The 230,686-nt window shown below is 45.3% G+C and carries 197 protein-coding genes and 1 pseudogene (2 of these 198 only partly in view); 104 read left to right on the forward strand and 94 right to left on the reverse strand.

Annotation, left to right across the window (positions count from 1 at the left end):
• Positions 1 to 2,568, reverse strand: the 5' portion of a protein-coding gene (gene mutS, locus KDM90_RS00260) for a DNA mismatch repair protein MutS (RefSeq protein WP_230409528.1). 78 nt of this gene lie to the left of the window's left edge; 2,568 of the gene's 2,646 nt are visible here — the first part of the coding sequence; it begins with the start codon at positions 2,566 to 2,568; the stop codon falls past the left edge of the window.
• Positions 2,569 to 2,859: 291 nt separating this feature from the next.
• Here mutS and KDM90_RS18220 point away from each other — a divergent pair, with 291 nt between their 5' ends.
• Complete coding sequence (locus KDM90_RS18220; RefSeq protein ID WP_212673623.1) at positions 2,860 to 4,836, forward strand: alpha/beta hydrolase family protein; 1,977 nt, start codon at positions 2,860 to 2,862, stop codon at positions 4,834 to 4,836.
• 72 nt (positions 4,837 to 4,908) lie between these two features.
• Here the strand turns inward: KDM90_RS18220 and KDM90_RS00270 are convergent, their stop codons facing one another.
• Both KDM90_RS00270 and KDM90_RS00275 read right to left on the reverse strand, forming a co-directional pair.
• A complete protein-coding gene (locus KDM90_RS00270) occupies positions 4,909 to 6,279 on the reverse strand; it encodes a DEAD/DEAH box helicase (RefSeq protein WP_212673624.1) in 1,371 nt (456 codons plus the stop codon).
• A gap of 170 nt (positions 6,280 to 6,449) precedes the next feature.
• Positions 6,450 to 7,244 carry an inositol monophosphatase family protein gene (locus KDM90_RS00275; protein WP_230409529.1) on the reverse strand — a complete coding sequence of 265 codons (795 nt, stop codon included), beginning with the start codon at positions 7,242 to 7,244 and terminating at the stop codon, positions 6,450 to 6,452.
• Positions 7,245 to 7,404: 160 nt separating this feature from the next.
• Here KDM90_RS00275 and KDM90_RS00280 point away from each other — a divergent pair, with 160 nt between their 5' ends.
• The 3 genes from KDM90_RS00280 (at position 7,405) to purL (ending at position 14,574) form a co-directional block, all read left to right on the forward strand.
• A complete protein-coding gene (locus tag KDM90_RS00280; protein ID WP_212673625.1) occupies positions 7,405 to 8,169 on the forward strand; it encodes an RNA methyltransferase in 765 nt (254 codons plus the stop codon).
• A 160-nt stretch (positions 8,170 to 8,329) separates the two neighbouring features.
• Positions 8,330 to 10,303 carry a type IV pilus assembly protein FimV gene (locus KDM90_RS00285; RefSeq protein WP_212673626.1) on the forward strand — a complete coding sequence of 658 codons (1,974 nt, stop codon included), beginning with the start codon at positions 8,330 to 8,332 and terminating at the stop codon, positions 10,301 to 10,303.
• A gap of 269 nt (positions 10,304 to 10,572) precedes the next feature.
• The gene (gene purL, locus KDM90_RS00290) at positions 10,573 to 14,574 is read left to right on the forward strand and encodes a phosphoribosylformylglycinamidine synthase (protein WP_212674435.1); all 4,002 of its coding nucleotides are present in this window, start codon (positions 10,573 to 10,575) and stop codon (positions 14,572 to 14,574) included.
• A 304-nt stretch (positions 14,575 to 14,878) separates the two neighbouring features.
• Here the strand turns inward: purL and KDM90_RS00295 are convergent, their stop codons facing one another.
• Positions 14,879 to 16,123 (reverse strand): nitronate monooxygenase, encoded by a 1,245-nt coding sequence (locus KDM90_RS00295; RefSeq protein ID WP_212673627.1) that lies wholly within the window; start codon positions 16,121 to 16,123, stop codon positions 14,879 to 14,881.
• A 400-nt stretch (positions 16,124 to 16,523) separates the two neighbouring features.
• On the opposite strand from KDM90_RS00295, the gene KDM90_RS00300 reads away from it, so the two are divergent.
• The 5 genes from KDM90_RS00300 to KDM90_RS00320 all read left to right on the forward strand — a co-directional run bounded on the left by KDM90_RS00300 (position 16,524) and on the right by KDM90_RS00320 (position 20,258).
• Entirely contained in the window at positions 16,524 to 17,003 is a 480-nt protein-coding gene (locus KDM90_RS00300) for an FKBP-type peptidyl-prolyl cis-trans isomerase (protein WP_212673628.1), read from the forward strand.
• A gap of 216 nt (positions 17,004 to 17,219) precedes the next feature.
• The gene (locus KDM90_RS00305) at positions 17,220 to 17,498 is read left to right on the forward strand and encodes a DnaJ domain-containing protein (protein ID WP_212673629.1); all 279 of its coding nucleotides are present in this window, start codon (positions 17,220 to 17,222) and stop codon (positions 17,496 to 17,498) included.
• On the forward strand, positions 17,495 to 18,088 hold the full coding sequence (locus tag KDM90_RS00310; RefSeq protein ID WP_212673630.1) for a hypothetical protein: 594 nt from the start codon (positions 17,495 to 17,497) through the stop codon (positions 18,086 to 18,088). Before KDM90_RS00305 ends, KDM90_RS00310 begins: the two co-directional genes overlap by 4 nt.
• A gap of 125 nt (positions 18,089 to 18,213) precedes the next feature.
• A complete protein-coding gene (locus KDM90_RS00315) occupies positions 18,214 to 18,981 on the forward strand; it encodes a hypothetical protein (RefSeq protein ID WP_212673631.1) in 768 nt (255 codons plus the stop codon).
• Positions 18,982 to 18,989: 8 nt separating this feature from the next.
• A complete protein-coding gene (locus KDM90_RS00320) occupies positions 18,990 to 20,258 on the forward strand; it encodes a hypothetical protein (RefSeq protein WP_212673632.1) in 1,269 nt (422 codons plus the stop codon).
• Between the two features lie 127 nt (positions 20,259 to 20,385).
• Here KDM90_RS00320 and KDM90_RS00325 read toward each other — a convergent pair whose 3' ends face one another.
• From KDM90_RS00325 to KDM90_RS00340, 4 genes are all read right to left on the reverse strand, one after another.
• A complete protein-coding gene (locus KDM90_RS00325) occupies positions 20,386 to 20,661 on the reverse strand; it encodes a hypothetical protein (protein WP_212673633.1) in 276 nt (91 codons plus the stop codon).
• Between the two features lie 227 nt (positions 20,662 to 20,888).
• Positions 20,889 to 23,030: a hypothetical protein gene (locus KDM90_RS00330; RefSeq protein ID WP_212673634.1), complete on the reverse strand. Its 2,142-nt coding sequence runs from the start codon at positions 23,028 to 23,030 to the stop codon at positions 20,889 to 20,891.
• Positions 23,031 to 23,652: 622 nt separating this feature from the next.
• The gene (locus tag KDM90_RS00335; RefSeq protein WP_212673635.1) at positions 23,653 to 24,402 is read right to left on the reverse strand and encodes an SAM-dependent methyltransferase; all 750 of its coding nucleotides are present in this window, start codon (positions 24,400 to 24,402) and stop codon (positions 23,653 to 23,655) included.
• A gap of 25 nt (positions 24,403 to 24,427) precedes the next feature.
• Positions 24,428 to 25,069, reverse strand: coding sequence for a Maf family nucleotide pyrophosphatase (locus tag KDM90_RS00340; protein ID WP_212673636.1), 642 nt, complete (start codon positions 25,067 to 25,069; stop codon positions 24,428 to 24,430).
• Between the two features lie 143 nt (positions 25,070 to 25,212).
• Between KDM90_RS00340 and KDM90_RS00345 the strand changes: the two genes are divergently transcribed.
• The 16 genes from KDM90_RS00345 to KDM90_RS00420 all read left to right on the forward strand — a co-directional run bounded on the left by KDM90_RS00345 (position 25,213) and on the right by KDM90_RS00420 (position 38,286).
• Positions 25,213 to 25,749 (forward strand): YceD family protein, encoded by a 537-nt coding sequence (locus KDM90_RS00345; RefSeq protein WP_212673637.1) that lies wholly within the window; start codon positions 25,213 to 25,215, stop codon positions 25,747 to 25,749.
• A gap of 148 nt (positions 25,750 to 25,897) precedes the next feature.
• Positions 25,898 to 26,080: a 50S ribosomal protein L32 gene (gene rpmF, locus KDM90_RS00350; RefSeq protein WP_162018712.1), complete on the forward strand. Its 183-nt coding sequence runs from the start codon at positions 25,898 to 25,900 to the stop codon at positions 26,078 to 26,080.
• A 197-nt stretch (positions 26,081 to 26,277) separates the two neighbouring features.
• Entirely contained in the window at positions 26,278 to 27,345 is a 1,068-nt protein-coding gene (gene plsX / locus KDM90_RS00355; RefSeq protein ID WP_212673638.1) for a phosphate acyltransferase PlsX, read from the forward strand.
• Between the two features lie 15 nt (positions 27,346 to 27,360).
• Positions 27,361 to 28,347: a beta-ketoacyl-ACP synthase III gene (locus KDM90_RS00360; protein ID WP_212673639.1), complete on the forward strand. Its 987-nt coding sequence runs from the start codon at positions 27,361 to 27,363 to the stop codon at positions 28,345 to 28,347.
• A gap of 70 nt (positions 28,348 to 28,417) precedes the next feature.
• Positions 28,418 to 29,362 (forward strand): ACP S-malonyltransferase, encoded by a 945-nt coding sequence (gene fabD / locus KDM90_RS00365; protein ID WP_212673640.1) that lies wholly within the window; start codon positions 28,418 to 28,420, stop codon positions 29,360 to 29,362.
• 130 nt (positions 29,363 to 29,492) lie between these two features.
• Positions 29,493 to 30,245, forward strand: coding sequence for a 3-oxoacyl-ACP reductase FabG (gene fabG / locus KDM90_RS00370; protein WP_212673641.1), 753 nt, complete (start codon positions 29,493 to 29,495; stop codon positions 30,243 to 30,245).
• Positions 30,246 to 30,376: 131 nt separating this feature from the next.
• Positions 30,377 to 30,616 carry an acyl carrier protein gene (acpP, locus tag KDM90_RS00375; protein WP_186889650.1) on the forward strand — a complete coding sequence of 80 codons (240 nt, stop codon included), beginning with the start codon at positions 30,377 to 30,379 and terminating at the stop codon, positions 30,614 to 30,616.
• Between the two features lie 37 nt (positions 30,617 to 30,653).
• On the forward strand, positions 30,654 to 31,895 hold the full coding sequence (gene fabF, locus KDM90_RS00380) for a beta-ketoacyl-ACP synthase II (RefSeq protein WP_212673642.1): 1,242 nt from the start codon (positions 30,654 to 30,656) through the stop codon (positions 31,893 to 31,895).
• A 90-nt stretch (positions 31,896 to 31,985) separates the two neighbouring features.
• Complete coding sequence (locus KDM90_RS00385) at positions 31,986 to 32,483, forward strand: protein YgfX (RefSeq protein ID WP_212673643.1); 498 nt, start codon at positions 31,986 to 31,988, stop codon at positions 32,481 to 32,483.
• Between the two features lie 77 nt (positions 32,484 to 32,560).
• Positions 32,561 to 33,163, forward strand: coding sequence for an RNA polymerase sigma factor RpoE (rpoE, locus tag KDM90_RS00390; protein WP_212673644.1), 603 nt, complete (start codon positions 32,561 to 32,563; stop codon positions 33,161 to 33,163).
• 67 nt (positions 33,164 to 33,230) lie between these two features.
• A complete protein-coding gene (locus tag KDM90_RS00395; RefSeq protein WP_212673645.1) occupies positions 33,231 to 33,899 on the forward strand; it encodes a sigma-E factor negative regulatory protein in 669 nt (222 codons plus the stop codon).
• Positions 33,900 to 33,903: 4 nt separating this feature from the next.
• Entirely contained in the window at positions 33,904 to 34,905 is a 1,002-nt protein-coding gene (locus KDM90_RS00400; protein ID WP_212673646.1) for a MucB/RseB C-terminal domain-containing protein, read from the forward strand.
• A gap of 30 nt (positions 34,906 to 34,935) precedes the next feature.
• Positions 34,936 to 36,468: a DegQ family serine endoprotease gene (locus tag KDM90_RS00405; protein ID WP_212673647.1), complete on the forward strand. Its 1,533-nt coding sequence runs from the start codon at positions 34,936 to 34,938 to the stop codon at positions 36,466 to 36,468.
• A gap of 126 nt (positions 36,469 to 36,594) precedes the next feature.
• Positions 36,595 to 36,849 (forward strand): glutaredoxin family protein, encoded by a 255-nt coding sequence (locus KDM90_RS00410; RefSeq protein WP_212673648.1) that lies wholly within the window; start codon positions 36,595 to 36,597, stop codon positions 36,847 to 36,849.
• 10 nt (positions 36,850 to 36,859) lie between these two features.
• Positions 36,860 to 37,477, forward strand: a complete 618-nt coding sequence (rnhB, locus tag KDM90_RS00415) for a ribonuclease HII (RefSeq protein WP_212673649.1) — start codon at positions 36,860 to 36,862, stop codon at positions 37,475 to 37,477.
• Positions 37,474 to 38,286, forward strand: coding sequence for a TrmH family RNA methyltransferase (locus KDM90_RS00420; RefSeq protein WP_212673650.1), 813 nt, complete (start codon positions 37,474 to 37,476; stop codon positions 38,284 to 38,286). The genes rnhB and KDM90_RS00420 overlap by 4 nt, the downstream gene beginning before the upstream one ends.
• Positions 38,287 to 38,318: 32 nt before the next feature.
• On the opposite strand, the gene ppsR is transcribed toward KDM90_RS00420, so the two are convergent.
• Positions 38,319 to 39,164, reverse strand: a complete 846-nt coding sequence (gene ppsR / locus KDM90_RS00425) for a posphoenolpyruvate synthetase regulatory kinase/phosphorylase PpsR (RefSeq protein ID WP_212673651.1) — start codon at positions 39,162 to 39,164, stop codon at positions 38,319 to 38,321.
• Positions 39,165 to 39,479: 315 nt separating this feature from the next.
• Between ppsR and ppsA the strand changes: the two genes are divergently transcribed.
• The 4 genes from ppsA to KDM90_RS00445 all read left to right on the forward strand — a co-directional run bounded on the left by ppsA (position 39,480) and on the right by KDM90_RS00445 (position 44,731).
• Complete coding sequence (gene ppsA / locus KDM90_RS00430) at positions 39,480 to 41,897, forward strand: phosphoenolpyruvate synthase (RefSeq protein WP_212673652.1); 2,418 nt, start codon at positions 39,480 to 39,482, stop codon at positions 41,895 to 41,897.
• Between the two features lie 269 nt (positions 41,898 to 42,166).
• Complete coding sequence (locus KDM90_RS00435) at positions 42,167 to 42,601, forward strand: NfeD family protein (protein ID WP_212673653.1); 435 nt, start codon at positions 42,167 to 42,169, stop codon at positions 42,599 to 42,601.
• Between the two features lie 79 nt (positions 42,602 to 42,680).
• Entirely contained in the window at positions 42,681 to 43,598 is a 918-nt protein-coding gene (locus tag KDM90_RS00440) for an SPFH domain-containing protein (RefSeq protein ID WP_212673654.1), read from the forward strand.
• A gap of 158 nt (positions 43,599 to 43,756) precedes the next feature.
• Positions 43,757 to 44,731, forward strand: coding sequence for a DNA ligase (locus tag KDM90_RS00445; protein WP_212673655.1), 975 nt, complete (start codon positions 43,757 to 43,759; stop codon positions 44,729 to 44,731).
• 168 nt (positions 44,732 to 44,899) lie between these two features.
• On the opposite strand, the gene KDM90_RS00450 is transcribed toward KDM90_RS00445, so the two are convergent.
• The 7 genes from KDM90_RS00450 to dapC form a co-directional block, all read right to left on the reverse strand.
• A complete protein-coding gene (locus tag KDM90_RS00450; RefSeq protein ID WP_212673656.1) occupies positions 44,900 to 46,900 on the reverse strand; it encodes an ATP-binding cassette domain-containing protein in 2,001 nt (666 codons plus the stop codon).
• A 103-nt stretch (positions 46,901 to 47,003) separates the two neighbouring features.
• Positions 47,004 to 47,906: a 50S ribosomal protein L3 N(5)-glutamine methyltransferase gene (prmB, locus tag KDM90_RS00455; RefSeq protein ID WP_212673657.1), complete on the reverse strand. Its 903-nt coding sequence runs from the start codon at positions 47,904 to 47,906 to the stop codon at positions 47,004 to 47,006.
• Positions 47,907 to 47,913: 7 nt separating this feature from the next.
• Complete coding sequence (gene dapE, locus KDM90_RS00460) at positions 47,914 to 49,044, reverse strand: succinyl-diaminopimelate desuccinylase (protein ID WP_212673658.1); 1,131 nt, start codon at positions 49,042 to 49,044, stop codon at positions 47,914 to 47,916.
• Between the two features lie 6 nt (positions 49,045 to 49,050).
• Positions 49,051 to 49,431, reverse strand: a complete 381-nt coding sequence (locus KDM90_RS00465) for an arsenate reductase (protein ID WP_212673659.1) — start codon at positions 49,429 to 49,431, stop codon at positions 49,051 to 49,053.
• 4 nt (positions 49,432 to 49,435) lie between these two features.
• Positions 49,436 to 50,575 (reverse strand): PilT/PilU family type 4a pilus ATPase, encoded by a 1,140-nt coding sequence (locus KDM90_RS00470; protein WP_212673660.1) that lies wholly within the window; start codon positions 50,573 to 50,575, stop codon positions 49,436 to 49,438.
• 70 nt (positions 50,576 to 50,645) lie between these two features.
• Positions 50,646 to 51,473 (reverse strand): 2,3,4,5-tetrahydropyridine-2,6-dicarboxylate N-succinyltransferase, encoded by an 828-nt coding sequence (gene dapD, locus KDM90_RS00475; protein WP_212673661.1) that lies wholly within the window; start codon positions 51,471 to 51,473, stop codon positions 50,646 to 50,648.
• A gap of 85 nt (positions 51,474 to 51,558) precedes the next feature.
• On the reverse strand, positions 51,559 to 52,788 hold the full coding sequence (gene dapC / locus KDM90_RS00480; protein WP_212673662.1) for a succinyldiaminopimelate transaminase: 1,230 nt from the start codon (positions 52,786 to 52,788) through the stop codon (positions 51,559 to 51,561).
• Positions 52,789 to 53,208: 420 nt separating this feature from the next.
• Here dapC and smc point away from each other — a divergent pair, with 420 nt between their 5' ends.
• The 5 genes from smc (at position 53,209) to def (ending at position 61,433) form a co-directional block, all read left to right on the forward strand.
• Positions 53,209 to 56,721 carry a chromosome segregation protein SMC gene (gene smc / locus KDM90_RS00485; protein WP_212673663.1) on the forward strand — a complete coding sequence of 1,171 codons (3,513 nt, stop codon included), beginning with the start codon at positions 53,209 to 53,211 and terminating at the stop codon, positions 56,719 to 56,721.
• Positions 56,722 to 56,726: 5 nt separating this feature from the next.
• A complete protein-coding gene (locus tag KDM90_RS00490; RefSeq protein WP_212673664.1) occupies positions 56,727 to 57,821 on the forward strand; it encodes a cell division protein ZipA C-terminal FtsZ-binding domain-containing protein in 1,095 nt (364 codons plus the stop codon).
• A gap of 18 nt (positions 57,822 to 57,839) precedes the next feature.
• Positions 57,840 to 59,915, forward strand: a complete 2,076-nt coding sequence (gene ligA, locus KDM90_RS00495) for an NAD-dependent DNA ligase LigA (protein ID WP_212673665.1) — start codon at positions 57,840 to 57,842, stop codon at positions 59,913 to 59,915.
• 67 nt (positions 59,916 to 59,982) lie between these two features.
• Complete coding sequence (gene galU / locus KDM90_RS00500; protein WP_212673666.1) at positions 59,983 to 60,867, forward strand: UTP--glucose-1-phosphate uridylyltransferase GalU; 885 nt, start codon at positions 59,983 to 59,985, stop codon at positions 60,865 to 60,867.
• A 32-nt stretch (positions 60,868 to 60,899) separates the two neighbouring features.
• Positions 60,900 to 61,433, forward strand: coding sequence for a peptide deformylase (gene def, locus KDM90_RS00505; RefSeq protein WP_230409530.1), 534 nt, complete (start codon positions 60,900 to 60,902; stop codon positions 61,431 to 61,433).
• A 177-nt stretch (positions 61,434 to 61,610) separates the two neighbouring features.
• On the opposite strand, the gene KDM90_RS00510 is transcribed toward def, so the two are convergent.
• The 3 genes from KDM90_RS00510 to map all read right to left on the reverse strand — a co-directional run bounded on the left by KDM90_RS00510 (position 61,611) and on the right by map (position 65,813).
• Complete coding sequence (locus tag KDM90_RS00510; protein ID WP_212673668.1) at positions 61,611 to 62,357, reverse strand: pseudouridine synthase; 747 nt, start codon at positions 62,355 to 62,357, stop codon at positions 61,611 to 61,613.
• A 64-nt stretch (positions 62,358 to 62,421) separates the two neighbouring features.
• Complete coding sequence (locus tag KDM90_RS00515; protein ID WP_230409531.1) at positions 62,422 to 64,959, reverse strand: [protein-PII] uridylyltransferase; 2,538 nt, start codon at positions 64,957 to 64,959, stop codon at positions 62,422 to 62,424.
• Positions 64,960 to 64,982: 23 nt separating this feature from the next.
• Positions 64,983 to 65,813: a type I methionyl aminopeptidase gene (gene map / locus KDM90_RS00520; RefSeq protein WP_212673670.1), complete on the reverse strand. Its 831-nt coding sequence runs from the start codon at positions 65,811 to 65,813 to the stop codon at positions 64,983 to 64,985.
• A 101-nt stretch (positions 65,814 to 65,914) separates the two neighbouring features.
• Between map and KDM90_RS18125 the strand changes: the two genes are divergently transcribed.
• From KDM90_RS18125 to KDM90_RS00600, 17 genes are all read left to right on the forward strand, one after another.
• Positions 65,915 to 66,046, forward strand: a complete 132-nt coding sequence (locus KDM90_RS18125; RefSeq protein WP_268977722.1) for a hypothetical protein — start codon at positions 65,915 to 65,917, stop codon at positions 66,044 to 66,046.
• 149 nt (positions 66,047 to 66,195) lie between these two features.
• The gene (gene rpsB / locus KDM90_RS00525; RefSeq protein ID WP_212673671.1) at positions 66,196 to 66,939 is read left to right on the forward strand and encodes a 30S ribosomal protein S2; all 744 of its coding nucleotides are present in this window, start codon (positions 66,196 to 66,198) and stop codon (positions 66,937 to 66,939) included.
• A 134-nt stretch (positions 66,940 to 67,073) separates the two neighbouring features.
• On the forward strand, positions 67,074 to 67,955 hold the full coding sequence (gene tsf, locus KDM90_RS00530) for a translation elongation factor Ts (protein WP_189344241.1): 882 nt from the start codon (positions 67,074 to 67,076) through the stop codon (positions 67,953 to 67,955).
• Between the two features lie 194 nt (positions 67,956 to 68,149).
• A complete protein-coding gene (pyrH, locus tag KDM90_RS00535) occupies positions 68,150 to 68,866 on the forward strand; it encodes a UMP kinase (protein WP_189344240.1) in 717 nt (238 codons plus the stop codon).
• A gap of 106 nt (positions 68,867 to 68,972) precedes the next feature.
• Positions 68,973 to 69,533, forward strand: coding sequence for a ribosome recycling factor (gene frr / locus KDM90_RS00540; RefSeq protein WP_212673672.1), 561 nt, complete (start codon positions 68,973 to 68,975; stop codon positions 69,531 to 69,533).
• Positions 69,534 to 69,572: 39 nt separating this feature from the next.
• On the forward strand, positions 69,573 to 70,328 hold the full coding sequence (gene uppS, locus KDM90_RS00545; protein ID WP_212673673.1) for a polyprenyl diphosphate synthase: 756 nt from the start codon (positions 69,573 to 69,575) through the stop codon (positions 70,326 to 70,328).
• A 126-nt stretch (positions 70,329 to 70,454) separates the two neighbouring features.
• Positions 70,455 to 71,282 carry a phosphatidate cytidylyltransferase gene (locus KDM90_RS00550; protein WP_212673674.1) on the forward strand — a complete coding sequence of 276 codons (828 nt, stop codon included), beginning with the start codon at positions 70,455 to 70,457 and terminating at the stop codon, positions 71,280 to 71,282.
• A 32-nt stretch (positions 71,283 to 71,314) separates the two neighbouring features.
• On the forward strand, positions 71,315 to 72,502 hold the full coding sequence (gene ispC / locus KDM90_RS00555) for a 1-deoxy-D-xylulose-5-phosphate reductoisomerase (RefSeq protein ID WP_212673675.1): 1,188 nt from the start codon (positions 71,315 to 71,317) through the stop codon (positions 72,500 to 72,502).
• Between the two features lies 1 nt (position 72,503).
• Positions 72,504 to 73,877 carry an RIP metalloprotease RseP gene (gene rseP / locus KDM90_RS00560; RefSeq protein ID WP_329605273.1) on the forward strand — a complete coding sequence of 458 codons (1,374 nt, stop codon included), beginning with the start codon at positions 72,504 to 72,506 and terminating at the stop codon, positions 73,875 to 73,877.
• 67 nt (positions 73,878 to 73,944) lie between these two features.
• Positions 73,945 to 76,299: an outer membrane protein assembly factor BamA gene (bamA, locus tag KDM90_RS00565; protein ID WP_212673676.1), complete on the forward strand. Its 2,355-nt coding sequence runs from the start codon at positions 73,945 to 73,947 to the stop codon at positions 76,297 to 76,299.
• Between the two features lie 67 nt (positions 76,300 to 76,366).
• Positions 76,367 to 76,885 (forward strand): OmpH/Skp family outer membrane protein, encoded by a 519-nt coding sequence (locus tag KDM90_RS00570; RefSeq protein WP_230409533.1) that lies wholly within the window; start codon positions 76,367 to 76,369, stop codon positions 76,883 to 76,885.
• Positions 76,886 to 76,887: 2 nt separating this feature from the next.
• Positions 76,888 to 77,982: a UDP-3-O-(3-hydroxymyristoyl)glucosamine N-acyltransferase gene (gene lpxD / locus KDM90_RS00575; RefSeq protein ID WP_212673677.1), complete on the forward strand. Its 1,095-nt coding sequence runs from the start codon at positions 76,888 to 76,890 to the stop codon at positions 77,980 to 77,982.
• Between the two features lies 1 nt (position 77,983).
• Positions 77,984 to 78,493 (forward strand): 3-hydroxyacyl-ACP dehydratase FabZ, encoded by a 510-nt coding sequence (fabZ, locus tag KDM90_RS00580; RefSeq protein WP_212673678.1) that lies wholly within the window; start codon positions 77,984 to 77,986, stop codon positions 78,491 to 78,493.
• Between the two features lie 2 nt (positions 78,494 to 78,495).
• Complete coding sequence (gene lpxA / locus KDM90_RS00585) at positions 78,496 to 79,284, forward strand: acyl-ACP--UDP-N-acetylglucosamine O-acyltransferase (protein ID WP_212673679.1); 789 nt, start codon at positions 78,496 to 78,498, stop codon at positions 79,282 to 79,284.
• Positions 79,285 to 79,312: 28 nt separating this feature from the next.
• Positions 79,313 to 80,461: a lipid-A-disaccharide synthase gene (gene lpxB, locus KDM90_RS00590; protein WP_329605274.1), complete on the forward strand. Its 1,149-nt coding sequence runs from the start codon at positions 79,313 to 79,315 to the stop codon at positions 80,459 to 80,461.
• A 136-nt stretch (positions 80,462 to 80,597) separates the two neighbouring features.
• The gene (locus KDM90_RS00595; protein ID WP_212673680.1) at positions 80,598 to 81,383 is read left to right on the forward strand and encodes a TatD family hydrolase; all 786 of its coding nucleotides are present in this window, start codon (positions 80,598 to 80,600) and stop codon (positions 81,381 to 81,383) included.
• Positions 81,384 to 81,398: 15 nt separating this feature from the next.
• Complete coding sequence (locus KDM90_RS00600) at positions 81,399 to 82,130, forward strand: ankyrin repeat domain-containing protein (protein ID WP_212673681.1); 732 nt, start codon at positions 81,399 to 81,401, stop codon at positions 82,128 to 82,130.
• Positions 82,131 to 82,226: 96 nt separating this feature from the next.
• On the opposite strand, the gene KDM90_RS00605 is transcribed toward KDM90_RS00600, so the two are convergent.
• Positions 82,227 to 83,198, reverse strand: coding sequence for an MBL fold metallo-hydrolase (locus KDM90_RS00605; RefSeq protein WP_212673682.1), 972 nt, complete (start codon positions 83,196 to 83,198; stop codon positions 82,227 to 82,229).
• A 268-nt stretch (positions 83,199 to 83,466) separates the two neighbouring features.
• Between KDM90_RS00605 and KDM90_RS00610 the strand changes: the two genes are divergently transcribed.
• The 3 genes from KDM90_RS00610 to KDM90_RS00620 are packed head-to-tail and all read left to right on the forward strand — an operon-like array spanning position 83,467 to position 87,038.
• Positions 83,467 to 84,720 carry a sensor histidine kinase gene (locus tag KDM90_RS00610; protein ID WP_212673683.1) on the forward strand — a complete coding sequence of 418 codons (1,254 nt, stop codon included), beginning with the start codon at positions 83,467 to 83,469 and terminating at the stop codon, positions 84,718 to 84,720.
• Entirely contained in the window at positions 84,713 to 85,498 is a 786-nt protein-coding gene (locus KDM90_RS00615) for a LytR/AlgR family response regulator transcription factor (protein ID WP_212673684.1), read from the forward strand. The genes KDM90_RS00610 and KDM90_RS00615 overlap by 8 nt, the downstream gene beginning before the upstream one ends.
• A gap of 7 nt (positions 85,499 to 85,505) precedes the next feature.
• Positions 85,506 to 87,038 carry a DUF4407 domain-containing protein gene (locus tag KDM90_RS00620; RefSeq protein ID WP_212673685.1) on the forward strand — a complete coding sequence of 511 codons (1,533 nt, stop codon included), beginning with the start codon at positions 85,506 to 85,508 and terminating at the stop codon, positions 87,036 to 87,038.
• Positions 87,039 to 87,179: 141 nt separating this feature from the next.
• Here the strand turns inward: KDM90_RS00620 and KDM90_RS00625 are convergent, their stop codons facing one another.
• On the reverse strand, positions 87,180 to 87,986 hold the full coding sequence (locus KDM90_RS00625; protein ID WP_212673686.1) for an alpha/beta fold hydrolase: 807 nt from the start codon (positions 87,984 to 87,986) through the stop codon (positions 87,180 to 87,182).
• Position 87,987: 1 nt separating this feature from the next.
• Complete coding sequence (locus KDM90_RS00630) at positions 87,988 to 89,298, reverse strand: O-acetylhomoserine aminocarboxypropyltransferase (RefSeq protein WP_212673687.1); 1,311 nt, start codon at positions 89,296 to 89,298, stop codon at positions 87,988 to 87,990.
• 259 nt (positions 89,299 to 89,557) lie between these two features.
• On the opposite strand from KDM90_RS00630, the gene KDM90_RS00635 reads away from it, so the two are divergent.
• On the forward strand, positions 89,558 to 90,013 hold the full coding sequence (locus tag KDM90_RS00635) for a CBS domain-containing protein (protein ID WP_189344221.1): 456 nt from the start codon (positions 89,558 to 89,560) through the stop codon (positions 90,011 to 90,013).
• A 190-nt stretch (positions 90,014 to 90,203) separates the two neighbouring features.
• Positions 90,204 to 91,196 carry an NAD(P)/FAD-dependent oxidoreductase gene (locus tag KDM90_RS00640; protein ID WP_212673688.1) on the forward strand — a complete coding sequence of 331 codons (993 nt, stop codon included), beginning with the start codon at positions 90,204 to 90,206 and terminating at the stop codon, positions 91,194 to 91,196.
• A gap of 833 nt (positions 91,197 to 92,029) precedes the next feature.
• On the opposite strand, the gene lysS is transcribed toward KDM90_RS00640, so the two are convergent.
• From lysS to KDM90_RS00665, 5 genes are all read right to left on the reverse strand, one after another.
• Entirely contained in the window at positions 92,030 to 93,562 is a 1,533-nt protein-coding gene (gene lysS / locus KDM90_RS00645; RefSeq protein WP_212673689.1) for a lysine--tRNA ligase, read from the reverse strand.
• Between the two features lie 172 nt (positions 93,563 to 93,734).
• Positions 93,735 to 94,839, reverse strand: a protein-coding gene (gene prfB, locus KDM90_RS00650) for a peptide chain release factor 2 (protein WP_212673690.1) whose coding sequence is annotated in 2 segments (ribosomal slippage) — positions 93,735 to 94,757 and positions 94,759 to 94,839 — 1,104 coding nt in all. Because the reading frame shifts where the segments join, the coding sequence is not laid out codon by codon here.
• 247 nt (positions 94,840 to 95,086) lie between these two features.
• Positions 95,087 to 95,377: a hypothetical protein gene (locus KDM90_RS00655; protein ID WP_212673691.1), complete on the reverse strand. Its 291-nt coding sequence runs from the start codon at positions 95,375 to 95,377 to the stop codon at positions 95,087 to 95,089.
• Between the two features lie 180 nt (positions 95,378 to 95,557).
• A complete protein-coding gene (locus tag KDM90_RS00660; protein WP_230409589.1) occupies positions 95,558 to 97,765 on the reverse strand; it encodes a YgiQ family radical SAM protein in 2,208 nt (735 codons plus the stop codon).
• A 298-nt stretch (positions 97,766 to 98,063) separates the two neighbouring features.
• The gene (locus KDM90_RS00665; protein WP_212673692.1) at positions 98,064 to 98,429 is read right to left on the reverse strand and encodes a hypothetical protein; all 366 of its coding nucleotides are present in this window, start codon (positions 98,427 to 98,429) and stop codon (positions 98,064 to 98,066) included.
• Positions 98,430 to 98,703: 274 nt separating this feature from the next.
• Between KDM90_RS00665 and KDM90_RS00670 the strand changes: the two genes are divergently transcribed.
• Positions 98,704 to 99,267 (forward strand): hypothetical protein, encoded by a 564-nt coding sequence (locus KDM90_RS00670; protein WP_230409534.1) that lies wholly within the window; start codon positions 98,704 to 98,706, stop codon positions 99,265 to 99,267.
• A gap of 86 nt (positions 99,268 to 99,353) precedes the next feature.
• Entirely contained in the window at positions 99,354 to 100,895 is a 1,542-nt protein-coding gene (locus KDM90_RS00675) for a S1C family serine protease (RefSeq protein ID WP_212673693.1), read from the forward strand.
• Between the two features lie 187 nt (positions 100,896 to 101,082).
• Here the strand turns inward: KDM90_RS00675 and KDM90_RS00680 are convergent, their stop codons facing one another.
• Positions 101,083 to 101,694 carry a hypothetical protein gene (locus tag KDM90_RS00680; RefSeq protein ID WP_212673694.1) on the reverse strand — a complete coding sequence of 204 codons (612 nt, stop codon included), beginning with the start codon at positions 101,692 to 101,694 and terminating at the stop codon, positions 101,083 to 101,085.
• 202 nt (positions 101,695 to 101,896) lie between these two features.
• On the opposite strand from KDM90_RS00680, the gene KDM90_RS00685 reads away from it, so the two are divergent.
• Both KDM90_RS00685 and KDM90_RS00690 read left to right on the forward strand, forming a co-directional pair.
• A complete protein-coding gene (locus KDM90_RS00685; RefSeq protein WP_212673695.1) occupies positions 101,897 to 102,406 on the forward strand; it encodes a hypothetical protein in 510 nt (169 codons plus the stop codon).
• Between the two features lie 11 nt (positions 102,407 to 102,417).
• On the forward strand, positions 102,418 to 102,657 hold the full coding sequence (locus KDM90_RS00690) for a helix-turn-helix domain-containing protein (protein ID WP_212673696.1): 240 nt from the start codon (positions 102,418 to 102,420) through the stop codon (positions 102,655 to 102,657).
• A gap of 12 nt (positions 102,658 to 102,669) precedes the next feature.
• On the opposite strand, the gene recJ is transcribed toward KDM90_RS00690, so the two are convergent.
• A complete protein-coding gene (gene recJ, locus KDM90_RS00695; protein WP_212673697.1) occupies positions 102,670 to 104,367 on the reverse strand; it encodes a single-stranded-DNA-specific exonuclease RecJ in 1,698 nt (565 codons plus the stop codon).
• 97 nt (positions 104,368 to 104,464) lie between these two features.
• Positions 104,465 to 105,463, reverse strand: coding sequence for a hypothetical protein (locus KDM90_RS00700; RefSeq protein ID WP_212673698.1), 999 nt, complete (start codon positions 105,461 to 105,463; stop codon positions 104,465 to 104,467).
• 197 nt (positions 105,464 to 105,660) lie between these two features.
• On the opposite strand from KDM90_RS00700, the gene KDM90_RS00705 reads away from it, so the two are divergent.
• The 3 genes from KDM90_RS00705 (at position 105,661) to KDM90_RS00715 (ending at position 108,116) form a co-directional block, all read left to right on the forward strand.
• Positions 105,661 to 106,935, forward strand: coding sequence for a lipoprotein-releasing ABC transporter permease subunit (locus KDM90_RS00705; protein ID WP_212673699.1), 1,275 nt, complete (start codon positions 105,661 to 105,663; stop codon positions 106,933 to 106,935).
• The gene (gene lolD, locus KDM90_RS00710; protein ID WP_212673700.1) at positions 106,928 to 107,617 is read left to right on the forward strand and encodes a lipoprotein-releasing ABC transporter ATP-binding protein LolD; all 690 of its coding nucleotides are present in this window, start codon (positions 106,928 to 106,930) and stop codon (positions 107,615 to 107,617) included. Before KDM90_RS00705 ends, lolD begins: the two co-directional genes overlap by 8 nt.
• Positions 107,618 to 107,891: 274 nt before the next feature.
• Complete coding sequence (locus KDM90_RS00715; RefSeq protein WP_212673701.1) at positions 107,892 to 108,116, forward strand: hypothetical protein; 225 nt, start codon at positions 107,892 to 107,894, stop codon at positions 108,114 to 108,116.
• A 193-nt stretch (positions 108,117 to 108,309) separates the two neighbouring features.
• Here the strand turns inward: KDM90_RS00715 and KDM90_RS00720 are convergent, their stop codons facing one another.
• Together KDM90_RS00720 and KDM90_RS00725 are read right to left on the reverse strand one after the other, a co-directional pair.
• Positions 108,310 to 109,005 (reverse strand): protein phosphatase CheZ, encoded by a 696-nt coding sequence (locus tag KDM90_RS00720; protein ID WP_212673702.1) that lies wholly within the window; start codon positions 109,003 to 109,005, stop codon positions 108,310 to 108,312.
• Positions 109,006 to 109,223: 218 nt separating this feature from the next.
• Entirely contained in the window at positions 109,224 to 109,763 is a 540-nt protein-coding gene (locus tag KDM90_RS00725) for a hypothetical protein (protein ID WP_230409535.1), read from the reverse strand.
• Between the two features lie 648 nt (positions 109,764 to 110,411).
• Between KDM90_RS00725 and KDM90_RS00730 the strand changes: the two genes are divergently transcribed.
• Positions 110,412 to 110,828: a hypothetical protein gene (locus KDM90_RS00730; RefSeq protein ID WP_212673703.1), complete on the forward strand. Its 417-nt coding sequence runs from the start codon at positions 110,412 to 110,414 to the stop codon at positions 110,826 to 110,828.
• A 349-nt stretch (positions 110,829 to 111,177) separates the two neighbouring features.
• Here KDM90_RS00730 and KDM90_RS00735 read toward each other — a convergent pair whose 3' ends face one another.
• The 5 genes from KDM90_RS00735 to KDM90_RS00755 all read right to left on the reverse strand — a co-directional run bounded on the left by KDM90_RS00735 (position 111,178) and on the right by KDM90_RS00755 (position 118,148).
• On the reverse strand, positions 111,178 to 111,783 hold the full coding sequence (locus KDM90_RS00735) for a hypothetical protein (protein ID WP_212673704.1): 606 nt from the start codon (positions 111,781 to 111,783) through the stop codon (positions 111,178 to 111,180).
• A gap of 578 nt (positions 111,784 to 112,361) precedes the next feature.
• Entirely contained in the window at positions 112,362 to 113,450 is a 1,089-nt protein-coding gene (locus tag KDM90_RS00740) for a patatin-like phospholipase family protein (protein ID WP_212673705.1), read from the reverse strand.
• Positions 113,451 to 113,473: 23 nt separating this feature from the next.
• Positions 113,474 to 115,663 carry a ThiF family adenylyltransferase gene (locus tag KDM90_RS00745; RefSeq protein WP_212673706.1) on the reverse strand — a complete coding sequence of 730 codons (2,190 nt, stop codon included), beginning with the start codon at positions 115,661 to 115,663 and terminating at the stop codon, positions 113,474 to 113,476.
• Entirely contained in the window at positions 115,656 to 116,855 is a 1,200-nt protein-coding gene (locus KDM90_RS00750; protein ID WP_212673707.1) for a hypothetical protein, read from the reverse strand. The genes KDM90_RS00745 and KDM90_RS00750 overlap by 8 nt, the downstream gene beginning before the upstream one ends.
• 267 nt (positions 116,856 to 117,122) lie before the next feature.
• Positions 117,123 to 118,148: a DNA-binding protein gene (locus KDM90_RS00755; RefSeq protein WP_212673708.1), complete on the reverse strand. Its 1,026-nt coding sequence runs from the start codon at positions 118,146 to 118,148 to the stop codon at positions 117,123 to 117,125.
• A 174-nt stretch (positions 118,149 to 118,322) separates the two neighbouring features.
• Here KDM90_RS00755 and KDM90_RS00760 point away from each other — a divergent pair, with 174 nt between their 5' ends.
• Complete coding sequence (locus tag KDM90_RS00760) at positions 118,323 to 119,273, forward strand: site-specific integrase (RefSeq protein WP_212673709.1); 951 nt, start codon at positions 118,323 to 118,325, stop codon at positions 119,271 to 119,273.
• A 60-nt stretch (positions 119,274 to 119,333) separates the two neighbouring features.
• On the opposite strand, the gene KDM90_RS00765 is transcribed toward KDM90_RS00760, so the two are convergent.
• From KDM90_RS00765 to KDM90_RS00775, 3 genes are read right to left on the reverse strand one after another with little or no spacing between them, the layout of a single operon-like run.
• Positions 119,334 to 120,581 (reverse strand): MFS transporter, encoded by a 1,248-nt coding sequence (locus KDM90_RS00765; RefSeq protein ID WP_212673710.1) that lies wholly within the window; start codon positions 120,579 to 120,581, stop codon positions 119,334 to 119,336.
• A 13-nt stretch (positions 120,582 to 120,594) separates the two neighbouring features.
• Positions 120,595 to 121,356: an MBL fold metallo-hydrolase gene (locus KDM90_RS00770; RefSeq protein WP_212673711.1), complete on the reverse strand. Its 762-nt coding sequence runs from the start codon at positions 121,354 to 121,356 to the stop codon at positions 120,595 to 120,597.
• A 20-nt stretch (positions 121,357 to 121,376) separates the two neighbouring features.
• A complete protein-coding gene (locus KDM90_RS00775) occupies positions 121,377 to 121,730 on the reverse strand; it encodes a DsrE/DsrF/TusD sulfur relay family protein (protein WP_212673712.1) in 354 nt (117 codons plus the stop codon).
• Positions 121,731 to 121,907: 177 nt separating this feature from the next.
• Here KDM90_RS00775 and KDM90_RS00780 point away from each other — a divergent pair, with 177 nt between their 5' ends.
• The gene (locus tag KDM90_RS00780; protein WP_212673713.1) at positions 121,908 to 122,567 is read left to right on the forward strand and encodes an ArsR/SmtB family transcription factor; all 660 of its coding nucleotides are present in this window, start codon (positions 121,908 to 121,910) and stop codon (positions 122,565 to 122,567) included.
• A gap of 99 nt (positions 122,568 to 122,666) precedes the next feature.
• On the opposite strand, the gene KDM90_RS00785 is transcribed toward KDM90_RS00780, so the two are convergent.
• The 5 genes from KDM90_RS00785 to KDM90_RS00805 all read right to left on the reverse strand — a co-directional run bounded on the left by KDM90_RS00785 (position 122,667) and on the right by KDM90_RS00805 (position 131,591).
• The gene (locus KDM90_RS00785) at positions 122,667 to 125,810 is read right to left on the reverse strand and encodes an efflux RND transporter permease subunit (RefSeq protein ID WP_212673714.1); all 3,144 of its coding nucleotides are present in this window, start codon (positions 125,808 to 125,810) and stop codon (positions 122,667 to 122,669) included.
• 54 nt (positions 125,811 to 125,864) lie between these two features.
• On the reverse strand, positions 125,865 to 127,421 hold the full coding sequence (locus KDM90_RS00790; protein ID WP_212673715.1) for an efflux RND transporter periplasmic adaptor subunit: 1,557 nt from the start codon (positions 127,419 to 127,421) through the stop codon (positions 125,865 to 125,867).
• A gap of 8 nt (positions 127,422 to 127,429) precedes the next feature.
• Positions 127,430 to 128,785 (reverse strand): TolC family protein, encoded by a 1,356-nt coding sequence (locus KDM90_RS00795; protein WP_212673716.1) that lies wholly within the window; start codon positions 128,783 to 128,785, stop codon positions 127,430 to 127,432.
• Positions 128,786 to 128,917: 132 nt separating this feature from the next.
• A complete protein-coding gene (locus KDM90_RS00800) occupies positions 128,918 to 129,253 on the reverse strand; it encodes a hypothetical protein (protein ID WP_212673717.1) in 336 nt (111 codons plus the stop codon).
• 73 nt (positions 129,254 to 129,326) lie between these two features.
• Complete coding sequence (locus tag KDM90_RS00805) at positions 129,327 to 131,591, reverse strand: heavy metal translocating P-type ATPase (RefSeq protein WP_212673718.1); 2,265 nt, start codon at positions 131,589 to 131,591, stop codon at positions 129,327 to 129,329.
• Between the two features lie 85 nt (positions 131,592 to 131,676).
• Here KDM90_RS00805 and cadR point away from each other — a divergent pair, with 85 nt between their 5' ends.
• Entirely contained in the window at positions 131,677 to 132,123 is a 447-nt protein-coding gene (gene cadR / locus KDM90_RS00810) for a Cd(II)/Pb(II)-responsive transcriptional regulator (protein WP_329605275.1), read from the forward strand.
• Here cadR and KDM90_RS00815 read toward each other — a convergent pair.
• The 4 genes from KDM90_RS00815 to KDM90_RS00830 form a co-directional block, all read right to left on the reverse strand.
• Positions 132,102 to 135,269, reverse strand: coding sequence for an efflux RND transporter permease subunit (locus KDM90_RS00815; RefSeq protein ID WP_212673719.1), 3,168 nt, complete (start codon positions 135,267 to 135,269; stop codon positions 132,102 to 132,104). The two genes, cadR and KDM90_RS00815, sit on opposite strands and share 22 nt — an antisense overlap.
• The gene (locus tag KDM90_RS00820) at positions 135,266 to 136,870 is read right to left on the reverse strand and encodes an efflux RND transporter periplasmic adaptor subunit (RefSeq protein ID WP_212673720.1); all 1,605 of its coding nucleotides are present in this window, start codon (positions 136,868 to 136,870) and stop codon (positions 135,266 to 135,268) included. The genes KDM90_RS00815 and KDM90_RS00820 overlap by 4 nt, the downstream gene beginning before the upstream one ends.
• Entirely contained in the window at positions 136,867 to 138,213 is a 1,347-nt protein-coding gene (locus tag KDM90_RS00825) for a TolC family protein (protein WP_212673721.1), read from the reverse strand. Before KDM90_RS00825 ends, KDM90_RS00820 begins: the two co-directional genes overlap by 4 nt.
• 80 nt (positions 138,214 to 138,293) lie before the next feature.
• Positions 138,294 to 138,686 carry a hypothetical protein gene (locus KDM90_RS00830; protein WP_212673722.1) on the reverse strand — a complete coding sequence of 131 codons (393 nt, stop codon included), beginning with the start codon at positions 138,684 to 138,686 and terminating at the stop codon, positions 138,294 to 138,296.
• A 181-nt stretch (positions 138,687 to 138,867) separates the two neighbouring features.
• Between KDM90_RS00830 and KDM90_RS00835 the strand changes: the two genes are divergently transcribed.
• The gene (locus tag KDM90_RS00835; protein ID WP_212673723.1) at positions 138,868 to 139,314 is read left to right on the forward strand and encodes an HAD domain-containing protein; all 447 of its coding nucleotides are present in this window, start codon (positions 138,868 to 138,870) and stop codon (positions 139,312 to 139,314) included.
• 64 nt (positions 139,315 to 139,378) lie between these two features.
• On the opposite strand, the gene KDM90_RS00840 is transcribed toward KDM90_RS00835, so the two are convergent.
• Positions 139,379 to 139,657, reverse strand: a complete 279-nt coding sequence (locus KDM90_RS00840; RefSeq protein ID WP_212673724.1) for a hypothetical protein — start codon at positions 139,655 to 139,657, stop codon at positions 139,379 to 139,381.
• Positions 139,658 to 139,718: 61 nt separating this feature from the next.
• Between KDM90_RS00840 and KDM90_RS00845 the strand changes: the two genes are divergently transcribed.
• From KDM90_RS00845 to KDM90_RS00865, 5 genes are read left to right on the forward strand one after another with little or no spacing between them, the layout of a single operon-like run.
• The gene (locus tag KDM90_RS00845) at positions 139,719 to 140,243 is read left to right on the forward strand and encodes a hypothetical protein (RefSeq protein ID WP_212673725.1); all 525 of its coding nucleotides are present in this window, start codon (positions 139,719 to 139,721) and stop codon (positions 140,241 to 140,243) included.
• A gap of 2 nt (positions 140,244 to 140,245) precedes the next feature.
• Entirely contained in the window at positions 140,246 to 141,658 is a 1,413-nt protein-coding gene (locus KDM90_RS00850) for a DEAD/DEAH box helicase (protein ID WP_212673726.1), read from the forward strand.
• Between the two features lie 39 nt (positions 141,659 to 141,697).
• Entirely contained in the window at positions 141,698 to 142,315 is a 618-nt protein-coding gene (locus KDM90_RS00855) for an HAD family hydrolase (RefSeq protein ID WP_212673727.1), read from the forward strand.
• The gene (locus KDM90_RS00860) at positions 142,312 to 142,497 is read left to right on the forward strand and encodes an AbrB/MazE/SpoVT family DNA-binding domain-containing protein (protein ID WP_212673728.1); all 186 of its coding nucleotides are present in this window, start codon (positions 142,312 to 142,314) and stop codon (positions 142,495 to 142,497) included. The genes KDM90_RS00855 and KDM90_RS00860 overlap by 4 nt, the downstream gene beginning before the upstream one ends.
• A complete protein-coding gene (locus KDM90_RS00865; protein WP_212673729.1) occupies positions 142,490 to 143,173 on the forward strand; it encodes a metallophosphoesterase family protein in 684 nt (227 codons plus the stop codon). Before KDM90_RS00860 ends, KDM90_RS00865 begins: the two co-directional genes overlap by 8 nt.
• Before the next feature lie 127 nt (positions 143,174 to 143,300).
• On the opposite strand, the gene KDM90_RS00870 is transcribed toward KDM90_RS00865, so the two are convergent.
• Genes KDM90_RS00870 through KDM90_RS00880 form a run of 3 tightly spaced genes read right to left on the reverse strand, consistent with a single transcriptional unit; the run spans position 143,301 to position 147,848 of the window.
• On the reverse strand, positions 143,301 to 144,815 hold the full coding sequence (locus KDM90_RS00870; protein WP_212673730.1) for a hypothetical protein: 1,515 nt from the start codon (positions 144,813 to 144,815) through the stop codon (positions 143,301 to 143,303).
• Positions 144,816 to 144,833: 18 nt separating this feature from the next.
• Positions 144,834 to 145,838 (reverse strand): ATP-binding protein, encoded by a 1,005-nt coding sequence (locus KDM90_RS00875; protein WP_212673731.1) that lies wholly within the window; start codon positions 145,836 to 145,838, stop codon positions 144,834 to 144,836.
• 6 nt (positions 145,839 to 145,844) lie between these two features.
• On the reverse strand, positions 145,845 to 147,848 hold the full coding sequence (locus KDM90_RS00880) for an integrase core domain-containing protein (protein ID WP_212673732.1): 2,004 nt from the start codon (positions 147,846 to 147,848) through the stop codon (positions 145,845 to 145,847).
• A gap of 1,118 nt (positions 147,849 to 148,966) precedes the next feature.
• Between KDM90_RS00880 and KDM90_RS00885 the strand changes: the two genes are divergently transcribed.
• The 3 genes from KDM90_RS00885 (at position 148,967) to KDM90_RS00895 (ending at position 152,913) form a co-directional block, all read left to right on the forward strand.
• Positions 148,967 to 149,941 (forward strand): threo-3-hydroxy-L-aspartate ammonia-lyase, encoded by a 975-nt coding sequence (locus KDM90_RS00885; protein ID WP_438947418.1) that lies wholly within the window; start codon positions 148,967 to 148,969, stop codon positions 149,939 to 149,941.
• Positions 149,942 to 150,150: 209 nt separating this feature from the next.
• On the forward strand, positions 150,151 to 150,609 hold the full coding sequence (locus KDM90_RS00890; RefSeq protein ID WP_212673733.1) for a (2Fe-2S)-binding protein: 459 nt from the start codon (positions 150,151 to 150,153) through the stop codon (positions 150,607 to 150,609).
• Positions 150,610 to 150,741: 132 nt separating this feature from the next.
• Positions 150,742 to 152,913 carry a xanthine dehydrogenase family protein molybdopterin-binding subunit gene (locus tag KDM90_RS00895; protein WP_230409590.1) on the forward strand — a complete coding sequence of 724 codons (2,172 nt, stop codon included), beginning with the start codon at positions 150,742 to 150,744 and terminating at the stop codon, positions 152,911 to 152,913.
• Positions 152,914 to 153,034: 121 nt separating this feature from the next.
• Here KDM90_RS00895 and KDM90_RS00900 read toward each other — a convergent pair whose 3' ends face one another.
• Positions 153,035 to 153,460, reverse strand: coding sequence for a DUF4124 domain-containing protein (locus tag KDM90_RS00900; protein ID WP_212673734.1), 426 nt, complete (start codon positions 153,458 to 153,460; stop codon positions 153,035 to 153,037).
• 330 nt (positions 153,461 to 153,790) lie between these two features.
• Between KDM90_RS00900 and KDM90_RS00905 the strand changes: the two genes are divergently transcribed.
• The gene (locus KDM90_RS00905; RefSeq protein WP_212673735.1) at positions 153,791 to 154,480 is read left to right on the forward strand and encodes a hypothetical protein; all 690 of its coding nucleotides are present in this window, start codon (positions 153,791 to 153,793) and stop codon (positions 154,478 to 154,480) included.
• A 149-nt stretch (positions 154,481 to 154,629) separates the two neighbouring features.
• On the opposite strand, the gene KDM90_RS00910 is transcribed toward KDM90_RS00905, so the two are convergent.
• From KDM90_RS00910 to mltG, 13 genes and pseudogenes are all read right to left on the reverse strand, one after another.
• A complete protein-coding gene (locus tag KDM90_RS00910) occupies positions 154,630 to 156,231 on the reverse strand; it encodes an ABC-F family ATPase (protein ID WP_212673736.1) in 1,602 nt (533 codons plus the stop codon).
• Positions 156,232 to 156,433: 202 nt separating this feature from the next.
• On the reverse strand, positions 156,434 to 158,473 hold the full coding sequence (locus KDM90_RS00915) for a 3-hydroxyacyl-CoA dehydrogenase NAD-binding domain-containing protein (RefSeq protein WP_212673737.1): 2,040 nt from the start codon (positions 158,471 to 158,473) through the stop codon (positions 156,434 to 156,436).
• A gap of 184 nt (positions 158,474 to 158,657) precedes the next feature.
• The gene (locus KDM90_RS00920; RefSeq protein WP_212673738.1) at positions 158,658 to 159,401 is read right to left on the reverse strand and encodes an ABC transporter ATP-binding protein; all 744 of its coding nucleotides are present in this window, start codon (positions 159,399 to 159,401) and stop codon (positions 158,658 to 158,660) included.
• Positions 159,398 to 160,243, reverse strand: a complete 846-nt coding sequence (locus KDM90_RS00925; RefSeq protein ID WP_212673739.1) for an ABC transporter ATP-binding protein — start codon at positions 160,241 to 160,243, stop codon at positions 159,398 to 159,400. Before KDM90_RS00925 ends, KDM90_RS00920 begins: the two co-directional genes overlap by 4 nt.
• Positions 160,237 to 161,523 (reverse strand): branched-chain amino acid ABC transporter permease, encoded by a 1,287-nt coding sequence (locus tag KDM90_RS00930; protein WP_268977723.1) that lies wholly within the window; start codon positions 161,521 to 161,523, stop codon positions 160,237 to 160,239. The genes KDM90_RS00925 and KDM90_RS00930 overlap by 7 nt, the downstream gene beginning before the upstream one ends.
• A gap of 14 nt (positions 161,524 to 161,537) precedes the next feature.
• The gene (locus KDM90_RS00935; protein ID WP_212673741.1) at positions 161,538 to 162,503 is read right to left on the reverse strand and encodes a branched-chain amino acid ABC transporter permease; all 966 of its coding nucleotides are present in this window, start codon (positions 162,501 to 162,503) and stop codon (positions 161,538 to 161,540) included.
• A 111-nt stretch (positions 162,504 to 162,614) separates the two neighbouring features.
• Complete coding sequence (locus tag KDM90_RS00940) at positions 162,615 to 163,838, reverse strand: branched-chain amino acid ABC transporter substrate-binding protein (protein ID WP_230409536.1); 1,224 nt, start codon at positions 163,836 to 163,838, stop codon at positions 162,615 to 162,617.
• A gap of 511 nt (positions 163,839 to 164,349) precedes the next feature.
• A pseudogene (locus KDM90_RS00945) lies at positions 164,350 to 165,231 on the reverse strand (23S rRNA (adenine(2030)-N(6))-methyltransferase RlmJ); the annotation flags it as partial.
• A gap of 184 nt (positions 165,232 to 165,415) precedes the next feature.
• Complete coding sequence (locus KDM90_RS00950) at positions 165,416 to 165,940, reverse strand: GNAT family N-acetyltransferase (RefSeq protein ID WP_212673743.1); 525 nt, start codon at positions 165,938 to 165,940, stop codon at positions 165,416 to 165,418.
• Between the two features lie 85 nt (positions 165,941 to 166,025).
• Positions 166,026 to 166,415, reverse strand: a complete 390-nt coding sequence (locus KDM90_RS00955; RefSeq protein ID WP_230408689.1) for a PilZ domain-containing protein — start codon at positions 166,413 to 166,415, stop codon at positions 166,026 to 166,028.
• A 43-nt stretch (positions 166,416 to 166,458) separates the two neighbouring features.
• The gene (gene holB, locus KDM90_RS00960; RefSeq protein ID WP_212673744.1) at positions 166,459 to 167,508 is read right to left on the reverse strand and encodes a DNA polymerase III subunit delta'; all 1,050 of its coding nucleotides are present in this window, start codon (positions 167,506 to 167,508) and stop codon (positions 166,459 to 166,461) included.
• Between the two features lie 10 nt (positions 167,509 to 167,518).
• Positions 167,519 to 168,178 carry a dTMP kinase gene (tmk, locus tag KDM90_RS00965; RefSeq protein ID WP_212673745.1) on the reverse strand — a complete coding sequence of 220 codons (660 nt, stop codon included), beginning with the start codon at positions 168,176 to 168,178 and terminating at the stop codon, positions 167,519 to 167,521.
• Positions 168,179 to 168,266: 88 nt separating this feature from the next.
• A complete protein-coding gene (mltG, locus tag KDM90_RS00970) occupies positions 168,267 to 169,262 on the reverse strand; it encodes an endolytic transglycosylase MltG (protein ID WP_212673746.1) in 996 nt (331 codons plus the stop codon).
• Positions 169,263 to 169,364: 102 nt separating this feature from the next.
• Here mltG and ygfZ point away from each other — a divergent pair, with 102 nt between their 5' ends.
• The 3 genes from ygfZ (at position 169,365) to KDM90_RS00985 (ending at position 171,653) form a co-directional block, all read left to right on the forward strand.
• Positions 169,365 to 170,384, forward strand: coding sequence for a CAF17-like 4Fe-4S cluster assembly/insertion protein YgfZ (gene ygfZ / locus KDM90_RS00975; protein WP_212673747.1), 1,020 nt, complete (start codon positions 169,365 to 169,367; stop codon positions 170,382 to 170,384).
• Positions 170,385 to 170,404: 20 nt separating this feature from the next.
• Positions 170,405 to 170,710, forward strand: coding sequence for a DUF4936 family protein (locus tag KDM90_RS00980; protein ID WP_212673748.1), 306 nt, complete (start codon positions 170,405 to 170,407; stop codon positions 170,708 to 170,710).
• A 148-nt stretch (positions 170,711 to 170,858) separates the two neighbouring features.
• Complete coding sequence (locus KDM90_RS00985) at positions 170,859 to 171,653, forward strand: class I SAM-dependent methyltransferase (RefSeq protein ID WP_212673749.1); 795 nt, start codon at positions 170,859 to 170,861, stop codon at positions 171,651 to 171,653.
• Positions 171,654 to 171,742: 89 nt separating this feature from the next.
• On the opposite strand, the gene KDM90_RS00990 is transcribed toward KDM90_RS00985, so the two are convergent.
• Entirely contained in the window at positions 171,743 to 173,053 is a 1,311-nt protein-coding gene (locus KDM90_RS00990; protein WP_212673750.1) for a homoserine dehydrogenase, read from the reverse strand.
• A gap of 33 nt (positions 173,054 to 173,086) precedes the next feature.
• Positions 173,087 to 174,343, reverse strand: coding sequence for a pyridoxal phosphate-dependent aminotransferase (locus KDM90_RS00995; RefSeq protein ID WP_212673751.1), 1,257 nt, complete (start codon positions 174,341 to 174,343; stop codon positions 173,087 to 173,089).
• Between the two features lie 329 nt (positions 174,344 to 174,672).
• On the opposite strand from KDM90_RS00995, the gene KDM90_RS01000 reads away from it, so the two are divergent.
• The 11 genes from KDM90_RS01000 to KDM90_RS01050 all read left to right on the forward strand — a co-directional run bounded on the left by KDM90_RS01000 (position 174,673) and on the right by KDM90_RS01050 (position 189,078).
• A complete protein-coding gene (locus KDM90_RS01000; RefSeq protein WP_212673752.1) occupies positions 174,673 to 176,676 on the forward strand; it encodes a recombinase in 2,004 nt (667 codons plus the stop codon).
• 136 nt (positions 176,677 to 176,812) lie between these two features.
• Positions 176,813 to 177,190 (forward strand): Mth938-like domain-containing protein, encoded by a 378-nt coding sequence (locus tag KDM90_RS01005; RefSeq protein WP_212673753.1) that lies wholly within the window; start codon positions 176,813 to 176,815, stop codon positions 177,188 to 177,190.
• Positions 177,187 to 178,902 (forward strand): glycosyltransferase family 39 protein, encoded by a 1,716-nt coding sequence (locus KDM90_RS01010; RefSeq protein ID WP_212673754.1) that lies wholly within the window; start codon positions 177,187 to 177,189, stop codon positions 178,900 to 178,902. Before KDM90_RS01005 ends, KDM90_RS01010 begins: the two co-directional genes overlap by 4 nt.
• 40 nt (positions 178,903 to 178,942) lie before the next feature.
• A complete protein-coding gene (locus tag KDM90_RS01015; RefSeq protein ID WP_212673755.1) occupies positions 178,943 to 180,070 on the forward strand; it encodes a DegT/DnrJ/EryC1/StrS family aminotransferase in 1,128 nt (375 codons plus the stop codon).
• 20 nt (positions 180,071 to 180,090) lie between these two features.
• Positions 180,091 to 181,047 (forward strand): glycosyltransferase, encoded by a 957-nt coding sequence (locus KDM90_RS01020; RefSeq protein ID WP_212673756.1) that lies wholly within the window; start codon positions 180,091 to 180,093, stop codon positions 181,045 to 181,047.
• A 13-nt stretch (positions 181,048 to 181,060) separates the two neighbouring features.
• Positions 181,061 to 181,996, forward strand: a complete 936-nt coding sequence (locus KDM90_RS01025; protein ID WP_212673757.1) for a formyltransferase — start codon at positions 181,061 to 181,063, stop codon at positions 181,994 to 181,996.
• A 93-nt stretch (positions 181,997 to 182,089) separates the two neighbouring features.
• A complete protein-coding gene (locus tag KDM90_RS01030; protein ID WP_212673758.1) occupies positions 182,090 to 183,130 on the forward strand; it encodes a bifunctional UDP-4-keto-pentose/UDP-xylose synthase in 1,041 nt (346 codons plus the stop codon).
• A 123-nt stretch (positions 183,131 to 183,253) separates the two neighbouring features.
• Entirely contained in the window at positions 183,254 to 184,198 is a 945-nt protein-coding gene (locus KDM90_RS01035; protein ID WP_212673759.1) for a polysaccharide deacetylase family protein, read from the forward strand.
• Between the two features lie 43 nt (positions 184,199 to 184,241).
• The gene (locus tag KDM90_RS01040) at positions 184,242 to 184,742 is read left to right on the forward strand and encodes a peroxiredoxin (RefSeq protein WP_329605276.1); all 501 of its coding nucleotides are present in this window, start codon (positions 184,242 to 184,244) and stop codon (positions 184,740 to 184,742) included.
• A gap of 104 nt (positions 184,743 to 184,846) precedes the next feature.
• Positions 184,847 to 186,574, forward strand: coding sequence for a PhoH family protein (locus tag KDM90_RS01045; protein ID WP_212673760.1), 1,728 nt, complete (start codon positions 184,847 to 184,849; stop codon positions 186,572 to 186,574).
• 242 nt (positions 186,575 to 186,816) lie between these two features.
• Entirely contained in the window at positions 186,817 to 189,078 is a 2,262-nt protein-coding gene (locus tag KDM90_RS01050; protein WP_212673761.1) for a bifunctional diguanylate cyclase/phosphodiesterase, read from the forward strand.
• Here KDM90_RS01050 and KDM90_RS01055 read toward each other — a convergent pair.
• Entirely contained in the window at positions 189,075 to 189,689 is a 615-nt protein-coding gene (locus tag KDM90_RS01055) for a TetR/AcrR family transcriptional regulator (protein ID WP_212673762.1), read from the reverse strand. The two genes, KDM90_RS01050 and KDM90_RS01055, sit on opposite strands and share 4 nt — an antisense overlap.
• Before the next feature lie 131 nt (positions 189,690 to 189,820).
• Here KDM90_RS01055 and KDM90_RS01060 point away from each other — a divergent pair, with 131 nt between their 5' ends.
• From KDM90_RS01060 to KDM90_RS01095, 8 genes are all read left to right on the forward strand, one after another.
• A complete protein-coding gene (locus KDM90_RS01060) occupies positions 189,821 to 191,116 on the forward strand; it encodes an NAD(P)/FAD-dependent oxidoreductase (protein ID WP_212673763.1) in 1,296 nt (431 codons plus the stop codon).
• A 50-nt stretch (positions 191,117 to 191,166) separates the two neighbouring features.
• Positions 191,167 to 191,967, forward strand: a complete 801-nt coding sequence (locus KDM90_RS01065; protein WP_212673764.1) for a DUF1365 domain-containing protein — start codon at positions 191,167 to 191,169, stop codon at positions 191,965 to 191,967.
• 26 nt (positions 191,968 to 191,993) lie between these two features.
• Positions 191,994 to 193,205, forward strand: a complete 1,212-nt coding sequence (locus KDM90_RS01070) for an SAM-dependent methyltransferase (RefSeq protein ID WP_212674446.1) — start codon at positions 191,994 to 191,996, stop codon at positions 193,203 to 193,205.
• The gene (locus tag KDM90_RS01075) at positions 193,205 to 193,774 is read left to right on the forward strand and encodes a chalcone isomerase family protein (protein ID WP_212673765.1); all 570 of its coding nucleotides are present in this window, start codon (positions 193,205 to 193,207) and stop codon (positions 193,772 to 193,774) included. Before KDM90_RS01070 ends, KDM90_RS01075 begins: the two co-directional genes overlap by 1 nt.
• A complete protein-coding gene (locus KDM90_RS01080; protein ID WP_329605277.1) occupies positions 193,771 to 195,060 on the forward strand; it encodes an MFS transporter in 1,290 nt (429 codons plus the stop codon). Before KDM90_RS01075 ends, KDM90_RS01080 begins: the two co-directional genes overlap by 4 nt.
• Positions 195,057 to 195,596: a DUF3833 domain-containing protein gene (locus KDM90_RS01085; protein ID WP_212673766.1), complete on the forward strand. Its 540-nt coding sequence runs from the start codon at positions 195,057 to 195,059 to the stop codon at positions 195,594 to 195,596. Before KDM90_RS01080 ends, KDM90_RS01085 begins: the two co-directional genes overlap by 4 nt.
• A complete protein-coding gene (locus tag KDM90_RS01090; RefSeq protein WP_230409537.1) occupies positions 195,593 to 196,387 on the forward strand; it encodes an SDR family NAD(P)-dependent oxidoreductase in 795 nt (264 codons plus the stop codon). The genes KDM90_RS01085 and KDM90_RS01090 overlap by 4 nt, the downstream gene beginning before the upstream one ends.
• Positions 196,388 to 196,470: 83 nt before the next feature.
• Positions 196,471 to 196,896 carry a nuclear transport factor 2 family protein gene (locus tag KDM90_RS01095; RefSeq protein ID WP_212673767.1) on the forward strand — a complete coding sequence of 142 codons (426 nt, stop codon included), beginning with the start codon at positions 196,471 to 196,473 and terminating at the stop codon, positions 196,894 to 196,896.
• A 102-nt stretch (positions 196,897 to 196,998) separates the two neighbouring features.
• Here the strand turns inward: KDM90_RS01095 and KDM90_RS01100 are convergent, their stop codons facing one another.
• The 12 genes from KDM90_RS01100 to guaB all read right to left on the reverse strand — a co-directional run bounded on the left by KDM90_RS01100 (position 196,999) and on the right by guaB (position 209,300).
• On the reverse strand, positions 196,999 to 198,885 hold the full coding sequence (locus tag KDM90_RS01100) for an MFS transporter (protein WP_212673768.1): 1,887 nt from the start codon (positions 198,883 to 198,885) through the stop codon (positions 196,999 to 197,001).
• Positions 198,886 to 199,011: 126 nt separating this feature from the next.
• A complete protein-coding gene (locus tag KDM90_RS01105; RefSeq protein ID WP_212673769.1) occupies positions 199,012 to 199,440 on the reverse strand; it encodes a GNAT family N-acetyltransferase in 429 nt (142 codons plus the stop codon).
• A gap of 44 nt (positions 199,441 to 199,484) precedes the next feature.
• A complete protein-coding gene (locus KDM90_RS01110; protein ID WP_212673770.1) occupies positions 199,485 to 200,486 on the reverse strand; it encodes an NADP-dependent oxidoreductase in 1,002 nt (333 codons plus the stop codon).
• 136 nt (positions 200,487 to 200,622) lie between these two features.
• The gene (locus tag KDM90_RS01115) at positions 200,623 to 201,102 is read right to left on the reverse strand and encodes a PaaI family thioesterase (protein ID WP_212673771.1); all 480 of its coding nucleotides are present in this window, start codon (positions 201,100 to 201,102) and stop codon (positions 200,623 to 200,625) included.
• Positions 201,103 to 201,140: 38 nt separating this feature from the next.
• The gene (locus KDM90_RS01120; protein ID WP_212673772.1) at positions 201,141 to 202,319 is read right to left on the reverse strand and encodes an acetyl-CoA C-acyltransferase; all 1,179 of its coding nucleotides are present in this window, start codon (positions 202,317 to 202,319) and stop codon (positions 201,141 to 201,143) included.
• A gap of 78 nt (positions 202,320 to 202,397) precedes the next feature.
• A complete protein-coding gene (locus KDM90_RS01125) occupies positions 202,398 to 203,321 on the reverse strand; it encodes an LD-carboxypeptidase (RefSeq protein ID WP_212673773.1) in 924 nt (307 codons plus the stop codon).
• Between the two features lie 43 nt (positions 203,322 to 203,364).
• A complete protein-coding gene (gene tadA / locus KDM90_RS01130; protein ID WP_212673774.1) occupies positions 203,365 to 203,892 on the reverse strand; it encodes a tRNA adenosine(34) deaminase TadA in 528 nt (175 codons plus the stop codon).
• A gap of 7 nt (positions 203,893 to 203,899) precedes the next feature.
• A complete protein-coding gene (gene queD, locus KDM90_RS01135; protein WP_212673775.1) occupies positions 203,900 to 204,343 on the reverse strand; it encodes a 6-carboxytetrahydropterin synthase QueD in 444 nt (147 codons plus the stop codon).
• Between the two features lie 71 nt (positions 204,344 to 204,414).
• The gene (gene queE, locus KDM90_RS01140) at positions 204,415 to 205,050 is read right to left on the reverse strand and encodes a 7-carboxy-7-deazaguanine synthase (protein WP_212673776.1); all 636 of its coding nucleotides are present in this window, start codon (positions 205,048 to 205,050) and stop codon (positions 204,415 to 204,417) included.
• A gap of 6 nt (positions 205,051 to 205,056) precedes the next feature.
• The gene (gene guaA / locus KDM90_RS01145) at positions 205,057 to 206,649 is read right to left on the reverse strand and encodes a glutamine-hydrolyzing GMP synthase (protein WP_212673777.1); all 1,593 of its coding nucleotides are present in this window, start codon (positions 206,647 to 206,649) and stop codon (positions 205,057 to 205,059) included.
• 86 nt (positions 206,650 to 206,735) lie between these two features.
• A complete protein-coding gene (locus tag KDM90_RS01150; protein WP_212673778.1) occupies positions 206,736 to 207,785 on the reverse strand; it encodes a GGDEF domain-containing protein in 1,050 nt (349 codons plus the stop codon).
• Between the two features lie 54 nt (positions 207,786 to 207,839).
• Positions 207,840 to 209,300 (reverse strand): IMP dehydrogenase, encoded by a 1,461-nt coding sequence (gene guaB, locus KDM90_RS01155; RefSeq protein WP_212673779.1) that lies wholly within the window; start codon positions 209,298 to 209,300, stop codon positions 207,840 to 207,842.
• Positions 209,301 to 209,435: 135 nt separating this feature from the next.
• Between guaB and KDM90_RS01160 the strand changes: the two genes are divergently transcribed.
• Positions 209,436 to 209,933, forward strand: a complete 498-nt coding sequence (locus KDM90_RS01160; protein ID WP_212673780.1) for a DUF4124 domain-containing protein — start codon at positions 209,436 to 209,438, stop codon at positions 209,931 to 209,933.
• 10 nt (positions 209,934 to 209,943) lie between these two features.
• Here KDM90_RS01160 and KDM90_RS01165 read toward each other — a convergent pair whose 3' ends face one another.
• Positions 209,944 to 210,252 carry an RnfH family protein gene (locus tag KDM90_RS01165; RefSeq protein WP_212673781.1) on the reverse strand — a complete coding sequence of 103 codons (309 nt, stop codon included), beginning with the start codon at positions 210,250 to 210,252 and terminating at the stop codon, positions 209,944 to 209,946.
• Positions 210,249 to 210,689 carry a type II toxin-antitoxin system RatA family toxin gene (locus KDM90_RS01170; protein WP_212673782.1) on the reverse strand — a complete coding sequence of 147 codons (441 nt, stop codon included), beginning with the start codon at positions 210,687 to 210,689 and terminating at the stop codon, positions 210,249 to 210,251. The genes KDM90_RS01165 and KDM90_RS01170 overlap by 4 nt, the downstream gene beginning before the upstream one ends.
• 120 nt (positions 210,690 to 210,809) lie before the next feature.
• On the opposite strand from KDM90_RS01170, the gene smpB reads away from it, so the two are divergent.
• The gene (smpB, locus tag KDM90_RS01175; RefSeq protein ID WP_212673783.1) at positions 210,810 to 211,259 is read left to right on the forward strand and encodes an SsrA-binding protein SmpB; all 450 of its coding nucleotides are present in this window, start codon (positions 210,810 to 210,812) and stop codon (positions 211,257 to 211,259) included.
• A gap of 82 nt (positions 211,260 to 211,341) precedes the next feature.
• Here the strand turns inward: smpB and KDM90_RS01180 are convergent, their stop codons facing one another.
• Positions 211,342 to 211,710: a hypothetical protein gene (locus KDM90_RS01180; protein ID WP_212673784.1), complete on the reverse strand. Its 369-nt coding sequence runs from the start codon at positions 211,708 to 211,710 to the stop codon at positions 211,342 to 211,344.
• Positions 211,711 to 211,985: 275 nt separating this feature from the next.
• Here KDM90_RS01180 and ompR point away from each other — a divergent pair, with 275 nt between their 5' ends.
• A complete protein-coding gene (gene ompR / locus KDM90_RS01185) occupies positions 211,986 to 212,711 on the forward strand; it encodes an osmolarity response regulator transcription factor OmpR (protein ID WP_212673785.1) in 726 nt (241 codons plus the stop codon).
• Positions 212,712 to 212,719: 8 nt separating this feature from the next.
• The gene (locus tag KDM90_RS01190; RefSeq protein ID WP_230409538.1) at positions 212,720 to 214,099 is read left to right on the forward strand and encodes an ATP-binding protein; all 1,380 of its coding nucleotides are present in this window, start codon (positions 212,720 to 212,722) and stop codon (positions 214,097 to 214,099) included.
• Positions 214,100 to 214,150: 51 nt separating this feature from the next.
• Here KDM90_RS01190 and KDM90_RS01195 read toward each other — a convergent pair whose 3' ends face one another.
• Positions 214,151 to 219,241, reverse strand: coding sequence for a hypothetical protein (locus KDM90_RS01195; RefSeq protein ID WP_212673786.1), 5,091 nt, complete (start codon positions 219,239 to 219,241; stop codon positions 214,151 to 214,153).
• Positions 219,242 to 219,532: 291 nt separating this feature from the next.
• Between KDM90_RS01195 and KDM90_RS01200 the strand changes: the two genes are divergently transcribed.
• Positions 219,533 to 220,678 (forward strand): pyridoxal phosphate-dependent aminotransferase, encoded by a 1,146-nt coding sequence (locus KDM90_RS01200; RefSeq protein ID WP_212673787.1) that lies wholly within the window; start codon positions 219,533 to 219,535, stop codon positions 220,676 to 220,678.
• Positions 220,679 to 221,098: 420 nt separating this feature from the next.
• Here the strand turns inward: KDM90_RS01200 and zapE are convergent, their stop codons facing one another.
• From zapE to KDM90_RS01240, 8 genes are all read right to left on the reverse strand, one after another.
• Positions 221,099 to 222,205: a cell division protein ZapE gene (gene zapE, locus KDM90_RS01205; RefSeq protein WP_212673788.1), complete on the reverse strand. Its 1,107-nt coding sequence runs from the start codon at positions 222,203 to 222,205 to the stop codon at positions 221,099 to 221,101.
• 137 nt (positions 222,206 to 222,342) lie between these two features.
• On the reverse strand, positions 222,343 to 223,770 hold the full coding sequence (lpdA, locus tag KDM90_RS01210) for a dihydrolipoyl dehydrogenase (RefSeq protein ID WP_212673789.1): 1,428 nt from the start codon (positions 223,768 to 223,770) through the stop codon (positions 222,343 to 222,345).
• Positions 223,771 to 223,865: 95 nt separating this feature from the next.
• Positions 223,866 to 224,213, reverse strand: a complete 348-nt coding sequence (locus KDM90_RS01215; RefSeq protein ID WP_212673790.1) for a PspC domain-containing protein — start codon at positions 224,211 to 224,213, stop codon at positions 223,866 to 223,868.
• A 25-nt stretch (positions 224,214 to 224,238) separates the two neighbouring features.
• Positions 224,239 to 225,486, reverse strand: a complete 1,248-nt coding sequence (gene odhB / locus KDM90_RS01220) for a 2-oxoglutarate dehydrogenase complex dihydrolipoyllysine-residue succinyltransferase (RefSeq protein WP_212673791.1) — start codon at positions 225,484 to 225,486, stop codon at positions 224,239 to 224,241.
• Positions 225,487 to 225,561: 75 nt separating this feature from the next.
• A complete protein-coding gene (locus KDM90_RS01225) occupies positions 225,562 to 228,417 on the reverse strand; it encodes a 2-oxoglutarate dehydrogenase E1 component (RefSeq protein ID WP_212673792.1) in 2,856 nt (951 codons plus the stop codon).
• Positions 228,418 to 228,727: 310 nt separating this feature from the next.
• Positions 228,728 to 230,032 (reverse strand): citrate synthase, encoded by a 1,305-nt coding sequence (gene gltA / locus KDM90_RS01230; RefSeq protein ID WP_212673793.1) that lies wholly within the window; start codon positions 230,030 to 230,032, stop codon positions 228,728 to 228,730.
• A 102-nt stretch (positions 230,033 to 230,134) separates the two neighbouring features.
• Positions 230,135 to 230,404 carry an FAD assembly factor SdhE gene (locus KDM90_RS01235; RefSeq protein WP_212674450.1) on the reverse strand — a complete coding sequence of 90 codons (270 nt, stop codon included), beginning with the start codon at positions 230,402 to 230,404 and terminating at the stop codon, positions 230,135 to 230,137.
• A 158-nt stretch (positions 230,405 to 230,562) separates the two neighbouring features.
• On the reverse strand, positions 230,563 to 230,686 hold the 3' portion of the coding sequence (locus tag KDM90_RS01240) for a succinate dehydrogenase iron-sulfur subunit (RefSeq protein ID WP_212673794.1). The gene runs 587 nt beyond the window's last position; 124 of the gene's 711 nt are visible here — the last part of the coding sequence; its start codon lies beyond the right edge, outside the window — the gene reads right to left on this strand; it ends in the stop codon at positions 230,563 to 230,565.

Raw genomic sequence — 230,686 nt, forward strand, 5'->3', positions numbered from 1 at the left:
GATTTCGTTTAGCACTTTGAGAACTTGTGTTTCGCTCGATGCAATGGGTGCATCAATTAGCTCTGCTGTCAATTCTTGGTTTTGAATCTCATTTGCAAACAGATCGAATTGCGGTGTACTTTGCAATGAGTGCGCCTCTAGTTCTGCGAGATGTTTGCGCGCAGCACGAATGACTGTCTGAGGAATCCCTGCTAATTGGGCGACCTGAAGGCCATAACTTTGCGATGCAGGTCCAGTTTGTACCGCGTGCAAAAATACAATGTTCTCTTTGTGTTCTATTGCAGATAGATGGACATTTTCAGCTGTCGGGTGTAGTTCGGGAAGTTGCGTTAATTCGAAGTAATGTGTCGCGAATAGCGTAAAGCTTCGCGACGTCAAAATGAGATGCCGAGCAATCGCCCAAGCAAGCGCGAGGCCGTCAAATGTCGATGTACCGCGTCCCACTTCATCCATTAATACCAAAGAATTCTCCGTCGCACCATGCAAGATGGCGGCAGACTCGGTCATCTCCACCATAAAGGTTGAGCGACCGCCAGCTAAATCATCGGCTGCGCCAATCCGTGTAAAAATTTTATCGATAGGTCCAATTTCTGCACGTGTTGCTGGGACGTAGCTTCCTACGTAAGCAAGTAATGTGATCAGTGCTGTTTGACGCATAAAAGTGGATTTGCCGCCCATGTTGGGACCAGTGATGAGCAGTAATTTGCGTTCTGCGGAAAGTTGGCAATCGTTTGCGATAAAGCGTTCGATTTGATTCTCAACGACAGGATGTCTCCCTTGCACGATGTTAAGCGTCGGCTCGCTGAGTAATTGCGGCGCGCACCAATTATTTCTCACAGCATGTTCAGCGAGACTGACTAAGGTATCAAGTTGCGCAATCGCATGGGCAATCGTTTGAAGCGTTTGAATGTGCGGCAAGAGTTCTTGAAGTAGCTTCTCATATAAAACTTTTTCGCGAACTAGGGCACGTTCTTGCGCAGATAAAGCTTTATCTTCGAAAGCTTTTAATTCAGGCGTAATGTAGCGTTCTGCATTTTTGAGTGTTTGGCGACGGCGATAATTGTCAGGGACTTTGTCCGTTTGTCCATTGGTCACTTCAATGTAAAAACCATGAACTTTATTATATTCCACACGTAAATTTGCAATTCCTGTTCGGGTGCGTTCGGAAGTCTCGAGATCAATTAAAAATTGCCCAGCATTTTCCGAAAGTGCTCGTAATTCATCGAGTTCAACATCAAAACCCTTTGCGATCACACCGCCATCGCGCACCATCGCTGCAGGTTGTGGCATCAATGCGCGCTCTAATAGGTCAAGACATTCGACTGGCGTCGCAAGATCAGTAATTGCTTGGCTCAGTAAAGAGGTTGAATTCTCTTTTAAACACATTGAAACATAACTTCGGATGGTGCTTAAGTGCTGCATGCCATCTCGTAATGCGGCCAAATCGCGTGGACGTGCGGACAATAAGGCAATTCGAGTTGTAATACGCTCGATATCCGGAATCGAATTCAATGTATTCGATAATCCGGTGGTTGCATCTCCTTGTAGAAGTGCGTCAATAGCTTGGTGACGGCTGCGTGCGATTGCTTGATCTCGGCGTGCATGATGTAGCCAATGCCGCAGCATGCGCGATCCCATAGCGGTACTGCAATGATCTAACAATGAAAATAGTGTGGGAGATTCTTGGCCACGTAAAGTTTCGGTTAATTCCAGATTTCTTCTTGTGGCGGTGTCCAATCCTATAAACTCGTTTTCGGATTCAACTGTTAGAGAGTTGACGTGCTTTAATCCACGTCCTTGGGTGGATTCAGCGTATCGTAAGAGGGCACCGGCAGCACCAAGTGCGACGCTAAAATTTTCGGCACCGAACCCAGTTAGGGAGGCGGTTGCAAGTTGATCTTGGAGTGCTTTTTGGCCTTGCTTCAAATCGAAATGCCAAGCGGGTACTTCAGAGAATTTTCCTGGTAATTCATGTCGAAAACCCTCCAATAACAAGCTGCCTGCAGAAACCAACACTTCAGCAGGAGAGATGCGTTCTAAGGCTTGTTGCAGTCTTGATTGTAGCGTTTTTTCGTCGCTACTGATTTCCATTAGTTTCAACGCGCCACTCGCCAACGATAACCACGCTAAACCGATACTCACTGTTTTTCTTTGACTGAGAAGACACAATCCTAACAATGGGCGATCTGCCTTTTCTGGCAGAAGATCTGTATCCGTTAATGTGCCAGGGGTGATGACGCGCATCACTTTACGTTCGACTGGCCCCTTGCTGGTGGCTGGATCGCCAATTTGTTCGCAAATGGCAGCAGATTCTCCCAGCTTCACCAATTTCGCAAGATAGGGTTCAATTGAGTGAAAAGGCACCCCCGCCATTTTGATTGGCGTGCCGTTTGAGGTCCCACGTTGCGTCAGCGTAATCCCTAAAATTCGTGATACTTTTTCAGCGTCTTCAAAAAATAGTTCATAGAAGTCACCCATACGATAGAAAACCAAAGTGTCCGGGTAATCAGCTTTGATACCTAAATATTGCTTCATCATGGGGGTGTGGTTACTATCAATTACGGCCATTTTTTATATTCGTTTGAGTGATTATTGGAATTTTTCGCGAGTGCGGAATCATAGCCTATTCGATTTGAACCATGGCTCATTTGTCGCATATTTTGATTGAATCGAGCGCGATAGGTATTCCGGTGGTCTGATGATGAGACAGTGACTATCCATATAGAGTTAGGGTGAAAGTTGTTGGGTTTGCATTGATTTTTTGATATATTGTCATGATTGAAAGCTCTGCCCATGCCAAGTTGAAAGGCAAATAGACTGCAACGGTGAGCGAATTTGATTCTATTGAAGGGAACGAGTGTGAAGTTACTTTTAAAAAAAATCGCAGGCATCACGATTTCTGCGTCATTCTTATTGCTTGGATCAAGTGCCTTAGCGCAAAAAAAGTTGGTTCCTGTCGAGCATTTTATTAGTGAGAATATGTTTAGCAATCCGCGTCTGTCGCCCGACGGGCAGCATATCGCAATAAAAGTAAAAATAATGAGGAATGGTCGACTGACGCCGATGTTGCATATTTACAGTTTGCCTTCTTTGCAACTCATCAGCACGATGGCTTTGCCGAAATTTGAAATTCCACTGAGTGTCTATTGGATTTCCAATACACGTCTTGTCGTAACCAAGGGGCTCGAAGTGGGTTTGCGTGAAGCACCGCAAGCCACGGGGGAAGTCATCGCAGTTGATTTGGATGGGAAGAAATTTGAATATTTATATGGTTACGATAATTTCAAATCTTCAAATAAGGGCACTCGCTATTTAGATGATCGTGGCTATGGAACCCTTGAAGGAATCAACGAAAACAAGAATGGAAATATTTATTTAGGCGTGCATTTGTGGCAGGGCAAGAGTAGCTCATTGTATGAAATTGATACATTTAAGTCGACGCGAAAATTGATCACCGACATAGCAAAACCCAATTTGAGTTTCTATTTAACTGCGAATGGCGTTCCACGATTTGCAACGGGATATGACGATGAGAATCAGCAAATCGTTTTTAGGAAAGATTCGGCTGGTCAAGCTTGGCAAGCTATGAGTAAAGAATGGATAGGCTCAAGTTTTCGTCCATTGGAGTTCACGGATAATGGTGAAGGCTTATATTTTATGCAAAGTGAAGACGGCGAACCCGCTGCGCTTTTTAAGGAAAATCTTGTTACGGGAAAACGGACGAAGTTAGCGCATGATGCCAACACCGATTTAAGTGTCCAATGGACTGAATATCCGTATCAACCATTTGCAGTCGTCAATCAGCAGGGAATTCCGCAGTTTACCTACCTTGATACAAATTCCTCTAATGCGCAGCTGCATAAAGCACTTGCCGCGCAATTTCCTGGAGCCATCGTCAATTTTATTAATTTTACTGATGATGGGAACAAATTATTATTTGGTGTCGCAAGTGATCGAGATCCTGGTTCGTTCTATTTGTTTGATCGAAAAACGGGAACCGCCGATTTGTTATTTAGTGTGATGCCTGAAATAGATCCTAGCGAAATGGCAGAACGCCGTCCTGTGCAGGTACCAACTCGAGACGGACAAGGCATTGAAGCGTACTTGACGATGCCCAAAACGGATGGCATCGCAGCAAAAGCTGCTCCGCTAATCGTTTTTCCGCATGGTGGGCCACATGGCGTACGCGATTCTTGGTATTTTGATAGCGATGCACAGTTTTTAGCGTCACGAGGTTATGCAGTTTTGCAGGTCAATTATCGTGGATCGTCAGGCCGAGGAGAGAATTTTCGCGCGCTTGGGTATCGTGAATGGGGTGGGAAAATTCAAGACGACATTATTGACTCTGTCAATCATCTGATTAAATTGGGGCAGGTAGATAGTCGACGAATTTGTTCTTTTGGCGCGAGTTTCGGTGCCTATTCAGCACTCATGTTAGCAATCCGCGAGCCAAATTTATTTCGTTGTGCAATTGGGTATGCGGGGGTTTATGACCTTACTTATATTTTTGATGAGGCACGCGCCAAAAATTTGAAGTCCACGACGAATTATTTTGCGAAGGTATTGAGTCAAGATCCTGCAGTGTTGAGAAAAAATTCACCGGCTTTGAATGCGGATAAATTGAAAGCCCCTGTGTGGATTATCCATGGTGGTAAAGACGAAGTGACTCCACCGGAACATGCATACCGAATGCGTAAAGCGTTAATTGATGCTGGTAATGAACCAGAATGGACCTTTGAACCAGATGAAGGGCATGGATTTTATGACGTTGAACGACGTAAAGATTTGTATCTCCGACTTGAGCAGTTCCTTGGAAAACATCTGCAGATGAAATAAGCGTAGGCGTCAAATTTTCGACTAATTCGAGCCTGCACAAAAGTAAGATAAGGTGTGATCCTTACCTTACTTTTAAGAGCTGCCTCGCTTGTTAAAGTTTCGCGAGACTGGCTTCGATGATGATGACTTTGCGAGCGCTTGCCTTTGCGGTGTGGCGCTAATTTGCTTTTGGCTAGACTTTTGAGTAGCGTGACCCTTGCTGTTGGCGTCATACTTCTTTTGTCGATTCCCGTTTGGAGTTTGTCTAGGAGGTGAAAAACTCCGGAGTTGAATGGGTTGCGCTTTTGCGTTGGGATCTGGAATGAATCCGTCGATGATCTCTTTCGGAATTTGACGCTTGATGAATTTTTCAATGTCAGCAAGCAATTTGAATTCATCCACGCAGACCAGTGACACCGCTTCACCTGTGGCTCCAGCTCGCCCAGTACGACCAATTCTATGGACGTAGTCCTCTGGCACATTGGGTAGGTCATAATTGACGACGTGGGGGAGTTGATCAATGTCAATCCCACGAGCAGCAATGTCGGTTGCGACCAGTACTGTGAGACTGCCATCTTTAAATTCCGCTAGCGCCTTGGTTCGTGCAGATTGACTCTTGTTTCCGTGTATTGCCATTGCATTGATGCCGTCGCGCATCAATTGCTCAACAAGCTTGTTCGCGCCGTGTTTTGTACGGGTAAAGACAAGGACTTGTGACCATTGATGCGTCTTAATTAAATGCGCAAGCATCACTTGTTTCTTGTCGCGATCGACAGGATGAATTTTTTGTGCAATGACTTCGACAGTAGAGTTGCGTCGTGCAACTTCAATCATCGCCGGGTTATTCAATAATTTGTCTGCCAATGCCTTAATGTCATCTGAAAATGTCGCAGAAAAAAGCAGATTTTGGCGATTTGCAGGCAAAATCGCTAACACTTTCTTGATATCATGAATGAAGCCCATGTCTAGCATGCGATCCGCTTCGTCGAGTACTAATATTTCAATATGCCGCAAATCGATTGTGCCTTGCTGATGATGATCCAGCAAACGTCCGGGTGTTGCGACCAAGACGTCGACGCCATTCTTGAGAAGTTTGATTTGAGGATTAATCCCCACACCACCAAAAATGACTCCTGAATTAATCGTGGTATGTTTGCTATATGTGGCAACACTTGCTTCCACTTGCGCGGCCAGTTCGCGGGTCGGCGTGAGCACTAAGACACGAATCGTCCGACGCGCGGTTTTGTTTGCATGCACAGAGGGGCCGCGTAACAATCGTTCTAATATCGGCAAGGTAAAACCAGCGGTTTTCCCAGTGCCAGTTTGAGCGCCCGCCAGTAAGTCTCCACCTTGAATCACCGCTGGAATTGCCTGCGCTTGAATTGGCGTTGGTGTAGTGTACCCATGCTCGCTTACAGCGCGTACGATCGATTCGGAAAGACCGAGGTCTGAAAATGTGGTCATGCTAATTTCTATAGGAATCCAACTTCTTACAGGTTGTAAGAAAAATTTGGGTATTGCGAATAATTGCCAAGAAGGCGGCATCAAAGCGTTGATTTAACGCTTTGATGAAAAAAATGAAGCAATGAGCAGTATGAAAGGGGGATGTTCATACCGGTCAATTGAGTAAATGATTATTTTGCGAATGCCTGCAAAGTGTTGACCATTTGGCCAAAAACCTTTGGCGTACCAGCGAGTACATCACCTTTGTGCAAGTAATCGGATTCGCCAGCAAAAGTCCCGACTATCCCACCCGCTTCAGTCACGATTAACGATCCGGCAGCAATATCCCAAGGTGCTAAGCCTTTTTCAAAAAAACCGTCGAGACGGCCCATTGCAACATAAGCTAAATCCAATGCAGCGGCGCCGGGACGACGCAGACCTTGGCATTTTTGCGTCATGATTTTGTACATTTCCATGTACTCATCAAGTTTGCTCATGTCCCGTCCGGAAAACCCGGTTCCGATTAGCGCGTCGGCGATTTTGTCGCATTTGGTTACGCGGATACGTTTGTCGTTGAGAAATGCGCCGCCACCTTTTGATGCCGTGAACATTTCATTTCGGCTTGGATCATAAACCACAGCTTGCGTAATCACGCCTTTTTGTTGTAATGCGATCGATACACAATATTGTGGAAAGCCATGGATAAAATTAGTTGTGCCATCAAGCGGATCGATGATCCAAACATTGTCGTTTTCGTCGTGCAAATTTTTGGAGGCGCCGGACTCTTCTGCAAGAATCGCGTGGTCAGGGTAAGCGGAAGTCAGCACCTCAATAATCGCAGCTTCAGCCGCGCGATCAACTTCTGTGACGAAATCGTTGTATTGCTTCTCGCTGACTTGGACGCGGTCCACGTCAAAAGAGGCACGATTGATAATAGTCGCGGCACGACGAGCGGCTTTAATTGCCGTATTGAGCATTGGGTGCATAGAGTTTCCGTTAAAATGTCGTCATTAGAGCCTCACCGTCTTAATAGACTGAGGTTGTAAGAATGACGAGCAAAGATGAATTAAAGAGCGGTGGCATTGCTTGAAACTGTCTTAATTCGATTAAAACAATAAAAATTAACGCGCAATGGCGCTATTTTAAATGAACTTAGTGATTTCTGATACATCTGTTTTTACGCGATTAAGAATTATCTTGGTCGAAACGAGTCATTCAGGCAATATTGGCGCGGTTGCTCGTGCAATGAAAACCATGGGATTTTCTGATTTGTATTTGGTTAATCCTCGCTTTGATGATGCCTTGACTCAGCCTGATGCAATCGCGTTTGCAAGTGGTGCACAAGATATTCTGTGCAATGCGAAAGTTGTATCGCATATCGACGAGGCTCTAGCTGGGTGTCAATTCGTGGCGTCTGTGAGTGCACGGCTACGGGAGTTTTCTCCACCGATTTTGACGCCTCGCGAATTTGGTGAAAAAGCAATTGACGAATTGTCAGGGGCTGTTGCATTGATTTTTGGAAGTGAGCGGTACGGCTTACCAAATGACATTGTATTGAAAAGTCATGCCTTAATTAATGTTCCGGCAAATCCTGATTATTCGTCCTTGAACTTGGCTCAGGCTGTGCAAGTGTTGACTTATGAGTGCCGGATGGGCGCCCTAAGTCGACAGCCACAAGCGCAAAAGTCTGAGGTCGGATTTCAAGGTGAGTTGGCGAGTGTGGAACAGATTGACGGGATGTACGAGCATCTTGAACAAGCACTTGTTAAAGTAGAATTCTTAAATTTGCATGCACCAAAGAAGCTAATGCCTAGATTGAAACGTTTGTTTTCGAGAGCTCAACTAGAAGTAGAGGAAGTGAATATAATTCGAGGAATTTCAAAGAAAATATTGGAATTCACAAAGTCTTAGATTTGTGCTGGAAGTGGATGAAATTTTAGTTAATTTAATTGCGAATTTGCCTATATCCTTGATATAAATAGCAAAAATGTTTCGATTGTGACGAAGATTAACCATTTTACGTGGCATTTTGCTTTAAATCCCCATGTAAAAGAAGTAACATTCGGGTTGTTTGAGTTTAACTATCGTGCTGGGAATACATTTGGGAATTTTGGTCACTAAAGGATTTGACTGGGGAAAAATTATCGAACGTCAATTTCGACAATTCGTTTTGGCTGGTCTCTTTGCAAGTATCAGCTTGATGCTTGCGGGGGGCGCTTTCGCCCTTGGCTTTGGTGAGTTTCGAGTTCGCTCTGCATTGGGGCAATCATTGCTTGTTCATGCCGATTTAATTGGCATGGAATCCGATGGCGTAAACCCAAGTTGCTTAAGAGCCAAGGTTGTCAATATTGATGGTGTTTTCATCGCGAACGCAATGATTACGATTCATCAGAATCAAAAACAAAGGGCATTAACTTTCAGTACTAGGCAAGCAATTAATGAACCGGCTATTAATCTCATTGTCGATATTCAATGTGAAACCCAACTGCATCGTGAGTTTTCAATTCTTCTGGATCCAATAGAATCGCATCCACAGTTATCAAGTATTGGTCAAGATGAATCGCCTTTTGGTAAAAAGCTAAAGGCAAGCGCTAAGCCAGACGTGGAAAGTGCGACACAATTTAGTGATCAAAAGCTCAAGCAAAACAAGCCTAGTGAATCGCAATCTCCGGCTAATCCAAAACAAAATAGGATAGACGTTGCTGCGAAGAGTACAGAGCTTAAACGATCGAGGGCGAGTGCTAAGTTGCCTAAAGATGTTTTGAAGCTTTCAGATGAAATCGTCATGCCAGCTTTGCCACAGGGTCTCAAAATGAGTGATGTGTTGAGCACGGATAGTGGTCATCAACTTGTGCAAAATATGGAGGAATTGCGTGCAGCACAAGCAAAAATGGCAGCGATATTGCGCGATGAGCCTGTTGAGCAGATTGCTAAAGCGGTCGCTCCAGTAAACGCGAACCCAGAATTACTGAGTTTAAAGCAAGAGACGGAACAATTACGTAAGCAAAATTTGGCCGATAAGGCCGCGTTGCAACAATTGCAAAATCGGGCAGGGTTTGATTATTGGATGATCGCCTTAGCGCTCATTTCAATTTTGGCGATTGGTGTGATCTTATTTTTGCTTGTTTATATTCGGAAAAATTTGCATGTTCAAAATCCATCGTGGTGGGAAGATGAGGATGCTAATCTTCCGAAGTCCGAGAACATTGACGACGTGATCAATAATTTGCAATCGAATTACGATAGTGCGAGTGCTGCAGGAATTGCCTCTTCTAGTCCAGTAAGCAAACGCAATTCTGTTGGGAGTCACAATTTAGCTGAGCAATCGAAAGATGTTGCGTCGCTTAATCCAGCGATAGCCGAAAACAGCGGTTTTCAACGAACCCCTACTTTAGAAGAAACCAATAGCAGCATCTTTAATTTCTTTGCGCCACGTGGGAATTCTGTAAAAGTAGAAGAAATTTCTGACGTAACACAGGAAGCGGAATTCTGGATTTCAATGAACGATCCGCATCGTGCAATTGAAATATTGGCGGCACAAGAAGAATTAGAGCATCCTGACTCACCAGTTCCGTGGCTATTCTTGTTAGATCTTTATCGTACCGTCCATGAAAAGGCAAAGTACGATTTACTGCGAGACCGATTCATTGTATTTTTCAATGCGAATATACCTGAGTACGACGCAGATCTGACCCAAATTCCAAGTAGACATTTGGAAGATTTTCCTCATTTAATGCAGAAAATCTGCGACTCTTGGGGGGCAAATGGAATTATCCAGTATTTGGAGAGTTTGCTAGTTGATGATCGTGAGGGAAAGCGTGCGGGCTTCGATTTGCCTGTTTATCGTGATATTTTGATGTTGCTTGGTATTGCTCATGAAATCGAACGGATTGTTGCGATGGAGGGGCCAGTCGCTGCAATAAAAAATGAAGAAAATGCACCATCGTCGAATGACACGACGCACGCTGATCCGCTCGCAGAGGCAGAATTTGGAACAATTGAGTTTGAAACCATTGACTTTACTAAGTCTGTGCAAGCCAAGTGATGGGAAGGGTAATGTTGCTCGGACTTAGAGGGTTAATCCTGAGATTGGCTCTAATTATTTAGAAGAAAATGAAGCGACTCCGTGAAGTCGCTTTTTTTTTGTGACGAATACAGTGATACGGTGATTCTTGGAAAGATCAAGCTGGAGCGAAAACAGACATCAAGGTATAATCTTGCTTTCCGTTTCAACCCGCAAAGTCGCAACGCTCTAGGCATTGATTTGATGCTGTTCCGAGAGCATTGTTGCATTGCCTCAACTACATTCATGCCATGTTGATATTGCCAGGCTCTAACGCCCTGTCTGCCTTCCGTACTAAAAATCTATTATCTCGTCTGCAAGCTGTTGATGCCAACATCGTTGGCGTGACGGCACGCTATGCGCATTTTGTTGATGCGTCGGCGCCACTAAGCGAAGTCGAGGTAAATCGTTTACAAGCGCTATTGGTATATGGCGATGCTTTTACTGGTAGCGAGGAGGGTGACAGTTTTGTTGTGATCCCACGTTTCGGTACGATTTCACCGTGGGCATCCAAAGCGACGGACATTACGCACAACTGTGGCATGCAGCAAATTAAGCGTCTTGAACGTGGCGTACAGTATTTTGTACAAGTTAAGTTAGGTTTGTTAGGTGGCGCGAAAAAATTAGCGACAGAATCTAAGCAAGCCGTCATCGCCTTGTTACATGATCGCATGACCGAGATGGTGCTGGAAGACCTAAATGCTGCGAGTGGTCTCTTCACAGAGTTAGACGCTAAGCCTCTAGAGCATGTCGACGTTTTGGCAGGTGGAAAAACCGCCTTGGTCGAAGCGAACAGCGCGCTCGGTTTAGCACTGTCGGATGATGAGGTTGATTATTTAGTCGATGCTTTTACCACGGCAAAACGCAATCCTACCGACGTCGAATTGATGATGTTTGCGCAAGCGAATAGTGAGCATTGTCGTCATAAAATTTTCAATGCAGATTGGACGATCGACGGCGAGAAAAAAGATATATCTTTGTTCGGCATGATCAAGAATACCCACCTGTTGCAGCCTAAGGGAACTATCGTTGCATACAGCGACAATTCCTCGATTATGGAAGGTGCGACGGTTACGCGCTTTTACCCAAACGGCGCGGCGAAAGGGAATGAATATCAAGCCTCGACTGAATTGACTCACACGTTGATGAAGGTGGAGACGCACAATCACCCAACAGCGATTTCGCCGTTTCCTGGCGCATCAACTGGTGCAGGCGGTGAAATTCGCGATGAGGGCGCGACTGGACGTGGCGCCAAGCCTAAAGCTGGTTTGACTGGCTTTACAGTGTCGAATTTGAATTTACCAGGCAACGTTCAAGCTTGGGAAAACGCTAGCGATGTCCTGACTAATGACACGACGACGCAGCAATACGGCAAACCTGATCGTATCGCTTCTCCTTTGCAAATTATGATCGAAGGTCCAATTGGTGGCGCCGCGTTCAGTAATGAGTTTGGTCGTCCGGTATTGGGCGGTTACTTCCGCACTTACGAACAAAATGTTGGTGGTACAGTGCATGGCTATCACAAGCCAATTATGATTGCTGGTGGTATCGGTAACATCAATGACAAACACACGAAGAAATTTGACTTGCCGGTTGGCAGTTTATTGATTCAACTCGGTGGTCCGGGTATGCGGATTGGTATGGGTGGTAGTGCGGCGTCTTCGATGGCGACCGGTACCAATACGGCTGATTTGGATTTTGATTCAGTACAACGTGGTAACCCAGAGATGGAGCGTCGTGCGCAAGAAGTGATTAACTCTTGCTGGCAATTGGGTGACGATAATCCTATTTTATCGATTCATGACGTGGGTGCGGGTGGTTTATCCAATGCATTCCCAGAAATCACGAATGATGCCAAACGGGGCGCGATCTTTGATCTGCGTAAAGTGCCACTCGAAGAGAGTGGTATGGCACCAAAAGAGATTTGGAGTAATGAATCGCAAGAACGTTATGTGCTGGCGATCGCGCCAGAAAGTCTGCCACTGTTCCAATATTTCTGTGAGCGTGAACGTTGCTTATTCGCGGTAGTTGGCACGGCAACAGAAGAGCGTCAACTCAAAGTTATCGATCCATTGAACGATAACTCACCAGTTGATATGCCGATGAATGTATTGCTCGGTAAGCCTCCTAAAATGCATCGTGAGGTTACTCATGTAAAACGAGATTTTCCGGCGATAGATTTAACAGGAATGGATTTGAAAGTGGCTGGCGAACGTGTTTTGAGTTTGCCTACTGTTGGTGATAAATCTTTCTTGGTGACGATTGGTGATCGCTCAGTTGGTGCGATGTCAGTGCGCGATCAAATGGTTGGGCCATGGCAAGTCCCCGTGGCTGATTGCGCAGTGACGGCGATGAGTTTGGAAGGATATTTGGGGGAAGCGATGTCAATGGGCGAGCGTACGCCGTTGGCAGTGATTGATGCGGCGGCCTCTGGTCGTATGGCGGTCGGCGAAGCCATTACAAATATTGCGGCGGCGCCGATTTCCACTATTGAAAATATCAAACTCTCCGCGAATTGGATGGCAGCGTGTGGTCAACCGGGTCAAGATGCGGCTTTGTTTGACACGGTGAAGGCAATTGGTATCGAACTGTGTCCTGCTTTGGGAATTAGTATTCCGGTTGGCAAAGATTCCTTATCCATGCGCACCACATGGAAAGATGAAGGCGGTGATAAATCCGTGACTTCTCCAGTGTCTCTGATTATTTCAGCTTTTGCACCCGTGTACGATATCCGCAAATGTTTGACGCCACAGATTAAATTGGATGCTGGCGATACAAGTTTGATTTTGATCGACTTAGGGCGTGGCAAGAATCGCTTGGGGGCCTCCGCATTTGCACAAGTCATGCAAAAATTGGGTGATCAAACGCCAGACGTTGATAGTGCGGATGATTTGAAAGCCTTCTTCGCAGCGATTCAGCAATTGAATCAAGACGGAAAAATTTTGGCTTACCATGATCGTTCTGATGGTGGATTGTATGGCACCTTGTGCGAAATGGCATTTGCTGGACGCAGTGGTTTAGCGATCAACCTCGATATGTTGACGATGGAAAGTGAGCACGCTGCGGATCATGGCGATGCTAAAAATTGGGCAGGGCAGGTTGCAGAACGTCGCAATGAGCTGACTTTGCGCGCCTTGTTCAATGAAGAATTGGGTGCGGTGATTCAAGTCCGTACTGAACAGCGCAGTGCTGTGATGGATGTGTTGCGTGCACATAATCTTGGTGCTTGTAGTCATGAAATAGGTAAACCAAATAATAGTGGTGTAATTTCTTTCATGCGTGATGCCAAAGAAATTTACAAAGAATCTCGCAGTGCTTTGCATCAAATCTGGAGTAAAACGAGTTGGCAAATCGCTCGCATGCGTGACAACCCAGCTTGTGCCGACGCTGAGTACGCACGTCTTGCGGATGAGTCCGATCCAGGCATGCAGCCAATTATCACTTTTGATGCACAAATTGATGTAGCTGCACCGTATATTGCAACTGGTGTTCGTCCTAAAGTCGGAATCTTGCGCGAGCAAGGTGTGAACTCGCATATTGAGACTGCGTATGTGATGCATAAGGCGGGCTTTACCGCTGTTGATGTACACATGAGTGATTTGATTGCTGGTCGTGCGAAATTAGCCGATTTCAAAGGACTGATCGCGGTGGGCGGTTTCTCTTATGGTGACGTGTTGGGTGCAGGCGAGGGCTGGGCCAAGACGATTTTGTTTAATGCCATGATGTCTGAGCAGTTCTCAGAATTTTTCCATCGTGAAGATACCTTTGGTATGGGTATCTGTAATGGTTGTCAAATGATGAGTAATTTAAAATCCATCATTCCAGGTGCGACCGCGTGGCCGAAATTCACTAAGAACAAGTCCGAGCAGTTTGAGGGCCGCTTCTCTATGGTAGAAATCTTGGAATCGAAATCGATTTTCTTCCAAGGTATGGCCGGTACGCAAACACCAATCGCCGTAGCACATGGCGAAGGTTTCGCTGATTTCTCTACGACGGGTGATATTAATGCGGTGCAGGCTGCGATGCGTTTTGTTGATCATCATGGTCAAGCGACAGAAGCCTATCCATATAATCCAAACGGTTCGCCAGGTGGATTGACTTCAGTTACCAATGATGACGGTCGTTTCACTGTGATGATGCCGCATGCAGAACGTGTATTCCGTAGCGTATTGCATTCTTGGGCACCCGAATCTTGGGGTGAAGATTCACCTTGGATGCGTATGTTTAGAAATGCGCGTGCCTGGATTGATTAAATTTTACCAATGCAATCAATCTATATTCTTTGCTGAAATTTGAGCGGAGAATAAATTGTTAATTAAAATAAAAAGAGCAGAACGAATTTAATCGTTCTGCTCTTTTTATTTTGGCATTCTCAATTCATCGAATATTTTCATCGTGTTTTGTGTGCCAAGATGGACAGTGCCTATTTTTTTCCAAGCGGGTCAGTTGGTGTTGTAGCCAGAGGCATGCTTTGTGCCGAGTTCAATTTCAAATAAAAAAAGCGCTGTACTTTCAGCGCTTTTTGTATCTGTTTCATGAACTTGGCTTAAGTAACGATCAAGTTGGTAGAGCAATCTGATTGTCAGTGCTGAATTGATAGTCGCGGAAGACATGCTCGGCCGATAGTAATTCAAAGCTACCATCTGGCAATTGACGTGTCGTATCTTTCAACCTGTAAGTGGTCTGCCCACATGTCCAGCATTTGAAATTGCGCATATGGGTACAGAGACAGGTTTTGTCCATCACCTTAAAGTCTTTTGCCTCTGGATTGGCTTCGACTTCCCTATTATACGCATCGATGTAAGAACATCCGCCATTGCCGTCTAATAGGTAACCGTATGCTTCACATCCTGGTCGAATATTTGAGCCTATAGCGGGTGTATTGCTTAACATGCGCATAGGGTAGCCAGTTGGTGAGATTGTATTGACAATAATTTGTTCTTCTTGTGCTTTGAAGTACTCTTGCTTTACATCATCTGGTAGGCCGCACTCATGCGTCACGGTAAAACGAGTTGCGACTTGCACACCACCGGCGCCCGCCTCTAAGAATGAAACCGCATCTGATCCTGTGAAAATCCCACCCGCGGCAATCACTGGAATCGCTAAATTTTCATCTTTTAGGTATTGCAAAACTTCAGCAACAATTGTGTGGAGATCATATTTTGCCCAATCAAGGCCAAATCCGAGATGTCCCCCAGCTAATGGACCTTCGACGATAACGTAGTCAGGCAAGCGGTTGAGTTTTGCGTTTTTACGGAGGAATAACTGTAATGCACGAACAGAAGAGACAATGATGCCGAGTTTAGCATCGCGAAAACGAGGGTGATCTTCGATCAAACCAAAAGAGCCGAGATGTAAACCGGCACTTAGTGTGATGCCGTCAATACCAGCATCTAATGCAGAAGCAAGTCTCACCCTTAGGGTATCGCGTGGCCCGTTCATGGTGAGTTTTTCCATGCAGTTGACGAAAATCATGCCATCGCCTTGCTTGGCCTCCATTGTTTTGCCGACATGAAGGCGGGTCGCTTCTGCGAGCAAATCTAAATCAAATTTGATATCCGTTTTGTCTGAATTATTGATGTTGTACTTATACAGTTTGGTTTTGTCTTTGATGAAGCTTGTATCGAAGCGGCGGTCGGAGACGTCATGTACAAGCGCATCGGAGATGTGACCGATGCCATTTAATCTAGCGGCGACGAGAGCAAGTTCTGCGGTGGAAATATCGACTCCCATCCCTCCAATCATGATCGGGACCAGTTCTTGTTTGCCTAGACGCAGGCGAAAATCATCTACACGTTTCATTGTTTTCCTTGAACAACTTCAGTATTTAAATAGTGTTGCGGTGCTTTTGTTGTTATGAGCCATTGGATGGCAAGTTGCACGCTGAAGTTTCGCTGCTTTTGTATAATTTAAATATCACAATGCTAGCATTAGAATTTGATCTCTAAATGGCTTGCATTCTTCGAATAAAAAGGGGAGCAGCAAAATTTCTACAGGCGCAATTCTACCCTAGGTACTCTTTTTTGGGCTTGTCATGATTGAAAAACCGCAGAATATCCAACGAATCCAAACGTTTCTTTAACCCAGATCAGTTTTGCTTCATCATTTTGACGCGATATTCAAGGTGAAGGCTCTGTTACAATGCTCGTTTTAGTGAATTGGGCGCCTATTTCACTCAATCTATTCGATTTAAATTAAAACTATGCAAATTTTAAAGGACACCGTAGTGACGCTTAACTACACGATGTATGACCAACATGGATCAATCATCGACAAGAATCACGATCCCATCGTTTATCTACACGGTGGTTATGACAATATTTTGCCAGCAGTTGAGGCTGCCTTAGAAGGGCAGAACATAGGGGGAACTATTTCTGTGACAATGGCGCCTGACGACGCTTTTGGAGAAATTGACCCGAGTTTGGTGCATGAAGAGGATGTCGGATTGTTTCCACCAGACCTCGAGGTGGGAATGATGTTTGAAACGCGTGATCCAGAAACTGGGGACGCTGCGCAATTTCGTGTTACATCAATCGATGCTGGTTTAGTCACAGTCGATGGCAATCATCCGCTGGCCGGAATGCATCTTCGCTTTGAGGCTGAAATATTAGCTATACGTCCAGCAACCGAAGAGGAACTTGCCCATGGCCATGTGCATGGTGAGCATGGCCATCAACACTAAATAAGCTTGAAATCAAACAGGATCGATACAAATTTGTATATTTATGCTCTTTAGCGGGTCGATGAATTGATTTCGACCTGTTTAAATAGATAGAGTCATTTTTATGTCTGTTTTGGGGCGATGTCTTAATGGTGTCTTGACTGAAGTTAGACGCTAATTAGGCTCCAGAATTTGTATTGATTTAATTTGATAAACAGTCATTGAGGACAATAAAAAATGAAAGATTACTACTTCATCCTCGGTGTTTCTCCCAATGCCTCGCTTGCCGATATAAAAAAAGCCTACCGAGTTAAGGCCGCTGAGTTTCATCCTGATCGCAATGATTCAGAACTGGCTCCAGCAAAATTTCACGCAGTTAAAGAGGCTTACGATATCTTGTCGGATGACGCAGCACGTCATGCTTACGATGAAAATCGTCGTCGGAATTTGTTGGAATCTCCTTTGGAAACAGCCAGTGAAATTTGGAAGAATTATTTAAAGGGAGTATTGCAGTGAAATTTTCGCGTTATTTTCAAGAATTGATGTTGGCATATAAGGCAGAGTTGGATGACTTGCGTTCCGACTTTGAAGGCAAAGACGTCATGAAACGTCGTCTAAAAGAGAAACGTGAACAATTCGCGTTTTTGCTTCCGATGTTGCAAAGTAATCCAGAGATGTTGGCTCCGGCTTTTCATGATGCATTTTTATTTATGAATCCATTGGCATTCGAAGCGCTCGCCGCGAAAGAGCGTGACAAATTACCACTGTGGTCAAGTTTGTCCAAAGCTGTGAAGGTTGAACCTTGGGCGGAAAAGATGGTAACGCAAGTTTTAGCGGAAGAGGGGGGGCAGCTATTCCTGGTGACGGCGGCTTGTTTAGAGTACTTAAGTCGTAGTGTTCATGTGCGTGATTCCGCCTTGGCAAATACGGATGAAGATGATGATTCAGATGACTCTGCACAGGATCGCGATGACTCAGAGAACGGCGATCTTGATGGACACTACGGACGCCATGGGCGGGACGATGGTGACGATGGAGATGATATTGATCTAGAAGAGGCGGGTGCCGATTGGTTGGCCGAACAAGGTTTTGATCGTAAGGATTAAAAATGCTTGTATCGACACTGTTAGACAAATAAATAGTCATCAAAATTTTGATCCAGATATTTCTTAGTCTGGAGTGACCGTTGTTGTTGGTTGACTAGTAAAAATTAGAAAAAGAGGAGTGCAAGATGAATTTGCCAGCTTTAATTGAAGCACAAAGTTTGATCATGGCAGGTGATATAGCGGGTGCAGAACATGCGTTAGCGACCTTAGCTGAAACACAGGGAGACCAAGCACTAGTAGCGGCGCTGGATGATTTTCCTGCAAAAGATCTATTGGCGATCATTCGTGAATTTGATGCGTCGAAAGAGTCATTGGTCAATTTATTGGTAACACCAGAACAATTTGCACAAGCCGTCGTGCTTGAGAAGCGCTATGCAGATCTGACGCACGAGCAGTTGCGTGGAATGATCAATTCTGTGATTTTTCGTGATGGCGCGGATGCTGCGGAATTTCTGTATGAAATTGCCGAAGTAGAAGGTGGCTATGATGCCTTAGCTGATTATTTGCAAGACAGAACTCAGATGGTTGAGCATTTTTATCGCTACGCAACCTTTGATCTGTATGAGTATGGTGATGAGGCAAAAACGCAAGCAATCGACGATGATTTGTTGAGTCTTACAAGAGATACTGAAACAAAAGCGTCTGCGGTTGATCGAGCGAGTGTCGAGGATCATGATTGGATGGAAGTCACTTATTTGTTGCGATACGAGTTGCCTGAGATTTTTCGAGAAGTACTGTTGAAATTACGTGCTCGTTATCAAGTCTATTTGCGTAATTTGCAGAATGACGAATTTGCAGAATCCCAGGTTAGCGATGAGTCGGATGAGGAAGAGTCAATGCCGAAGAAGCATAATGACGATGGTGATGACGATGATGAAGAGTCCGCACTCTAATTATGACCATGGCTGATGTTGAAAATATGCAAGCAATTTCTCTGTTTGATGGACGCCCGTTTTTTGAAATTGCTTTGGTGCATGGCGTGAAATTTGCGATTATTCCGCGGTCAAAGTTAGAGGCAATAGAATCTGAGGCGCCCAAAGGGCTTGTTCAAATCGCAGATGCATTTGGTAGTAAATACTTGCGTCCAGAGATTGAACTCGCGCGCAAGCGTATTGTTAACTTGGCGAGTTTGTATCTGCTTGAGACATCGAAAGGCGATCTTGATGTCGCTGCAAAGCTCATTCGTGATAACACATTTTTGACGCTCTCCCGTGGTGGTTCAACTCTATTGAAAGCCCTACACGCTTTGCCTGAATATCCCTTGTTGGGGAAAGAGCAAAAGTCTTCAGTAGAGGAGTTTTTGGAGATTTGGTCATTAAAGGAAAGACATCAAGATTATCGTAATTTGTTAACACATCGACGTCAAAATGCGTTGGAAATAGAGGCTGGATTTTGGTTTGGTCAAACGATGGAGATTACGCAAACTGAACTTCAAGAGGAAGATGTTGAGGCAATGGCAGTCGTGCGTACAGGGATGCTCAAGCGTTTTGTTGAAGATGCCGATTCACCTATCGAAAATCAAGTTGAGTTTGCGACAATTCTTGAGTCTTTGAGAAAGCGTTTGAGTTCTCGGCAGGGGAGTAAGGCGAAGCAAATTCTATTGGAGCAAGCAATTTCAAAAATCCGCCTCGTTGGTGAGGAAATTCCAGGAAAATTTCATCCTCTCTGTGAGCAAGTTTTGGATGAAATGCTGAAGCGTGATTTCATTCTAGTCGCTGATAAAAAGAATTCTTTGGATCGTCTCGTGTTTGAATTGAAGGATCGATACTTTATCTGTTCGCATGAGTTGGAAGACACTTCTGAATATGATGCGCTTGTTTCAAAAGCGTGGGCAAAAATCACGAAAGGAAAGACGGATATCGACTCTTTGCTAACATTGTTTCTGTGTATCGCGTCTGATATTCCACCCAAAACCAGTTTGTCAGAGAAAGTTGCAAAAAATTTGGTGAAAAGATTGCGTGACAATAAAGGTAGTTTTGAAATTCAGAAAACGATCGATTGGATCAAACAAAATGCGCCATATGAAAAGCAAGAAGGATTGCTTGATGATTGGTCGGCATTTTGTGCCGATGCGCAGGTCTATTTGCTGGATGATTGGGACAGCGATTGTGTTGGTGCTTTGAGATATTTGCGGGAAAATTGTCACATTGAAAAAGCAGGTAAGAAATAAACTCAATGTGGTCTTTTCGCTTCTGTCAAAATGAAGAATTTAACTCAGTTTTTTTTCATAATAGGATGCGCCCCATAAAATGCGCACTGAGAAGCGCTAAATGACAATTATTTGAAACTAACCATCGCTACCAAAATTTCCAGAAACTTTGTTTATTGTTGGTTTTTGCTGTTTTTCTAACGACGATTCCCATTTTTTCTTGGCATTCTTCGTGAGTTAAGCCTTTGCCGCGAAGATAAGCGTAATAGTATTCTTGCGGCATCTTAAATTTCAAATTGTATGGATCTTTAAGGTGTTCTTTGACTTGCTCTTGAAACTTACTCCACTCAGGCACTTCACCGTGGTTTTTATCCATAAGTTTCCGCACAAATGCCATTGCTTGATCAATTATTTTATTGTCCATAGTCCGTCATAAGTCATTGCTATTCGATACCATGATTATCCTTTAAAGCAATGTTGTATGTGAAGTGATTCATTGAAAATCAATATTAAATCCTTGTTTTTAATCTGAAAATGTTAAAAAAACACCGCATTTTTTGCCTGTGCGTATCAAGTTAATTGAAAAAAGTGGTTGCCCTCCTCAAGAGGACGGCAACCACTTAACTTGACTAACGCATGACTTTCTAGCTTTTACCAAGAAGCTTGCAGTGTATATTTTCCATTTGTAGCGCCAGTGCCGCCAGCATAGTAAATGACTTTTGCGTAGACGACTTTTGCGGAAGTGCCAGTGTTTGTGTTGCTTAAACTATCGGTTGCACCAGTTCCGTTTGTACTTGAAGCCAATTTAGTACCGGTACTGCTGTAAAGTTCAAGATCATAGTCGGACGTCGCATTGGGTTTCATTGTCAAGCTTAAGGTCTTTCCTGCCGGAATACTGACTTTGAAGTAATCGACATCGGTCTTTGCACTTAAATTTGCATTCACTAAAGTGTTCGCGTTTGCGATGGTATTTGCTGTTGCGATCGTGTTGTTGGTCTCTGTTTCACTTATTGTGGTTCCAGGTGTCACAACAGCACCAAGAATGTTTTGGGCTTCAAACTTCGCTTTGAACGTATTGGCATAGCTCGCGTCATTGGGGAAGAGTGCAGTTGCAGCATTCACGATTGCGGTTGCCATCGCAGGCATCTTGATGTTCGAGCCTAAGCCGAAGTGCGCTTCCAAAATAATTTTGTCGACATTGTCACGAGGTTTTCCAGCTGCTACGAGGGAGACGAGTGCTTGGAACAGTGGAGTGGACCAAAGCTCATCCGACTGGAAGGTGACGCCACCTTCAGTGATTGCTTGATGCGCGCCATAAGTCTTACTGCTATTGTATTTTGCATCAGTGCGATTAAGCATTCGTCCTGCCCAGCAGGCGCCATGCCCATCCCAGCTAAATGCCCATTCGGGGTGATAAGCTTTACCGTTAGCTGTACTGTAAGAATACGATGCTGCCCAATAGTCGCCAAAGCCTTCGCCCATGCCACCGGTATCGCCACCGCTCCACCCAGAATTGATATTGGCTTGAATCCCATGGCCGTACTCGTGCAAAATCACATCTGCATCTTCCGAGTCATTAACGCAACCGTGACCAAATGCTAAATAGTCGTTTGTTCCACCACTGTAGTGTGAATTATCGTCTCCATTGACTCCGTCAGTATCCACGTTGAGGGGGCGGTTGATAATAGATTTTGTGCCGGTGAAACCCAAAGTTTGAATGTAACGTTGGTTTTGATCGATGTGGAAATAAACATTGGTATCATCAAAAGCATTATTTCCTCGTTTTGCTGTCCAGACACCATTCGCTGTGGTACTTGGGGCGGTATTGGGGGCCTCAATATTTTTAATATTGATATAAGGACCAGATAGGGAATATACACCGCCAGAGACTGTTAGGTCGCGTAAAGTTTTTGTGCTGTAAGCAGCGTCAAACGCACTAGCAGCAGATGTGTCCGTCAAAGCGTCAGAATTGAGGGCGGTGCGTGGATCAGGATCAAAAACCAGACCAGATCCGTTAATTCCCGATGCCACAGACTGGGCGGGTACCTTCACGATTGTTTGACTCTTAGGGTTTGGTATTCCTCTTTCTGCCAAATCAAGTAGAGCTTGTTGTAAGCCAATTGTTTGTCCAACCAGTGTGGCGCGTGAATCGAGTTGGCGGTCGCTATTTTTTCCAACCCTAGGCAATGATGTTGAATAGGAACTGATTAGTTTTCCGTTGTGGGCGTTAATGTATTGAACAAAACCGCCTGTAGGCATTTGTGCTGCAATGGTGATCTTGTGAGCAAGTTGCACGCCATCCTTCGTGGGTACCCATACTAACTGACTATCTGGGTAACTTATTAATGGATGTTGAACTTTCATGTTTTGCCATGCTGAGTTTAGTGCTTGGTCAGCAGCAATTTGTTTTTGTACAAAGAGCTGATTGACCGCGTTTGTATCCATATTGCTTGAAATGTGTTTTGTCTCATTGAATATCTTAAGTAACTCTCCATTTTTTCCTATCGACACAATAATTTCCGCACGATCCACAGGAAATCCACGCAACATCTGCTGGTAGTAGTAATGTTTGCCAAGTAAAGAATCTTGAACCTTGCTAAGTACAAGGTTATTGAGATTGCTAGGTAAGCCGAATTCTTGAGCATGCTGACGTAATACGTCAGTTGCAGAGTTTGCTTTGATACCGCTGAAAAATGTCAGGTTATCAGTAGTAACTTTGTCCGCCGCAATGGTAGTTTGTGCAAACGTGAGGGCTAGAATAGAAGCAAGGACGTGACGACGTGGATGTGACATTAAAAATCTCCCTAAATTTAATGAATTAACTTATTTGCGTTATACAAGACTCTTAACGGTCTTGTTTTTCAGATAACGCTTGGTCAGTATAAGTGCAATCTTTGTCGAAAAATAGCTGTCAAAAATCACAATAAACAACAAATGTCACGTCATATTGACGATGATTTTTATCAATATGCAGGATGGAATTTCGGTATTGAAGTATTAATTTGAAATTCGGTTGAAAAATCCGAATTTGATTGAGAATAAATTTTCAGAACAATACAAAATTTTGTTGGTGCTGACGTATCGATAAGGTTTTGTATTGTTCAGGTGTTAATTGCAAAAAATTTGGTATCGATTGAATGCAAAAAATACATCGCTTGGTTGTGTATATTTGTGGTGTTTTACTGGCGAGTACTGATTGATTAAGCAATAGTTTTCGATTGAGGATGGCATTGGCCTTGAAACTGAATCGACCAGACGCTCCGCTCCTCGTCTAAGGTTCGTGAAGTTAGTAAGCGTTTTTAATGCTGTTCCTCATTCAGATAGTTAGTTAACTCAATTCAGTTTTGGTTTTTTTAAAATGCTGAATAAATCAATTTGGTAGTCGAAGCGTTGATGAGTTCCTAGTGCCAATCGCTTATCCAAGGAACAAAAAGACGGTCGGCTTTTTATGAAAATCAGGTTGGCCATTTTGCTGCAAATGTTTTTTCCATTCCGAAGCGGATTTGGTCAAAATGGACTCCGATTCCAGCGTAAGATCGGTTGCAACGCAAATTAATGTATGGGGCTGGCAGGATGTGATGAGCGCATCTAACATCGCAGCATTCCGATACGGTGTTTCGATGAGAAGTTGTGTTTGTTTTTCTTTTCGCGAGCGATCCTCGAGTTCTTTGATACGTTTTGAGCGTGCCACAGCATCAGTCGGTAAGTAGCCGTGAAACGCAAAACTTTGTCCATTCAATCCGCTACCCATTAGCGCGAGAAGCAGAGAAGATGGTCCAACTAGTGGTCGTATTCTGATTTGATGTTGGTGCGCCAATCGAACCAAGTTTGCACCTGGGTCTGCAACGGCGGGTACTCCTGCCTCGGAAATTAAGCCCACATCTTGACCTTCGAGTAAGGGGCTTAGGAGGGCCTGCAATGCGTTGCTTGGTGTGTTGACATTCAGCTCCATAATCTTTAACTCTTGTATGGAGCATCCAAGTGGGTGGAATTGGTTAAGTGTTTTGAGATAGGCTCTTGTGGTTTTGGCATTTTCCGCGATGAAATGGCGGAGCTGAGAACTCATTGCTTGAACCGAATCTGGAATGATAAGGTTCAAGGGATTACCCTGTTCAAGTTTACTTGTGCCAAGCGTATTGGGAATGAGATAAAGTGTTCCGTACATTTTAATTTTCTTATTCGTTTATGAATTAATATTGATTTCCGTTTTCGGATTGGAAGAAATCGACTCGCAAATTTCGTAACATGCTCGTGAGTGCAATCAAAGGCAGTCCTGTCAGTGCAGTAGGATCATCGCTTCGAATGGATTCGATTAAAGCAATACCAAGTCCTTCGTTTTTTGCGCTGCCCGCGCAGTCATATGGTTTCTCAATTCTTAAATAATTTTCAATCTCGCGATCACTTAGTCTTCGAAACTTTACAAGCGTTAAAATATTTTGTAACTGCACCTTATCGAACGTTGAATTGGGGCGATTATCGAGAACACATAGCGCTGTATTAAAAATAACGGAACGACCACTCATTTTTTGTAGTTGTGCCATTGCATTGGTATGATTCCCAGGTTTGCCAATTTGTTCATTGTCTAATATCGCAACTTGGTCTGACCCTATGATGATTGCGTTTTGGAATTGTTTTGCAACTGCTTCAGCTTTCTCTTTCGCTAGTCGAATCGCTGTTTGCTCGGGCTGTTCGTTTAATAATGGCTTTTCGTCAATATTGGGAGCGCTACATTCAAATGGAAGTCCAAGGCGCGCCAAAAGTTCTTTTCGGTATAGAGAACTCGATCCGAGAATGAGTTGAAGCTTTTCAGTCGTTTTCAGTGTGTCAGTCATACTGGATTATTTCGTTATTAAAAAGACATTTATCTGGCAAAAAGGCGCTTTTTTTTAATATGCCCTCGGTAAGTTGCCCCAAGGCTTTGACTATTAAGGTGTAATCCTGTTATTATCGCAGGTTTTCTGGGTCTAGAAATCCTATGCAAGCATTTGTAATTGACTCTTTTACGTTTTGTCAGCATCAAGAACAACGTGAGGGTAGTACAAACATTAGCGAGTTTCCACGTTTGTCTGCAGAATGTGCGGATAAAGACGGTGTGCTAAATTGGTCGCTGCAAGGTGGTGTAAATCACTTGGGCTTTCCGCGATTGATCTTAAGCGTCGAAGCGAGAGTGCAATTGATGTGTCAGCGTTGTTTAGCACCATTTGATTTTGTCGTAGACTCGCAATCAGAATTAATTCTCGCCAAAAGCGATGATCATGCCGATGAACTTGAAAGCATGCTCGAAGATGACGAGGTTGATGTAGTAGTAGGCAGCAAAACATTTAATGTCATGGATTTGATAGAGGATGAAGCGTTGCTGGCAATACCCCAATCGCCCAAACATGCAGTATGCCCTGATGTCGTATTCGTCTCATCGAGCCAATCGGAGTCAGCGAAAAATGTAGATGCGGTAGATGCAGCGAGCACTGGCGGTAAAGTGTCTCCATTCGCTGTACTGAAAAAGTTGCAATGAGCAGTAAATGGGCGTACCTAGTGGCATTATTCTGAAAAAACACTCAGGTCGAAGTATTGTTAGGGATTCTTGAAAGGCAAACGAAGTTTGCTTGTCGATTCAAGTGTGTTAAATTTTAGAAACATTTTTTGAAGTATTAGGAGTTATCATGGCCGTTCAGCAAAACAAAAAATCACCATCTAAACGTGGTATGCACCGTTCACACGATTTCTTGACTGCACCACAGTTGGGTATCGAGCCAACAACAGGTGAAACACATCTGCGTCATCACATCAGCCCAAATGGCTTTTATCGTGGTCGTAAAGTATTGAAAACTAAGAACGACGAGTAATCTGTTCTTGGTGATAAAGCGGCGTTGCGAGTCTCGTACTTGGCGCCGCTTTTTTTTATTCTTAAAAATGTTCAAATCCAGCTTTTGTTTTTGTTCATTGCTTCTTTCATTTTTCACCATTGAGCTTAAAACGGATGATTCTTTACGTCATTCTTGATAAGATAGGTCTCTTGGAGTGAGAAAATAGTAACAAATACATGACAATAAAAATTTCAATTGATTGCATGGGTGGTGATTTTGGCCCATCAGTCACTGTTGCGGCAGCAGTTTCATTTGCGAACCGCGAGCCTGATGTTGAATTTGTTTTGGTGGGGCAGGAAGCTGTTCTGCAGACAGAATTAAAAAAACTCGGCGCGCAAAATCATCCACAATTGTCGATTGTGCATGCAAGTGAAATGGTCGAGATGGATGATCCTATTGAGATTGCCTTGCGCAGAAAAAAAGATTCCTCCATGCGTGTCGCCCTAAATCAAGTGAAAGAAGGGCAGGCGCAAGCTTGTGTTTCTGCCGGTAATACGGGGGCCTTGATGGCGGTCTCTCGCTATGTTCTTAAGACTATGCCTGGAGTCGATCGTCCAGCGATTTGCAGTATATTGCCGAATCAAAAGAAACTCCCAACGTACATGCTTGATCTCGGTGCGAATGTCGATTGCGAGCCTTTGCATTTGCATCAATTTGCGATTATGGGTTCAGCCTTAGTTGCTGCGCTTGAGAGCAAGCCACGCCCAACCGTTGGTTTGCTCAACGTAGGCGAAGAAGACATTAAAGGTAACGATGTAGTGAAACGTACGGCCCAGTTGTTGCGCGCGGATCATGAGCGCGGCCTGTTAAATTTTTACGGTAATGTTGAAGGTAATGATATTTTCAAAGGCACTACCGACATCGTCGTATGTGATGGATTTGTTGGTAACGTAACGTTGAAAGCGGTCGAGGGTTTAGGACGTTTTGTTAAGACCACGATGACGGGGGCATTTAAGAGTAATCCACTAAATATATTGGGTGCTTTGATCGCCCGCGGTGCACTAAATCATATTTCAAAAACCATGAATCCGTCGAATTATAACGGCGGCAGTTTATTGGGGCTGCGTGGCGTTGTGATCAAAAGCCATGGGAGCGCTGATAAGTATAGTTACGAATGGGCGATACAGCGTGCATTCGATGCAGTAAAAAACGATGTGCTGGCGCGCATCACAACATCCTTGGCGGAATTAATGCCAGTGCCCGCAGAGGCAAGTACAGATAGTTCCGGTTCGACTGAACCATAATACAGATAAAGACGCATGACTTTCTATAGCAAAATTATAGGCACAGGAAGCTACCTGCCACCGAGAAAAGTAACAAATCACGAATTAGCAGCGCAGTTGGCCGAAAAAGGGATTGAAACTTCCGACGAGTGGATCGTATCGCGTAGTGGGATTTCGGCGCGCCATTATGCTGAACCTAATGTCACATCTAGTGATATGGCGGTTGAAGCAGCAAAGCACGCGCTCGACGCCGCTGGTTTGCAAGCGAATGATATTGATCTCATTATTTTGGCAACTTCTACGCCAGATTTTTTTGGCGGATTTCCAAGTACGGCTTGCGTCGTGCAGAATAAATTAGGTATCACCAATGGCGCTGCGGCAGTTGATGTTCAGGCCGTTTGCAGTGGATTTATCTATGCGATGGCGATGGCCGATAGCATGATTAAGTCAGGCTCGCATAAGAGAGCTTTGATTATTGGTGCTGAGGTTTTTTCCCGTATTCTTAATTTTGAAGATCGTACGACCTGCGTTTTATTTGGTGATGGTGCCGGTGCCATCATTATGGAGCAATCCGAAGAGCCAGGAGTATTGGCAACCAAGTTACATGCCGACGGTAGTCATGGTCATATTTTATGTGTGCCTGGGAATGTGAATGCGGGTGTGATTGCGGGTAGTGCCTTCCTGTATATGGACGGGCAGGCTGTGTTTAAATTGGCCGTGAATGTTCTGGAAAAAGTCGCCAATGAAGCCTTGGAAATTGCAGGTATGGACGCGAGTCAAATTGATTGGTTGATCCCACATCAAGCCAATATTCGCATCATGCAAAGTACTGCAAAAAAATTGAAATTGCCATTGGATAAGGTAGTCGTGACTGTGGATCAGCACGGCAATACTTCAGCCGCTTCGATACCGTTGGCTTTAGATGCTGCCGTGCGTGATGGTCGCGTTAAGAAAGGCCAGATTGTGATGCTCGAAGGTGTTGGTGGTGGCTTCACGTGGGGCGCTGCTTTAGTCAAGATGTAATGCTGACAGTATTGTTGGTCACGTTGGTTCTGCTTGAATCTCATTAAAAAATACGTAGAGTGAAAATATTATGACGCAATTTGCATTTGTATTTCCTGGTCAAGGTTCGCAAGCGATTGGCATGTTAAATGGCTTTGCTGGGAACCCCGTCGTGCAAGACACGATTGCTGAAGCTTCTGATGCTTTGCAAATGGATTTGGGGAAATTGATTTCCGAAGGTCCAAAAGAAGATTTAGATTTAACGACGAATACCCAACCTGTTATGTTGACCGCAGCCGTGGCTACTTATCGCGCGTGGATTGCTGCTGGCGGCAAGCAGCCAGCGATCGTTGCTGGTCATAGTTTGGGTGAATATTCTGCTTTGGTTGCAGCTGGTGTAATTGGGTTTAAAGATGCAGTGCCTTTGGTGCGTTTTCGCGCGCAAGCGATGCAAAGCGCGGTGCCTGTTGGTCAGGGCGGCATGGCTGCGATTTTAGGTCTAAGCGATGCAGACGTGATTGCTGCTTGCGCAGAAGCTGCTGCCGCAACTGTGGAGGTGGTAGAGGCGGTCAACTTTAATGCGCCAGCGCAGGTGGTGATTGCTGGTAGTAAAGCGGCGGTTGAACGCGCTTGTGAACTGGCTAAAGCAAAGGGTGCCAAACGTGCTTTACCATTGCCAGTTTCAGCCCCTTTCCATTCTTCTTTATTGAAACCAGCTTCGGATCAATTGCGTGAATATTTGGCGAATGTGTCATTCTCTGCGCCAGCGATTGCCTTAATTAATAATGTGGATGTCGCGATCGTTACTGACCCAGCTTTGATTAAGGATGCACTCGTACGTCAAGCCGCAAGCCCAGTGCGTTGGGTCGAGACGGTAAACGCAATCGCCGCTTCTGGCATTACACAATTGATCGAATGTGGTCCAGGTAAGGTATTGGCGGGTTTGACTAAACGAATTAATGGTGACTTGATTGGCGATGCAATCTACGATCAAGAAACACTGGAAAAAGTTTTGGCATCCTTTGGCTCGAATTAGGTTCAAGCTAAGTAAGTTCGAACTCAGTTCAAACTAAGATTTAGTAAAATTCGAACCAATCATTAAATTCATCAAATAATAAATTCTGACAGGCACATAGCGGCCATGTCTGACAAGATAGTGAGGGAATATGACGCAGCAATTAGCAAATCAAGTAGCATTGGTAACGGGTGCCTCTCGGGGTATTGGTAAGGCAATCGCGATCGCCTTGGCGCGCGCTGGTGCCAAAGTAATTGGCACTGCAACTTCAGAATCTGGTGCACAGGCAATTACCGCTTACTTGCAGGAAGTGAGTCCAGAGGTGGGTAAGGGTATCGCGTTTAATGTCAATGATGTTGAGCGTTGCGGTTCTTTGGTCGATGAAATTCAAAAGGAATTCGGCTCTTTATCTATTTTGGTAAATAATGCGGGCATTACGCAAGATCAGTTGGCGATGCGTATGAAGGAGGATGATTGGGATACTGTTATTTCTACTAATCTGAATTCAGTTGCTCGTTTATCTCGTGCAGTATTGCGCGGGATGATGAAGGCGAAACATGGCCGCATTATTAATATTACTTCTGTCGTCGGGTCATCCGGCAATCCTGGTCAAATGAATTACGCGGCAGCCAAGGCGGGTGTGGCGGGCATGAGCCGTGCTCTCGCATTAGAGATTGGTAGTCGCAATATTACGGTTAACTGCATTGCGCCTGGTTTTATTGATACGGATATGACGAAAGCATTGACGGATGATCAAAAAGCGGCAATTCTCAGCCAAATTCCTATGGGTAAATTAGGTCAGCCAGAAGATATTGCTGATGCAGCAGTCTTTTTGGCATCACCAAGTGCGGGATATATCACCGGAACCACCATTCATGTGAATGGTGGCATGTATTTGTGTTAATGTAGTTGTTGTAAAATAAGCGAATTTCGCTGAAATTGAGCGGAGTTGGCGGTGCGGCATCTAAAAATGCTCTTTTTGCGCGCAAACCTGATAAAATGCGCGCACTTTCTGTAACCACTAATGGAGACCACATGTCTGATATCGAACAACGCGTTAGAAAAATCGTCGCTGAACAATTAGGCGTCGCTGAAGCTGACATCAAAATTGAATCTTCTTTTGTTGATGATTTGGGTGCAGACTCACTCGACACAGTTGAATTGGTCATGGCTTTGGAAGATGAGTTCGAAATGGAAATTCCTGACGAACAAGCAGAAAAAATCACGACTGTTAAACAAGCAATCGACTACGCCACTGCGCACGTCAAAGCTTAATTCTGTCGGATTGCTTTATTAATTCCAGGAGAGACGCTTGAGCCTTACGAGTAAACGTCGAGTTGTAATTACTGGCCTTGGTTGTGTGTCTCCTGTCGGCAATAATATCGCCGACACATGGGCAGCCATCCTCGCCGGTAAATCTGGTATTGCAACAATCACCAAATTTGATGCGACCCCATTCACTACCCACTTCGCTGGGGAAGTGAAAGGCTTCAACATCGAAGACTATATTCCAGCCAAAGAAGCGCGCAATATGGATACCTTTATCCATTTTGGTATCGCGGCTGGTGTGCAAGCTTTTCAAGACAGTGGTATCACTGTTACTGAAGAAAATGCAGAGCGTATTGGTGTGATTGTTGGCTCTGGTATCGGTGGCTTGCCATTGATCGAGGAGACTAAAGAAGTCTTGATCGCACGTGGTCCACGTCGTATCACGCCTTTCTTTGTACCAGCTTCCATTATCAATATGATCTCAGGTAATTTGTCGATTAAGTACGGATTGAAAGGTCCTAACTTGGCGATTGTTACTGCTTGTACGACAGGTTTGCATTGCATAGGTAACGCGGCACGTATGATCGAGTACGGTGATGCGGATGTGATGATTGCTGGTGGTGCAGAATCAACGATTTCTCCTTTGGGATTGGGTGGTTTCGCTTCAGCTCGCGCACTCTCTTCACGAAATGACGATCCTTCCACAGCTTCTAGACCATGGGACAAAGATCGAGACGGTTTTGTTCTCGGTGAAGGTGCTGGTGTGATGGTGTTGGAAGAGTATGAGCATGCAAAAGCTCGTGGGGCAAAAATATATGCAGAGGTAATGGGTTTTGGTATGAGCGGTGATGCTTACCACATTACTACGCCGACTGTTGACGGCCCACGCCGTAGTATGTTGAATGCTTTAAAAAATGCTGGGTTGAACACTGAGCAGATTAGTTACTTAAATGCACATGGGACTTCGACCCCTTTGGGTGATAAAAATGAGACCGATGCAATTAAGGCGGCATTCGGTGATCACGCCTATAAAATGACCATTAACTCGACAAAGTCGATGACGGGGCATTTATTGGGAGGCGCGGGCGGCTTAGAGTCTGTTTTGTCAATTCTCGCTGTGTATCATCAAGTTTCGCCGCCGACAATTAATATTGCGAATCAGGATCCTGAATGTGATCTCGATTATTGTGCAAACAATGCTCGAGAAATGAGTATTCAATACGCGATGAAAAATTCATTTGGGTTTGGCGGGACAAATGGGACTTTGATCTTTGGCAAAATGTAAAGATTTTTAGTTCGCTTGAATACTGGAAAAACTTATAAAAACACCACATAATAAATGTGGTGTTTTTTTTTTAAGGTGTAGGTGGCATCGATGCAAAGAAGAGTCGCTTTTTGCGTTAAATATTCTCACTACTACGTAACTAGTATGGTATTTGCTTTGGTTGGCGCGGGTGGAGTGGTCGTTTTGGCATTCGACTTGATGGTGAATCAGTTGCAACGCTTATCGTTTTTGATTGTTTGTTTCTGCGTGCTTATTCAGATCTATCGTGATCTATCGGATTGCCTCTCTATTTCTTGTCCTTATATTATTGAAATTAGCGACGGTGATATTTCAATAATGCGCTCAAGTGCTCAGAATCAATGTGTTAAATTTGAAGTGGTGGAGAATTTGTCTCCGGTTGTTTTATGGCCGTTCTTGATTGCGCTTAAGGTCAGATTTGATAACGGTACGGTTTTTAACATTGTGTTGTTTCGTGATGCATTGAGTTGCAATGATTTCCGTCGTCTCTCTGCGATCTTGCGAAGTATGTTTGACATAGGAAGCCCAAAGAGAAGAATCGATAAAAAATTATCTGATGGGAACTTTTAGACTTCGGACGAGGTCAGAAACCAATAATAGATTTTTTTTCCTTAAATAAACAAGAAATTAGAAATGGGAATGATTGCGTGACAAATGAACGCGATATAGATCAACTCTTGGTTGAGCGTGTTCAGCGTGGAGATAAGAAAGCATTTGAGTTGTTGGTTTCCAAGTATCAGCGGAAGCTTTATCGACTCGTGTCTCGGCTCGTCCATGATCACGCTGAGGCAGAGGATGTGGTGCAGGAAGCGTTTATCAAAGCATATAGGGCGTTGGCTAATTTCAGGGGCGATTCCGCGTTTTACACTTGGTTGTATAGGATAGGAATTAACACCGCAAAGAATTACTTGGTGACGCAAGGGCGGCGTGCCCCAACATCGACGGATGCGGATGTGAATGAAGCGGAGAGTTTTAATGATGCCGATGGTTTGAGAGATATTAATACACCAGAATCGCTCATGGCGAGTAAGCAAATAGCCGCAACTGTGAATTCGGTGATGCTTTCATTGCCAGAAGAGTTAAGAAATGCGATTACTTTGAGAGAAATTGAAGGCTTGAGTTACGATGAAATTGCGGAAGTTATGTTGTGCCCAATAGGAACGGTACGAAGCCGAATTTTTAGAGCTAGGGAAGCAATCGCCGAGAAATTGAGACCCCTGATTGGAACTGCAATCGATCAAAGGTGGTAAGTGAATGACTAAGATTTGGTTTTCATCATCGATAAAAGATGAGAAATCGTTGAACTGGGAAGAAGCAATGAATAACACTAAGCAAAATGAAAGCATCTCGGGCGCGCTGGATGGCGAATTGAGTGATGCGCAATTAGATGAATTGTTGAGTGGATTGAAATCGGACTCGGAAGATTCCATCCGGCAAAAATGGCATGAGTATCACTACATAGGTGATGCGTTGCGATCTGATGACCTAAATTTGCCATTGAGTGAGGAGTTTTCTTCGAAGTTACATGCACGCTTGGCAGCCGAGCCAACGGTTTTTGTCCCCAAACAGGTTGAAATGAGTATTTCACGAAGTTCATCGCGGCACAGTGTATTCGTTTCGCTTGCAAGTATTGCTGCGACTCTAATACTTGGTGTCATTATGGCTCCGCAGTTAATGCCATTGCTCCAGAAAACGGATGGATATGGTCCAGCACTGGCGAAAAATGACACTGACCAGTTCACAAGCTCTGGCTTAAAATTAACTTCGAATGACGTGGTGACTGCTAGTGCATCTGCAATGGTTGGCGTGACAGGCGCGAAGGAAAATGAGTTCGCTCCTAAGTTGGAAAACCAAGTAGAAATGTTGCGCGACCCACGTTTGGATAGTTATTTGTTAGCGCATCAAAAGGTTTCTCCTAGCTTAGAAAATGCCGGGCGCTATGTGCAACGTGCGAACGTTGTAACCTCTAACGAGTCAAAAAAATAAGCTTATGCAGTATCGGAATGCTTTTCTTGTGATCATCCATGTCGTTGGATTGTTTGTTAGTTCTTTGGCTTATGCTCAATCAGCGGAAGATCGCGACTTGCTAAAGGCAATGCAGCAAATTCAATTAGCCGCAAAGAAAACAAGTTATTCGGGGACTTTTGTCTATCAGCAGGGCAATCAGATTCGTACGTCAAAGATCACGCATGGATTTGATGGCGAGACGGAGGTGGAAAAACTCGAAATTTTGGATGGTAAACCGCGCGAATATATTCGTAGAAATGGTGAGGTCTCTTGCTATTTACCAGAAAGTAAACTCATTCAAATTGAAAAAAATCTGACACAAGAAGAATTCCCAGCCTTACTTAATGAAAATGTACATTTGCTCGCTGAATCCTACTTCATAAAAAAAGCTCAGATGAGTAAAGTCGCTGGGAATGAGTGTCAAGTTTATAGCTTGCAACCCAAAGATAGCTTGCGATATGGTTTCCGTTTATGTGCTGAGAAGAATTCAAACTTGTTGTTAGGTATTCAAACCTTGAATACCCGCAATGAAGTGATTGAGCAAATCGCGTTTACACAACTTGTAGTTGGAGAAATTGATAAAGGGCGTTTGAAACCAAGTTTTCCTAATTTGACGCAATGGCGCATTGAAAACATGACAGTTCAAGCGAATGTCAAATCAGGATGGCAAGTAAAAAATTTGCCCGATGGCTTTAAAAAGACTCTTGAAACTAAGCGATTCATTCCTATCTCTCCAAGCGTATCCGGTACTGAGACCAATCATTCGAAATCACATCAAGTTGTTCAGATGATGTTTTCGGACGGAATATCGTCAATTTCAGTTTTTGTAGAGCCCAATTCAAGCGGCAGGACAGAAGGAAGCTTACAACAGGGCGCTATGACAATCATGGGTAAGCGTATGGGAGATAGTTGGTTGACGGTGGTTGGGGAAGTACCGAATGCGGCGATAAAGCAAGTCATTAGCTCAATTCAATATAAGCGATAGTTCAACTCAAAGCAGATTCATGGTGCCAATATGAAAAAATTACGATCTTTTCCTGTTGAAAAACATATATCTATTCTTCTTTCTTCGATACTGATCAGTGCATCGGTTTTTGCGGTGGTCAGCCATTTAAGTCCGAGCAACGATGCAAACGCGCAATCTTCTGCGCCAAGCCAACCAAGCTCTTCCGCTGTAAATAATTCGCCCAGTTTGGTGACTGGACTACCTGATTTTACCCAATTAGTTGAACGCACTAGTCCAGCGGTGGTGAATATTCGGACTACGCAAAAAGTGACGCAGGTACAAAGCGATCCATTTGATGGCGATGAACAAGCGCAAGAATTTTTCCGCCGTTTCTTTGGTATGCCAGCCCCCCAGCAAGCGCCAAGAAATCGTCGCCAAGCACCGAAACAACAAGAACAAGAAGTGCCGCGTGGTGTTGGCTCAGGATTCATTGTGAGTCAGGATGGCTATGTATTGACCAATACTCATGTTGTTGAAGATGCATCTGAAGTCTATGTCAAGTTGACGGATAAACGCGAATTCAAGGCGAAAGTAATCGGGAGTGATAAGCGCACCGATGTCGCAGTATTGAAGATAGAAGGCAGCAAGTTACCTAAAATTGCCATTGGCGATTCTGACAAAATTAAGGCCGGTGAATGGGTCATTGCGATTGGTTCCCCATTTAATTTGGACAATACCGTGACCTCTGGAATTATTTCATCGAAAGCACGTGATACAGGTGATTATTTACCTCTAATCCAAACGGATGTCGCGGTCAATCCAGGCAATTCAGGCGGACCATTGATCAATATGCGAGGCGAAGTGATTGGTATTAATTCCCAAATATATAGTCGCTCAGGTGGCTATATGGGTATTTCATTTGCGATCCCAATCGATGAGGCAATGCGCGTGGTTGATCAACTCAAAACAAGCGGCGTTGTTTCCCGTGGTCGCATTGGAATCGAAATTGGAGAGTTGAGCAAAGACGTGGCAGAGAGCTTGGGTTTAGGCAAAGCGCAAGGAGCCTTGGTTGCGAAAATTGAAGCCAATGGACCTGCTGATAAGGCAGGAATTCAAGAAGGAGATGTCATCATTAAATTTAATGGGACTCCAATTGAAAAACGTAATGACTTGCCACGCATTGTCGGCGCAACAAAAGCTGGAAGCAAAGCGATCGCTACGGTTTGGCGTAAAGGTGCGGCGAAAGATATCGTTGTGATCGTTGGTGAAGCGGAGCCAGATAAACCTGCTGTTAAGGCCGATAAGAAAACAAAAAAAGAGAAGAGTGAAAATTTTCTTGGCTTGAGCGTTGCCGATTTAAGTGACGCGCAAAAACGTACGATGCCGAATGGAAATGGTGTCATTATCGAGAGTGTCGACGGATTGGCAGCGAATAGTGGCCTTCGTCCTGGTGATGTTATTTTGATGATGAATAACATCGATATGAAAGACGCTAAACAGTTTGATGCAATGCTAGCAAAGTTGGACAATAAAAAACCTGTCGTCTTACTTGTGCGTCGTGGTGAAGCTTCTCAGTTCTTAGTATTAAGACCTGTTCAGTAATAGTTAAATATGAACTTCTTGGAACCGCGCAGTTTTCTGCGCGGTTTTTTTGTGTCCTGAATTCCTACTTCGTCTAGGAGGGACGCGATATAATCTCGCACAAGCCAATTCAAAAAATGATGGATTATGCATTTCAAACTATTTTCACGGAGCTACTGTCACTTATGTGACGACATGTTGGTTCAGCTACGAACGCATTTGCCTTCTCAAGAAGCAGCCATCGACGTGATTGATGTTGATGAAGATGAAAATTTGGTTGCGCAATATGATGAATTGGTGCCCGTGTTAGTAGGGAAAAAATCGGATGGAGAATGGCAAGAAATTTGCCACCATTTTCTAGATTTAAAAAAGCTGAGTGATTTCTTGAATGATGAAAATTAAGGGAATTGCTATGCATGAGAGTTTCGGTTTGTTTGATTACGATAGCGATGACAAAATAATAGTATGTGGCGTGGATGAGGCGGGGAGAGGCCCATTGGCAGGCCCAGTTACAGCTGCAGCAGTGATTCTTGATCCAGCACGCCCTATATCGGGGCTTCGTGATTCAAAAAAACTGAGCGAATCTCAACGTGAATTTTTGGCTTTGGAAATCAAAGAAAAAGCAATGTGTTGGTCGATTGCCGAATCGAGTGTAGAGGAAATCGATTCTTTAAATATTCTGCAGGCCACAATGTTAGCGATGCGTAGAGCTGTTGAGGGCCTCCGTGTGATCCCCGATCTTGCATTAATTGACGGCAATCGTTGCCCTGTGATGGCAATTCGATCTGAAGCAATTGTGAAAGGTGACGATAAAGTTGAAGCGATTTCAGCGGCTTCCATCCTGGCCAAAACTGCTCGAGATCATCAGCTATTGGAATTGCACAAGCAATTTCCGCAATATGCGTTTGATCAGCATAAAGGATACCCCACTGCGTTGCACATAGCACGATTAAAGGAATTTGGGGTGACACCTATACATAGAAAATCGTATGCACCTGTGAAGGCTATTTTGAAAGGCGAGTCGTTATGAAACATATTAGTTCTCGCGAAAATGCTTTGTACAAGGAAATAAAAAATCTCGCGGTTAATGCGAATGCCCGAAAGAAGTCGGGAAAGACTTTGCTTGATGGCGTTCACCTTTGTCAGGCATATTTACAGCATCGAGGTGTACCTGACCTATGTGTCGTCTCTGAAGTGTGTGTTGCAAATGATGAGGTGGTCGGCATAGTGAACAGGTGTGAACAGATTGCTGTTCAAATCATCGTTGTCCCAGACGCTTTGTACCGAGTGCTTAGTCAAGTGGAAAATGGTGTGGGAATACTATTCGTCATTTCGATTGCCAAATTGGCCGCACCTGTGCATCTGACTGTCAATGCTGTATTGCTAGATAATCTGCAAGATCCCGGAAACTTGGGGTCGATATTACGAAGTGCTGCAGGCGCTGGAATTCAGCAAGTCTTCTGTAGTTCGGGGAGCGCTTCCGCATGGTCACCTAAAGTATTGCGGGCAGGAATGGGCGCTCATTTTGCATTGGAAATTTATGAAGGCGTGGATCTTTATAGTTTGTTAGCACAATCTAATTTTCCTGTTTTGGCGACAAGCTCTCATACAAAAACTAGCATTTATGAGGTTAATTTAAATCGTCAGTTGGCGTGGTTGTTTGGCCACGAAGGACAAGGAGTTGATCCACGCTTAATGGAGTTGGCGACGCAAATCGTCACAATTCCGCAAAAAATCGAGATTGAATCACTCAATGTCGCTGCCAGTGCAGCAATTTGTTTCTTTGAACAAAGTCGACAACATTTGGTAGGACTCGGCCATTTGGGAACGGTTGCTTGATTGTTGCATCAAGGTATGCGTCAAAATCTATTTTATAGGCGTGAATCAGGTTTGACTTCTTGCAGAATGGTTGTCGCGATCTCTTCAATCGATTTAGCAGTCGACGACAGCCAACGAATACCTTCCCTTTTCATCATTGCCTCTGCTTCGTTGACCTCATAGCGGCAATTTTCAAGGGAGGCGTATTTGCTACCAGGGCGACGCTCGTTTCGTATTTCTGATAGCCGTTCTGGCGCAATACTCAATCCGAAGATTTTGCCTTTGAATTCTGGTAAGGCTGAAGGGAGTTTTCCTCGTTCGAAATCGTCAGGAATGAGTGGATAATTCGCCGCTTTGATCCCATATTGCATCGCCAAATATAATGTTGTTGGTGTTTTGCCCGAACGCGAGACACCGACTAAAATCACATCAGCCAATGATAAATTCTTATTTGATTGTCCATCATCATGTGCCAATGAAAAATTAATTGCTTCTATCCGATTCTTGTACTCTTCCGTATCAGCAATGTTATGGCTTCGGCCTACGGTATGTGTTGACTTAATACCTAACTCTTCTTCTAATGGTGCAACAAAAGTTTGAATCAAATCCATGTGTAAACCTTTGGATTTGAAAATGACGTTTGCTAGCTCTGGTTTGACCAGGGTCGAGAATACGATGGGGCGGTTCCCTGTTAGTGCAAACGCTTCATTGATGCGCCTTACTGCTTCTTCGGCTTTTTCAATATCATCGATGAATGGAAGTCGTATTTGCTTGAACTTAAGATCAAATTGTGTGATTACCGAATGACCAAAAGCTTCAGCAGTGATGCCAGTTCCATCAGATACAAAGAAAACGGTACGATTTGCGACGGGAAGAGTGGGGGATAGCTGGTCTGGCATAAGAATTCGAAGGTAAAGAAATAGGGAGTGTGATCGGCAAATTGTACTGTAAATAATCCAAGTTCAGATTAATGTATCGAGAACTTAACACTCTAAATATATCAATCGAAATTAGGATAAATTTTAATCGGTAAATGTAAATTTTGCAGCGCACAAGGTAAAATGCGTGGTAAGGCCGTTGGTAATATCCGCTATAAGAATAAGAAAAGTGCCGGTGTTATGTGGTAACCATGCAAGTCAGTACGTGCAATTAGCATGACTTATTCTGCAAGGAAGCAGTGCGAAAGATTTCTTATCATCAAAAAAGAGGTTGTTATGTCTAACGCAGCAAATATCGAAGCAACTTATGTTGCCTCGTTTGAAAACTTACGGATGACTGATGTTGATTCCGTCGGTGGTAAAAATGCTTCACTTGGCGAAATGATTAGCCAGCTTGCTTCGGCAGGTGTACGTGTTCCGGGTGGTTTTGCCACGACCGCACAGGCTTTTCGAGATTTCTTATCTCATAGTGTTGATGGCGGTTTGCCATTAGCGCAACGGATTGCAGATCGTCTGGCATCTTTGGATATCGAAGACGTGAAAGAACTGGCGAAAGCTGGCGCTGAAATTCGTCAATGGATTATCGACACACCATTTCAGCCGCGCCTGCAAAAAGAAATCGAAGAGTTTTACAATAAGTTGGTGGCCGACTCCACTGCTGAAATGTCATTTGCGGTACGCTCTTCTGCCACCGCTGAAGATTTGCCAGATGCTTCGTTTGCTGGTCAACAAGAGACGTTCTTGAACGTGGTTGGTATCGACAATGTCCTAGAAGCGATGAAACATGTGTTCGCCTCTTTGTACAATGATCGCGCAATTTCCTACCGTGTGCACAAAGGCTTCACGCATGCAGAAGTGGCTTTATCTGCGGGCGTACAACGTATGGTGCGCTCTGATTTAGGTGCCGCTGGTGTGATGTTCACGATTGATACGGAGTCTGGTTTTAAAGACGTCGTATTCATCACTTCAAGCTATGGTCTTGGTGAAACTGTGGTGCAAGGTGCAGTGAATCCTGACGAATTTTATGTGCACAAGCCTATGTTAGAGCAAGGCAAATTGCCGGTAATTCGTCGCAATATTGGTTCTAAATTAATCAAGATGGAATTTACGGGCGAAGCCAAAGCAGGGCGCTCAGTAAAAACGGTTGATGTGCCGATTGAATTACGTAATCGTTATTCTTTGAACGATACAGAAGTGGTTGAGCTGGCGAAGTATGCAGTCATCATTGAGAAACACTATGGTCGTCCTATGGACATCGAGTGGGGTAAAGATGGTCGCGACGGCAAACTCTACATTCTGCAAGCACGTCCAGAGACAGTGAAGTCACAGCAAAAATCGACCGATGCACAACAACGTTTTAAACTCAAAGGCACAGGTGCCGTGTTGGTTTCAGGCCGTGCGATCGGTCAAAAAATTGGTGCCGGTCGGGTTCGCGTGATCCACGATCCATCAGAGATGGAACGCGTACAACCAGGCGATGTCTTGGTGGCAGATATGACCGATCCTAACTGGGAACCTGTCATGAAACGCGCGTCGGCGATCGTGACAAATCGTGGCGGACGTACTTGTCACGCGGCGATTATTGCGCGCGAATTAGGCGTGCCAGCGGTGGTTGGTTGTGGTGATGCGACTGATTTGTTGAAAGATGGTACTTTGGTGACTGTTTCTTGCGCAGAAGGCGACGAAGGCAAGATTTACGACGGTTTAATTGAAACCGAAGTGACAGAAGAGGTACGTGGCGAATTGCCGAAGTTACCATTGAAAATCATGCTGAATGTAGGTAATCCACAACTGGCATTTGATTTCCAATCTGTACCGAACGAAGGCGTAGGCTTAGCGCGCTTAGAGTTCATCATCAACAACAACATCGGCGTGCATCCAAAAGCGATTTTGGAATATCCGAATATTGACCCTGATTTGAAAAAAGCTGTCGAATCCGTTGCACGTGGTCACGCCTCACCAAAAGCTTTTTATGTTGATAAATTAGCTGAAGGTGTCGCGACTATTGCTGCTGCTTTCTGGCCTAAGAAAGTCATCGTACGTTTATCCGATTTCAAATCCAACGAATACAAAAAGCTGATTGGTGGCACACGCTACGAACCGGATGAAGAGAATCCAATGTTAGGTTTCCGTGGCGCTGCACGTTATTTGGCCAGTGATTTTGCAGAGTCTTTCGAGATGGAATGTACGGCGATGAAACGCGTGCGTAACGACATGGGCTTAACCAATGTTGAGATCATGGTACCGTTTGTTCGAACTTTGGGGCAAGCAGAAAAAGTCGTCAAGTTACTTGGTCAGAATGGTTTAAAACGCGGTGAAAACGGCTTGCGTTTGATCATGATGTGTGAAGTTCCATCCAATGCGATTCTTGCGGATGAATTCTTAGAATTCTTTGACGGTTTCTCTATCGGTTCCAACGATTTGACACAATTAACTTTAGGTCTGGACCGTGACTCCGGTATGGAACTGCTTGCAGCCGATTTTGATGAACGTGACCCAGCGGTGAAAGCGATGTTGTCACGTGCGATTTCTGCTTGCCGTAAAGCTGGCAAGTACGTCGGCATTTGTGGTCAGGGTCCTTCAGATCATCCAGATTTTGCAGAATGGTTAATGGCTGAAGGAATTGAATCGATTTCTCTGAATCCAGATTCTGTGATTGATACTTGGAAGCAGTTAGCGTCTGTTGCAAAATAATATTGCGATAGGAATTAACGCAATACAGAACGCGAAGATTCGAAAGGTTCTTCGCGTTTTTTTATTTCTATTTCACATTCTTGTCACAATCTGCAATTACAGTAAGCGCATCAAAACAAGAAAAAACAAGAAATTAGTAAGCCTTCAAAATACCTGCAAAAAAACCCTCCCCATCATCGATGTCGAGGGTTTTTTTGTTTGTAGAATACCGATGACAATTTGCTAGTTATCGGGCAGACTGTTGTAATTCTTTATAAGGAGAATAATAAATGGAAGCATGGACTTGGTGGTTAGTGTTAGCCGGTGTGGTGGTAATTTGTGAATTGTTTACAGGCACGTTTTATTTATTGATGTTTGCGCTCGGTTTGGTGAGCGCATCGATTGCATCATTGTTGACGGGCTCAGTTCAATTGCAAATGTTGGTTGCAGCAATCGTTGGAAGTGCTGCGACGATAGCTTTACACAATAGTAGATATGGATGGAAACAACGTGGTGAAGCGACGCGTGATCCTAATGTGAATATCGATATCGGCCAGCAATTGAGAGTCGATGAATGGCAAGAGCAAGGAAATGGTGTTTCGGTCGCGCGAACAAAATATCGCGGAGCAATGTGGGATGTGGAATTACGTCATGCACAGCCGAATGCAGGTCTATTCGTGATTGAAGCCGTAGAGGGAAGCCGATTAGTCGTGCGCCCCACTTAGTTTTTGCAATGCCGAGTCGGCGCTCGTCAGTTTAATAATTTAATGATGATGGTTTAAACAAAACAAAAAGGAAAATAACATGGAAAATTCAGGCTTTGTCGTATTAGTTTTATTTGTGCTGGCATTAGTCTTTATCATGAAGACGATCAAAGTGGTGCCGCAACAAGATGCTTGGGTAGTTGAGCGTCTTGGTAAATATCATGCGACCTTAGCACCAGGTCTCAATATCGTGGTGCCTTTCGTTGATCGTGTCGCTTACAAGCATGTCTTAAAAGAGATCCCCCTCGATGTACCACCACAAGTTTGTATCACCAAAGATAACACGCAGCTACAGGTAGACGGGATCTTGTATTTTCAAATTACAGATGCGATGCGGGCTTCTTACGGTTCGTCCAATTACATCGCCGCGATTACGCAGTTAGCACAAACCACGCTACGTTCAGTGATCGGTAAGATGGAACTCGATAAGACGTTTGAAGAGCGAGATCACATCAATACAACAATTGTGAATGCGATTGATGAATCTGCGGCGAATTGGGGTGTTAAGGTATTGCGTTATGAAATTAAGGATTTGACGCCACCTAAAGAGATTCTGCATGCAATGCAAGCGCAGATCACGGCAGAGCGTGAAAAACGCGCGTTGATCGCGGCTTCCGAAGGTCGTAAGCAAGAGCAAATTAATATCGCCACGGGTGAGCGTGAAGCGTCGATTGCAAAATCAGAAGGCGAAAAACAGGCATCGATTAATCGTGCAGAAGGGCAGGCAGGGGCGATTTTAGCGATTGCGGAGGCGAGTGCTGAGGCGATACGCCAAACCGCAGCAGCCATTCGCGAGCCTGGTGGTGCTGATGCGGTAAATTTGAAAGTCGCGGAACAATATGTTGCGGCGTTTGCTAATTTGGCAAAAACCAATAACTCTATTATCGTTCCAGCAAATATGAGTGATATGAGTGGCTTGATAGCCAGTGCAATGCAAGTGGTCAAGGCACAAAAATAGGATATCAACCAGATTGTCTTGCTGCGCAGTTGAAATCACTTAAAAAGCCATCATTCGTGATGGCTTTTTTTATGCAATAGTTTTAATAAATATACTTAAATTAATAATTTTAGTATATTATTTTTTATTCTTTGGGGGATGTTTTTTGGAGGGTAAAAATGCATCGATTTCAAAAACATGGTCAAGGTAACAATTCGAGTATGCATGAAAGTCAACCATTCTCACGTCGATTTTTTCTGAATTACGGTTTGAGCGTAATGAATTTTCTTGCCACAACTGCGTTGGCGAAGTCGAGTCTATTGCCGAAAGAGTTAATCGATGAGTTGCGGGGTGCTATCCAAGGTAAACCTGAGTTGCCATTAGTGTTGCCCACCGCCTTAGACAATATAGCCCAGCTGCGGCAAGACGCTGGTTACTATCTAATGAGTGAAAAACTGGATGGTATCCGAGCTTTTTGGGATGGAAATCGACTGTTTTTCCGCAGCGGGCGTGAGATTAATGTGCCTTCATGGTTTACGCAGAAATTCCCGTCAACAGCCTTAGATGGGGAACTCTGGCTGGGCCGTGGGCAATTTGAGCGTCTATCCGCAGCGGTTCGGCACCAACAAGCGAACGATGCAGAGTGGCAAACAATTCAATATTGCTTGTTTGAGGCACCATTTGCACTGGGTGACTTCCAACATCGTGTGCAAAATCTGAACGCGTTAGTGCGGCGATTACAGATTCCTTGGCTTAGAGTTATTCAGCAAGAGCCGATCAAATCATCGTCACAAGTTGCCACCAAGTTGAAGGAAGTTGAATTACAAAAGGGCGAAGGATTAGTTCTCCATCTAGCGACAGCCGAATTTCAATCAGGCCGCAGCACTGCAGTCTATAAACTTAAACCGCAACATGATGCGGAGGCTGTCGTACTTGCAATTCAACCAGGCAGGGGGAAGTATGAGGGAATGATGGGCGCATTGTTGCTGGAGACACCCGATGGCAAGCGTTTTAAATTAGGAACAGGGTTCGACGACCACTGTCGGAAAAATCCCCCATCAGTTGGATCAATTGTGACCTATCGATATAGAGATCTCACTTCGAATGGCCTGCCCAAGTTCGCTAGCTTTGTTCGAATCTATCATCCTGAATAAGTGTCGAATGAATTTCATCGAAATTTCTGTTTAGAAAATTCGCTCAAGGCCCCGTGATGGCACTTTTTAAACAAACAAGTGGCGCATATCGGGGCGCTTTTTTTGTCTTTTCTTTAGAGAGTTTGATTTCGTTTAGAGCATTTAAATCTGTTTACTCCCATTGGCTATTTAAATTGCGGCCTCTAAAAATTCTTGCTGTTCCAGCCAGTCAGCTTCCAATTGATCAAGTTCCTTAACCACGTAAGCCTGGTCAAGTAAGAGATTTTTCAGTTTTTCTTTATTGACATCATCGTAAATCACGCTATCTTCAAGTTGCTTGCTGTATTCCATTTTTTTTGCATTCAGTTTCGCCATCTGTTCTTCGAGACGTTTGATTCGGGTCTCAATTGGTTTTCGGATCGCGGTAATGCGTTGCCTTTCTTCGGCGTCGCGACGCTTGCGCTCTTTGTCATCAATAGGCGCGCTAGGAACAGGTTGCGCTTGAGGTAACGTTGTCGCCTTCTCTTTTGATTTGCTTGGCAAGGCAGTTGGATTCGCTGCTGCTGCGGCTTGTTCCAACTTCGTTTTATACAACCAATCTTTATAGTCGTCTAAGTCACCGTCAAATGGTAAGAGCTTACCATCGGCGACAATAATAAATTGATCGGTCGTTGCACGTAATAGATGACGATCATGTGAGACCACCACCAAGGTTCCTTCAAACTGAGCAAGCGCCTCAGTTAATGCTTCACGTGTTTCCAAATCTAAATGGTTGGTCGGTTCATCGAGCAGTAATAGGTTAGGGCGCTGCCAAACGATCATCGCCAATGCTAAGCGTGCTTTTTCACCACCAGAAAATGGCGCGATTGGGCTGGTGACCATGGTTCCAGGGAAGTTGAATCCACCCAAAAAATTACGCAATTCTTGCTCGCGTACATCGGGTGCAATATGCGCTAAATGCCAAAGTGGTGATTCGTCGTGTCGCAACATTTCTACTTGATGCTGGGCGAAGTAGCCGATCGATAAACCTTTGCCAGTGGTAATCGACCCTTTGAGTGGTGCTAGCTCTCCGACGATGGTTTTGATGAGCGTTGATTTACCCGCACCGTTAATCCCAAGTAGACCAATGCGTTGGCCGATTTGCAGCGAAAATTTCACATCGCCGACGATCTTCTTTTCGGTAAAACTGTGATCAGTTTGTGATTCCAGTCGATAGCCGCAATCAACATCGTCCATCACTAACATGGGATTCGGTGCGCTCAAAGGTTCGCGGAATTCAAATGAAAATTCAGCGGCAGCACGCAAAGGGGCCAGTTCTTCCATTTTTTCCAAAGCTTTGATACGACTTTGTGCTTGCTTCGCTTTTGATGCTTTAGCCGCAAAACGATCAATAAATGATTGTAGATGTGCGCGTTTGCGATTTTGTTTTTCTATCGAACTCTGTGCCAGAATTAATTGTGCAGCACGTTGGCGTTCAAACGCAGAATAGTTACCTGAATAGCGTTTTAATTTGCGCTCATCAATATGCACGACGACGTTGACAACACCATCTAAGAAATCTCTATCATGCGAAATGATGATCAAGGTTCCTTCGTAACGCTTCAGCCAATCTTCTAGCCAGATAATGGCATCCAAATCCAAATGGTTGGTGGGTTCATCGAGTAGCAGCAAATCAGATTTGCACATCAAGGCTTGTGCTAGATTTAAGCGCATGCGCCAACCACCGGAGAAGCTCGCTACCGATTGTTCCATTTGTTCCAGTGTAAAACCTAGACCCAATAATAATTGTTCGCCACGCGAGCGCACCGTGTAGGCATCCGCATCGGCTAAAGCGCCATATACCTCACCAATGGCGATGCCGTTGTCATGCGATTCTGGTTGCGCTTCCAGCTCTGCTAATTGTGCTTCTAATTTTCTTAGTGTGACATCGCCGTCAATCGCATAATCAATCGCGCTGCGTTCGAGTGGTGGCGTCTCTTGAGCGACATGCGCCAATTGCCATTTGGCCGGAAATTCTATGCTGCCTTGGTCTGGGTGCAACTCGCCGCGTAGCATCGCAAACAGGCTGGATTTCCCCGCGCCATTGGAACCAATTAAGCCGATCTTGTCGCCAGGATTGAGTGTGACATCGACGCTGTCGAAAAGTGGCTTGGTGCCGCGGGCGAGGATGACCTGTTGAAGACGTATCATAAATAACTAACAAATAGAAAAGCGTAGCGAGCTACAAAAATAAAAATGCTCAAAACGCTTTTTCAGACGTTTTGAGCGATAAGGCGAAGCACAAGAAAAGTGCTTAACTAGCGTCTTGCAATTGTTCTGCAGTGAGCAGGAAAACCATATCATCACCTGCGCTGGTCGATAGCCAAGTTAAACCATATTCAGCGAATGCTTCTTCGGCAAAAACTCGTTCATTGCCAATCTCGACCATTAAAATACCATTTGGTTTGAGTCGTGATGCAGCGCCTGCTACGATTTTGCGCACTAAATCCATGCCATCGTCGCCACCGGCTAAGGCGATTTGTGGTTCATGTAAATATTCTTTGGGCAGTTTGCTCATTGAATGTGAGTTCACATACGGTGGATTGGTAATGATCATGTCGTATAACTTGTCGGGGACATTGGTATACAAGTCAGATTCAATCAAGGTAATGCGATCTTCCAATTCATAGGTCGCGACATTTTTAGCTGCGACTGCCAATGCATCTTTAGAAATATCCACCGTATCAACATGTGCATTTTCAAAAGCATCCGCTAACATGATAGGCAGGCAACCAGATCCAGTGCAAAGCTCTAAAATGTTGGTGACTTCTTCGGGATCTTGTACCCACGGTGTAAAGCGCTCAGGAATTAACTCTGCGATAAATGAGCGTGGCACGATGACGCGCTCATCAACATAAAAGTTATATGTGCCTAACCAGGCTTCATTCGTAATGTACGATGCGGGAATGCGATCTGTCGCACGACGTTCAATGACCGCGATCGCCGCATCTATTTCGTGCGGTAATAGACGTGCATCCAAGAACGGTTCGATTTTATCGAGCGGTAACTTTAATGTGTGCAGCAATAAATAAGCGGCCTCATCCAAAGCATTGGCACTGCCGTGACCAAAAAAAAGTTGCGCTGTATTAAAGCGCGTTACTGCATAACGTAATAAGTCGCGCAGTGTTTGGAACGGGAGAGTATTTGCGTTCGTCATAGCATTCTTAGCCTAATAAAAGATTTTCCAGCGCACGGCGATAGATGTTTTTGAGTGGATCAATGTAGCGAACTTCAATATGCTCATCAATTTTATGGATACTGCCATTCGGTGGGCCAAACTCAACGACCTGCGGGCAAATTTTGGCAATGAAGCGTCCATCTGAAGTGCCACCGGTGGTGGATAATTCTGTCGTAACGCCCGTTTCATCGTGAATCGCCTTCGCCAAGGCATCACTTAAATTGCCTTTGGGTGTTAAGAAGGGATGGCCACCAATTGTCCATTTTAAATCGTACTTCAGTTGATGCTTATCGAGTATGGCATGCACACGTTGTTGCAATCCCTCGGCCGTACTTGCGGTTGAAAAACGGAAATTAAAATCGATCACAACTTCACCAGGTATCACATTGGATGCCCCGGTGCCTCCATGTATATTCGAGACTTGCCATGAAGTGGGTAGGTAATATGCGTTGCCTTGATCCCATACTTCATTGACCAAATCATTAAGCGCAGGAGCGACTGTGTGAATCGGATTTTCTGCAAGCTGAGGGTAGGCGATATGGCCTTGAATGCCCTTCACGGTGAGCTTGCCAGACATGGTGCCACGCCGACCGTTCTTAATGGTGTCACCAAGCACTTCACTGGAAGTCGGTTCGCCAACGATACAATAGTCGAGTTGCTCGCCGCGCTCTTTTAGTTTATTGCAGACGACAACGGTGCCATCGGTAGCTGGGCCTTCTTCATCGCTCGTAATCAAGAATCCAATCGAACCTTTGTGATCAGGGTGTGCCGTTACAAATTCTTCTGTTGCGATGACAAACGCAGCGATGGATGTTTTCATGTCGGCTGCACCACGTCCAAACAATTTGCCATCGCGGTGTGTAGGTGCAAATGGCTGCGATTGCCATTGTGTGACTGGACCAGTTGGAACAACATCGGTGTGGCCAGCGAAAACAACTAGCGGTTGACTTGTGCCGCGACGTGCCCAAAGGTTCGTCACGTCATTGGACTGTATCGTTTCACATACGAAGCCCAACGGTTCTAATAAACTGATTAAGGTATTTTGGCAGCCCTTATCTTCTGGCGTGACGGAATCGAGAGCAATTAATTGTTCAGTCAATGCGAGCGTTTTACTCATGAAAACTTACTTTTCTAAAAAAATGGAAGAATAGAGTTGATCGTTGAAGCCAACACCAACATAGTCGAGCTGGTCGCCGCCGATTTGTAATACTGGACGCTTGATCAAGGACGGATTTGCTAAGATTAAATTCATCGCGCCAGCAGGTGTTTCAGCTTCATTTTTTTGTGCATCGGTCAGTGCGCGCCAGCTTGTTCCTTTACGATTGATAAGCGTTTCAAAGTTTATTTTCTTTAACCAAATATCGACCTGCGCAGCGCTCAATTCGTCTTTTTTGAAATTATGAAATACAAATGGTATGTTATTGCTATCAAGCCATACGCGAGCCTTCTTCACTGTGTCACAGTTGGGAATGCCAAATAAAGTTACTTTATTGAATCGCTGCATCTTCTTACATATTTAAATTAAATTCAGTGAATGTTGCGTCGGTATTGTGTTCAAGTTCTGGTTCCTCTTTGCCTTTCTGTGCTAAGGCATTATCGTTGTTGAGCAACCATAATAGATTGTTGGCAGAATCTGCATTTGCTAAACCTTCCTCCTGCGTAATCAAGCCATCTTTAATCAATTGCAAAAGGGCACGTTCAAAGGTTTGCGAACCCGGAGCCAGACTTTTTTCAATCGCCTCCTTGATTTCGAAAATATTACCTTGTTCAATCAGTTCGCCTACATAGCGAGTGTTTAACATAATCTCGACAGCTGGACAGCGACCGCCACTGACTGCCTTCACCAAGCGCTGCGAGATAATGGCTTTGATTGCAGACGAAAGATCTAGTAACAACGCGCTACGGTTTTCAATTGGGAAAAAACTAATAATACGGTTTAAAGCCTGATAACTATTGTTCGCATGTAGTGTGGCAACGACCAGATGACCTGATTGTGCATAGGCGATCGCTGCCATCATTGTCTCTAAGTCTCGGATCTCACCGATCAAAATACAGTCGGGTGCTTGACGTAGCGAGTTTCTGAGCGCGGTTTTTAAACTATCCGCATCAGTTCCTACTTCACGTTGATTGACGATCGATTTTTTGCTTCGGAAAAGATATTCGATGGGATCTTCGATTGTGAGTATATGGCCAGTTTTTGTCTCATTGCGATAGTCGAGCATGGATGCGATGGTGGTGGATTTCCCTGAGCCGGTGGCTCCGACAACCAAGATCAGCCCTCGTTTTTCCATGACAAGTTCAGACAACACTGGAGGTAGATTGAGTGTTGAAAGTTGAGGGATATTTCCCGGAACAAATCGAAACACAGCGGAAGTGGACCCCCTTTGTTTAAACGCAGAGAGTCGAAATCGACCGACCCCGGCCATACCGATACCGATGTTGAGCTCATTATCGCGCTTGAACTGCGCGATTTGCTCAGCCGAAATGACTTCACCAAGTAAAGTCATGATGTTGTCTTCATCCATTTTTTGTTGATTGATCGGCAAGAGATTGCCGTTAATTTTCAAATGTATTGGCGAGTTGATGGCGAAAAACATATCCGATGCATTTTTGTCTTTCATCAACTGAAATAAGCGATCCATAGCCATGATGATTCCCCTGCAAAATGAGATGAGTAACAATGCGATAATTTACTTGGCTTTTTTTTGGCCTAACTTGTTAAGCGCCGCGCAACAATTCATTGATACTTGTCTTTGAGCGAGTCTGTGCATCTACACGTTTAACAATGACAGCACAATAGAGGCTGTATTTGCCGCAAGCTGATGGTAAATTGCCCGATACAACGACCGAGCCAGCAGGAATGCGACCATAAGTGACCTCGCCTGTAGCGCGATCGTAAATCTTTGTTGATTGGCCTATGTAGACACCCATAGAAATTACAGAGTTTTCTTCGACAATCACGCCTTCGACTACTTCCGAACGGGCACCAATAAAGCAATTGTCTTCAATAATAGTTGGGTTCGCTTGCATCGGCTCTAAGACGCCCCCGATACCAACGCCTCCTGAAAGATGTACATTTTTACCGATTTGTGCACAGGAGCCGACAGTCGCCCAAGTATCGACCATAGCGCCTTCGTCAACATAAGCCCCGATATTCACATACGAAGGCATTAATACGACATTTTTGCCGATAAAACTTCCGCGACGTGCAACGGCTGGAGGTACGACACGGAAGCCACCTTTGACGAAATCTTCAGCCGAGTAGTCCGCAAATTTGGTTGGCACTTTGTCAAAAAATTGCATGTGATCACCAGACGGCATGACAATGTTGTCCTCCAGTCGGAATGAGAGCAGCACAGCTTTTTTTACCCATTGATTGACATGCCACTGACCCTCAATCTTTTGTGCGACCCGCAAACTACCTGAATCTAATAATTCTAAAACGTGTGCAACTGCTTCACGTAATTCAGTCGGGGCATTTTTAGGGGAAAAATTTGCACGATCTTCCCATGCTTGGTCAATAATGTTTTGTAATTGCTGTGTCATGACGAATTCTAAATAAATTAAAAAGAAGATTAATGAGTTTATATCCAATACGAGATTGGACTGTACGGTAAAGCTTGTGCCTAGGCTATGTTGTCAGTTGAGACTGCAATCCCTTGACGTAAGCGACGATACGTTGCGCTGCCTCCATGCATTCATCGACTTCAGCCACCAATGCCATTCGGATCCGATTTCTACCAGGGTTGATACCATGCGCTTCACGTGCCAAGAAACTGCCGGGTAAGACAGTCACATTATAGTCTCGGTAAAGACCTCGCGCGAATTCAGTGTCAGAGATGTTGAGGTGTTTATCTACCCCCGCCCAAAGATAAAAGGCAGCATCAGGTAATGTAACATCAAGGACTTCTTGTAAAACAGGGGTTACCTGTGAAAATTTCTTTAAATAGAGTGCTCGGTTTTCGGCGACATGTTGTTCATCGTTCCAAGCTGCAATCGATGCGGCTTGGATACTTGGTGACATGGCACCACCGTGATAGGTTCGATAAAGCAAAAATTGCTTAATGATATTTGCATCGCCTGCGACGAAGCCAGAGCGCATGCCTGGAACATTCGAGCGTTTGGATAAACTTGATAGCGTGATTAAGCGGGGGTATCCTTCGCGCCCCAAGGCGTTGGCTGCAGAAAGGCTTCCGAGCGGTGGCGTCTCACCAAAATATATTTCTGAGTAACATTCATCCGCAGCAATGATAAAGTCATAGCGATCCGCTAAAGCAAAGAGTTCTTTCCAATCTTCGAGAGTCAAAACAGCCCCGGTGGGATTGCCAGGTGAGCAAACATAGAGTAATTGAGTACGTTGCCAAATAGATTCTGGAACTTGGCTAAAATCCGGAGCAAAATTTTTGGCAGGATTGGCGTTTGCAAAATACGGTTGCGCACCAGCTAAGTAAGCTGCCCCCTCGTAGATTTGATAGAAAGGATTCGGGCACATCACGATCGGTGTGATATCACCTTGCTTACTCGTATCAATGACGGCTTGTGCTAAAGAGAAAAGAGCTTCCCGCGAACCATTCACCGGTAAAATTTGGGTTGAAGGGTCGAGTGCTGGAATCGTATAACGATTTGCCAACCATCGACTAATTGCGACACGAAGACTTTCGAGTCCATTTGTAGATGGATAGTTGGCTAATCCATTGAGATTGGCGATTAAAGCGTCTTTGATTAATTGTGGCGTCGCGTGCTTCGGTTCGCCGAGTCCTAGGCTAATCGGCGAGAATGCAGCATTTGGTGTCAGATCTGCAAATAGTCGCTTTAATTTTTCAAACGGATAAGCTTGTAATTTTTCTAAATTGGGATTCACGGAGAAATTCACTTAATTAATTTACAGAGTAAGCACAAAAAGACATGTTCTAGGCAAATGGCTGGGAGTAAATGCTAATGCTGCTAGAACCATTCACTGAGTTGGCCAAATCCCTTATTATAGCCTTGCTTCGTACATGCTAAGTAGACAAGTTTGGTGAATGCCGAGCAATCTTGGATTTTTCTGCCAAGTCTTTGTCAATTTCCGTTCTTGCGGCAGGCAAAATCTACAAAATCGAGTCAGCGGAATGTTATGATGTGGAGTATTACTTGTTCTTACAATAAGTTGAAATGCGGTTGGGCAATCAGAAACTTCCCGTGCAAAGAAGCTGTTTTGAAAAATGAAAGTTTTTTAAATACGCAGGAACATGTCGCCTGAATCTGTGCATTTTTAGTCTAAAAATCGATAAATAAAAATAACGTGCGCTTAACTTCAATTAAATTAGCTGGATTTAAATCCTTTGTTGAACCGACGCATTTTCAAGTGCCTGGTCAGTTAGTCGGTGTCGTTGGTCCGAATGGTTGTGGTAAATCGAATATTATCGACGCTGTTCGCTGGGTTCTAGGAGAGTCAAAAGCTTCGGAGCTGCGCGGCGAATCGATGCAGGATGTGATTTTCAATGGCTCAACGCACCGAAAACCAGCTGGCCGTTCATCAGTTGAACTCGTGTTTGATAATAGCCTCGGGAAAGCAGCTGGCCAATGGAGCCAATATGCGGAAATTGCAGTCAAGCGGACCTTGACTCGTGACGGTACCTCGACTTATTACATTAACGGGCAGCCAGTTCGACGCCGAGATATCCAAGATATCTTTTTAGGTACAGGCTTGGGTCCAAGAGCGTATGCGATCATCGGTCAAGGCATGATTTCTAGAATTATTGAGTCACGCCCTGAAGAATTGCGTGTTTTTCTGGAAGAAGCTGCGGGTGTCTCACGATATAAAGAGCGCCGCCGTGAGACGGAAAACAGGATACATGACACCCATGAAAACTTAGTCCGCGTTGAAGATATTTTGCGCGAACTTAACAATAATTTGGAAAAGCTGGAAGCCCAAGCAGCTGTCGCCAACAAATACCATACTTTACAGGCTGATCAGGAAGAAAAACAGAAGCTATTGTGGATGTTGCGCAAACGCGAAGCCGCAACAGAGCAGAAAAAGTATTTCGCCGAAATTGAAAAATGTCAGCTTGATCTAGAAGAGCATACAGCTAAATTACGTCACGTCGAGTTAGAGCTTGAACAAATGCGTCAAGCGCACTACGCAGTTGGTGACAAGATGCACCAGGCACAAGGAAATTTATATCAAACGAATGCAGAGATTGGTAGCCTCGAGGCGCAAATTAAATTTGTTATCGAATCGCGCGCACGACTGCAATCTCAATTAAATTCATTGACAGCGCAGCGTGACCAATGGCAACGCCAAGGGCAACAATTCCAAGATGATTTGTCAGGTGCGGAGATGCATGTGGAAGAGTTGGCAATGCGTACTGAGCAAGCTTTGGAAAGTGTCGCACAGCAAAATGAAAAAATTCCCGCTCTTGAGAAAGATTGGCGCGATGCACAGCTTAAGTCAACTGAGTCTCGTGCAAAAATTATGCAAATGCAGCAGCAGATTGAACTTGAGTCTGCACATCAACGCAATGCGTCCAATATTCTCAATACCTTGGCGTTAAGGCGTGAACGCTTAAACCAAGAAAAGCAGGGACTGACAATACCAGATGCGACACATCTACAAAATCTTGCAGAACAATTAGAAGAAAAGAAAGCCGCTCTCGAAGAAGTAACGATGCAGCTGGAAGACGCCGAAGAACGCTTGCCGTCATTGGAGGAAGAACGGCGGTCGGCGCAAGAGCAAGTCAATCGTGATACAGCGCATTCTGCCCAGCTCGATGCTCGACTTTCTGCATTGAAGTCTCTTCAAGAAAAACTGGAAAGTCAAGGCAAGGTTCAGCCGTGGCTAGCAAAACATGAACTTGAGAAGCTGCCCAAACTGTGGCAAAAAGTGCAGATTGAAAATGGCTGGCAAACTGCACTGGAATCGATTCTGCGTGAACGAACTTCCGCCTTGGAAATGTCCAATCTTGAATGGGCCAAAGCATTTTTTAATGATGCACCACCAGCAAAATTGGCGCTATATGCGCCACAAGTTCTCGCGCCTGTCAGTCCACCGGATGGCCTTAAACCCTTATTGAGCTTGCTTCAATTAAATGACCCAGGTGTCCGTAGCGTGATGCAAGACTGGCTGCAGAATGTATTCATTGCGCCAGATGCGCCGACTGCCTTTGTTGAACGATCAAAACTGCCCTTGGGTGCGTGTTTTATTACAAAAGAAGGACACATAATCAGTGCCAACAGTGTACGTTTTTACGCTGCTGATTCCGAACAAGATGGCGTACTAGCACGCCAACAAGAGATTGATAATATTACTAAGCAGGCTCGTGCCCAGCATTTGTTAGCGGACGAAGGGAAGAGTCGAGCAGTGCGGATTGAGGCTCAATTAACACAAGCCACGCAGCAACTCCAAGAACTACGCTTGCGTACGAATAACTTGACCCAATCGGTGCATGGTTTACAAATAGAATACATGAAACTTGCTGAGGTTCAAGAAAGATTCAATCAACGTAGTACACAGATTCAACACGATCTAGCCGAAATCACTGAACAAGAGCAAGAGCAGCAAACAATTCGTGCAGAGTCTGAGGCAAAATTTGAAGAGCTCGATATTGCTTTAGCCGAAATGCAAGAGACGCATGAAAGTGGTCAAACTGCCTTTCTCGAAAAGGAGCAGGTGTTAAATGATGCGAGATCTCGCTTAAGAGATTTAGAGCTGTCAGCGCAAGAGGCTAGTTTTGCAGAGAAAACCCATCGAGTAAAAATTGAAGAGTTGAAACGCAATATAGCGACGGCCTTAGAGCAAGCTTCACAGCTGTTCGCGAATATGCAGCAAGGTCAACTTGAATTGGAAAGCATGGATGAGCAAACTGCTCAAGCTGGTTTGCAAACTTTGCTTGAAAAGCGCAGTGATCAAGAGCGAGTTTTGGCTGATGCGCGTCATGAGCTTGATCAATTGACGCAGAAATTACGTCATGCTGAAGAGTCGAAGATGCAAGTTGAGCGTAGCTTGCAACCACAACGTGATCGTATCGTGGAACTTCAGTTGAAGGAGCAAGCCGCTCGTCTGAATCAAGAACAATACGACGAACAGTTGCGTAACTTCGAAGTCGATGAGGCTGCGCTCGAAGAGAAGTTGCATGATGACTTGAAGCCTTCATATTTGCAGGGAGAAGTCACACGATTGACCAATGCGATTGCTGCGCTTGGCGCGGTCAACCTAGCGGCGTTGGAAGAGCTAGCCCAAGCCACTGAGCGTAAGACTTTCCTCGACGCTCAATTTGCTGACTTGACTGAGGCAATTACGACTTTGCAGGACGCAATCCAAAAGATAGATATGGAAACGCGAGATCTATTACAGGATACTTTTAATCGCGTAAATCATCACTTTGCCGAATTGTTCCCGATCTTATTTGGTGGAGGTCAGGCAAAATTAATCATGACTGGCGATGAAATTCTCGATTCTGGCGTCCAAGTCATGGCGCAACCACCAGGCAAAAAGAATGCAACAATTCATTTGTTGTCCGGCGGTGAGAAAGCATTAACGGCAACGGCATTGGTGTTCTCGATGTTCCAATTGAATCCCGCACCATTCTGCTTACTGGATGAGGTAGATGCTCCTTTGGATGATTCGAATACCGAGCGTTTTTGCAATATGGTGAAGCGAATGTCAAGCAACACACAGTTTTTATTTATCTCCCATAACAAAATTGCGATGGAAATGGCGCAGCAGTTAATTGGCGTTACCATGCAAGAGCAGGGGGTTTCTCGAATAGTTGCGGTCGATATGGAATCGGCAGCAAGTTTAGTAGGTGAGGGTTAATCGTAATGACGGATTTACAGTTGAGTTTGATTGCAGCAGGTGTTGTGTTTGTATTGTTGGTTTACGTATATAGCAAATGGCAGGAATATCGTGCCCGACGAAGTGTGGATCGTGCCTTTTCTGGCGTCGACAAAGATGTTTTGATGGATACTCATGACGGTGATCATGAATTAAGTAGGTTAGAGCCGCAATTTGATCAGGATGATCTGCACGATTTGGATAGTGCTTCAGTTACTTCAGAGAACCTTAGTATAGAGAGGCAGACAGGATCGGCAAAATCGGAATTTGATGCAACGATTTATGGTCGGGAATTGTCGGTCGACGATTTAATCGATTGTGTGATTCCTTTGGAATTTGAATCTCCAATCCGGGGTGAAAAACTCTTGAGTGAGGTCGCGAATCTTAAATACGTTGGTAGAAAACCTGTGCATTTTATCGGCTTGACGCATGATGGCAAACGCGATGAGATTGCCCTTGGCGGAGTCTACACCAGCTTATTTGCAGGCGTTCAGATGGTCAGTCGGAGTGGACCATTGAATGAACTAGAATATTCTGAATTCGTCAGTAAACTGCGTGAAATTGCTGATCGCCTCAACGCACATTCGGATGTGCCGGACATGAATCGGGTCATGTCGAATGCGAGAGAGTTACACCAATTTGTTGCGGAACATGATGCACAGCTCAGCGTCAACGTCCTGGCTAACGGCGCGCCATGGGATATTACAACACTGCTCGGCGCTCTGGAAAAGCAGGGGTTCGACGTGCGGCCGGATGGGCGATTGGTAATGCCCGATGGTGATGTTGGAAATTTATTTACACTTTCCACGAATGTCAGTGCAAGTGAGACGGTGACATCTAAGTTGACTTTATTATTGGATGTTCCATGCGTCTCGCCGGATCTTGAGGGGTTCGGTGTCATGGCAAAATGTGCGCGCTCTCTGGCTTCACGCTTAGGCGGCACGGTTGTTGACGACGGCAACAACCCGATTTCCGAGCAAGCTTTGGCGGAAATCGCAGAGCAAGTTCGTGAATTTTGTCAGGCGATGGCGGTGGCAGAAATACCTGCTGGATCGCGTCGTGCTAAGCGTTTGTTTAGTTAATCTGAATGCGACCTGATAATGCAAAATGATTTGTTTGGTGAGCAAGCAAGACCAGAGCCTGCTTTGGATCTGAATGCGCCAGAAATTTTGGCGCAACGCCTACGTACTGAATTGACGGAACACGCTTATCGCTATTACACCTTGGACCTGCCAACGATCCCAGATGCAGAATACGATAGGCTGTTTCTACGCTTGCAGAATTTGGAAGAACAATATCCAGAGCTTAAAACCTTGGATAGTCCGACTCAGCGAGTTGGCGCGGCAATATTACCTGAATTCTTGCAAGTCCAACATGCGATTCCAATGTTGTCCTTAAATAATGGATTTGAAGATGACGATATCGTCGCTTTTGACCGCCGCGTTCGAGAGGGATTAGGTCGTCAGTCGGAAGAAATTGAATATGCGATTGATTTAAAGTTTGATGGATTGGCGATAAATCTACGCTACGTCAATGGCGTTTTTACCCAAGCAGCTACCCGCGGCGATGGCTATACCGGCGAAGATGTCACTGAGAATATTCGCACCATCAAGACCTTACCATTGCGTTTGCGTACGGAAAATCCTCCAGCCGTGTTGGATGTACGCGGCGAAGTCTTGATGTTTAAAAAAGATTTCGAAAAATTGAACCAGCGTCAGCGTGATCTGGGTGCGAAGGAATTTGCGAATCCACGTAATGCTGCTGCGGGTAGTTTACGTCAATTAGATTCAAGAATAACCGCACAACGTCACTTAAGATTTTTTGCCTACGGAATTGGCAATTTGGAAGGTGCTGCGTTACCGCATTCTCATCGCGAATTACTAGATTGGTACAAAGAGATGGGGCTTCCCGTTTGTGATGATAAAGCAGTGGTGCAAGGTGCATCTTGTTTGCTTGATTTTTATCGCCGTATCCAGACGAAACGTTCTCAACTTCCCTATGAAATTGATGGTGTCGTCTATAAAGTAAATCAATTTGATCTGCAAGAAAGTTTAGGATTTGTTTCGCGCGCTCCGCGCTTTGCCATTGCCCATAAGTTTCCCGCTGAAGAGGCCTTGACCACCGTGCTAGATATCGAGGTGCAAGTTGGACGCACGGGAGCAATCACGCCGGTAGCTAGGTTGGCACCCGTCTTTGTTGGCGGTGTGACGGTCACCAACGCAACATTACACAATGAAGAGGAAATTCAACGTAAGGACATACGAATCGGTGACACCGTCATTGTGAGGCGTGCCGGTGATGTGATTCCAGAGGTCGTTGCTAGCGTTTTCGAGAAACGCCCAGAGGGCGCATTGCGCTTCGTGTTGCCTAAGCAGTGTCCGATTTGTACATCAGTGATTGTGAAACTTGAAGATGAAGCGATTGCACGGTGTTCTGGTGGATGGATTAAATGTGCGGCACAGAGAAAAGGCGGATTATTTCATTTTGCTTCACGTAAGGCTTTGAATATCGAAGGATTGGGCGAGCAACTGATCGATCAGTTGGTCGATAAAAATGTGGTCACGACGGCCGCAGATTTCTACAAATTAGGCCTTACTTCCTTGGCAGAGCTTGATCGGATGGCGGAAAAATCAGCACAGAATGTTTTGGATGCGCTTGAGACATCTAAATTCACAAGTTTGCCTCGCTTCATATACGGACTAGGCATACGACACGTTGGTGAAGCGACCTCCAAAGATCTCGCCTATTTTTTTGCCGACATAGAATTGCTCATGCAGGCAACGGAAGAGCAATTGTTGCAAGTGAATGACGTCGGACCTGTCGTGGCTCGTTCGATTGTCCAATATTTTTCTGATCCTATCAATGTCGAATTGGTGCGGCAGTTGGTGGCATCTGGAATTCATTGGCCATCAATTGAAAAGGAAGATCTGAGTTCCGCTGTCTTTGCGAATAAGACTTTGGTTTTAACTGGAACATTACCGAATTTGAGTCGGGATCAAGCTGCTGCTCTGATAGAGAAAAATGGTGGGAAAGTGGCCGGATCCGTATCGAAGAAAACGAGCTTCGTGGTCGCAGGTGATGATGCTGGTAGCAAGTTATTGAAGGCACGCGAGTTAGGGATCACGATTTTGAGTGAGGCGGAATTGCTATCCATGTGTGAAAAAAATCGTGAGTAACAATAGCTGGTTTGTCTCATCGATGAAAATAAATAGAAGACTACAAAATAATATGTGAGGGATTCGAATGCAAAAAATTAAAAAAGCTGTTTTTCCGGTAGCAGGTTTTGGAAGCCGTTTCTTGCCAGCGACCAAAGCGCAACCGAAAGAAATGTTGTCAGTGGTGGATAAACCTTTGATTCAATATGCGGTCGAAGAAGCGGTGGAAGCTGGAATTACCGAGATGGTATTTATTACAGGACGAAATAAGCGTGCCATTGAGGATCATTTTGATACTGCTTATGAACTTGAAAATGAGCTCGAGGCGGCTGGCAAGCATGCACTGTTGGACATCGTCCGTAGTGTCATCCCTAGCAATATCAATTGCATTTACATTCGACAACCTGCTGCTTTAGGTTTGGGACACGCTGTTCTTTGCGCACGACCTGTAGTCGGCGATGAGCCGTTCGCTGTATTGTTAGCGGATGATTTAATGGATGTTCGCCCAGGGCAGAAAGGGGTGACGGCACAAATGACGGAACTGTATGCTCAAGAAGGTGGGAGCATCGTTGCTGTGCAAGAGGTCTTGCGCGAATTTACGAATCAGTATGGCATTGTTAGCGGGTCTGCATACAAACCGAATTTGGAGCGTATGTTAGGTATCGTTGAAAAACCAAAGCCGCAGGATGCACCATCGACGCTTGCCGTGGCAGGGCGCTATGTCTTGTCCGGAAAGATTTTTTCTTATTTGGAGAACTTAGGGAAAGGATCGGGCGGAGAAATTCAATTGACTGACGGGATTGCCGCCATGTTGAAGGATGAGGCTGTGTACGCATATCGATGCGATGCAAAACGCTATGATTGCGGTTCGAAATTAGGCTATCTCAAAGCAAGTGTCGCCTTAGGTTTGAAGCATCCAGACATGGGCGAGGAATTTGCGAAATATCTCCATGAATTGATGGAAAATAACTGAGTTAAATTGACGCGATTCAAGGAGAAGAAGTGATGATTTATCCAATTTTGAAAATGGGCGATCCGCGTTTACTCAAATCCTCCGACGCTATTCAAGAGTTCGATACGCCGGCATTACATCAATTGATTGCCGATATGTTTGAAACGATGCAGCATGCTAACGGTGCTGGACTTGCGGCGCCACAAATAGGCGTGAATTTACAATTAGTGATTTTTGGTTTTAAGCAAAATCCACGTTATCCGGATGCGCCAAACGTCCCGGAAACGGTTTTGATTAATCCCATATTGACACCTCTTTCGGATGAAATCGATGATGCGTGGGAGGGATGCCTATCTGTGCCAGGCATGCGTGGCCTAGTGCCACGTTGGAGTCAATTGCGTTATGAGGGTTTTGATCAATTCGGTCAAAAAATTATTCGAGAGGTGAATGGTTTCCATGCCCGAGTGGTACAGCACGAGACCGATCATTTGAACGGCATCTTGTATCCGATGCGAATCAAGGACTTGACTAAGTTTGGTTACACGGAAGTCTTGTTTCCCGAATTAGACCCCAATGTGGATGATTGAATGGGGTCAATCGTCGCCATGTTCTGCTGATCGACGGAAACCTCGTTTAGATTCTGCTATTCAAAACGACACACATTTCTTGTCATACGCGGTGACGTACTTAATTGCCTCTAAAGTCAAAAGCCGTACGGCACCGACCAGTCAGCCTAGGAAAATAAACAGCTGAAAGAAAATCGATTAAAACGGTTCATCATCTCGAAGATAGCGCCACTGTCCTTCAGGCAAATTCCCCAAACGCACTTTACCAATACGGACGCGCTTTAATCCGATTACTTTGAGTCCTACCATTTCACACATGCGACGAATCTGGCGTTTTTTCCCTTCTTTCAGAATGAAATTGAGCTGATCTTCATTTTGCCAGCGAACCTTGGCTGGTATTAATTTTTTTCCATCCAAACTGAGACCATGGTTCAATAAGCGCAAGTCTTTTTCTGGCAATTTGCCCGGTTTTGTATATTCAACGCGCACCAAATATTCTTTCTCGACATCTGTATTTTCGCCTATTAGTTTTTTTGCGACTCGACCATCTTGGGTAAGAACCAAGAGTCCTACTGAATCAATGTCCAATCGACCTGCTGGAACCAAACTTCGCAATTGCGTTGGGTGGAAGTCATTGTCGACTTTGCATTCACTCCAACGATTTTCTGCTTTAACCAAGGCAATGGCTGGCTCGTATCCATCTTCTGCTTGACCACTCACGTAGCCGACGGGTTTATTGATGAGAATAGTGACGCGTTTTGATTGTTCTGCTGCTGCCTGACGCTCAACAGTGACTTTTTGATCTGGATATATTTTAGTGCCGAGTTCTGAGACGACTTTGCCGTCAACGCGAACCCATCCTTTCGCAATCCACTCGTCCGCTTCTCGACGTGAGCATAGTCCTAATTCGGACATTCGTTTGGAGAGTCTAAGTAGTTCAGTCATAAATTTAAATCGTCTGTTTTTTGTATTCTAGGAAGGTGGAATTAGGTACGCTTACTGTATTAGCTCAAATTCTCAATGCATCAAGTAATTCTGATTCAAATTGAATTTGGCTCTTTGGATTGTGTAATGCTGTGCCATCGACTAAAAAAACATCCTCTACACGCTCACCGAGCGTCATCACTTTGGCTGTATGCAAATTAATCTTGTATTTGGCCAACACACCAGCAACTGCATATAGCAAGCCATTTCTATCATTCGCTGAAATCGAGAGTAAGAAAAATTGACCTTTGTCATCTGGTCGTAATTCCACGGTGGGGACTAAGGGGAAATTCCGTGAAAGTCTAGAAAGGCGCCCTTGATTGGGCGTTGTCAGCGGAGTCTTTTTCGCCAGTACGTCAGCTAATTCGTGTTCTATTAAGTTAATGATGTCACGGTAATTGCTGGCAAATGCTGGCTCAGTAACCAAAAAAGTATCGAGTGCATAGCCACTCTTCGTCGTGTGGATCTTTGCGTCGAGAATGGCAAAATTTTTACTATCGAAATAGTTGCAAATACGTGCGAATAGGTCAGCTTGGTCGGGCAAATAAACTGTCACCTGTAATCCTTCGCCAATCGGGGCGACCCGACACTTGACGATGGGAATAGGGCTACTAATCTTGTCGTGCAAGACGCGCGTTTGCCAAGCAATATCCGATGCGTCGTGTCGCAAAAAGTAAACGATGTCCAGCTCATCCCACAATTTAGTATGTGCATTGTTTTCTAATCCAACTAAACGCAAAGCTTTGAGTGCTTCTTCTTGTCGATTCTTTAGTTCTCGGTCTGTACTCGGAGTTTCACCACCCAACACACGTAGCGTAATTTTGTACAAATCCTCGAGTAACTTTCCTTTCCATGCATTCCATACTTTCGGACTGGTACCACGAATATCGCATACAGTAAGCAAATACAGTGCGGTGAGATGACGTTCGTCTTTGACTAATTTGGCAAAAGCTTGGATGACATCAGGATCGGACAAATCTTGTTTTTGTGCGACTTGAGACATCGTCAAATGGTGTTGCACTAAAAAAATGACCAATTCAGTGTTGTCTTTGGAAATGCCATGATCAAAACAGAATTTACGCGCATCTGCCATCCCTAGAACGGAGTGGTCACCATTCCTGCCTTTAGCGATGTCATGAAAAAGCGCGGCGATATACAATACCCATGGCTGATTAAAATTAGCCATTAGTTGACTGCAAAATGGGTACTCGTGCGCATGTTCCGTCATCGTAAATCGTCGTAGATTACGCACTACCATTAAGATATGCTGGTCAACCGTGTAAGCATGAAAAAGGTCATGCTGCATTTGACCAACGATACGTCTAAAATTAGGTAAATATCGACCTAGGATGCTTGTTTGGTTCATGCTCCGGAGAACATGTGTAATTCCACGCGGTGATTGTAGAATTTGAAGAAATGTACCTCGATTGAAAATATCATGCCGGAACTCGGCATCGATGAGATTTCTTGCGTGCCACAATGCCCGTAGAGTTTTTGCGGTCATGCCTTTTAAATTGGCATTTTGAGACAAAAGTAAGAATACTTCGAGCATCGTTGACGGCGTGTCTTCAAATACACTTTCACTCGCAATATCCACTAAGCCATTGACTTCATTGAAGCGAGGATTGATCGCTTGCGCTTGATGCGGCAAAGGAAATAAAACTGCCTCGATATTTTGCAGGAGGATCGTATTGAGTTGCGTGACCGCTTTGGCTGCCCAATAGTAACGTTGCATTAAATATTCACTGGCTCGACGCGCCTCAGTTGTCTCGAAACCGAAGGTGGCTGCTATGGCATTTTGTAAATCGAAAACTAAGCGATCCTCGCGGCGACCTGCTTGAATATGCAGACGAATGCGAATGTCCTTGAATGCGCGCTCATTCCGTTTTAGTTGGTGTGCTTCGGTTGCGGTGATCAAGCCGCGTGCTGCTAACTCTGCCCATGAGTCACCAAGTTTGGCCGCTTTTGCTACCCATAAAATGACCTGTAAATCACGTAATCCGCCCGGACTTTCTTTGCAGTTAGGTTCTAGGCTGTAAGGTGTGTCTTCATATTTGACATGGCGTTGCTGCAGTTCCAGTATCTTCGCTTGAAAGAACTGCTGTGGATTCATTGCTTCTTCGTAGCGTTGTTTCAGCTCACGAAAACTATTGCGACTTCCCGCAATTAATCTTGCCTCGAGCAATGCAGTTTTAACAGTGATATCTGCTGCTGATTCTGTCAAGCATTCGTCGATTGTACGAATGCTATGACCGATATCGAGCCCGATATCCCAAAAAATTTGTACAAGACCTTCTAACTTTTCACGTAAGGCTTGCTCTGGTTGCGTGTCCAATAAGATTAAGACGTCTACATCTGAAAAAGGAAACAGTTCGCCTCTGCCATATCCACCGACCGCAACGAGTGCGAGCCCTTTGGGGAAATCAAAACTTTTCCAGATCTCGCTTAAGTTCGCATCGACGCAGCGACATAGGTCTCGCAATAAAGATTCTGCTTTAGGCTTATCTTTGAATGACTTGATAATGATTTGTTGTTCGGCCTTGAGCTTTGCTTTGAAAGCCATGGCATTTGCGATGGCTGATTTCATTAAGATTTAGCGAGAATTGAACCTGCGTTTGTGATGAATGCTGGCGGTGGTGGAGAACCGGCAGATAGTGTTAATACTTCATAGCCTGTTTCAGTCACCAAAATCATATGCTCCCATTGTGCCGATAAGCTACGATCTTTTGTTTTAATGGTCCAACCATCATTCATTTCGCGAATTTCGCGTCTGCCAGCGTTAATCATGGGCTCGATCGTAAAGATCATGCCAGGCTTTAATTCATCTAAGGTCCCTGGTCGACCGTAATGCAGAATCTGTGGTTCTTCATGAAAAACTTTACCGATGCCGTGGCCACAAAATTCACGAACAACGCTGTAGCCAGCTTTCTCTGCGTGTTGTTGAATGGCATGTCCAATATCGCCCAAATGATTGCCGGGCTTAACTTGTTGAATCCCCAGCCACATGCATTCGTAGGTAATTTCGCTTAAACGTTTGGCTAAAATCGAAGGTTCACCGATAAAGAACATACGACTATTATCACCGTGGTAGCCATCTTTGATGACGGTAATGTCTAAGTTAACCACGTCACCATTTTTGAGAACTTTGTCGCCTGGGATGCCATGACAAATGACATCATTGACTGAAGTGCAAATCGCTTTGGGATAGGGTGTATAGCCAGGCGGACAGTAGTTCAAGGGGGCGGGAATGCTTCCTTGAACGTTCGTCATGTACTCGTGGCATAGGCGATCAAGTTCTCCGGTCGTCACACCAGCCTTAACAAATGGAGTGATGTAGTCGAGGACTTCGGAGCCTAGGCGGCCAGCAATGCGCATACCGGCGATATCCTCGGCAGATTTTATAGAAATAGTTGACATGCGTTCTCGGCAATCGGAAAGTAAAGTTTTAAGACAAGATGAAGGATGAATTATAGTCGACAGGCAGGAAAAACGCTGTTTCTTGCATGGAATTTTGCCAAATGGCATCCAAATTACATTCCGGGTCTGGTGAAATGGCGGCGTGCATTTTTAAGCTGCCGAGTCCAAGCTGTCAGCGTCGTGAAGACTTGCCGAATCTGCGAGACTTGATCAATTTGCTTGGTTTGGGTTAGAATAGATGGTTAGCTTGAATAAATTAAGTGCTAATTGGAAATTGTAGTAAAAATCAAGTTTGTTTTTTAAAATCGAATCTGGCCGAAAAGGGTGTTTCTCTATTTTGAGAAATCACTGGCAAGATTCAAGACCTAACCCTGGAGTTATTATGTCTGTAACAATGCGTGAAATGTTAGAAGCTGGTGTTCACTTTGGTCACCAGACCCGTTTTTGGAATCCAAAAATGGCACCGTACATCTTCGGTCATCGCAATAAAATCCATATCATGAATTTGGAAAAAACATTGGCGATGTATCAAGAAGCAATGAAATTCATTCGCCAATTGTCCGCTAACCGTGGCACGGTTTTGATGGTTGGTACTAAGCGTCAAGCGCGCGAGTTGATCGCTGCTGAAGCAAACCGTGCAGGTATGCCTTTTGTTGATCAACGTTGGTTGGGTGGTATGTTGACTAACTTTAAAACAGTGAAAACATCCATCAAGCGTTTGAAAGATATGGAAGCATCTGTGCAAGATGGTTCTGTTGAGAAGTTGTCTAAAAAAGAAGCGTTGATGTTTCAACGTGAAATGGTTAAGTTGCAAAAATCCATCGGCGGCATTAAAGATATGCCAGGCGTTCCTGATGCAATTTTCGTGGTAGACGTTGGTTACCATAAAGGCGCGATCACAGAAGCAGCTAAATTGGGTATACCAGTTATCGGTGTAGTTGATACAAACCACTCACCAGAAGGCGTAACTTACATCATTCCAGGTAATGATGATTCTTCTAAAGCGATCGCTTTGTACGCTCGTGGCGTTGCGGATGCGATTTTGGAAGGCCGTGCAAATGCAGTGAATGAAGTGCTTGAAGCTGTTAAGCCAAGCGATGAGTTTGTTGAAGTAGAACAGGCTTAATTTTTGCGCCGAAGCTTGTTAAAGCGCGGCGTTTAAAAAGCTAAAAAGGGGCCAACGCGTGTTTGCCCCTTTTTTTAAATCGAATTGATATTGAACTTGTGCATCGTTACGATGCAATGAATTAGGAGAGAAACATGGCAGCAATTACAGCAGCGATGGTCGGCGAATTACGTGCAAAGACTGATGCGCCAATGATGGAATGCAAAAAAGCATTGACAGAAGCAGAAGGTAACATGGAACGTGCGGAAGAAATCTTGCGCGTTAAATTGGGTAGCAAGGCTTCTAAAGCAGCTTCTCGTGTGACTGCAGAAGGCGTTGTTGCGTCTTATGTTGAAGGTGGCGTAGCTTCTTTGGTGGAAGTTAACTGCGAAACAGACTTCGTGACTAAGAACGATGACTTCATCGCATTTGCAAATAAATTGGCAAAATTGGTTGCGGAAAAAAATCCAGCTGACGTTGCAGCATTGTCAGCATTGCCATTGGATGACGGCACTGTAGAAACAGTACGTGCTGGTTTGATCGGTAAAATCGGTGAAAATATGTCTATCCGTCGTTTCGAACGTTTCGAAACAACAGCAAAAGTGGCGACATATTTGCACGGCACACGTATTGGCGTGGTTGTTGATTTTGACGCAGCTGATCACCAAGTTGGTAAAGACGTTGCGATGCATATTGCTGCGATGAAGCCAGTGTCTTTGTCTACTGAACAAGTTCCTGCTGAATTGATCGAGAAAGAGCGTTCTGTTGCTTCTCAAAAAGCAGCTGAATCTGGTAAACCAGCGGATATCGTTACTAAGATGGTTGATGGCGCAGTTCAAAAGTTCTTGAAAGAAGTTTCTTTGTTGAACCAACCTTTCGTGAAAAACGACAAGCAAACAGTTGAGCAAATGTTGCAATCTGTTGGTGCTTCTGTAAAAGCATTTACGATGTTTGTAGTTGGTGAAGGTATTGAGAAGAAGCAAGATGACTTCGCTGCAGAAGTGGCGGCGCAAGTTGCTGCTGCTAAACAAGCGTAAGCAAGCATTAAAAGAGAACGGGCCGAAAGGCCCGTTTTTTTAAGGGAAGTTTAATACTGTTCGTGTTGTAGAAGTGCTAGATGTGTAAGTGATTATCGCAAGTGTTTTACCTAGGTGCAATGCGTGAGTTGATGCAGAGTTGACCACCCAGAATTTTTGCAATAATGTCTTTTAAACTTAAAGGAGCCCAGACCGTGACTAAACCAGCTTATAAGCGTGTGCTTTTAAAACTTTCTGGCGAGGCCCTAATGGGTGATGATGCTTATGGTATCAATCGCTCTACCATCGAACGTATGGTGGCGGATGTCGCTGAAGTTTCCCGTATGGGTGTTGAACTAGCTATCGTGATTGGTGGTGGCAATATTTTCCGAGGTGTTGCTCCTGGCGCACAGGGAATGGATCGTGCCACTGCCGACTATATGGGCATGTTGGCGACTGTGATGAACTCACTCGCATTGGGCGATGCGATGCGTCAAGTGGGTATCACCGCCCGCGTGATGTCAGCGATCGCGATTGAGCAAGTGGTGGAGCCTTATGTACGCCCCAAAGCCTTGCAGTATCTGGAAGAAGGTAAGGTCGTGATTTTTGCTGCTGGTACTGGCAATCCTTTTTTTACGACTGATACTGCCGCAGCGCTGCGCGGCTCTGAAATTGGTGCTGAGTTGGTGCTGAAAGCAACGAAAGTGGATGGCGTATACACTGCAGATCCAAAAAAAGATCCGACAGCTACGCGTTATTCGACGATTTCATTTGATGAGGCGATTGCGCGTCATTTGCAGGTGATGGACGCTACAGCATTCGCTTTGTGTCGCGATCAAAAATTACCGATTAAAGTCTTTTCTATCGTAAAGCCGGGCGCTCTAAAAAATCTCATTATGGGTGGAGACGAAGGTACCTTAGTCCACGTATAATGCGCGGTTTTGGGTCGTGTTGAGATCCTAATTTATTACAGCAAATTTATTTATTGAGGTGAATGAGAGCGTAAGCTCTCATTCTCATTTAGTTGAGGAGTAAATCATGACAATTGCCAGTGTTAAAAGTAGCGCCGATCAGCGCATGCAAAAATCGATAGAAACCTTAAAGTCTGATTTGTCCAAGGTTCGTACTGGGCGTGCCCACACAGGTATCTTGGATCACGTGATGGTAGATTACTATGGTTCTCCTACGAATATTTCGCAAGTGGCGAACATCACTTTGATCGACGCGCGTACGATTGGTGTTCAGCCATGGGAAAAGAAAATGCTCAGCGTGATCGAAAAAGCAATTCGTGAATCGGATTTGGGATTAAATCCCGCATCGCAAGGCGATTTAATTCGTGTTCCAACGCCACCGTTGACAGAAGAGCGTCGTAAAGAAATGGTGAAGCTGGTTAAGACCGAAGGCGAGGACGCTAAAATTGCAGTGCGCAACATACGCCGCGATGCCAACGAAGCATTGAAAAAAATGCTGAAAGAAAAAGAGATTTCCGAAGATGATGAGCGCCGTGCGCAAGATGATATCCAAAAACTCACGGATAAATTCGTTGCAGAAGTTGACAAGCTGTTAGCTGAAAAGGAAAAAGAAGTTTTGACAGTTTAAGTCGTCTTACTTTTTTCCCCTTTTCTGATTTGGAGTTTCATGATTTATACCAGTTCAACGAAGTCTGTGCCTGACCACGAGCAAATGCCACAGCACGTTGCGATCATTATGGATGGCAATGGGCGATGGGCAACCAAGCGTTTTTTGCCAAGGGTCGCAGGTCACGTTAAAGGCGTGGATGCGGTTCGTGGCGTCGTTGAAGCTTGTATCAAGCGTGGCATACGCTATTTAACTCTATTTGCATTTAGCTCGGAAAACTGGCGTCGGCCTGAAGAAGAAGTTTCATTGTTGATGCGTCTATTTGTTACTGCCTTAGAAAAGGAAGTGAAGAAGATGCATGAGAACCAAATCTGCTTGAAAATCGTGGGTGATCTCTCTCGTTTTGACCAACACTTGCAAGAGGCAATTCGCCAGGCAGAGCAACTTACTGCGGGAAATCAACGATTAACCGTTACGGTCTGTGCGAATTATGGTGGGCGGTGGGATATTTTGCAGGCCGTGAATAAGTTGCAGTCCGACGGTGTTGCACCGGCCCTAGTTACAGAAGAAATGCTTGCAGCAAACTTGGCGATGGCATATGCGCCTGAGCCAGATTTATTTATCAGGACAGGCGGCGAAACTCGAATTTCGAATTTCTTGCTGTGGCAGTTGGCTTACACGGAATTGTTTTTCACGAATACATTTTGGCCTGATTTTGATGGAAAGTCGCTCGATGAAGCGATCGTTTCTTATCAATCGCGCGAACGACGATTTGGACGAACGAGTGCGCAAGTTAGCCGTGAAACTGACGCATAATTGCTAATCCTTGATCTTAATTTAATTTAGATTTGTGCCTTGTGTTTTTTGACCTTAGCTCTGTTTGGGTTCGGTGCGTATTCTCGTGTGGTACTTTGAAGGTTCGCTATTTTATAGATTGCTAATATGCTCAAAACTAGAATCATTACTGCTTTAGTCTTGTTAATCATTTTGGTGCCAATTTTATTTTCTGGTTCTAGCTTGGCGTTTACGACAGCAGCGGCTATTTTTTTGGGTGCTGCAATGTGGGAAAGTCAGCGTCTTTTTAATAAGCCTGGTGCGATTATCATCTCGTTGGTATGGTCACTCGCTTTTGCTTATTTGACCCTACAGACTACCAATTTTTCTTTGCAAACCTTATTCACTGTATGCGTGTTGTTCTGGGTGTTTGGGCTAATACCGAGTTTGAGATTTGGATTGCCAAGCATCGATAGCTTTGCAAGTGGTTTGATCAGTGGAATTTACGCTGTTGCTATCTTTGGTTGTTTCGTCGCAATGAGTTTCTTATTCGGAAAATCTGCGCAACTTTTACTGTCGGTGTTGGCAATCGTTTGGGTCGCAGATATTGGGGCTTATTTCGTCGGTAAGGCGATCGGAAAACGAAAATTGGCGCCTAGTATCTCACCAGGCAAGTCTTGGGAAGGCGCGATTGGCGGAGCGTGCCTTGTACTAGGTTTCGCTACGCTTTGTGTGTTTTTACCTATGCTGTCGAACACCTTCCCTGCGAAATTATATTCCCATCAAGGAGCAGTCGTAACGGTGTTGATTATGTTATTGATTGCAACCGCAAGCGTCATCGGGGATTTGTTTGAATCGCTTTTAAAGCGCCGCATCGGCATGAAAGATAGTAGCCACCTTCTACCTGGGCATGGCGGCGTGCTGGATCGCATTGATGCGCTGATTCCCGTTTTACCATTGGCAGCGATGTTCGTTGCGATTTGGGGTTTGTCATAATTGCTACGTCTCTTGTTTGGCGCGCTCAACCTATGCAAAAACAAAGAATTTGTATTTTAGGCTCAACCGGCTCCATTGGTGTTTCTACTCTCGATGTCATCGCTCGTCACCCCGAACGCTATGAAGTATTTGCACTGACTGCGCATTCGCAAGTGCAAAAAATAGCGCAACAATGCTTAGAATTTGGACCACGATTTGCTGTCGTTGCAAATGAAGCGCGAGCAAAAGAACTGAAAGAGATGTTTGCGGAATTAAAGATCTCCACCCAAGTTCTGTTTGGTTCACAGGCGCTTTGTGATGTGGCCAGTGCAGACGAATGTGATGTGGTGATGGCAGCGATCGTGGGGGCAGCCGGACTACCACCGTCATTAGCTGCAGCAGAGGCCGGCAAGCGTATACTTCTCGCCAATAAAGAAGCCTTGGTCATGTCTGGGCAATTGTTTATCGATGCAGTGGCGAAAAACAAGGCAACGTTGTTGCCCATCGATAGCGAACATAACGCAATTTTTCAGTGTTTGCCATCGACTTTTCAGCGTGACTTGCAAGTAAGTGGAATAGAAAAAATCATACTTACTGCTTCCGGTGGGCCATTTTTACATCGCGATATAGGAAGTTTGTCGGATGTGACGCCCGCGGAGGCGATAGCGCATCCGAATTGGGTAATGGGGCGTAAGATTTCGGTTGATTCTGCGACGATGATGAATAAGGGCTTGGAAGTTATCGAAGCCCATTGGTTGTTTGGCGCAGCCCATGACAAAATCGAAGTGCTGATACACCCACAAAGTTTGATTCATTCCATGGTTTCCTATTCCGATGGATCACTCTTAGCGCAGTTGGGGAATCCTGATATGCGAACACCGATTGCCTATGGATTGGCCTATCCCGAAAGAATAAATTCTGGCGTTGAGGCGCTAGATTTGAGTCAATTCCTACAACTTAATTTCTTTAAGCCAAATTTTGAACGTTTTCCATGCCTACGTTTGGCATACGAAGCCTTGCGAGTCGGTGGTGCCGCGCCAGCAATTTTGAATGCGGCAAATGAAATAGCGGTTGAGGCATTTCTAAGCGCCAAACTAGGATTTATGCAAATTGAGGCTGTTGTTGCAGAAACGCTAGGGCAAATTGCCTCCTCGAGTTTACCCGACCTGACCGCAGTGTTGGAAATTGATCAAGAAGCTCGTCAATTTGCGAGTCATACCGTGGCAAGAATGGGAGCATAAAATGCTGATGATATTCTTGCAAAAGGCGCTTGCATTTATTTTTGCGCTGGGAATTTTAATCACCTTTCACGAGTTTGGACATTACTTCATTGCTCGGCTTTGTGGCGTGCGAGTCTTGCGATTTTCGATCGGGATTGGAAGACCAATTTGGAGCAAGAAGTTTGCGAATAGCGAGACGGAATGGATGATCTCTGCGATTCCACTTGGCGGCTATGTTAAATTTCTTGATTCCCGCGAAATAGATACCAGCCGGATGAGCGATCCAGAGCTTGCTGGAGACTTTTTGAAACAGTCGGTATGGAAACGTATTGCCATTGTCGCTGCGGGTCCATTGTTTAATTTTCTCTTAGCGATTTTCGTGTTTTGGGCCTTATTTATGCACGGGACCTCCGATCCTGTCGCGAAAGTAAGGGTCGCGTCGAGTCACTCCACCGCGTTTGTAGCAGGCGTGCGGCATGGTGACATAATTCGGAAGATTAACGATGAATCTGTCCAGTCATGGTCTGACATGCGTTGGAAAATTCTTCAGGCTGGTTTAGATCGGCAGGAGGTTAGGCTGCTGGTTGAGAGGAAAAATCCAGACCGGCCGGTGAGTTTAAATCAAATTGAAATTAAGCTTCCGTTACAACAATTGACAAGCTCTGATTTTGAATCGGATTTCTTGTACAAATTGGGATTGGAAATTTTCCGACCAGCCGCAATCCTAAGCGCAGTTTCCCCAAATGGCCCAGCTGATAAAGCTGGTCTAAAGGCGGGTGATCAAATTCTTGCAATTGATTCTAATCCGGTTCTCGATAGCCTTGCATTTAAAGAAATCGTCAACGCTTCGCCGAATAAATCGTTGAATTTGTTGGTGTTAGGCAGCGGGCAAGAATTCGAACTAACGATTACTCCTGAAGCGGCATTAGAAAATGGGAAGCAAGTTGGGAGGGTTCAGGTTGTCCCTTTATCGACCATAGAGATGACTGAGTTACGTTATTCGATGTTTGATGCTTTGCTGCATGCAAGTGTTAGAACCTGGGATACAAGTGTTCTTACCCTTAAAATGATAGGGAAAATGTTGATCGGTGAGGTCTCTTGGAGAAATATAACAGGGCCAATAACGATCGCAGATTTTGCTGGTCAAACCGCAAAGAATGGCTGGATCAGCTATCTTCAATTCATTGCACTGATTAGCATTAGCCTTGGTGTGATGAATTTGCTGCCTATTCCTGTGTTAGATGGCGGTCATTTGTTGTATTATTCGCTGGAAGTTTTAACTGGAAGACCAATTCCGGAGAAATATGTAGAGATGGCGCAGCGAGGAGGGCTAACTGTGCTGTTGTGTTTAATGCTTGTTGCTTTTTTTAATGACATCATCAGACAGATGTCATAATACTGATTGTCTAGATTGAAATTGTAAAAAAGTAATAAAGTAGAAATATAGAGACTGATAAACCCCAATGAAATTACCATTAGAGAATTTAACTTTGCCAGCATTTCCTCGTCACCTCCTCTCCGCTGCAGCCTTAGCCTTGTGTTCTGGTCACGCCCTCGCCATTGAACCATTTACAGTGAAAGAAATTCGAGTTGAAGGATTGCAAAGAACGGAAGCTGGAACGGTTTTCAGTTACCTGCCTGTTCGTGTCGGTGAAGTGTTTAACGATGCGAAAAGTACTGCGGCGATCAAAGCATTATTTGCAACAGGATTCTTTAAAGATGTCCAAATTGAAGTTGAAGACGGCGTCTTAGTCGTCTTGTTGGATGAGCGTCCAACAATTTCCACCGTGGATTTCACCGGAACAAAAGAGTTTGAGAAGGATCAACTTGTCAAAGCCTTGAAAGATATCGGTGTCGGTGAAACTAGGATTTTTGATAAAGCGACCGTTGAGCGTGCAGAACAAGAGTTGAAGAAACAATACTTGTCACGCGGTTTGTACGGCGCCCAAATAACGACAACCATCACGCCGATTGAACGAAATCGTGTGAACGTGACTTTTGCCGTTGATGAAGGTGACGTCGCCAAAATTGCGCAAATCAACATTATTGGGAATAAGGCATTTTCTGATAGTGAACTAAAAGAAATGTTGGCTCTAAGTACACCTACTTGGTTTAGTTGGTACTCAAAAGCCGATCAGTATTCCAAACAAAAGCTGTCTGGTGACGTTGAGACGATCAGATCGTTCTATCAAAACCGCGGTTACCTCGAAATGCAGGTCACGTCGACGCAAATCTCTATTACACCTGATAAAAAGCAAGTCTATATTACGATTAATATCGACGAAGGCGATAAATATAAAATTAGCGATATTCGCATCGAAGGCGAAACATTTGGACGAGAAGCAGAGTTAGCGTCGCTGATGCTGTTGAAGAACAGTGACACGTATAACGCAGCGTTACTCACGGCCAGTACAAAGAGAATTTCGGATCGCATGGGCAATTTTGGCTACGCTTTTGCGAACGTGGTTGCCAACCCATTGATTGATAAAGAAAAGAAAGAAGTTGCGTTCACAATTTTCGTTGATCCGGGTAAGCGTGTTTATGTTCGTCGAATTAATTTGGCAGGAAATACACGTACTCGTGATGAAGTGATTCGCCGTGAATTCCGTCAGTTTGAAGGTTCTTGGTACGATGGTGAAAAAATTAAAATTTCACGCGACCGCGTGGAGTATTTAGGTTTCTTCAAAGAAGTCACGGTTGATACACCTGAGGTGCCAACCAGTATTGATCAGGTAGATGTCAATTTGACTGTGACTGAGAAGCCAACAGGTAACATTATGATTGGTGCGGGCTATTCAAGTGCTGAAAAAGTGACGATTACCGGTTCGATTCAGCAAGTCAATGCGTTTGGTAGTGGTGATACGATAGGTTTGGATATTAACACCAGCAAATATAATCGCACAGTCGCTGTAACGCACGTTGACCCTTATGTGACCGATGATGGGATTAGCCGGAGTATTGATGCTTACGTCCGTACTTCTTTGCCACCGATTGGATCGTATGGATATTATCGGATTCAATCATCGGGCGGGAATCTTCGTTACGGCATTCCTTTTTCAGAATTAGATACGGTGTTCTTTGGTATTGGTCTAGAACGCTCAAAAATTGACACCTACGTTGATAGCCCATATCGCTATAAGAAATATGTAGCGGACTATGGTGGTAGCGGTATCGTAAAGGATACAGCGAACGCGGCTTGGGGTATTGGTACTGCCACGAACGACTCGATTCCCTTATCGGTTGCTTGGCAACGCGATAGCCGAGATAACATCATGACACCGTCGATTGGTCGTTATCAACGAATTAATTTGGAATTGTCAGCGTATGGCGAATTCAAATACTATCGCGCAATTTATAAACATGAGTACTTTAAGCCGATTTATCGTTCCGTCATCTTGGCGATGAATGGTGAATTGAATTATGGACATGGCCTAGGTGGCAAGCCTTATCCATTGTTTAAGAATTTTTACGCAGGTGGTATTGGTTCTGTACGTGGATATGAACCTGGTTCATTGGGAACAAAAGACCCGAATAATGATACTCTCGGCGGCTCGACTAGGGTTGTAGGTAATGTTGAATTGCAAATTCCTTTCCCTGGTGCGGATAAGTCTTTGCGTTGGTTCACTTTCTTTGACGTCGGAAATGTGTTTGATGAAGGACAAAAAGTTCGTGCACAAGATCTAAGAACGTCGATCGGTATGGGTATCAGCTGGATTTCTCCTATGGGCCCATTAAAATTGAGTTTTGGTAAAGCATTGAATGCCAAACCAGAGGATAGACGTCAAGGGTTCCAGTTCACAATGGGCACGGGTTTCTAATTACGGTCTCGAATAGAGCATGCGTCTGGCTCCGGTTTAAAATGAAGTGTGTAATGTGGAGAATATTTTGAGTCACATATCTAATCCATCCAAGTATTTACGTAATCTTTTGTTAGGTGCAGTTTCGCTCTTTGCGTTCGCACAAGTTCAAGCTCAGGATTTTAAGATCGCTTTTTTTAATGGGCAGCGTGTATTGGATGAGTCAGCGCCAGCTAAATTGGCTTCTTCAAGAATTGAACAAGAATTCTCTAAACGTAAAAAAGATCTCGACGAGGTCAACGAGCGTTTTCGCAACGCTTATCGGAAGTATGAAAAAGATGCTCCGTCGCTATCGGAGAGTGAAAGATTACGCCGTCAACGCGAATTGACCGAAATGGATCAGGATTTCAATCGAAAACAACGCATTTTCAATGAAGATCTTGCACAACGTCGTCAAGAAGAAGCGATTGCGCTAGGCGAACGTGCGTTGAAAATCGTGCGTCAAATTGCGGAAGCAGAGAAAATCGACATCGTTGTGCAAGACGCTTCTTACGTCAATCCTCGTATCGACATTACAGATAAAGTACTGAAAGCACTATCCAAATAAAAATGACAAATAAAAGCATTCGACTAGGGGAGTTAGTCGATCGCTTCGGTGGTCAGTTAATTGGTAATCCTGATATTCAGGTCGTCGGCATTGCCCCATTAAGTGATGCGAGCGATCGTCATATCACCTTCCTTTCTAATTCCAAATTCAGATCGCAAGCTGAAAAAACGCAGGCGATCGCTTTGATTTTGTCCGAACAAGATCATCTGCAATTAGCCGATACCTATCAAGGCGCACGCATCATTACAGCGAATCCTTACGTGTATTTTGCGAAGGCTGCGCAGCACTTTTTCGATATCAATTCTATCGCCGCGACTCAAGGTATACATCCGTCAGCGTGGGTAAGCCCGCAAGCGGACGTGGCAGTCAGTGCGAGCATTGCAGCGCATGTGTCGATAGAAGCGGGTGCTGTGATTGGCGAGCATGTGGTGATCGCCGCCGGTGTGTCGATAGGTCGTGGCGTGTCGATAGGTGATCATAGTCAAATCAATGCGAATGTCAGTATCTATAACGATTGCATTATCGGTCAGCGTTGCATTATTCATTCTGGCGCGGTGATTGGTGCCGATGGTTTTGGTTTTGCTAATGAAAAAGGTAAGTGGATCAAGATCCCACAAACAGGTCGTGTCGTGATCGGTGATGATGTGGAGATTGGCGCCAATACCAGCATAGATCGTGGTGCTTTGGCTGATACCATTATCGAAAATGGCGTCAAGCTGGATAATCAAATCCAAATTGGGCATAACTGCCATATTGGTGAAAATACCGCGATGGCAGGCTGTGTTGGCGTTGCAGGTAGCGCCAAAATTGGTAAGAACTGTACCTTTGGTGGTGCAGCGATGGTCTTAGGACATCTGATGATCGTCGATAACGTGCATATTTCATCAGGCAGTATGGTGTCGCGCTCGATTTTAGAACCTGGCCAATACACGGGTTTTTATCCTTTGGCGAAGAATGCCGACTGGGAGAAAACCGCAGTGATTGTGCGCAATCTCGATAGCATGCGCGACAAACTTAAACAATTAGAGAAGACTGTCAAAGCACAGACTTCTGCAAACATGATTCAACATTCAAATACCTCTAACTCAGAAGAATAGTATGGAAAACATCGATAAAAGCTTGGACATCAACCAGATTAAACAATACCTGCCACATCGTTATCCGATGTTGTTGGTTGATCGCGTGTTGACTTGGGAAAGCGGGAAATCAATCACAGCGATTAAAAACGTCACGGCGAATGAAGAGTTTTTTAATGGACACTTCCCAAACAAGCCAGTGATGCCTGGCGTGTTAATGGTCGAAGCCATGGCGCAAACGGCGGCGATTTTGTCCTTCCTAACAATGGGCCAAAAACCAGATGAAAATACGATCGTCTATTTCGTTGGGATCGACAATGTGCGTTTCAAGCGCCCAGTAGGTCCTGGCGATCAATTGAAAATGGACGTAGAAATTTTACGCGTTGCGCGCGGCATTTGGAAATACAAAGCAGTGGCAACGGTGGATGGCCAATTGGCGGTCGAGGCAGAATTAATGTGCACATTACGCACCACCAATGACGAATTAAAAACCGCAGCCGCGACAGGGTCTAGCGCTTCTACAGGAGCATAAAAATGGCGATTCATTCCACCGCAATTGTTGATCCCAAAGCGCAACTCGACTCTAGTGTTGAAGTTGGTGCCTATTCAATTATTGGTCCTAATGTGCGTATCGATGCCGGTACGACGATTGGACCACATGTGGTGATTGAAGGTCATACGACGATAGGTAAAGACAATCAGTTTTTCCAATTCTCTTCGATTGGCGCTGCGCCGCAAGATAAAAAATATGCGGGTGAGCCAACTTTGTTAGAAATCGGTGATCGCAATGTGGTGCGTGAATTTTGCACTTTTAATCTAGGTACGGTGCAAGATGGCGGAGTCACACGCGTTGGTAGTGATAACTGGATTATGGCTTACGTGCATATCGCGCACGATTGTCACGTCGGCAATCGTACGATTTTCGCGAATAATGCAGCCTTAGCAGGCCATGTACATATTGGTGACTGGGTGATTTTGGGGGGATTCTCCAACGTCCATCAATTTTGCAAAATCGGTGCGCACGCGATGGTCGGTATGAGTACCAGTTTGACGCAAGATGTACCACCATTTGTGATTTTGAACGGCAACCCAGCTGCCGCACACGGCATCAATATCGAAGGCTTGAAGCGTCGCGGCTTTAGTCGCGAACAAATTTCTGCGATACGCCAAGCGTATAAAACCTTGTATAAATCGGGTTTGACTTTAGACGAAGCTAAAGCGGAATTGGACAAGGAAATTGCTGCGCAAACGGCAGAAATCGCTGAACACATTTCGACATTCCGTCAATTTCTCGACACCTCAACGCGCGGTATCGTGCGTTAAGTCGATTCATTAGCACCGCCCCATTATTGTGACTCGTCCTATTATTTCTATGGTCGCCGGAGAAACCTCTGGCGATATGCTGGCAGCCCGTTTGCTATCGGGCTTGCGTCCGCAATTACCCGATTCTTTGATGCACGGAATCGGTGGTAAGCACATGGCCGAATATGGATTTCAAAGCGATTATCCTATGGACAAGCTGTCGGTCCGCGGCTTGTTCGAAGTGTTAATGCACTATCGTGAAATTTCAGGGATACGCAAACAGTTAATGGCGCAGTTGTTGGATGAAAAACCCGATGTGTTCATCGGTGTTGATGCGCCTGATTTTAATTTGGATTTAGAAGTTCAGCTCAAGCGCGCAGGCATTCCGACTATGCATTACATTAGTCCATCAATTTGGGCTTGGCGTGGCGGTAGAATCAAAAAAATCGCCGAAGCGGTTTCGCATATGTTGGTGATCTTTCCGTTTGAAGAAGAGATTTATCGTAAAGCAGGCATTCCCGCGACTTACGTTGGGCATCCTTTGGCACAAGTGATACCAATGGAGCCGGATGTGGAAGCAGCGCGTGAGGAACTTGGTCTCGAAGCTGACGCACGCGTTGTGACGATTTTGCCGGGTAGTCGTATGTCGGAGATCAAATACAATACGACGGCGTTTATTGCGACAGCTAAGTTACTTTTACAACGCGATCCGCATTTGCAATTTTTGGTGCCCATGGTTGGCGGAAAACAGCGAGCATATTATTCCGAGTTGGTCTTGGCCGCGCAATTAGATGAAGTGCCGATTCTGCTAATGGAAGGCAAGTCGCATACGGCGATTGCCGCTGCCGATGTAGTTTTGGTCGCGTCGGGAACGGCTTCATTAGAAGTCGCCTTATTTAAGAAGCCAATGGTCATTGCCTATAAAATGATGGCAGCATCTTGGCATGTGTTAAAGCACATGGGCTACCAGCCTTGGATAGGTTTGCCGAACATCATTGCCGAAGATTTCTTGGTGCCAGAATTTTTGCAATCAGCAGCAACGCCGCAAAATATGGCGGATGCTTTGTGGCAGCAGCTCAATGACGTCGCTTTGCAAAAACGTTTAAAGCAGCGCTTTACCGATATGCATCAGGATTTGTTGCGTGATACAGCGGGTATTTCTGCACAAGCGGTGCTCGATCTTATTCATCATCGCTAGTTGGGTCGCGCATCTTTTTGCTAAGCTAGCGTAAGAAGGTCTCGAACCTTACAGCGAACTGCGAGCATAACTCGACAAAACGCCTTAACAATCAGTAGCTCAAAGTCGCATTCAAATTAAGCAGGAAATTTTCAACATGTATATCGATTCTCATTGTCATATTAACTTCCCAGAATTAGCAGCGCGTATGCCTGAGCTCTTACAACGCATGGAAGACAATGGCGTCACCCACGCGTTGTGTGTTTCTGTTGATCTGCCCGATTTCCCTCAAGTTTTAGCGCTCGCTGAACAATATTCGCATATCTATGCGTCGGTTGGCGTGCATCCTGATTACGAAGATACTGAAGATCCAAGTGCTGAGCGTTTAGTCGAATTGTCGCAGCATCCTAAGATCATTGCGATTGGTGAAACAGGCTTGGATTATTTTCGATTGAAAGGCGATTTGGAATGGCAGCGCGAGCGTTTTCGCCAACATATTCGCGCTTCACGCTTATGTCGCAAACCCTTGATTATTCACACGCGTGCAGCGGCGGAAGATACCATACGGATTATGCGCGAAGAGGGTGCAGGCACAGACCAGGGCGGTGTGGCGGGTGTTATGCACTGCTTTACTGAATCTTTAGAGGTGGCACAAGCGGCAGTGGACATGGGATTCTATATTTCTTTCTCGGGAATTTTGACTTTCAAGAGTGCTAAAGATTTACAAGCCGTAGCGAAAGCCTTGCCGATTGAGAGAATTTTGATAGAGACGGATTCACCTTATTTGGCACCTGCACCACATCGCGGCAAAATGAATGAACCCGGTTTTGTGAAGCATGTTGGTGAGTTCTTGGCGGATTTAAAAGAGCTACCGCTGAAGCAAGTGCAAGAACAAACTACACAAAACTTTTTTGATTTATTTCAATTTGCGCGGACCCATTGAGGAGCGTGAAATTTCATGCGTCAATTTCAACTAACTAGCCAGCTTCGTCAATGCAGTCGCCTGACTATTTGGTTTGTTTTGTTTCTTTTTTCTTCGATCATCTGCGCGCAATCATTATCTCCAGTAACGTCAACTCCGTCTTCAACTTCATCTTTTGAGATAGATAAAATCATTCGCGCAGCAAGATTTGATGACCTGCGTACAATTAAACAATTTGCCGAGCAAGATGGTGATGTGAATTTGGCAGAACGTGAGCGCGGCGAAACTTTGTTGATGATCAGTGTGCGAGAACAATCGCAAAAAGTGTTTGACTACTTATTAACGCATCCGAAAATTAAACTCGATCAACGTGCTAAGAATGGCGACACGGCCATCATGTTAGCCGCCTATCTAGAGCAAAACGAAACTGTGCAACGCTTAATTGCCGCTGGTGCGCAGGTGAATCAAGCCGGTTGGACTGCATTGCATTATGCCGCTGTAGTGGGAAGTCTCGACATCGTGGAAATGCTGATTGCTCGTTTTGCCTACATCGATGCAGAAACGCCTAATAAGACCACACCATTGATGCTTGCAGCGCGTCGCGGTGAAATGAACGTTGTGAAATATTTGATTGCTGAAGGCGCGGATATTTCGCTTAAAAATATGTTGGGCTGGACTGCCTATGATTTTGCCGTCGAATCAGAACGGCGCGATATCGCGGCCTTATTGCAAGACTTGATGCAGGAAAAAGCAAAAGAGCATAAGTAAGTTTGCTAATCGCAAAGCATACTAGTCACGCAGATCTTTTTGTGTGAGCGCAATCAAAATATCGAAGTCGAATCAAGCGAAAACCTAAGTCAATCTCTACACCGCGATTTCCAGCAAATCACTGCCAACGATAATTTCTCCGTTAAAATAAGGACGTACCGCGTTCAGCCAAACGCTATCTTCAAGATAAGGATAGCCGCCAGGCACAAAATGCGATAACACAAGCTTTTTGACCTTGGCCTCGCTTGCGACCCGTCCAACTTGTTCTGCCGTGCTATGACTCGCGAGTAAGTGTTCTTTTAGTCGCGTTGCATTGGGTTCTGTTGCGAGTAATTGATCCAAGGCGGGTGTGTGCATGATTTCATGTACCAGCACGTCGGCATTTTTTGCTAGTTTGATGAGATTTTCTGAGTAAGTCGTATCACCAGAAATCACGATAGATTTTCCCATATGCTCAAAGCGATAAGCCAATGCCGGCCTAATTGGTGGATGTACGACCTGCGCCGCAGTGACTTTGATCTGCTCATTGTGTAGAACAAGACCACCATTCTTCATAGAGTGTGGAATTTCGTGAGGAACTATCAAGGCCTTGAGTGGATGACGACCTTCATCGTGTATGCGAGTTTGGATATCAAAATCATTCATGGCTAAAAATTGCTGAGTCATGCGTTTGATTGGAGCTGGTCCGTAAGTATCAATACGATGATTCAGATCCGCCGCCCACGCTAACAGCATCAGATTGCCATAATCGGCATTGTGGTCTGAATGATGGTGAGTCAGAAAAACGTGGCGCACGGCTGATAATTTCACGCCAGCTTTGACGATTTGCTGTGCAACGCCATTGCCGCAATCAATCACATAAGCTTCGCCGTTGATCAGTATCATTTGCGCAGGCGCTGCACGATTCTTTTTCGGTGTCGGGCCGCCAGCGGTGCCTAGCAAAATCAAACGCATTCCTGTCTTGTCTTCTGTTTGTTCCAAACCATTAGCGGAACTAGCCGAAGTTGCGAGTGGCGAGAAACTGGCAAGAGCCGTTTGTTGTAGAAATAGGCGACGACTTGAATTCATGTTAATGATAGTTAGCTAAGTCTTGTTCAGGGATTGTGCAGCGTTTTATCAGTGTTTGATCAACGCTTGGTAGGGCAGTGTAACTTGGCGCTTCTTAAAGACCAAGTGATCGAAGATTTTTACACCTTCATTCTTCGGTTTTATCTCTATTTTTTGTCTTTCATCGGATAATACCCATCAGTTCCATATTCGTCTTTTATTCTTCCCTCATGGCAGGTGTCGTATCAATCGACTTTATTGAACTAATAGAATTTTTTAGGAGAATGAAATGTGGAGTAGCTTAATGTTGGTTCTGCGGACGAGCATTGCGTGGGGAATGTGCGGTTTACTGATTGTGCTATTCATATTCGAAGGTTTGTTTCGCAGTAGTCCCCCCAATTTTGTCCCTATCTTATTGATGATCGGTGCATTTATTGCGGCAATCTCTGCTGCTTCGCATATTCGACGAGTGCGTTTGATTGATCAAACCGTCACGTCCGTGACGCTGGCCAATCGCCACAGACGCCAAATTGAGTTGCCTTTGGATGCAAATACCGCTTTCGCTTTAATTGAGGCATCAATTCGCGAATTGCCAGGCGCGGAACGTGTCGAAAGCGCAGCAGATAGTTTACAAGTGCGCGCTAAGATTAAACGCGTGGCACCATTTCACGATGACTTTTGGAGTGAGTTACCTGTCATGAAATGGTTGAACAGTGGTGACAACCAGATTTATGCGACAGTGTCACCTGGTATTGACGCTTGTAGTGTGATTATGATCTGCGAACCAACACGGGCTGGTTGGACCGATTGGTTCATCTTGGATAGTGGCGTCAATTTAGAAAACACGATGGCGCTGGGAAGAGCGATTTCGCGTCGAGTCGCTGAGTTGCGTAAAACGGAAAAAGAAGCGACGCAACAAACCGTCACAGAGAAAGAATTAACCGTCGCAAAGCTCAATCTTTTGCACGCACAAGTCGAACCCCATTTTCTATATAACACCTTGGCGAGCGCACAAATTTTGACACGCTCAGATCCCGCTAGTGCCGATCAAATGTTGGGCAATTTGATTACCTATTTGCGCCATTCTTTGCCAAAAACGGAAGACACGCCTTCGACCATTGGTGTGGAATTAGAACGTACTCGCGCCTACCTAGATATCATGAAAATTCGCATGGGATCACGTCTGCAAGTGCAAATTGAAGTACCAGATTATTTGAAGCCGGTTTTGTTCCCTAGCATGATGTTGCAAACCTTGGTCGAAAACGCGATCAAGCACGGTTTGGAACCACAAACAGGCGGTGGCACGATTTGGATCTTGGCGCGCGCGCATGAAAATAATGTGGCATTGACGGTTGCAGATGATGGTCGAGGTTTTAGTGCGGAAGGCGCGGGGACGGGTATCGGTTTGCGGAATGTGCGTGAGCGTCTGCGCTTAGCTTATGGCAACACCGCTAGTTTTGGCATTGTGGCCAATTTCCCCAAAGGGGTTGCCGCAACGATTAATGTACCCACCACCTTTATCCAAGGAGAACAACATGCCTAAATGTGTCGTCGCCGAAGATGAAAGCTTGTTACGAGAAGCCTTATTGGAACAGTTGGGCAAGGCTTGGCCTAACTTAGAAATCATCGCTGCTTGTGATGATGGTGCCAGTGCACTTGAAGCGATTATTGAAGGGCAACCCGATGTCGCTTTCTTAGATATCCGTATGCCGGGTTTGACCGGAATAGAAATCGCAGAAGCCATGAAAGAGCATAGTCCGCATACGCAAATTGTCTTTGTGACGGCCTATGACCAATATGCGATTGATGCATTTAACAAAGGCGCAGTGGATTACCTGTTAAAGCCTGTCAGTTACGATAGACTTTCAGAGACCGTGCAACGCCTGCAAAGTCGCGCCGTGAAAGATCTGAATGCCGTCGCCAGTTTGCTACAACAACTCAATATCGGGAACAGCCGAGGTTTAGCGACTGCCTTTCAAGCTACGCAAAAAAATGAGCCTTTAGTTTGGTTAACTGCTAGTTCAGGGACGGAAACCAAATTGATCATGGTTGACGATGTGGCTTACTTTAAAGCCGATAATAAATACACAGTCGTGATGACTGCAGAAGGCGAATCTTTGTTGCGCAAACCTATACGCGAATTACTCGAATTACTCGACGCGACTATTTTTAAACAAATTCATCGCTCCACCATCGTCAATTTAAAAGCCATCGCCTCGATTGCGCGCGACGACACCGGCAAAGGAATCGTCAAGTTGAAGACGCGACCTGAGACGCTCACTGTCAGCCAGCCCTTCATGGTTTTATTCCGCAATATGTGAGGTCACTATGCATGCTTCAGTGAATTCTGCTTCTGTATTTGATCATGGGCAGTGGCGGCGTGCCGCCCTGAGTTTTCTCGCCTTATCAGCGGCAGTTCCGGTTGAGGTGTTAGAGGAGCGTGATCAGCAGGGCGCGTATCGTTTTATGCGAGGTCGTCATAAATATTATGGGATCGGTTCTTTAGTGATCTTCTTCGCTCTTTTTTCTGGTTATGGCATGGGTCACATGCTTGCGACCATGAGTACTATTTCTGCTTGGGGTGCGGTTACGGCAGGAATTATTTGGGCGGTATTCCAATGGTGTTTAGAAAGGCAAATGCTGATTAGTATTCGCGCTGATGCAGCGTGGTGGAAAAAACTCTTTGGTTTGAGTTGGCGCGGCTTGCTAGCCCTGTTATCGGCATCGACCATGGTGTATCCATTTTTTGTTGAAAGTAATCGTGCTGAGATTGATGTCAAAGTCGGCGAGATGGCGCGCACTCGTTTGATTGATAATGTGCAGTCAGCCCAACTGGCGGTAGGTTTGCCTGCTTTGCGTCAAGATGCAACAAGGGTAGAAGGCGCGATTAAACAAGTCGATGTAGCACTTGCCAGCGAGCCACCTGATTTGGCTGCATATCGACAACGTGCCAAACAGTGTTGGCAAACATTTGCAAAAACTGATCTTGTTATACAACGTCAATTGCGACCTTTAATGTTGCAAAAAAACGCGGCTGCAAATGTGGCTGCGCCCGATGCTTTACTCGATGCAAAAATTGATGCATTAAATCAAAAACTCAATGCCGTAAAAGCGCCGTGCCAAAATGCTGATGGTCTAGTAATGACCAAGCTATTGGAATGGAAACAGCAAAAAAACGCAGAAAAGAAAGTACTGCTCGGCGAGCAAAAGCAGGTGCAAAGCCACATCGCAGAAGCTAAGCAAAAAGAAATGTCGCTCAGCGAATCACAAGAGAAAAAAATTACACTCGCATCACAATCCGGCTTTGCTGCCGATTTTGCAGCAGTGGCAGATTTAGTGCGAAATGATGCTAATCGGCGCTTTCAATTGATCTGGTGGTTGACTTGGTTTTTTGCGATAGAAATGGTGGCGATTTTGGTGAAATTCACTTCAACTACCGATGTTGATCTGCGATTCAATAGTATGGAAGTCGCAGCGCAAGAGCAAATCAGCGCGCAGTTGCAAACTCAACAGGAACAAATTGCGACTCAGCGATTACAAGCCAGCATGCAGGCGAAAGGTGAGCAAGCAGTTTGGTTAGAAGATGATGGTCAATTTGCGCAAGCACGTTTGTGTTTGGAGCAAGAGTTGGAAACACAGTTACATCGCCAGTTAAGTGAACTCAATGTCGCACTGCGTTTGAACGTCGAGGCTCTGAAATTACATCTGTCGCAGTTGGAAGCGATTCAGCAGTTGAAAAATAATTCAATGGTGTTGAATGCGGATAGTGTTGATCCGAGGGTAGAGAATATGGTGCAAGAAACGATAGCGAAGATATTGGATAGTCTGGCTGGTGTGCAAGGATCAGCAATCAAAGTCTAGTAATGCCCGACATGTTGTTTGTCATTCCCGCGAAGGTGGCAATCTAGTAACTTGGTATTAAACCAAACTACGACACTGGGTTCCCGCCTTCGCGGGAACGACAGAAAACATAATTTAAGATCGTAGTGAGACTGTTTCAATCTAGTTCTTCATAAATCCATATAAAGCATCCAACACCGCATCAGCCTGTTCACTCATCATCGAATGTCCACAATTTTCAATGATGTGAATTTGTTTATTGCTGATCGCATTCGATAGCAAAGCACTGGCTTTGATTGGAGTCATCATGTCTTGACGCGCTAATAAAAACAGCGTCGGGCATTTTACTTTTTTCGCTGCGTCTTCACCGTTCAAATACGTATTGCAAGCAGTGAAGTCATTGAAAAAAACTTGATCGGGATTGATCGCGGAGATTCGTTGCATTAAGCGCATACTGCCATTCATGACTGAGAAACCAGGACCAGGGCAAGACGGCTTATGTGCATTACTGCTATGAGAGAAAATATTCACCATATCTATTGCCGATTGTTCGTCATGCTGCGCTGAAAACAATAAGGCATCCGACACTTTCATCGGAAAGGCAGTGCCGAGCAATGCGAGTTTTTGTATGCGCTCAGGTGCCATGCTGGCCGCCTCTAATGCGATCAATGATCCCATACTGTGACCAGCCACATAGGCTTGTTGTACGCCACTGAGCTCGATCAATTCTAATAACCAACTCGCCAGTTTTTCCACACTGCTTAATGCTGGTCCGGCACTGCGGCCATGACCCGGTAGATCAATCGCCAGCACACTGAATCCATGATGAGCCAAATAGCGCGATTGCATTGCCCAAACCGAGTGATCGTTTTGTGCACCATGTACCAAGATGATGGTTGGTAAATTCGGATTGAAGGCTTTGCCACCTGTGTACGCATACACTTCTTTATTCTGTATCGTCAGATGCATCTTATTTGCCTTTCTGTGCGATTTTTAAACCACGTGCGAGATCTTCTATCAGATCATCGACATTTTCTAATCCGACTGAAAGACGGATCGTGCCTTCGCTAATGCCGGAAGCCGCTAACTGTTCAGCGGGTACACGGAAGTGTGTGGTGGAAGCTGGGTGAATCACCAAAGATTTCGCGTCGCCCACATTCGCTAGATGCGAGAAAACTTTCAAAGATTCGACAAAGCGTTGACCCGCGGCGCGATCGCCTTTGATATTGAAACTAAAGACCGAACCACAACCTTTCGGCAGTAAGGTTTTGGCGAGTGCATAATCGGGATGGGATTCTAATTCTGGAAATGCGATGCTCTCGACCGCAGCATGCGAAGATAAGAATTCCACCACCTTGCGTGTATTGGCAACGTGTCTATCCATACGCAATCCCAGCGTTTCTATGCCTTGCAAAATGGCGAAGGCATTGTGTGGACTCATGCAAGCACCGAAGTCACGCAGTCCCTCACGGCGGGCTCTTAATGAGAATGCACCAACGGTCGATTCTTCGCTAAATACCATGCCATGAAAACCTTCATAAGGTTCACACAACTCTGCGAAGCGACCTGTTTTTTCATAGGCTGCTTGCCAGTCGAATGTGCCGCCATCAACTAAGACGCCGCCAATTGCGGTGCCGTGTCCACACAAAAATTTGGTCGCCGAGTGATAGACCAAATCCGCGCCGTGTTCAAATGGCCGTAATAGGTAAGGCGTGGTGAAGGTGGAATCGAGCATGAGTGGTAGGTGATTTTCATGTGCGATTTCCGCGATGGCGGGAATATTGAATACATCCAAACCAGGATTGCCTAGAGTCTCGCCGAAGAAAACTTTGGTGTTCGGGCGTATCGCATTCCGCCAAGCATCAAGATCGCGTGGATCGATAAAAGTCGTTTCGATTCCAAAACGTTTCATGGTGTAAGCCAATAAATTATGCGAACCACCATATAGCGCGCGTGAAGCAACGATGTGCGAGCCAGCACCAGCAATCGTCGATAATCCAAGATGTAGCGCTGCTTGCCCACTGGCGACAGCAATGCCAGCGACACCGCCTTCTAGCGCAGCCATGCGTTCTTCTAAGACCGCATTGGTCGGATTGGTGATGCGGCTATAAACATGGCCAGCGCGTTCCATATTGAATAAAGAAGCCGCATGATCAGAGTCTTTAAATTCAAATGAAGAGGTGAAATAAATAGGTGTTGCTCGTGCTCCTGTGGCTGGATCGGCTACAGCGCCGGCATGCAATGACAAGGTGTCAAAGCCTGGGTATTTTGGACCGCTCATAAACTGGTATTCTCCCTAATTGGATGCCGACATCCTACGCACTTGGCATGTTTTTGAAAAGACTTGACTTAGCTTTCAATTTCGTCAAACCACAGTTAGCCTGAGATACTGCATTAATTCAAAAATACTTGTTCTTTATCACTAGATTTTTCTGGATGCTTGCGATACATTAGATGAAAGAAAGCAAAGACAAGTAGGCTGAGTCTTGAGTGTTTGACAGCATATTGGCCGTAATGCATTACCAGATCGGAGGAATAAAATGAAAGTTTCTGAAATTCTGCAAGTGAAGGGAAATATTCTCTTTACCATTACGCCTGATACACCGATGAAAGAAGCGGTGAGCTTTATGGAAGAAAAAGATATCGGCTCTTTGATCGTCATGGAGTTTGGTGATCTGGTTGGGATGCTAACTTTCCGCGAAGTCATACGTGCGGTACATAAAAATGGTGGTGCGCTTGGCGACGGTACAGTACGCAAATATATGGATGACCATCCAATGACGGTGACCCCTGAGACCGAAGTGAATGAAGTACGTCGTATGATGCTAGAAAAACATTCACGTTATTTGCCGGTAATGGATGCAAAGACCTTGATGGGCGTGATTTCGTTTTATGACGTTGCCCGTGCCGTATTAGAAGCACAAAGTTTTGAGAACAAGATGTTGAAGGCCTATATCCGCGACTGGCCTGTTGAGGATGAAAAAGAACAGTCATAAATAGTGCGAAACCCACGATGCGAATTGTGGGTTTTTTTTTGCCTATTCATTTTACGAGAGGATGATTTGATAGAGAAAATTTTAAGAAAGATTATGTTGAGTTATAAATAGTAATAAGTAGTGTGACTGAGTTGAGTGAATTGTTGAGTGAATATCAGATTGAAAAATCCATAAAAATAAGGAGAAGCATATGCAGGTAGCCATCATCGGTGCAGGTTTAGCTGGATTAACCGCAGCCCGTCAATGTCAGGCACAGGGACATCATGTCACTGTGTATGAAAAAAGTCGTGGCGTCAGCGGACGTATGAGCACACGACAAACCGAACTCGGTGGCTTTGATCACGGTGCGCAATATTTCACCGCGAGTTCAGATCGTTTCAAAAAAGAAGTCGCTGATTGGCGTAAATTGGAATGGGTCGTGCCTTGGGAAAGTAAGTTAGTGAATCTCGATCATGGAAAAACAAGCGCTGTCGGCACAAGTACACAACGTTTTGTGCCTGTGCCTGGCATGAGTTCGCTCGGCAAGCAATTAGCACATGGATTGGATGTGCGCCTAGAGCAGCAGGTGCTTGCATTAGAAGCCCATGGTGATCAGTGGATCTTGTCAGTCAAAACCGAGGACATTCCTGTCGCTGCATCCGCTGGTCCATTTGATGCAGTGATTATGGCGATTCCACCAGAACAGGCCTCCGCTTTATTGAAAGACCATGCAAGTTTTAGTAAAACTGTCGCGGGCGTGCATTTGCAGCCATGCTGGGTATTGATGCTGGGCTTCCAACATCCTTTAAATCTCGATTACGACGGTGCATGGGTGGCGAATTCTCGCTTGGGATGGATTGCTCGCGATACGTCTAAGCCTGATCATCGCGCTGGCGAGCGTTGGGTCTGCCACGCCACTGCCGCTTGGAGTATCGAGCATTTAGAAGATGATCATGAGCGTGCGAAAGAAAAGTTATCTAAGGCTTTTCATGAAGCGACCGGGTCACCCATTCAAGCGATTCATGCAGTCACACATCGTTGGCGCTATGCACAGGCCGATTCGCCTTTAGTTGAATCGTTCTTGTGGGATGCGAAGGCGAAAATTGGTGTATGTGGTGATTGGTTTGCTGCGGGGTTGGAGGGTGGAGGGCGAGTGGAGAATGCGTTTTTGAGTGGTTTGGGATTGGCGCAGGAAATTGGGTAATTGTAGTTTTCTCTTTGACTTGAAGAGGTAGGTTACGTGAGAGCGTAACTTGCCTCTTTTGTTTTAGATTTTAGGTTTGTTGATCGTCTAATGATTAACGATTATTTAAAAACAATCTCATCGTCCAGAGGTCGGGTGTGGCCCGACAGCCAGTTACCTTTTTTGCTTCGCTAAAAAAGGTAACCCAAAAAAGGCGACCACGCTGCCACTGGCCTTCGGCTCAAACAACGAAGCTTTCTTTATCCATTTTTTGTCCCGCACAATTGGCAGTGTCAGAAGTGGGTGAAGGTCAAAAGCAAAGTCAAGAACAACAGCAATAGAAAAACAAACAGTATCAACCGTAAAGTCGGTCAATAGACTAGAAAAATCGAGGCTTCATCCCTGCGTAGGCAGGGATCCAGCGACGTTAGGTTTTTACGCCCTGGATTCCCGCCTTCGCGGGAATGACGATACGTACATCGACGGCCTCTTTTTTTTCGATTTATCGTTGATGGTCGTTGCATTTGCTTTTGACCTACCCCCGTTTGAGACGATGTAATTTGTGCTTCACAGAAAATGGATAAAGAAAGTGTTGTTGTTTGAGCCGAAGGCGAGTTTCAACACTTTCCCATTTTTTGTGATGCGCAAATTATGCTGAAGCGTAGCGTAAGCACCCCGCAGGGGTGAGTCTACGGTCGCCTTTTTTGGATTACCTTTTTTGGCGAAGCAAAAAAGGTAATTGGCTGTCGGGCCACACCCGACCTGCGAACGCAAATCAACAACAGAATTAAAAAAGGGAGGAAACCTTAAAGCTTCCTCCCTCCACAAAACCTCAGACAAAAAACAAATAACTCTTATTCCTCACGACGCAAATGAGGGAATAAAATCACGTCACGAATATTCGGTGAGTCTGTAATCAACATCATCAAACGATCAATCCCGATGCCGCAACCACCGGTCGGTGGCAAGCCGTATTCCAGAGCACGAATATAATCCGCATCGTAATACATCGCTTCTTCATCACCAGCGTCTTTTGCGGCCACTTGTGCCATGAAGCGCGCTGCTTGATCTTCTGCATCATTCAACTCCGAGAAGCCATTCGCGATTTCACGACCGGTCATGAATAACTCAAAACGTTCTGTAATACCAGCAACCGTATCAGATGCGCGTGCTAACGGAGAAACTTCCGCTGGGTAGTCGATGATGTAAGTCGGTTCCCACAATTGTGCTTCGGCTGTTTCTTCAAACAAGGCTAATTGCAATGCACCTAAGCCTGATGTCGCGAATGGTTTGACGCCAAACTTCAATAATTCTGTCTTAATAAATTCAGAATCGTTCAATTGTTCTGTTGTGTAATGTGGGGCATATTTATTAATCGCACCGACGATCGTCAAACGTTGGAACGGCTTGGACAAATCTAATTCTTTACCTTGGTAAGTCAATACCGCAGTGCCGTGCGCATCAATCGCTGCTTTGCGAATGACGGACTCGGTGAAATCCATTAACCACTTGTAATCCACGTAGGCCGCATAGAACTCCATCATGGTGAATTCTGGATTATGACGTGGAGATACACCTTCATTACGGAAGTTACGATTGACTTCAAATACGCGATCAAAACCACCAACAACCAAGCGTTTTAAGTACAGCTCTGGTGCGATACGCAAGTACATTTCCATGTCTAGCGCATTGTGATGTGTGATGAACGGTTTGGCCGCTGCGCCACCTGGAATCACGTGCAACATCGGTGTTTCGACTTCCATAAAATCATGGCTATTCATGAAACTACGGATGGAATTCATTGCCGCAGTACGCGCTTTGAATGTGCGACGTGTTTCTTCGCTCATGATCAAGTCAACATAACGCTGACGGTACTTGGTTTCTTGATTCGACAGGCCGTGGAACTTGTCTGGAAGCGGGCGCAAAGATTTAGTCAGTAAGCGCAACTTCGTGACTTTGACGGTCAACTCGTCGGTCTTGGTTTTAAACAAAACACCTTCGATGCCTAGAATGTCGCCTAAGTCATAATGACGGAAGGCTTCCATTTCTGCTTCGCCAGTTTTGTCTGTCGTCACGTACAACTGAATGCGACCATCGGCTTTCAAACCAGACGCGTCTTGCAAAGTGGCGAAGGCCGCTTTTTTGCCCGCTTCACGTTTAAGCATCATACGACCTGCAACAACGACTTCCACATTTTGTGCTTCTAAGTCTTCACGGCTCACATCACCATACTGCGCTTGCAAATCTGCCGCCTTATGCTGTGGACGGAAATCGTTAGGGAAGGCGACGCCTTTCGCACGAATCGCATCGAGCTTGGCACGACGCTCAGCGATGATCGAATTCTCGTCTTGTGGCAATTCTGCTGCTGGATTTTGGTGGTCGGACATGATTGTTCTCTAAAAATGAAATTTTGATTCTTTAATAATGCAATCGGAAATGTGTGTGTAGAAATTTAATTATAGGAGTGCAGCACAAGGCGCCAAGCACAGCATTACGTCGGTATTGCGAGCATTGGCAACGCCGTGATGCGCCCTAGAATTGGATTTATGCGCACACATTTTAAACGCCTTGCTTGAGCGACGCGGCAATGAATCCATCTAAGTCGCCATCCAATACTGCTTTGGTATTACCCATTTCGTAGTTGGTACGCAAATCTTTAATTCGCGATTGATCCAAAACATAGGAGCGAATTTGATGACCCCAACCCACATCGGTCTTGGTGTCTTCCAAGTTTTGTTTTTCACTCATGCGTTTGCGCAATTCGAGTTCAAACAACTTCGCCTTCAACATCTCCCAAGCTTCAGCGCGGTTGCGATGTTGACTACGATCATTTTGACATTGCACCACGATGCCTGATGGCGCGTGGGTTAAACGTACCGCGGAATCGGTTTTATTAATGTGCTGCCCACCGGCACCCGAGGCGCGATACGTATCGACGCGTACATCGGCTGGGTTGATATCAATTTCAAACGATTCATCGACTTCTGGATAGACGAACAAACTGGAGAATGAAGTATGACGTCCATTCGCAGAGTCAAATGGCGACTTCCGGACTAAGCGATGCACGCCTGTTTCCGTGCGCAGGAAGCCATACGCATATTCGCCTTCCACTTTGAGTGTCGCAGTCTTAATGCCAGCAACCTCGCCATCGGATTGTTCCAAAATTTCAACCTTAAAGCCTTTGCGCTCGCAATAACGCAAATACTGACGCAACAACATCGATGCCCAATCTTGAGCCTCGGTACCGCCCGCGCCAGCTTGAATGTCGATAAAGCAGTTGTTGGGGTCCATAGGATTATTAAACATCCGACGGAACTCCATACCTTCGACTAATTCTTTGAGATGGGCAGCATCGGCTTCAATAGCTTCCAGCGTATCCTCGTCACCTTCTTCACGCGCCATATTAAAGATTTCATTCGCATCTTTTAAATCGGCATCGATCTTGATTAAGGTATGGACAATGGCTTCTAAGGATTTCTTTTCCTTGCCCAGTTCTTGTGCACGTTTGGGATCTTCCCAAACTTTGGGATCTTCTAATTCACCGTTAACTTGTTCGAGTTTCTCTGACTTGATATCGAAGTCAAAGATACCTCCGAAGTTCGGCTTCACGACTGGTTAAGTCGATGAGCAAGTTGGCAATACTATTAAGACGTTCGGCTTCCATTTGGGATTCTTTAGTAAGATAAATAAACCTTATATTATACTCGACTAGGGTATGAACTTGCGTATCCGAAGGATTTTGCCTTGTAAATTTAGTAGTTTTGAATAGCTGTCAGCCCCAAACTGCTTGTTAGGTTAAATTTTATTGAATTAAGAGAGGAAGCTCGTAGTGACAAATGTCTGGTGATTCGACAATAAAGTCTGGATCGATCTAGCGAATCACCATTTTGAGATGTGGAAATGCAGTTAGCTCACCATACAGATTTGGATATGGTTGGTTTAGCTTGTCGATGGCTTTCGAACCACTCACTTAATTTGGTTTTAAAACAAGTGGGACAAATGTGATATTGGGTCTGCATGGATTGTCCACCATTAGGAAATGCTTCTTCCTCATCCAATTGTATCGTCGTCATTTTTTTCTCTGGCTCGGCACTAGACCAATTTTCATCCCAGTGAGATTCTGCACCACAGACATCGCATGTCAATTTGTCAAATACCTCCTCGGTATGTTCCAGAATTAACACGGTTTTCATATGCTTCATTGTGACTCTCCTAGTAAGTGAAACAAGCAACGCAATACAATTAAGTTGAATTTCAATTTCCGCATGGAAATTGTAGCGCGCTAAGCTCTTTGATGGCAGAGAATTTTATTGGGGTGTTGTATGTGGCTGTCAAACCTTCCTCAGGTTGCAGTGTTTGCAACTTCAGGAAGGTTTGATTGTTTAGTGACGGCCCGACTTTGTCGGCGTTTTTTTGGGTTTGGCTGGATTGTAAGATAAACCAGATTTAGTGCTTGTTGGGGAAACTTTAGCAGCCAAACGGGTGGCAGAGCTCTTACCAAAAGTATTGAGTTTGGGGGCGCTCCCACGTTTCACCGGAACGACCCCAGCATTGACAAGATTTGCCACAACGGGTGCGCGTGAAGGTATTAAATGGCGTTCACTGCTACCGATTAAATCGCCGCGTCCCATCCTTAGCAAGCCTTCTTTCACAATCTCATAATTTTCTGGCGCGTGGTAACGCAACAGTGCTTTATGAAATTTGCGTATCTTGCCTGAGCGTGCGGTTTCAACGACTTCAGAATCCGGAGTGATTTTTTTGAGCGGATTTTTACGTGTGTGGTACATCGTGGTTGCCAAGGCCATCGGCGTTGGCATGAAGGTCTGGACCTGGTCGAGTTTGAAATCATTCTTCTTCAACCACAAGGCCAAATTCACCATGTCTTCATCGGTTGTACCCGGATGAGCCGCGATGAAGTAGGGGATCAAGTATTGTTCTTTACCTGCTTCTTTCGAATACTTGTGGAACATTGCCTTAAACTCATCATACGCACCGATACCAGGCTTCATCATTTTCGACAAAGCATTCGTTTCCGTATGTTCAGGTGCAATTTTGAGCAAGCCACCGACGTGATGGGTAACCAGTTCTTTCACGTACTCGGGAGAGCGTACAGCTAGATCGTAGCGCAAGCCGGAACTGATCAAAATTTTCTTCACTCCGGGGATGGCACGTGCTTTGCGGTAGAGCGAAATGAGCTTGCTATGATCAGTATTTAAATTGCTGCAAATGCCAGGATACACGCAGGATAAACGACGGCAAGATTCTTCAATCTTCTTGTCTTTACACGCCAGTCGATACATATTCGCCGTCGGGCCGCCAAGATCCGAAATCGTTCCTGTGAAGCCCTTGGTTTTGTCACGAATTTCTTCAATCTCACGGAGGATAGAAGGTTCTGACCGGCTTTGAATAATGCGGCCTTCATGTTCGGTAATCGAACAGAAAGTACAGCCGCCGAAACAGCCGCGCATGATGTTAATTGAAAAGCGTATCATCTCCCATGCTGGGATACGCGCCTTGCCGTAACTAGGATGCGGTGCGCGTGCATAGGCGCGGTCATAAACGCCATCCATTTCATCCATCGCCAATGGCAACGGTGGTGGATTGATCCATACGTCACGATCACCGTGCGCTTGTGACAAGGCTTTAGCATTGCCTGGATTTGCCTCAAGATGAAACACACGCGATGCATGGGCATACATCACAGGATCATCTTTTACCGCTTCGAATGAAGGCAAGCGTATCACGGTGTTGTTATGCTTATTTCGCAGCATCGCTTGGCGTTCTTCGCGACTCATAATGCGAATTGCTTGCTGTTTGACGACGTCAGCTTCTGCGGTGTTAGTTGAAGTGTCTCCAGCACCTGATACCTGTCCGGTCGCGCACTTGGCGTCCTTTTCCGGCATCATTTCGTAAGGATTAGTATGCGCTTCAATTTTGCCTGGCGTATCAATTTTGATCGATTGAATTTCTGACCAATCAGGGCTCGGCAGCCAGTTTGACGGTGTCATGAAGGCTGTGCCACGCAGATCACGAATGGATTTGATTGGCTCACCAGCTGCGAGCCGGTGGGTTAAATCCACAATCGCCCGTTCTGCGTTGCCGAATAACAGCATATCTGCTTTGGAGTCAGGCAAAACTGAGCGCTTTACTTTGTCTGACCAATAGTCGTAGTGCGCGATCCGGCGCAAACTTGCCTCGATACTTCCGATGACGACATTCACTTCAGGGAATGCCTCGCGTGCTCTTTGTGCGTAGACAACGACTGCGCGATCAGGGCGCTTATTCGGATCACCATCGGGCGTGTACGCATCTTCTGAACGAATTTTGCGATCGGCTGTGTAGCGATTCACCATGGAATCCATATTTCCGGCGGTAATGCCGAAGTACAGATTAGGGCGCCCTAAGGCTCGAAAATCTTCGGCAGAGTGCCAATCAGGTTGACTAATGATGCCGACACGGAAACCTTGTTGCTCAAGCAGGCGTCCAACCAAGGCCATGCCGAAACTGGGATGGTCAATGTAGGCATCGCCAGTGATTAGGATGACGTCACAACTATCCCAGCCAAGCGCATCCATTTCAGCGCGTGACATCGGGAGAAAAGGAGCAGCATGTTTGCCGCCCACATCGGGGCGATAACGCGGTGAGGCGAAGAGATTTTTCGGTGCAGGATTCATAAGCAGGATTTTACCTGAATCCGTCTAAGTTCGCCTCGGAGGTTGATTTTGAATTATTCGTAAGCTCTTGTTTTTGCGAACGAATATAAAGTTTGGAGTTCGACAATTGAAGGAGTATCTGATGATATGTTAAGTGATTACTAAAATAAGAGGGCAATAACGATATTACCCTCTTTTTTTCGGCTGTTTATTGATGGATTAAATGGATTCACTATTAAAGTTGTACAAACTTGGCCAAAACTTGTGTTGCATTGCCATCATTGGCAACTTGAAAGCGAAGTTCGATTTCCCTGTTCTGGGAGATAAAGCTTTCTGATGAGTTTGGGAAAACTTGCGTTGGCTTCATACCAGCTATTTCAACATAGTATTTGTTTTGTCTTTGTGTCATGATCAAGGTTTGACCATTATCCATGACATAGTGTCCAACTAATTCGCGAGACTGCTCTGGGCTGAGATAGTGCGAACGGAATAGGCTAGAGCCTTTAACCGTGACTTGTGTGTCGATATCAGGAGAATACGCCAATGCGCTATTTGCGCAAAATAGGATCGAAATGGTAAGTGCTTTTAAAAGAGTATTCATGATGTGCTCCATAGGATTGAAACGGAAGAGTTGAAATAAAACGATCAAAAATATAAATGGCGTCAATCAAAAGCATAGGGAGATGACTGGATATTCGCTGCGCATCGTTTCGCTTTACCATGATTGACAAATGAAATGTAGGCGAGGTGATAGAGATAGTTAAGTAAGTTCCGATAGGCCGCAAAAAGTGCGGTATTAGATGCTTAAATACCAGATAAACAGAATCGGAAAATATTGGGATTGCGATTCTCGTAAGAATAAAAAAGGAGTGAATATGTTGCAAAATAAGATTCTAGTTGGTGCTGGTTTTTGTATGATCGTCGCACTCTCGGCTTGTAGTAGTACGGCAAAAAAAGAAGTGCAATCGGATACCCCACAAGCGAGTCAAAATTTTGATTCGAAAGTCGGTGCAGCAATTACCTCTCCGCTGAGCGATTTAAATTTAGTGAAAGCAGATATTCCTCTTGTATTAATCAATGCTAGGAAAGCTCCATATATGGTGGTTCCAGGCGCTGACTGTGCTTGGTTTGATAAGGAAATTAGTTCATTGAATGCGGTTTTAGGTCCAGATTTGGATGCCGCCAAAGTGGATGAGAATGGCAATATTGTTGAGCGTGAACTAGGCAATGCGACTGTTAATGCTTTACGCAGCTTTACCGAGGGCTTCGTGCCGTTTCGTTCTTGGGTGCGTCGATTAACCGGCGCAGATAATCATGCTAAAGAAGTCGCAGCAGCAGGGATGGCCGGAATTGTTCGTCGCTCTTTTTTGAAAGGCGTTGCTAACGCTCGTGCTTGCCATGTTTCGGCAGATTTAAACAATCCGCATGAAACCAAATAACATTATTTTTGTCGAATATTGCCTAAATAAGTTTGTAAAATTAAATTTTGTTTTTTTTCTTAGCCGCTTTGCTGAAAGATTATTGGATGTCTACCAAGTTTTTAATGGGCTTTTTGCTCGGTTCCGTATTGTTCCTCAATCCTCTCCATCAGGCCGTTGCTAGTAATAGCAAGTCGGTATCGAGCAGTAGTGCTGCGGCAAATTCTGCTAATTTGGAAAAGTCAGTGGTAAAAGTGTTCTCGACTTTGCGTGGGCCCGATCCATTTAAGCCTTGGGGGAAAGCGGCACCGCAAGAGGTCACGGGTTCAGGTGTCGTGATTGAAGGGCGTCGAATTTTGACCAACGCGCATGTGGTGGAATATGCGAGCCAGGTTCAAATTCAAACTGGACAGGATGGAGATAAGCTGCCAGCAACGGTGGTCGCGATTTCACGCTCTATGGACTTGGCTGTTTTGAAGCTGGATGACGAGAAGTTTTTTGATACGCATGCAGCGGTTGGACGTACAAATAAATTACCTGAAGTCACTGATGCTGTTTTTGCCTATGGCTATCCAACAGGTGGTAATTCTTTGTCTATTACGAAAGGAATAGTTTCTCGAATTGAATTCGTTGATTATGACGGCAGCACGGGAGGCCTGCGGATACAAATTGACGCTGCAATCAATCCTGGAAACAGTGGCGGTCCTGTGATCGCTGGCGACAAGATGATTGGCTTAGCATTTTCAGGTTTAATGCATGCTCAAAATATCGGCTACATTATTCCGAATGAAGAAATTGAATTGTTTCTGAAGGATATCGCCGATCAAAAATACGATGGAAAACCCTCATTGCTTGATGTGACGCAGACCTTAGAAAATGCCACTGTTCGTGAATTCTTGAAATTGGACAAGACAATTGAGGGATGCATTATTCATCGGCCATACATCGAGACTGCAGAAGGTGTATTGAAAGAGTGGGATGTCGTGACGCACATAGGTGATACCCCAGTTGATAATCAATGTATGGTGAAATTGAAACCGAATGTGCGTGTGATGTTCAAATACAAGGTGCAGCAAGTTGCGGCGAAGGATAAAGTTTCTCTTGGTATTGTCCGTGGTGGTAAGGCGATGAGAGTGGATGCTCCGCTTTTTAAAGGGCGCCCTCATTTAATTGGTGATTTGCAAGGTGGCTATCCATCTTATTTTGTGTTTGGCCCTATCGTCTTTTCAAGGGCAACAGTTGAGTATTTAAGTTTTCTCACGAACAATGCGCCTGCCATGAACGGCTATGCCTATAACGCGAGCCCCCTAGTGACCTTGCGCGGTGAGAAACCTAGTGCTGAACGTGAGGAACTGGTTGTCGTGAGTTCGCCATTTTTTCCGCACAAGCTTGTCACAGGCTATAGTAATCGCTTTGGTTCGGTTATTTATTCAATCAACGGGCAACCAGTCAAGAGTTTGCGACATTTGGTGACGATGCTTCGCGATATGCAAGATGAATTGATTGTGATTCATTATGATCAACGATACGGTGAAACGATGGTGTTGCCACGAAAAGCGATGTTGGCAGAGACAGAAGGAATCCTATCTGATAATGGTATTCGTTCGCAGGGGTCAGTAGATATGATGGCAATCTGGAATGCCAAATAGGGGAGGTAAAATAGGGGGAGGTAAATCGATCAATTTACTAATTTGATCTTATTTTCGATCTCATGTTGAAACAAGGCGCAGAAGATTTTTTTTGCGCCTTGTTTTTTTTGGGGCGTTTCGTTTATCGTCAAATTGAAAGCTGAGAAGAATTCAATATGATCTCACTTGTATTCACTGCGATGTGTATTTAATCAAATCGAATGTCGATTAAAAAATAGCGCGGAATGTTATATTTTTTGCCGAAATCTTCTGGTATTAAATCAGACTGATTGACATCAGGATATTGGATACTGCCGTTTTTAGCCTTGTACGGCATCATAAAACTTAAAATACTTCGATTTTGACCTACCGGAAACTCGATTTCCGTAGCTCCGCCCTGTAGGCTCTTCAATGTGAAATCTTTTTGGTCTGGGCTAAGGTCGAATTCTTTCACGGCTCCATACCCCAAGAAGCGAAAATCGAATTTCGCTTTTCCCGCAGCTGTGCGTTGGACTAAGACATTAAAAGTAAACTCTTGTTCTTTGAGTTTGAAAAATTCATCTTCTTTAGAATCAAAAATTTCATAGGTTTTAACCAATTTTCCTTTGGAAAAATCACGAATTAAAATCTTAAAATCTTTGCCCCACAGGTGTGTACCGCTGAACTTTACTTTGCTATAACTGATGCCTTGAAACCGCAATACATTCATCAAATCTTCATTTTCTACACCTTCTATTGTGCTCAATTTAATATTTGATTGAGCACTGGCAAGTGCAATTGGTAAAACTAGTCCTGCTATGAGTAATGAAATTTTACGCATGATTTTTCCAATAAAAAAATATGGATAGAAATGCAAAGTCGATTAAATCCGTCTACGGTTATAAGCAAAATCTTATCATCGGAATGGGTAATTGCATCGATTATTCTATTGTAACTGTGGAAAAGTTGTTTACTTTAAGTTTTACTTAAATTAATATCGTTTTTAACGATATTTTTCAATTTGCACTTTAATGAGGGATGAAATGGATCAAATGCGTGCATCAGTGAATTCAAACTTGGCTAAGTTGAGTATTTTGATCAAATTGTTGGTAGGGATATTGATTTTGAATTTATGTTTTGATCGCGCCACACAGCTAATTCCTATATATACGGTGGGCGGCAACTTTAGTTTGTGGAACACATTGATGATGTCCCTCAAATTGCCGCACTTTTGGACGGGGTTGTTGGTTCCCATCATCTACCTGTTTGCTCTTTGGTCTGCGTCTAACTTTCTCAAGCACTTTGAGGAACAGAAGCGATTTGGGGATGAAACATTGCATCTTTTACAGAAAATTGGTGCTGATTTGATGTATGTGGCGATGGCTGCGATTTTGATGGTTCCCACTATTGAGGCATGGATTAATCAAGGCGGACGCGGGGTTAAAACAGATTGGGATATTCAAACGGTCACCATCGGGATGATTGGACTCATTTTAAAATTCGTCGCGCAGCGTGCGCGAAATTTACAGTCACAACTTGATAGTTTTGTTTAGGGCATCAAACCATGCCAATTCGAGTAAATTTGGATGTGATGTTGGCGCGTCGTAAAATGCGAGCGAAATATCTGGCTGAACAAATAGGCTTATCTGAGACCCAGCTATCGATGTTGAGAACTGAAAAAGTTCGCGGTATTCGTTTTGATACTCTAGCGAAAATTTGTTTAATTTTGGATTGTAAGCCTGCAGATATTTTAGACTACGAATTTAATGAACTGGATAGGCAGCGTCGGAATGAAGAGCAATAGCGCCGATTGACATTATTCAAGCTGCTCTATGTGCTCGACTAGTAACTGCACTTTCGTAGACCCGTTGTACTCATTCGCATCCAATCGAAATGCAACGCGTACACGATCATTGAAATTGTCTGTGTGTCCGAACCAAATTGCGTCATAACGGACCCCATTTTTTTCTAGAAGCAATTTAAGATGACGCTCCTTTAAAATACGTTGGGAAATAAGTTTAAATTCATCGCAAAATAGTGGGGGCGGGAATCCCTGACCCCAAACTTGATTGTCTAGAACTTCGATGAAGTCGATTGAGAAATAGGCCTCTTCTAGTGCGCCATCTGTCTCGATAATGCGTTCTAATTCTTCTTGGCGTAGCCACGCTTTACCAACAGCTTCAAATGCAGCCTGGAACGCGGCGAAGTCTTCAAATCGAATGCTCAGGCCAGCAGCCATTGCATGACCGCCAAATTTTTGAATAAGGGTGGGGAATTTTTTCGACACAAGATCGAGTGCGTCCCGAAGGTGAAATCCAGGAATGGATCTGCCAGACCCTTTTATTAGGCCATTGTCGCCCGGTGCAAAAGTAATCGTTGGACGATAAAATTTATCCTTTAGACGCGAGGCAACGATTCCAATAACGCCTTGATGCCAAGACTCGTCAAAAACCGTAATGGTATGGGTGTCGTGTGCCTGAAAAGTATCGAGATGAAGGAGAGCAAGGTCTTGCATTTCTTTCTCAATGTCTTTTCGTTCCGAGTTAATGCTTTGTAATTCTTGCGCAATTTGCCAAGCACGTCCGTCGTCATCTGTCGTGAGACATTCTATTCCTAGTGACATATCAGCTAGTCGACCTGCAGCATTTAAGCGAGGACCTAGGGCGAATCCAAGATCAAATGGACTAGCAACTCGTGGCTCTCTGCCTGCGACACGAAATAGAGCAGCAATGCCTGCATGCATTCGACCTGCACGCATACGTTTGAGACCCTGTGCGACGAGAATTCGATTGTTCGAGTCAAGTTTCACAACGTCAGCAACAGTTCCAAGTGCGACTAAATCGAGTAGCGTATCGAGTTTTGGTTGACTTTGCGCATCGTAGATACCGCGTTGCCTAAGTTCGGCACGTAGTGCTAACAGGACATAAAACATGACCCCGACACCAGCCAAATTTTTACTGGGGAAATCACATAATGCTTGATTTGGATTGACGATTACGCTGGCTTTAGGCAGATTGTCAGCAGGTAGGTGATGATCGGTCACAAGAACCTCGATCCCCTGCGCATTGGCAGCAGCAACGCCATCAATACTAGCGATCCCATTGTCAACCGTGACAATAATATCGGGTGATTTTTCTCGTATCGTTAAGTCGACAATTTCTGGTGTCAAGCCATAGCCATACTCAAATCGATTTGGCACAATATAATCGACGTTGGCGCCAAGCATGCGCAGACCGCGTATTCCCACTGCACAGGCCGTAGCTCCATCACAATCATAGTCGGCGACGATGACTAATTTTTTATGAGCCAAAATTGCATCCGCTAAGAAGCATGCAGCTTTGTCATTATGCATGAGGCGATTCGGTGGAATTAAAGCGGATAGCTCTGTGAATAGTTCGTCTGCTCCCATAATTCCGCGAGCTGCAAATAGGCGCGCCAATACGGGATGTAATCCACTTTGTCGAAGTAGTTCGGATTGCCGAAAGGAATAGCTACGAGTACTAATACGTGTCATACATTATTAACAGAAAAATTGGTCTTGGAATACCGCAAAAATATTTCGCAAATGATCGAAAGATGACTAGATATAAATGTCAATAAATCCGAATAAATTAGGTATCGGAAGCGAGTTCAAGTAAGGTCTGTAAATTTGGCTTCTTCCAAAACTGCCATGTGCGAGGCTTCCTACAGGACAATTCTTGCAGTCGGTGACCATCGGTTAAAATCAATTTAAGTGATGAAATTTGTCTTGTTTGTAAGGCTTGAAGAAGTATCGAGAATAAGCCTTTTTCAAGTTCTGCATAAGCCAATAACCAACTTCCCCAATCGCTATTTAATGCTGGTTCTAACAAAGAATTATCTATGAAGTACTGACGACTACCGGCATCTTTAGAGAACAATTCATTTAAACTTAGATGACGATACGGATAGTCGAGCAATTGTTTGCTCGGACTATGTATCCAAACGGAGTTGATTGTTTTCATCCCCAGACTTTCACGCTTTTGATTGATGGGATGAATATGCCACAGCATTTGAATTTCGTTTTGCAATTTTCGCCATGCACGCGCGTGCTCGCCTTGTGCCAACCAAATTTCCATGTTATGTCCTGCTGCCGCATCAAGGCTTGCGGTGCGCAGATCATACCAAGTGTCAGCACGCAGAAACCATGTTTTGGCATCACCATAAATCAATTCGTGTCCCAATTCAGCGCAGATCTCTTGTGCAGCTAAAAATAAGTCTTTCGCCTCAATATCGCTTATTTCCAATCGACGTTGATCTGTCATAACGAGATGATCACGCGCAATATGAATGTGAACAGGGCTCAGACTGAACCAGTATCCTTCAGTTGTAAGAATGCCGAAATCTCGCATGCGTTGATGGCTAAAAGGTGGGCTGCTATCTATTTGAATTTGCCCAGAGTCATAGGCTGTTTTGTGACCCCAGTATTCATGGGGTAAATAGCGTGCGAACTCATCAAATTGCCGTCTTGGGGATTGATCTGCGTAAATAAGTAAAGTCGACAGAGAAGGCATCGTCATTTGCTTGATCAATGCTTTCGCTAGCGATGCAGGAGGAATACTGAAAGGTAAAATGATTTCTAATTGGCTCATGTCCGTGATTGTATGGCAAACTACGCGTTCTTGAAGTAGGCGCGGAGAATTTTCTTATGATAAATCTGCTCTTGTCGCTTTTGGAAAGTGTCACTGCACCTGGATACTTAATCAAGGTTACTGAACTGAAGCTCTCAAACTGTGCTGAAGAGAATCGTTGATTGGTATGTTTGATAGATTTAAATGATGTGGAATTAATGAGGATTGCGAATTTTGTGAAAAATCTTTCTTTTGAGTGGCTAGTTGGGTTTCGCTACACACGTGCCGGTCGACGTAGTAGTCGCAATAGCTTTATTTCTTTTATCTCGCTGATTTCAATGGCAGGTATCGCGTTGGGCGTTGCGGCACTAATCATCGTTCTTTCGGTCATGAATGGATTCCAAAAAGAAGTGCGCGATAGAATGTTATCCGTGTTGCCGCATATCGAAGTTTTTGACGCAAGCGGTGTTATTCCTGATTGGGTGGCAACTGCTAAGGAGGTACAAAAACATCCCGCGGTTCTCGGTGCTGCACCTTATGTGGACGCACAGAGCATGATCGTGAACGATGGTGTGATGCGAGGAACTTTGTTGCGCGGAATCTTGCCCGAAGAGGAGCCCAAAGTTTCGATTGTGGCGACGAAAGTCAAAGCGGGGAAGCTGACTGATCTAAAAGCGGGGGCATTTAATATTATCTTAGGCGTTGACCTGGCGCGCGCAATGCATGTAGGTATAGGCGACAAAGTTACATTGGCAGCGCCAGAGGGCCAATTAACGCCAGCGGGTACGATTCCTCGTCTCAAAGCGTTTACTGTGGTGGCTGTATTTGAAGCCGGTCATTATGAGTTTGATTCAGGAATGGCCTTCATACATCTGCAGGACGCGGAGAAATTTTTCCGACAAGACGCACCCACTGGTGTGCGTCTTCGTATTAGAGACATGCTGCAAGCACCGAAAGTCGCTTTTGAGCTCAGCCGTTCTCTAGGCGGCAGCCTGATTGCACGTGATTGGTCACAGCAAAACAGTAATTATTTTGCTGCAGTGAAAACAGAAAAGACCATGATGTTCATCATTTTGACTTTGATCATCGCAGTTGCTGCATTCAACTTGGTCTCGACTTTAGTGATGACCGTTACTGAAAAGCAAGCTGATATTGCAATTCTGCGCACCCTTGGTGCCTCCCCAATGTCGATAATGAAAATCTTTATGATCCAAGGTGGTCTGGTCGGTTTGTTTGGTACGGGGCTTGGCGTGCTTTCGGGGATCGTTGTGGCACTCAATATTGACGTGATCGTTCCCTTTATCGAAAGCGTGTTGGGTATTCAATTTTTAGCGAAGGAAGTGTATGTAATCAGTACACTTCCTTCGGATTTGCATTGGTCGGATGTGTGGACGATCGGCGGAATCGCGGTAGTCTTGGCATTCCTCGCGACCATTTATCCTAGTTGGCGTGCTGCACGCGTAAAACCTGCGGAGGCACTACGTTATGAGTAAATTTCAATCTGTTTTATCGTGCAATAATTTATCGAAAACTTTTGGTACGGGAGAGACTGCGGTTAAAGTTCTATCGAACGTCGATTGTTCGATTCATGCAGGGGAGCGTGTTGCGATCGTTGGCGCATCCGGATCGGGAAAGTCTACTTTATTACACTTGCTTGGTGGTTTAGACACGCCAACGAATGGCTCCGTTACATTGATGGGAAAGGATTTCGCAAGTCTTAACGAAACCGCGCGTGGGCATTTGCGTAATCAAAGCTTGGGTTTTGTCTACCAGTTCCATCATTTATTGCCGGAATTTACTGCTCTCGATAATGTTGCCATGCCTTTGCTCATTCGTCGTATGTCTCGTGTTGAGGCGCAAAATATTGCTCGAACAATGTTGGTAAAAGTCGGTTTGGAGCATCGTGTCACCCACGTTCCTGGAGAATTGTCTGGAGGAGAACGCCAGCGTGTGGCGTTGGCGCGCGCTTTGGTAACCAATCCATCATGTGTTTTAGCTGATGAACCAACTGGCAATCTCGATCGCGGTATCGCAGATCACGTCTTTGCTTTGATGTTGGAGCTATCGAAGACCTTAGGAACCGCTTTTGTCATAGTGACTCATGACGCTGAATTAGCGCAACGGTGTGATCGAATTTTGCGACTGACTCCGAACGGTTTGGCGACAGAGGGCTAAATGTTTGTGTTACGGCCGATCAAGCAATTTGATCAGAAACGAGTTTGTTCTCTGATTTGAATGACATTTGTCACGATCGGTATGATGAAAAGCGTGTTCCTACAAGTTTGTTGTTGAGATGAATCTAAACAATGCGAAAGATAAAAATACTGATTGCATGAACAGTGGTTTTGAATTACATTAACTACTACTGAATGCACATACAGTACTTTGAAAAGTTCAAGATGGGTATTCAAATTCACTCAATCACTCATCAAATTGTGGAGATTTTCAAATGACTAACTTAGAACAAAGTTTTGATACACGTTTTGCTGTGCAATTTTCGCCAAGCACATTTTCAATGCGCATTGGTCGGCGCGAGATCTTTGTCTGTAATGATTTTCGTAGTCGTCAGTACCATGTCAATCCTATCATTGACTGTTCGACAGGTGTGCAAGCAGGGCATTTAGAGATTTTACTGTTTCGCAAATGGTTGGTGATTTTGTCGAAGGCACGGTAAATAGAAGTGGGGTGAGGCAGGGTGATTTGCCTGTCTAGGACTTCCCTTTGAATACTTTGTTTTGATTGACACAATACATTCCAAGGTGCCCCAATGTGCGCTGTAAGTTTATACTGTAGCTTTTCTGCTTAGCGCATATTGGTGCATGCTTGTGTAGGCGATTCGACGGATCAGCTTAGACAGAGGGGTGTTACTAAAATCCCAAATCCGATAGAAGATCGTCGACACTTTCTTGATTTAGTTGGACTCCACCTACAGCGCCAGGACCCGCAAGTAAATCCTCTTTCTTTTTAGATGAAATGGCGCCATCGGGGGCTCCGCTAATCAATAGTCCTAGCAAGTCTTTCTCGGTGCGTTCCAGTAAGGTAACCACTTTTTTGATCAATTGCCCCGTTAAATCCTGAAAATCTTGCGCCATCATAATATCGGTTAAGGCTTTTTCAGTGGCCAAGCTACTAGTCTTCGTTTCATGAATAAAACTGGATGATCTTGTGATTATATCTATGAGTTGCTCTTTCGATAGAGATGTTAAGTCTTGTGTCGATAGCTCGGTCAGGAAGCCATCAGATTTTTTAGTAATATTTTGTTGAAGTGGGAGGGTGTTTTCTACTGTCGCTAGGACAATGTTTGCTGCTTTCTCAGTCAATGCAGCCACGTGATTTAAACGTTCACGAGCTGATGGAAATTCATTTGAGGCTTCGGCCAGAATTTCGTCAGCCCCTACCCAAGTCAAGGCATCGTGCAGGGCGCGTACTACATGACCAAGTCCTTTATACATTAATTCAGGATTATCTCCCTCGGACCCGTTCACTGCAGGAGGCGTTTGACTCATGGCGTAACCTTTTAGCATATGTTGATTGATGGATACTAAATGAGAACCAAGATTCATTCAATACAAAAATATTCCTTTGGGAAAAATACATCATAAGTGGCGTCTCCAGGTGGGTTCGGAATCTCTTCCGGGAGTGAACTGTATCCCCTTGATTTTCTTTATAAATCACGTGGGCTCTTGGTTCCAATTTGCGCGCGGTATAGGCGCAGCCGCGCCGTTCAATATTTAACTACAAGTCTTTAGATATCGAACAGACACTGTGATTAAATTGGACGCTATTTGTTAGATCTGAGGTATGTTTCAGGTAAAAGTAAATCTGCACGTTCGGCTTCAAACAACAAGGAAATGATCCACCAGCGGCTACCGTCATGCATCAATTGCACGCTATTGATACCGCGTTTTGTCGATTTATCTTTATCCATTTGGGTTTCGTATGTTGTAAAGACCTGGGCTAGTTCTCCCCAAATTTCAGTTTTACGTGACAATTCTTTTTCGCGAAATCCTGTTTCAACTAAGATTGGGCCAGAGTTCGCGATGTAATCGCTGACTGACAAAATCCGGAGGCCAAAATCTTTTGAGTCCTTTTTGGGACCAATTGCCATAATGCGTGCTTCAGGGATAAATAGAGAACGCATACGTGACCAATTGCGTGCTTCACCAATTCCACCAGAGATCACGTCATATAAAGCACCGATGATGCCGTCGATAGATTGTACGTCGGCAGCTCTTGCTGGTGCTGAAGCAACCATAACAGGCGTCGGTTTATGGATCACATCTTGATTTTCAGCCGCACGCGATGCGTTGGAAAACTGCATGCATATAATTGCTGTGCAAATGGCAGTGCATGCATACTTGTATTGGAACATAAGTTGGATTCCTAAGTGATAGATTGATTGGTGACGAATCCAGTCGCAGTTCAAGACAGTTCGATTGATTGATGACGGGTTGTCTGGTTGTACGATTGAATCAATGACGAGTTGTTTTAAGAAAGTTGGCACTGCGCTTGGTCAATTTAAACGTAAAGAAAGTTCAATTTAGGTTGGATGAATAGCGCATTCAATTATTTTGCCACGGCGAGTAAGTTACTTTTGCCATGGTTAAATTCTGAAAGTCGTCATTACATAAATTCGCATAATTTATATTATGTCAAATTAAGAATGGAGTCAGAGGCCGCATCACCTAAGATCGTCTATTTAACTAAAACTGTACATACTCTTAAACTAATTTTGTAAATCTTAAACTAATTTTGTACATGCCTCACACAGATCGTTCGCACATTATTCACTCAAACACTTGCATAAGACCCACAGAATTCACAATACGAAATATTTTCGGAATCTGTGAAAGTTGTGCGAAGGATCTCATTGCGAGCAAACCGGCACACTTCTCAAGCTTATGTCTTGGTGCGGAAAGCTAAAGTAAAATACTTAGCTAACTAAAACGGATATAAACAAAAAATTGCGATGAAAGTTTTTAACGTGCATGCCTACCGGTTTGGTGATCGCGAACGCCACTCATACTTGGTAGGTGTTTATTCGACTTCTGCAAAAGCGAAAATAGCTGCCAAGCATGAGGAAGCTATGCGCGGCGGAAATAAGTACAAATGCGAAATTATAGAAATCGAAATTGATGGAAACGCTAAACGTAAAACAATCATTGGACTCCCAATTCCAACCATAAGAACCTCGTGCACATCCCAAATCCAATATATCGCCATGGGAAAGCCATTTGGCACTCTCTTGCCAGTAGCGCTGTTCAAAGGAGTCGGAACTGAATCTGCGGTTTATCGCGCCATTTCAAAGCTTGTCAATCAGGGAGTGTTTATTCGAAAGACACGAGGTGTGTACGTCTTAAACTGTGCCACCAAGAAGCAAAGTTAGATGCTTACCCTCTCATTGTTAAATCCAGGTGTACTTTTGTTGTCACGTCGACGTTGACCAGACTTTCCTGTTGATTCACCGATCGCTAACTCATCCTAGTGATTGGACTCGATGGCGAACTGCTCAATCACCTGCTATTTATTCGGCAACTGATCTATAGTTGCACGAAGTAGCCCTTCCAAGGCCCCAACATTTGCTCTTAGACGTAAAATTTCTAGCTCATGGCCAATGCTCTCTCATTTTTGTCAGCAATTCCATCTGCTCCAATTTTCCGTTCTATTGTAAACTGACACGAGATCGGATTCAGCTGCACACAACCATACGATACTTAAATGCGTTTATACCCAGATTAATTTGTCGTCTCGGTACATAGAGCGCGCCTAGCATCCTCGCCATACGTGAAATAGAAATTCTGATCACCTGATGCGAATTTCATCGCTGTGACACAATCGTTTATTCCGATGCCCTTAAAATATTGGTGATAGAAAGCAATGTAGGCAACGGCTGAATCTGACCATTGTGTTGAGAACGAATTTCCAACCAATGCCCAAAATGGACGTCTCGTTAGATCGGCAACTGCCATGCGCTGAGCATGAATTCCATGACATGTGGACATGCACAGGAGCATTCCAGTACTGTTGCACTTCTGGTTTACATCGTTAAGAAGAAACTCAAGCTCTGCCCACGTAATAAAATCTCCGCTTGTTAATGCGACACCGTGCTCATTACCGTGCATACTGAAATGCAGCACTGGAACTGCACTCCCAAAATTATGGCTTGCGGTATCCAATCTGTCTGCCAAAGCTATTTTAAGCGTTTCCTTGTTAGTGACCAAACTATAAAAATACGGGATGCCAGAGACGCTCATTGCTTCGCATAATGCACGACCTTCAGTGCGACCATCAAGCAAGTCGAGCGCCGAGGGTGATTCGATTACGTATACAAATAAAGCCATCAATATTTTTCCTAGACGTTGTGACTCCGACCATTCGATATGGCACTTCCCATCATTTCCTCAAAGACTAGCAGTGCATTATTTAGAGCCTTTGCTTCCTGTTCGATAGAGGTACCGCGCGATTCAACATCCTTCAATCAGCGAATACAATTTTTTAATTGTCGAGTATGCTCTTCACCCAGTTTACCACCTCGAAGCACATGACTAATAATCTTTGCCGAAAAGTCGTATAAGCACATCGAAACAAGACTCATCTGCATTTGACTAGCTCGTAGATTGGCGATCATTTCTTCGTCTGACAAAGGTCAGTTGCGTTTCCGCGCTTCACTGAATTTTCAGAAACTGATCAATAGATATATGGTTAAGTTTATCCATCCCCTCCAAAATGTAAAACTAGATGCCTGCCCCCTTCTCGATAGATCCTGTATGTTCGATTTTTGAAGCGATTTTTATGAGAGATAGAACTCTCTTTTTACATTTTTGGGAAGCTTTTTTAGAGGGATGAACACTAATTACCTGCGCGGCCATACTCGTGTTCTTGTGCAACAGATTGGACGCGAAAGGGAGATAATAAAAATCTAAGGATTGCCCTGCAATCCAGCAACGGCACAACATTCACCAAACGCAACTAATTTTTCCAAGATTTCTTGTGTAGGACATTTTAGCGAGGTAGGATATGCCACGGCGAACTTGGCAGACTCCTTAGATTCACCTGATTCTAACAACTTAGGATTAGCGATGTAAATGTAATTTGCTTGCCCTTGATTTTCATTCATAAATCGGTATAGGCATCTGACCCGCAATGCCCGCGTTTGATCGGTAACGATATCTGAAAGCCTTGTTAACTGGAGAATATGCCAATTTGAAGTAAGTTCTTTTTTAACCAATGGAGCGCCTGCATCCAAAACAAGAATTCGTGTATTAAGGGAGATGCTATTTTTCTTTTTACCTGTCCCCACATCCAAATATGGCTCAATTCCCAGATTGTCGTAAACACCACCATCATAGAGATGCAATCTTAAATACTCTGGAGTATGCTCAACCATCGGTCCATCGTCTTGCCATTTTTCTTGTTTTCGCCATCTATACATTGACGAATCCAATGCCAAAGGGCCAAAACCAATTGGGAACGCAGCAGAAACGGCCATTGCATCGGCCAATCTAAAATCGGCGACATCAGCAGAGTAGCCGAAAACGTAATCGCCCATATTGTCCCGCTTAAACCTAAAACGCTTCCCGGTTTCTGCTGTAGTTCCATTGATTGCCCACTCAGGCGATTGAGGTAGATCTGATAAAGTCTCTGTTATTCCCCATTCTTGAACCAAGCAAGCGGCCAATAGATTTGCTCTAGAAAATATAAAACGCCAATTTCTAGTTTTTCCCAATTGCCGTAACGCTCCCCATTGCATACTTTTCTCACAAAGTGCTAACTTCAACTTTGGCAAAACGATGGATAGATACTCTTCGGAGGTCGGCCAACGCATGTTATTCATGTGAAAGACAAGACCTATCAATAAACTACCACCAGAAACTGTCGATATATGAGTTATTTGTTCCAACATATGACGATTTGCCAGTTCGCGTAATGCTCCCATGTGAAACATCATTGCACGTATTCCGCCACCCGATAGAGATAATGCTAGTGGTTGTTTAGTTATTTCTATCATCTTGCCCCCAGCGCACTAATACTTCAGGTTGGACTATGCTTTGCACTATGACCACGAGGATGAGAGTGCCATTCACCAACATAATTAACTTGATTGAGTGTTCGCTGAGATACAAGTTGGCAGGCTTCGCTTACACCAACAACACCACGAGTAAATCCCGTAGTTGTGGCGATACTATCTGGCGGGGCAGGAAACGCATCAACCAGCATAATGATCATCAAGCTAAAGTCGACATAGCCAAATAATACCCCCCCAGTTTCTCTTCCCCCAGCAGACAAACCTTGCTGCCTATATTGCCTCAGTTTAATAATCAGTCCTTCGTCATAAATCACTGTAAAGTCATCACTGTTTCGAGTGACTATTGTTGACAGCGCTATCTCTTTCATGACCACTGCACCGGTTTCCTGAGTATGCTGCCATATACGGCAAGCACCGCTGTCTCTTGCTGATAATAATTGTGTCTGCTCAGCCAAAATCGCGGCGTGTGCGAGTACACGAGAATGCGGCATAACAAATGATTTATCACGACAACCGGTGCCTGATCTGAATAAATCAGATGCCGGCGCAAGATGATCCGCTAAACAATCGCTCGATATGAGCGTTCGATAATATTGTGCCTCAATAGCATGTATCGGCAAATTACGTGCTTTATCCTCTATCATTAGTACCGTCCCCATTCCATTTGGAGTAAGGAAAAGTGAGGTGATACGTTTTGAATTGGAATCCATCCCCGCACGACGGGAAAATGGCAAACCAGCGGTCGCATCGACGATTAACTCTGCATTACTCAATGCATTTGCCAACTCAGGTGCGCGTGTCGTGCAAATGTCTTCATTAAATACTAGAAGATCGTCAGCAGATGGATTAATTGATTCTGCAAGTTGTTTAGCAACTGCCACTTTACGCATGCCGATATGTTCCGAGTAACCAGCATGACGTGCTAAATTATGCGGCCGCAGATAATCACTATCAACCAATACCCAGCGCCCCCATCCGGCGCGTGTCCAGAGTTGCAATAGCTCACTACCCAGCGCGCCAAGACCGACTAAAACGCCATCTGGACCATTTGTGGGATTACCCGACCACGCTTGTAACTCATTCTTTGTTGGCAATGATGTTACTTCCATCAATTCTAGTTGCAGCTGCTCTAGTAATTCGCGATTTGGTGAGCCACTGGTCTGACCGTTAATTTCTGTGGCGGCACCGTAATTGTTTGCATTATTTAGTTTGATCAATGCTCCAAGGTGAATCCCCAATTGTTGCTCAGAAATATCGACAAGTGCTGCGTAAAATTTCTCCATGCTCAATTCGACGCCTTGAATTTTCACACGAATTAATATGACAACGTAGTTATTATTAGGGAGGACGGCGCGACCACCTTGGAATTTATTTTTCAGCTCATTCTTTAATTTGTGGTAGAGGTTGTCTGCATCATCGCAAAGAAGGTTTGCTAGTTCGCTCAAGGTGGTGGGTTTAAAAGAAATTGGACGATGCGAAATAGTGTCTAGATCAACAATGTATATCGGAAGTGATGCGTTACGTTGAATGTCGTCAAGCTCCAATAAACGCATCACCCAATGGATGTCATTCTTTTGTGCGATGCGTACCACCGCCCAATATCGACTTGTATCACGCAATTCGTCGGTAGTTATCCCAGCTGGAACGAAAAGTTCATGACCTGTGAAAAATGGCAATTCAGGTGTTTGCTCTGCTGCATGTATTGTGCCTTCGGCCGATTGTTCAAGCCACCACTGTACTTGTTGAAGCATACGTTCGGCAGTCCAACTGGCAGCCACCGTTTGTGCATCCAAATTATTTAAACACAAGGATACGGCACAGTCTTTGGGTGATAAGTTAGTATGCAACAATCTAGGAAAATTATTTCTTAGAGCGAAAATACCAACTGCCTGATCATTATCAATTGGTATGACGAATGCAATGCGTTCTCGAGGAAAGATACCAAAGGGATTGTTGGTTGGAATACTTTGATTAATTACATTGCAAACCAGTACTTCGCCTTCGTGGATTGGGAAAAACGGTGTGTTTTTTCTGTACTTTGATGTACTCGCAGCCTTTTGCGGAAACTGCATCGTAGAAATCAATTCAAAACAAGTGTTACGCCGTAAAGCCCGCACTAAGCATCGCGTCCGCTTTAAGACCAATGCGTCAACCTCAACATCAAAAAAGTCCTCTAATGGGACAAACTCAATCATAAGTATCAGAGCCGGCTCTAGGTGCAGAGTTGCTGGTGATAATTGCAGCTGCACTAATTTTGTCAGTAGCAGTTGCAATTTTGGTGCGCTTCAATCCTCTTGAGCTGATTTCAAATTCAATGGGTTCTTGTTTTTTTTCGGTTGATTCTTCCATTGTCACTAGAAAAGCAGTGCCACCAATTTCATCCAAGGCATCTTCATAGGTTTTGCGCGCCTGGATGTGTGGCGGCTGCGTTTGCTCGTAAGCTTTATTGTTATCTGGGATTGAAAAGCTGGAGGAAACAATGTACGCACCTGGTCTCCCAAAATCTAGTAGTTCTTTTACTTTGGGGAGTGGCACAGTTTTCTTGTCGCCTTTTTGACCATTAATATTTAATGCAAGATAACTACAATGATGAGGGATATTAAATAAATCCCAGCATAAGCGCTCATCATTTTTCTCTTTTTGAGTTTTGGCTACAATCCATTCCAACGCTTCAGCCTCGGAATCTCCGCATTGAATCATATCTGTTGTTTTGCCATCCGCACTAAAGCGTACATGAAACATTAATGATTCTTCGTTTCGTTCCACAGTCGTACCATCTTCTTTATGATCTGCAAAAGGAGAATGAGTAAACAACTCCATGCCATCAGTATCCAATGAAAATTCTGGAACAAACTCACCCGCGTGAGTAAATAAATGATCCCTTGAATTTGCTGATAATTTCATCTTCTTTAGTTCTTCGGTCAGTTGTGTCGCTAATTCTTTTGGCTTGGAAAAAATACGCACACCTTTACCTTCTAATAGACGATGCCACGCTTCTTCTGCCCAAGGCGCATATTCAGGATGACTTTCATTTCGGCGATATTTCTCAAGCAACATCACTGCAGGAACCCACAGCGTTTCAATCCCTACTCTCCCTTCGCCTTGATATTTGCTTGCATGGTTTAAATAAAAAAAATCCGAAGCCCCAGCAAGATGGTCCGTATCGGCATGCGTCAAAGCGAATACCTCCACAGTATTTTTACCTGCGTCGTCCAATTCTTTTTTAAGGTGCGCTTTCAAATCAATATGCGGCGAATCAACGGCCTCACCGGTTTTTCGATGATTAAAATCAAATATCAGTCGCTTGCCATTTGCTAAGATAAATTGAGATGTGTCGCCGTTGCTAACGGGATAAAATTTGATACGATGGATTTGTTTGTCTGGCATAGAGTGTTTTTTGAATTGAATGATCTACTTATGATGGAGTCATACAAAAAACTTTCAAGAGTTCTAATCCAAACCTGTGACAATGATTTGTTTTCGATTCGTCATGTCAGGCCTTTAGATTGCTTAGATGTTTATTGCAAATGCGCTTTAGAAATGTTTTTCATTGAAGCTACTAGATGCAGCCCTTTTAGCTCAGTTGCAACTATAGATGGCACTGTATGAATATTCAAGTATTTTTTATCATCATGTTTTTGGCTCAATTTAAACTTACTCATTTTTGGATTTTGATATACCTAAATGACCTTGTAAATCGGCCATCATCGTTTTATGTGTTTCAACAATCGCTAACGATTTGACCAGTTCCAATTGTTTTTCATGGAGTTGTGACTTCAAACTTTCGGCTTGCGTAGAAATTTCTGTCAATTGACTTCTGAGTTCACCTATAGCGATATCTTTAGCGGTAGATTCGGATTCCAATAAAATGATTCGACTAGCAGTGACCTTAAGTGACTCAATATCACTAATATGCTTGCGTTCGACACCTTGCAAATCATAAATAGACTTTTGAGCCTGAGACAACTCGGCAACCAATCTGGCGCCATCCTGATTAAGTGCTGTAATTTCGTTTTGCTTGTGCACTAGGCTTTGCTGCAAGTGGCGAATTTCCCCTTGTAGCTGCTGTACTTGGTGCTCGTGGCGCCTGATATCTTGGTCGCGCTGTTCCTTTGCTGACTCACGATAATGTTCTAAAGCCTCCCGCGCATGGGTGTGCTTGGCTTCCAAAGATTGCCGGTGTCCCTCGTTTTCAAGTAGGCGTTCTTTTAGATCTATTACCTGCTGCTCTAGGGTATGGCGTGCAATGGTTTCACGTTGTAATGATTCTGCGGTTCTGGCGTGCGCTGCCACTTCACTTTGAGTTCTGGCCTCAGCTATGCTTAGTTTGTCGCTCAACGCTTCGTTGGCGGCGTTTAATGCCGCAATGGATGCGTTGAGCTGACGTTCCTTCTCTGTGCTTTGCAACTGCACTTCGCCAATTCGTTCATTTGCCTCTACCTCCAGCTGGATAGCTAGGCGCGCAACGAGATCATGTAAGGCCTCACTGATAGATGCTTTTCGATCGTCAACTCCGCCGTATTCAGCCTCTAGTTCTTTGAGATATTTATGGATTGTCGATTTAGAGCCGGTGTTACCCAATTCAACGCGAACGGCATCGACTGAGGGGTGTCGCCCCTGCGCAATCAATGCATCGCGTGCTTTTTTTACTTCGGATTTGTACAAACCAGTTCGCGCCATATTCATGCTCCATCAAATATCGTAATGTATTACGTACCATGTAATTACATACTAAATTTAATGAATATTCAAGCTTAAAGTATCTTGATTTTAATAACGGATAATATAGAGTTATCCTGTGTGATAGGTAAAAATTAAGGTAAATTACTGATTTCATGTGTAATCATCAAAATCATGAGCAAAATTGATCAATACATTCAAGCGGCTACCCGCGACAATACCCGTCAAAGCTATCAGGCCGCCGTACGTCATTTTGAAGTTGAATGGGGAGGCTTTTTGCCTGCGACCGCAGACAATGTCGCCAATTATCTGGCTGCTTATGCTAATACGCTCTCACTCAACACATTGCGCCAACGCGTGGCAGCCCTGGCGCAATGGCATATTTCGCAGGGTTTCCCTGATCCCACAAAATTACCCGTAGTACGTAAAGTTTTTCGCGGCATTCAAGCACTTCACCCCGCCAAAGAAAAGCAGGCGAAGCCCCTACAACTAGATCAACTTGAACAGGTGGTACGGTGGTTAGAATCGACCATTGAAAAAGCTCGCAGTGAAGGTAATCGTCGGACTGAGCTACGATATGTTCGAGACAGAGCACTTTTACTGCTTGGATTTTGGCGAGGCTTTCGAGGCGATGAACTTACACGATTGCTGGTCGAGGATGTTTCGGTGTTGCCTGGTGAAGGAATGACTTGCTATCTATCACAAACGAAAAGTGATCGGCGATATCAAGGAACCAGCTTTAAGACGCCAGCGTTATCAAAGCTCTGTCCTGTTGAAGCATTTGTCGAATGGATTCACGTATCGCAGTTGAACTCTGGGCCGGTGTTTCGCTCGATAGATCGATGGGGTCATATTGCAGAAGCTGGCCTACATGAGGATAGCCTGATTCCGATTTTTCGCTCTCTCTTAACGAATGCCGGTGTCGCATCTGCTGATTTGTACAGTGGGCATTCGTTAAGGCGAGGCTTCGCAAATTGGGCGACGGCGAACGGATGGGATCTAAAGACGCTAATGGCCTATGTAGGCTGGAAAAATGTGCAGTCGGCAATGCGTTATGTTGATGCAAGTGATCCATTCTCTCAAAAACTTATTGAATCACGCTTAGCTATTAAAAATGAAAGATGACATACATTGCTTTTCTACTGCATGTCTTTTGCCATGAATTATCCTGCCAAGACAATGCCGCTATCGCAAAGACTCCCGCATACGCACAGCTGCAATGAGGCCAGACAAAAACGTTAAAGCGGCAACAAACCAAATTGCGCTCGCTACACCAAAGGTATCTGCCATCACGCCAGACAGCAAGGCTCCAAATGCGTATCCCATATCACGCCATAAACGATACACGCCGACCGTCGATGCGCGCCATGCGGGATTCACCACATCACCGATAGCCGCCAACAAGGTTGGATACACCATGGCTGTTCCAACCCCCAATAAAGCAGCGGCACTCACAAACCACGCAAATGTGTCGAAGAGAACAATGAAAGCGATAGCGAGGGCTTGTATCCACATTCCTGCGACAATCAACCATTTGCGTCCAATGCGATCTGATAAAGCGCCAGTGAATAACTGACATATACCCCAAACGCCGGGATAGATTGCGGCCAAGGTGCCTATTTGGGTAAAGCTCATGCCAGCACTGGCGAACACCAAGGGGAATAGCCCCCATGCCATGCCATCGTTAAGGTTATTGACCATGCCTGCCTGACTGATCGCTGACAGATTGGGATTGCTCCAAGTAGTTTGCCAGAAGATTTCCTTTTGAGATGGCAATGCTTGTGTTGGCTTGTGGTTCAAGCTTGCCTCATGCGTTGCATGCCCCTTGGTTTCCTTAATCACCAGTAGTGACAACAATAAACCCGCGACAACAAACACGACACCCAGGTAAAACGGCTGTGGACGCAAGCCGTAATGCGTGGCAATCCAGCCGGTGGCCAATGCTGCAAGTCCTACCGCAAAGTAACCGGCAAATTCATTAATACCCATAGCGGTACCGCGATTTTGTGCACCGGCTAAATCAATTTTCATGATCACAGTGGTTGACCATGTTAGCCCCTGACTGATGCCTAAGAACAGATTTGCCAACAATATCCAATTCCATGAAGGTGTCCACATCAACAAGAATGGGACGGGTATCGCGATAAGCCAACCTGAAATGAGGATCACTTTACGACCGTACACATCTGAGAATCGTCCCGCAAAATAATTGGTCAATGCTTTTGAAATACCGAAGACAACGATAAACGCCAAGATCGCGGTACGCGCTGCCAAATGAAACTCTTGCTCAGCAATAGCAGGCAAAATACTGCGCTCCATGCCAACCATCGCACCGACAAAGGCATTCACCAGCACCAGTAGGCTGAACTGTCCAAGATTGGCACGCAATCCTAGTTGGGGCGGGTTAGATAATGAAGGCACTGATGCACTCATGGATTGCTCTTTCTCATTCATGCGTTGACGCTACTGTGTCTGGCGTCAAGCCTAAGTTGCTGGCGACCATGCGTTCCATATCGAGCGGTCTCGGCGGAATACTGGCGGTCACTGCCTGTACGAAATCGTGTTGATTCATTGCCAGCAATGGATTCCAGCGCTTCTCAAATCCAATAGTTGACGATGGCTTGCCAGAGATATCCGCGCCACAACTACTGCCGGCCTGATGCCCGGGAAATATCTCCAAATCGTCCTGACGATTAAGTAATTGGGCGTGCAAGCTATCCCATAAGCGTGCTGCCATTTCTTGTTCGCGACCTGCCAAATCTGGGCGCCCAACGGAGCCAACAAATAAAGTGTCTCCCGTAATCACGAACCATGGGGATTCACTGCGTCGATAGTCGGAGACCAGCAAACAAATACTGTCTTCTGTATGCCCGGGCGTATGCAGTACCTGAATGCGCGTATTGCCAGCCATGATGATTTGTTGATCACTCAAGCGCATAAATGAAAAATGTACTTTTCCGAGATTGCTTTCATGTAAGGCATACTCTGCATTGCACAGTGCTGCCAGTTGACGACCACCCGATAAATGGTCTGCGTGAATATGCGTATCAAAAACCGTCGTAATGGCGACGTTCAGACATTTTGCTTGTTCGAGATACCATGCTTCATCGCCTGCCAGTACATCCACCGCGACCGCTTTACCTTGACCACCGCACCCCAAAAAATAGGAAATCGATGCATCTTCATTGACTCTTTGTTTAAAAAACATAATCTGCTTTCAAAAAATATTCAAAACACTAATGCCTTGTCCGACCATTCCGTCCAGTCTGCCAATTCTTCTAAGCTGCCGCGATGCACGCCTTGCGTCAGATCTTCTGCGGTAATGCCACGTGCATCTAAGCAAGAACCGCAGGCGCCCACTTGGCTATCGTTCGCATGCGCGACAACATGGAGCATCGCTTCAAGATTGCCGTGATTCGCTGCAAACTTCTGGCCACGCTTAGCGGTGCCCACACTGTCACCCATGAGGTAGAGTCGTATAACATTGTCAGAACGCTTGCTTAATGCTCCCGCTAAACGTAGGCCGTTATAGGTCGCTTCACTGCCATAAGGTGCGCCATTGAGAATAAATAAGATGTTCATGCTTAGCCTCTTCAATAATTAACTAACATTCCAAAGATCATTGGAATGTAATATACTTGATCCATTCCAACATGGTCAAGATGAATTTTTATCGCTCGCCTGCATGAGCCAATCAGGAATCTTCCCTAGCATCGACTGCAACCGATAAAATGCTAAAACTTTCGTGAAGTAAAACAAATGACATCAAACCGCACTATCAAAGACTCTCTCTATGAGCAAGTCGCCCGCATCGGCAAAGCTGTCGCCAGCCCTAAACGACTGGAGTTGTTGGAGTTGCTATGCCAGGCGCCGAAGACGGTCGAAACCTTAGCCCAAGAAGCCAGTATCAGCGTCAAGCTGGTCAGTGCGCATTTAAAGGAATTGAAAGCGAGTCGTCTTGTGGACAATGTGCGTCAAGGAAAATACATGATTTATCGTATCGCCAATGACGATGTTGCGCGTTTTTGGGTCACCATCCGGCTATTAGCGGAAGACCGACTTTTTGAATTGCAAGAAGCAGTACAGCAACTCAGTGCAAATACGCATGAGTGGGTAGAGAGTGACCGCCAAGAACTGTTACGCAAGGCGAAGTCCGGTGACATTGTCGTGATTGACGTCCGACCTGGAGTTGAATACCTCGCTGGTCACTTGCCATTTGCACGTTCAATTCCGTTGGCGGAACTAAACGAACGTCTCACTGAACTTCCTAAAGATCGTCCCGTCGTCGCCTATTGTCGTGGACCGTTTTGTTTTATGTCATCGGACGCAGTAACGCTATTGCGTGCGCAAGGCATACAAGCAGCGCAATTACGCGACGGTGTGGCGGAATGGAATAGCTTGATGGTAGCTGCCGACTAAGTCTGAGTAACATCTTAATCTCAAGTCAAAAACTTTCATAGAAAAGTAACCCATGTCATTCTTGAATGACGTGATCGACATGGGTTAAACGATTCAACGCTAAGCTTCGATTTCCTTTTTAAAATAAGATGGCACTAGTTTGTATAGCAGTGGTAACACCAGTAAGGTTAGTAAAGTCGATGAAATAATCCCACCAATAACGACGGTCGCCAATGGTCGTTGAACTTCTGCCCCCGTACCTGTAGCGATCGCCATAGGAATAAATCCCAATGAAGCGACTAATGCGGTCATCAATACGGGTCGTAATCGCGTGACTGCACCTTCACTGATCGCGGCATCTACATCCATGCCTTTATCGATCAGTGAACGGATATAAGCGATCATCACTAACCCGTTTAATACCGCAACACCGGACAATGCAATAAAGCCGATACCCGCTGAAATCGATAAAGGAATATCTCGCAACCATAAGGCCACAATCCCACCTGTTAATGCAAACGGCACGCCAGTAAAGACTAATAGGCCGTCTCGCATATTGCCAAACATCGCAAAGAGCAGCATAAAGACCAGTACCAACGCGGCTGGTACAACCACTTTCAGACGATTACTCGCTGACTGTAATTGTTCAAAGGTGCCTCCCCAGGTCATCCAATAGCCAGTTGGCATACTCACTTCTTTGCGCATGTTTTCTTGGGCTTCATTCACGAAAGAGCCAATATCACGCCCTCGGACATTTGCGGTGACAACCACCCGGCGTTTTCCTTCTTCTCGACTAATTTGATTCGGACTCGCCCCCATGTTGACAGCCGCTACATCGCTGAGCCGTACATAACCCGCTTTATCTGGGCTATTACCGTCTTTGGGTAGGCGAATTGGCAGGCGTTTAATCGTATCGACATCATTGCGCAAGTGATCTGGCAAACGAACCACAATATCAAAACGACGGTCGCCCTGAAACATGGTGCCCACCGCTTGACCACCGATGGCGTGACTAATGACACCTTGAACGTCATTGACGTTAACGCCTAAACGGGCAATTTTATCGCGATCAATTTGAATGTTGAGCATCGGTAATCCCGTGGTTTGCTCTACCTTTACATCGACCGCGCCGTCAATTTTAGAGAGTACCTGAGAGATTTTTTCAGCCGATTTATTCATGGTGTCCATGTCGTCACCAAATACCTTCACCGCCACGTCGCTACGCACACCTGAAATCAATTCATTAAAGCGCATTTGAATTGGTTGGGTGAATTCATAATTGTTTCCCGGCACCTTGGTAACAGCTTCTTGTATTGCCTCGATCAACGCCTCTTTACTTCGTTTTGGCTTGGGCCATTCATTTTCAGGTTTGAGCATAATAAACGTGTCTGCCAAACTCGGCGGCATCGGATCGGTCGCAATTTCCGCGGTACCGATTTTTGAAAATACCCGTTCAACCTCAGGGAATTTTTGAATGACGCGTTCAAGATCCTGTTGCATTTGCACTGCCTGATTGAGACCCGTACCCGGAATACGCATCGCATGCATGGTAATGTCACCTTCGTTTAAACTAGGAACAAATTCACTTCCCATGCGAGTCAACAACAAACCACTCAAAATGATGGTGGTGCCTGCAATACTTAACACCAAGGCTTTACTATGTAGTGTCCAGTCCAATAGAGATTGGTAGCGTTTTTGAATACGGCTAATCGCGCCATTTTCTTTTTCGACGATGTTATTGCCGATAAATAGTGCGACGGAGGCCGGAATAAATGTCACTGAGAGAACCATCGCTGCAATCAATGCGGCAACCACCGTAAAAGCCATGGGATGGAACATTTTGCCCTCGACACCTGTCAACGCAAAAATCGGTAAGTACACCACCATGATGATTAACTGACCGAATAACAAGGGTCTACGTGATTCTTTTGCTGCTTCGAATACCTCATTAAAGCGCTCATGCCGCGTTAATAGTCTGCCATGATGCTGTTGCGCATGCGCTAAACGCCGCACGCAATTTTCTACAATGACGACTGCACCGTCGATGATAATGCCAAAATCCAATGCTCCCAAACTCATCAGGTTCGCACTAACTTTGTTGCCGACCATGCCAGTGAACGTGAATAGCATCGCTAAGGGAATCACCATTGCCGTAATGATGGCAGCGCGGATATTACCTAAGAATAGAAATAGAATCGCGATAACCAGTACAGCACCTTCGAGCAGATTTTTCTTCACCGTATTAATCGCTTTATCCACTAATATCGTCCGGTCGTACACGGTATTAACAATGACGCCTTTCGGTAAAGAGCGATTGATCTCTTCAATTTTTTTACTGACAGCGAGCGACACTTTACGGCTATTTTCACCCATTAACATAAATACGGTACCCAGCACGACTTCACGACCATTTTCAGTAGCGGCTCCTGTGCGCAACTCCTTGCCAATTTCAACGTCTGCCACATCTTCGATACGAATCGGTGTCTCGTGGATGGATTTCACGATGATTTGTTTAATGTCCGCAATAGAACTAAGCTGTCCTGGTGCGCGCACCAAGTATTGTTCACCTCGACGTTCAATGTAACCAGCGCCTATATTGGCATTATTCTTTTCGATTGCTTCAGCGACTTCTTGCCAAGTAACATCGTAGGCAACCAGCTTTTCTGGTCTAGTAGCGACCAAAAACTCTTTGTCATAGCCACCGATGGTATTGATCTCGGTTACACCAGCGACATTACGCAATTGCGGTTTAACGATCCAATCCTGAATCTCACGAAGCTCGGTGGAGGAATAAGGCTCACCCGAGGCATTTAAAGCACCAGGTTTAGCTTCGACCGTCCACATCACAATTTCACCCAAACCCGTAGAAATAGGCCCCATAGCAGGCTCAACACCCGCTGGCAATTTTGATTTGGCTTCTTGTAGACGTTCATTGACCAACTGACGCGCGAAATAAATGTCGGTACCGTCCTTAAAGACCACTGTCACTTGCGACAAACCGTAACGGGAGAGCGAACGCGTTTGCTGTAGAGACGGCAAACCTGCCATGACCGTTTCTATCGGAAAGGTCACTCGCTGCTCTGACTCTAAGGGCGAGTACCCTGGTAATACAGTATTAATTTGTACCTGAACGTTAGTTATGTCGGGTACCGCATCGATCGGTAACCGTTGGTAGTTGACGATACCCAGCGCGGCAAAACACAAGGTAACTGCCAACACCATCCATCGATGGTCGATGGAAAAGCGAATAAGTTTCTCAAACATGATTTTTACTTTCTGAAATGAATGAAATGATCCATAAGAAGATCTGATTAGGTGTTAATCGTCATGACTCGCTGACGATTTACCCAATTCCGCTTTCATCAGAAAACTATTTTTTGAAACGTAGGTTTCACCCGCGTGCAGGCCTTTCACTACTTCAGTAAACTTGCCATTAGTCCGACCCAATTCCACAGGCCGTACTTCGAACTGATCGCCGACTTTGATAAACACACTAGAGACTTCATTGACACTTTGAATAGCTTCGCTGGCGACAACCACCGGCGTGTTCACCGCTGCAGATTGCACAACCAGATTGACTGGCAGACCGGGATACCAAAGTCCTTTTGCATTAGACACCACCAGACGCGCCATCGCACTTAAGGTCTGATCACCGACCACTGAGCCTACATAACTTACTTTTCCACTGGTACTCGCTTCAAATGCCGTTGCATTGATCATTGCTTTTTGCCCGACTTTAATTTGTCCCAGTTCTTTCGCTGGAATAACCGCTTCAACCCAGACTGTATCGAGATTGGTCACTGTAAAAATCGTAGCATCCTCTTTCAGCACTTGTCCCATCGCGATATTTTTTTCCGTGATGGTGCCGTTAATGGGTGAACGAATTTCTAAACGAGTGAGTGATCCGCCAGTCGTGCCGATAGAAGAATTAGCGCCTAAAGCCGCTAATTTTTGCTCTGCACTTTGACGTGTGATATCGGCTTCTTGTAAGGCGTTTTGTGCCGCTAAATAATCCTGTTCGGCAGAAATTTTTTCTTCCCACAATTTCTTTTCTCGCTCAAAACTCTTTTTCGCTAACGCAAACCGTTTTTGTGCCGCCAGCACTTCACTGCGTTGGTCTGCTAACAGCTGACTGGAAATCACCGCTAACACTTGCCCTTGCTTAACCTTGTCACCGGCATTCACCAAAACACGTTCGACTAATCCTGTCAGGCGTGGCACGACATGTACCGTGTTGTCGGCGTTCAAACGAATCTCGCCTAACAGTGACATTGTGCTTTGCAATAGCATCGGTCCAGCAACCTGGGTTTCAATCCCGTTATGTTTGCGTTGCTGCTCACTCATTTGCACTCGGCCTTCGATCTGCTCGTAGTGAAATTCATAGGTCTTTTGATCAAATATGGCCTTAATTTTGACATCAAAGGAATGAGGTTCTTCCAGTTCATCCGTACTGGTCAAATAATCCTGTTCTGGTTTTAATCGATACGTCTGGGCTTCCTGACCCAAGCGCTGCACCAAGACAGTGACGTCGCTGGCACCAGGTGCTATAGCTTTGCCATTTTGGTAGGGGTAAAGCCGAAAGACCGGTACAGAATCCACTTCAAAAATGGTGACTTCTAACGCATAAGTGCCTTGCGTAAATAGGCGGCCGCCATGTGGCCCTTTCTGATCAGGAGCCGCTTCTTCACCTGTTTTTTCTGCATGCTCTCCCTTATGGGTGGCCTCATCATGTTCCTCTGTTTTGGTACCAGATTTATTGGAAAATAAGATAGCGATCGCTAAGACCAAACCAACTACGAGAACGATGGCCACTGCAATCGCTTGGTTCCGGTATTTGAGCGGTGATGATTGCGTAAGTTGAGATAAAAATTTCATGGTTATTCCTAAAATGAGTCAGTCGCTGGATAGAATTCAAACGCTTGATCATTGAGCAGTCTTTGAATATCCGCTGCGGCAAGATGGGCGTCGCCACAACTACGTAAATATTGTGCTTTCGCAGCCAAGAGAGAGCGCTGCGCATCGAGTACATCTAGGAAATTGAATTTGCCGAATTCAAAGCCCTTTAATGCAAGCTCAAAAGCATTTTGGGCATTGGGTAGTACATCTGTTTTACTCAGTTGTGCCTCGTCGATGGCGAAGCGTAGTCGCTGATGGGCTTGCATCAATTCATTGCGAACGCGTATCTGTGTTGATTGCAGTTCATCCTTGGCCTTATCAAGACGACTAATAGTTTCCTGCACATTGCCTTGATTGCGATCGAATAAACTCAGAGGGATAGCGATTCCGACCATTGGTTGTTGTCGCCCGGTCAGTTGCTCCCGCTTCGCGCCAAGGCTTACCGTCACATCCGGAATCTGCTTACTGCGTTCCACATCGGCCATCGCGGCGCGTTTTTCCACCTCGATTTTTGCTTTGATGATTTGTGGTGATTGCGTCAGTTGCTTTTCTAAATCCAAGCTATCGGGTAACAAAGGTAAGGTATCGAAATGTCCCAGAAATTCAGTAGATTGATTTGCGTTGTTGCCGATAACAGATTGCAATCGCTGGCGTGCAATCATTAATTCAGTCTCTGATTTAGCCAGCTCAAGCTGTGCGCTGGACTGCGCCACGCGTGCTTTACTTTCTTCTAACGGCGCGACTTTACCCACCGTGACTTGTTTTTTAGCCGCATTGTAAGCGCGCTGAGTCAGCTCCAGTGACGTGAGCGCCAATCGTTGACGCTCTTGTGCGATCAGCACCTCATTAAAGCGCGTTGTGACGGTGGCACGAATCTCGTTCAACATCATGGTGAAGTCGATTTTAGCGATATTCAAACCACTTTCTGCCACCGAGAGTCGGGCACGTCGTTTCCCGCCAAGCTCAATTGCCTGATTGAGTTGCCACGTAGTACTTCGATTTTCACTGCGAGCATCTTCCATCATCGCAACCAATTCTGGATTACGTAATAGGCCTGCTTGACGCAGGCTTGCCTCGGTCGCTGTTATCTCTCGCTTCGCAGCAGCAATATCCGGATGATATTGCTGGGCTAAACGTATCGCTTCTTGCAAACTTAAACGACTACCAACAGTTGTATTGATTACCTTATCTGTTGATAGTCTTGCTGCGAGCATTGGCGTACTCGCTTGATCTTTTGTATGCGTATTGGTCTGTAATGTCTGTGCCACAAGGTATGTGGGTAAAGACGCCAATAGTAACGCCGCGAGCCACGATAGCGTGGGCGGCAAAAGCAATTTCTGCATGGAATTCCCCTGAAATTATTCCCGAAATTATTCTAAAAACGAAGCAATAGGAAAAATCCGGTCGTGAACTGTCAGCCTTTGAGTATCAGAAAAAAAGGAACTAATAAAGAGTGACAATCAATGGACGCCGGATTAGACGACGTACATCCACTTGGGACGTTCAGGCTCTGCCAAAAATGGCATGGGAGGTTGAGGAGAATTAAAGCGATCCGTATCTTGGAGTGCAGACAAATCCAAGGGATTTATCTGCAATTCGGCTGCCATGGAAGAACCGTGATGACATGTTGCGCAATCGGGATGCGACACAGATTTTTTACTACTGGTTTTATCCTTTTGATCCTCATGACCCGATGTTTGATGTTGATGAGGATGATGCCCAAAATGTTGGGTGGACTGATCAGTTTCATGTTGACAAAATGCACTTGCCGCCGTCCAACTAAGTTGGAAGCTAAAGGCAATCACTAACATGACGATCCACTTTTTACACATAGCGCGAATTATATACCTGATCGGTTTCTCTAATGGATTACAAATTCGTTATCTAGATGAATGATTTCACGGTAGACTTGGATGCAGCAGAAAATTTGAGCAAACGCAAACCATTAAAAATGACCAACAGGCTTGCTCCCATATCGGCAAAGACTGCCATCCAAAGGCTGGCCGAGCCAAACACGGCGAGTACCAAGAAAATCATTTTAATCCCCAGCGCTAAACTAATGTTTTGCTTCAGAATGCGGGAGGTACGTTGACTCAATTGAATAAACTGAGGAATCTTACGCAGATCATCATCCATTAACGCGACATCGGCTGTTTCCAATGCGGTATCTGTTCCGGCAGCGCCCATTGCAAATCCAATATGCGCTTTGGCCAACGCTGGCGCATCATTAATCCCGTCGCCAACCATTCCCACGCGACCATATTGCGCTATCTCTTGATGGATGGCCGCCAACTTACCTTCGGGCAATAAATCACCGCGCGCATCATCAATGCCAACATGTCGGGCAATTGCCTTCGCTGTGAGCGTATTGTCACCCGTCAGCATGATGGTACGTACTCCCATGGCATGCAGTTCGGTAATGGCTTGACGACTGGTTTCACGAACCGTGTCAGCCACCGCAACCATGAGTAGTGGCGTTGTTTCATTACAGAGAATTACCACCGTTTTTCCATCACTTTCGAAGGTGCGTAACGTGGCTTCGAGGCTAGTGTTGCAGATACCTAATTCTTCAACCAATCGGTGATTACCTAAATAAAACCATTGATCGCCCATACGTGCTTTCACACCACGCCCCATCAAGGCTTCAAACTGAACTACTTCAGTGAGAGGTAAAGTGGGAAATTGCGTTTGCCAGTAGCGGCTGATAGCACCCGATACAGGATGATCTGAACGTATCGCCAAGCTTGCTGCCAGCTGCAAGTGCATATTGGCATCACCTTGAAGCAAAGAGATGTCGGTGACGCTTGGCTTACCCAAGGTAATAGTGCCAGTTTTGTCCAGTGCAAGGACTTTTAAATTACGTCCATCTTCCAGATAGACACCACCTTTGATCAAAATGCCTGCTTTAGCTGCTGCCGCTAAACCGCTGACGACAGTCACCGGTGTTGACACCACTAGCGCACAAGGACACGCAATCACTAATAACACCAAGGCTTTGTAGACCCAGACTGACCATGGTAATGCGAAAAAGACAGGTGGCACTATCATGACCGCTAATGCCAATAAGAAGACCACAGGCGTATAAACTTTAGCGAATTGATCGACGAAACGCTGGGTGGGCGCACGACTTGCTTGCGCTTCTTCAATGCGAACAATAATACGTGCTAATGCCGAATCAGCCTTTAGGGACGTAACGCGGTAAAGAAAGGAACCACTTTGATTGATCGTTCCAGCGAAAAGCTGATCGCCGATATTTTTTGCAACCGGAATACTTTCTCCTGTAATCGGAGCCTGATCAATCGCGGATGCTCCCTCAGTCAAGATACCATCCAGCGGAACCCGTTCTCCCGGCGCAACCCGTAGAATTGCACCAATTTGAATTTGGTCAGTTCCTACAGTGAGCCAAGAACCATCAACTTGCCTTACCGTCGCTTGTTCAGGTGCCATCGCCATCAATCCCCGAATCGCGTTGCGCGCACGGTCTAAAGACAAAGCTTCGATCATTTCTGACAGGCTGAACAACACCATGACCATTGCCGCCTCTGGCCATTGTCCTATGATGACAGCGCCTGTTACAGCAATTGCCATCAGGGCGTTAATGTTTAAGTTGAAATTGGTGAGCGCGATCCATCCTTTTTTATAGGTGCCAATACCGCTTACCATGATGGCAAACAAGGATAAAACAATCACTTCCCAACTTGATTCATTGCCACTTATCCAGGCGATCACCTCCGCAGCTACGGCACTGGCGATTCCCAAGCCCGCTAGCCACCACGATCTATTTGAAATTGTAGGTGCATTGACATTTTGCTGGGATTGTTCGGTTGCATTAATCAGCTCGACTTGCATCCCGATATCTTGTAAAGCACTTTGAATCGACTTGTCGTCAACAAGATGATGCTTGACTGTGAGTTTGCGCTCTAACAAATTAAAATTAAGTTGCGCAATGTCTTTGATGGATGCCAGTTTTTGGCGTATCAAGGTTTCTTCCGTTGGACAGTCCATATTCTCGATGCGATACACCACAGTTGTGGTGCCAGCACTCGAAATAGTATCTGCTCCCGCAGAGATCACAGTTGTGGCGTTAGCGCAACCGCAGTCGGGCTTGTCGGTCGCGCAGGCAGATTGAGATTCGGTTGTAGATGACATAAATGCTCCCAAAAGCGTATAGTGCTATTAAAAACCCTGTAGTAGGTATAGGGTCAAGTAATATTTGTTGACGGGAGTAATTCAAATGGAACTGAAAATTGGCGAACTTGCGAAACGTTCTGGCTGTCAGGTCGAGACTATCCGTTTTTATGAGAAAGAAGGACTACTGCCTCCCGCTGTACGCTCGCAAGGGAATTATCGTTTGTATAGTGAGATGCATGCGGAGAGGCTACAATTTATTCGTCATTGCCGATCGTTAGATATGACCTTGCATGAAATTCGCCAACTTTTGCAATATAAAGACGCCCCTCAAGAAACCTGTGTTGAGGTCAACTACCTATTGGATAAACATATTGAGCACGTTGCGCATCGCATTACCGAATTATTACAATTACAAAAGCAACTCACCCACCTACGGAGTCTTTGCGACAATCCAACTCTTGGCAAAAATTGCGGGATTCTGCACAACCTTGCAACAACAGAAGGATTGCCGGGTAAGAACTTAGGTAGTCATCGTGGTGGCTGCCATTGATGTGTAGACCCATCACGCGCTTTATTCAATTGTCTGCGACGTAGTAAAAGATAGACCGCAGGCACTACGAACATTGATAGCAATGGCGCCGTAATCATGCCGCCGACCATGGGCGCTGCGATCCGCTGCATTACTTCAGAACCGGCACCGTCTCCCAACATAATAGGTACCAAACCTGCGATGATGACCGCGACGGTCATTGCCTTGGGACGTACCCGTAAAACGGCACCTTCACGAATCGCATCCAGTAAATCTAGCTCGCTGGTTTTTCCTGCTGCCAAACGGTCTTCCCAAGCGTGCTTTAAGTACAGCAACATGATCACGCCGAATTCCGCTGAGACACCCGCCAAGGCGATAAAACCGACACCGCTGGCGACGGAAAGATGATGCTCCACCGCCCATAAGAGCCAGATACCGCCAGCTAAAGCAAATGGTAAGGTACCCATGATTAAAACTGCTTCATCCACACGTTTGAAGGTCAGGTATAGCAACACAAAGATAATCATGAGCGTGGCAGGTACCACGATTTTAAGTTTGGCTGTTGCCCGTTCCAGAAATTCAAATTGTCCAGACCAGGAAATCGAATAACCCGCTGGCAATTTAACTTCTTTAGCGACGGCCTTTTGCATGTCTTGTACGGCAGAACTCAGGTCACGATCACGGATATCGACATAGACCCAGCCTGATAAGCGCGCGTTTTCGCTTTTTAACATCGGTGGGCCATCGTTAATCCGAATGTCAGTCACGTCCCCCAAGCGAATCTGTGCACCGCGCTCCGTCAGTACCGATAATTGACGCAATTTTTCGACCGAATCGCGCACTTCACGCGGGTAACGCACATTGATCGGGAAGCGCTGTAAGCCCTCAACCGTTTCACCAATATTGTCGCCACCGATGGCCGCTGATACCACGCTTTGCACCTCGGCGATATTTAAGCCGTAGCGCGCTGCGACATCCCGATTGATATTGATATCGATATAGCGCCCACCGTTCAAGCGCTCAGCTAAAGCAGATGACACACCAGGTACTTGTTTAATGACGCGTCCAATATCACCAGTGATGCGATCAATTTCTTTCAAATCCACGCCCGCAACCTTGACGCCCACCGGGCTCTTGATACCAGTAGCCAGCATATCGATACGGTTGCGGATCGGTGGTACCCAGATATTCGATAGCCCGGGTACTTTGACAGTGCGATCGAGTTCTTCAATCAACTTGTCGGTGGTCATGCCGGCGCGCCATTGGTCACGCGGCTTAAATTGGATCGTGGTTTCGAACATTTCCAATGGCGCAGGATCAGTCGCCGATTCAGCACGACCAGCCTTGCCAAATACACTATGCACTTCCGGTACCGTTTTAATCAAACGGTCGGTTTGTTGCAATAGTTCAGTGACTTTGCCAGCACTTAAACCAGGTAGAGCTGACGGCATATACAGCAAATCGCCTTCATCGAGCGGTGGCATGAACTCGCCTCCTAGACGGGACATTGGCCAGATCGTCGCAAGCGCAATCAAACTAGCGATCAACAACGTCATCTTAGGGAAGCGTAAGACGCCTTCCAGCAGTGGACGATACAGTGCAATTAAGAAGCGATTCAGTGGGTTCTTTTGCTCATCCGGAATCTTGCCGCGTATCAAATAGCCCATCAATACAGGTATGAGTGTTACCGCCAGACCGGCTGCAGCTGCCATGGCATAAGTTTTAGTGAAAGCCAAAGGAGAAAATAAGCGTCCTTCTTGGGCTTCCAGCGTGAACACCGGAATGAAAGACAGCACGATGATCAACAACGAGAAAAACAATGCTGGCCCAACCTCGGCCGCAGCATCGCCGATCACGCGCCAATGCGCATCTCCCGTCAGTTCTTGTCCGGGATGCGTATGATTCCATGCCTCGATATGCTTATGGGCGTTTTCTATCATCACGACTGCCGCGTCGACCATGGCACCGACTGCGATGGCGATGCCGCCCAAGGACATGATGTTGGCATTCACGCCTTGGTAGTACATGACGATAAAAGCAATCAGGATGCCGATAGGCAAAGTGACGATCGCCACCAACGCCGAGCGCAAATGAAACAGGAAGAGCGCACAAACAATGGCAACGACGATGAACTCTTCGATCAGTTTGTGTTCCAGATTGCTGACAGCACGTTTGATTAAATGTGAACGGTCATAAGTAGGCACGATCTCAACACCAGCGGGTAAGCTCGTTTTAAGTTTTTCCAACTTGGATTTCACCGCGGCAATCGTCTCCAACGCATTTTTACCAGAACGCATGATGATCACACCACCAGCTACTTCGCCTTCGCCATTGAGTTCAGCAATACCGCGCCGCATTTCTGGCCCAATTTGAATTCGCGCCACATCACCCAGTTGCACTGACACACCTGCATCCGTGGTGCTCAATGGGATCTTGCGAAAATCCTCCAGTGATTTAAGGTAGCCAGAGGCACGTACCATGTATTCGGCTTCACCCAATTCCAGTACCGAACCGCCAGTTTCCTGATTGGCTTTTTGCACCGCTTCTATGATCTTGCTATGCGTGATGTTGTAGGCTCGCATCTTGTCCGGGTCGAGCTGAATCTGGTATTGGCGTACCATGCCACCAATACTAGCGACTTCAGAGACATTGGGAACCGCCTTCAATTCAAATTTAAGAAACCAATCCTGCAAGGCACGCAACTGCGACAGATCCATCTTGCCGCTGCGGTCGATCAAGGCGTATTCATAGACCCATCCAACACCGGTGGCGTCAGGACCTAAGGCGGTCTTGGCTTGCGGCGGCAGGCGGGATTGCACTTGATTCAGATATTCAAGCACGCGCGAACGTGCCCAATAGGGATCAGTGCCATCCTCAAACAAGATATAGACGAAGGAGTCACCGAAGAAAGAATAACCGCGCACCGTCTTGGCACCAGGTACTGAGAGCATGGTCGTCGTCAGTGGATAGGTAACCTGGTTCTCGACGATCTGCGGTGCCTGACCCGGATAACTGGTGCGGATAATCACCTGAACATCGGACAGATCAGGAATCGCATCAAGCGGCGTGCGTGAAAATGCCCAGATCCCCCAAGCGCTCATCATCAACGTCGCCAACAATACCAGGAAGCGGTTGACGATAGCCCAACGAATTAGTTTAGCCATCATTTTTTCGCTCCTGCAGGTACGGAAGGCATTGACATATCGCTCATCGTTTCGCTTTTCGTTGTCTTAGCTGGCATGTCTTTCTTCGGCGTAGCAATCGTTGGCGCAATGGTGATGATTTGAAATACGCCTTCTTTGATTGCGCGTATTTCGAAGATGACGGTGTCGCCAATTTCAACATTTTTCGGCAAACCGCCAGCTGGCAATTTGAAGCCCATGGTCATCGATCCCCACTGCAAAGCAGGAATCGGTCCGTGCGAAATCGTCATTGTCTCTTTATCGATTTTTTCGACCTTACCTTCGGCACGGTATGTTGCTCCCATAGTGCTGCTATTGTTGGGTGATGCCGACGTGTCACTCATGCGAGTTGCCGTTCCTTTCAGACTGGCTTCGGAATCGACAAGAAACTGACCAGAAACGACAACCTTTTGTCCTGCCTCCAGGCCTTTAATGATTTCGGTTTGCCCCTTGCTTTCCATACCGATCACAACATCAACCGGTAAGAACGTACCATTTTCTTGTGCAACCATCACAACGCTGCGCTTTCCCGTCGCTATCACCGCTTCGGTGGGTATCAACAAGCACTCCTTGCGCGCAAGCCCATCAAAATTAAGCGTAGCAAACATCCCCGGCACCAGTTGGCCGGAAGGGTTGGCCAGTTCGATGCGTGCCTTTAGCGTACGGGTGACTGTATCGATTTGTGGGAGAATCGCGCCGACCTTGCCCTTGAAAACTGTACCCGGCAGTGAAGGCGTGCGCGCCTCGACAGTATTGCCGGTGCGTACTTGGGTAGACAAATTTTCTGGAATATCAGCATTAACCCAAATGGTCGCGTTGCCATTGATACGGAATAAGGATGCGCCGGTCATCACCGTCATGCCTTCCCGTACTGTGAGTTCAGAGATCACGCCATTAAGCGGCGCGGTAATCGTAAGACGCGAGTGAACTTTGCCGCTGGCTTCAATCATGCGTATCTGATCATCGCTCATGCCCACCAGACGCATCCTTTGTTTAGCGCCGTCCAACAGGCCTTCCATGGCACCCACTTGCAGGCGTTTGGCACTCAAATACTCTTCTTGAGCGGCAATCCAATCTGGCACATACAGTTCAGCCAGGGGCTGGCCTTTGCGCACCACATCGAATGGTGCTCGCACGTACAGTTTTTCTACAAAGACATTGCTACGTGCCTGCACCAGTGCCACATCGCGCTCGTTGTAAGCAATACTCCCCACCGCGACCACATTCGGTACCAGATTGCCTGTGGTGACTTCTGCCGTTCGTATCCCTAAATTCTGCTGAACACGCGAACTGATGCTGACCTTACCGTCATCGTCCTCGCCATTGGCATACACAGGTACCAATGGCATATCCATAAAAGGAGATTTGCCCGGCTGATCAAATTTTTGACCTGGTACCATCGGGTCATGCCAATACAGGACCTTCTTAACAGTACCTCCTGCTTTGGGTATTGGGGCAACTGCATCGCTTATCGGCGGTGTGATAGTCTTCATTCCTTGCCGTTTGCCAAGTTGATATGTCCCGTAGCCACTGACGAGGATGAGGATAACAAGGCTAAGCATGAGGATATTTTTCTTGGTTTTCATTGGAATTCCTTGTTGAGGATTGAGGACAAATGTCCATCCTGTGTGTCGACTGGAAATAAGAACTGCAGTTGCGCCCACAAACGAGCGGTATCCGCTTGCAATTGCAGCGCCTGCAAACGCACATCTATCTCGTTGCGGCGCGTACTCAACACTTCAGCAAGATTGGATTTGCCACCCCGATAGGCAGTGATGACGGCTTCTGTGCGACTAATTGCAAGAGGGACTAATTGATTCTGAAAACGCGTCATACGTTCCCGACCGCTTTGCCAGTCATAGATCATGCTGCGTATTTCCGCCACGCGGGCACGCCATATTTCGTCGCGCTCAGCCTTAGCCTGTTCGGCCATGGCGAGTTTGGAAGCGAGTTCGCGATCTTGTCGATTCTTTTGGTCCCACTGAAACGGTATCGATACGCCGACCGACACCATATTCGAATAGGCTGGGCCACGTTGTTGAAATGTTGCCTCAATCGTCCAATCCGCTTTTTTGTTTGCTTGCGCAAGTTTTACATCCGTGTCGGCAATAGTCGCCTGCCATGTCAGCGCTGTAATTTGTGGGTGATGACTTAATTGCGTGTCGAGCCTTGCCATATCCAAGGGAATATTGTCGATGGCCGGTTGCCCAATCAGCGTCGCTTGTGCCGTTTCACCAATCCAACGTGCCAGCATGGCCTTGGCACTCAGGACGCGTCGCCCGATTTCACTAAAGCGGTCTTCTACTAACGCCAAGGCACTATGTGCGGCCAGAATATCCGCTTGGCTACCGCGTCCGGCGCGATAGGCTGCCTCGGCAGTCTTTATTTCCAGCTTCGCTTGATTGACTTGCTCCATCACCACTGCGAGCATTTGCTCAGCGTAATAGCGTTCTAACCAGGCAAGCGCAGTATCGCGATAAATAGCGGCAATCGTGTTATCTTTTTCTGCCAAGGTTTTTTCTGTGTTGCGCTCATAGCGCTCGGCGCGCAGCTGACGTTTGTCAGCACGCGGTATTTCCTGCATGATACCGATGCGACGCATCGTCATAAAATCGCGCGTTAAACTGAATTGATCTTGCCCACTTAATGGTAAATTATCGATACCAACTTTTAAGACAGGATCAGGTAATTGACCTGCGGCTATGGCCATATCACGTGACGCTTTCACTGTCATATCTTGTGCGACTACCTGGCGTGATCGTTTGACCGCAAGTTGCTGCGCTTCATATAAAGTCAGTGAACCATCGGCGGCGAGTGCGTTGAAAGATGCGAGGACTAATCCAATGATCAAAATGGACGAACTAATTCGCTGAGCAATAGCAAAAGTATTGTGTCGCACTGCAGTCAGCGTGACGAAAATAGATGACATAAAATCTCCAGATAGCAATAGACAATATCGTGAGCAGTTAGTGATAACAGCTCAACAGTAAAGGACTAGGCAATCTGAAATTAAATGCGGAAACAGCAGTTGAGGATAGTGATGGGCGGTGCGTTGGAGCGACTTGCGATGATCGATTCAGGCTTAGCGAAAGCTAAAAATCTATCATAATCATTGGCATTTAAAGCGAATATTAAAGCCGTCGCGATAAAAGGATGAACATCAGGGAATGCAGGTTTATCTAAAGACTGTTTGCTTTGCGTATCTTGGGCGTGAGCTTGGCAAAGACCCGGTTGATTTTTATCCATGCCTTCACAGTTTGGCATGTCGGAAGAATCGACGTCCATCGACATCGCCATCATTTCCGGCATACCGGGACAGACGTATGACGCCACAGCACACTGCATAAACAGAATGCTAAATAGCGCAATACAAATGGTAAGGATGCGAAATCGACGATGCATTTTCTTAACTTCTTAATAGACTCTTGGTGCAGAATAGGTGAACCTAGCAGCACATGTCAAGTTACCATTTTGTAAGGATTCAAACTTAGTTTGGAGCGACATTTTGTCGCCTCACTGACGATGCCCGATAAAATGCTTAATAGACGATTGACTGTTGCAACTAATTATGAAGATGTAAATAATGATTTTGTTTCTTGATTTCGATGGCGTGCTGCATCCAGAGCCATGTTTTGATCGCACTCAGTTTTTTTGTTTTTTACCTAAACTGGAAATGGTACTCCACGATTTCCCTTCAGTAAAAATTGTGATAAGCAGTACCTGGCGAGAAAATCGCTCACTCCATGAACTACGAGGCTTTTTTAGTGAAACAATCCGTCATCGAATTATTGGTACGACACCGCATTGGCGTGACTGCGCCGAATTACTGGAAGTGATCGGATTTCAACGTCAGACAGAAATTGAGGCCTGGCTACGGAACTCACCAGAACCGTGGGAGTCATGGATCGCGATTGATGACAAATCATACCTGTTCCGACCATTCATACCCAATTTAATCAAGACAGCATCAGCAATTGGATTTGATGAAGTCGCTGAAATGCGATTGCGTACGTTGTTATCGATTTCGTAGATAAAACTGCGTGCTATGGTTGACATCGATTTGAAGCCGGTGTCTTCAAGGGAATAGATGATTGCTATTTTTCAGAGACTTTTTTCTTACGATGATTTTGTTCAGCGATTGACTGAATGATAATTTCTAAGCCTTCATGTGGATCAGCATCGATGGCCTGGCAGTACTTGATGAATTCTACAAGTTCAATTTTCTTTCGATCTTGCTCCATCTTCCCGACGCTCGTGAAGTGAGCACCAATGATGGGGGCAATCTCACGCAATGTTAATGAAGACACCGAACGCCTCAGCTTCAGCCAAGCACGCAGTTTTTCATAATGAGGTGAGTAGGAGGAAGTTTTCATTGTAGCGATAGTAGATACGCGATACAATGTAGCGAAATTCGATACAAAACCTTGACGCAAAATGAAGCAAAGAAAATTTAAAAAGGAAGTAATCGACACTTTTCGGTTATTGGCCGGCAAGACTTTTACAATAGGCAAAGCACTTGAGGTGTATTTAACGACACCGTCAAAAATTCATTCCGAATCAAAATCTGCCAGGCAATTTGTTCATAGAAACATATTGAGGTTCTTATCGACAGGTGACATTGTTCAAGTAGCCTCTCAGGGACGTGCGCAACAATACAAAATGACGGATCAGTTTAGTGAGCGACTCACAAACGAAAATCAATCGTCTAACACAACAAAGAATGAACCTTTGGTGCAAAAGAATACGCTCGGAAAAAATTTGACTGACCGTCTTAATCAACAAAAATTGATGTTACTCACTGCCATCGGCGAGGCCGAAGAGTACGACGCCATTTATAAAGAGCTACCAGAAATTGGCGCGCAAATTCAAGAGCTTTATAACGAATCACGAGACAGATGCTCTAAATTATTAGGCAAAGTAAAAGCAATTGAAAACCTGATCGCATTGAGTTCTCGATAATCATGAAACTGAGAAAGTGGCAGTCAGCGTGCATTGAACTTGCATGGCGAAAATTCGCGACCAAAGAAAACCATTTCCTTTGCTTAGCAACGCCTGGGGCTGGAAAAACTGTCATGGCGTCAACACTAGCCAATAGACTCTTTCTAGAAAATAAAATAGATCTTGTTTTGTGTTTTTCTCCGTCGGTTACAGTGGCATCTGATTTTGAATCGGCACTGGCGACACATACCAATTTACGGATGGATGGACTTTTAGGCTCTAAAGGTCGCTCTTTAACCTATCAAGGAATGCTCCATCTCAATGCTTCGTTTTGGGCACTATTTGAGACCTATCGTATATTCGTCATTTTCGACGAAATCCACCATTGCGCGGGTGATGGGATAGAAAATGCGAATGCCTGGGGTCAGAAAATTATTGAAAATATTCAAGGGCATGCTGCCTATACATTGGCATTGACGGGAACTCCTTGGCGGTCAGATCAAATTCCCATTGCGCTTTCCCGTTACTGTCAAAATAACCGAATTCACTGCGACTATATTTATGGACTGATGCAGGCCGTCTCGGATAACGTCTGCAGAACACCCCAGATTACCTTGATCGATAACGACAACGTGACCGTTAAGCAAAATGGTGAGAGTTTTAAATATTCGTCGTTCGGACAATTACTCAAAGATTCCAAATGTTCTTACCAACAGCTAATCGAAAACGAGGAGCTGATCGCCTATCTGATAGGGAAATCGACGGGTAAGCTAAACACCATCAGAAAACAAATTCCTGATGCAGGTGGATTAATTGTTGCGGCATCGGTCGAACATGCAAATAAAATTGTCAGAATTTTAGAAGATCGCTTTAGCGAAAAAGCCTATGTGGCAACGTACCGGGTAGAAGATCCGCAGCAAACGATCAACGAGTTTAAGCATAATTCAGAAAAGTGGATTGTGGCTGTTGGCATGATCAGCGAAGGTACAAATATTCCAAGATTACGTGTGTGCTGTCATCTGACGCGGGTCAAAACTGAACTTCACTTTCGACAGGTACTCGGACGAATATTGCGAAGTAACGATGAAACAAAGAGTGATGCTTTTCTCTACATGCCAGCTGAACCAGATTTGATTGAATACGCAACGCGTGTGGCGCAAGAAATACCAGAGGGCTTGAGCGTAAAATTTGATTCGATGTCAAAAACAAAGAATGAAGTAACGCAAAAATCTAATACAGAGAGAAACAAGTCATTCAATCAAGGACTTACCTTGGACTTAGGTCGAACATACGAGAAAGCGTCTATGTTGACTTCGGATATTTATGTCCCTCATGAGCGTTCAACACTGGCAAATACCTATGAGACTAGCATTAATATTTTTGGTAAATTCAAGCAAGAACTAATTGCAATGCGACTTGGACTTTCTATAAGATAGGGATAATAGAAAATTTACTGAAATCTTCAGACACGAACCATGGTTAAACCGATTATTGCCTTGGACGCTGACGGCGTATTACTGGACTATCACGTCGCTTATCGTAGCGCTTGGGAGAAAGCATTTAACCATTGTCCTGCATTAAAGGACCCAAACGCCTATTGGCCAATAGATCGCTGGGATGTACGTAAGTTAGAGGGCGATGAACTGGTACAGTTTCGATGTTTTTTTAACGAAGAATTTTGGAGAACTATCCCTGCAATCGATGGTGCAATAGACGCCTGCAATCAATTGCACGATGCAGGATTTGAACTAGTTTGTGTCAGCGCCATTGAGTCAAAATTCGAAAATGCACGATTAGAGAACTTGATGAACCTTGGGTTTCCTATTCGTCGGGTCATTGCGACCAGCAATACGGCCAGTGCGACGAGCCCCAAAGCGGCTGCGCTAAGTTTGTTGAATCCAATCGTTTTTGTAGATGATTTTCTTCCCTATCATCGCGGTGTTTCTCCGACCATTCATCGCGCACTCATCACTCGGGAAACGAATGGCACACCTAATCTCGGCACCGAGCTCGACAATATCGATTCAAGCCACCAAGATCTACGCATGTTTAGCAATTGGTGGCTAGAAAATTCACCAAAACTGTCATCATGAACTTAACGGACGAATCATTAAGCAAGTGGGAAGTCACACTGATCGATGCTGGCGATGGAAGCGGCGATTGCTATGTCGAATTTCCCAAGGAATTACTAGAGAAACTCGATTGGCATGAAGGGGATGTTATCAACGTCGATATCGTCGACGAGCAATTGCTTCTCGTAAAAGTATATGGTTGAACTATTTTTTTGCGGGGATACCCACGGTGAGTTTCAGCATGTGATTGATGCAGTGAAATTGCATCGACCAGCCGCGATTATTTTCTTAGGCGACTTGCAAGCCAAGAGGCCATTAGAAGTCGAACTCCAAGAAATTATCTGCCTGACGGAAGTCTGGTTTATTCATGGGAATCTCGACACAGATTCTGATGTTGACTTTGACCATCTTTTTAGCTCAGGCCTTGCCGACCGAAATTTACATGGCTGCGTGGTCGACATTGGCGGGTATAGAATTGCCGGTCTTGGTGGCGTTTTTAGAGGTCAAGTGTGGCTGCCGCCCAATGCTCCCAAGTTCGATTCACAAGAAGATTACGCATACCATGGCGGTAAGGGAAACTTGTGGCGTGGAGGACTCACCAGAAAGCATCGCAGTACCATATTCCCGATTGACTATGCATCATTAGCTAGTCAGAAAGCAGACATTCTCGTAACGCATGAGGCGCCTAGCTGCCATCCCCATGGATTCTCCGCTATCGACCAACTGGCACGCTCGATGAACGTAGGTTGGAGTTTTCATGGTCATCATAATGACGACTACGATTACCAACAATCGCGAAAATCTCTCGGCTTTAGTGCTTATGGCGTTGGGTTATATAACATTGCAAAGTTTGAAGGTACTTTAACTCAATTATTTTAAAGTAAATCAAACACTCTTCATTTATGAATCTTTGCGGATTAAAGAGATCTGTATGTACGAAGTTAAGCGCTGTTGTATCGCTAGAACTAAAATCACTTTCGAAACACGCGAGCCCGCAACGAAAATGCTATTTCTCTTCCCAGTCGGCGTGTGTCCATTTGATCAAAAGCAATCCATCGTCCGTTTCTCTCAAACGCACGCACTTGCCAGGTTCGTCGCGCGTCGAGGGATGAACCCGGTTCTTTTCAATCATGTCGAGCCATCTGTTGATTTTGAATTGTGCCGAATCAATTTCGAAATCCGCGGTTGCGTTTAGCAAATCCTGCAAGGGCGACGTTTTCTTCCATTCACAGCACGTCCAGGCCTGCGGATATGCACAAAGATACCCGTCAGCGTTGACATTTGCTTCTGAAGTGTATTCAATTAAATTGGCATCGTACATGACTTTCGACTCTTGAAAAAAACGGTAGGTTTCATCATTGGCTTTCCGCTTCGAAAGAACATTGTATTTATTTCCAAATTCCAGTTCCAGTTCTTCCAGCGCCACCTCATAGGGGCACAATAATCGCCAGTTCGACCGCCTGTCGGGATCGGTCTTAAGCCAATGATAACCCCAACCTGCTTTTTCCCTTCGCCAAGAGCAGCAACATTCTCCATGCCTTCTTCTAATCTGATCCTGTACAGCACGGAGCTTTCCCATATACGGCGGGGGCTGATGAGAACGTATGGCAACATCTTTAAAGAATGCAAATATCATCCAAAACGGTATGTTCGGCCTCAACCGACAGATCTCATCACGGACGCTACTTGGAAAATGGCGTGTCTCCAGATGGCATTTCTCACCTCTGGCTACGAAAAGTGACTCTATAAGCTCCGGCATCGATTCCAACTTTTGAAGTCGACCCATCAAATGGTTATATGAGCGCTCCCCGGTCTGATGAAAAAAATCGGAATTCCAAAATTCGCCACGAGAAAACTCTTTAGCGGCTTCGCTAGATTTTCGCGTCCAATCCAACAGCAGCCGAAGATAGACGTTTTCTCGTGCATTCGATATAAACGGATCGATTTCCTCGCATCTTGGCCACGTTCGGCAACGCGATATCATCAATTTTTTGGTCGAACTCACCCTACTTGAAGCAATTGAAGCACTCACGTGTGTATATTGAGCCAACTCTAGCGATCGAAGATGAAATGGACAGCGCTTGAGCCAGGGTAGTTCATGAAGGTGACTGTGATACCCTGAATCAGCACATCGCGGGCAATAATGAACCCGGTCCGAATAGAGCTTTTCACCGTGGACGTGATAAGCGTCGAAGTCCCCAAGGTGAACGGAGGTATGGAAAATACTCTCTACTATGTCGATATCTTCATTCAGCAGAGAAGCTATACGACACAGATCTTCCTTTGTAAGGCTGTACTCGTGGCCTACAGTGTAGCCAAAAAATTTCTGAAATTCCTTAAGATTTATGCAGTTGAGCGCGCAGAAATTGGCGGCCAGCGACAAAGGGGACTCGTAGTAGCGCAGTTTGCCAGGCCACCAATTCACTTCAGGTAATAGTTCGATACAAGTCCGCTGTTCAACAAATCGCGGCCCGTAATTACCGCGTAGCTCCGGGATTGGTGGGTATTGCTCAAGTTCCACGCCTCCACCCCTTCTCGATCAAGCGACTTGAGTGATGGCATCGATGTGCCCGGAAAATCCTGTTTCCCTAATGATATCTACCCAAGAATCATAATGAGTGACGTCTTCCCATTCTTGTCCTTCTGCGAGTCGCCATAATGCTTCCTCGATCGCCAAGGCGACATGTTTCATCGGAATTTCGACTTCGAGCGATCTTTTTTCATAAAAGAGCTTGAATTCAGATGGTAGCAAATCGTTCAACGCCCTCCAAAGGTCGTCGGTGCAATCCGCCAGACGGCGGCCTGCCAAAAATTGCGCTGGCGCAAAGTAATGAAGATAGGATTTGCCAGAGCCAGCAGGCCATTCTGATTCCTGGTCGTATCCTTCCAGGACAAACCTTAATTCTTCGATGCCTCGCAAACCATGGAAGGGTGAGTTTAAAACAAAAAATCGAGCAGCAATATGAGAATTTCCGGTTTTGGCCAGGTAGTCATGTTGGTAGCCGATTTGCTGCGTGCCGATCGAAAATACGCTAAGTCGGTAGCCATCTAAATCGAGAATGTTCTGTAGTCCCATTAGCCACTGCCATTCACGCAAAGTTACGTCCTGCGCTTCGTCGATCAGTATCACGATATAGTTGCTATTCGACGCGTTTGCTAAAGAAACCATCCGATTTCGAAATAGCTCCCGCACCCCAGCACGTCTGCTCTTATGCTTCATCTCGTCGACAAACCGAAACTTCGACGCCAGCAATAGGTCTCTCCAGAAATCGACCTCGCTCACATGCATGTCATGTCTCCTTACCCAAATAACGAGTGGGATCGCGGCGTTGAAACGTTCTTCAAGCGCGGAGCGCACATACCATTTGATACCTCGGGATTTGCCGAAGCGAGAGGGGCCGTGAATGTATCCGCCCGACTCCATTCGGTTTATCCAGTTTCCGATCGTTTCGATTAACTCGTTAATCGGCGGCGTATAAACCGCATACTCCTGAGTCGCAATGGGATGCTGAGGGCTGATATGGGAGGGGCGTATTATTCGCATGATTTTTTAGTTGTTGGCAGCCTTGCGCGGCGCGGGAAGTGTACGGCGGGACTCACGTGTTTTTGCGGGGCTAGGAGTCGCGTGATTTCGAACACTATTCTCTTTGGCCCGCGTGGATTCTCGGGCCTGACGCTCGCTAGCTATTTCGATCATGGATCGTCCTACCATCGCTTCTGCTACGTCAATCAGGATTCTTCGTGCCTCAAGATAAGCAGGATGTACCGGTAATTTTTTACCTTCTTGCCGCTCACAGTACCGGATGAATACTTCAATGGCATCCTGGCCTGCAGCGACTTTCAATTTCCCAGCGTTGATCCATGATGCAACGGCGTTCCTAACCTCAAGACTATGGGGTAACCGATTCCATGGGGAACTTACCTGCAAGATCCCCAAAGGTTGCCCGCTCTCCGAGGACGCCCGAACGACGCGCACGTCATCTTCAATATGATTGATGATCCAAATTTTCTTGCCGACGAGATCATGACGCTGACCAAGAATGTCGCTAGTATACCTTCCATGTCCGAAGTACACGAAGGGACGTCGGCCTTGCTCATATCCTCCGTGGACGACACAGAGCTTTCGGAAACTAACAATATCGCTTACAGAATTCGGATCAGCATAACGAAGCGATCGCTCCGGATAAGCCATACGAAATTCGAGATAGTCGAGCGGCGAGCGGCCGCCAAGACTTGAATGAGGGGTGACGTTGTAATTGGCAATCAAGACAGCAAGCAACTCCGCTGCATACTCAAGCTGGAACTGGCTGGTGAGCGCAACTTCGTCCGGGTCTCGCCCGCCTTTGTCCGAGGGTTTTCCGCCGGTCGTGTTCGATAGCCTTTGAAAGCCACGCTGCCCCAGTGTACGGAAGAAAGTCTCGATAAACGGACGGTCGTCTTTACTCCTTCTCACGGCGAAACTATTCTCGGGTTCAAGCAAGTCTGATCCGACAACATCTTTTAATACTTGTTTTACATGTTTGCAAGTTTCTGCCAAAGAGCCGTCAACGCTGGTTTCGTCCCAACAGACTCCGATGAATTTTTCTGAAGCAGCCGATGGCAGGTTCGCCTTCGGACGATAGGCATCATTTCCAAAGGTGATTTGTATCCGTTTGGATTTGGTTAGCGCCATTTTTAAAGCTCGAAGAACGTCGACCTTGGAGACTTCTTTGCGCATACTGAAGTGGTAGCCAAGCACAGCCCGCGACGTGACCTCAAGAATTACGACCACCCACAATCTATGGACGATTTTTTGAGCATATCCGCCGGTAGGCTGAGGAATCATTATGCTGAAGCGACCGTCAGTTTTGTGCGCGTCCATTTCCACACGCTGAAACAAGAAGTGGACTGGCCTGTCAGTGCCATCGCCCGTCAACATCTTCTTTTTGTTGTTAGGACCACCTACGACCAATGCTGCTGATTCAGGATTTTCGTCTAGAACGGATTTGATGAATCTGCTGACTGAGACGTATCCCATGTTTTTCGTATTGAAGGGCCACTTGCTTTCGGTTTCATAGCCGAGCGCGCGAAGTTCCCCAAGGAACCATTGCCAATGACCTTGCTTACTACGCCTGTTGACTGAGAGCTTATTTTGCGAGCCAGTGGACAGGATGCGTTTGACGAACTTCTCTCGTATGGCTGGATGCTGGTTTAACACCGTATTTAAGGCGCCGACCGCTCCCTGGCCGAACTTATCGACGTTGATTTTGTGCTTACGCTGATATGAATTGATCCGCTCCCAAGGAACCAAGGCGCGCCATCCCCACACCTCCCCATCCCTGTGAACCAACAGACAGCGCTCCTTAATAAGTCGAATAGTCTGCGAGAGCCCTATACCCGCCTGCTTTTTGATTTCGCTCTCTGTCGCTCCGTCGAAGTACAGCATGATTGCTTTCTTTCGTGCAAAGTAGCCATCTTTAAGTGGGCCTTGTGGAAGTGCTCCTTCATCTGGGTATTTCCAGTCGAATACTCTGAGTTCTTCAGTGTTTAGCCGTCTGCTGTTTTTCGCGCGCATCGCTTTCCACCTCGGTTATGCCATCTGAAATTTTGACCAGTGGTGGTAAATATACATTATTATGTAAAGCGGTGAAAGACCCACACTTTTACGTAAATAACTCGAAATTAAAGGTGTAAATGAACAAGCGCAATATCTAATAAAAACAATGACTTACAGGGCATCATTATTCACAAAATTATGTTTTCACACGAAGATTTATCATATGCTGGATAGTCGCTGAGATGACTTGATTGGTTTGATGCTGTCTTCTATTTACCAAGTTGATCCGTCGTGACCAAATTAGCGAAAATCGGGACACAAGTGAGCAAGCATGTAAGTGTCCAAAATGTAAACTGCAAGCCAACTGCACTAGATAAAAATCCAATCGCAGCTGGACCTGCGAAGATCCCAGCATAAGCAATTGTCGAAATGGCGGCAATCGATCCAATTCCAAAGCAAAGAAAAAGCAAACCAAGTACATGACCTGCTATGAAAACAGTAATCGGGTTGCGAGGCGACTTGCTGGGCTATCGGCAGATAACACTATTGTTTCCTTTTTGTTGATGAGCTAGGCGGTCGCAGCAGCGTTGGATGCGTTCGTGAAAATAAGTTATTTCTATTAAATTGTGCTGACCATCACATCAATGTTGTTCGGCTCCTCTTAATATTCCCCAATCTTAATTTAAATTGTGTTCGAGGAACCTTATCATGTTGGCAGCTATTAAAGATTATAAAGAGTGGCGTAGTTACAAAGTACCAGTTGCTCAGGCAATTCGTCTTACGTGGCAAGGCAAACGGACGACACGAGCTAAATCTTAATCATTCGATTTAATTCCCAACTTACACCGAAAAATCTGAATCGTTACGTCATATCGCCGCGTTTGTCTACGCGGCTTCTTTCTCAGAAATAAATTTTTTCGTGTTATTTTGCAAGTTGTCGCTAACCACCTCTTAATTTGGACGCGTTGTGCGATATGTATGCATTGTATGCGAAAGGATTCCTGCGTACTCCCCCCTTCACTCTTCGAGTCATCCTAGTCTTTCACAACTTGATTGACCAGTAAATTGTATCCTTGTATGCCGTTGATGAAAACATGGAATACAATCAGCTGGAGTTGGATTTTACAGATAAGGCTATGATGAGTCACACATTTGCTATTCAATACGATGATATTGCATCCGCGCATCAGAGGATTGCACAATTTGTTCACGCTACACCTGTTTTGACGTCGAGCTTAGCCGATCAGCAAACGGGTGCCCACCTCTACTTTAAATGTGAAAACTTTCAAGGGTCCGGCGCTTTTAAGTTTCGCGGAGCCTGCAATGCATTGTTGCAACTGACCGACTCACAAAAAGCTCGGGGTGTCGTCACTTTTTCTTCAGGAAATCATGCGCAAGCAATTGCTAAGGCGGCACATTTGTTCCATATTCGTGCTGTAATTGTGATGCCAAATGATGCGCCAGCAATGAAAGTCGCAGCGACTAAAGCTTACGGTGGCGAAGTCATATTTTACGATCGGTACTCTGAGAATCGTGAGGCAATTGGCCAACGTTTGGCAGACGAACAAGGGTTAAGTTTAATCCCTCCTTATGATCATCCCCATGTTATGGCGGGACAAGGGAGTAGCGTAAAAGAACTTATTGATGAAGTGGGAGCGCTCGATTATTTGTTTGTTCCACTCGGTGGAGGAGGGCTACTTTCAGGCTCGGCAGTCGCAGCAAAATACTTGTCGCCGACTTGCAAGGTGATAGGGGTCGAACCAGAAGCAGGCAATGATGGGCAACGTAGCTTCCAATCCGGAAAGATCGTTCATATTGAGACACCAAAAACGATCGCAGATGGCGCCCAGACGCAACATCTTGGACAGCACACTTTCCCAGTTATTCAGACATTTGTTGACGATATTGTGACCGTAAGCGATCAACAGCTTGTTGAAACAATGCGTTTCTTTGCAAGCCGTATGAAAATTGTGGTCGAACCGACCGGTTGTTTGGGCGCAGCTTACGCGATGAGTGGGGAGCTGAACTTAAAGGAACGTAAAGTTGGGGTGCTAGTATCGGGCGGGAATATTGATTTGAATAAGTTCTCACAATTGATGCTTGATGCCTAAGTGCTGCATAAGCGGCGCATAAAATGTAGAAGACTATTTGTTTGAAATAAAAAGCTTGTGTAGTCCAATCGCACTGGGTAGTCTATCGCAACGGCTAGTTTAATTGCTTGGTGCTTGGCCGTAAAGTTGTCGCCCTTTTCCTATTGCTCTTTTCACCTAGTTTAGTAGACGTCGTTCAATCACCTGTTGCCACCTAAAGGATAATAGTCATGCTCAAACTCAACGTTAATGCGCGCGAAAATACGTTTGATCTTAGCCCCGACACACCTGTTTTGTGGGCAATACGTGATGGTTTGGGGCTCAGTGGAACCAAATATGGCTGCGGAGTCGCCCAATGTGGTGCATGTACTGTCCATTTGGATGGGCAACCGATTCGTTCTTGCGTTACTCCGATCTCGGCAGTTTCTGGACGAAAAATTACGACAATCGAGGCTGCGCTCAATGACAAAGTTGGGAAAGCCGTGCTTGCTGCTTGGATTGCCCACGACGTCGCGCAATGCGGCTATTGTCAGAGTGGACAAATAATGAGCGCAACAGCCTTGCTACAGTCGAATAAATCACCGAGCGATGCGGATATTGATGCAGCAATGGCTGGAAATATTTGTCGCTGTGGAACTTATCAACGAATTCGAGCCGCGATCAAGGCTGCCGCAATTTCTTTGGTCTAATGGGAGGTGCACATCATGTATAAGAATTCAAAAGCAATGTCTGTCACAACAGAACTGAATTTGCAAGCTTCTGCCCTTCCTTCCGGTATCGTTAATCGTTTTAAGCGAAGCGATAATGACGGTGATCTCGATATGCCATCACGTCGCAACTTTCTGAAAATAAGCACGGCTGCTGGATTTGCGTTGGGCGTTTTCCCAGTGTTCGCAAACCAAAGTAAATCCGAAAACAAAGCCCTTAAAGCGCATGAACAACCAATAGCTTTTTTACGAATTGCTTCTGACGGCATGGTGACTGTTACGATCAATCGGCTAGAGTTTGGGCAAGGTGTGAATACCGCCCTTCCGATGTTGCTCGCCGAAGAGTTGGATGCAGATTGGTCCAGGGTGAACATGGTGCATGGCAACGCCCATCCGGCTTATGCCGACCCAATGTTTGGCATGCACATCACAGGAGGTTCTGGCTCGATTAAACATTCGTTTCTGCAATACCGTGAACTCGGTGCTCGGGCACGCGCGATGTTCATAGCTGCGGCAGCGAATCGATGGCAAGTCGATCCAACAAGCTTACGCACCGATCGTAGCAAAGTGATCGCTGCGGATGGACGTCTTCTTAGTTATGCAGAGCTGGTGGATGCCGCAATGAAATTAGAGGTGCCGACGCATGTCCAGCTTAAGAAACCAGCTGAATTTCGAATTATTGGACGCCCAATTGGACGTATCAACGCCAGAGACATCGCTATTGGCCAACAACAATATGGTATCGATGTGCGCCTGCCTGGAATGCTGACGGCTGTCATTGCTCATCCTCCTGTATTTGGAGCGAAGTTGACATCATATGATGATAGCGCAGCAAAAAAAATCCAAGGAGTACGTGCTATCTTGAAGATAGCTGTCGATCGAGGTGGTGAAGGATTGGCAATTGTTGCAGACGGCTTTTGGCAAGCGAAGCAAGCGCGCGCCGCACTGCAAATCGAATGGGATTCCTCACACGTTGAAAAAGTAGATAGTAAAAGACAGCTTGAGCAATACCGCAAGTTATCAAAACAAGCGGGTAACCAGCATTTTAAGCAGGAAGACGCGGTGATTGCCAAGTTGGCCAATGCGCCAAAACGTATTCATGCTGAGTACTATTTCCCCTACTTAGCACATGCTCCAATGGAGCCCCTCAATTGTACAGTTCAACTCCATGCGAGCAGGAATCAAGCTGAACTTTGGGTTGGGACCCAAATGCCTGGGATAGAGACAATGGCAGCAGCTCAAGCATTGGGAATCACTGCCGATGCAGTCCAACTTCATGTGCAAATGGCCGGAGGCGGATTTGGTCGACGTGCAGTACCAACTTGTGACTACGTGACAGAATCGTGTCATGTGGCGAAGGCCGCCCAAGCAATTGGTATTCAAGCCCCGATTCGTACTATTTGGAGCCGTGAAGATGATATTCGTGGTGGTTACTATCGGCCCATGCATGTCCATCGAGCCGAGATCGGGTATGACGACAAAGCACAAATTCAAGCATGGGACCATACCATTGTCGGTCAATCAATTGTGGCTGGAACCCCATTTGAAGGCTTTTTGATTAAAGATGGTATCGATAGCACAGCGATTGAAGGAATGCGTGATCCCTACCCTATTCCCATGCGCTTGACGGTGCATCACCCGAAAGTCAATGTGCCCGTATTATGGTGGCGTAGTGTTGGTTCAACCCATACTGCTTATGTCATGGAAACCTTGATTGATGAGATCGCGCGTAGCGTCAAAATTGATCCGGTTGCTTATCGTATGCAGCAGTTTGGTGATAGGCATCCGCGCCATTCAACAGCATTGCAGTTGGCGGTTGAAAAATCGGGTTACAAAAAACGTCGACTACCAAAAGGCCATGCTTGGGGTGTCGCGGTACACGAATCATTTGAGACCGTCGTGGCGTATGTCGTTACAGCATCAGTCAAGGATGGTAAGGCTGTGATGCACACTGCTACCGCTGCTGTGCACTGTAATTTCGCAGTGAATCCCAAGACGATTGAAGCACAAATTCAGGGGGCTGCCTTGATGGGGTTGGGTATGTGCCTTGAGAATGCTGCGATCACCTTGAAAGACGGTGAAGTTCAACAAAATAATTTTGGGGAGTATGCGGTCGCTCGTATGACGGATATGCCACGCATGAGTGTCCATATTGTCCCTTCCGCTGAGCCACCTACTGGTATTGGAGAACCCGGTTTGCCACCGATCGCGCCAGCATTCGCGAATGCGATAGCGCAAATTACTGGGAAAGTGCAGCGTAGTTTGCCATTTGATTTGACGACGTAATTGTGCATTGCATTGTGGGCTCTCGCATTTTGACGATAGCCCACATAGGCTGAGATATTTATGCTCGGGTATTTAAAAGACGACGATCATTTTTATCCAATACGTCGAATATATAAAAATCTTAATCGTCTCGACCAAGTTTTTTATGATGTGCTTGATAAAAGCGCATAAAAAATAGAATAAACAGCCCTGCCGTTCCAATTAAAGCAGCAATTAAAAAATATAGGACTGGGCGTTCGAGCGGTAAGTCGCTACTCATATAGATCTGACCAGGCTTGGTGATAAATTTTCCATCGGCACTGATCATGCCCCCATCCTCGCCCAATTTAGGACCAACTTCTTTTTGCGGGACAATCACTTTGGCGCGAATGGCTTGGCCAGTCGCGACAGGGAATTCATTACTGGCTGCCGCGAGACCTTTTTTACTGCAAATTTCGCTAGAAAATGATTTCTTTCCCTGCGCATCAACACAGATGTATGCCTCTGCATGCACCACATTCGAGCTGATCAAAATAAGCAAAGAAATAATGAGTAATATTCTGGACATAGATACAACGTAATCCGTTTCTGTTTTTGGAGAATTTTTTTCAAGGCAGGACTGCATTCAAACGAATCAAACTGAATGTCATCTGCCGCAAAATGAGAGCAGCGCCGATGTTATCAGAGCAGACGACAATTAGGGAAAAAGTTTCGAATGACGAAACGATGTCATTCCTCGTATCTTTTTAAGCGGTTACTTTCGCAAGAGAAATATTTTTAAAATGCGACAAAATTTAAATTCCCTCATTTTTTCCACCTAGGAGCGGCAGAAAAACAGAGAACTTATAGTATATTTTGCCCACAGCCATTTTTTGATGATAGTTGAACGACCAGCCTCATGCAGATCACCATTTACGATAAAACTGACAAAGGTCGCGAGGAAATTGCGACACGCCAATGGCATTTGGCATCACGAATGCGTTCTTTACTTGTTTTGATTGATGGGAAAAAGACGGACGCTGACATCGTACAGAAAATAAGTGGCTTAGGACTGGATTGGCAAAGCTTGCAGCATTTGCAAGATGATGGATTTATTCAGCGTGTTTCAATCGAGACGCATCAGGTCGATACATTACTTGATACGTCTTCGAATGATCTCGATCTAACAGATGACACTTCAAGAAATCGATCTGAACATCTTGCTTCAAATACCTTGGGTTCAATCGATGCTCTGGCTGAATCGCAAACTATCTTCGAGCCATCTGAAGACGCAGATTCGTCTTGGAATCAAGACATTGATGCTTTACTAGCGCGATTCGATGAAGATAAAACTGAATCTCGTGTCGATATGATGAAGCGATACCTTGCAGAGTTGATCAAGGAAAATTTGGGGCTCAAAGGCTTTTTCTTGCAACGAAAACTACTAAAGGTACAGACTCTCGACGACTTGCACGCCTTTCGCCAAGTTTATGTCGCAGCAATCCTGCATGCAAAAGGTAAGGACAAAGCCATCGAGTTACGTGACCAATTTGATATGCGTGTTTATGTCCGCTTTTCTTTGGATGATCCACAGTTCTTGGAAAACTGAACTTGAAAAACTGAATAACAGGTCCTTTGCGTCCGTTCACAGGAACAAAAAAAACCGAATGTTGGGCTTCAACATTCGGTTTTTTTGTGGCATTCCTTTTCAACTTAAGAAGTGACTAAGTTGACGCTATCACCGCTTTCGTTGTTGGCTTATTCAATTCCTTGGCTAGTCAGATATTCTTCATAAGAACCTCGGAAATCGATGACTTTGCCGTCCTTGACTTCCAATACACGAGTCGCAAGTGAGGACACAAATTCCCTATCATGTGAAACGAAAATCAAAGTGCCTGCGTATTTTTCTAGCGCGATATTTAATGATTCAATTGATTCCATATCCATATGATTGGTCGGCTCATCCATGAGCAGAACATTGTGGCGACCAAGCATCAGTTTGCCATATGTCATTCTACCTTTTTCACCACCGGACAATACTTTAACGGATTTCTTTACATCGTCACCGCTGAAGAGCAAGCGTCCGAGGATGGAACGTACGGCTTGATCATCATCCCCTTCTTGCGTATACATTCCCATCCAGTCGGTCAAAGTCTTGTCGGTCGCAAAGTTCTCAGCTGGATCTTGGGGCATATAGCCGACGTTCGCATTTTCAGCCCATTTTACTGTGCCGCGATCGGCTGTTAATCCGCAAATCGTCTCTCCGCCGATGCAACGCAATAACGTCGTTTTACCCGCACCATTGGCACCAATAATCGCAATTTTTTCACCCGCTTCGACAGTGATATCGACACTGTCAAATAACTTGTGTTCGTACGCCTTGGACAAATGCTGTACTTCGACTGCAAGTCGGTGTAATTTCTTTTCACCATCAAAACGAATGAATGGATTTTGACGACTAGACGGTTTAACGTCTTCAACTTTGATTTTTTCAATTTGTTTGGCACGTGAAGTTGCTTGGCGTGCCTTGGATTTGTTTGCTGAAAAACGGCGAACGAAGTCTTGTAATTCGAGGATCTTATCTTTAGCTTTGGCATTGTTCGCGAGTTGTTGCGCACGAGCTTGCGACGACGCTAACATATATTCATCGTAATTCCCTGGATAGATTTTAAGCGTGCCGTAGTCCATATCTGCCATGTGTGTGCAGACTTGATTCAAAAAGTGACGATCATGCGAGATGATAATCATCGTTGAATTGCGTTGATTCAAAATATCTTCCAACCAGCGAATCGTGTTAATGTCCAAGTTATTGGTTGGCTCATCAAGTAAGAGGATATCAGGGTTCGAAAACAGCGCTTGCGCTAGCAATACACGTAATTTCCAACCTGGAGCAACCGCGTTCATTAATCCTTGATGCTGATCGATAGGAATTCCAACCCCCAACAATAATTCACCCGCGCGCGCTTCTGCGGTATAGCCGTCATACTCTGCAAATTTGGCTTCTAAATCTGCCGCCTTCATATAGTCGTCATCAGTCGCCTCTGGGTTTGCGTAAATGGCATCGCGTTCAGCCATTGCCGCCCACATTTCGGTGTGACCCATCATGACGACATCTAAGACGCGCATGTCTTCATACGCAAATTGATCTTGGCGCAACTTACCTAAGCGCTCATTCTGATCGAGCATGACATTTCCAGAGGACGGGTCTAAATCACCGCCGAGTATTTTCATGAATGTCGATTTGCCGCAGCCATTGGCGCCGATTAAGCCGTAACGATTGCCTTCGCCAAATTTAACTGAGATGTTTTCAAACAGTGGCTTAGGGCCAAACTGCATGGTGATATTTGCTGTTGCTAACACGTTGAAACCTTTTGCGTGAATTTAAATTAACTCACCATTATAGCATCGTGCTAGGAAAGCTTAGATAAAGTACGCACAGATCAACTCGAATAATTAAGGTATCTAACGCACATTTTTAGTGGTGTCTTTATTAATACATTACTCGTATTGATGCGTACATAACTTGATCCACGACCTGATACCTTGATGGTACGGACGTCAACTAGATAGTCCAAGTATTGCCTCGATGCCCAGTCTGGAATTGCCGGATAAGTCTGTCGACTTGGTCCCAAGTCATTTGTTCCGCGTAAAACATGGGCCCGCCACGATATGCAGGGAAACCATAGCCTTTAAGATAAACTAAATCAATGTCAGACGAGCGTGCCGCGATCTTATCGAGCAGTATTTTGCGACCTTCATTGGCTAACGCTAGTACCAACCTTTGCACGATTTCTTCCGCTCCAATTTGTCGCTGAGGGATTCCAAGTGCATTGGCATGTTGCCGTATTATTTCTTCAACGATAATCGAGGGATATGCGGTCCGATCACCCTCATGATAGTCATACCAACCAGCTCGACTTTTTTGGCCAAACCGCCCTTGTTCACACAGAATATCACCCAGTTTTGAGTAAATTAACTGTGGATTGGCAGCAAGTCTGCGTTTCCGAATAGCCCAACTGATGTCATTCCCTGCTAGATCGTTCATGCGAAATGGCCCCATCGCGAATCCAAAAGCCTCCATCGCTTGATCGACTTGCTGCGGTGTGCACCCTTCTTCAAGGAGAAATGCAGCTTGCTTGGTGTATTGCTCCAACATTCGATTGCCGATAAAGCCGTCACAGACACCGGCAATAATGGCAATCTTTCGAATTCTTTTCGCAATCGCAGCACAACTTGCGAGTACTTCGGTCGACGTTTGCTGACCGCGAACAACTTCTAACAACTCCATCCTATTGGCAGGACTAAAAAAATGCAGTCCAACCACGTCATGAGGCCGCTTGGTGAAGCTAGCAATTTGATTGAGGTCAAGTGTCGATGTGTTACTGGCCAAAATCGCCCCCGATTTTACATATCGGTCAAGGTGTTCAAATACTTCGCGTTTAATGGGCATTTCTTCAAATACAGCCTCAATCACTAAATCGGCTTCCGAAATCGCCGTGTAATCTTGCACACCTTGTATTAACCCGATACGGTGTTCACATTCCAATTGGCTTAATTTTCCCTTCTTAAATGAAGCGAGATACGTTTCGCGTATACGATTTAAGCCATTTTCTAGCGAACTTATTTTTGAATCTAAGACTTGAACAGGAATGTTCGCATTGGCAAAACACATTGCAATACCGGTCCCCATCGTTCCAGCGCCGACGACAGCAACCGCTGCAATCGCGCGGACTGTCTCGGTCGAATCTACGCCGGCAATCTTGCTTGCCGCGCGTTCTGCCATAAAAATATGGCGCAAGGCCTTTGACTCTGGACTCGATAAGAGTGTTTGAAATGCAGCGCGTTCTGTTTTCAAGCCTTCTTCAAATGTTTGCTTCAACGCTGCTTCAAGAACGTCTAAGCAGGTGAAAGGCGCTGGGAAAAAGCGGGAAGATTTTTGAAGTTTCGTTCGATATTCAGAAAATAACAGAGGGTTAGTCAGTCCTATGACAGATCTATCCCGAACTCGGGGAACTGGACGTGTAGTTGAGGCAACGATAGCAAAGTTGATCGCTTCACGCAGCAACTGGTCTGGATGTTCTATATACAAGTCGAAAAGTCCAGTCTGAGCGAGTTCACTTGAGGGCAAGGGGTGACCATTCACAATCATGTCAACACATGTATCCATATTCAAAAGACGCGGCAGACGCTGCGTGCCTCCTGCTCCTGGTAATATGCCTAACTTCACCTCGGGAAGTGCAATAAGTGCTCCTTGTGTCGCCACCCGATAGTGGCAAGCCAATGCGAGTTCTAGCCCACCTCCCATACAAACGCCATTAATCGCCGCAATAATTGGTTTTTTATAGGTATCGAGTTGCTCTAATAGGTTAGGCAGAGAAGGTTCTGCAAATGTTTTGTCGGTGCCAAACTCTTTAATGTCAGCACCGCCTGAAAACGCCTTCCCTACCCCCGTTAAAATAACTGCGTGAATGTTGGAGTCGAATTCGACGGTTCTTAAATGCGAGGAGATTTCAGATCGAGTTGCATGCCCTAGGCCGTTGACCGGCGGATTATTGAGGTAGATGATGGCAATGTGATCTTGAACTTCGATTGAAGCGCTCATAATTTGTCTCTTATTTTTTTGTTGATCTGGTTTGACACTAGCCCCTACTTAGCAATCCATCTAAGGTGGTTCGTTGCACAAGTCGAACTCCATTCAGATGATTCTATATTTCAGCTAGGCGAAAGCTTCAGTTTGCCGCCTTATTGTAAATTAAGGATGGACATCTGGATCAAGAAAATTCGCTTCATACGCCCAGCCACGCTTGGCTTATTGCTGGCTGTGCTTGAAAGTCCGACAAATTGCCATTGAAGACGAATTGACCCTGACCCAATACCAAAAACCGATCGGCTAATTGACTTGTGATCTGAAACTTTTGTTCGACTAATAAAATACTGACACCCTTGCTCTTGATCGTTTGTAAAAAGGCTTGTAGCTCTGCAATAATTTGCGGCGCTAAACCTTCGGTGGGTTCATCGACCAATAGTAAATCGGGATTGCCAAGCAAGCCGCGAGCCAAGGCTAACATTTGCTGCTCACCGCCAGAAAGTAGTCCCGCAAATTGATGACGACGCTCCCACAAAATGGGGAAAAATTCAAAAGCATCGTTGATTCTCCATTTGAATCCTAGTCGCTTTTCAATAATTTGTTTTCCGCTGCTGATACCCGCCTTCATACCTAAAATCAAGTTTTGTTCGACCGTAAGCGTGGCAAAAATTTCCCGCGTCTCTGGAATATACGCAATCCCCGCTCGAGCCCGCTTGAAACTAGGTAGTTGATCAATTTGCGTTTGATTGAATGCAATTTGACCATGTGTGCTTACCATTCCCATAATCGCTTTGAGACAAGTGCTACGCCCCGACCCATTCCGCCCCATCAGTGCCAGTGTTTCTCCTGGAAAAATATCGAAATTGAGTCCGCGTAAAACCAAACTATTATTGTATCCAGCATGAAGATTGCGAACAGATAGAAGTGCCTCTTTGTGATTCATTCGTCCCCCTCCAACCTTGCAGCACCATTGCGACTGAGTTTGGCGTGGCTCGAAATTGGACTCAATTCAGTATCCTTCAAAAACAAATCGGGAGAAAGAAAAGCGGATTGAACCCGTGGATCTTTGCGGACTCGTTCGGGCGTGTCCCATGCGATGATTTGACCTTGATCCATCACCGCAATTTGATCGGCAAAGTTAAAAACCATTTGCATATCGTGTTCGATCACCACCAAACTTTTGTCAGGGCCTAGCCAGTTGAGCAAATTGACGACAAGCCTTGTTTCATGCTGACCCATTCCCGCTGTTGGCTCATCGAGTAAGATGTACTGCGCATCACTGGCGATGCACATTCCGATCTCCAGGCAACGTTGTTCCACATAAGTTAAATGGACTGGGTAAACCTGTCTTTTCTCATGCAGCTTCAGTAGGTCCAAGATGTGTTCTGCATTCTCAATGACTTCTTTTCTGCCTGATAGTCGTCGCCAAAACGCATAGCCTTTCCCAGGATTTGTTGCATGCGTTCTTCTGGTGCGCCACATACTTGCACAGCATAGATTGTCGAATACGCTTAAACGCGGAAACAGTTGACTGGTTTGAAAACTTCGGCTCAAACCGAGGCGGCTAATTTGGTGGGCAGATTGTTCAGAAATGTCAATTTGATTCAAATAAATTCGACCTGATTGAAAGGGAATTTTGCCGGAAATGACATTGAATAAACTCGATTTTCCAGCGCCATTCGGGCCAATTAACGCTAACTTTTGACCTGGCGACAGCTCAAAATTAAGATTCTTAAGTATGGCACGACCACCAATTTGAAGACTCAAGTTTTGAATGCTTAACATTGTCGGATCTTTGTCTTGTTTAATCGGATTAATAGCCAGATCCCACACGCTGTGCTAATTGCTCCAAAAGTGGACGCTATGATGAATTTAGACTCGCTGAAAGAACGAAATAGCGTGTCCAAATTGTTCGTCTCTATCGGATGACGCCAACGGTAGCTCAATTCAATTAAACATAGCAGTCCCACAATGCTAAGAGTGAAGGCGCACATTTTAATTGCGAACCTTGTTAAATAGGCCTTGGTATTCTGCGTTGATCTCGCCTCCTCCCATGACGCCAGAGCGTGTTGGCATCTCCGGCCGATGCCAGCAAGCAAGCCCTCTGGCATCAAAATGACTGTGCAGATAAAGAGCAAGCCGAGATAAAACTGCCACGCGGGCGTGATTTCTGAAAGGTAAACTGACATCATGACTGCGAGAATCGCGCCAAAGATTGGTCCCCAAAAAAAATTCACACCACCAATATAGACAAATAATAGGATTGCTGCCGAACGCAAGGGGCTAAAAGCCTCCTCTGTCGCGATCTCAAAATGCAGTGCAGACAGGCCTCCCGCGAGGCCAGCAAAAAAAGAACTTAAACATATCATCAAAAATCGAACTACGCGGGGATCGTAGGATAGAAACGCCAATCGTTCGGGATTATCTCGTGCCGCTTTCGCAAGTAGTCCAAGTGGAGATCGCGTGAGAAAAAACATTGCGCCCGTTGAAAGTAGCGTCCACACCAGGATCAAATAGCTCACTTCTATTGTCGGACCAAAACTCAGGCACCATGATCGAGAGTCGGGTATGAAAAGTGATTGATGGACGCAGGTCACGCCTAGTCCTCGGTCACCACTAATACCCGCTTCTCCGCCAAAGATCTCGGGGAAAACGGGGGCGCCAACAAACAATAATTCTCCGATTGCCATACTCAGCATGGAAAAAGTGAGACCCGATCTTTTGCTCGAAATGAGTGCGACTAATATTCCGAAAGATAAGCCAGCAAGACCTGAAACCAGTGGTAAACCTAGGGCAGTAAAAATACCATAGCTAGGACCAAACCGATTTAGCGTATGTATCGCAGCGAACGCGCCTAGCCCAGAAAAAACAGCGTGGCCAAAGGATAATAAGCCTGTTTGCCCTAGTAGCAGATTAAAAGAAAGCCCTAACACCATAGTGATGCATACTTGCGAAAGGAAATTTAGCGCGGCACTTGATGAAAGAAATATTGGAAACACGACGCTTGCGGCGATCAAACAAATCACAGTTTTAGTCGAACTCCATTTGATTGGCGAGCGAGGCATCGGTTAGAGGTTCCCTAAAAATAGATTGTGCGTTGTGTTGAATGACTCTGTCTGTAAAACCCGTGCGGGCGCCACAGTAGAATCAGTAGCAACAATAAAATGGGCAACATGGGTGCCACATCCGCAACTCGAATCAAAAGTATTCTGGAAGGCGCTTGCGTTTCGCGATTTGTCGAAATGTGTTGGACTAGGTCAAGTAATGATGCGTCCACTGTCACTGCAAAAGTTTGAAAAATTCCGATGCATAGAGAAGCGAAAAAAACACCTTTTAAAGTGCCAATCCCTCCCATAACAATAAGGACAAATGCGATACTGCCCAAGCTGCTGGCCATATTTGGCTCAGTCACCATGAGACAGCCACCAAGAGTTCCCGCCAAACCGGCCAAGCCGCATCCAAAGCCAAAAACCCACATAAAAATTGTTGGAACGTCATACCCAAGCGCAGCCAACATTTGCGGTTGACCTAATGCCGCCTGCATAATTAAACCTAGTTGTGTACGTCGAATAACGATTAACATCGAGAGCAAGATGCCAAGCGCTAGCGCGACAATTAAGCCGCGAAACCAAGTAAATGGACTGTCATAGATTGTAAATAGACTTGCTTGTAAACTCTCTGGAATTCGATAGGGAAGCGCGACTCTTCCCCAGATGAGCTGCACGCACTCGAGAATTAAATAGGAAAGACCGAATGTAAATAGCAATTCCGCCAGTTGTCCTTGAGCGTGTACATGCCTGAGAGCGAAGCGTTCCACAAGGATTCCTAGGGTTGCGGTGAGCAAAGGTGCAAAGACGATACCCCAAGCAAATCCGAAAGTTTGGGTCAAGCTATAACCTAGATATGCACCAAGCATGTAGAAACTGGCATGCGCAAAATTGAGGACGCCAAGAAAACTAAATGTTAGCGTCAATCCAGCGGACAACATAAAAAGCAAGAGTCCATAACTCAGTCCATTGCATAGATTAATGAGAAAGAATTCCACGCGTTTTGTCCTTTGTTTAGCGCTCTAGCAAGCTGAATTAGTTTATGCACTTATTCGTTCGAATTGAATACGAAAGGCAGGTCACAATTAACTCTAGGTTGCAATCTGGATTCAGTTTGGTCTTTGCATTTGACATGTATTCGTTTGATTCGCTGCCTCAGACGTAAATCGCTGTAGTGTTTGCCATCCTAAGCCCGTATCCTCTTGGTCAAATTGAACATCCTTACCATTGACTTTCGCCCAATTCGAAATATACAAAGACAATTGTATTTGGTGATCAGCGCGCCGTATCGTGGCAGGACTGCCAAAAAAATCAATCGTCATATTTTCTAAGGTAAACGCGATACGAACCGGATCAATGGAATCTGTTTGGGCAGGCGCAATCAGTTTAATTGCTTTGCTTAAACTAGCCAACATGACATAAGTAGAGCTAGAAGAAAAATCATCTTTGTACTGTTCTTTATAAGCAGTTGCTAGTGCACTACCTATTTTAGAGGGGTTATTGGGGTGCCAATACCCCACTAATTTTACTTTGTTGAGGCCAGCGTCACCCATCGCGGTAGGCACACCCGAAGAGCTAGCATAGTAAGTATAGAAATTTGCATCGAGCTTATGTTCTCTTGCTGATTTAATCAAAAGAGATAAATCTGCTCCCCAATTTCCAGTGATAACCGTGTCTGCACCGGATGCCTTGATTTTGCTGATGTAAGGTGAGAAATCTTTGACATTTCCGATTGGGTGCAAGTCATCCCCGACGATCTTAATGTCCGGACGTTTGCGAGCCAAGTAAGCTTTCGCTGCACGCGAGACTTGCTGACCATGCGAATAATTTTGACCAAACAAATACACATGTTTAACGGTCTTGTCATTTGCGAGAAAACTCGTCAGCACTTCCATTTTCATATCTGAGTTAGCATCAAACCGAAAATGCCAAAAACTACATTTGCTATTCGTCATTTCAGGATCGATTGAGCCATGATTGAGAAAAATGATTTCTTTCCCAGGATTGCGTTGATTATGTTTGTTTATTGCGTCAATCAATGCGAGTCCGACTGCCGATCCCGTGCCTTGGGTCACGAAGCGATAGCCTTTATCAGCGATCGTTTTAAGTAAGCTGAGACTTTCTTGTACCGCTGCCTTATTGTCAAAAGCGTCGAATACGATTTGATGATGCCCAGCCCAATTTTCTGCGTTGGCACGTTGTGCCAGAAACTTAAATGTATTGAGCGTATTGAGACCGACTGGGGCAAAAGGCCCAGAAAGAGGATCGATGACAGCAATTCGAATTACCTCGGAACGCACGGGAGCGGCGAAGGCAAAGAATATGATCGACATTGCCAACATGGTGCAGCGTAAGTATGGCCTTATCAGAAATGTTGAATTATTCACACGCATGAGACAAGTAAAAAATAGAGAAGTAATATTGACCGCGAAGAATGTTCAGGTCGCAATATGAGGTAGTCTGACTTAATTTTTTTCCGTGAATTCGGCGTTGCGGGTTGTATGGCAACGGAGGAAATTTGATTTCCTGCTTCATTTCTGTCGTCGATCTCAGCAGTTTACAGAGCAAAAGCTTGTTTGCGCTGTAAACCGTCTAAGACCATCCCGCGAACCATTAGCGAGTGCGCGATTTTGCCAGATTTGCAGGTCGAGCAGTGCGCTTTCCTTGTCCTAAATCCCGACTAGGTGCCGTTCCGTTTCGCACACTTTGTCGATTCGGATGATTGTTGTTTGTTCGCAAGCTTCCGCTCGCCCCCCCCTCACGCCCACTAGCGTTGGTCGCGTTACGTACGGTTTGAGTCCGGTCTGAGTTCCGAACAGGGCTCTTTACCCGAACAATCTCGGTGTCTCCACTCGTAATCTCATAGCGGGCGCCAGTATCTTTGCCTAAAACACGTGTCAAGTACGGCATCACTTCGCGGAGAGTGGCTTCCAAGGTCCATGGTGGATTAATAATAAACATTCCGCTACTGTGCAAGCCAAAACCATCCGGTGATGGACCACTAATACTCAGTGTCACGTTTAGCCAGCCATTGACGGGGATGCGTTTTAGGCGTTCTGGCAATTGCTTCGATTCAATGCGAGACAAAACTGGGTACCAGACTGCGTACGTGCCAGTTGGAAATCTCACCAGTGCATCCTCCAAACATGCGCGTACCTTGCGATAATCATCTTTGACTTCATAGGGAGGGTCAATTAGAACCAGACCTCGACGAGAAGGCGGAGGTAAGATCGCTTTGAGGCCTTCGAATCCATCTCCGGCATTAATCATAATGCGTTTGCCACGAACGATCTGACGTTCGCCTTGTTCCGCTTTGTGGGCTTCCAGTTTGCGGAAATTTTCACTTAAAATCTTAATTTCACTGGGATGCAATTCAAATAAACGCAAACGATCTTGCGATCGCATTACTTCATTCGCACAATACGGTGACCCTGGGTAGTAGCGCATTTTACCGCTTGGATTCATCGCTTTGACGAGGTTCAAGTAGGCTTGTAATGCAGCGGGTATGTCTTCCCTATCCCAAAGTGGTCCAATTCCTGTCTCAAATTCTGCATTCTTGGTCGCATAGCCGGTGTCCAATGAATATAAACCTGCACCGGAATGTGTATCAACATAGGTGTATGCTGTTTCTTTTTGTCCGAGATAATTCAGCAACTCAATTAAGACAAAGTGTTTGAGAACGTCAGCATGATTGCCAGCGTGAAAACCATGGCGATAGCTCAGCATAGTGGGAATTCCTGAAAAGATTGACGCTAACTCAGTTCTATTGAGTTAGCATTGGAGGTGCGATATAGAACGAATTTTACTCTGTTTGCGCGCTAAATGCTTGATTTAATGAAGATTTGTTCGGAGCACTTAAGGCAGCGCAATTAATCTCTTGTTCAATACTTATGTTGTTCAAGGGTGTCGACTAAGTGCCATCCACCCTTTTGCCGAAAATGATCAGGTCACGCTCGATGCCATCAAGAGTCGCGACTCTCGGCATATTCGCCCAGATTTGGAAATCGAATGAAGCAAATAAATTCATACTTGGGACGTTGTGACCAAAAATAAAGCCAAGTAGCGTATGGACTTTAATTTGTGGAGCAAACTGTATGGCTTGTTCTAATAAGTACCGCCCTAGGCCTTGGCGGCGCGTCGACTCATGAAGGTAGATCGATAGCTCTGCCGTTCCTGAATACGCAGGGCGTCCATAGAAATTGGAAAACGAAAGCCATCCGAGAATTTTTCCATTCTCACCCTCCACCACCCATAGTGGTCGTGTTTCAGGTGCATGATCGTGAAACCAGTTTAATCGGGATTCCACTGAAATTTCCTCGGTATCTGCAGTCACCATTCTCGACGCAATCGTCGAGTTATAAATCGCGACAATTTGCTCAAGGTCATCGAGGCGTGCAATACGGTGGGAAAAGTTGTAAACGGCTGGACGAGACATAATGGAATAAACTTAAATTTCAATAAAAGAAAAGCGCTGAACATAAACCGAGTTGTCAGCGCTTATTGAGATCAACAATACGAAACTACAGTGTGTGGGTTGCTCGCGAGGAGCGGATGGTAGCCCCGAGCACTTCTTCAACACGAGTTTTGACACGTATACCACTTTCGTCTTGTGGGAAATGAACCCCAATTCCTTGTGACTTGTTGTTCCCTGCTCCCGCTGGTGTGACCCAGGCGACTTTTCCAGCGATAGGATATTTACTCGGATCATCTAGTAAAGTCAGAATGACATAAATTTCTTCGCCAAGTTTGTAGGATTTGTTGGTCGGAACAAAAATGCCGCCATTTTTTAAAAACGGCATGTAGGCAGAAAATAATGCTGATTTCTCTTTGATTGCTAGAGAGAGCACGGATGGTCTGCTCGGCGATGGCATATTGAGGGGAATGCCAGGATCTTGTGGTAACTCAGCCATAATAGTGTCCTATTGGTACAACGTTTGATGCGTCGCGTTTCGCTTAGATTGAATTAAACGCAGAAGAATATTCTAACAGCATATCCTCCAAAAATAGTTTTCCTGATAATGGGTGACTAGCAATTGCTTGCCTATCCTGAACATTTTTAATCAATTGCATCAATTTATCCACATCGATACGACCTGCCAATTGAGCAATCGGGGTTTGCTGTTGCGGAAAATAACGAATTTGGCCCGTTTGCTTGAAAGAGAATACATCATACAGCCAGCGTTGCATCCAAGATACGGTGCGCGGCATATCCAGCTTTTGCATTTTGTCCGCTATTTTCAGACTGCTATCTATGTCTGGTTTTGCCAGCATTCGCAACAACTCATCGAGTTCTTTGAGATCCTCTGATTGAGCCAATGTTTGTGCGAGCAATGGCGCGCCTCCTTGCTGTGCAAGATACACTTCCGCATCTTTGACCCCTTGTGCTTGTAGCCATTGCAAGCTTTGGATTTTGCTCGGCATGCTCAATGCAATTTTGTGACATCGCGATAAGATCGTTGGCAAGAGCCGATCAATTTTATGTGCCACCAAAATAAATACGGTGTTTGGATTGGGCTCCTCTAGTGACTTCAGTAAGGCATTTGCTGCTGGCACATTCAACGCTTCAGCGGGATACATCACAACAACTCGTGTACCTTGGCGATGGGTCGAGATGTTCATGAAATTAGCCAATGCACGTATTTGGTCGATCACAATTTCTTTCGAAGGCGCCTTAGTCGATTTACTTGCTTTCTTTTCTGAGTTTTCGGAGTTCTCTTCGGCTTCCGAATTGGCTGTATCTTCCTCGTCCAAAAGCCCAGGGCGCACACGTCGATAATCAGGATGACTATACTGGTCGAACCAATTGCAAGATAGGCACTTGGCACAAGCGTGACCATCTTGAGAAGGCGATTCACATAAAAGTGATTTGGCTAAATGCTCTGCAAAATGTGCTTTGCCGATACCTTCGGGCCCGAACAACAAAAACGCATGCGGCATCCGAGCGCGCATTGCCATAATGTTTTGCCACGAATCCTGTTGCCAGGCAAATAGAGGATTGCTCATGATGATAGATTTAGCGTTTTGATGGACTTGTCGAAGGAGTCTCGACAAAAAACGAGTCGATAATCTCGCGAAGTTCCGTTTGGATTGCTTCGATACTGCGAGTTGAATCAATCAATCGGAAGCGCTGCGGAAATTCGCGTGCCCTCCTTAAATACTCGTTTCGTGTCGCATTAAAAAATTCACTCTTTTCTTGTTCGAACTTATCCAAGGTTCGTGTGGCATCGAGACGTGCTCGAGCAACATCAATTGGAACATCGAATAGCAGCGTTAAGTCAGGTTGCAAGTTTGGATGAACCCACTGCTCAAGTTGATTCAGTTTATTGATCGACAGTTTTCGCCCGCCCCCTTGGTACGCAAAGCTCGCATCAGTAAAACGGTCTGAAATCACCCAATTGCCAGCATCCAACGCTGGTTGTATGACTTGCGCAATATGCTCGCGACGCGAGGCAAACATTAACAATGCCTCCGTTTCTAGGTGCATACTTTCTTGCAGTAAGAGCTTTCGCAAGGTCTCCCCAAGTGGCGTACCTCCAGGCTCTCTCGTCGCCACGGGCTTGATGCCGCGTTGCTCCAAAAGATTTTGCACAAAGCCGATATGAGTGGACTTTCCGGCACCATCGATACCTTCAAATGTAATAAAAATGCCAGTTTGCCGTTTTGCTTGATTCATATTTTTGCTCGGGTAGTGTCATTGTTCGAGTTAATCGAAACGATAGTAAGTTCTTATTTTTGAAGAGGCTACTTTGCCCCAATTATCCTTATCGTTGGTATTTATTGACTGCACGATTATGTTCGTTCAAATTCTCTGAAAATTGACTGGTTCCATTCCCTCGCGCGACAAAATAGTAAGCATTGCTTGGTTCTGGATTGAGTGCCGCTTTAATGGCATCTTTACCCGGCAGCGCAATCGGCGTAGGAGGCAATCCAGCGCGGGTATACGTATTGTATGCCGTGTCCGTCGTCAGATCGCGCTTGCGGATGTTTCCTTGAAATTTATCACCCATTCCGTAGATGACGGTGGGGTCGGTTTGCAAAAGCATCCCGGCCCGCAAACGATTCACAAACACACTTGCAATCATCCCACGCTCTGCTGCTTGACCAGTTTCTTTTTCGATAATGGACGCCATAATTAGGGCTTGATAGACATCTTTGTAAGGCAATCCTTGTAAGCGTTTACCCCATTCTTCGTTCAATTGGTTAAGCATCGCTTGATGTGCTTGCTGATACACTTGAACATCACTGCTATTTTTGGCGAAGAGATACGTATCGGGGAAAAATAGTCCTTCGGGATGGGTATAGTGCGACCCAATTCGTTGCAATAATTCGGTATCACTGAGTCCAATTGTATCGTGTCGAATGGACGGATGGGCGTCGATTGCGGCACGCATTTGTTTGAAATTCCAGCCCTCGATAATACTCAGATTGGTCAAACTGAATTTTCCATCGACGATTTTCTTTAATATTTGCGCGGGTGTTTCTTGTGAAATCGCTTCGAAAGAACCTGCTTTGAGGCTGGTCGCCTTTCCGCTCACACGCGCTAAGATTTCGAATAAATACGGATGTAGCGGAACGCCGGCGTCTACCAATTGTCGCGCGGCGCTTCGGATGTTGCTCCCGGGTTTAATAGTAAATTCTGTCGCCTTATCAAGCGTGATCGGTGTGTCGCTCCAAGTTTTAAAAGTCCAAATGCCGATGCCGCCGACAATCAACACGAAAAGAACAAGGAAAAGAAGAATTTTTTTTAGAAAAGCCATATCAACAAGAAGATCAATTTACTGCGATAATCACGAAAAATTGTCGCCATTGTAAAGCGAAGCATTCCGCATTGGCAGAAAAACTGGAAAAATGGGTTAAACATGCAGACGAATTTGCGTTTTTTGGACAACGTCAAGATTTTGGACGTGGCAGACATCGATCCAAGTCGATTGAGCGAAGGCTATATTTGTGAATTAAATGATTTAAGTCTCGTCGCAGCGAGTGGCGAAGACGCTGCGACTTTTCTACACAGTCAATTGAGTAACGATGTTGCGCATATTAATGAAGCGCAATCGCGCTATGCTGCGTATTGCTCTCCGAAAGGGAGAATGTTGGCCAGTTTACTCTACTGGAAGAAAGGTAACGATATCCTTATGCAGTGCTCAGCGAGTTTGCAGCCAGCGTTTCAAAAGCGGCTCCAAATGTTCGTTATGCGCGCTAAAGTGAAATTGGAAGATATCAGTGCACAATATGTTCAGGTCGGTCTAAGTGGGCGCCAAGCTGAGGAATTCTTGATCGAGCAGTTTGCAAGTCTGCCGCAAGAAATTAATCAAACAATCAGCGCGGAAGCAGGAACATTGATACGACTTCATGATGCCTTTGACCTGAAAAGGTATCAATGGATAGTTCGGCGTGAACGATTTCAGGAAGTAGGCAAAGCGGTGTCGACGCGGATGATGTGTGTCAGCAATCAGGTATGGCGACTTGGAAATATTTTGGCTGGCGTGCCGCAGGTAATTGAATCAAGCAAAGAACAATTTGTCCCGCAAATGATCAATTTTGAATTGATAGGCGGAGTGAACTTTAAAAAGGGCTGCTATCCTGGACAAGAAATTGTCGCGCGGAGTCAATATCTAGGTAAACTCAAACGTCGGATGGCGATCGCCAAGATTATGGCAGACGAGGTCAACACTGGGATGGAGGTCTATTCGGACAACGATCCAAGTCAGCCATGCGGAATGATTGTCAATGCTGAGCGAGACTTTGATGGCAGTTTTTCTTGTCTTGTCGAAATTAAGCTAGTTGACCAAGAGGAAGGCAAAGTTCACTTGCATAGTGCAACTGGTAGCGTGTTACATTTCTTGCCACTACCTTATGCGTATCTCGATATTACAGAGTAACGAACAGACTGGAGTGTAGAATGGATTGCTATATATACTACAAAGCACCCGAAGCATCATCTCGTCAGGTACAAGTTTGTGTGCAGCGTCTGTTTCGCTATTTGCTTGATCATCATGCTGTGATGAATAATGCGCCATTACAAATGCCGATATTGCAACGACGCCCAGAATCCGAACATGGTGTACAGACGTGGATGGAAGTGTACCGAAATATCCCGGAAAATTTCGCGCACTTGGCGCAAGACGCAGCGATTGCCAGCGGCATTATTGAATTCTTGGTCGGCGATCGCCGACTTGAATATTTTATCGATGCCGACGGTAACTAAACATGGCTTAGTCTCGCTACTCTTAGCATCATTTTATTAATCTTCAACTTAATTGAATTGCTGCGCTCATCGCGTTTTCCGGATGCCAATTCAATTTGCATAATAAACTACATGTGAGTGTAAAAGACACTCGCCCAACTCCCTACTTATGATTAGAGATTTCTATAACAACAGTGTCGAACAAGAATGGACCAGATTAGATAATCGTTGGCTCGAATTTGAAACCAGCTACTTTTATATCAAAAATCACCTGACTCCCGAATCGAATATTTTGGATATTGGTGGTGGGCCGGGGAAATATGCTTTTCGCCTCGCCGCTGAGGGGCATAAAGTCTTTCTGGGAGACCTGTCAGAGAATAGTATTGCTTTTGCAAACGACTATCAAATAAAAACAGGAATTCAGTTGGCCGGCACGCAACAACTGGATGTTTGCGATCTCCGCACTTTCGAAGAAAATACATTTGATACGGTGATTTGTTTTGGCCCTTTCTACCATATTCAAGATGAAGCGCAACGTGAGCTGGCTTTAAAGGAATTGCATCGGGTCACAAAACCAGGCGGCACAATTTTGGTAGCATTTATTACGCACTATGCACCAATCTATGATTTTGTGAAGGGAAAACCAGAAGCAATTCTAAGTAAAAAAGAGCAAATGAAATATTGGTATAGCACTGGTACCTATAATCCAACCCAGAACAACAAGGGTTTTCCCACTGCTTTTTTTGCGCGGCCTCAGGATGTGCCAAGTTTCTTTTCGAATGAGCTATTCAATCCACTCTATATGTTTGGTTGCGAAGGCATACTCAATCAAAGTGAGCAGCACTTATTGGCTCAACCGGAGCAAATTAGAAATGCATGGTTTCAACTCAGCTTAGAATTTGCTAAAACAGCGATCAGCATCAATAGCTCTGAGCATATTGTGTTTGTCGTCAAGAAGCGTTGATGTCGACACTTGACGTTGTGAAAATGATAAAGCGGAGGAGAGAAGCTCTCCTCCGCTTTGATTGAATCAAACAATCTTTGGATCGTCAATTAACTGAGTTCTTCTAGCCGAAGTTTAGTCACAGTTCCTGTTACTGATGCCAAAGCCTCAATTCTCGCGATTGCCGCGTCGATATTTTTTTCTTGCGTTTGATGGGTCAGCATAATGATATCTGTGCGCGATTCACCTTCTGCAGGTTCCTTTTGTAGCATTGCATCGATAGAGATAGAAAATTCGGCCAAAATCTTGGTGACATCTGCCAACACACCAGGCTTGTCTTCAACGCGCATGCGTAAGTAATAGCTGGTAAAAACTTCAGACATTGGCAAGACATTCACATCGCTCAGTGCATTTGGTTGAAAGGCCAAATAGGGCACGCGATGTTCGGGGTCCGCGCTGGCCAATCGGGTGATGTCCACCACGTCAGCAATGACTGATGATGCGGTTGGCTCCGAACCAGCACCTTTTCCATAATAGAGCGTCGCGCCCACTGCATCACCTTGTACCAATACTGCGTTCATCGCTCCTTCCACGTTGGCAATTAAACGTTTTTCTGGAATCAAAGTGGGATGTACACGCAGCTCGATACCCGCTTCGTTTCGTTTTGTAATACCGAGCAATTTAATCCGATAACCGAGTTGCTCCGCATATTCGATATCGGTTGCTTCTAACTTGGTGATACCTTCAATATAGGCTTTGTCAAATTGCGTTGGAATCCCGAACGCGATTGAGGCCATGATCGTCAACTTATGTGCAGCGTCGATTCCTTCAATATCAAAGGTCGGATCAGCTTCAGCGTAACCAAGTGCTTGCGCTTGCTTTAACGCAGTTGCAAAATCGAGACCTTTATCGCGCATTTCGGATAAGATGAAATTGGTCGTTCCATTGATAATGCCAGCAATCCATTGGATGCGATTCGCTGTTAAACCTTCGCGTAAGGCTTTAATGATTGGAATGCCGCCCGCCACCGCTGCCTCGAATGCCACCATGACGCCTTTGTCTTGTGCCGCTTTAAAGACTTCATTTCCGTGTTTTGCAATTAATGCCTTATTCGCAGTGACGACGTGTTTGCCGTTGGCGATTGCTTTAAGCACTAAATCTTTAGCAATTTCATTCCCACCAATGAGTTCAACCACGATGTCAATTTCTGGGTGATCAACCACCAAGTTGCCATCGCTGACGATCTCAACTTCGCCCTTGACGATGTCTTTTGCGCGCTCGGTATTGCGCACTGCCACCATCGTAATTTCAATCGCACGGCCAGCACGACGCATAATTTCTTCTTGATTGCGCTTGAGAACGTTGAAGGTGCCAGAGCCGACTGTGCCTAATCCTAATAGGCCTACTTTGATGGGTTTCATAGATATCTAATTTAATTGAAAAAAGTTTACAAATTACTTATTAAGCTGTTTGACTGCAAATTCACCAGTACCATGGCGGCGGCGATAACCTTCAAGGAAACGCGCTATCCGTCCTATTGCATCGGTCAAATCGTCCGAGTTTGGTAGAAAAACCACGCGGAAGTGATCCGGTGCGATCCAATTAAAGCCAGTGCCCTGCACTAATAAAACACGTTGTTCGACTAACAGATCCTGAATGAAGGCTTGATCATCTTCAATGGGATATATCGTTGGATCGAGCTTAGGAAACATATACAGTGCTGCTTTCGGTTTCACGCATGAGACTCCGGGTATCGCAGTTAATAGCTTGTGTGCCAAGTCACGTTGTTTACGTAGTCGGCCACCTGGTCCAACTAGATCCTTGATGCTTTGGTAGCCACCTAACGCCGTTTGGATAGCAAATTGACCTGGAGCATTGGAGCACAAGCGCATCGACGCCAGCATATTTAAGCCTTCGATGTAATCTTTGGCATGTCTCTTTTCGCCTGAAATAACCAACCAACCAGCGCGATAACCGCAAGCGCGATAATTTTTCGATATACCATTTAAGGTTAGAAACAAGACATCATCCGCGAGCGAAGCGATGGATGTATGCTCTGCTTCATCGTACAAAGTTTTGTCGTATATTTCATCAGCAAACACAATGAGTTGTTTTTCACGGGCGATGTTGACGATTTGCTGCAATACGGAAACGGGATATAAAGCGCCAGTCGGATTATTCGGATTGATGACCACAATCGCTTTCGTATTTGGCGTAATTTTGTTTTTAATATCCTCTATATCGGGCATCCAGTCCGCACTTTCATCGCAGATGTAATGAACTGGCTTCCCGCCTGAAAGACTCACGGCGGCAGTCCATAAAGGATAGTCAGGCGCTGGCACTAGTACTTCGTCTGCGGGATTTAATAATGCATTCATCCCCATCACAATGAGTTCGGATGCGCCATTTCCGATGTAGATGTCTTCCATCGTAACGCCCTGAATCTTCTTCTCTTGGGTGTAATGCATAATTGCTTTACGCGGCGCGAACATGCCTTTTGAGTCCGTATAGCCCGCAGCACTTTGCATATTCAAAATCATATCCTGGACGATTTCATCCGGTGGTCCGAAGTTAAACACCGCGAGATTGCCGATGTTCAATTTAATGATTTTTTGACCCTCCTCTTCCATCTGCTTGGCTTTTTCCAAGACAGGGCCGCGAATGTCATAGCAAACGTCTGCAAGTTTTTGTGATTTCTGAATGGGGCGCACGAGACTGCTTTCAAAAAGGGAAATATAAAATGCTGCACTGCCGAATGATCCATTCTGCCCAATGCGACTTATTTTATCAATCTGTTTTACCAAATTATTTAAGGGTTTTTTGTATTTCAGGATGTTTTACTCTTGATTTTTCGATTAACAGCACAATTTAATCGATTAAATATCGCAATTCTCCGCAGGAAATCCGCATTGCTTGACGATCGCGCAGACACCAACAAACTCGGTGATCGAGCGACCACATAAAATTCGATCTCAATTGTGGGACGATCCGAAAAATTTTAGCGTTCGTAATTTGATCGCCTCATTACCTTACCGTCGCCATGCTGAAATATCTTCTCGAATCCATTGTCGAAGACAAAAAAAATTCCAATCAACTTAGCCTATTAGCTCAGCTGTTTGCGGCACTAAGGCCGACATCCGGCGATACAAGTTCTCAACTCCCTGCTCTCATTGCGGTGTTGCAAGAAAATCCTGGTCTAGCGGCAGGCTTACGTGATTCTATTTTGCAGTTGTTTGGCGAACGGCATGCGGTTCTATTACTCGCCACATCGGGGATTTACCCCGCGACCGGCGTGCTTTCTGAGTCTCTACGTCGTTTCTCCCATAAGTTATTGCCAGAAACCGACGAAGGTACACAGCTAAAAGATGCACTCAGGGAAATTCTGCACGCGAATGATGCAAAGTGGCTGGTCGAAACCGATGTGCGTGACTGGCAGCAAATTATTCATCTTCTCGACTTCTGTGCGATTTCACGGCATGAGAATAAGACTTCATTGTTTGCGGATACGCTGGAAGCCCTGCGTGTTGTCGCACATCGCATAGCCGCAGCCGGCTTGGAACCAGAAATGCTGCGAATTGATCCTTCTTTGGAGAATCATGGTTCGCCATTTTCTGGCGTATGCCAAGAAGCACTGGATCTCGCCAAATCGATTGAAATGCAATTTGGTTCGAAAACATATCATGTCGAGACATTAAAGATGGATATCGCTCAGATCGAGGTGTTGGTTGAGCAAGCACGAGCTACGATTGCGAAGATTCGCAAACGCGCACAACAACAGGGTGCGAGTTTTCAACTCACCTTTCATTTGCGACGTTTGCTGCAACATCTCGACAGATTGTCAACGCTGGGTAAGTTAGTTGCAAGCATCGCGCAGCGCGAGCAAAGTCAATGCGAAGCACAGATCGCACAACTTTGGAAAGACCTTGCCGTCGCCGAATGCCAACAAAATAATCTACGTCAATTTTGGAGGCAAAATGCTGAGTTGGTAGCTCTGCGGGTCACAGAAAATGCGGGTCGCAGCGGTGAACATTACATCACTGAAACTCGTCGCGACTACTTTGCAATGTTAAGAGCTGCCGCGGGAGGTGGTCTGGCGGTCGCGTTAGTGGCCGCGATCAAAATCAATATTGCAAGTCGTGGATTGGCTCCGCTCGCAGAAGTTCTTGCAAATTGCCTCAATTATGGACTTGGTTTCGTGTTGATTCATTTGTTGCATTTTGCGGTGGCGACAAAGCAGCCGGCAATGACAGCGAACGCCATTGCCGCAGCAATTGGTGAAATTCAAGATAATCCGCGAGAACGCCGTCGCGATCTTGAGCCCCTTGTGGATCTTATCGCTCGCACAATTCGAACCCAGCTCGCTGCGATTGTTGGCAATATTGGCTTGGCGATCCCGGTCGCAATGTTGATTGCGTATTGCGTGCTACAAATGAGTGGATCGCACTTCATTAATCCTGACAAAGCGAAGCACTTGTTGCAGGACATCGATATTTTAAAACCGAGTACACTTGTTTTCGGCGGAGTTGCAGGTATTTGCCTTTTTTTGGCGGGCTTGATAGCTGGATATTATGATAACTTGTGCAGCTATAGCCGCATTCCCGAGCGTCTATTTCGCTTGAAATGGGCACAACGTTGGTTTGGTGTTCCCAGATGGCAGCGATGCTGCGATTACATTCGTAACAATCTTGGCGTCCTCGCAGGAAACTTCTTTTTAGGCTTTTTACTCGGTGGCGCCAGTGGTTTGGGGGCATTATTGGGACTACCACTTGATGTGCGTCATACCACTTTATCGTCGGCCATGTGGGGTTATTCCTTATTCGCATTAGACTTCCACTTGTCATGGCAGTTGATAGTCACCACTGCGTTAGGTTTTCTTGGGATTGGTATGATGAACTTAGCGGTCAGTTTTTATTTGGCGCTATCGGTGGCTTTGCGCGCGCGCAATGTGGATTTCACGCAGCGTATCCATTTATTAAATGCGATTGCCCGCCGCTTTCTTCGCGCACCAAGGGACTTCTTACTCCCCCCTAAGGCTGGAAAGTGAATCCTTGACTAGATTCACAGCGAAGCGGTAATTGTTTTGAGCATCTAGCAGAAAAAAGCTACAATGCGCCAGCTTTTCCCTCGCTAATCTCTAGCTAATTCGGGATTGATTTTACAAAAAGACAAACCAACTTGCTATGAAGCTTCACGCCACCAATACACAACAATATCAAACAGTGACCGCCTATGATGATGAAGGCGTGGAATTCAACCTTATACGATATGAATACAGTTTAATCGTTTTGCCTGAGGTTGCGCCAATCGTGTTGTCAGTTTCAAATTTTGAATCGCTACAAGCTGAGCATTTTCGAGAAATTGCTGCAAGCAACCCGGATGTTGTTATCTTGGGAACTGGAAAAAAGCAGCGTTTTGTCCATCCAAAGCTAATTGCCGACCTGAGCGCACAGCACAAAGGCGTCGAGTGTATGGACAATCAAGCTGCATGCAGAACATACAATATTTTGATGACTGAGGGACGGAAAGTCGCGTTGGCCCTAATTTTGGAGAAAACATGAATTCGACTTTTTTGAAATCTCCCTACGATAGCCCGAAAACTTTGTGGGCGATCCTAATCGGTTTCTTGCTCGTCTGGTTTTATATGCTGGGTGCACGTACTTTAGTGCCTACTGACGAGGGACGGTATGCTGAAATGGCCCGCGAAATGGTCGCCACGGGCGATTGGATCACTTTGCGGCTGAACGGTATTAAGTATTTTGAAAAGCCGCCGCTCCAAAATTGGATGAATGCTCTCACCTTTAGCTTATTTGGATTGGGTGATTGGCAAGCCCGTTTGTGGACAGGGATGTGTGGCTTGATTGGCATACTTGCAGCAAGCTACACGGCATTCAAATTGTTTGGTCAACGCATTGCAATCAACACCGCTTTAGTCCTTGGTTCAAGCTTTTATTGGGCAGCGATGGGTCATATCAATACCTTAGATATGGGTCTTTCGGCTATGATGACGTTGGCTTTGTGCGGGCTCTTATTGGGGCAGCGTGACGGAGCGAGTCCTAAGGAGCAACGCAACGGCATGTTATTGTGCTGGGCTGGGATGGCCTTAGCGACCATGTCTAAGGGCTTAATTGGTTTTGTTTTGCCAGGTGCGGTGCTGGTGCTCTATACGATTTGGACACGTGATTTTGGTCTCTGGCTTAGATTGCATATGGTCAAAGGACTTGTCCTGTTTTTTGCGATCACAGTCCCATGGTTTATCCTCGTTTGGCAGGCAAATCCTGAACACCCGCATTTCTTCTTTATCCACGAACATTTTCAACGATTTACGAGTACTGTTCACAAACGGGGTGGTGCTTGGTATTACTTTTTCCCATTATTGATAATCGGTGTGGTACCTTGGCTCGGGCTACTATTGCAAAGTCTTTATGCAAGTGTTCGTAAGGAAGAGCAGCGTTTTCAATCCAAAAAAATGCTGCTGCTTTGGTCTGTATTCATCTTCTTTTTCTTTAGTATTTCAGGATCTAAACTTCCTTCCTATATCTTGCCGATTTTCCCCGCATTGGCAATCTTAATTGCATGCCAGATAGAGAAGTTGTCCTTCAATAGCCTGCGTTTAAATGCCGGTATATTGGGATTAATCGGGATCATCGCTTTACTCTTCACGTCTAAAATCGCGGGTCTGGCGAAAAGTGACTACGAGATTCCGTTTTATGCAGCAATGATTCCTTGGGCCTATGCCGCTGCGACAATCGCGCTTGTAGGGGGGCTTCTTGGATTTATATTCGTAAGTAAAAACAGGGATTTGTCGATACTCTCCGTCGCAATTGGTGCTTACCTCGGCGGCCAAGTTGTGTTTATTGGACACGATCAATGGGGAAAATATAGTGCGGGCGTCTATCATTTGGCAGCGATTGAAGCCGAACTAAAGTCGGATACGCCAATCTTTGCGGTCGGCCGCTACGAGCAATCTTTGCCTTTCTATTTGCGCCGAACAACAATCTTAGTAGAGCATCCAGATGAAATGCAATTTGGTGTTGGTATTCAGCCCGATTTATGGATTCCTAAACGAACTGATTTTTTTATAAAGTGGCGTGATCTGCATAAGGAAGGAAAAAGAGCTGTTGCATTTCTCAATCATGAAGTTTATCAATCCATGCTTGATAACGGTCTTCCGATGAAAGTCATCGGTGAAGATCCAAAACGGGTGATTGTGGCAATTCCACAGCAATCGGCTCTCATGGAGACGAAAGCAGATCAACCAACAACTCACTGATAATTCACTGACGATTAACTGATTTTTTAAGATAAAAGACATGACGACTAGCCAAGCATTTTTGCCGTTCACGAAACCGACGATTGATGAAGAGACGATCAGTGCTGTTGCTGAAGTATTGCGCTCAGGATGGTTAACCAGCGGTCCCAACGTAAAAGCTTTAGAAACCTTGTTGTCTGAATATTTTGGTGGTCGCCCAGTCCGCACATTCAATTCTGGCACCTGCACGATGGAAATCGCTTTGCGAATTGCGGGAATTGGCCCCGGTGATGAAGTGATTACGACCCCGAATTCTTGGGTCGCCACTGCTAACGTCATTATAGAAGTAGGTGCAACTCCGGTTTTTGTTGACATCGATCCGAAGACACATAATATCGACTTGAACCGTGTGGAGGCCGCAATTACTGACCGAACACGGGCAATTATTCCTGTTCACATGTGCGGTTTGCCCTGTGACATGGACCAACTATATGCGATCGCAGAGAAGTATAGTTTGCGAGTTGTCGAAGATGCTGCTCAAGCAATAGGTTCAACTTGGCGAGGACGTCGCATCGGGAGCTTTGGTGACTTTGCCTCTTTCAGTTTTCAAGTCAATAAGAATGTGATGACAGCAGAAGGTGGATGTCTCGTTTTGAATAATGACGAAGAAGCACGTCTGGCAGAAAAATATCGCTTGCAAGGGGTTTCTCGCTCTGGCTTGGATGGTATTGATGTAGATGTTCTAGGTGGTAAATACAATATGACAGATATTGCAGCCGCGATCGGTCTAGGTCAAATGAGACGGCTCGAAGAATTCAATACAAAACGACACCAGCTCGCGCAACATTACTTTGAATGCTTTGGCTCGCAATTCGAAGAGCAAACTGGCGCTGAGTTACCGGTAGCCGACTTTACCGACTCCAATTGGCATATGTTTCATATCGTTCTACCAGAGCGTGTTGTTCGCGCCAATTTTATGCAGCAAATGTTAGATCTAGGCATAGGTTTAGGTTACCACTATCGTGCGATTCACCTGTTTACTTTATATCGTGAACGCGGTTTCACCGATGGCATGTTTCCAATCGCCGAACGTATTGGCAAGCAAATTGTGACCTTGCCTTTGTTTCCTGCGATGAATGAAAGTGATGTCGAACGGGTAGTGTCTGCTGTAAAATCTTGCCTACAATAATTTCTCAGCAGAAAAATACAATGCATCCTGAACTTTCCGTCGTCATCCCTGTTTACAATGAAGAAGCGGGACTCGCCAAACTCTATGCTCGGTTATATCCCGCACTTGATAAATTGGCCGAACGTGGCATTCGATATGAAGTGGTTTTTGTCAATGACGGAAGTCGCGATCGATCGGCCGAAATTCTTTCGGATCAGTATCGCGCTCGGCCTGACGTAACCCGTGTGGTTCTATTTAATGGAAACTACGGCCAGCATATGGCGATTTTGGCTGGTTTCCAGGCGACTCGTGGTGATATCGTGGTCACACTGGACGCTGATCTTCAAAATCCTCCTGAAGAAATAGGCGCTTTGGTCGACAAGATGCGTGAAGGTTATGACTACGTCGGCTCAATTCGCCGCAAACGCCAAGACGCTGCATGGCGTACCTACTTATCCAAGGCAATGAATCGTATCCGCGAAAAAATCACCCGAATCAAAATTACCGATCAGGGCAATATGTTGCGAGCATACGGACGCAATGTCATTAATTTGATCAATCAGTGTCGCGAAGTAAATACCTTTGTGCCTGCTTTGGCCTATACTTTTGCAAGAAAACCAACGGAAATTGTGGTTGAACACGAAGAGCGTACGGCAGGAGAATCAAAGTATTCGTTCTACAGCTTGATTCGCCTCAATTTTGACTTGATGACCGGTTTCTCGATTATGCCTTTGCAATTATTTTCGATGCTGGGCATGGTCTTATCGGGCTTATCTGGGGCCTTGGTTGTGCTTTTGTTAATTCGGCGTTTTTTCTTGGGCGCTGAGGCTGAGGGGCTCTTTACATTGTTTGCCATTGCATTTTTTATGATGGGGGTAATTCTGTTTGGAATTGGCCTATTGGGTGAATATGTCGGCCGCATTTACCAACAAGTTCAAGGGCGACCTCGATTTGTAATTCAAACAATTCTCGAGGAAAAACCTGAGGATGCTGCCTAACATGAACGTTTCGATGACAGGTCAAAACACAAATTTAGGTCAAACAGCTGTTGTCTTTGCATATCACAGCGTGGGTGTGCGAAGCATTAAAACCTTGTTGGCGCGTGGCATTCACATACAACTTGTAGTAAGTCACGACGACAATCCAAATGAGACCATCTGGTTTGAGTCCGTTGCCGCCTTATGTCTTGAGTACGGAATTCCCCGTATCGCACCCGACAATCCGAACACTGCCGAAACGATTGACCAAATTAAAGCGATCAATCCCGACTTCATCTTTAGTTTCTATTACCGGAATATGCTTTCGGAAGAGGTGCTCTGTCTGGCAAAAAATGGTGCCTATAATTTGCACGGTTCTTTATTGCCCAAATATCGTGGGCGCGTCCCAGTGAATTGGGCAGTATTACACGGGGAAACTGAAACTGGAGTGACTTTGCACGAGATGACGGCTAAGCCTGATGCGGGAGCAATCATCGCACAGACTGCCGTCCCTATCTTGCCAGATGACACGGCTTTCGAGGTTTTTGGTAAGTTGACTGTGGCAGCTGAACAGACTTTGTGGAATGCCCTTCCTGCATTAATCGCTGGAAATGCCAAGCGATTAGAAAATAATTTGGCATTAGGTAGCTATTTTAGCGGTCGCAAGCCAGAAGATGGTCGAATAGACTGGAGCCGAACCGCACAGGAAGTCTACAACTTACATCGTGCCGTTGCCCCGCCCTATCCTGGCGCATTCACCGATGTGAATGGTCAACGTTTTGTGATAGAAAAGGCAAGGTTAATCAATCCTTTCACCACAAAAATTCCTGCGCATTTGCCGCAAGGCATATCTGTAGTGGATAATGTTACCTTTGGGGTTTGTGGCGATGGCAACGCGATTCAAATTTTGGCCTTGCAACTTGATGGCCGGACATTAGATAGTGCGTCGCTCTCAACTTTATTTGCTTGAGTCATTGCGCTTAAATTCCCTCGCCTACCACTCTGTCTGCCATGACGAGTGGTGCCGCTCCTAACCGTTTTTTTACATTTCAGAGAAATTATTATGAAAAAAGTCCTCATCCTTGGCGTGAATGGTTTTATTGGTCATCACCTCTCTAAACGTATTCTAGAAACGACGGATTGGGAAGTGTATGGAATGGATATGCAAACGGAGCGATTAGGTGATTTGATCAATCATCCACGTATGCATTTTTTTGAAGGCGACATCACCATCAACAAGGAATGGGTGGAATACCATGTCAAAAAATGTGATGTGATTTTGCCCTTGGTCGCAATCGCCACGCCATCTACCTACGTTAAACAACCGTTGCGCGTTTTTGAACTTGATTTCGAAGCTAACCTCCCAATCGTACGTTCAGCAGCAAAGTACGGCAAACACTTGGTATTCCCATCGACATCTGAAGTGTATGGCATGTGCCATGATGAAGAATTCGATCCAGAGAACTCTGAACTAATCTGTGGCCCAATCAATAAACCACGCTGGATTTATTCCTGCGCAAAGCAATTGATGGACCGTGTTATTTGGGGTTACGGGATGGAAGGTCTGAATTTCACTTTGTTCCGCCCTTTCAATTGGATTGGCGCTGGTTTGGATTCAATTCATACTCCTAAAGAAGGCTCCTCGCGCGTTGTGACGCAATTTTTCGGCCATATTGTTCGCGGTGAAAATATTTCTTTAGTCGATGGCGGCGCGCAAAAACGTGCATTCACTTACATTGATGACGGAATTGATGCTTTGGTTCGGATTATTGCCAATAAAGATGGCGTGGCGTCCGGAAAAATCTACAATATTGGTAATCCTAGTAACAATCACTCCATTCGAGAGCTCGCGACGATGATGTTGGAATTGGCCTCCGAATATCCAGAATATGCCGAGTCCGCTAAGAAAGTGCAGTTAACTGAAACTACTTCGACTGCATATTATGGTGGTGGTTATCAAGACGTGAAGAACCGCGTGCCAAAAATTACCAATACCTGTGAAGAATTGGGATGGGCACCGACCACCACAATGGCAGAGTCAATGCGCCACATTTTTGACGCTTATCGTAGCCAAGTTGCGCAGGCACGCGCTTTAATGGATTAAACAGAAAGCCCAGTATGTTTCATCTTGTAGGATGAAATTGGTCAAAATTTCCGTCAGAATTTGCTGAAATTAGCAGATTCTGACGATTTGTTTTTAAGTTCATAGTTTTCATAGTCATTATTGATGCCCACGATCGTACTCAAGATTGATGTGGACACCTATCGAGGCACTCGCGAAGGCGTGCCGAATTTGGTGCGCATCCTGAAACAACATCAAGCCAATGCCACATTTTTGTTTTCCTTAGGAAAGGATCACACTGGATGGGCATTGCGACGTGCATTTCGTCCAGGTTTTTTTAAAAAAGTTTCTCGTACTTCGGTATTAGAGCATTACGGACCGAAAACCTTGATGTATGGTGTTTTCCTTCCTGCACCTGATATCGGCCGAGAATGTGTTGAAGAAATGCGGGCGACTAAACGTGCAGGATTTGAGTGTGGAATCCACTGCTGGGATCACGTCGTGTGGCAAGATAATGTCAGGCGTCGCGGTGAAACTTGGACAAAAAAGCAAATGATGGCGGCTTATGACCGCTTCCAAGAAATTTTTGGTGCACCTCCTAAAACGTATGGTGCAGCTGGCTGGCAAATGAATCAGCATGCTTTTGCCCAGCTTGATCAGCTGGGTATTCAGTATTCTTCCGATACCCGTGCAGTACTAAAAGCTGACGGCTCCCTTTGCAATCCAGCAGCGGGGCCCTATCGCTTAAGTCATGATGGTAACCTATTCGATTGCGTGCAATTGCCGACAACCTTGCCAACGCTTGATGAACTTTTGGGCGTAGAAATAAATGGGCAAATTGTGACCGAGTCAACTATTGCGTCCACGATCCTCGGCCTGACAGCTGAACCGAGAAATCATGTTTTTACCATGCATGCGGAACTTGAAGGACAAAAACTCGCCCCCATATTGATTGAATTGCTCAACGGTTGGAGCGAACAGGGTTATCAATGTGTCTCAATGGGGCAGTATTTTGCCAATATTCGAGATCAAGAGCTGCCGGTTTACCCGTTGACATGGGCTGAGCTCCCTGGACGCTCCGGAGAATTGCTTGCGCTTGAAGCGAATTAATTTATCAAGCTTCTCCCCCCATCTTTATTTTCAGGAGAAATTTGTGTCAGAAAATCTCAATAGTGGCAATCACGACAGTTTAAGTGCTGTTGGTTGTGAGGTTCCGCAATTTTCCGCTGTCATGACAGGCGTGGAAGAATTTCATCTTAATCGTTACATCGGTAAGAAAATCATTCTCTATTTCTACCCAAAAGATAATACCCCTGGTTGTACGACAGAGAGCATTGCATTCCGCGACATTCACTCCGAACTGATCGCAAATAATGCGGTGATTTTTGGGATTAGCCGTGATAGCTTGCGGTCCCACGAGGGTTTCAAGAACAAATTGGGCCTCCCATTTGAGCTGATCTCTGACCCTGATGAAACGCTTTGCCTGATGTTTAATGTGATGAAAATGAAAAACATGTATGGTAAACAAGTACGTGGAATTGAACGTAGCACATTTATCATTGACGAGTCAGGTAAATTAGTGAAAGAATGGAGAGGCGTGAAAGTTGCTGAACATGCTCAAGCAGTATTAGATTTCGTGAGTAACCAAACCTAATTTGAATACCATTCGGAACCAATTGAAGGCCGTTTCGGAAGACAAAAGTGTCTTCTCAAGCGGCTTTTGTTTTTTCTTTTTTTACTTTTTTTTAAGAGGTTCTAATGCCCTTACCTAAAATGCCGACCAAACCAGCGGCCCTGCTTGCTCCGAAAGACTATCCTAAAGCAGATAAAGGAAAATTAAAGCCCACAACCCAAGCTGCGACGCGCAATGTCGTTGCGCCGAACAAAGTTCAAAAAGATACACCGCATGTAGTTACGAAGTCGAAATCGACTTCAACGACATCGTCGACCTTGTTAAAAGAAAGGAAATCGACAGCGACCTCATCGCCGATGCAAGAGACGATTTCAAATAAAGTCACGGCGCACAAATCAAAAAATAACCCCGCAAAATCCCCAGTCAGTAAAGCTGCCGATAAGAAAGGCATTACGAAGTTATTCGTGTTGGATACGAACGTACTTATGCATGATCCAACATCGCTATTCCGCTTTGAGGAACACGATGTGTACTTGCCTATGATTACCTTGGAAGAGCTTGATGATCATAAAAAAGGAATGTCTGAAGTCGCTCGGAACGCCCGCCAGATTTCACGCAATCTCGATGCATTGGTGAGTGGCATCAACAGTGAAGATATCGAACTCGGCATTTCTCTTGCGAAACTTGGAAATAAAGATGCGAGAGGCCGTTTATTTTTTCAAACGAAACTTCAAGGTGGAACTTTACCGCAAGGCCTCCCTCAGGGTAAGGCCGACAATCAAATTCTTGGGGTCGTTCGCGCCTTAGAGCAAGAGTTTCCAGGCAGGGCAATTGTATTGGTATCGAAAGATATCAACATGCGCATCAAGGCTCGCGCAATGGGATTACCTGCTGAAGATTATTTCAATGATCATGTGCTTGAGGATTCTGATTTACTTTATACAGGAATCGTGCAATTACCTGCTGATTTTTGGAGTAAACATGGCAAAGGTATTGAAACTTGGCAAGAAAATAAAGCAGGTTTAAGTACGACCTTCTACCGTATCACCGGTCCATTAATTCCGAGTTTGCTGGTGAATCAATTTGTGTACTTGGAGCCAAATAACGGAGAAGCCTCATTTTACGGGCAGGTGCGGCAGATCAACGGGAAGACAGCTGTTCTACAAACACTCCGTGATTATGGTCATTCTAAGCATAGCGTGTGGGGCGTGACTTCGCGCAATCGGGAGCAAAATTTTGCGTTGAATCTTCTGATGGATCCGGATTGCGATTTCGTCACTTTGCTTGGGCAGGCCGGGACGGGCAAAACTCTTTTAGCGCTTGCTGCAGGCTTAGCTCAGGTACTCGAAACCAAAACCTATAATGAAATTATTGTGACGAGGGTGACTGTACCAGTGGGCGAAGACATCGGTTTCTTGCCGGGCACGGAGGAAGAGAAAATGTCGCCTTGGATGGGTGCGTTTGATGATAATCTCGAAGTGCTCAATAAATCTGATGGCGATGCGGGAGATTGGGGACGGGCGGCAACTCAGGATCTGATTCGCTCTAAAATTAAGATCAAGTCCTTGAATTTTATGCGTGGCCGAACCTTCGTCAATAAATTCTTGATTATTGATGAGGCACAAAATTTGACACCAAAACAAGTCAAAACTCTAGTTACGCGTGCTGGTCCTGGAACTAAAATCATCTGCCTTGGAAATATTGCACAGATTGATACGCCTTACTTAACCGAAGGCTCAAGTGGTCTGACCTATGTGGTGGATCGTTTCAAGGGCTGGGCGCATAGTGGACATGTTACTTTGGCTAGAGGCGAACGTTCTCGCCTTGCTGATCACGCGAGCGAAATACTCTAAAATTCGCGATTCTAGGTCTAATCCCAAACAACAGAAAAGCGCAAATCTGTCGTGATTTGCGCTTTTTTTTATCCGAAAAGACTTCATTGTTGAAAATAAACTTTACAATGAAGTTTGAAAGTGAAGGCAGCTTTAGACCAATTGTCACCTATTCAATTTTGAGTGGCAATGAGTACTAAATTAATCAAATTGAGCAAATCAACGCAATACATTTTCTTAAATAGACAAAACTTGATTTGACTATGGATAACCTCAGCTCCGATGACGCTTTGTTTTTCGTTGAAGACGATACCAACGATGCGAAAACAATCCCCGCTAGCGAGCTAGGCGAGTGCTGGAATATTCTCATCATTGACGATGATCCTGACGTCCATTCAGCGACGATGTTTGCACTACATGGCATCAAAATTCAGCATCGCCCCCTACACTTCTTACACGCCTATTCCACTGCCGAAGCACGACAAATTCTGATACATAGCCAGGATATCGCGGTGATATTGTTGGACGTTGTGATGGAGAAAGACGATACAGGCTTGCAATTAGTTGCGTACATCCGCGATACCTTGGGATTGGCGGATGTACGCATTATTTTGCGTACTGGGCAAGCAGGATATGCACCCGAAATGGATGCAATTCGCGACTATGATATCAACGACTATAAAAATAAAACAGAACTCACCCAAGCCAAATTATTCACCGCGGTGACTTCGGCGGTCAGGTCCTACGAGCAAATCAAAATTATTTCTTCCAGTAAGCAAGGTTTAGAAGTCATTATAGGTGCTAGTGGCTTGTTAATGACAACCAATAACTTGAATGAGTTCACTCAGTTATTGCTTGAATATGTCTTTGAGATTCTAGGAGAGGCGCCGCCAGCATTTGTTTGCACAGCCAATTTCACCCATACACCGAGTACACACAATGTTGATTTTGCACCAGGATTACGTGTCATCGCATGCAGTGACCATTACGAAACATGGCGCGAGAAACCCTTTGTGTTAGTTGCGGAAAAATTAGAGCAGCACTTAGTTCAAGTCGCTCAATTCGAGCAGCGGCATCTCTTCGAAACCCATCATACCGTCTTATATCTCAGCAATCTCGCGGGCGCCACTCTGGCGATCTATATCAAAAAAGGATTGCTCGATCATCCTGAGAAAATCCGTTTGTTGCAAACCTTCAGTAGTAATGCATCGGTCTGCCTCGATAATGTAATGCTCAACTCTAAAATGCACAATTTAGCATTTTATGATCCATTGACAGGCCTAAACAATCGTTTGCAATTGCTGCAGAACATTCACCAAACTCTAAATAGCGTACAAAAAAGTGATAGTACTTTAGCTCTCATAGATATCGATCATTTTGCTGAAACCAATGATGCACTTGGCCATCAATTTGGTGATTATCTTTTGCGCGCAGTGGGTATGCGTTTAAGTAGCCATTTTGCCGATAATTGCAAAATTGCCCGTATTGGTAATGATATTTTTGCACTATTGGGCCACGAAATTATCGTTTCTCCTGGTGTCATTTTAAGTCTATTTAGTCGACCATTTTTCGTTGACCAGCAACGGGTTCAATTAACGGCTACCTTGGGCTTAGTTAAATTTTCTGACTATGAATTGACGGCAGCAGATGCCTTGAAGGATGCCAATATTGCCTTAAAGCGTGCCAAACTACACCAACGTTCAGGCTATTCCTATTTTACGCGCGATATGGGAGTCGAAATTCGAGAACGTGTGCGCATGATGCATGCGTTACGTGCTGCGTTTGAAGGCGAACGTCTATTTGTCGTGTTTCAACCCCAAATTCATATGCAGAGTGGCCGCGCAACTGGCGCAGAAGTCTTGCTGCGTTGGAAGACGGAAGATGGTAGTTTGATTCCACCAGATAAGTTCATCCCTATTGCTGAATACTCTGGCTTGATAGTTAACATTGGTGAATGGGTATTACGTACTGCATGTTTCGAACTACTGCAGATTCAAAAAATAGGATTACATGATTTTCGAATGGCAGTGAATGTCTCACAAGCTCAATTTAGTCATCCCAATTTTTTACGAAGCATCGAGCGCGCTTTGAGTGACACGCGAGTCAGACCCGACTGCATCGAATTAGAAATTACTGAATCAATGGCAATGACGGATCCAGAAATGTTAATTGCAACACTGGATCAAATCAAAGCACTGGGTGTTCGCGTATCGATCGATGATTTCGGCACGGGATTTTCATCCCTTAGTCACTTGCAAAAGTTAAAGGTTGATAAATTGAAAATCGATCGAGCATTTGTCAACGAGATTGTTGGTCATTCGGATAGTGGTGGCATTGCAAAAATGATTGTGCAATTGAGTCAAAGTCTCAATCTTGAAGTAATTGCTGAGGGCGTGGAAAATCTTGAGCAAGCACAAGCTTTACTATCGTATGGATGTGAACAAGCGCAAGGTTTTTACTACGCAAAGCCAATGCCGAAACAAGAACTGCTTCTGTGGCTTCAGTCTCAATCACATTCGCACTAAACTGCGTCTTCTAGGCCTTGAAAACAAACTCGCAGCATATTTTCAACGATTTCATCCGTGCTCATTTTGCTAAATTTCTGCAAATAATCAACAGCGGGATCACAGCTTCGCGCATAGTAACTAAACAGAATGACATCAGGGCTCAACGTTCGGCTGAGGTCCCCCGCTTTCTGTGCTGCGATGACTAATTTTTCCAATTTGCTGTTGAGCTTGATGACACGACCGACATAAGTTAGATTGCGCATCAACATTTCTCTTACAGCATTGCTGGTTGATGGTAAGAAAGGCAACCCCCCATCAAGCCTAACCCGCAACGCCCACTCTAGCAAGGCGGACAATTTTTCCTTGGCGCTGTACTCACTTGGAAAACTCTCAAGTTGCAGGCTAGCACCATCGAGCAGACGTATCATCGCCGCCCCCACAAGATCTTCTTTTGACTTGAAGTGCTTATACAAGCTTGGTTTGGAGATGCCAATTAGATTTGCCACATCATCCATCGTCATAAGGTCAAAGCCCTTACTTGCAAGGATGCTTGTCGTGGCATCAAGAATGGCATCCTCGCGCAATCGGAATGCCTGATCTTTAAAATTAAGTTTGCTAAATATACTCATGAGTATTAATATCTACTAATCAGTAGCGTTTTTTTCTAAACAGTATTAATATTAACACCGAAGTAGAAATTCAACAAATAAAACCAGTTTATTCGTGAATTGGTGATCTTGATTACATACAAAGGATAGGCATGTCAGAGTCACGTCAAAAAATTGCAGTAATTGGTGCGGGTATCTCCGGTTTGGCGAGCGCCTACTTTTTACAGCGCCAACACGATGTGACTTTATATGAGGCGAATACCTATTTGGGTGGGCACACTAATACGGTTGAGATTATTGTTGACGGCAAGACTCTCGTTGTCGACACAGGATTTCTGGTTTTTAATGATAAGACTTACCCAAACTTAATTACCTTGTTTGCCGAATTAGGTATCGATAGTTATGGCACTGATATGTCTTTCGGGGTATCTCTCAATAATGGTGCACTAGAATGGGCCGGTACCAATCTCGATACCGTTTTTGCACAAAGAAAAAATATTTTCTCCCCATCATTCTTGGGAATGATTAAAGACATTTTGCGGTTTAATCGCGACGCTGAGAGTAATCTGCGATTGAGTATCGAATCAGGCATTAGTTTAGGACAATTGCTGGTCGATCAAAAATACAATGCCGCTTTTGCTAATCACTATTTGATACCGATGGCAGCTGCTATCTGGTCAAGTTCGCCAAAGGACATTTTGGATTTTCCAGCACGAACGTTTTTACGATTTTGTATCAATCACGCCTTACTCCAAGTAAATGATCGCCCTCAATGGCGTACCGTACAAAATGGCGCGCGTAGTTATGTCAAAAAAATCGCCGCAACTTTACAGGATATTCGTCTCAACAGTCCGGTGACTTCGGTGAAGCGTGATCAGCAAGGTGTGCTGGTAACAAGCAATGGTAAGAGCGAAGTATTTGATCAAGTTATTTTCGCGACCCATGCGCCAGACACGCTGCGTATGTTAACTGATCCAAGTCAAACGGAATTGGCATTGTTATCGAAAGTACGCTACCAGCCAAACACTGCTTATCTCCATACCGACATCACTTTGCTGCCCCGAAATAAAAAGGTTTGGAGCGCTTGGAATTACATTGGAACAAGCGCAGACGCTAGTTCGACAACAGGTGCGACCCAATCAGTATGTGTGAGCTACCTACTCAATCAATTACAACGTCTCGACACAGAAACCCCTGTGATTGTGACCTTAAATCCTATTCATAAGCCACAGCCAGAGTCGGTGTATGCCCAATTTGAATACGATCATCCCGTGTTTGATCAAAGTGCGATCGACAGCCAAACCAATTTATCCAGTATCCAAGGTGCAAACAATACTTGGTTTGCGGGTGCTTGGACCGGCTATGGTTTTCACGAAGACGGCTTGAAATCTGCATTACGTGTGGTGAAGCAATTTGATTTGAGTCCTGCTTGGGCTCGCATCGATTAATCGAGAATGAAACAACCGTTACGCAAACATAAAGAGAACGAAGATAAACAATGGCATCGACACTAGTCAACGCTTTAGTAATGCACCAACGACTACGACCGGTCAAGCATCGTTTCGTCTATCCAGTTTTTATGCTAAAGCTAGATATTGATGCACTAAGCCAATCGTCGAAAGACCTTCCAAACAGCGCAATGTTTGGTATCAATTGTTGGCGTCCGATTTCGATTCATACGAAAGATTATGGTCCACGTGATGGCTCTAGTTTGAAGCAGTGGATACAAAAGGTTCTCAGTTCGCATCAGGTTCAAGAGATAGAAAAAATTGAGTTGCTGAGTTTTCCAAGAGTATTTGGTTATGCCTTTAATCCGATAAGCATTTGGTATTGCTACGACAAGCAAACTCAACTTCGTGCTGTATTGGCTGAGGTGAATAACACTTTTGGCGAGCATCACTTTTATTTATTGAGAGCCACCGAACATGAAGTGATCGAGAAGGACACCGAATTAATGAGTACGAAAATGATGCATGTTTCTCCATTTTGTGAGGTTAAAGGGCATTATCAATTTAAGTTCTCCGAAACTACGAATAGATTCAAAGTCAATATCGATTATTACGATGGCCAAGCTACATTGCTGCAAACTGCCATCATCGGAAAAACGCAGCAACTGACATCCGGTAACTTATTAAAGGCACTTTGCAAGCAACCTCTACTAACCTTTGGCGTGTTCTACCGGATTCATTGGCACGCGCTGATTCTGTGGTTGAAAAAAGTCCCATTTCACCGTCAGGTACACTTCACCAATCAACAGATTTCGACTGGCAAAACAATAAAACAGGAGCAGATTAAATGAGTTCAATTCAAACGACATCAAGTGACATGACGAACGATCCGAATGCGATGAAGACATCTGCTATACCGACAAGTGCGCAATTGTTTATTCGCATGCTCAACAAAATCAAGCATGGCAATCTCCATCTCGTTACACCAAATGGGGATGTAATGAAATTTGGGGATCAGCAACTATCCCAGTCGGTCATTTTAACGATTCACGATTGGCAAGCTTGTCGAAAAATTTTGCAAGGTGGCGACATTGGATTCGCCGAATGTTATGAAGCCGGATGGATTAGCACGAGTGATTTAACTGCCCTACTTCGCTTGGCAATTCAAAATGAGAATGCCTTGGACAAGGCAATTTTCGGCGGCAAGTTAATGGGGCTGTGGTACAAACTCAAGCATATATTGCGTCCGAACACACGCAAAGGGAGCCGCAAAAACATCCATGCGCACTACGACATTGGCAATTCCTTTTATCAATTGTGGCTCGATGCAAGTTGGACGTATTCGAGTGCAATCTTTTACGGTGATTACGACATCAGCTTGCAAGAAGCGCAGTACCGCAAATATCAGCGCATTATTGATGTACTGGGTTTAAAAGCGGGAGATCGTGTTTTAGAAATTGGCTGCGGTTGGGGTGGGTTTGCAGAGCATGCTTCGGCGCGCGGGATTCATGTACATGGGATCACTATTTCTCCCTCACAATTAGAAATAGCACAGCAAAGAATCCAACAAGCGCAACGACAAGATTTAGTCAAATTGGAATTGTGTGATTATCGTGATCTAAACGGTAGCTATGATGCGATCGTTTCTATCGAAATGTTCGAGGCAGTTGGCGAAGAATACTGGCCTACTTATTTCAAAACGGTGAATCAACGTCTGAAGGCAGGTGGCAAGGCACTTATACAAACTATTACGATTGACGAAGCGCGCTTTGAACGCTACCGCAGTGGCACCGATTTTATTCAACAATATATTTTCCCTGGCGGCATGTTGCCAAGCCCACCTCGCTTTATGCAACTGGCGCAGCAGCATGGTTTGCAAACACGCGATCAATACGCATTTGGCAAAGATTATGCGGAGACCTTGCGCCGTTGGAATCATGACTTTGAGAATAATATCGATGGCATTCATGGTCTAGGTTTTGGCACTGCGTTCCAACGAATCTGGCAACTCTATTTTTCTTATTGCGAAGCCGGCTTCGATGAAGGTCGCACCGATGTTTATCAATTCTTATTACAGAAGAGTGCGTGATGCGTAGCGCTTTTAAAATCCTGTTATTTATCGCCACGATACTGTTGTATCCGACAGCTAATGCACAGCTATGGAAGCAGCATTTGCCGCAGGCGAAGATCGTAGGTGGAGGAGAATTTCGTTGGTGGGGTTTCTCGATCTACACCGCACGAATTTGGCAACAAGCTCCAAACAAAGATGGTGGCCTAGACCAAAACGCAAGCTTCGCTTTAGAAATCACCTATAAAAAATCCATCAGCCGCGATCGCTTTGTCGATTCCAGTATCGATGAGATCAAGCGTTTGCATGGTGATAAATTTAATGCCGACAAGTTGAAAGTCTGGCGTCAATACATGGAAAAAGCCTTCATCGATGTTCAATCTGGTGATCAATTAATTGGGGTGTATTTACCCGGGATTGGCTGTCGCTTTTATAGCCAGCAAACTTTATTGGCGGAGATCCCCGACGAAACTTTTGCGAATGCTTTTTTCTCGATTTGGCTAGACCCTCGTACTAAAGATAACAATTTACGTCAACAGCTATTGGGTAACAACAAAGCAGTGACAGCAATAACTGGCTCATCGATGTGAAAACTTCTGCATTCATTTTCTATGGTTTACTGGGACTGCCTCTCGCGATGGCAGCCCTGCCTGTCTATGTGCAGATTCCGAACTATTACACCGCGCAGTTAGGTTTGCCCTTAGCAATCACGGGCTTAGTATTGTTCTTTGCACGTATGTTCGATACGGTGCAAGATCCCTTTATTGGACAACTGGTCGATAAAGTTGGATGTAGCAATCCTAGCTGGATCATTGCATCAGCTGTCATGCTATGCCTTAGTTTTTCGGGTTTGTGGCTGCCCCCTGCATTCGCACGAGAATCGAATACCTTATTATTGATTTGGCTTGGCGTGATGCTTAGTCTCGCCTATACAGCACATAGCATGTTAAACATTGCTTACTTGGCTTGGGGTTCTAGTCTAGAAAATCGAAATTTAAGTGATTCCGCTACCGATACAACATTGCATCAGTTATTAGGCGCATCCGCTTGGCGAGAAGCATTTGGCATGATTGGCGTCATACTCGCGAGCGTTATTCCAAGCTGGATCGTATTGCAAGATACCAATCAAGCTAGCGCGCAATTAAGTCAATATGTAGTTGTCTTCACTGGTCTAGTTGGACTCGCGGTCTGTGCCCTTATAGTTGGCGCAACTAAGCCACTAAAACGCAGCGCGCATGCTGTGATTGCATTACGCGTACTTCTTAAAAATTCACGCTTTCTCGCGCTGCTTCGAATTTATTTTTTTAATTCTTTGTCGGTGGCGATACCTGCCAGTCTCATTTTGTTTTTCATTAGCGATCGCATACAAACTCCAGAAAAAACAGCGCTTTATTTATCATCTTACTTTGTCGCTGGTGCATGTGGCTTACCTATCTGGATCAAGTTAGCTAAGCGAATTGGTCCGCAGCGTGCTTGGCAAATCGGGATGTTGATTGCAGTGCTGAGTTTTGTGAGTGCAAGTTTGCTTGGTGCTGGCGACAGTACTGCATTTATACTGGTTTGCATAGCTTCAGGCTTAGCGCTGGGTGCAGATCTTGCATTACCGCCGGTGTTGCTTACCGTGGTGGTGGATGATCAACAAAATATGGGAGCTTATTTTGGTCTCTGGTCGCTCATCGGTAAATTTACCTTGGCCTTAGCTGGCCTTAGTTTGTCGCTTCTTGCGCTACTCGGCTATGAAGCGCATCAAACGAACCAAATGAATCATGCCAATAGTTTGTTCGCACTAAGCTTTAGCTATGCCGTTCTCCCTTGCGCCTTCAAACTGATCGCGCTCTTTTTACTTCGTCAATTTTCTAAGAGCTTTTCATCATGATCAAAAAAATCCTTCTGACTTTAAGCGCAGTGTCGTTCACATTTTTTCTGAGCGCTTGCGCTATCACCGATGTGAATCACTATAGAGATGTTAAACCGCAACTCGATTTAGAGAAATTTTTTCTCGGAACAACCGACGCATGGGGTATGTTTCAACAAAGAAACGGCGCAGTGGTTAAGCGTTTTCATGTTGTCATCGATACCAAGAAAATCGGCGACGAATTAGTCCTAGATGAGAACTTCGTGTATGACGATGGCAGCAAACAACAACGCATTTGGCGCTTACGTAAAAATGCCGATGGTCGCTGGGTTGGCAAGGCAGACGATGTGAAAGGAGACGCCCTAGGCGAGCTTGCTGGCAACGCCTTCAAATGGCAATACACCCTGCTGTTACCGGTCGATGGTAGTGTCTATGAAATGGCGATGGACGATTGGATGTATCTAATCGATGAAAACACCATGGTCAATCGCGCCAAAATGAGTAAGTTTGGTTTTGAAGTGGGTGAAGTCACTTTATTTTTCCGTCGGAGAGGATGATGCGACTCCCTTTTTTACCACCACTTAATCGTCCGATTCGTGATTGGAGCGGACAAACGATATGGATCATCGGCGCTTCAAGTGGCATCGGTGCTGCGCTCGCCCAAGCATTGTTGCAGCGTAATGCCAAGGTGATCTTATCTGCGCGCCGGGTCGATCGTCTCAATGCCATTGCAGGCACCAATCCGAATGCCCATGTATTGAGTTTTGATGCGACGAATCAAGGGGAATGGAACAATGCGAGTGCGGATTTGCTGGCGCGTTTTCAATATATCGATTTAGTCATCTTTTGCGCCGCTAAGTATCAGCCAGAGCGCAGTTGGGATGTGGATGCGAATGATGCGGCAACAACGATTAAAATTAATCTTGAAAGCGTCTATCAGGGACTGCAATCGGTCCTGCCACCTATGCTTCGTCGAGGCAGCGGCGGAATCGCGATTCTTGCCAGCGTCGCAGGCTATGTTGGATTGCCGAACGCCAGCGTTTATGGGCCGAGCAAAGCTGCATTAATTAATTTAAGCGAGCTTTTGTACAGTGATCTGCACAAAAAGAATATCAATGTGTATTTGGTCAATCCAGGTTTTGTACAAACTGAACTAACCAGCAAAAACGATTTCGACATGCCCGCATTACAAACGCCAGAACAAGCAGCACAGGCAATACTTGAAGGAATCGCCAACGGAGATTTTGAAATTCATTTCCCTAAGCGCTTCACCTTAGGGCTCAAGCTATTTCAAATACTGCCTTATCGCTGGCGTTTTGCATTGATTCGGCGCTTTGTCCTTGTCTAATACAATCCTTTGAGAAAAAGAATGTCAATGGAAAAAGCGCCTAATAATAAACTACAGATACGCTCACAGAACACATATTCACCATGCCTACACCACTAGTACAAAAAATTATGGATTGGTACGCAAGCCTCAGTCCGTCTACGCTACCGCAAATTACCAGTCTCTATGCAATCGATGCACGATTCAAAGACCCGTTTAACGAGGTCGTCGGAGTAGAAGCCATCGCGAAGATTTTTGAGCACATGTTTGCAAGCACAGAAGCACCGCGTTTCATTTTTGAAGAAGTCATTGAACAAGGACAAAAGGTATTTCTCACCTGGGAATTTCACTTCGGATTGCGGGGCAAAAATTATGTAGTCAAAGGCGGTTCTATGCTGACATTCAACGAACAAGGAATGATCACCGATCACCGCGATTACTGGGATGCTGCAGAAGAGCTATGGGAGAAGTTACCGATTGTAGGTACTTTGGTTGGCTGGCTGCGCCACAAATTTAAGGTGCAGACCTGAGTCGTATTATCGAACGTAAATAGCATAAAAAAACGCCGCGATTTCTTATTCGCGGCGTTCACTTATTTATACATAGCTTCAAATTTCAATCGTTCGTTTCAATCATTTCCAATCCCCACGCAATTCTTTCACCTGCTGCTGCAATCCTTCAGGTGATATTTTATCGGGGTCTTGGGGCTCACCGACCACTAATTCCAAACGAGAAAATGGCCCGCGGCGGAATGAGCGATGGAAAGGATTACCCTTGTCGCGCGACAGCAAACTACCCCAAAGACCGCGTAATGCCATAGGAATCACTGGTACTGGTGTGCGTTCTACGATTTTCATCACACCGCCTTTAAACTCATTGATTTCACCATCGCGGGTCAATTTCCCTTCTGGGAAAATACACACCAAATCCCCTTCATGTAAGGCTTGCGCCACATCGATAAACGATTTTTCCATCAGCCAAGGATTTTCTTTTGCTGGCGCGATGGGAATCGCTTTGGCGGTACGAAATACCCAAGATAAGAAGGGAATCTTAAAAATATTATGATCCATCATAAAGCGAATCGGGCGCGGGCTATACGCCATGATGACGATCGCATCCATGTAGCTGACGTGATTACAAACTAAAACTGCTGCACCCTGCTCTGGAATTTTATCGACATTGATGCCCTTCACTCTATGCACGGTATGAATCAAAATCCAAGCAACGAAGCGCATCAAAAACTCTGGAACGACGCTGAAAATATAGATCGCCACCAGTGCATTTAAAATCGCAGTCGCCATAAAAATCTGCGGAATGGTAAATCCTTGCTTCAACATCAGCATCGCAGCTAAAGCAGCGACCACCATAAATAAGGCATTCATGATATTCATGCCAGCAATCGTACGTGACAGATGTTTAGGATCGCAGCGAGTTTGAATCAACGCGAACAAGGGCACGATATACAAGCCACCAAAAATACCTATCATAAAAATATCGAACAAGATTTTGTAGCTACCGACTTGATCGATAAAACTCATCGCCGTCACTGCCGCAGTGTTGGTGTACATCAAACTCGACAGATATAAATCGAAGCCAAAGATGGACAAGCCAATTGCGCCGAATGGCACCAAACCAATTTCCACTTTGTGTCCAGATAAACGCTCACATAGCAAAGAACCAGCACCAATCCCAAAAGAGAAAATCGTCAATAACAAAACAAAAACACTATGGTCACCGTGCAGATAATCTTTGGCATAAAGCGGAAATTGCGCAAGCAAGATCGCGCCATAAAACCAAAACCAAGAATTGGCTAATAGGGATAAAAAGACGGGACGATTTTTTTTACTGAAGCTTAAATTGCGCACGGTTTCAGTAGCGGGATTCCAATTGATTTTTAAATCCGGGACTGGTGCAGGTGAGATTGGAATACGTAAGCTAAACAACCAACCAATAATAGCAATGATAATCGTGCCGCCAGCAACTAGCTCTATTCCCCAAGGTTTATGTACCACGAGCATAGCACCTAAAATCTCACCTAACAGTATGCCAACGAAGGTTCCCATTTCAATGACACCATTGCCACCAACCAACTCATCGGCATGCAAATGCTGCGGCAAATAGGCGTACTTAACGGGACCAAACAAAGTGGAGTGAATACCCATTCCAGCCACCGCCGCTACTAATACCCAGATATTGTGTGTCATCCAACCAAAACCTGCGATCAGCATAATGACTATCTCTAGTAGCTTGACATAGCGTGCCATACGCCCTTTTTCAAACTTATCGGCTAATTGCCCTGATGTCGCAGAAAACAAAACAAAGGGCAAAATGAACAAGCCTGGAATCAAATTATTCAACAAGCCTACATCCATCGTGGTCCAAGTTAAGGCATCGTAAGTCAAGATCGTCAGCAAAGCCGTCTTAAACACATTGTCATTAAATGCGCCAAAAAATTGCGTCCAAAAAAACGGCGCAAAGCGGCGCTCTTTCAATAGGGTGAACTGGCTGTGTTGGCTCATATCAGTATAGGCTCGCAAGGACGACTATTAATAAAAAAACTAATTCTAAAGTAATTAGCTTTGAAATTGGCTTATTTTTCAACCTGGGAAGTTTCAACAACAAAAACAATCTAACTTGCGAGGAAATTACAAGTTTTTGTTCATGTGAATATGCTCAATACCTGCTTCGATAAACAGATCACCTTCACGAAGAAATCCTTCGCGCTGATAAAACGGTTCTGCTGAGATTTGTGCATTGAGTTGTACTGTTTGCATACCGCGATGTTTCGCTTGCGCCATCAGTTGACGCAATATTTCAGCACCAACACCACAATTGCGTGCCGTGTTCAACACCGCCATACGACCGATATGACCATCTGGTAGCAAACGTCCGGTGCCTATCGCTTTGCCTTGCGCGTCGTAGGCAACAGCGTGTAAACATTGCGCATCCATCACATCCCATTCGAGCGCTGCCGGAATTTTTTGTTCTTCAACAAAGACGGCGGTACGCACTGCTTGTGCATCAGTTTGCAATTCAGACCATTCGCCTAATTTTATTTGTATGTCGGGATTCATTTATATTCTCACTTTTATCGTCTTCCATCTCATCCATATCGCAATTATGGAATCAAGCGTACTAATTGTTTTCCGAGATTTTTACCTTTCAATAAACCGATAAATGCCTCTGGCGCTGCCGCTAGATTCGGAGCAATACTCTCTCTAAACTTCAATTTATTTTGCGCAACCAATATCCCTAATTCTCTCAAGCCTTGCGGCCATAAATCTAGGTGTTCAGAAATAATAAAACCTCGCAAGGTGACCCGCATACTGAGTAACATTCGCGCATTATGGATAGACATGTCGCCACCATCATAGCCTGCGATCATGCCACAAAGGGCAATCCTTGCAAACGGATTCACGCGCGCCAAACAAGCGTCAAAACTCGCACCGCCCACGTTTTCAAAAATCGCATCAATGCCATTTGGCGTTGCCGCTGCGAGCTGATCTTCTAGGTTTCCAACTTTGTAGTCGATACAAGCATCAAAGCCCAATTCATTGACCACGTACGCACATTTTTCTGCACCACCCGCGATCCCAACCGCGCGACAACCGCGTAATTTCGCTAATTGTCCGACCACGCTGCCGACCGCGCCACTGGCAGCGGAGACGACGATGGTTTCGCCCTCTTTTGCTTGCATAATTTGGGTCAGGCCATACCAAGCCGTCATGCCTGGCATACCTACTGCACCTAGATAGGCAGATAAGGGAATGTGGGTCGTATCGAGTTTGCGTAACAAGGTTCCATCAGAGACGCCCATTTCCGCCCAACCCATCATACCAATGACTTTGTCACCAATTTGAAATTGTGGATTGTTACTAGCGACAATTTCACCTACCGTGCCACCGATCATGGTTTCATTTAAAGCTTGTGGTGCCGCATAGTTCTTCACATCATCCATGCGTACCCGCATATAAGGATCGAGTGAGAGAAAATGATTGCGAATTAAGACTTGACCGTCTGCGATAGTCGGCACTGGCACTGTCTCCAGACGAAAATTTTCTGGTGTGACCTCGCCACTTGGGCGGGAGGCTAAAACGATGCGTTGGTACTGCGCATTCATATTCAATTTTCCCTGTTAATTAGTTCTGTTTTTGTAGGGCGGGTGCAACCCGTGCCGCACGTAAATCGGTCTCGCTTACACTATGTTCTGGCGGCGCGGGTTGCACCCGCCCTACGAAACTATGAAACTCTCAAGCTCAATCACTGCCGCCCATTTTCACTAGACCAGCTTTAGATTTCAGGCTACGTAAATACTTATACGTTCCCATCGCTTTCGCCACCAATTTATCACCGCTCCAAATTTCACCATCACAAAAACACATGGTCGTCGATTGATGAAAAGCGACACTGCACGCTTCAAGGCGTCCACCTACGACACCACCTGGTTGCAAGAACGTGGTTTTCATCTCGACAGTGACAACACCTTTTTGATCATCATGTAGAGAACGTCCAGCCATTGCCATCACCACATCAAGCAAGGTCATCAATACGCCACCATGCGTGATTTGCCAACTATTCATGTGGTGATGATGTAGGTCTAAAAACAAATTGGCTTTACCGTCTTTCATCTCGCCCGAAACGATGCCGAGATAGTCGAGGAAAGGATTTTCAATTTGCGAAATCACACTAGAATTTTGGGTGGAACTTGGGGTGGACTTTATGGGGAAATCAGACATCTTATTCATCACTAAAAATGGGGCTATGCCAATCACGTTTATAAAACTTCAAACAATCCAGCAGCGCCCTGCCCGCCGCCTATGCACATGGTGACGACTACATATTTAACGCCGCGACGTTTGCCTTCTAACAAAGCGTGTCCAGTGAGACGTGCACCAGAAACACCATAAGGGTGACCAACGGCAATTGCGCCACCATTCACATTTAATCTATCCATAGGAATACCTAGTTTGTCGGCGCAGTACAATACTTGCACAGCGAACGCTTCATTCAGTTCCCACAAACCGATATCATCAATGCTTAAGCCTGCACGTTTCAGCAATTTAGGAATCGCAAATACTGGTCCGATACCCATCTCGTCTGGCTCACAACCTGCAACGGCAAAACCACGAAACACACCTAATGGCTGTAAGCCTTTACGTTCGGCGACCCGAGCATTCATGACGATAGTCATCGCTGCGCCATCTGAAAATTGGCTGGCATTGCCTGCTGTAATAACACCGTCGGGCAATGCCGTTCTGATTTTCGATACTGCTTCCAATGTAGTGCCTGCGCGTATGCCTTCATCCGCATTAATAGTCACTTCACGCACCTGATGTTCGCCCGTGTCTTTGTCGGTCACGCGCATCATGGTCGTTACAGGAATAATCTCAGCATCAAATAGCCCTGCCGCCAAAGCAGCACTCGCACGTTGTTGACTGCGCACGCCGTATTCATCTTGCCGTTGACGTGAAATTTGATAACGCTTCGCAACGATTTCAGCGGTTTCTAGCATAGGCATATATACCTGAGGCATATGCTGTACTAACCAAGGATCACTCAGCATGTGCTGATTCATCTCGTTTTGCACACATGAAATCGATTCGACACCACCTGCACCGACAATATCTAGCTCGCCAGAAATCACGCGTTGCGCCGCTAATGCGATGGATTGCAAACCAGATGAACAATAACGATTGATCGTCATGCCCGGCACTGTCACTGGGCAGCCCGCACGCAAGGCGATTTGACGTGCGATATTGCGGCCATTAGCTCCTTCGGGAAAGGCACAACCGACCATCACATCATCTAGCTCGGCTGGTTCTAATTGAGCGCGACGCAACACAGCTGCTAAGGTAGGCGCTGCCATGCTGGCACTATGTGTCATGTTAAATGCGCCCTTCCATGATTTGGCTAAACCAGTACGTGCGGTCGCGACGATCACTGCGTCTGTCATATTGTCTCCGTATTTCTTTATGTGTGAATGCGTTTATACGTGTATGTGTGCGTGTGCGAGTCGAGGTGAAGTATTGAATCAATATTCTGCAGACAAGGATACTTGCGTGCCGCTTACCCTCAAGCGCGCGTGCGAACCTTGCATTAAGCTAGCTTTGTCGTCGCAATGACCAAAAGGGAGCCCAGTGATGACGGGCGTGGCGATTGTCGAACGCAAAAATTTCAACATCGCTGCAAAGTCATAGCCATTGTCTTGTGGTGCTAAGCGATAAGCGGAAAAATTCCCTAAGACGATCGCCTTTTGTTTTTTCAATATGCCAGCCATGTGAAGTTGCAGCAGCATACGTTCAACACGATAAGGATGTTCAGCGATATCTTCAACAAACAAGATACCTCCTTCGATCTGTGGGAAATACTCGGTACCTAGTAAATGACAAATCATTGCCAAGTTACCGCCCCATAGGGTTCCTTCCAGCTCAAGATCATGTGCAAAGCTGTGATCTGATTCAAATTCGAGCTGGGTTTTCCGTTCACGCAAAGCGCTTAAAAACTGATCTTGTGTAAATGGGCTTAATACTTCACGAGTAAAATCATTGCACAACATCGGACCGCATAAACTAGCCGTGCCGGTCTTTGCTAACATCGCTAATTGCAAAGCATTGAAGTCACTGTAACCGACCAGCCATTTGCCACTATTGGCAATTTTTTGTAAATCGATATCAGGCAATATGCGCGACAAGCCATAACTGCCGCGTATTCCCATCACGATATCCACTTCGTCATTGTCTATAGCTGCATGTAGTTGCGCCAAACGTTGTTGGTCAGTCGCGCCAAATCGTTCAAAACGATTTGCATGTTGGTAGTAATTGATGACTTTAAATCCGGCATTCTCTAGAGACTGCAAACCAGCGTCTAAATTGGTCTCATCTAAAGCAGCGCCACTAGGTGCAACAATGGCGATACAAGGATGCGTTGGTAGCGTTTTGGGAAAGGAAATTGGCATCGCTAAAAACTCGTCTTGAATAATCAGCGATCGATAGCGGCTATCATTCGCCTAGGTTGTCTGACTGAATACGCGATTCTACCGCGGCACGGCGACGCTCAGCAAAGAAATCCTTGAGTAGTTGTACACAGTCATCTGCCAACACACCAGAGATCACTTCGGCATGGTGATTTAACTTTTCTTCTTTGAATAAATCGACAATCGAACCACAAGCGCCAGTCTTAAAATCATGTGCGCCAAAAACGATACGAGAAAAACGTGCATGCATTAATGCACCAGAACACATGACACAAGGCTCTAAGGTGACATAGAGTTCACAACCAGGTAGACGATAATTACCAAGGACTTCGGCTGCAGCACGCATAGCGACGACTTCGGCGTGCGCAGTTGGATCGTGGGTCGCTATCGGTTGATTAAAACCGCGGGCGATGATCTCGCCGTCTTTGACGACTATTGCGCCGACTGGCACTTCGCCTGCTTGCCAAGCTAGTTTAGCTTGCGCGATGGCTTCGAGCATAAACAACTCGTCGCGATTATAAGGCACTTCTGTATTATCGATAGTAGTCGACATCCGGTGTTTAGCCGTCAATTTCCGCCCAGCAATTAGGCGTTTCGTATAGCGTGATTTTCGTCAAAGATAAATGGCGACCATAACGATCCTGATAGACATCTTTGAGCATATCGAAGGCGATTTTGGCCAAGTTTTCAACGGTAGGAACGCGATCGATTACCACCGTTTTATGTCCAGGCATGCTTTCTAAGAATTGACGCACCGCTGTGTCTTTTTCATACACAATAAATGCATGGTCCCAAAGATCGACCAGATGTTTATTGGCGAGTGCTTTAATATCACCAAAATCCATGATCATGCCGTTATCAGACTCACCGTCTTTTTCGACGACATCACCAGTCAAGGTAATCAACAAGGTATAGCGATGCCCATGCAAATTGCGGCATTGGCTGTTGTGATCGGGAATCCGATGTCCGGTGTCGAATTCAACTTTTCTGGTAATGGTTAACATGTATTGCCTGTGAATATAAGGTCAAACAGAACGTCATAGTCACGTTATGTCGACAGCTAATAAAAAATTATTTAAGGAATCTGCAGCAATTTATGTGTTTGCAAACTCAATTTCCATTTTGGATGCGCTTTGCAATAATCGATGGCTTTATGCAGATTGTCCTGCAATAAAGGCCCATCCATTGCTTGCAAATAATGATGGGTGAAATCGAGCGCCTCGTACGCCTTTAAATCCTGTCCCAACTGCGGAATCACGACCTTCAGCTCATCGCCTTTGCGCACCACAAGTTGCGAACCCATTTTCGGGCTGACACAAATCCAATCCACGCCAGTCGGCACTTCTATCGTGCCGTTGGTTTCTATCGCAATTTCAAAGCCCACATCGTGCATCGCATCGATTAAAGCTTCATCGAGTTGCAGTAATGGTTCGCCGCCGGTAAAAACCACAAACTTACTTGCCTCGTGCGTCTCTGGCCATAAAGCATTAATTCGAGCGGCAACAGCTTGTGGCGTCTTAAACTTGCCACCGCCATCGCCATCCGTTCCAACGAAATCGGTATCGCAAAATTGGCATACTGCCGAGTTACGGTCTTCTTCACGCCCGGTCCACAAATTACAGCCAGCAAAACGACAAAACACAGCGGGACGCCCAGCATGGGTACCCTCGCCCTGTAAAGTATAAAAAATTTCTTTAATGCTGTAGCTCAAAAGAAATTACTCCCACTCGATTGTCGCCGGTGGTTTTCCGGAAATATCGTAGACAACACGATTAATTCCACGCACTTCATTGATAATGCGATTGGAAACTTTACCCAACAATTCATGTGGCAAATGTGCCCAATGCGCGGTCATGAAGTCTTGTGTTTGAACAGCACGCAAAGCCACCACATATTCATAAGTACGACCATCACCCATCACGCCAACCGATTTGACAGGTAAGAACACAGCAAATGCTTGGCTAGTCGCGTCATACCAAGTTTGTGGTTTTTCTGCGTTCGGATCAACGTAAGTATTACGTAATTCTTCGATAAAAATCGCGTCAGCACGGCGCAATAAATCGGCGAAATCTTTTTTGACTTCACCCAAAATACGCACGCCCAAACCTGGGCCTGGGAATGGGTGACGATACACCATGCTATGTGGCAAACCTAAAGCCACACCCAATTTACGCACTTCATCTTTGAACAATTCTCGCAGTGGTTCTAATAATTTCAGATTCAAAGTATCTGGCAACCCACCGACATTGTGATGGCTCTTAATTGTATGTGAGCCTTTTTTGCCTTTGCCTGCGCTTTCAATCACGTCAGGATAAATCGTGCCTTGCGCCAGCCATTTTGCGTTCTTAAGTTTGCCAGATTCTGCTTGGAATACTTCGACAAATTCACGCCCGATGATTTTGCGCTTGGCTTCTGGATCAGTAACGCCCGCCAAATGCCCCATGAACTGTTCTGTGGCATCGACATGAATCACCTTCACACCTAGATTGTTCGCGAACATTTCCATGACCATCTTGCCTTCATCGAGGCGCAACAGACCGTGATCGACAAAGACGCAAGTCAATTTGTCGCCAATAGCGCGATGGATCAATGCCGCCGCGACGCTACTATCGACACCACCGGATAAACCGAGAATCACTTCATCGTCGCCAACTTGGGCGCGAATCGACGCTACTGCTTCAGAGATGTAATCTGGCATATTCCAGTCAGACTTGCAGCCACAGATATCATGCACAAAGCGACCAATAATCGCTTCACCTTGAATCGTGTGCGTAACTTCTGGATGGAATTGCACCGCATAAAAACGACGATCTTCATCCGCCATTGCCGCGATTGGGCAATTGTCGGTCGATGCCATCAACTTAAAGCCGGCTGGCATTTCATTCACTTTATCACCGTGGCTCATCCATACCTTGAGCATGCCGTGACCTTCTGGTGTCACGAAATCGTTGATGCCTTCTAATAATTTGGTATGACTGCGCGCACGCACTTCAGCGTAACCAAATTCACGTACCTTACCATTTTCAACTTTGCCACCAAGCTGCTCAGCCATGGTTTGCATACCATAGCAAATTCCCAAAACTGGCACGCCAGCATCATATACAGCCAACGGTGCACGTGGGGTATCGCCTTCAGTCACACTACTTGGGCCGCCAGACAAAATAATCCCAGCTGCGCCATAGTTGCGAATGAATTCATCGCTGACATCGTAAGGATAAACTTCAGAAAATACGCCAGCATCACGAACACGGCGAGCGATCAATTGGGTAACTTGGGAACCGAAGTCGAGGATAAGGATTTTTGAATGCATAATTCGAGTCTAATCATTAATGATCGTTAAAATTCAGGGCTTTACAGTTAAGAATGGCGAAACAATAAAATTATTTACACCTTACTTTAGAGGCTAATATCAGGCTGTTCCGGTTTTGCCTGAACAATATGATTGCCATTCAATTTTCGTGCAGTCAGCAAGGCTTTTTCCGCGTGGGCAACCAAGGCTTCAGGAACCACGTTTGGAAATACACTACTCGAAGCAATACCGACGCTTATCGAAATTTCCAAAGTATCCTGTTCGACAGTCTCAGATCGCGATACGATAGCTAGTCTGATGCGCTCTGCAACAGCCGAAGCGACGAGATTTGATGCGCCAGGCAGCACGATGAGGAAGGCATCACTCTCGAATCGTCCCAAAGCATCAAATGGACGAATACAGGATCGCATACGACTAGCTACTTTGAGTAAAAATGCATCGCCGACACTGCCACCAAATCGCTCTTTTATTACTTGGTATTGATTGATGCTGATATAAAGCAATGATAAGGGTTTCTCCGCTTTATGACATCGCTCCAACTCAAGTCCTAAAGAACGCGCTATTGCGGCCCGATTCCACATTCCTAATACGGGATCAAGTAAGGCATCACGTTTTAGATTGCGAACTTGCCTGACCAACTCACTGTACTGTGCCTTGATCGCATTCATTACTATCTCTCGTTCGACCATGACCGCCAAGTCTGCCAATAAGAGCCGAGACACATCATCAAAATCTCTTTCGAGATAATCGATCAAGTAGATATTTCCAATGCACTGATTTGCGCTATCAAAAATTGGATGCTGGGCGCAAAAAACAATATGGGGTTCCCCTTTAACAGAGGGATGAGTCGCCAAATCATTTTCAAAATTCAAATTCGTAAAAACACGAATTTCGTCACTAAACCCCAATGACTCGCAAAACCCAGCCTCCATAACAACCATCGATTGTTCACTTCGATCAAAACGTTCGCGTAAATTGCCAAAACTCACAATGCAATTTGCGACGTCAAATAATCGAACTCCTAATCGTTCAAAACGAGCTATTTTTGCTTCGAATTTTTCTGTATCAACACGTACCGATACGGAACCATCCGAAAACAAATCCATACGACTGGCACCTTCTAGTGGTGTTGCCATCCATTGCTCCGTTTTGAAAAGTTGTTGCGTACTTCAACTAAAAGAAGCTCATCCTTATTCTGCTCGGTAATTCGGTGCCTCTTTGGTAATTTGCACATCATGTACATGTGATTCACGCATTCCGGCCGAGGTAATTTCTACGAATTCTGCTTTTTCGTGCAAATCTTGAATCGATGCGCATCCACAATATCCCATTGAGGAACGAACGCCACCTACCATCTGATATAAAATCGCCAAAACGCTGCCTTTGTATGGAACACGTCCTTCAATACCTTCGGGCACCAATTTATCCGCATTATTTGCAGCATCTTGGAAATAGCGATCAGCTGAACCGTCTGCCATCGCCCCCAAGCTTCCCATACCGCGATAAGATTTGTAGCTACGCCCCTGAAATAAAATCACTTCACCCGGAGCTTCTTCGGTTCCAGCAAACATACTACCCATCATCACTGTCGACGCGCCTGCCGCCAATGCTTTCGAAACGTCACCGGAGAAGCGAATGCCACCGTCGGCGATACATGGAACACCGGTACCACGCAAGGCATCCGCGACATTGGCAATCGCTGTAATTTGTGGAACGCCAACACCAGCAACAATTCGTGTTGTACAAATTGAGCCAGGACCGATACCCACTTTCACGGCGTCCGCACCGTGCTCAACTAAAGCTAAAGCAGCAGCAGCCGTGGCGATATTTCCACCAATGACTTCAATGTGGGGATAATTAGTCTTAACCCAGCGAACTCGATCGAGTACACCTTTTGAATGCCCATGTGCGGTATCGACAACAATCACATCGACTCCTGCTTTAGCAAGTAAATCGATGCGTTCATCATTGTCCGCGCCAACTCCAACAGCCGCACCTACGCGCAATTTACCCTGATCATCTTTTGATGCGAAGGGATGCTCTGTTGATTTTTGAATATCTTTTACAGTAATGAGACCACGTAATTCAAAAGCGTCATCGACGACCAAAACACGCTCAAGTCGATGTTTATTCATCAAACGTTTTGCTTCGCTTAAGTCGGCACCTTCCTTAACGAACACCAGTTTCTCACGTGGCGTCATTTTTGCTCGGACTTCTGCATCTAGCTCTTGTTCGAAACGCAAGTCACGATTAGTGATAATACCAACCACTGTCTTGCCTTCTACGACGGGAAAACCACTGATGCCATGTTGATGGCTCATTGCAATGACTTCACGAATTGTCGTGGTCGGTGTAATCGTGATTGGATCACGTAACACACCTGACTCAAATCGTTTAACTTTCGCTACTTCGCGTGCTTGCTCTTTAGCAGTTAAATTTTTATGAATAATACCAATACCGCCTTCTTGCGCCATTGCTATCGCCAAGCGCGCTTCAGTAACGGTGTCCATCGCAGCCGATACGAGAGGAATATTGAGTTTGATGTTTCGAGTTAAATTCGTCGCAAGAGAGGTATCTTTGGGAAGAATATTTGAGTATGCTGGGACGAGCAACACATCATCGAAAGTGAGTGCTTTTTGAAGAAGACGCATAGTATTTCCTATAGGCGCAAAAGCAAATTATACAGAAAACTTGCCGATACGTCTCGTTCCATGTAAAACTGCACCTAAATTATTCAAAAATAATTCAATAAAAAATGTAATTTCAGAAACCAAACTGAGTAAATCATGCAAAAAAGTCGCTCCATTTTGATATCTAGCTTCGCCCTATCCATCCTTGTTTCACAATCGGTGTTAGGTCAATACGTTTGGTTAAACGAGAAAGGCGTCAAGCAATATTCGGATTCACCTCCACCTAAAAGTGTTCCTCGAGAAAAAATCATCAAGAGTCCGGGTAATGCACCAAAAGCTACCGAAGTTGCTACAGTGTCTGAGAGGAATGAATCAAATAAACTTGAAAAGCCTGCAACGATCGCAAGCAAAAATGAAGATTTCAACAAACGTAAAGTAGCCCGCGAAGAGGCTGAGAAAAAGGCAGAATCAGATAAGCAACAAGCGGAAGATAAGGAAAAAAATTGCACCCGCGCAAAGGCTTACAAGCAATCTTTGGACGAGGGGCAACTGCTGATGACGCGAGACAAAAACGGTGAACGAACCGTTTTAGACGAATCTCAGAGAACAAAGGAAATGGCAGACGTAAAACGCGTGCTGGCAGAGTGTAAATAACGAAGCGCCCCTACATTTTGCCTGATTTATGTTCGCGCTTAGCTCGATGCCGACGTGCACTCATCGGGTCCGCTATGAGTGCGGCACACAACTCTAGGCGGTCACCGTCACGCAAGCAGTAGGCTTCCGTCTTTTTTTTGCCAAATACAGCCCAAACTGCATTGCGCTTCAATTGAATGTCGATTTCAGCAGCCATTTCGACTGGAAGTTTGGCTATGAATTGTTCAATAGAACAAGTTGGCGAGACATGGAATTCAATAAGAGTCGGTTTGCCAGCATGAGGGCAATAACATAACTGAACGTGAATCAATGCGCTCATGGTTTTTGACCATAGACATGATCAGCACGCGAGCAAAATGCATCAACGAAGCTGTTTGTGATTTTCCCAAAAACTGGACCAATTAAATGTTCAAGTAATTTACTTGAAAACTCATAACGCAAATGAAATTCGATCTTGCAGGCGTCTGAACGTAAAGACGTGAATGTCCATACCCCATGTAACTGCTTGAAGGGACCGTCAACCAAAGTCATTTCCATTGTGTGCGGTGGCTTATTTAAGTTTTGCGTCGTAAAACTTTGTTTAATGCCATGGTAATTGATGGATAATGTAGCTTTTAAAGTTTGCTCCGATCGTTCTGCGACATGCACGCCTCCGCACCAAGGTAAAAAAAGTGGGTAGTCTTCAACCTTTTCAACAAGCGCAAACATTTGTTCAACACTATAGTGAACGAGAACATTTTTTTGAACAACTGCCATTATTTCAAGTCATTTGATATGATCACAACCTCGATTTTAACTGAAACACCGACTTGTTCCGCAATTAATCAAAAATTTGCGTCTTTCCTCAGCAAGTCATTACACAAATAAAAGTACAGCATGAGTATCGCCGACAATAAAAAAGCCTTTCATGATTTTTTCATCGAAGACCAATATGAAGCAGGGATCGTTTTACAAGGCTGGGAGGTAAAGGCTATTCGTGCTGGACGCGTTCAGTTAAAAGAGGCGTATGTCATCATCAAGAATGGCGAGATCTTTCTATTTGGTGCGCACATCGGCGCTTTACCGACAGCATCAACGCACATTCACCCAGACTCAGTACGCACCAGAAAATTACTCCTGAACGCAGAAGAAATTAAGAAATTAATTGGGAAAGTGGAACGTTCTGGCTACACGATGGTGCCACTCAACATGCACTATTTGAATGGCCGTATAAAATGTCAAATCGGGCTCGCAAAAGGCAAGAAACAACACGACAAACGCGAAACAGAGAAGGAACGTGATTGGCACCGAGAGCAACAAAAAATAATGAAACAACATCGACGATAAGTGGCGGACGATGATTTTCTCGCCCCGCCCGCCCGCGCGCGTTAGGCGGATCGCTTGTGAATCGCAAATGTTGTGACCGGAATTACCGTCGAAGATAGATTTCCTCACGCGCCTCGCGAATTTGTCGACGCAAAGCCATTCTTTCTTCTGGGCTTAATCGATTCATTTTAGCAAATGGTTTCTCGCCCTTCTCATCGATAGGAGGCAAGTTTGGGAATTCGCGCTTCAATGGACGGATAGGCTCACGATCCGCATTCCGCTCCATTTTGTCGTTTTGCCGTTCCAATTTGCGGGCGGCACGGAATTCTTGGAAATCACGAATAATTTGCCGACGATTTTCGACTCTCGCTCGATTGTCCTGCTCGCGTTGTTGCGCAATAGCACTCGCCTGTCCACTCACAATGAACACACTAGTTAGCGAAAACAAAATCAAACGACGTAAGCTACTCACAATAGGCAATCCACTCAATCTTCCATCACACTATCCAATACAAACTATCCATCCCACCGTTGCGACAGATGACAACCCTACGCAATCTACTCTGACAGCAAAATAATAAAAAGTTCCTCAATGACTAAGGTGTATTTTAAATGTCAGACATAAAAAAGTAATCGGTTTTTTATGTAAGGTCTGTAACACTTTGTAATCATGTCGAAAGAATCAGCGCATCTTCGCAATTTCACAGTAAGATTCGAGCTTTGTTAACCCAAAAGAAGAGCGGCAAAATGACGGATATCAAAGCAAGAATTTTGGTCGTAGACGACGACTCAAGACTACGAGATCTACTACGACGCTATCTAAGCGAACAAGGGTTTCAGGTCGTCGTTGCAGAGAGCGCTCAGGCAATGAATAAACTATGGATACGCGAGCGTTACGATCTGTTGGTATTAGATTTAATGCTTCCTGGTGAAGATGGATTGTCGATTTGTCGACGATTGCGTGGTGGTGGCGACAATACGCCCATTATCATGTTGACCGCGAAAGGCGAGGAAGTCGATCGTATTATCGGTTTAGAAATGGGCGCTGACGATTATTTGCCGAAGCCTTTTAATCCACGTGAATTGCTTGCGCGCATCCATGCCGTATTGCGCCGAAGAGTACCCGAAGAAGCACCTGGTGCACCAGCTGAACAAGGGCAGAGCTTCCAATTTGGTGACTTTGTGCTAGATCTTGCAACACGACACTTGAAGAAAAACGGTGAGAATATCAGTTTAACGACTGGCGAATTTTCTGTTCTGAAAGTGTTCGCAAGACATGCAAGACAGCCACTGTCGCGTGAAAAACTAATGGAGCTCGCTCGGGGCAGAGAGTATGAAGTGTTTGACCGTAGTCTCGATGTACAAATTTCTCGCCTACGCAAATTAATTGAGATCGACCCAAGTAATCCCCAATACATACAAACGGTTTGGGGATTAGGCTACGTATTTATTCCAGATGGACAAGGCAATTAATCCGAATCATGATGCGAAACTTTTTTCAACGTCTCGCTTGGTACAATAGTGGGCTGTTTTGGCGCACTTTTTTGCTGCTTGCCGCTTTGATTGTTGCCAGTATGTCTGCGTGGTTTATTAGCATTAAGCTACTTGAACGCAAACCACGTGCGCAACAGCTATCTGGTCAAATCATTTCAGTTGTCACCATCACTAGCGCTGCTCTGACGCATTCTGCGTCAGATAAACGCCGAGAACTGCTCATTGACTTAGCACGCAACGAAGGTATTCGTATCTATCTTTTGGAGGAAAACGATCAAATTGAACCCGCTGACGAAAATCCTATATTTGTTGAAATAAGAAAATTAGTACAACAAAAATTGGGAAGCCAAACGCGATTTGCTAAAAGTGTCAATGGCGAAATCGGCTTTTGGGTGAGTTTTAAAATCGACGAAGACCAATATTGGCTGCAATTAGAGCAAGACCGATTGCAAACGGAATCAGGGTGGCAATTTCTCGGTTGGGCAACCATCAGCATGGTTTTCGCTTTGATCGCAGCAATCTTCATTTCTCGTAGGATCAACCAGCCCCTTTCTAATTTAAGTGCCGCTGCAAGGCTACTTGCACAGGGCAAGCAGCCAAATCCTCTAAGTGAATCGGGCGCTCGGGAGATTCGTGAAACGAACACCAGTTTTAACCAGATGATGCAAGATTTGGCAAGAATTGAATCTGATCGCACGGTGATTCTTGCTGGTATTTCACATGACCTACGTACCCCACTCACCCGCTTACAGCTAGAGCTGGAGATGGCGGCACTTGATCCAGAGACGCGCAACGCGATGTATGCCGATCTCCAACAAATGGATAGCATCATCCAACAGTTTCTCGACTACGCTAAACCTTTACATGAATCAACATTTAATGGAATACCCATAAGCGAGTTGTTAGAGCGAATATGTGAAGAATTGAGGAATCACCCTGAAATTGAACTTAGTTCAGAAATCGAACCTGATTTATATCTAACAGGCCTAGAGATCGAATTTCAGCGTTTAGTTAATAACTTAGTTCAAAACGCGCTACGCTACGGGCGCAGAGATTTCAATGAGAAGGTCGTGATTGAAATTTCCTGCATGGCCCAGAATTCAGGACCGCTCAGCGGAATCGTCCTTATATTTAGAGACCATGGACCTGGCGTTCCTGAGCACGATATTCCACGTCTATTGCGGCCATTTACACGCGGTGAAGTCGCGCGAAGCCAAGCAAACGGATCAGGTTTAGGACTGGCTATCGTTGACCGAATAATCAAGCGTCATGGAGGGCACTTGAAAATGCGGAACCACGAACAAGGCGGCCTTGAAATTCGCATTGAATTTCAACATGGTAAAAAAATGCCACGACTCGCTATCTGACGGTCGTGGCATTTTTCTGCGCAAAGTTTGAATGTGAAGTGTTGTCTAGTCCTAGTTACTGCTTCCCATTTTTGCTTGCAATTGATAACTCATTTTCAAATCTTCCATGCGTTCGACAAGTTGATTTTGCTGCGCAGTTTCTTTTGCTTTAGATTGAACAACATGTTTTTCTGAAATGGCAATATTACTTGCCTGTGCTTGTAACATGCCCCAGCTTGCCGCACCAACCATTCCAATACTCATTAAGACACTAAACAAAACCGGCGAGCGCAAGCCACGGCGTTTCGCGATCGGAGTTATGTCATTCGTCTCAACTTCAACTGTCGCATCATTTAAGATTTCTTTAGCGCGATCGCACCATTGTTGATGTTTGCCTTGCTCGAGTGTGAGTCGGTCTAATAATTCTTGCGTTAACGCTTCTGCCGCTTGCTTCTCTGCTTCGATGCGTTGTTGCATTTCTTCTGCTGATTGCTTCTGTTGCTGCACTTCATTGCGCAAAGTCATTTCCAATTGCTTTGCATGATCCAGTAATGCTTGCTCCTCCAGGACCTTTGCCTGCGCTAACTCTCGACCGGCCTGCTCTTGCGCTAAGCGTTCTTGCATGAGTGATTTTGCCGCTTCTTCATGTTGAAGACGTTCCTTATTCACTTGACGTACATGCTGCGCTTCAAGAATTTGCTCCGCCAATAGTTTTGCAATACGTTCCTCCATTTGTACGTTATCACGATTCAATTGAACAATTTGTTCTTGCTCATCGCGATGCGAATCGAGTAACTCTGCTGCCAATTCATCTTGTTCTGCTTTGGCGTTTGCGGCCAAGGTATAAGCCAACTCCGCTTCGAATTTGGTTTGCTCACGCTCACTCGCTTGACGCTCAGCTTCTAAGCGTTGTTGCGCCTGAACTAAAGCTTGATGTTCGAGTTCCGCGCGACGTTTTGATTCTTCTAAGATCAACGACTCTGCTTCCAATTTCAATTCTACATCTCGCAATGCCGCTTGGTGACTTGCGTACAATGCTTCTTCGAGAGCAATTTGTTCCTCCTGTTTACGTGCCAACTCGGTTTCCACTTCGAGACGATTCATTTGCGCTTGTTGCAGCTGCAAACTTTCATTCACATTCTCTTGCGCGGTGTTCGCTAGCGCTTCGTTTAACTGAATCTGTTGCTGTGCCAAAACCAGCGCCTCATTCTCTGCAGCGAGGCGATTTTGGATGGCGATTTTTGCTTCCTGTTCGGCTAAAACTCGGCGCTCACATTCCTCTAAATAGGCTTGCTCGGTTGCAATACGCTTATTCATTTCTTCCGCTAAAATCTGTTCTGCGACGACTTTTTGTTGAATTAAACGAAGCTCATCAGACTCTAGGCGTATTCTTTGTTCCTCAAGCGATTTCAGTTCTTCCGCTTGGCTTAAACGTGATTCAACAATGCTTAATGCTGTTTTCTGTGCAGCAGAATGTTCACGAGAAGCAAGCAATAGCGCATTTTCAGCCTCAAATTTTTGCTGAATCAATTGATTCGCCAATTCTTCTTCCTCGGCGCGTTGTGATTCTGTTTCGGCTAACATGGCTTCGTAGCGCAGACGCTCATTGAGAGCGATGATTGCGCGCTGCTCATCTTCAATTTTTTGTTGAATCTGCGCATTTAATTGCGCCTCTAATTGTGCTTGCTCTTCGGCAGCAGCAATCGATTCTGCTAGAGATTGATTTTTCAACTCTAATGCTGCAGTTGCATGTTCACGTGCTTTACTTTCTTTCGCAGCTAAATTTAAGTAATTTTGTTCTTCCGCATTTAATTGCGCCAACTCGAAGTTCGCCTGTTCATCTTGCTTTTGCCGCAGGATCGCCAATGCCATTTTTTCTTCTTCTAATTTCTGCAAACGTTCCGCCTCGTCAATCGCATTTTTTTCCGCAATCTGAGAGAATTCCAATGCACTTAAGGCAGCTTTCTCTTTCTCAATTCGTTCCTGATGCAAGCTATGTAGTTTTAGCTCTTCATCGACTCGTTGCTGCATCATATCGGCAAAAATTTTCTGCGCGTCTGCATTCGCTGCCAATGCTTCATGTAAGGCAAGCTCTTTGCTCAACGCAAACTGCGCATGTTCCTCTGCTTGCGCAGCGACTTCGAGATTAATTGTTGCATTTTTCAACGCTACTTTTTCAATCTCTTGCTGTTCTTGGATCGTCTTGAGTGCCTCTTGCTCGATGATTACCTTTTCTTGCGTACTGGCGATTAGAGCTAAGTCGGCGGCGTGACGCTCTTGCGCAGTTTTTTCCAGCTCCGCAATTCGCTGCTTTTTTAGCATCACAGCCTGCCGTGCTTGATCCTGCAAATCAGCGTAAGCGTGCGCTTTGGCATGCAATTCTTGTTCAAATTGTTGTTTCTCCGCTGCGAGTTGCTTCGCTTTTGCTTCTGCATTTGCGCGCTCTTCAGCCAATTTGGCATTTTCTTGCTCCAAGGCGAGTTTCGCCTCTGCTTCTGCCGCAGCGATCCGTTCTTGTTCAAGCCGTTGCTGCTTCAACTGCTGATCCAATATCGCAGCCTCTTTTTGTTGCAACTCCAAGCTAGTGATTTCCTCTAGCGTCTTTAGGGCATTTTGTTGCGCCAGCAATTTCGTTTTTTCAATATTAGCCAATTCACATGCACGTTGCGCACGCAATTCGGTTGCTTCTTTGATCTGAGCTTCAAGTTGGACTTTTTCTTGGTTTTGCTTGATCAACTCTTGCTCGGCGCGGGCCCTATCCTCTATGGTTTGACGGATTTTTTGTTCGGATTCTAACCGCTCTTGTTGCAAACGAATTTCATTTTGTTCAGCTTCCACCTTCGCCGTTAATTCCGCGATTAAAGTCTGTTCAAGATCCTTTTTTTGTTCGATGAGCGCTAATTTGCGAGCTTCTTCCTTGCTTCGTTGACGCATTAATTTTGTCAATTCAATCGCTTCATTGGCTTTCGACTTCGCAACGCTTGCGGTTTGCCGTTGCAACTCTGCGTGTTCAGTCATCTTTTGAAAACGTAGTTGCTCCGCCTCTAAAAGTTGCTGACGAACTATTTTCGATTCTTTTTCTTTTTCTTGACGCGCAATGAGCATCTGAGCATGTTCTCGATCTGCTTTTGCTCTGGCCAAGACCTGCTCTGCCGCGGCGCGCTCGGCCTCTAATTTCTCTTGATTTGCCATTGCAGCATTGCGTTCAGCCTCGAGGCGAAGTTGTTCTGCTTTCGTCATCTCAACAACTTGACGTGCCTTTAATAATGCCAATGCAGCTGCTTTGCGCTGCAACTCTGCCTGTAACTGTGCTTGTTCGATTGCTTGACGTTCAGCAACGCTGCATTCTTCCAATGCTTTTTGTTGCTCCCACTCCAGTTTCTCTTTTTCCGCGGCCAATGCGATCGCTGCTTCTTCAGCCTGTAAGCGTGCGGCTGCAGCCTCTTCAGCGTCTTTCTCACTCGCCAGTCTCTCTTGCGATGCCAGCAGGAGCTTTTCCGCAGAGTCTGCACGACGCTGCTCAGTGAGTAATTTCTCTTGAATCAATTCTAGTGCTTTGGCTTCAGCTTCGACGCGATTTTGTTGCGCTTCCAACAGTGCTTGGGTATCTTGATTTTTTTGTACAGCCAATTGCGCCAACTGCTGACCGAGCTTGACGTTCTCTACAGTTTGTTCGAGCGCGATTTTTTCCGCAACAACTTTGGTCTCTTGCGCGATACGAATTGCTTGCTGCGCCTGTAATTGCATGCTCAAGACTTCGGCTTGCGTCGCTTCGGTTTTGGCAATCGTCTCAGCTTCTTCCTTTACTTTATTCTCCACCTCCACCTTCGCTTGAATCGCCTGCGCAGCACGTTGTTCGGCTTCCGCACGCAATTTCTCAGCTTTCGCCAATTCAATCACGCTTTTGGCTTTAGAATTCGCTGCTAGATTCGCCTGCTTTAAATATTCTGTTTGCTTCGCGAGCGCATCCAAAGCTTGCTTTTCAGCGTCAGCTTTCTCTTTTGCGAGTTGCACAGCTTCGCGCTCTAACGCAATTTTTTCTTTCGCATATTTTTGCGCACGCTCCTCTTCTTCTCGCCGCTGCTTGGCGATGGATGTGGCTTCCATTTCGGCAGTGCGCCGGCGTTTAGCTTCCTCGTTGGCCTGCTCTTCTGCCTCCAAGCGTGCACGCGCGTTTGCATCGGCATGTTGCTCCGTTTCGACGCGCATCAGTGCTTTCGATTGCAATTCTTTCTCTGCTTGAATTCGTGATTCTGTCGCGTAGCGAATCTTTTCCTCGGCCTCGCTACGTGCTTGTGCCGCTTCTGCAGCTGTTTTTTCAGCCAATTCACGACGTGAAGCAGCTTGGAGAAGTGCCTCTTCTGCCTGTAGACGCAATTGAATTGCGTCAGCTGCCCGACGTTCTGATTCCACGCGCGCTTGAGCAATCGCTTCATATTCTTTTTCTAAAATGGCGCGGCCACGTGCTTCTTCTCGCGCCCGAATTTCCAATGGTGTTCGACTTAAGGAAACTTCTAGGGCAATCGCTTCGGCTTGATCACGCTCGCGATTAATTTGCTGAGATTCAGTGCGAATTTTTGCCAACCGTTCCGCATTCAAACGCGCTTCACGCTCTTGCCGTTCACGTTCTCTCGCCTGTTCTGCGATTTTTGCGTCGACACGCGCACGCTCTATCGCCTCTTGTTTTGCCGCATAGGAGGCCGCAGCACGTTCTGCGGCCCATTGTTTTGCATTTTCAGTTTCAATGGCTAGTTGATCAGCCTCAACTTTTGCTTTGAAATTCAATTGGGTGTCAATTTTGATCTGTTCAAGCACCATTTTCTTCGCTTCTTGCTGGTTGCGAGCACGTAATCCTGCTTGAAACTTTGCTTCTTCCTGAAGCATTGGATCTATTTCGATTGTTTCTTCTTGAAGTATTGTTGCGGCTTCGGGTGAATTCAAAGCCGTTGATTCTTGATGACTGAGCGTTTGTTGACTCACCTCGGCACGTGCTTCGGCTTCTGCTTCTACTCTCGCAATCGCCGCACGTATTCCCTGAACATCAATGCGAGCGTGATGCGCAAAGTTTTCGTCATTTACGATATCTCCACCATCCATTTGATGGTCAGCAAGGCCCGCAGGCCCCATTGAGAGTCGGTTCAGAATCATTTGATTGTCATTCATTGCACACCTCGTGAATTAGTCGGTTCAGAGAGCTCGTTTCATCTTAACTCTTAGGTGAGACGGCTTTTACCTGACTAGCATTATCGACATAATTGCGTAAATCGATTCTTCAATAAGAATAGGTATTTGCCCGTATTTCGAGGTTTGAATTTAACTTGAATGCTAAATGTGGTGTGCAGGAATGAGCATATGCATAGAGAATCTAATTGATTGACTTTATCGGCAACTAATCAAAGGTAAAATCCTCATATTACCGATACAAAGAGTCTATCCATTGAACCAATATCACAAATGATTGAATCAAAATTACCAAAAGTTAAAACAACCATATTTGCCACTATGTCGGCACTGGCTCAGCAACATCGTGCCATTAACTTAGGACAAGGATTTCCAGATTTTCACTGCGATCCTAAGCTGATTGAAGAGGTCAATCGGGCAATGCTGGCGAACTGCAATCAATATCCACCCATGCCAGGTATAGAGCCACTGAGGAGCGCGATTGCGAAAAAGACCTATACTTTGTACGGTGCCAATTATGATGTGGATCATGAGATCACCATCACAGCAGGTGCAACTCAAGCCATTATGACGAGTATCTTGACAGTTGTTCGCCCTGGCGACGAGGTGATCGTGATTGAACCAGCCTATGATAGCTACATTCCGAGCATAGAGTTAGCCGGTGGAATTCCTGTACTCTTCAGTATGTCTTTACACGAAGGTCAATTTTCAATTGATTGGGATTTACTGTCCAAACAAATCAATAAGAAAACGCGATTAATCATTGTCAATTCCCCTCACAACCCCACCGGTGTGACACTCGAAAAATCGGATTATGAACAACTCGCTAATCTACTGCGCGGCACAAACATACTCTTGATATCCGACGAAGTGTATGAACACATGGTTTTTGACGGCAAGGCACATTACTCGGTCGCATCACATCCAGAACTTGCACAACGAAGCTTCATCATCTCCAGCTTTGGAAAGACCTATCATGTAACTGGTTGGAAAGTGGGTTACGTATTAGCGCCAAAGGCTTTAACTAAAGAGTTCAGAAAAATTCACCAATTCAATGTATTTACTGTCAACACTCCTATGCAATATGGTTTAGCTGCCTATATGAATGATGAAAGAAAATACACCGAGCTTTCGGACTTCTATCAAGAAAAACGCGACTTCTTTCGAAACGGACTAAGTGAAAGTAGATTTAAATTACTCCCGGTTCAAGGTACCTATTTTCAATGCGTTGATTATTCTGCTATTTCAAATGAAAGCGAATTGGAGTTTGCAAGTTGGCTGACAAGCGATATTGGCGTCGCCGCCATTCCTGTTTCTGCGTTCTATCAAGAGCAGAAGCAAAATCATCTTATACGATTTTGTTTTGCAAAACAGAAGACAACTTTAGAGCGAGCCTTGGAGCGGCTCATTAAAATTTAGATTGATTCCCCATTTTGTGGGACTGGTTTTTCTGCCCTTTGCCTTCGCAAAAAGGATTTTGCTTCAATGCTAATCCGACGCAATATCTCCTGCGATTCGCGTCGTTTTAGCTGCAGCTTCTGTAAACATGCGTTAGTGAAAAATTCGTCGAGGCAACTTGCCTCGCCTGACAGCATGCTTTGTTGCAACTGGGCTTGTATTGGCGCTAATTTAGATAATGCCAGTTCTGCAATTGTACGGCTTTGAATACTGCCAAAAGAAAATTCTTTGTCGAGAGATTCAATTACCTCATCGATTTTTGGCCCGTTCTGTGCAGCTGCGGACCCAAATGATCCTAGCAAAAAAGCAAACAAAAATCCACAAAGCAATCGCCACATGATTTTTTTGGAGTAGATCAATTTGTGCATGTCGTTATGTCAATCAGTGTTTAGTCTCGAGCATTGTTGTGATTTCACGTTGATCAGCGCGCATATAGTCTTTTGACTGCATTTCTATTATGCGTGACACGGTACGATGAAACTCATTGGACAAGGTTCCTTGCATATAAAGCAATTCTGGCGCGACTTCAGCCGACATAATTAATTTCACTTTATTGTCGTAAAATACATCAATCAACCACGTAAATCGTCTCGCCTCTGAAGACATACCCGCTGACATTTGTGGAATCGATGACAAAATGACTGTATGGAAGCGACTGGCAATTTCTAAATAATCATTTTGAGAACGGGGTCCGCCGCATAAGGTTGCAAAATCGAACCAAATTGTGGTGCCTGCTCGTCGCAACGACTTAAGCCGACGACCTTCAATGTCAACATGGGGATCTTCGTCTTTCGTTTCTGCCAATTTCGCATAGGCGGCCCTCAAGGCATCATCAGTCGAAGCACCAAGGGGCGTCAAATATGCCTCGACTTGCTCCAAAGCGCGCTTGCGATAATCATTGCCTGAATCAACATTCATCACATCAAGCCGCTCGTGCAGCAGCGCTATTGTTGGCAACATTCTGTCTCGATGGAGGCCATCTGGATAAAGCGTGTCAGGATGATAATTCGATGTCATGACAAATGATACGCCATTATCAAACAAGGCTTTCATCAAGTTGTAGAGCAACATGGCATCTGCAACATCGGACACATGGAATTCATCAAAGCAAATCAAACGATATTTCTTAGCAATCCTCGACGCTACCTCATTTAATGGATCGGCAACACCTCGGAGCTCATCAAGCTCCCGGTGGACAGCACGCATAAATTCATGAAAATGTAATCGGGTTTTTCGTACAACGGGTACAACGGAATAAAAACTATCCATTAGGAAAGATTTACCGCGACCAACGCCACCCCACATATAGACACCACGTGGGACTTCAGGGCGACTAATGAGTCGGATCAATCGATTTGAACGCTTTGATTTAAATTCAACCCACTCGTCATAAGCTTGTTGCAAGCGATCCACCGCACGTTTTTGCGCAGCATCGGCTTGAAATCCTCGCTCGGAGATAGCATGCTGATAGAACTCGTTGACATTCATTTGATTACACAGAAAAGGAATTACACAAACCGCAGAGGCGCAGCGCACGCCGAGAAATCAATTAATTTTCTCGACGTATGCTGCGCCTCTGCGGCTGAACTTTTTTCTAAGGAATTAGAAAAAATTAAAACAAATTATCAGAAGTTCAAAGAGCGCTTATCAACTGCTAACGCAGCTTCTTTCGTCGCTTCGGACAAAGATGGGTGTGCATGGCAAATACGTGCGATATCTTCGGAAGAAGCACGGAATTCCATTGCCACAACGGCTTCAGAAATCAATTCAGATGCCATAGGGCCAACAATATGAACGCCCAAGATTTCATCTGTCGTTGCATCAGCCAAGAATTTCACCATACCAGAGGTATCACCTAATGCGCGTGCACGACCATTCGCCATGAACGGGAATGTACCTGCTTTGTAAGCAACACCATCCGCTTTCAATTGCTGCTCTGTGCGGCCAACCCATGCGATTTCTGGTGAAGTGTAGATGACCCAAGGAATCGTATTGAAATTGACGTGACCATGTTGACCAGCGATACGTTCCGCGACGGCAACGCCCTCTTCTTCCGCTTTGTGTGCGAGCATAGGTCCGCGAACAACGTCACCCACCGCCCATACATTTGCCAAATTCGTTTTGCAATCACCATCGACAGCGATGAAACCACGTTCATCCAAAGCCAAGCCAACTGCTTCTGCATTCAAACCATTGGTGTTCGGCGTACGACCAATCGAAATGATTAGTTTGTCGAATACGGCCTTGTGCTCTGTGCCTTTATCATCGGTGTAATTGACTGTGACATCATTTGCACCTTTAACGATTTCGCCGATCTTGACACCAAGATTAATAGACAATCCTTGTTTGACGAACAATTTGTGCGCTTCTTTCGCGATTTGCTCGTCGACCGCGCCCAAGAATGTTGGCAATGCTTCGAGCACGGTGACTTCAGCACCGCATCGACGCCAAACGCTACCCATTTCCAAACCAATTACGCCGGCACCGATCACACCCAATTTTTTCGGTACTGCTGAGATTTTCAATGCACCGTCATTCGACAAAATCAATTCTTCATCAAACGCTGCACCTGGTAAAGAACGTGCATTCGAACCTGTTGCAACGATAACGTGTTTACCCGTAATCGTCTCTTCCGCCTTGCCCGCCACTTTGATTTCATAAGCGCCATCAGCAGCTTTCACAAACGAGCCATGACCGTGGAAGAATGTCACTTTATTCTTTTTGAATAAGTAGACGATCCCGTCATTGTTTTGCTTCACGATGGTGTCTTTACGTTTCAGCATTTTCGCTACATCTAACTCCAAGCCACTCACACTGATACCGTGATCGGCAAAAGCGTGACCAGCGTGTTCATAGTGCTCTGAAGATTGCAACAATGCTTTTGACGGAATGCAGCCGACATTAGTACAGGTACCGCCTGGTGCAGGACCACCTTTGTCGTTAGTCCACGCGTCGATACAAGCTGTTGAAAAACCTAATTGTGCCGCGCGAATCGCAGCGATATAACCACCAGGACCGCCGCCGATAACGACGACATCAAATTGTTTGCTCATAGTCTTACCTTGTCAGGTTTACTTTTCAATAAATAATGGGGAATGAGCGCAGTCTGTTTTTATCTAACAAAACTTCTGCGCTCATTAAAACGAACTTAGTCTTCTTCTGGAATAAAGATCCACGCCAGCAAATAGAAAATAATGCCGAAACCAAAGCAGGCAACGAAGATCACAAAAACCAAACGCCAAATCCATGACTGCATGCCAGTGAATTTACCGAGGCCGCCGCAAACGCCACCTATCCATTGGTCTGTTTTTGAACGGCGTAAATCATTCAACTGCGCGAATGGATTTTCCGCATTTGAATTGCTAGCCGAATTTCCGGTATTACCCGCATTCAATCCAGCTAATAATTTTTCTTTGGCCTGTGCAAACTCAGCATCAGTCAGTGCGCCCGACTGATGCAGTTTGTGCAGACGATCAATTTCGTCAGCAATATTCATAGGGTGCGGGCTCTTTATCGAGAGATTAGAGGTCTAACAACAAGCGCGCTGGATCTTCCAGTGCTTCTTTCATCGCGACCAAACCAAGAACCGCTTCACGACCGTCGATGATACGGTGATCGTAAGACATTGCTAAGTAGTTCATAGGACGAACAACGATTTGACCGTTTTCAACCACAGCGCGATCTTTCGTCGCATGCACGCCCAAGATAGCGGATTGTGGTGGATTGATGATCGGTGTCGATAACATGGAGCCGAAAGTACCACCGTTGGAGATAGAGAAAGTACCGCCAGTCAAATCGTCCAAAGTCAATTTACCGTCTTTTGCTTTAGCTCCGAATTCACCGATTTTCTTTTCAATTTCAGCAATCGTCATTTGATCTGCATTACGCAAAATTGGTACCACCAAACCGCGTGGTGAACCTACTGCGATACCAATATCAAAGTAGCCGTGGTACACGATGTCATTGCCATCAACCGACGCGTTCAAAATTGGATATTTCTTCAAAGCGGCAACTGCTGCTTTAACGAAGAAAGACATAAAGCCCAATTTCACGCCGTGTTCTTTTTCAAACTTGTCTTTGTACTTGTTACGCAAGTCCATGACTGGCGCCATATTGACTTCATTAAATGTCGTCAAAATCGCATTTGTTGACTGTGATTGCACCAAACGCTCTGCAATACGTGCACGCAAACGGCTCATAGGAACGCGTTCTTCTGGACGATCGCCAAGATTAGCAACCGCTGGCGCTGCAACTTGTTGCAAAGCTGGTTTCGCTGCTACGGGAGCGGCCAAAGGCGCAACCGCTGGCGCCGCTTTACCTGCAACCGCAGCCAATGCATCACCTTTTGTTACGCGACCATCTTTACCCGTACCATCAACCGCACCGGCAGACAAATTGTTTTCTGCCAAAATTTTTGCAGCAGCAGGCATTGCGATACCCGCAGCGGAACTTGCGCTAGCAGCAGCGACTGGGGCTGCTGCGACTGCGACTGGAGCGGCAGCAGCAGGAGCGGATGCACCAGCACTTGCTTCCGTATCCAACATCGCAATCACTTCACCAGCAACGACTGTACTGCCATCACCTTTGATAATTTGTGTGATTACGCCTGCGCCTGGCGCCGGTAATTCCAGCACCACTTTGTCCGTTTCAACGTCAACTAAATTTTCGTCGCGGCTAACTGCTTCACCGACTTTTTTATGCCAAGAGAGCAAAGTCGCTTCAGCGACAGATTCAGATAACTGAGGAACTTTTACTTCGATAATTGCCATGTTTATTCTCCGTGTAGGATGTCTATGTCTAATTCGGCACTGCGCTTTCTTTATTATTGGCAGTGCCGCCTAGGATTATTTGGTCAAGATATAGCCCTTGAGTTTTGAAAAGGCTGCATCAAGCAATGCTTTTTGTTGCGCATAGTGCTTGTCGTAGTAACCGACTGCTGGCGATGCACTCGCAGGACGACCTGCGTAAGCAAGCTTCTGACCTTCATCCAAACTTTCAAAGATATTGTGTTGAATTTGGAACCATGGGCCTTGATTTTGTGGTTCATCTTGTGCCCAAACCAATTCCACCATGTTCGGGAATTTCTTCAATTCCGCGACAAAACTCTTATGTGGGAATGGGTAGAGTTGTTCCACACGAATAATCGCAGTATCAGTTTGAGCGCGCTCTTTACGTGCGTTGACCAAATCATAGTAAACCTTGCCGGAACAAGCGATCACGCGTTTGACTTTCTTCGCATCGATAGACTCATCCACTTCACCAATCACCGTATGGAAACTACCTTTTGCCAATTCTGACAATGGAGAACCTGCATCCTTATTACGCAACAAAGACTTTGGTGTCATGATGACCAAAGGCTTACGGAATTGACGGATCATTTGACGACGCAACAAATGGAAAATCTGTGATGCTGTCGTTGGTTGAACGACTTGCATATTATTGTCTGCACACAATTGCAAGAAACGTTCTGGACGAGCAGAAGAATGTTCTGGACCCTGACCTTCATAGCCATGTGGCAGCATCATCACGAGACCGCAAGCACGACCCCACTTCACTTCGCCGGAGCTAATGAATTGATCGATAACGACTTGCGCGCCATTCGCGAAGTCACCGAATTGCGCTTCCCAGATGGTCAAGGTATTTGGCTCTGCACTGGAATAACCATATTCAAACGCCAATACCGCCTCTTCTGACAAGACAGAGTCAATCACAGTGAATGGTGCTTGTTTATCAGAAATGTTTTGCAAGGGGATATAAGTACCAGCGTCCCAACGCTCACGTTTCTGGTCATGCAACACTGCATGGCGATGAACGAAAGTACCGCGACCTGCATCTTGACCAGTTAAACGAATCGCGTAACCTGAAGACACCAAAGAAGCAAAGGCCAAATGTTCGCCCATACCCCAATCAAGATTCATCTCGCCACGGCCCATTGCTGCGCGATCTGCCAACACTTTTTCAACCAAGCTGTGTGGTTTAAAGTCAGCTGGGATAGTCGTGATGCGTTCTGCCAAACGTTTCAGTTCAGTAGCTGGAACCGCAGTATCTGCCGCATCAGTCCATTTTTTGTTCAGGAATGGAATCCAATCAACTGCAAATTTATTCTTGAAGTTGGAAATAACCGGATCAACTGTATGCTTACCTGCATCCATCGCATCACGGAAAGCTTTCACCATATCATCACCAGCTGCTGCTCCGATGGTGCCTTGCGCTGCCAACTTATCGGCATACATCTTACGTGTGCCAGGATGTTGTGCAATCTTTTTGTACATCAAAGGCTGTGTCAATGCTGGTGTATCTTGTTCGTTATGACCCAATTTACGGTAGCAGATAATATCGACCACAACGTCTTTCTTGAAAACCATACGATAATCAAGCGCAATTTGCGTTGCCAAGACCACGGCTTCAGGATCATCTGCATTCACGTGCAAGACTGGCGCTTCGATCATCTTAACAACGTCTGAGCAATACAAAGTCGAACGTGCATCACGTGGATCAGATGTCGTGAAACCAATTTGATTATTGATGACGATATGCACGGTACCACCAGTACCGTAGCCGCGTGTTTGCGCCAGATTCAAGGTTTCCATCACGACGCCTTGACCTGCGAACGCAGCATCACCGTGTACCAAGATAGGCAACACTTGCGCGCCATCTTTATCGCCACGACGTTCCATACGTGCTTTCACGGAACCTTCAACCACAGGATTGACGATTTCCAAGTGAGACGGATTGAATGCTAATGACAAATGAACTGGACCGCCTGGGGTTGACACATCAGAGGAAAAACCTTGATGGTATTTCACGTCACCGGCAGGTAAGTCATCACCATGTTTACCTTCAAATTCAGCAAACAAATCTTGCGGCATTTTGCCCAAAGTATTGACCAACACGTTCAAACGACCGCGATGCGCCATACCGATCACGATTTCTTCCACACCGCGCTCACCTGCGCGTTGAATCGTTTCATCAATGGAAGCGATAAAACTTTCGCCGCCCTCTAAAGAGAAGCGTTTTTGACCAACATAACGTGTATGTAAATAACGTTCCAAGCCCTCTGCTGCCGTCAAGCGTTCCAGAATATGTTTTTTCTTTTCGGCTGTGAAGTTTGGTGTGGAGCGGATTGATTCTAATTTTTCTTGCATCCAGCGCTTTTCGGCTGGATCACCGATGTACATAAATTCGGCGCCGATAGAACGACAGTAAGTATCACGCAAGGAATTGAGCAGGTCGCGTAAAGAGGCGGTCTCTGTCCCAAAATACGTATTGCTGATATTGAACTGCGTATCCATATCCGCGTCAGTAAAGCCGTAAAAACTTGGCTCTAACTCTGGAAGTGGTGGACGTTCTTGACGTTGCAAAGGATCGAGGTTTGCCCAACGGCTACCCAAGAAACGGTAAGCGGCGATTAATTGCTGAGCGGCGACACGTTTGCGTCCCATTTCAGCATCACCAGCAGCACTTACGGTACGAATTGGACCTTGTTTTGCACGTTCGGCAAATGAGGCGATGACTGGCGCGTGAGCCACATCGGGTTTGGCAGAACCATCAACTGCGGGAACGTGTTGCATGGCGTCGAAATACGCACGCCAATTGTCCGGAACGGAGCCAGGATTGTTGAGATACGACTCATACAGTTCTTCAACATACGGCGCATTGCCGCCGAACAGATACGAGTTAGCGTTTTGTTGTTGCATCATATTGCTCACCTTTCTTCGCGCTTCGCGAGATTAGCGGGTTAATCTAACCTTCCGCGACACGGCCTGACCGGTTAGCGGATTGCACATCAAGTTGTGGGGAAGGACTCATTCGAAATTCTATTTTCAACCGGAGATTTGACACGGCACTTCAGGAAATACCACTTCAAACAAAAGGAAGAATCTTGATTTTCAACATCAAACGCGAGAATAACATATTTCGCCATAAAAAAAGCGAGCATTTTCTACTCGCTTTTATAAAATATATTTAATCTCTTAAATAATAATTATTATTTAATCTAATTAATTTTGCTTAACGCTTATCGATTGCTGGCACATCACGTTTTGGAGAGCCAACGAACAATTGACGTGGTCGACCAATTTTTTGCTCTGGATCAGAAATCATTTCCTTCCATTGTGCGACCCAACCTACTGTACGCGCCAAGGCAAAAATACCCGTGAACAATGCAGTCGGAATACCTAGTGCACGTTGCACGATGCCGGAATAGAAATCAACGTTTGGATACAACTTACGTGATACGAAGTATTCATCTTCCAACGCAATTTTTTCCAACGCCATAGCTAATTTAAACAACGGATCGTCTTGCAAGCCTAATTCATTCAAGACTTCGTAGCATGTTTCGCGCATTAATTTTGCGCGTGGATCGTAGTTTTTATACACACGATGACCAAAGCCCATCAACTTCACGCCAGAGTTTTTATCTTTGACTTGCTCGATGAAACGAGGAATGTTGTCGACAGAACCGATTTCTTCCAACATGCTCAATGCCGCTTCATTCGCGCCACCATGAGCCGGACCCCATAAGCAAGCGATACCAGCCGCGATACATGCAAATGGATTCGCACCGGAAGAACCTGCCAAACGTACAGTTGATGTCGATGCATTTTGTTCATGATCTGCATGCAAAATCAAAATACGATCTAAGGCACGGACCAACACTTCATTGACCTTGTATGGCTCGCAAGGATTCGAGAACATCATGTACATGAAGTTCGCGCTATACGACAAATCATTGCGTGGATAAACGAATGGTTGGCCGATAGAATATTTGTAGGCCATAGCAACCAAAGTTGGCATTTTCGCGATCAAACGAATTGCCGATACTTCGCGGTGGTGTGCGTCATTGATATCCAAAGAATCGTGATAGAACGAAGCTAACGCACCAACGGTACCAACCAATACGGACATAGGATGCGCATCACGACGGAAGCCACGGAAGAAAAATTGCATCTGTTCGTGCACCATCGTGTGCTTGGTCACTGTATCGACGAATTTTTGCTTCTGCTCAGCATTAGGCAATTCACCATTTAACAACAAGTAGCAAGATTCTAAGAAATCACCACCGTTTTGCGCCAATTGTTCAATTGGATAGCCGCGATACAACAATTCACCTTTATCACCATCGATGTAGGTGATGGAGGAATTACATGCCGCAGTCGACATGAAGCCTGGGTCATAAGTAAACTTGCCAGTGGCACCGTACAGTTTACGAATGTCGATCACGTCAGGTCCGATCGAACCCTTGTAAATTGGCATTTCAATCGATGGGGAGCCATCAGAAAATGATAGCGTTGCTTTTGTTTCAGAGTTGGTCATGGCTCTTCCTTCGTTGCAGGTGAGTCGTTAATAAAAAGTGAGAAAAAAATGAGAGAAAACCGAGCGAATTAAAGTGCGTCCATTCGCGTTCCACATACAATCCTATGCTGCGCGCAAACGCGTCAACAGTGCTTTCACATGAGGCAAATCGAGCTGATCTTCCGGCTCTTTTTTCCCCATCAACAAATCCATTAATGCATTGTCAGAGATGTCCATCAGGCGACTAAAAGCGTCGACCTCTTCATCTGACATAGTTTCTTCATGCGCATCCAAAAAGCGCGTGAGTATCAAATCATTTTCCAACAAGCCACGGCGCGCACGCCAACGCAATCTTGCTCGATTCACTGGATCGCTTTGATGCAAACCAGACATCACACCCGACATGATTTTTCCTATCTCTTAAACTGGTCAGAGCCTTCTATCCAATCTTCTGCATTAAACCGAAGACTCTGACTCAGGAAGCGCTAATACGTTCATTCATTCTCGCCTAACATCACATTGCAACGACGAGAAATAAACGTTGAGTGTCATTACACTGCGCGACGAACCATCAATTCCTTAATCTTACCGATTGCTCTTGTTGGGTTCAAACCTTTAGGGCAGACATCAACGCAATTCATAATCGTATGACAGCGGAATAAACGATATGGATCT

The sequence above is a fragment of the Affinundibacterium fentianense genome (genome assembly GCF_018139545.1).
GTDB classification, from domain to species: Bacteria; Pseudomonadota; Gammaproteobacteria; order Burkholderiales; family Burkholderiaceae_D; genus Undibacterium; species Undibacterium fentianense.

Excerpts from the sequence above, each read along its gene's own strand:
- KDM90_RS00270 (WP_212673624.1), bottom strand. The coding sequence starts at position 6,279 with ATGACCACATTTTCAGACCTCGGTCTTTCCGAATCGATCGTACGCGCT.
- KDM90_RS00275 (WP_230409529.1), bottom strand. The coding sequence starts at position 7,244 with ATGCACCCAATGCTCAATACGGCAATTAAAGCCGCTCGTCGTGCCGCG.
- KDM90_RS00280 (WP_212673625.1), top strand. The coding sequence starts at position 7,405 with ATGAACTTAGTGATTTCTGATACATCTGTTTTTACGCGATTAAGAATT.
- purL (WP_212674435.1), top strand. The coding sequence starts at position 10,573 with ATGTTGATATTGCCAGGCTCTAACGCCCTGTCTGCCTTCCGTACTAAA.
- KDM90_RS00295 (WP_212673627.1), bottom strand. The coding sequence starts at position 16,123 with ATGAAACGTGTAGATGATTTTCGCCTGCGTCTAGGCAAACAAGAACTG.
- KDM90_RS00300 (WP_212673628.1), top strand. The coding sequence starts at position 16,524 with ATGCAAATTTTAAAGGACACCGTAGTGACGCTTAACTACACGATGTAT.
- KDM90_RS00305 (WP_212673629.1), top strand. The coding sequence starts at position 17,220 with ATGAAAGATTACTACTTCATCCTCGGTGTTTCTCCCAATGCCTCGCTT.
- KDM90_RS00315 (WP_212673631.1), top strand. The coding sequence starts at position 18,214 with ATGAATTTGCCAGCTTTAATTGAAGCACAAAGTTTGATCATGGCAGGT.
- KDM90_RS00320 (WP_212673632.1), top strand. The coding sequence starts at position 18,990 with ATGGCTGATGTTGAAAATATGCAAGCAATTTCTCTGTTTGATGGACGC.
- KDM90_RS00325 (WP_212673633.1), bottom strand. The coding sequence starts at position 20,661 with ATGGACAATAAAATAATTGATCAAGCAATGGCATTTGTGCGGAAACTT.
- KDM90_RS00330 (WP_212673634.1), bottom strand. The coding sequence starts at position 23,030 with ATGTCACATCCACGTCGTCACGTCCTTGCTTCTATTCTAGCCCTCACG.
- KDM90_RS00335 (WP_212673635.1), bottom strand. The coding sequence starts at position 24,402 with ATGTACGGAACACTTTATCTCATTCCCAATACGCTTGGCACAAGTAAA.
- KDM90_RS00340 (WP_212673636.1), bottom strand. The coding sequence starts at position 25,069 with ATGACTGACACACTGAAAACGACTGAAAAGCTTCAACTCATTCTCGGA.
- KDM90_RS00345 (WP_212673637.1), top strand. The coding sequence starts at position 25,213 with ATGCAAGCATTTGTAATTGACTCTTTTACGTTTTGTCAGCATCAAGAA.
- rpmF (WP_162018712.1), top strand. The coding sequence starts at position 25,898 with ATGGCCGTTCAGCAAAACAAAAAATCACCATCTAAACGTGGTATGCAC.
- plsX (WP_212673638.1), top strand. The coding sequence starts at position 26,278 with ATGACAATAAAAATTTCAATTGATTGCATGGGTGGTGATTTTGGCCCA.
- KDM90_RS00360 (WP_212673639.1), top strand. The coding sequence starts at position 27,361 with ATGACTTTCTATAGCAAAATTATAGGCACAGGAAGCTACCTGCCACCG.
- fabD (WP_212673640.1), top strand. The coding sequence starts at position 28,418 with ATGACGCAATTTGCATTTGTATTTCCTGGTCAAGGTTCGCAAGCGATT.
- fabG (WP_212673641.1), top strand. The coding sequence starts at position 29,493 with ATGACGCAGCAATTAGCAAATCAAGTAGCATTGGTAACGGGTGCCTCT.
- acpP (WP_186889650.1), top strand. The coding sequence starts at position 30,377 with ATGTCTGATATCGAACAACGCGTTAGAAAAATCGTCGCTGAACAATTA.
- KDM90_RS00385 (WP_212673643.1), top strand. The coding sequence starts at position 31,986 with ATGCAAAGAAGAGTCGCTTTTTGCGTTAAATATTCTCACTACTACGTA.
- KDM90_RS00395 (WP_212673645.1), top strand. The coding sequence starts at position 33,231 with ATGAATAACACTAAGCAAAATGAAAGCATCTCGGGCGCGCTGGATGGC.
- KDM90_RS00400 (WP_212673646.1), top strand. The coding sequence starts at position 33,904 with ATGCAGTATCGGAATGCTTTTCTTGTGATCATCCATGTCGTTGGATTG.
- KDM90_RS00405 (WP_212673647.1), top strand. The coding sequence starts at position 34,936 with ATGAAAAAATTACGATCTTTTCCTGTTGAAAAACATATATCTATTCTT.
- KDM90_RS00410 (WP_212673648.1), top strand. The coding sequence starts at position 36,595 with ATGCATTTCAAACTATTTTCACGGAGCTACTGTCACTTATGTGACGAC.
- rnhB (WP_212673649.1), top strand. The coding sequence starts at position 36,860 with ATGCATGAGAGTTTCGGTTTGTTTGATTACGATAGCGATGACAAAATA.
- KDM90_RS00420 (WP_212673650.1), top strand. The coding sequence starts at position 37,474 with ATGAAACATATTAGTTCTCGCGAAAATGCTTTGTACAAGGAAATAAAA.
- ppsR (WP_212673651.1), bottom strand. The coding sequence starts at position 39,164 with ATGCCAGACCAGCTATCCCCCACTCTTCCCGTCGCAAATCGTACCGTT.
- ppsA (WP_212673652.1), top strand. The coding sequence starts at position 39,480 with ATGTCTAACGCAGCAAATATCGAAGCAACTTATGTTGCCTCGTTTGAA.
- KDM90_RS00435 (WP_212673653.1), top strand. The coding sequence starts at position 42,167 with ATGGAAGCATGGACTTGGTGGTTAGTGTTAGCCGGTGTGGTGGTAATT.
- KDM90_RS00440 (WP_212673654.1), top strand. The coding sequence starts at position 42,681 with ATGGAAAATTCAGGCTTTGTCGTATTAGTTTTATTTGTGCTGGCATTA.
- KDM90_RS00445 (WP_212673655.1), top strand. The coding sequence starts at position 43,757 with ATGCATCGATTTCAAAAACATGGTCAAGGTAACAATTCGAGTATGCAT.
- KDM90_RS00450 (WP_212673656.1), bottom strand. The coding sequence starts at position 46,900 with ATGATACGTCTTCAACAGGTCATCCTCGCCCGCGGCACCAAGCCACTT.
- prmB (WP_212673657.1), bottom strand. The coding sequence starts at position 47,906 with ATGACGAACGCAAATACTCTCCCGTTCCAAACACTGCGCGACTTATTA.
- dapE (WP_212673658.1), bottom strand. The coding sequence starts at position 49,044 with ATGAGTAAAACGCTCGCATTGACTGAACAATTAATTGCTCTCGATTCC.
- KDM90_RS00465 (WP_212673659.1), bottom strand. The coding sequence starts at position 49,431 with ATGCAGCGATTCAATAAAGTAACTTTATTTGGCATTCCCAACTGTGAC.
- KDM90_RS00470 (WP_212673660.1), bottom strand. The coding sequence starts at position 50,575 with ATGGCTATGGATCGCTTATTTCAGTTGATGAAAGACAAAAATGCATCG.
- dapD (WP_212673661.1), bottom strand. The coding sequence starts at position 51,473 with ATGACACAGCAATTACAAAACATTATTGACCAAGCATGGGAAGATCGT.
- KDM90_RS00490 (WP_212673664.1), top strand. The coding sequence starts at position 56,727 with ATGACGGATTTACAGTTGAGTTTGATTGCAGCAGGTGTTGTGTTTGTA.
- ligA (WP_212673665.1), top strand. The coding sequence starts at position 57,840 with ATGCAAAATGATTTGTTTGGTGAGCAAGCAAGACCAGAGCCTGCTTTG.
- galU (WP_212673666.1), top strand. The coding sequence starts at position 59,983 with ATGCAAAAAATTAAAAAAGCTGTTTTTCCGGTAGCAGGTTTTGGAAGC.
- def (WP_230409530.1), top strand. The coding sequence starts at position 60,900 with ATGATTTATCCAATTTTGAAAATGGGCGATCCGCGTTTACTCAAATCC.
- KDM90_RS00510 (WP_212673668.1), bottom strand. The coding sequence starts at position 62,357 with ATGACTGAACTACTTAGACTCTCCAAACGAATGTCCGAATTAGGACTA.
- KDM90_RS00515 (WP_230409531.1), bottom strand. The coding sequence starts at position 64,959 with ATGGCTTTCAAAGCAAAGCTCAAGGCCGAACAACAAATCATTATCAAG.
- map (WP_212673670.1), bottom strand. The coding sequence starts at position 65,813 with ATGTCAACTATTTCTATAAAATCTGCCGAGGATATCGCCGGTATGCGC.
- KDM90_RS18125 (WP_268977722.1), top strand. The coding sequence starts at position 65,915 with ATGGCATCCAAATTACATTCCGGGTCTGGTGAAATGGCGGCGTGCATT.
- rpsB (WP_212673671.1), top strand. The coding sequence starts at position 66,196 with ATGTCTGTAACAATGCGTGAAATGTTAGAAGCTGGTGTTCACTTTGGT.
- tsf (WP_189344241.1), top strand. The coding sequence starts at position 67,074 with ATGGCAGCAATTACAGCAGCGATGGTCGGCGAATTACGTGCAAAGACT.
- frr (WP_212673672.1), top strand. The coding sequence starts at position 68,973 with ATGACAATTGCCAGTGTTAAAAGTAGCGCCGATCAGCGCATGCAAAAA.
- uppS (WP_212673673.1), top strand. The coding sequence starts at position 69,573 with ATGATTTATACCAGTTCAACGAAGTCTGTGCCTGACCACGAGCAAATG.
- KDM90_RS00550 (WP_212673674.1), top strand. The coding sequence starts at position 70,455 with ATGCTCAAAACTAGAATCATTACTGCTTTAGTCTTGTTAATCATTTTG.
- ispC (WP_212673675.1), top strand. The coding sequence starts at position 71,315 with ATGCAAAAACAAAGAATTTGTATTTTAGGCTCAACCGGCTCCATTGGT.
- rseP (WP_329605273.1), top strand. The coding sequence starts at position 72,504 with ATGCTGATGATATTCTTGCAAAAGGCGCTTGCATTTATTTTTGCGCTG.
- bamA (WP_212673676.1), top strand. The coding sequence starts at position 73,945 with ATGAAATTACCATTAGAGAATTTAACTTTGCCAGCATTTCCTCGTCAC.
- lpxD (WP_212673677.1), top strand. The coding sequence starts at position 76,888 with ATGACAAATAAAAGCATTCGACTAGGGGAGTTAGTCGATCGCTTCGGT.
- fabZ (WP_212673678.1), top strand. The coding sequence starts at position 77,984 with ATGGAAAACATCGATAAAAGCTTGGACATCAACCAGATTAAACAATAC.
- lpxA (WP_212673679.1), top strand. The coding sequence starts at position 78,496 with ATGGCGATTCATTCCACCGCAATTGTTGATCCCAAAGCGCAACTCGAC.
- KDM90_RS00595 (WP_212673680.1), top strand. The coding sequence starts at position 80,598 with ATGTATATCGATTCTCATTGTCATATTAACTTCCCAGAATTAGCAGCG.
- KDM90_RS00600 (WP_212673681.1), top strand. The coding sequence starts at position 81,399 with ATGCGTCAATTTCAACTAACTAGCCAGCTTCGTCAATGCAGTCGCCTG.
- KDM90_RS00605 (WP_212673682.1), bottom strand. The coding sequence starts at position 83,198 with ATGAATTCAAGTCGTCGCCTATTTCTACAACAAACGGCTCTTGCCAGT.
- KDM90_RS00610 (WP_212673683.1), top strand. The coding sequence starts at position 83,467 with ATGTGGAGTAGCTTAATGTTGGTTCTGCGGACGAGCATTGCGTGGGGA.
- KDM90_RS00615 (WP_212673684.1), top strand. The coding sequence starts at position 84,713 with ATGCCTAAATGTGTCGTCGCCGAAGATGAAAGCTTGTTACGAGAAGCC.
- KDM90_RS00620 (WP_212673685.1), top strand. The coding sequence starts at position 85,506 with ATGCATGCTTCAGTGAATTCTGCTTCTGTATTTGATCATGGGCAGTGG.
- KDM90_RS00625 (WP_212673686.1), bottom strand. The coding sequence starts at position 87,986 with ATGCATCTGACGATACAGAATAAAGAAGTGTATGCGTACACAGGTGGC.
- KDM90_RS00630 (WP_212673687.1), bottom strand. The coding sequence starts at position 89,298 with ATGAGCGGTCCAAAATACCCAGGCTTTGACACCTTGTCATTGCATGCC.
- KDM90_RS00635 (WP_189344221.1), top strand. The coding sequence starts at position 89,558 with ATGAAAGTTTCTGAAATTCTGCAAGTGAAGGGAAATATTCTCTTTACC.
- KDM90_RS00640 (WP_212673688.1), top strand. The coding sequence starts at position 90,204 with ATGCAGGTAGCCATCATCGGTGCAGGTTTAGCTGGATTAACCGCAGCC.
- lysS (WP_212673689.1), bottom strand. The coding sequence starts at position 93,562 with ATGTCCGACCACCAAAATCCAGCAGCAGAATTGCCACAAGACGAGAAT.
- KDM90_RS00655 (WP_212673691.1), bottom strand. The coding sequence starts at position 95,377 with ATGAAGCATATGAAAACCGTGTTAATTCTGGAACATACCGAGGAGGTA.
- KDM90_RS00660 (WP_230409589.1), bottom strand. The coding sequence starts at position 97,765 with ATGTCACGCGCTGAAATGGATGCGCTTGGCTGGGATAGTTGTGACGTC.
- KDM90_RS00665 (WP_212673692.1), bottom strand. The coding sequence starts at position 98,429 with ATGAATACTCTTTTAAAAGCACTTACCATTTCGATCCTATTTTGCGCA.
- KDM90_RS00670 (WP_230409534.1), top strand. The coding sequence starts at position 98,704 with ATGTTGCAAAATAAGATTCTAGTTGGTGCTGGTTTTTGTATGATCGTC.
- KDM90_RS00675 (WP_212673693.1), top strand. The coding sequence starts at position 99,354 with ATGTCTACCAAGTTTTTAATGGGCTTTTTGCTCGGTTCCGTATTGTTC.
- KDM90_RS00680 (WP_212673694.1), bottom strand. The coding sequence starts at position 101,694 with ATGCGTAAAATTTCATTACTCATAGCAGGACTAGTTTTACCAATTGCA.
- KDM90_RS00685 (WP_212673695.1), top strand. The coding sequence starts at position 101,897 with ATGGATCAAATGCGTGCATCAGTGAATTCAAACTTGGCTAAGTTGAGT.
- KDM90_RS00690 (WP_212673696.1), top strand. The coding sequence starts at position 102,418 with ATGCCAATTCGAGTAAATTTGGATGTGATGTTGGCGCGTCGTAAAATG.
- recJ (WP_212673697.1), bottom strand. The coding sequence starts at position 104,367 with ATGACACGTATTAGTACTCGTAGCTATTCCTTTCGGCAATCCGAACTA.
- KDM90_RS00700 (WP_212673698.1), bottom strand. The coding sequence starts at position 105,463 with ATGAGCCAATTAGAAATCATTTTACCTTTCAGTATTCCTCCTGCATCG.
- KDM90_RS00705 (WP_212673699.1), top strand. The coding sequence starts at position 105,661 with ATGAGGATTGCGAATTTTGTGAAAAATCTTTCTTTTGAGTGGCTAGTT.
- lolD (WP_212673700.1), top strand. The coding sequence starts at position 106,928 with ATGAGTAAATTTCAATCTGTTTTATCGTGCAATAATTTATCGAAAACT.
- KDM90_RS00715 (WP_212673701.1), top strand. The coding sequence starts at position 107,892 with ATGACTAACTTAGAACAAAGTTTTGATACACGTTTTGCTGTGCAATTT.
- KDM90_RS00720 (WP_212673702.1), bottom strand. The coding sequence starts at position 109,005 with ATGAATCTTGGTTCTCATTTAGTATCCATCAATCAACATATGCTAAAA.
- KDM90_RS00725 (WP_230409535.1), bottom strand. The coding sequence starts at position 109,763 with ATGCAGTTTTCCAACGCATCGCGTGCGGCTGAAAATCAAGATGTGATC.
- KDM90_RS00730 (WP_212673703.1), top strand. The coding sequence starts at position 110,412 with ATGAAAGTTTTTAACGTGCATGCCTACCGGTTTGGTGATCGCGAACGC.
- KDM90_RS00735 (WP_212673704.1), bottom strand. The coding sequence starts at position 111,783 with ATGGCTTTATTTGTATACGTAATCGAATCACCCTCGGCGCTCGACTTG.
- KDM90_RS00740 (WP_212673705.1), bottom strand. The coding sequence starts at position 113,450 with ATGATAGAAATAACTAAACAACCACTAGCATTATCTCTATCGGGTGGC.
- KDM90_RS00745 (WP_212673706.1), bottom strand. The coding sequence starts at position 115,663 with ATGATTGAGTTTGTCCCATTAGAGGACTTTTTTGATGTTGAGGTTGAC.
- KDM90_RS00750 (WP_212673707.1), bottom strand. The coding sequence starts at position 116,855 with ATGCCAGACAAACAAATCCATCGTATCAAATTTTATCCCGTTAGCAAC.
- KDM90_RS00755 (WP_212673708.1), bottom strand. The coding sequence starts at position 118,148 with ATGGCGCGAACTGGTTTGTACAAATCCGAAGTAAAAAAAGCACGCGAT.
- KDM90_RS00760 (WP_212673709.1), top strand. The coding sequence starts at position 118,323 with ATGAGCAAAATTGATCAATACATTCAAGCGGCTACCCGCGACAATACC.
- KDM90_RS00765 (WP_212673710.1), bottom strand. The coding sequence starts at position 120,581 with ATGAGTGCATCAGTGCCTTCATTATCTAACCCGCCCCAACTAGGATTG.
- KDM90_RS00770 (WP_212673711.1), bottom strand. The coding sequence starts at position 121,356 with ATGTTTTTTAAACAAAGAGTCAATGAAGATGCATCGATTTCCTATTTT.
- KDM90_RS00775 (WP_212673712.1), bottom strand. The coding sequence starts at position 121,730 with ATGAACATCTTATTTATTCTCAATGGCGCACCTTATGGCAGTGAAGCG.
- KDM90_RS00780 (WP_212673713.1), top strand. The coding sequence starts at position 121,908 with ATGACATCAAACCGCACTATCAAAGACTCTCTCTATGAGCAAGTCGCC.
- KDM90_RS00785 (WP_212673714.1), bottom strand. The coding sequence starts at position 125,810 with ATGTTTGAGAAACTTATTCGCTTTTCCATCGACCATCGATGGATGGTG.
- KDM90_RS00790 (WP_212673715.1), bottom strand. The coding sequence starts at position 127,421 with ATGAAATTTTTATCTCAACTTACGCAATCATCACCGCTCAAATACCGG.
- KDM90_RS00795 (WP_212673716.1), bottom strand. The coding sequence starts at position 128,785 with ATGCAGAAATTGCTTTTGCCGCCCACGCTATCGTGGCTCGCGGCGTTA.
- KDM90_RS00800 (WP_212673717.1), bottom strand. The coding sequence starts at position 129,253 with ATGTTAGTGATTGCCTTTAGCTTCCAACTTAGTTGGACGGCGGCAAGT.
- KDM90_RS00805 (WP_212673718.1), bottom strand. The coding sequence starts at position 131,591 with ATGTCATCTACAACCGAATCTCAATCTGCCTGCGCGACCGACAAGCCC.
- cadR (WP_329605275.1), top strand. The coding sequence starts at position 131,677 with ATGGAACTGAAAATTGGCGAACTTGCGAAACGTTCTGGCTGTCAGGTC.
- KDM90_RS00815 (WP_212673719.1), bottom strand. The coding sequence starts at position 135,269 with ATGATGGCTAAACTAATTCGTTGGGCTATCGTCAACCGCTTCCTGGTA.
- KDM90_RS00820 (WP_212673720.1), bottom strand. The coding sequence starts at position 136,870 with ATGAAAACCAAGAAAAATATCCTCATGCTTAGCCTTGTTATCCTCATC.
- KDM90_RS00825 (WP_212673721.1), bottom strand. The coding sequence starts at position 138,213 with ATGTCATCTATTTTCGTCACGCTGACTGCAGTGCGACACAATACTTTT.
- KDM90_RS00830 (WP_212673722.1), bottom strand. The coding sequence starts at position 138,686 with ATGCATCGTCGATTTCGCATCCTTACCATTTGTATTGCGCTATTTAGC.
- KDM90_RS00835 (WP_212673723.1), top strand. The coding sequence starts at position 138,868 with ATGATTTTGTTTCTTGATTTCGATGGCGTGCTGCATCCAGAGCCATGT.
- KDM90_RS00840 (WP_212673724.1), bottom strand. The coding sequence starts at position 139,657 with ATGAAAACTTCCTCCTACTCACCTCATTATGAAAAACTGCGTGCTTGG.
- KDM90_RS00845 (WP_212673725.1), top strand. The coding sequence starts at position 139,719 with ATGAAGCAAAGAAAATTTAAAAAGGAAGTAATCGACACTTTTCGGTTA.
- KDM90_RS00850 (WP_212673726.1), top strand. The coding sequence starts at position 140,246 with ATGAAACTGAGAAAGTGGCAGTCAGCGTGCATTGAACTTGCATGGCGA.
- KDM90_RS00855 (WP_212673727.1), top strand. The coding sequence starts at position 141,698 with ATGGTTAAACCGATTATTGCCTTGGACGCTGACGGCGTATTACTGGAC.
- KDM90_RS00860 (WP_212673728.1), top strand. The coding sequence starts at position 142,312 with ATGAACTTAACGGACGAATCATTAAGCAAGTGGGAAGTCACACTGATC.
- KDM90_RS00865 (WP_212673729.1), top strand. The coding sequence starts at position 142,490 with ATGGTTGAACTATTTTTTTGCGGGGATACCCACGGTGAGTTTCAGCAT.
- KDM90_RS00875 (WP_212673731.1), bottom strand. The coding sequence starts at position 145,838 with ATGCGAATAATACGCCCCTCCCATATCAGCCCTCAGCATCCCATTGCG.
- KDM90_RS00880 (WP_212673732.1), bottom strand. The coding sequence starts at position 147,848 with ATGCGCGCGAAAAACAGCAGACGGCTAAACACTGAAGAACTCAGAGTA.
- KDM90_RS00885 (WP_438947418.1), top strand. The coding sequence starts at position 148,967 with ATGATGAGTCACACATTTGCTATTCAATACGATGATATTGCATCCGCG.
- KDM90_RS00890 (WP_212673733.1), top strand. The coding sequence starts at position 150,151 with ATGCTCAAACTCAACGTTAATGCGCGCGAAAATACGTTTGATCTTAGC.
- KDM90_RS00895 (WP_230409590.1), top strand. The coding sequence starts at position 150,742 with ATGCCATCACGTCGCAACTTTCTGAAAATAAGCACGGCTGCTGGATTT.
- KDM90_RS00900 (WP_212673734.1), bottom strand. The coding sequence starts at position 153,460 with ATGTCCAGAATATTACTCATTATTTCTTTGCTTATTTTGATCAGCTCG.
- KDM90_RS00905 (WP_212673735.1), top strand. The coding sequence starts at position 153,791 with ATGCAGATCACCATTTACGATAAAACTGACAAAGGTCGCGAGGAAATT.
- KDM90_RS00915 (WP_212673737.1), bottom strand. The coding sequence starts at position 158,473 with ATGAGCGCTTCAATCGAAGTTCAAGATCACATTGCCATCATCTACCTC.
- KDM90_RS00920 (WP_212673738.1), bottom strand. The coding sequence starts at position 159,401 with ATGAATCACAAAGAGGCACTTCTATCTGTTCGCAATCTTCATGCTGGA.
- KDM90_RS00925 (WP_212673739.1), bottom strand. The coding sequence starts at position 160,243 with ATGTTAAGCATTCAAAACTTGAGTCTTCAAATTGGTGGTCGTGCCATA.
- KDM90_RS00930 (WP_268977723.1), bottom strand. The coding sequence starts at position 161,523 with ATGCCTCGCTCGCCAATCAAATGGAGTTCGACTAAAACTGTGATTTGT.
- KDM90_RS00940 (WP_230409536.1), bottom strand. The coding sequence starts at position 163,838 with ATGTCGATCATATTCTTTGCCTTCGCCGCTCCCGTGCGTTCCGAGGTA.
- KDM90_RS00950 (WP_212673743.1), bottom strand. The coding sequence starts at position 165,940 with ATGTCTCGTCCAGCCGTTTACAACTTTTCCCACCGTATTGCACGCCTC.
- KDM90_RS00955 (WP_230408689.1), bottom strand. The coding sequence starts at position 166,415 with ATGGCTGAGTTACCACAAGATCCTGGCATTCCCCTCAATATGCCATCG.
- holB (WP_212673744.1), bottom strand. The coding sequence starts at position 167,508 with ATGAGCAATCCTCTATTTGCCTGGCAACAGGATTCGTGGCAAAACATT.
- tmk (WP_212673745.1), bottom strand. The coding sequence starts at position 168,178 with ATGAATCAAGCAAAACGGCAAACTGGCATTTTTATTACATTTGAAGGT.
- mltG (WP_212673746.1), bottom strand. The coding sequence starts at position 169,262 with ATGGCTTTTCTAAAAAAAATTCTTCTTTTCCTTGTTCTTTTCGTGTTG.
- ygfZ (WP_212673747.1), top strand. The coding sequence starts at position 169,365 with ATGCAGACGAATTTGCGTTTTTTGGACAACGTCAAGATTTTGGACGTG.
- KDM90_RS00980 (WP_212673748.1), top strand. The coding sequence starts at position 170,405 with ATGGATTGCTATATATACTACAAAGCACCCGAAGCATCATCTCGTCAG.
- KDM90_RS00985 (WP_212673749.1), top strand. The coding sequence starts at position 170,859 with ATGATTAGAGATTTCTATAACAACAGTGTCGAACAAGAATGGACCAGA.
- KDM90_RS00990 (WP_212673750.1), bottom strand. The coding sequence starts at position 173,053 with ATGAAACCCATCAAAGTAGGCCTATTAGGATTAGGCACAGTCGGCTCT.
- KDM90_RS01000 (WP_212673752.1), top strand. The coding sequence starts at position 174,673 with ATGCTGAAATATCTTCTCGAATCCATTGTCGAAGACAAAAAAAATTCC.
- KDM90_RS01005 (WP_212673753.1), top strand. The coding sequence starts at position 176,813 with ATGAAGCTTCACGCCACCAATACACAACAATATCAAACAGTGACCGCC.
- KDM90_RS01010 (WP_212673754.1), top strand. The coding sequence starts at position 177,187 with ATGAATTCGACTTTTTTGAAATCTCCCTACGATAGCCCGAAAACTTTG.
- KDM90_RS01015 (WP_212673755.1), top strand. The coding sequence starts at position 178,943 with ATGACGACTAGCCAAGCATTTTTGCCGTTCACGAAACCGACGATTGAT.
- KDM90_RS01020 (WP_212673756.1), top strand. The coding sequence starts at position 180,091 with ATGCATCCTGAACTTTCCGTCGTCATCCCTGTTTACAATGAAGAAGCG.
- KDM90_RS01025 (WP_212673757.1), top strand. The coding sequence starts at position 181,061 with ATGACAGGTCAAAACACAAATTTAGGTCAAACAGCTGTTGTCTTTGCA.
- KDM90_RS01030 (WP_212673758.1), top strand. The coding sequence starts at position 182,090 with ATGAAAAAAGTCCTCATCCTTGGCGTGAATGGTTTTATTGGTCATCAC.
- KDM90_RS01035 (WP_212673759.1), top strand. The coding sequence starts at position 183,254 with ATGCCCACGATCGTACTCAAGATTGATGTGGACACCTATCGAGGCACT.
- KDM90_RS01045 (WP_212673760.1), top strand. The coding sequence starts at position 184,847 with ATGCCCTTACCTAAAATGCCGACCAAACCAGCGGCCCTGCTTGCTCCG.
- KDM90_RS01050 (WP_212673761.1), top strand. The coding sequence starts at position 186,817 with ATGGATAACCTCAGCTCCGATGACGCTTTGTTTTTCGTTGAAGACGAT.
- KDM90_RS01055 (WP_212673762.1), bottom strand. The coding sequence starts at position 189,689 with ATGAGTATATTTAGCAAACTTAATTTTAAAGATCAGGCATTCCGATTG.
- KDM90_RS01060 (WP_212673763.1), top strand. The coding sequence starts at position 189,821 with ATGTCAGAGTCACGTCAAAAAATTGCAGTAATTGGTGCGGGTATCTCC.
- KDM90_RS01065 (WP_212673764.1), top strand. The coding sequence starts at position 191,167 with ATGGCATCGACACTAGTCAACGCTTTAGTAATGCACCAACGACTACGA.
- KDM90_RS01070 (WP_212674446.1), top strand. The coding sequence starts at position 191,994 with ATGACGAACGATCCGAATGCGATGAAGACATCTGCTATACCGACAAGT.
- KDM90_RS01075 (WP_212673765.1), top strand. The coding sequence starts at position 193,205 with ATGCGTAGCGCTTTTAAAATCCTGTTATTTATCGCCACGATACTGTTG.
- KDM90_RS01085 (WP_212673766.1), top strand. The coding sequence starts at position 195,057 with ATGATCAAAAAAATCCTTCTGACTTTAAGCGCAGTGTCGTTCACATTT.
- KDM90_RS01090 (WP_230409537.1), top strand. The coding sequence starts at position 195,593 with ATGATGCGACTCCCTTTTTTACCACCACTTAATCGTCCGATTCGTGAT.
- KDM90_RS01095 (WP_212673767.1), top strand. The coding sequence starts at position 196,471 with ATGCCTACACCACTAGTACAAAAAATTATGGATTGGTACGCAAGCCTC.
- KDM90_RS01100 (WP_212673768.1), bottom strand. The coding sequence starts at position 198,885 with ATGAGCCAACACAGCCAGTTCACCCTATTGAAAGAGCGCCGCTTTGCG.
- KDM90_RS01105 (WP_212673769.1), bottom strand. The coding sequence starts at position 199,440 with ATGAATCCCGACATACAAATAAAATTAGGCGAATGGTCTGAATTGCAA.
- KDM90_RS01110 (WP_212673770.1), bottom strand. The coding sequence starts at position 200,486 with ATGAATGCGCAGTACCAACGCATCGTTTTAGCCTCCCGCCCAAGTGGC.
- KDM90_RS01115 (WP_212673771.1), bottom strand. The coding sequence starts at position 201,102 with ATGTCTGATTTCCCCATAAAGTCCACCCCAAGTTCCACCCAAAATTCT.
- KDM90_RS01120 (WP_212673772.1), bottom strand. The coding sequence starts at position 202,319 with ATGACAGACGCAGTGATCGTCGCGACCGCACGTACTGGTTTAGCCAAA.
- KDM90_RS01125 (WP_212673773.1), bottom strand. The coding sequence starts at position 203,321 with ATGCCAATTTCCTTTCCCAAAACGCTACCAACGCATCCTTGTATCGCC.
- tadA (WP_212673774.1), bottom strand. The coding sequence starts at position 203,892 with ATGTCGACTACTATCGATAATACAGAAGTGCCTTATAATCGCGACGAG.
- queD (WP_212673775.1), bottom strand. The coding sequence starts at position 204,343 with ATGTTAACCATTACCAGAAAAGTTGAATTCGACACCGGACATCGGATT.
- guaA (WP_212673777.1), bottom strand. The coding sequence starts at position 206,649 with ATGCATTCAAAAATCCTTATCCTCGACTTCGGTTCCCAAGTTACCCAA.
- KDM90_RS01150 (WP_212673778.1), bottom strand. The coding sequence starts at position 207,785 with ATGGCAACACCACTAGAAGGTGCCAGTCGTATGGATTTGTTTTCGGAT.
- guaB (WP_212673779.1), bottom strand. The coding sequence starts at position 209,300 with ATGCGTCTTCTTCAAAAAGCACTCACTTTCGATGATGTGTTGCTCGTC.
- KDM90_RS01160 (WP_212673780.1), top strand. The coding sequence starts at position 209,436 with ATGCAAAAAAGTCGCTCCATTTTGATATCTAGCTTCGCCCTATCCATC.
- KDM90_RS01165 (WP_212673781.1), bottom strand. The coding sequence starts at position 210,252 with ATGAGCGCATTGATTCACGTTCAGTTATGTTATTGCCCTCATGCTGGC.
- KDM90_RS01170 (WP_212673782.1), bottom strand. The coding sequence starts at position 210,689 with ATGGCAGTTGTTCAAAAAAATGTTCTCGTTCACTATAGTGTTGAACAA.
- smpB (WP_212673783.1), top strand. The coding sequence starts at position 210,810 with ATGAGTATCGCCGACAATAAAAAAGCCTTTCATGATTTTTTCATCGAA.
- ompR (WP_212673785.1), top strand. The coding sequence starts at position 211,986 with ATGACGGATATCAAAGCAAGAATTTTGGTCGTAGACGACGACTCAAGA.
- KDM90_RS01190 (WP_230409538.1), top strand. The coding sequence starts at position 212,720 with ATGATGCGAAACTTTTTTCAACGTCTCGCTTGGTACAATAGTGGGCTG.
- KDM90_RS01195 (WP_212673786.1), bottom strand. The coding sequence starts at position 219,241 with ATGAATGACAATCAAATGATTCTGAACCGACTCTCAATGGGGCCTGCG.
- KDM90_RS01200 (WP_212673787.1), top strand. The coding sequence starts at position 219,533 with ATGATTGAATCAAAATTACCAAAAGTTAAAACAACCATATTTGCCACT.
- zapE (WP_212673788.1), bottom strand. The coding sequence starts at position 222,205 with ATGAATGTCAACGAGTTCTATCAGCATGCTATCTCCGAGCGAGGATTT.
- lpdA (WP_212673789.1), bottom strand. The coding sequence starts at position 223,770 with ATGAGCAAACAATTTGATGTCGTCGTTATCGGCGGCGGTCCTGGTGGT.
- KDM90_RS01215 (WP_212673790.1), bottom strand. The coding sequence starts at position 224,213 with ATGAATATTGCTGACGAAATTGATCGTCTGCACAAACTGCATCAGTCG.
- odhB (WP_212673791.1), bottom strand. The coding sequence starts at position 225,486 with ATGGCAATTATCGAAGTAAAAGTTCCTCAGTTATCTGAATCTGTCGCT.
- KDM90_RS01225 (WP_212673792.1), bottom strand. The coding sequence starts at position 228,417 with ATGATGCAACAACAAAACGCTAACTCGTATCTGTTCGGCGGCAATGCG.
- gltA (WP_212673793.1), bottom strand. The coding sequence starts at position 230,032 with ATGACCAACTCTGAAACAAAAGCAACGCTATCATTTTCTGATGGCTCC.
- KDM90_RS01235 (WP_212674450.1), bottom strand. The coding sequence starts at position 230,404 with ATGTCTGGTTTGCATCAAAGCGATCCAGTGAATCGAGCAAGATTGCGT.